The organism is Dyella silvae, from assembly GCF_026421305.1.
GTDB lineage: Bacteria > Pseudomonadota > Gammaproteobacteria > Xanthomonadales > Rhodanobacteraceae > Dyella > Dyella silvae.
This window is the reverse complement of record NZ_JAPJBQ010000005.1, coordinates 57,672-288,357: the sequence shown is the minus strand read 5'-3', so window position 1 is coordinate 288,357 and position 230,686 is coordinate 57,672. Positions and strand designations below refer to the sequence as shown.

Genomic DNA, 230,686 nt, shown 5'->3' with positions numbered 1-230,686 from the left:
AGCGCGAGATAGGAGGAGCGCCGCGCCACGGCCTGCACCAGCCGGCACAGACGCAGCAGGCAGGCCCCTGGAGCCACGCTGTTGCGCGCCACCGCGAGCAGTTGTGGCATCAGGCGGTCGAGCTGCTCGCGCGAACGCTGCGACATGGCTCGCACGGACGCCGCCTGCGTCAGTTTCTGCAACGCCTCGGCGGCTTCGGCACCCGGCGTGAAACCGGAGCTCTCCATGACGGATGCATCCAGCGTTTCCCGGCAAGCCTGCTGCCACAGCGTGACGTCTTCGACGGGCGCACTGGCCGAGCGCCCGCCCTGGGGCATCAATACATCGGCAAATTCCTCGCTGACGTGCGCACGATGCCGCGCCAGTTCGGTTTCCAGCTCTTCCCACGACGCATGCCCCAGCCCGAACGCGATACGTTCGCGACTGAGCGCGTCTTCGGGAATATCGTGGGTCTGCGCATCGCGCAGCATCTGCACGCGGTTCTCCACGCGGCGCAGGAATATATAGGCCTCGCGCAACGCACGAGCGCGCACCGCACTGATATGGCCACGTGCCTCGCACGCCGTCAGCGCCGGTAGCAATCCGCGCACGCGCAGACTGGGTTCGCGGCCGCCACGAATCAGCTGCACCAGCTGCACGATGAATTCGATCTCGCGAATGCCGCCCGGACCGAGCTTGAGATTATCGGCCAGATCTTTACGTGCCACTTCGGCATCGATCAGCGATTTCATTTCGCGCAGGCCGGCGAACGCGGTGTAGTCGAGATACTTGCGATACACGAAGGGGCGCAGCATTTCCTGCAGCTGCTTGCCCTCGTTGCGGTCACCGGCGACGGGACGCGCCTTGATCCATGCGTAGCGCTCCCAGTCGCGGCCTTCACTCTGGTAGTACTGCTCCATCGCGGCGAACGGCAAGGCGAGCCGTCCGGCGTTGCCAAAGGGCCGCAGGCGCAGATCCACGCGCGCACAAATACCGTCCACCGTCGGTTCGTTGAGCAGGCGCACCAGCTGCCGCGCCAACCGCACGAAGTACTCACTATTGTCCAGTGAGCGCGCGCCGTCGCTTTGACCGCTGTGCGGGTACGCCAACACCAGATCGATATCGGAAGAAAAATTCAGCTCGCTGCCACCCAGCTTGCCAAAGCCCACCACCACCATGCGCTGCAACGCGCCATCATGGCTGCGGCTATGGCCATAACGCACGGCCAGCGCGCGCTCGGACCAACCCAGTGCGGCAGCAAGCAATACCTCATAAAGCACGCTGGTGGCCGACAAGGTTTCCGGCAACTCGTCCAGCCCGTTGACGTCGCGGAATACCAGTCGCAACGCTTCCGCATGACGGAAACGGCGCAGCTCGGTAAAGCAGACTGTCTCGTCATCCGAGAGCTTCAGCGCCTCGATGCGGGCGCTGGCATCACTGCCGGAACGCAGCCGCTCCAGCCCTTGCGGTGCCAACAGTTGTGGCTGCCGAAACCAGGTGTCGAAAGCGAAGTCACTGGCCAACAGCGTGCGGCGGATGCGCTCGGCCACACCGGCGTCGTCGTGCAGCGGCACGCCCATCTGCCGGCAACGTGCGGCTAACTCGCTGTACCGATCGTCGATCAGCGCACGAAGCGCCGGGGATTCCTGGGGCCTGGTAAGAACAGTCATTTGGGCATTGTGCCGCAGTAGCTCTATTCCTGCCGACCGGCGTTGCTTATGCGCCCCCGGGCATCGCCCACGATTGGTTCAGATCCGGCCCGTTACAGTCCCGAGTCCAAGACATGACAGCCTGCGGCCGGATGCCATGACCGTGTCAACAACGCCGTCCGCGCTCCGCGCGCGTTCCTTGCCCTTTCGCCTGGCGCTGCTCGCGCTATCGGCGATCGTGTTCACGCTGCTGACCGGCCTGGTCGACGGCGGCGTTGGGGTGGGTCCGTCGCAAGCACTGAGCCAGCCGATATTCCTGTTTGCCAATGCCCTGCCTGGCCTGTTGCTTGCTGCGTTGCTGTTGGTGTTGAGCAGGCGCCTGTTGCTGTCGTTCGGATTGGCTTTCCTGTCGCAGACCCTCGTCTACGCCATCAACACGTTGAAGGTTCGCAACCTCAACACGCCACTGATGCCCGCCGATTTCCGCATGCTCGGGCAGTTGCGCCGGGGTGGACTCACGTTGCTGGGCAGTTATTTGCCGGCGAGCCCGTGGCCTTATCTGGCACTGATGGTGGCGGTGGCTGTCATCGTGGTCGCCTGGCGCATAGAGCCTCCGATGTTGGCGCGGCGCACACGCGGCAAGCGGCTGGTGTCCGGCCTGGCGTTGTTCGCTTTGCTGGGCACGCTGTTCACTGGCATGCCGGGCTGGATGACGATCTACGGCGGCAGGTATCTCTGGCACGAACCCTGGTCCGCCTCGGCCACGGCGGAGCACTCCGGCCTGGTCAGTTCGCTGATGATGTTCCACCTGCATCAGGGAAACGCGCGCAAGAAGCCTGACCCCGCCTCGGCGCAGCAACTGATCGGGCGCGCCGACATCGCGTTGCGCGAGCGCATGCAACTGCCGCTTGCCGGCCAGGACGGCATGCCGGACATCGTGGTGGTGCAAAGCGAGTCGTTCTTCGACCCCTCCATCATGAAGGGCTATGAACAGATTGACCTCGCCCCGCACCTGCATCGCCTCGCGGCTCTGGGCCAAAGCGGCCCGTTGCATGTACCCACGTATGGCGGCGGCACCATCCGCACCGAGTTCGAGGTACTGACCGGGCTTTCGTTGCGCTACTTCGATGACCTGCAGTTTCCCTATCTGCAGATGAATCACCGTGTCGTACCCAGCATGGTGCGTTCGCTGCGCGCCCATGGCTACGAAACGATCGCGCTGCACGGCAATGACCCGGGCTTCTGGAATCGCACCACGGCGTTTCGCGCGATGGGCTTTGATCGCTTTGTGTCGCGCGACGCTTTCCCGGCCAACGCCACGATGGATGGCCAGTACATGGCCGACAGCGCCATGACCGACGAAATCATGGCGCAACTGAAAGACACCGGCCCGGCGCAGTTCCTGTTTGCCATCAGCATCGAGGCCCATGGCCCCTACGACGTGCCGCCTGGCGACGTGGCGGCGCGCAACGCCATCCCGGTACCCGACGGCGTCACTGGCGCCAACAAACTGGAACTGCAGAACTACCTGTATCACATGCAGCATGCCGACCAGGAACTGGGCCGGCTGGCGGCGTTACTGGCCCGCCGCGAGCGCCCCACCCTGCTGCTGTTCTACGGCGATCATCTGCCTGCGCTCACCGAAACGTTCAACCTCACCGGTTTCGCCGATGGCAAGGACATGTTGAGCCAACCCGGCACGTGGCTGCTGGTGGATCCGCGCCATCCCGCGCCGGCCCGGCGCGAAGCACTGGCGTCGTGGATGTTGCCGGGGCGCCTGCTGGAACAGGCCGGCGTTCGCGACGATGTGTATTTCGCGCTCACCCAGGTCATCGCGCCGCAACTGGCGACGCTTACCCGCGCACCGGGCGCCCCGCCGCAAGCGGAAGACCATGGCGGCGAAACGGACGACCAGGACATGGCCCACGTCGCGCTGTTGCGCTTGAAGGGCCGGCTCGATGCCTTGCTGCCGAAGCCCGCGATACAGATCGCGGACCTTGGCGACGAACACAGCGCCATGGAAGTCATCGACACGGGCCCCTCCGGCGCCCACCAGTAACGCCAGCATATGGACGTCCAAACAAATTGAGGCTGGCTGCCGTTTTTCACGGAATACAAGCGGGGTTCGGCACGTTTTTTCGCGCCCTGGCAGCGCCGATTCAGCGATCTGTCTGCTTGCTTAAGGGAGCCGGTTTCGTTCAGGTTCGGTAAGGTGATCTGCGTCTAGCGTTAATCCCAGCCGCGAAGCAACGCCTTCGTCGGCATCCACACATCGAGAGGTTGTCCTCATATGCGTAAGACCATGCTTGCCGCTCTCATCGTCACCGCCGCTTCCGTGCTGACGGCACCGGCGTTCGCTCAGAACACCACTGCCGCCGCCGCGAAGACCGAGGCTGCTGCGATGAAGACCGAAACCAGCGCCACCGCTGGCGCGGCAGCGCAGGACACGGCCAAGACCGCCGCCAAGTCGGTCGACCAGGCTGCCACCAAGACCGCCGCTACCCAAGAGAAGACGGCTGACAAGGCTGCCGACAAGGCCTCCAGCACCGCTGAGCACGCAACCCACAAGGCCAAGCACGCAACGCACAAGGCCAAGGCCGCTACCGACGCGACCAAGACCGAAGTGACCAAGCCGGCCGCTGGCGAGTAAGCGCTACACGCAGCACGCCGAATGAAGAGCCCCGGGAGTTCGCTCCCGGGGCTTTTTTGTTGGGACATGCAAAGAGCGCTGTGCGGCTTCGTCGCTACCTCGCCGCGAGCACCCGCCCCTCACCCCGGCCCTCTCCCCGGAGGGGAGAGGGAGAAGTGGGGTGCCTCGCGAAATACCTAGAGCACCAGCCCGCGCTGCTTTCCGGCCTGCGCCGTGATGACAGCGAGGCAACAGTCGAAACCCCATTGAGCCTTTGAGCAAACGCTCAGAGATCGTAGGTACCCGACAGCAGCACACTGCTACGAGTACGCACCGGCACGAACGATTCGCTGAAATCGGCGGGGTACAGTCGCCGCCCGAAAAGGTTTTTGACGCCAAGCGTCACGCGCCAGCGATCCGTGCGATAGGACACATTGGCGCCCACCTCCGCCTGTCCGGGGATGTGGTAGTAAGTGGAGTAATCCAGGCTCTGGCCCAGCGACTTGCTGCGCGCCAATACTCCCGCCGCCACGCCCCAGCCACGCAGGGCATCGCCCTGAAACCAATAGCTGGCCCACAGATTGAAACGCTGACGCGGCGCGCCACTCGCGGCCGTACCGTCGTGGTTGCTGATCAACGCGTTGGTATAGCTGGTGCTGATGTCCAGGCCTGGCGCCACACGGCCGACAAATTCCAGCTCGAAGCCGCGATTGGTCTGGCCCGGACCGAGCGTGGCGAAGTTGGGCGGCTGTGGCGACAGCAGTACATAACTGTGGTCGAGCATGATGCGATAGAACGACACCGTCAGCCGCGCCTGTTGGTTGAACAGGTTGAACTTGGCGCCTGCCTCCAGCTGACGCGACAGCGCGGGCTCCAGAGGCTGCCCGTTCTCCCCCAGATACGACACCGGCTGAAATCCGCTGGCCGTACCGCCGTAGAGCGCGATATCAGGCGTGAGCTTGTACACCAGACCGGCATTGGGCACCCACTTCGTGCGGTGTAGCTCCAGTGGGTTGCCCTCAAAATCGTTGGTCGCCACCTGATAAGCGGAGCGGCGCAACGCCAGCGTCATGTCCCAGCGGTCGCCCAGCGCAAGCTGGTCCTGCAGAAACAAACCGTAGTCGACTGACCATGGCGTACCTGACAACGGCTGATTGTCCCCAGCCTGCACTACCGCCGACACCGGCGGCAGTGGCGGACTGGAGAGGATGTTGTAGGTGCCCTGGTCGTACGGATGCAGCAGATCGTCGGTGTGTCCGATTCGCGAGCGCGAGTAATCCAGGCCCAGCGTCAGCGTATGCGTCACCGGGCCGGTGCCAAACACACGGATGAAATCGTTCTGCAGCGAGTAGTAGGCATCGTTGTAGCGATAGGCCTCCGCCCAGGCGGACACATCGCCATTGATGGCCGGGTCATACAGCCCCCAGCTTTGCTGGTCGTTGCGCTGCTGCACGTACTGTCCGCGGCTGCGCCACGTCCAGGCGTGACCGAGCTGCTGGTCGAGCAGGTAATAGAGGCGGTTGGTCTGGTAGCTGGCGTAATCGCTCGGGTTACCCGGCAACACGCTGAAAGGCGTCGCCGTGGAGAGACTGTCTCCCAACAGCACCTGATGATCGGGAACGGGCAGTCGATTGAGAATGCGCTGCACACCAACGATCAACTGCGTGCTGCTTCCGCGCCAGCCGATCGACGGCGCGAAGTACGCGCTGCGCCGGTGCCGGTAGCCTTGCGGCGAGCGATCGGCATACTCGCCCGACACCACCATTCGATAGGTCAGGCCGGGCGTTTTACCCAACGGCCCTGCCAGATCCACACCAAGCTGCGTCTCGCCCAGTTCGCCGAATGTGTAATTCAGCTGGCGCACCGGCTCGCTTTGCGGCTGCTTGAGGGTCACGTTCACCAGGCCACCGAAGTTGTTGCCGCTGGTGTCGCCAAGAATCGACTGGGGCCCTTTGAAGACCTCGACCTGCTGCAAGCCAACCAGCGGCGGAAAATCGCCGGACCCGGCAATGCCGCTCGGCATGCCATCGATAAGGCCGCTGCCCGTGTAAAAGCCGCGGACCTGGAACGCCGGCAGGCCTTCCGAGCCATCGACGTATTGCACGCCCGCCACATTGCGCACCGCATCGGCCACAGTGAGCACCTGCTGCGAATCCATCAGATCGCGGGTGACCACGCTCACCGATTGCGGCACGTCGATCAAGTCCACGTCGTTGCGCAAAGCCGTGCTGGACAGCGTCGCCATGAAGCCGGCGTTGCGCTCGACGATCGCATTGGCCACCACCGGCGTCAGCAGCTTGGCGTCCGCGCGGCTGTTCGCCGCGTTGCTCTTGTCCTGCGCCGTCCTGGCACGCGGCATCACCACCACGGTGCCGGGGTCGGAAAACTCGTAGTCGAGCTCCGTACCTTGCAGCAGCGCGGTCAACGCTTCCGCGGTCGACAGGTGGCCGGTGGCGCCGGGCGAGCGATAGCGCGCAATGGTGCTGCCTGAGGTGAGCACCTGCACGTTGGCCTGTTTGCCGAAGGCGATTAACGCCGTCGCCAGCGGTTGTGCGGGGATGGCGAAATCGAAGTACGCCGCTTCCGCTGTCGCGCGCGCGCCAGCGATGCCGGTGCCTGGCACTGCCAGGCTCGCCGTCATCGCCAGACTGCTCACAAGCAGCAGTTTTGCGCGCACCGTCATGGTCTTCGCTTCTCGTCAAGCGAAAACCGCCAGTGTGACACGCGTGATGGGCGTTGTGTCGTCCTTTTGAGGGCGTTCTGCCGGCGAAGCCTTACGGTACGCTGTCGCCGCACTAAGCTCAGTGATTGACCGGCGCGTGGTGAGCGCTGGAGAGCACGGTCTGCCCACCCACCTCGCTCACCTGCAACGGCAACACCTGCGGTAGCGCCTGCAGCCAGTCGTCGATGGCGTCGGTCTTGACCGTGCCGGTAAAGGTCAACGATTGCAGGTCAGTATCGGCAATGCGCAGCGAATGGCTGCGATAGCGGTTGATGTTGGCCACCACCACCGACAGCGGCTCGTTGTCGAACTCCAGCCGCGCGTCGCGCCACGCGGCGGCACGGGCCGGGTCGGTGGACGATACGCTCATGGCGGCATGGGCCGGGTCATAGCTCACGGCCTGACCTGCAACGGCCTCAAGGCTGTCGTGAACGCCCGCACCATCGGCGATGCGCACGCGGCCCTCGGCCACGGCAATGGTGACGCGATCGCCCGTGCGGCGCACATCGAAGGCCGTGCCGATATCCTCAATGGTCAGCTTGCCCGCATGCACCACGAACGGACGCCCGGCGTTGTGCTTCACCTCGAAATAGGCCTCGCCTTCCGCCAGCTCCACCTGACGCTGGTTCCGGCTGTAGCGCGTGGTGAGGCGGGTCGCGCCGCCGAGCGACACGCGCGAACCGTCGTCCAGCGTGATGTCGCGCTGGGCCGCCACCGAACTGGTGTAGAGCTGCGTCGTCGCGCGGTTTCCGCTCAGGGTCCAGCTCAGGTAGCCAGCGGCCACCAGCAGTACGGCTGCCGCGGCAGCGCTCATAGGTATCCAGCGGCGCGACGGTACGTGCGCGGGAGCGAATTCGGCCATCAGGCGAGCGCGCGTCACCTCGCCCAGCGCGCCAAGGCGCGCGGCCAATTCGGTGACGCGTTCGAAGGCCACCAGGTGACTGGCATCCTCGTCGGTCCAGTCCAGCCACTGCTCCGTCGTCCGTTCGGTCGCAGCGGGATCGCGCAGACGCACCCACCAATCGGCGGCGGCGCGCAAAGTTTGTTCGTTCAGGGTATTCGCCATCATGGCATCTCCGGTTCGTCCACCCGCGCCCGACAGTGCGTCAGGGCGTTGGCAACGTGATAGCGCACCATGCGCTCGCTGATCTTCATGTTCTTTGCGATGGCGCCGATGTCGGTGCCGTCGATAACGTGCATGACAAAAGCGCGGCCGGTCTTCGCAGGCAGTTCGCGCAGGGCCTGGTGCAGCGCGTTCAACTGGTTAGTGGCGGCGACGTGTCGTTCGGGAATGGGCGCCAGATGGAAGTCGTCATCCGGCGGATCGATCGGGTGATCCTCGCGCACCTGACGCATGCGCAGACGATCCACCGCAAGGTTCGAGGCGACGCGATACAGATAGGCGCGCAGTGACGCTACTTGCTCGGGCCGCTCCATCATCACCAAGCGCACGTAGGCCTCCTGCGCCACTTCCTGCGCATCGGACAAGGAGTTAAGCCGGCACTGCAGGAACGCGACCAGCGCACGATTGTGCTCGCGGAACAGGTCCGCGATGCGCAGCGCGTGGGCTGGATCGAGGTTCATGCCCGGGTTACCGGGAGCATCGAGTGGCACGTTCACTATGCTTCTCTGGTAACGACTTCCTGGAGCGGAGAGCACGATTCTAACGCCGCTTCGGCCTCGGCCATGTCTCGCCACCAGGCCACCGGACGCAGTGCCCTGCCAAGCAGCCGCACCGCTTCCCAGCGCAGATCAGCGCGACGGCGGAACGCGGCGCGATGCTTGCTCTCGACCTCTGCTTCGGTGCGGTGATGCAAGGTCGCCGGCAACTGGAACCAGCCGCCATCGATGGCAACACCGCCCTGCTCCTGCCAGTACGCATCGTAATCGGCATGAAAACGATCGCGCCCGCGCAGTGGATGCGCGTCTTTACCCACGGCAAGGATGCGTCCGATGCCGCACTGCCCGGCAAACGCATAGGCCAGCACCATCAGCAGCTGCTTGGGCCGCATGCCGTGCAGGTTGCGGGTCAGCGCGCGCACCTGCTCGCGGGCATCGGCGCCGTCCGGACCCTGGATGCAGCCGATAACGAGCGTGTGATCGTCGATGATGGTCATCACCAGGCGATACAACGGCCGATGATCCGCATCACTCAACTCGATGCTCAGCTCGCCTTCGCACCCCATATGGATGGGCGGACGCAAATGCACGTGCAAGGCGCTGCCATCCTTCAGGGCCAGCTCACCCAGCGTGGCGCGTCCACGCACGTAGACGTACTCAAACAATTCGGCCGGCCATCGCTCCAGCAGCAGGCGATAGTGCTCATGCACGCAGCGCAGCCGCGTTTCACGATGCCAGAAGCGATTGATGAAGCGGTGGAGATGCCGCTCGTGCAGCCGTGGATCGCACTGCACGCAAGCCCGCATCAACGGGTGGTCGTTGAGAAACGACAGGAAACGCTGGTGCTGCAGCGGCACGCAGGCCGCCCGCACCAGATACTTCGCCGCCATCAGCGCACGTTGGCCGGGGTGGCCTACCCAATCATGACGATCGCGCAGCGACCGCCACCACAGCCAGGTATGTGGGGTGCCATCCGTGGCAGCTCTCTCCGATTGTCCAGTCATCCGCGGGCGCTCCGGCCTCGCCAGTCGTAGTTCGCGCTCCAGGGAGCGTTGTGCCGCGTAGGCACAGCCGCTAGCAGCGAACACCAGGTCGGCGTCCAGAGGTTCCTCCCCTAGCTGAAGATTCCTTTCGTTCAAGGCTCGCGCGACCCGCGTAATGGCTGTGACATGAGCTAAGACGTTTGGGAGCGCAAAAGTGGAAATGGCGGAAGGAAAAGAATTTTCAGCGGGGTGACGGGCACCCCAGTCAAAGAGAGAACCCGGCAAACGGGGCGGGCTTTCTCGTATTGCGATACCTGGACGGCAGCCGGGCCGTGTGAAAGACCAACGCTCCCCTTTGTAACGTACCTTCACAACAGCTGCCGGCATGATCCAGAAAGAAAAAGGGGAATGAGTGTGCATTTCGGGCCTACGCGCCAGCACCCTGCCCTCTTTTCCTCTTCACCGTCGTTGGACTCGCGAGCGGCAATACGGCACCTTCTGGCAGGCACCGAACTCCCGCAGTACTCACGAGGCAAGGTTGGTTACGGATGAACAACATCGAGGGCTATTGCATCGGTGACTGGCGGGTGACGCCTGCCAAGGGCCAGATGTCGCGAGACGATGAAGTCGTGCGGGTGGACGCGCGCATGATGCGGCTGCTGATCTGTCTCGCCGAGCGTGCGGGGCAGGTGGTGAGTATCGATGAGCTGTTATCCGAGGCGTGGGCGGGGATCATCGTGACTCCCGACTCGGTGTATCAGGCAGTTGCCACATTGCGCCGGCTGCTGGGCGACGATCCGAAGCGGCCCATGTACATCGCCACGGTTCCGCGCCTCGGCTATCGGCTGATCGCGCCTGTCGAAGCGCTGGGCGACAGCCATCCGATGACGGCGCCAGCGGAGCCTGTTGTGTACGGGCCTGCACTTGAGAGCACCCGCCCGTCAAAGCGTCGCCTGCTCATCGTGGCGGCAGTCGTACTTGCCATCACCGGCCTGGCCGGTTGGGTGCTGACGCGCCAGACGCCACCGGCCCGGACGACCGCGGCCGCCAGCACGAAGCCCCACGTCCGGTCCGTTGCGGTGCTGCCTTTTCTTGATCTCACCGACGACATGAAGGAAGAGCCGTTCGCAGACGGTATGACCGAGGAGCTCATCGACAAGCTCAGCCAGGTGCCGGGCTTGCGCGTACCGGCACCGACCGCTTCGTTCTATTACAAAGACAAGCAATTCACCGTTGCCGATGTGGCGCACGCACTGGGTGTGGCTTATGTGCTCGATGGCAGCGTGCGCAAGTCAGGCACCACCTTGCGTGTTGCGGCGCGACTGGTGCGTGCTGACGATGGCTTTGTCGTCTGGTCGGAAACATACGACCGCAGCTGGGACGACAAGCTGATGATTCAGGACGACATCGCCAACGAGGTTACCAAGGCCATGAAGTCTTCTATCGATTGAGAGGCTGCGACGCTTTCGGATCGCGCAATGGTTTGATCATCCCTAAGGAAAGTCTGAGCAACCACCGTCATCCCCGCGAAGGCGGGAATGACGAGCAAAATCAGAACATCTCTAAGTTTTCACTACGCGCTGGCTACGGCTGCTTGCCGGAAAACCAACATTGCGGACATCCAAAAGAAAACCCCGCACAAGGCGGGGTTTTCTCGTAGTGCGATGCCTGAAAGGCGTGGACTTAGAAGTCCATGCCACCCATGCCGCCCATGCCGCCCGGCGCACCGTGCGAGTGGCCTTCGTCCTTCTTCGGCACTTCGGTCACGGCCGCTTCGGTCGTGATGATCGAGCCAGCGACGGAGGCCGCAAACTGCAGGGCCGAACGGGTCACCTTGGTCGGATCCAGGATGCCGAAGGCAATCATGTCGCCGAACTCGCCGGTAGCAGCGTTGTAGCCGAAGTTGCCCTTGCCTTCCTTCACGGCGTTCAGGACGACGGACGGCTCGTCACCAGCGTTGGCAACGATGGCGCGCAGCGGGGCTTCCAGAGCGCGACGGGTGATGGCGATGCCCAGGTCCTGGTCAGCGTTGGCACCCTTCAGGCCGTCGACGGCCTTGAGCGAACGGATCAGGGCGACGCCGCCGCCCGGCACCACGCCTTCTTCCACTGCAGCGCGGGTGGCGTGCAGGGCGTCTTCGACGCGGGCCTTCTTTTCCTTCATCTCAACTTCGGTCGCAGCGCCAACCTTGATGACGGCCACGCCGCCAGCCAGCTTGGCCACGCGCTCCTGCAGCTTCTCGCGGTCGTAGTCCGAAGAGGTCTCTTCGATCTGCGCCTTGATCTGGCCGATGCGCGACTGGATGCGGTCGGCTTCGCCGGCGCCGTCGATGATGGTGGTGTTTTCCTTGGTGATCACCACGCGCTTGGCGCGGCCCAGGTCGGTGATGGTGGCCTTGTCGAGGGCCAGGCCCACTTCCTCGGAGATCACCACGCCGTTGGTCAGGATGGCGATGTCTTCCAGGATGGCCTTGCGACGGTCACCGAAGCCCGGCGCCTTCACGGCGGCGACCTTGACGATGCCGCGGATGGTGTTGACCACGAGGGTGGCCAGCGCTTCGCCTTCCACTTCCTCGGCGACGATCAGCAGCGGCTTGCCAGCCTTGGCGACGGCCTCGAGGACCGGCAGCAGCTCGCGCACGTTGGAGATCTTCTTGTCGTGGATGAGGATGAACGGGTCGTCCAGTTCAACCTGCTGCGACTGCTGGTTGTTGATGAAGTACGGCGACAGGTAGCCGCGATCGAACTGCATGCCTTCGACGACGTCGAGTTCGTTCTCGAGGCCCGAGCCTTCTTCGACCGTGATCACGCCTTCCTTGCCGACCTTCTTCATCGCGGTGGCGATGATTTCGCCAATGGCGGAGTCGGAGTTGGCGGAGATGGTGCCGACCTGGGCAATGGCCTTGTCGTCAGCGGTCGGGTTGGAGAGCTTCTTCAGCTCGGCCACGGCGGCGTGGACGGCCTGGTCGATACCACGCTTGAGGTCCATCGGGTTCATGCCGGCGGCAACGGCCTTGAGGCCTTCCTGGATGAACGCCTGGGCCAGCACGGTGGCGGTGGTGGTGCCGTCGCCGGCCACGTCGGAGGTCTTGGAAGCGGCTTCCTTGACGATCTGCGCGCCGATGTTCTCGTACTTGTCGGCCAGTTCGATTTCCTTGGCGACGGAGACGCCGTCCTTGGTGACGGTCGGGGCGCCGAAGCTCTTCTCGAGCACGACGTTGCGGCCCTTCGGACCCAGGGTGACCTTCACGGCATTGGCCAGGGTGTTCACACCCTTGAGCATGCGGGCGCGAACGTCTTCGCCGAAGCGGACTTCTTTAGCTGCCATCTTTGAATTCCTTAAATTTGAGTCGGTTGAATGGGAAGAGATGCGGGAGAGGCGCTTAGCCTTCGATCACCGCAACGATGTCGTCTTCCTTCAGGAAGACCAGCTCTTCGCCGTCGATCTTGATTTCCTGGCCGGCGTACTTGCCGAACAGCACGGTGTCGCCTTCCTTCACGGACATCGGGCGGACCTTGCCGTCTTCCAGAATGCGGCCGGTACCGGCAGCGATGACCTTGCCGCGGGTCGGCTTTTCGGTGGCGCTGTCGGGGATGACGATGCCGCCAGCGGAGACGCGCTCTTCTTCGAGGCGCTTGACGATGACGCGATCGTGCAGCGGACGCAGTTTGCTCATGGGTGGGCTCCAGCTTCAGTTGGATGGTTGAACAAGAAAATGGGACCTCGGAGCGGCGCCTGGGTTGGCGCTTTGTTAGCACTCCCCGAAGGTGAGTGCTAATTCTAACGACGCAAAGCCCCCCTGCAACAGGTGCCCGTCCGATGGCTGTCGTCTGGAATGGGGGGATGGCGCCGGGCTTTCAAGAGCCCGCCGGGTAGAAAATTGGGTGGTTATCACTCAGAAAGGCCCCAAAAGGCACCGTCATCCCACCGAAAACTGGGGTGACGAGCTGGTCGAAGACCCTATCGACAGGCGCAACGGGAGCGACGACGATGCCGGCCTGAACCATCATCCAGGCCATGCACGCCCGTGAGCGACGAGCTGACGCTACGCAAAGACCTAGTGGCCCAGGGCGTCCGATTGGCCGCCTCCGGGCTGAACCAGGGCACCTCGGGCAACCTAAGTGCCCGTTGCGGCAATGGTTTTCTGATCACGCCCAGCGGCACCCCCTACGAAGAGATCACCCCGGAAGCCATCGTCCTGGTGGATGCCGAGGGCCAATGGGCGCCAGGACGGCGCCCGTCCAGTGAGTGGCGGTTCCATCGCGATATCTACGTGGCCCGGTCCGACGTACAGGCCATCGTCCACGTCCACCCGCCCCATGCCACCGCGCTGGCGATGTGCCGCATGGCGATTCCCGCCGCGCACTACATGATCGCCGTGGGCGGCGGAGACTCGATCCGCTGCGCGGCGTACCACACCTATGGCACCCAGGCCCTGTCCGACGCGGTCGTACAGGCGCTGGAGGGCCGGCTGGCCTGCCTGATGGCCAACCACGGCATGATCGCCACCGGCACCACCCTGGCGCAGGCCATGTGGCGCGCCATCGAGGTGGAAACCCTGGCCAGGCAGTACGCCCTGGCCTTGCAGGTCGGCAAGCCGGTGCTGCTCACCGACGGCGAGGTCACACAGGTGCTGGAAAAATTCGCCCACTACGGCCTGATGTCGACCAAGCCCTGATGTCCGATCCCGTCCTGCTCTGCTATTGCACCTGCCCCGACGTCGCCAGCGCGCAGAAGCTGGCCGAGGCGTTGGTTGGCGAGCACCTGGCCGCCTGCGTGAACCGCATTCCCGCGGTGGCGTCCACCTATCGCTGGAAAGGCGAGGTGGTGACCGACAGCGAGGAGCTGTTGCTGATCAAGACGACGGCCGCGCGCTTCCCTGCGCTGAAGGAGCGGCTGGTCGCCCTGCATCCCTACGAGCTGCCGGAGCTGATCGCCGTATCGGTGACGGACGGTCATCACCCGTATCTGGACTGGGTGCGCGACCCGGGTTGATCCCTGCTCGGCACGATTGACTAGACAATCCACCCCGACTGTCGGTGCCCGCGTCACGGGCGCGCCATCGCCGTTCGTCAGCATGCCTCTCCATCACGGGAGGCGATATGACGTTCGAACTGGCGGTTTTCGATATGGCGGGCACCACGGTGCACGATCCGGACCTGGTCGCGCTGGCGCTGCGCGAGGCGCTGGCGCAGGCCGGCTGCCACGCAGACGTGCCCGAACTGCGCGCCCTGATGGGCTACACCAAGCCCGCCGCCATCCGCACCGTGCTGGCCGCGCACGACCTGCCGGCGGACGATGCGCTGGTGGCGCGCGTGCACGAGGACTTCGTGCAACGCATGCTCGACTGCTACCGCACCCACGAAGCGGTGCGCCCGATGGCGGGCGCCGAGGACACCTTCGTCTGGCTGCGCCAGCGCGGCATCAAGGTGGCGCTCAACACGGCGTTCTCGCAGGACATCGCCGAATGTCTGATCGAACGCTTCGGCTGGCGCGAACGCGGCCTGATCGATGCGGCGACCTCGGCGGACCAAGTCGCTCACGGACGCCCCGCGCCCGACATGATCCGCGCACTGATGGCCGAGTGCGGCGTCACCGATGCCGCGCGGGTCTTCAAGGTTGGCGATACCGAGGTGGACATTCGCGAAGGCCGCGCCGCAGCTTGCGAGCTGGTGGTGGCCGTCACCACGGGCGCCTACAGTCGCGCCGAGCTGCTCACGCATAAGCCCGACGCGGTGCTGGACGGTCTGCACGAACTGCCGGCGCTGCTAGTCCGCTACGACCAGTCCCTCGTGGCGTAACGCTAGCCATGAGACTTTCTTTGTTTTCCCCCGGGCAGCCTTCCCGCTGGTCCTCCAACATGTTGCCGCTGGTCGCAGGCGTCGCCGCGTTCTGCGTGTATTCGTGCATGTATGCCTTCCGCAAGCCGTTCAGCGCGGCAAGTTTCGACGGCATGAGCTGGCTGGGCGTCGATTACAAGATCTGGCTGGTGATCGCCCAGGTGCTGGGCTATGCGGTAAGCAAGCTTTGGGCGATCCGGCTGGTGCCGGAACTTCACCCGTCGAACCGGGGCAAAGCCATCCTCGTGCTGATCGCCGTGTCATGGCTGGCCTTGCTGGGCTTCGCGCTGGCGCCGCCGGTGCCGGGCATTGTGTTTCTGTTCTTCAATGGCCTGCCGTTGGGCATGGTGTGGGGTCTGGTGTTCGGCTTCATCGAAGGCCGGCAGGCCACCGAGCTGATGGGCGCCATCCTGGGCTCCAGCTTTATCTTCGCCTCGGGCCTGGTCAAAGGTGTCGGCAAGGCGATGCTCTTGGCCGGCGTCAGCGATCACTGGATGCCGTTTCTCACCGGCCTGGTGTTCGTACCGCCCCTGCTGCTGTCGCTACGCACGCTTGAGCGCCTGCCGCCGCCCACCGCCGAGGACATCGCCGCCCGCGCGCCACGTGGCCGCATGGACCGGGATGCACGCCGCTCGTTCCTGCGCCGGTTCCTGCCCGGCCTGTTGCTGATCGTGCCGCTGTACGTGCTGCTCACCGTGCTGCGCGATTTTCGCGAGAACTTCGACACCGAGATCTTCCGCGACCTCGGCTTCGGCCGAAGCGCATTGGTGTTCGGCGAGGTGGACACGCCCATCGGCATCGGCGTTCTGATGCTCACGGCATCGCTGTCGCTGGTGCGCGACAACATGCGCGCCTTCATGCTCAACCACGTGCTGGTCGCCGGTGGCCTGTGCTGCGCCGGACTGAGCACACTGCTGTTCGCGCATCACCAGTTGCCACCGTTGACGTGGATGACCCTGGTCGGATTCGGGCTCTATCTCGGCTACATCCCGCTCAACGGCATGTTCTTCGAGCGTCTGATGGCGACGTTCCGCGTTGCCGGCACCGTGTCGTTCGTGATGTATCTGGCTGACGCCTCCGGCTACCTGGGCAGCGTGGCGGTTCTGCTGGTCAGGCAGTTCCTCGCTCTGCAGCTTAACTGGACGCAGTTCTTCGAACGTGCCGTGGTCACAAGCAGTCTGCTTGGCCTCGTGCTGGTCGCCCTGTCGGCACGCTGGTTCTGGTGGCACGGCCGCCAGAGCGGCCTCACAGCAACCGCCTCCCCCTTGTCACCCCTGAAGATGGAAAGCAGCCGTTTATGAGCAAGTCGCAAACACGCACCGCGATCGTGGTCGGTGCAGGCATCGTCGGGCTGGCCATGGCCCGCGCGCTGGCGGAGGCCGGTTACAAAGTCACGGTGTTCGATCGCCATGAGCGCGCCGTGGGCGCGTCGGTGCGCAACTTCGGCACGATCTGGCCGATTGGCGTGCCCAACGGTCCGCTGTATGCGCGCGCGCTGCGTTCGCGCGAAGTGTGGCGCGAGTTCTGCGACGCCACCGGCACCTGGTCCGCACCGAGCGGCAGCCTGATCGCCGCGTATCACGACGACGAATGGGCGGTGATGAACGAATACGCGGCAATGAACGAGGGCATCCGCCCCTGCCGCACGCTCGATCCTGCGCAGGTGCGCCAGCATGCGCCCGGCGTCGTATCCAACGGTTTGCGCGGCGCCTTGCTGAGCACCGATGAACTCGTGGTGGATCCACGCGAGGCCATCCGCAATCTGCCTGCGTGGCTGACCGAACGCTATGGCGTGGAATTCCACTGGCGTCAGGCCGTGACACGCATCGAACATCCGTGGGTGTGGAGCGGCCGCCGCCGCTATGGCGCCGATCTTATTTACGTAGCCAGCGGTACCGACTTCGAAACGCTTTATCCCGAACTGTTCGAACGCCTGGCGATCACCAAGTGCAAGCTGCAGATGCTACGGCTGGAAGCGCAGCCCACGCCGTTCCAACTGGGTCCCGTGGTGTGCGGTGGCCTGACCATGGCCCACTACAGCGGTTTCCATGCCACGCCGAGCATCGGACGTCTGCGTGAGCGCCTCTCCGAACAGTACGCGGACCTGATCGCACTGGGCATCCACGTGATGGCAGCGCAGAACGGGCTGGGCGAAATTACCATCGGCGACTCGCACGAATACGGTCACACGCACGAGCCCTTCAACGAGAGTTCGATCAACCGAAAGATCGTCGACTACCTGCGCAGCGTGCTCGATCTGCCGAGCTGGAACGTCAAGCAGAGTTGGCACGGCATCTACGCCAAGCTCACTGACGGGCAGCGCAGCGAGTTGGTGATCGAGGCCGAACCGGGCGTCACCATCGTCAACGGTATCGGTGGCGGCGGGCTGGGCATGACGCTGTCGTTTGGTCTGGCGGAGGAAGTGGTGAGTGGTCAGCTGCAGGCTGAGACCGTGGAGCCCGTGGTCGCCAGAGCGCACTGAGCGTTTTCAAATTCTCCCCATAGCCTCGTCATTGCGTCTACGTCATCCCAGCGAAAGCTGGGATCCAGTGTCTTTCGATCTTGCCGCACGTATCAAAGGCACTGGATCCCAGCTTTCGCTGGGATGACGGTTGGTTAGCGTGTGGGTACTCGAACGGCAAATTCCCCGAACTTCAACGTTCAGCAGTGGACAACACCAACTGCACGCGCTCCGCCGCAAAACAAGTCAGCCCGTACTGCACGGGCTGATTCTGTCCGTCCACGTTAAGCGATTCGACCTCAAGCACCGGCAGGTCTGGCGACTGCTCCAGCACGCTCCCGGTGGCGGTGCCTGCGAGGCGCGCCGTCACGCGGGTATAGCTGCGGAAGTAATCGGCAACACCGAACTCCGCCAGCGTGCGACTCACCGATCCCGTGCGCTGAAACACCTCGCCGAGCCGGGGAAAACGCGCCATGGGAAACCATGCCTGGCTGTGGTCAAGCACGCGTCCCTCGGCAAAGGCCGATGATTCGATCCACCACGCCCGTTCGCCGCGCGCCAGCGCGAGCGATTCGGCAACGCGTTGTGGCGGCATCACCAGCGCCGTGCCCAATACCTTGTTGCCGGAACTGACGTTGAGGTTATTCATGTTGCGGCTGAAGCTGGTGCGCCGGCCGATGGCGTAGTCGTAGCACTCCTCTCGCACACGCAGGCCGCGGCCCGGGTCAGCGTGGATAGCCCCGCGCTCCTCCAGCGCGTCGAGTGCGCGGCGCACGGTATGCCGATTCACGCGCAGCTGCCGCGCCAGTTCCAGCGCGGAAGGCAGCCTGGCGCCGCCACGGAGCTGACCGCTGCGGATCTGCTGCAGCACTTGCTGCTCGATCTGCCGCCATACCGGCACATCGCACGAACGATCCGGCGGCTGAAAGTCGATTGCCATCATTCCTGCATGTTCCTGGCCCAGAGTGGCAGGCTGTGGTTGGAATCGGTAGCGAGTATGGGCAGGCCAGTTTTCGCGGGGATGACATCGGCGCAAGGCGATTCATGGCGCGTTGCTAATGCGCGACTGGTACTGCATGACCAGGTGATCGCGGGCGGCGCTGAGATCTGCGCGGGCCGCATCGAGCGCATCTGGACGGGCGACGCGCTGCCAGCGGACGCCATCGACTTCAACGGCGATTTTCTGCTGCCCGGCCTGATCGAGCTGCATACCGACAACCTCGAGAAACATCTGTTGCCGCGCGCCGGTGCGCCATGGCCCGCGCTGCCGGCCATGCTTGCGCATGATGCCCAGCTGCTGGCTGCAGGCATCACGACCGTGTTGGACGCGATGGCGCTGGGCGATCTGGAGGAAGACGGCGGGCGCACCGACACCTTGCGCAATGCGCTGGCTGCGCTGGACGAAGCGCGCGATCACGGCCTGCTGCGCTGCGAGCATTACCTGCACCTGCGCTGCGAACTGAGTTGGCCAGGGCTGCTGGCGCTGGCCGAACCGTTGATGATTCGCAAGGACCTGCGCTTGCTGTCACTGATGGATCACACGCCAGGCCAACGCCAGTATCACGACGTTCGCCAGTACCGCACGTACTACGGCCGCAGCGGCATCCTGTGGAGTGACGAGGAGTTCTCCGCGCTATTGGAGGAGCGGCGCGCACAGCAGAGCCAGCATCGCGACGGACAGTTGGCCGGCGTCATGCGCCTGGCGCACCGTCATGGTCTGCTGGTCGCCAGTCACGACGACAGCAATGCCGCTCACGTGAATGAAGCCGTCGCTGTCGGCGCACGCATCAGCGAGTTCCCCACCACATTGGCCGCCGCGCGGGCCGCCAGAGACCATGGCCTGCACATCGTGGCCGGCGCCAGCAACCTGGTGCGCGGCGGCTCGCACGCCGGCAACGTTGCGGCCATCGCGCTGGCGCGCGCTGGCTGCCTGGACATTCTTTCCTCCGATTACATGCCGACCAGTCTGCTGCAGGGCGCGTTCATCCTGCATGAGCAGGCGGGATGGTCGTTGCCAGATGCGATGGCCACGGTCTCCGCCACACCCGCTGCGGTGCTCGGTTTCGACGACCGGGGCCGCCTTGGCGATGGGCTGCGTGCTGATCTGCTGCGCGTACGCATGCATCGTTCCCAGCCGGTGGTTTGTTCCGCGTGGGTTGCGGGCATGCAGCGACTCTAAAAGCCCTTGCAACATCTCGATACGGCCTTGTCATGACATCACCGTCATCCCCGCGAAAGCGGGAAGCGCTTCACAACAGCCGAAGGCTGGTCACCCAGTGCCTTTTAAGTGCTACGGAAGGCCGAAAGTCGCTGGATCCCCGCTTTCGCGGGGATGACGGTGAGGGGAATTAAGCGCTCAAGAGGGATTGAGCGGGCTTCAAGCCGGCATCGACATAGCGCAAGTTCCAGCACGCATAGACAGGTATAGACAACACGCAAAAGTTGCCTAGTCCGAGTCATTCGCATTTCACCCACCCTCCCTAGCCTTCGCTCCAACGCAGCACCAGGCACGCCGACGCGGTTCGGCCACTACACCTTTCGGGGAGACAGTCTTGAAGATCCATCCAATCACTTGCGCGGTACTCGCCGCGCTCGCGGTCGCTCGCGTGTCTTATGCCGACGACGCCACTTCTCCAGCAGCGCCACCGCCGGCACCGGCGGCTGATGCGGCCGTGTCTACGCTGGGTTCGATCACGGTAACCGCCCAGCATGCCAACGAGGCCATGCAGGACGTGCCGATTACCATGCAGGCGTTCACCGGCACGACGCTGCAGCAACTGCACATCAATACCTTTGACGACATCATCCGATACCTGCCCAACGTAACGTTCGCTGCGAATGGCCCCGGCCAGGGCAACATCTATATGCGCGGCCTCAGCACCGGCTTCCTGGGTAATCAATCCAGCGCGTCGATTGCGCCATTCCCCAATGTTGCCGTGTACCTCGACGACCAGTCGATGCAGTTCCCGGCGCGCAATCTCGACGTCTACATGGCGGACATGGAGCGCGTGGAAGTGCTCGAAGGTCCGCAGGGCACGCTGTTCGGCGGCGGCGCCGAGGCCGGCGCCGTGCGCTACATCACCAACAAGCCAAACCTGGACAAGGTCGGCGGCAATGTCGAGGCGAGCACCGGCATCACGAGCGGCGGCCGTCCGAACAACGCGGCCAGCGCCGTGCTCAACTTGCCCATCATCCCCGGCACGTTTGCGCTGCGCGGCGTGATCTACAACGACCATCGCGGCGGCTACATCGACAACGTGCCCAGCACGTTCACCCGCAACAACAACGATGGCGGCAACTTCTACGCCAATATCAAGCCCACCGGCGGCCTGTGCCCGAACGGCCTGCCGACGGGCACTGGCTACTGCGCCGTGCCGGGCAGCCCGGTCGCCAACAACAACGCCGTGGCGCAGAAGAACTGGAATCCGGTCGATTACCAGGGCGCGCGCCTCTCCGGGCTCTACAAGATCAACGACGACTGGAACGTGCTGATCGCCCAGAGTTACCAGGAAATGGATGCGCAGGGCCAGTCGTCGACCTACCCCATCGGTTCGGATGGCCAATCCTTGCAGCCGCTGCAGATCACCGCGTTCGCGCCAGCCTGGGACAAGGACCGCAATACCAACACCGCGTGGACGGTCAACGGCAAGATCGGCGACGTCTCGCTGGTGTACACCGGCGGCTACACCAACCGCCACATCAGCGAACAGCAGGACTACACCAACTATTCGCGCAGTGCCGGCGGCTGGTACTACAACTGCAGCGGCGGCTCAGGTCTGGGCGCAGGCACCACGCCCACCTGCTATTCGCCCATCGGCTACTGGAACGACCAGGTCAAGAGCACGCACCTCAGCCACGAGCTGCGTTTCAGCACGCCGGAAGAGAACCGCCTGCGCGCCATCGGTGGCCTGTATTACGAGGACTTCCAGATCCTCGACGACATGAACTTCAACTACAAGACGATCCCCTCGTGTACGCCGCCCAACCTCACCTCGGCCCTTGCAGGTGGCGCACCGTGCGTCGCCAATGTCGTACCGTACCCCGGCACGGCACAGGTGGATCCTGGCCAGCGCAGCGACAACACCGCGTTCGGTGAAGACGAACAGCGCGGGTACCGCCAGTTCGCCGCCTTCGGCTCGGTGTCCTACGACATCATTCCCGAAGTGCTCACTGCGACCGCAGGCACGCGTTACTACCATTACTCCGAGTACCAGCGCGGCTCGCAGTACTCCACCGGCAGCAACTGCGTGAACGTGCCCAACGGCCAGTGCGCAGGCGGTGACGCGACCAGCATGACGGCAGAGCATCTCGACGCCGCGTACCACGGCTTCAAGAGCCGCGCGAACCTGGTGTGGCATATCACGCCTGACGCGATGGTCTACTACACCTTCTCGCAGGGCTTCCGCCCGGGTGCGTTCAACCGCACCACCAAGAACGTGGCAAAGGGCCCGGACGGCCCGCAATACCGCAAGCCGCTAAGCTACGCGCCGGACTCACTGACCAACAACGAAATTGGCTTCAAAACCACGTTCTTCAACGACCGCCTGTTGCTCAACGGCTCGCTGTACCACATGAAGTGGGACAACGTGCAGATGCAGTTCTTCAACCCGCAGGTGCTCGGCAACACCACGTTCGGCGTCAATGGTCCGAACTACAAGGTGGACGGCATCGAGCTGCAGTTCGAGGGACGCGTCACCGACGGGCTGACCCTGATGGGATCGGGCTCGTACAACAAATCCAAACAGACCAACTCGCCTTGCCTCGTCGGCAACATCCCGAACACGCCGTCCTTCGGCGCGTGCATCACCCAGGTGGTCATCGCCGGCCAGGGCCTGCAGCCGTTCGAGAATCCGTTCGGCGCGGCCGGCAGCGTGCCGGCGTTCTCGCCGCGCTCGCAGTTCAACCTTCGCGCCCGCTACGACTGGACGGTTACCGGTGGCTACAAGGCTTTCGCCATGGTGGGCGCCAGCCATACGGGCTCGATGTACAACCAGCCGGCCACCTATCCCAGCGGCGAAGGCGTGCAGTATCCGACCACCGTGGACCTGCGCTATCTGCAGGAGGGCTACACCACCTACGACGCCTCCGTAGGCATTGCCAAGGACGCCTGGGATCTTTCCCTGTACGGCACCAACCTGAGCAATAGCCACGCCAGCGTGTTCACCTCGTCGGCGCAGTTCATCAAGTCGGAAGTGCCGTTGCGTCCGCGGGTGATCGGGGTGAAGTTCGGGTTCAAGTTCTGACATCTCGCCGTCGCAAAACGGGTCGAGCATGGCGGGGGTGGGCGCAAGCCCACCTCCTTCCGTACACAGATCACGCATGAACCCTGCAGCGCAATCGCCCCCCATGTCCGTCGAACAACACGTCCACGATCTTCGCCAGCTGCAAGCCGCAGGCAACCACGCGCAGGTACTGGCGCTAGCCCAGCCGCTGCTGGCCGACCTGCCGGAGAACCGCGACCTGCTGCATGTCGTCGCCAGAAGCCAGCGCCATCTGGGCCAGGTCGACGACGCCTTGCGCACGCTGGTCGATCTCGAACGCTGGCACCCGGCCTTCAGCCGCCTGCATGAGGAACGCGGCCATTGCCACGTGGTACGCCGCGACGCGCCACAGGCGATCGATGCGCTGTTGCGCGCGGTGAACATCAACCCCGCGCTTCCCTCAAGCTGGAACCTGCTGGAAGGCCTCTACCGGATGACCGGCGAGCCGGCCAACGCGGCGATGGCCGCCTCGCATGTCGCCACGCTCAAGCGCCTAGCGCCCGAGGTGGTGCTGGCGACGAGCCTCTTTTCGGATGGCGAAGTCACTCAGGCTGAGCATGTCATCCGCCCTTATCTGCAACGCGTCGGCAACGACGTCGAAGGCATGCGCCTGCTCGCCCGCATCGCGGTGGCGCGCGACGTTCTGGACGATGCCGATACCCTGCTCAGCGCCGCTCTCGCCATCGCGCCGGATTACCACGCCGCTCGATTCGACTACGCCAAAGTGTTGTTCGAACGACACCTGTATCAGCGCGCCTGCGAAGAGATGGAAACGTTGCTGGCGTTGGACCCGCAACATCTCGATTACCGTGCGCTGCACGCCAGCGCCCACGTCGGTCTTGGCGAGCACGAGCGAGCCATCGGCTTGTACCGCGCACTCCTGCGCGACGTACCGGGCGCAGCGGACCTGCACCTCTCACTCGCCCATGCGCTGAAAACGCAAGGCCATCGCGGCGAAGCCATAGACGCCTATCACGCGGCGATCACCGCACGCCCCGGTTTCGGCGATGCGTACTGGAGCCTGGCGAATCTCAAGACGTATCGCTTCACCGACCAAGAGATCGACCGCATGACGGACGCAGAGGGTTCGCCTGAGACGTCCGTGGTGGATCGCTATCACCTGTGTTTCGCGCTCGGCAAGGCGTATGAAGATCGTGGCGAGCATGATGCTTCGTGGCAGCACTACGGGCGCGGCAACGCCCTCAAGCGCGCAGAAAGCCGCTACCGGCCCGAGCTCATCGAAACCAATACGCGCCGGCAGATCGACACGTGCACACGCGAGTTCTTGGCCAGCCGCGCGGGTGCAGGCGACCCCAGCCCCGACCCGATCTTCATCGTCGGCCTGCCGCGTGCCGGTTCCACCCTGCTCGAACAGATTCTCGCCTCGCATTCGCAGGTTGACGGCACGCAGGAGCTCGCGGACATCCCGCGCATCGTGCTCGACCTGCAAGGGCGCGAGCCGGATCTGGACGACCCGCGCTATCCCGGTGTGCTCGCCGACCTGTCGCCAGAGGACTTCCGCCGGCTGGGAGAAAAGTATCTGCGCGATACGCGTTCCTACCGCGGCGAGGCGCCCCGCTTCATCGACAAGATGCCGAATAACTTCCGGCACCTTGGCCTTATCCACCTGATGTTCCCCAACGCGAAGATCATCGACGCGCGGCGCGAACCCATGGCGTGCTGCTTCAGCAACCTCAAGCAGCTTTTTGCGAGCGGCCAGGAATTCACCTACAGCATGGAAGACATCGCGCGGTACTACCGCACCTACCTCGACCTGATGGAGCACTGGGACCGTATGCTGCCCGGCCGCGTGCTGCGCGTGCATCACGAGGACGTCGTGGACGATCTGGAAGGCAGCGTGCGCCGCATTCTCGATTTCTGCGGCCTGTCGTTCGAGACGTCATGCCTTGAATTCCACAAGACCGAGCGCAGCGTGCGCACCGCCAGCTCGGAGCAGGTGCGCCGCCCGATCTTCCGCGACGGCATGGACCAGTGGGCGAAGTACGCGGCGTACCTTGATCCGCTCAGGGAGAAGCTCGGCGACGCGCTGGAGCGCTACCGCCCGGGCTGAAGCTTCGGCGCACCCACGAACACCACCAGGAACGTAGCGCGCTCGCTTGTGCTGGCATTGCCGCTGACCAGGTGGCGCGCACCCGCCGGCTCGAACCAGCTTTCGCCCGGGGCGTAGACGCGCAATGGCTGCCTTTCAACCTGGCTGCGCACGTGGCCTTGCAGCACATATACTTAGGCATCGCGGTCATGCGAATGCGGTTTGGATGATTCGCCCGGCGCGTAAGTAACGCGCAGGGCTTCGAGTGACTGACCGGGTGCGCGCGTCAATGCCGCGGTCAGCAGCGATTCGTCTTGCGTCGCCATGACCGGCGCCGCCACGGCGAGCGCCATCATCCAGAGCAAACCCCGGGCGGCGCGCATCATCAGCGCACCGAGACGGCAGGCTGCTGCGCCGGCATCGCGGCATCGACATCTTCGCTACGGCGCAGCACTTTACCCTGTGCATCCAACACGATCACCGTCGGCACGTGCATGACGCGGAAGCGACGGAACAGCGCCCCCGAATCGTCCAACGCCAGCGGCATGGCGACATGGTGCTCGCGCTGATAGTCAGCCAGCTCGTCACGGCTCGCCCACAGACCCGAGGCGATGCCGAGCCAGCGTGCGTGGCTGTCGCGCGCCAGCACGTCGGCACGCTCGCGAGCCGTGCGGCAACTTTGCGCCAACGCGGGACGGCTCTTGGCGAGATAGGACTCGCACCACGGCGAAAGGAACAACAGCACCGTGGGTTGCCCCGGCGTGGCGCCGAAAGCGGGCAGCGACTTGCCATCCAGCGTATGCACGTTGAACGCGGGCACGCTGTCGCCGATGTCGTAGTGCGGCTCGTCTTTCGGTGCGGTGGCCGCTGCGACCTGCGTGGATGAACTGCGGCGCGCCTGCGCCAACGCAGCATCCAGCTTGTCGTTTGCCTCATGACCCACATAGAGGATGCGGCCGTCGCGGCCGATCACCACGTGCTGCGGCGTCACGCGCAAATGAAACGCCTCGTCCAGCGTGCCGTCGTCAAACACGATGGGCATGCTCAGGCCCACGGCCTGACGGTATTTGCGCACTTCGTCCACGCTGTCGTCGAAACCCACGTCGATGGCGATGACCGCCATATCCGGGCCGGCATCTTCGTAAGTGCGCTCGAAGTGCGGCATCTGTTCGCGGCAGGGCACGCACCAGGTTGCCCAGAACTTCAGGTAGACGGCCTTTTTGCCGTACAGCGCGCCCAGATCGATGGTCTGGCCGTCGATGGTTTTCACCACCATGCGTGGCGCGGGCTGCCCGATCAGGCTATGTCCGGCCGATTCGGCGCGCGACTGACCAGACTCAGACGCCTGCGCCAGCGCGCAGGACAACATCAGGCATAGCAGGAGGAGGTAACGCACGGCAGACTTCCTTGATGGGGAGGCCTCGCATGCTGCTCCGCGACACCGCGACCGGACAGATCCAGTTGGCGCGGAAACGAAGGGACCAGCGTCAGCGCGGACGGTATGCCTCCAGCAACCGGGCCAGTTGGCGCGCCGCCTCGTCCATGCGCGTGGCTGGCACGCCGCCGAGCCCGAACACGAGGCCGTTGGGCTTGTGCTCGCCCACGGCGTAGTCACCCAGCGCCTCGATGCGCATGTCTTTGGCCGCCGCATCCTTCACCAACTGGCTGGCAGCCACCGGCCACAGCAGTTCCGCGGCGATGTGCAGGCCGGCATCCGAGGCCAGCGGCCGCAAGGCTTCGCCCGCATGCCGCGACAGACCATCGAGCAAGGCGTCGCGGCGCTCGGCATAAATGCGCCGCATCTTGCGTACGTGCCGCGCGAGATGGCCTTCGGCGATGAACAGTGCCAGCGTGTCCTGCGCCAGCAGGTCGCCGTGCCGGTCCACGAGCTGCCGCAGGCTGCCCAGCGCCGCCATCGCCCATGCGGGCGCCACCACGTAACCCAGGCGCAACGTGGGAAACAGGCTCTTGGAAAACGTGCCGACGTAGAACACGGTGCCGTCGCGATCCAGGGTCTGCAGCGCATCCAGCGGACGCCCGCCGTAGCGGAACTCGCCGTCGTAGTCGTCCTCGATGATCACGGCGCCCTGCCGCCGGGCGAAGTCGAGCAAGGCGGCGCGACGCGCAGGCGACATCGCCATGCCGGAGGGAAACTGGTGCGACGGCGTGACGTAGATGACGCGTGCGTCGGTGGGAATCTGCTCGACGATCAGACCTTCGTCGTCGATCGGCACGGGCACCACGTTCGCGCCGGCGACTTCGAAGCTGGCACGCAATGGCGGATAACCGGGATCCTCCACCGCCACCACCGTGCGCCCCGGCGTCACCAGAATGCGCGCCAGCAGGTCGAAGGCCTGCTGCGCACCACCCGTCACCATGATGTCTGCCGCGCTGCAAATCACCGCGCGCGTGAACGACACGTGCCCCGCAATCGCTTCACGCAGGGCCCCGCGCCCTTCGACGGCATCATAGGCAGACATCGCGCGGGTGAGCCCGCGCAACGCACGAGCAGACAGCTTGCGCCACGCCTCGAACGGAAAACGCGAGATATCAGGCAGCCCCACGCGCAGGTCGTAGCGCGACGGTGGCAAGGCATTCATGGGCAGCGGAGCGACCGCGTCGCGCCATTGCGGCTGTAGACGCTGCTCGGCCCCGGCATCCGGCCGGGAAGCGCTCGCCTCGGTGGGACCGGTATGCGCCACCAGGTAACTGGCGCCCTGCCGCGAGACCACATAGCCCTCGCTGAGCAGCAGGTCGTACGCCGCCACCACGGTGTTGCGCGACACCCCCAGCGAGGTGGCCAGCGCGCGGGTCGAAGGCAGGACCTGGCCGGTACGCAGCCGCCCATCCAGAATCGCCGCCCGCAGTTGTCCATGCAGCGCCTGGAGCCGACCGCGCACGGGAATATCCAGTGGAAAGGCCAGGGGTTGGTCCATGCCGGTGTCCGGGTGGTTTGACTGGTCCTCAAGAATTCCCGTGATCTGGATCTTTTTCAAGACCAGTGAAACCCCGACACTGACCCCATCACTTCAATGGAGCCCCGCCATGATCGAGCTGTATTTCGCCGCCACCCCCAACGGCCTGAAGCTCAAGCTGTTCCTTGAGGAGGCGGGACTGCCCTACTTCATCACGCCGGTGAGCCTGAGCAAGGGCGAGCAGTTCAAGCCGGAATTTCTGGCCATTTCGCCGAACAACAAGATTCCCGCCATCGTCGACCATGCGCCGGCCGGCGGCGGTGCGCCGCTGGCGGTGTTCGAATCGGGCGCGATCATGCTGTATCTGGCCGAGAAGATCGGCCGGTTCATGCCCAAGGACGCGGCTGGCCGGGTAGAAGTACTGGAGTGGTTGTTCTGGCAGGTCTCCGGGCTGGGACCCATGGCTGGCCAGATCGGGCACTTCAATGTGTATGCGCCGGAAAAGGTGCCCTACGCCATCGACCGCTACACCCGCGAAGTGGCGCGCCTGTACGGCGTGCTCGATCGCCGGCTGGCCGGGCGCGAGTTCATCTGCGGCGAGTTCTCCATCGCCGACATCGCCTGCTATCCGTGGATCGTGCCGCACGAGGCACACGGCCAGAACCTGGCGGATTTCCCGAACCTGGAGCGCTGGTTCATCGCCATGTCTCAGCGCCCGGCCACGCTGCGCACGTACGAGGGCGTGGAGAACGCCTACCAGCCCAAGCAGGCGCTGACGGAAGAAGAACGCCGCGTGCTGTTTGGACAGGGCGCGACACCGAAAGCCTGAAGGCTGCTGACAGGTTCTGACACTATGGGCGGCTAGCCTTCCGTAGGAAGAGCCGCCTCTCAGCTCCGTCATTCCGGCGCAGGCCGGAATCCAGTAGCGGTAGCGACCGGTTGTTGCGAAAGAGCGCACCAGACCAAGTCGCGAAAACCCATCCATAACGTCACTGGATTCCGGCCTGCGCCGGAATGACGGGCAAAGAGCAAGCCCCGAGTCATTGCTCGACGAGTCAACAACAAAGACAGGCACAACCATGAAAACCTCCGACATCGTCGCCTTGCTGTTGCTGGGAGCCATCTGGGGCGCATCGTTCCTGTTCATGCGCATGGGCGCCGACGAGTTCGGCGGCATGGCGCTGGCCGGCATGCGGGCCATTGGCGCGGCGATCTGCTCGATCCCGCTGCTGACCCGCACGCGATGCGCGGAAATGCGCACGCACTGGCGTGATATCGCCATCGTCGGCATCGCCAATTCGGCGCTGCCGTTCGTGCTGTTCTCCTATGCGGCGAAGAGTCTGCCGGCCGGCGTCTCCGCCATTTCCGACGCCATCGCGCCACTGCTGGTGGCGCTGTCGGGCTGGATGTTGCTGGGCGAGAAGCTGAGCGCCACGCAGGCCACTGGCCTGTTGATCGGTTTCACCGGCGTGGTGTGGCTGGTGGTCGGCACCCTCGGCTTGAGCGGCGGCGCGCATGCAACCGGCTGGGCGATGGCCGCCTGCCTGGGTGCCAATATCTGTTACTCCTTTGGCGCCCACTACAGTCATCGGCGCCTGCGCAGTGGCGTCACGCCGCTCAGCGTCGCCACCGGCAGCCAGCTGGCCGCCGCACTGATACTGCTGCCCTTCACCGTCTGGACGTGGCCCACTCACACGCCGGGTTGGACATCGTGGCTGGCAGTGTTCGGCCTGGCCGCCATCTGCACGTCACTCGCCTATGTGCTGTTCTACAGCTTGATGGCCCGCGTCGGCGCATCACGCAGCATGGTGGTGATGTTTCTTATCCCGGTGTTCGGTGTGGTGTGGGGGCTGCTGTTCCTGCATGAACCCGTCACGCTGGCGATGGCCGGTGGTTGCGTGGTCATCCTGCTGGGTGTCGCACTGACCACCGGACTGCTACGCCCGCGCTCATCCGCCGGGACCTTGTCCGACCCTGCGACAGAACGCGCCTGATACACACGCTTACGTTCGGGACATCATCCCGAGACGCTGCAAGCGCCATAATCCCCACTCGCCTGCGCTACGGCGCGGGCCCTGCATACGCTGGAGCCGCAATGCGCCTGATTCGCCCCGGCCGGCTTGCCGCCTGCCTTACTGTTCTGTGGTGCCTGTTGCTGGGCGCACTGCCCGCCTTTGCTCAGGATGATCTCGATGGCCTGCTGCCGGTCACCGAGGCGTACAAGCTGAGCACCGACACGTCGACGCCCGGCGTCATCAAGCTGCACTGGACCATCGCGCCCGACTATTACCTCTATCGCGGCCGCATGAAGTTCAAGGCCGGCGATGGCGCCACGCTGGGCGAAGCGAAGCTGCCCGACGGCGAAAAGCATCACGACGAATACCTGGGCGACGTGGAGACCTATCACCATGGCGTCGACGCCACCGTGCCTTACACGCTGGCCGCGGGCACCACCCAGCTGGCGATGGCGGTGACGTACCAGGGCTGCCACGAAGTCGAGCCCAAGATCTGCTATCCGCCGCATACCGAGCACCTGACGCTCGATCTGCCTGCGGCTTCCGGCGGTGCCGGCGCCGGCACCTCGCTCGGCGCGGCGCTGAGCAAGCTCGGCTCCAACAAATCGACCGATGGCACGGCCCTGCCCGCCGAACAAGCGTTCAAGCTGGAAGCGCTCGCACAGGACCGCCAGCATCTGCTGCTGCGCTGGACCATGCCCAAGGGCTACTACCTCTATCGCGATCAGACCGCGCTGCGCCTGAAGGATGCCGACGGTCTCTCGCTGGCCAAGCCCGAGTGGCCCGCCGGGGTGCAGAAGGACGATCCGCACTTCGGAACGACGACGGTGTATGTCGATCAGGTCGAAGTGCCGGTGACCCTTGTTGGCGACACCGCTGGCCACGCATCAGTCGCGCTGGAAGCCAGCTTCCAGGGCTGTCAGGACGGCGGCCTGTGCTATCCGCTGATGACGCGTGCGCTGAGCATCGACCTCGGTAGCGCCACGCCGACCTCAGGTACCAACGCCGAGCCGGCGCCGGAAATGCCGCCGGCAAAAGCCACCGAGGCGCTCGATGTCAGCTTTGCCTATGCCCTGCTGCTCGCGCTGGGCGGCGGACTGATCCTCAACCTGATGCCGTGCGTGCTGCCGGTGCTGTCGATCAAGGCCGTGTCGCTGATCGAGAGTGGCGAAAACACCGCGCGCCGTCGCAGCCACGCATTGATGTACACCGCCGGCGTGCTGGTCAGCTTTATCGTGCTGGGCCTGGCCATCCTCGCCCTGAAGGCAGCGTGGGGCGTGCAGTTGCAGAACCCGCTGGTGGTGGCCGCACTGTCGCTGATCATGCTGGCGGTGGGCCTGTCGATGTCGGGCGTGGTGCAGTTTGGTGCATCGCTTGGCAACGTCGGCAGTTCGCTGGCCAACCAGCAGGGCCTGCGCGGTGACTTCTTTACCGGCGTGCTCGCCGTGGTCGTGGCCAGCCCGTGCACCGGCCCGTATATGGGAACGGCGTTGGCTTATGCGCTGGCAGCACCGGCATGGCACGCGATGCTGATCTTCCTGGCGCTCGGTCTCGGCCTGGCCTTGCCGTTCCTGGCGGTGGGCTTCGTACCGGCGCTTGCCCGCCTGTTGCCGAGGCCCGGTGCGTGGATGGAAACGCTCAAGCAGGTGCTGGCCTTCCCGATGTATCTGGCCGCCGTGTGGCTGGCCTGGGTGCTCGCCCACCAGCGCGGTGCAGATGCCGTGGGCCTGCTGCTGGTGGCTGCCGTGCTGCTGGCGATGACGCTGTGGTGGTTCGAGCGCACCCGCTGGAGCAGTGGCCGCAGCCGCGCCTTCGTGGTGGTGCTGGCTGTGCTCACCGCCATTCCCCTGTATGCCCTGGTGCGTCTGCCCGTCACAACGAATGCCGCGACAGTAACGACGGACGGCGTGGTGGCGTTCACCCCGGAGAAGCTTGCGGAACTGCGCAAGGCGGGCACGCCGGTCTTTGTCGACATGACCGCCGACTGGTGCATCACCTGCAAGGCCAATGAGCACGCCGTGCTGAACACCGACGCATTCCGCGATCTGCTGAAGAAGACCGGCGCGGTCTACATGAAAGGCGACTGGACCAACGAAGACCCGTCCATTACCGCCTTTCTGCAGCACTACCACTCGCCGGGCGTGCCGCTTTATGTGGTGTTCCCCAAGGATGGCGGCGACGGCCAGAAGCTGCCTACCGTGCTCACCTCTTCGCTGGTCGAAGAAGCGCTGACCAAGGCCGCAGGCACACCGGTAGCCCGTAATCCATGATGAGTCGCGCCAACTGGAGCATTCTCGGCCTGGCCGTGCTGGTGGCTGCAGCCGGTGGCTGGCTGCAGCACGCCAGCCACCGCGCCCGGGTGCCGGAAGGCGTCCACGTGGCGGCACAGGGCGAGATCGTTCCTGATCTCGCCCTGGCCGGGCTCGACGGAAAGACGCATCGGCTGTCCGAGTTCCGTGGCCGCCGCGTGCTGGTCAACTTCTGGGCGACCTGGTGCGGCCCTTGCCTGCAGGAGATGCCCGAGCTGGTGAAGGCGCAGACAAACGTCGGCGAAAAGGGGCCGATCGTCCTTGGCATCGCCATGGACGATCCCGGCCACGTCCGAAGCTTTCTCGCCACGCATCCCGTGAACTATCCGATCCTGATCGGCAGCCTGGATAGCCCCAGCACCTCGCTTCGTCTGGGAAACGTCGGCGAAGTACTGCCATACAGCGTGCTTCTGGATGAAAACGGCCGCGTGCTGGCGAGCCGGCGCGGTGCGCTCGATGCTGACGACCTCCGGCAATGGCTGGCACCAACCGCGCCCTGACGCGGTTTGCGGCGCCATACGTCGCCGCACGGTTAACGCGTAACTTCTCCTTCAAACATCGCCGAACTGCGCCGAACTGGACAACATCAGCCCGGACGCGCACACTCCGCGCCGGACGCCGGTGTTGCCGGCTCGACCCAGGGCGTTGGCGTGGCAAAGATCCTGGTCCTCCACGGACCCAATCTCAATCTGCTTGGCGTGCGCGAGCCGGAGGTTTACGGGCGCGACACGCTGGCCGATATCGACGCCTCGCTCACCGCGCGCGCCAAGGCTGCCGGGCATGCGCTTGAGGCGCTTCAGTCCAACGCCGAGCACGCGCTGATCGACCGTATTCACCAGGCCCGCCAGGACGGCACCGCCTTCATCCTGATCAACCCGGGCGCGTTCACCCACACCAGCATCGCCCTGCGCGACGCGCTGGCGGGCGTGGCGATCCCGTTCATCGAGCTGCACCTGTCGAACGTGCACGCCCGCGAGGCGTTCCGTCAGCACTCGTACCTCTCGGACATTGCCGTCGGCGTGATCTGCGGCTTCGGCGCAGACAGCTACCGGCTGGCACTGGATGCCGCCATGAACCGGCTGGCTGCGGCCGCCTGATCCGCCACACCCAATTCCTATCCGGCTGCCCCGGCGGCCCCAACGAAAACAAGAAGGTTTGAACGATGGACCTGCGCAAGATCAAGAAGCTCATTGACCTGCTCGAGGAATCCAACCTCGCCGAACTGGAGATCAAGGAAGGCGAAGAAGTCGTTCGCCTGTCGCGCGTGCCCAAGGGCACCGTCACCGTGGCTGCCGCGCCGGTCATGCAGGCTGCGCCCGCCGCTGCCCCGGTGGCTGCTGCCCCGGCTGCCGAAGCCGCCCCGGCCGCGCCGGCCCTGCCGGCTGGCCACGTGGTGAAGGCGCCGATGGTCGGCACCTTCTACGCCTCTTCCAGCCCGGGTGCTGCAGCGTTCGTGAAGGTCGGCCAGCAGGTCAAGGCCGGCGAGACGCTGGGCATCATCGAAGCGATGAAGATGTTCAACCAGATCGAGGCCGATGTGGCCGGCACCGTGCAGGCCATCCTGGTCGAGAACGGCCAGCCGGTGGAATTCGACCAGCCGATGTTTGTGATCGCCTGAGCGGCCTGACCTGTCATGCCCATGCTCGAAAAAGTAGTTATCGCCAATCGCGGCGAAATCGCCCTGCGCGTGCTGCGCGCCTGCCACAGTCTTGGCATCAAGACCGTGGCGGTGCACTCCACCGCAGACCGCAACCTCAAACATGTCGGCCTGGCTGACGAGTCGATCTGCATCGGCCCGGCACCGTCGGCAGACAGCTACCTCAACATCCCGCGCATCATTGCCGCTGCGGAAATCACCGACGCCCAGGCGATCCACCCGGGTTACGGCTTTCTCTCCGAGCGCGCCGACTTCGCCGAACAGGTGGAGCAGTCGGGTTTCATCTTCATCGGCCCGACCGCCGAGGTGATTCGCCTGATGGGCGACAAGGTGGAAGCGATCCGCGCCATGAAGGCCGCCGGCGTGCCGTGCGTACCTGGCTCGGGCGGCCCGCTCGGCGACAACGTCGAAGAAAACGTGCGCATTGCGCGTGACATCGGCTACCCGGTGATCATCAAGGCCGCCGGCGGCGGTGGTGGCCGCGGCATGCGCGTCGTGCGCACCGAAGCGCATCTGGGCAATGCCATCACCATGACCAAGCAGGAAGCCAAGGCGGCCTTCGGCAACGATCAGGTGTACATGGAGAAGTTCCTGGAAAATCCGCGCCACGTGGAAATCCAGGTGCTGGCCGACGGCCAGGGCAATGCCATTCATCTCGGCGAGCGCGACTGCTCCATGCAGCGCCGTCACCAGAAGGTGGTGGAAGAAGCTCCCGCGCCGGGCATCACGCCGGAACTGCGCGAGCAGATCGGCAAGGTGTGCGTGGATGCGTGCCTGCGCATCGGTTACCGCGGCGCGGGTACGTTCGAGTTCCTCTATGAGGACGGCCGCTTCTACTTCATCGAGATGAACACCCGTATCCAGGTGGAGCATCCGGTGACGGAACTCATCACCGGTATCGATCTGGTGCGCGAGCAGCTGCTGATTGCCGGCGGCGAAAAGCTGTCGATCAAGCAGCAAGACATCCAGATCCACGGTCACGCGATCGAGTGCCGCATCAACGCGGAAGATCCGGATTCGTTCCTGCCCTCGCCGGGTACGGTGAAGCGCTTTGAGGCCCCAGGTGGCCCGGGCGTGCGCGTGGACACCCACCTGTACGACGGCTACCGCATTCCGCCGAACTACGATTCGATGATCGGCAAGCTGATCGTGCACGGCCCGGATCGCGAAACCGCCATTGCGCGCATGCGCCTGGCGCTCGCCGAGACGGTGATCGAAGGCGTGAAGTGCAATATCCCGCTGCAGCAGCGGATCATGGCCGACGTGGGTTTCCAACAGGGTGGACAGAACATCCACTACCTGGAAAAGCGCATGGCCGAACAGAAAGAAAAGGCCGGTCACGGCTGATTCCGGCCGGCGGGCCGCTGCCACGGCCCGCCGGTACGTTTGTCTGATGTCAGAACTACTCACTCTCAGCGAAGCGATCACAGCGATCACCGACGCCTTCGACGAAGGCGACGGCTGGGATCGCTACGCGTGGGTGTACATCCAGGGCGAAATTACCGAGCCCACGTGCCGCGTGTATCTCTCGCACGTTGCGGACGAAGACGACTCGCTGATCGATGACCACGGCGAAGCCCTGCCGCCGTTCGCAGCCCAACATCATCTGGTTCATTTCCTCGAAGCGGCGGACTTCGCCGAGGTGCTGTTTGTGCAGCGCCGGCGCGATCCAGCATCCACCCTTGGCGACTTCGCCCTCGCGCTCGATCATTACCGTCGGCACGACAGTTTTCTCGGCGTCCCACCCGAGTCCCTGTAACCGCTCCTGTGGGAGCGCACCCGGTGCGACCCACATCGGCGACAATAACCGCCTTCTTTGCAGGAACGCCCCATGCCCTGGCTCGAACTCTCGCTTACCGTCCGCGCCGAACAGCAGCCTCGCGTCGAGGAGGCACTCGACGATCTCGGCGCGCTCTCGATCACGCTGCAGGACGCCGACGCCGAAACGCCGGACGAGCAAGCCATCTTCGAGCCCGGCGTGGGCGAGCTGCCGCTGTGGCCGACCATCACGCTCAATGCGCTGTTCGATGCCGATACCGACCGGCGCGGCCTGGGCGAAGCGCTGGGCGAACTGCTGCCGTGGCTGGAACCGGATCACATGCAGTTCCGCGACATCGCCGACGAGGATTGGGAGCGCGCGTGGATGGATCAGTTCAAGCCGATGCCATTCGGACGCCGGCTGTGGATCTATCCGTGGAACATCGAGCCGCCCGCCGATGACGATACGGTCGTAGTGCGACTCGATCCCGGCCTGGCCTTCGGCAGCGGCACCCATCCGACCACGGCGCTGTGCCTGGCCTGGCTGGATAGCCTGGACCTCACGGGCAAGAGCCTCGTCGACTACGGCTGCGGCTCGGGCATTCTTGCCATTGCCGCACTCAAACTGGGCGCCGCCAGCGCTGTCGGCGTAGACAACGATCCGCAGGCGCTTACCGCATCGGCCGACAACGCCGAGCGCAACGAGGTAGATGATCGCCTCGCGCTGTTCCTGCCTGAAGACATCGACGCCGAACCCGCCGACGTGTTCATCGCCAATATTCTTGCCGGACCGCTGGGCGAGCTCGCGCCCACGTTTGCCGCCGCCGCAAAACCCGGCGCACCGTTTGCCATCTCGGGCATCCTGAAGGGCCAGGAAGAAGAATTGCTGACGCGCTACGCCGAATGGTTCGACGAGTTGCGCGTGGACACGCTCGAAGACTGGGTACGCATCAGCGGCAGACGCCGTAGCTGAGCGCCTGTTCACGAACTGCGCATAGGCGCGGGTGATTTGTCGTCGCCCGTGCACTAGTCTTGCCGACAGTTCGACACCAGCGGCCTGCATGTACGCCCAATGTCCCGACTGCCTCACCGTGTTCTCGCTGAATACGGAAACGCTTGCGCAAGCGCGCGGCGAAGTCGTGTGCGGCCATTGCCGGGCGACATTCGATGCGCTGAAGAGCCTCAGCGATCATCTGCCGCCAGAGCCGTTCCAACACCTCCCATCGCGCCAGCCCGATCTGCCGCCAAAGCTTGACCTGGCCGTTTACCGGCCGCCCGCAGAGATGCCGGCCGTCGAAGAAGTGGTACCGGCCCATCGCGATGCCATCGAAGAGTTCGACAATCTGGTGGTGGCGCCGCGCTTCGCTCGCGGCAAAGAGCGCAAAGGCCGCCGCTGGCCGTGGATAACGGCCACGATGCTGCTGTTGCTGGCGCTGGCCGCACAGCTGGCCTGGGCCAAGCGCGATGTACTGATCAGCGACGATACGATCGGTCCCATCTTGCGCCAGATCTGCACCAGCCTCGGTTGCCAGCTACCCCTGGTCCAGGACACCTCGCGACTGAGCATGGTGGCCCGTGACGTACAGGCGCACCCTTCCGTGCCTGGTGCCCTGCTGATCACGGCCAACCTGCGCAACGATGCGCCGTTTGCCCAGCCTTACCCGGTGGTATCGATCACCCTCTCCGATGCCGATGGCAAACGGCTGGCCATGCGCAGGCTGCGTCCCAGCGAGTACCTGGGTGACAACGCCGCACTGCAACGCGGGCTGTCACCCGGCGGCAGCGCGGCGTTGATGCTTGAAGTGGAAGATCCGGCCGGCAAGGCCGTCGCGTTTGAATTCAGTTTCGAATAGCCGTCCATTTCAAACAGACGCACCTGGCTGGCGGCCACGCAAGCCACCGGCAAGCTGGCAGGCATAGGCCATGCCATTGGCGGCCGCTTTTGTCCATAGGACATTTCCCGGACACCCCCTCATGACAACGGCCTATGGCGCGGGGACTTAAAATTATCGGCACGCGAGGGTAAACTCGCTCCTTCGTCTTGTGCTGCACCCGGCGTTCCATGCGAGCCGCCGCCCGCGGTATTGCCATAAACATTGCAGTGGCCTAAGTAGCTGCTGTGTTAGAACGTGAGGGGAAATGCCCGTGAATGCCGTGAGACTGCCTGCCAACGAGTCTTCGAAAGAGACTTCGTCGCAGAGCGCATTGAGCGAATGCGTCAGTCGTACCGTACGCCGTTACCTCGCCGACATCGGCGACACGGAGTGCGACGAGGGCCTGCATGCGCTTGTGATTCGCGAAGTCGAAGGCCCCCTCCTGCGCGAAGTGCTGGCATGGCATGACGGCAACCAGAGCCGCGCCGCCGCCGTACTCGGTATCAACCGCGCCACCCTGCGCAAAAAGCTGGCCGCACACGGCCTGCTGTAATAAAACCTGCCGCACGCGCCTGGCTGCCCATGCAGCCAGGCGCCACACACTCCGGCATTTAGCCATCCAGGCGGCTCATCACCGCGGTTCCCGACGAATCGGCGCCAGCCCGCTATAATGTGCGGCTTCCCCGCTCTGGAAGCTGCCATGTCTGCCTCTGCCGTAACCCCCATTCGCCGCGCACTGCTCAGCGTGTCGGACAAGACTGGACTGATTGCACTGGGTCAGCGCCTGCACAAGGCCGGCGCAGAACTGCTCTCTACCGGCGGCAGCGCCAAGGCACTGCGCGATGCGGGCATCCCGGTAAAGGACGTGAGCGAACTCACCGGCTTCCCCGAAATCATGGATGGCCGCGTCAAGACGTTGCATCCGAAGGTGCATGGTGGTCTGCTCGGTCGCCGCGGCACCGACGATGCGGTGATGACGCAGCTGGACATCGCACCCATCGATCTGCTGGTACTCAACCTGTATCCGTTCGAGCAGACCGTGGCCAAGCCCGGCTGCACGCTGGAAGACGCCATCGAGAACATCGATATCGGCGGCCCGGCGATGCTGCGCTCCGCCGCAAAAAACTGGAATGACGTCGGCGTGCTCACCTCGCCCGACCAGTACGAAGAAGCGCTCGCAGAAATTGAAAGCAAGGGCGGACTTACCCGCGCCACGCGTTTCAAGCTGGCCGTCGCCGCGTTCAACCGCGTGTCGAACTACGACGGTGCCATCAGCGATTACCTCTCCGCGCTGCAGCTCAACGACAACTTCGACGCCATTGCCGGCCATGACCTTTTCCCGGCACAGGCCAATGGCCGTTTTGTGAAGATGATGGATCTGCGTTACGGCGAGAATCCGCATCAGCAGGCGGCGTTCTATCGTGATCTGTATCCCGCGCCGGGCACGCTGGCGACGTTCCGCCAGCTGCAGGGCAAGGAACTGTCGTTCAACAACATCGCCGACTCCGACGCCGCATGGGAATGCGTACGGAGTTTTACCAAGCCGGCCTGCGTGATCGTGAAGCACGCCAACCCCTGCGGCGTGGCGGTGAGCCTGGACGGCATCGGCCGCGCTTACGACCTCGCCTACCAGACCGACCCCACCTCCGCCTTCGGCGGCATCATTGCCTTTAACCGCGTGGTCGATGCGGCCACGGCGAAGTCCATCGTGGACCGCCAGTTTGTGGAAGTGGTGCTGGCACCAGGCTACGAAGACGACGCACTGAAGACCTTCGCCAAGAAGGCCAACGTGCGCGTGCTGGAAATCCCGCCGCCGGCCGACGGCGACCTGGCCAAGGCGCATCCGGGCAACGACTCGCGCCGCGTCGGCTCCGGCCTGCTGATCCAGACGGCCGACCGCGCCATGGTCAAGGCTGAAGACCTCAAGATCGTCACCATGCGCGCACCGACTCCGGCGGAGATCGACGACCTGATCTTCGCGTGGAAGGTGGCCAAGTACGTCAAGAGCAACGCCATCGTGTACGCGAAGAACCGCCAGACCATCGGCGTGGGCGCTGGCCAGATGAGCCGCGTGTACAGCGCGAAGATCGCCGGCATCAAGGCCGCCGACGAGAAGCTGGAGGTGCGTGGCTCCGTGATGGCTTCCGACGCATTCTTCCCATTCCGCGACGGCATCGATGCTGCCGCCGCTGCGGGCATCAGCGCGGTGATTCAGCCGGGTGGCTCGATGCGTGATGCGGAAGTCATCGCTGCGGCTGACGAGCATGGCATGGCGATGGTGTTCACTGGCATTCGCCACTTCCGCCACTGATCGCGTTTGCCCTCTCCCCTTTTGGGGAGGGGGTCGGGGTGAGGGGTGGGTGCTCGAGGTTGCGTTTAATCCCCTCACCGTCATCCCAGCGAAGGCTGGAGGTGCTTTTCAACAGCCGAATGGCTGGTCATCCAGTGACTTTGCTCTTGGCCTTGAGCGAGGCGCTACCGCCAGCGTGCCGCCTACGCGGCGGGCGTTTCGACCTCCTGCCGGAGGCCGAGTCACTTTTCTTTTGCTGGCCCAAAAGAAAAGTAACCCAAAGAAAATGGCCTTAAGAGCTGGCAGCATTGCGCGGGGATAAGCCCGAACGCTCGAGGTGCCTTGTTGCTTGGCAACCTCCGCCGCTACACAGCGGGTACTTCCAAGCGCTTCGCAACGCGCCGTCGCGGAGAGGGCTTAAAGCAGGTGGTCGCTACGCTTCCCGACCGCAGGGGCTGGGTAAAGAGGGCGCTACGCGTCCCGGCCATCGTGGAGAACTCGCTGCTAAGCGGCGTGCCCACCTGCAGTGAGCCAGGAGCAACGCGCTCTACCAGCGCGATGTGCAGCGCAGCTGCACGAGCCGTCGGCTTTAGGCTTTGGACGTTCGGGTCCCCGTATGAGGCGGCGGGCGGGTGGAGGAATAGCCCGCAGGGTGGCCGGCATGGATGCCGGCCAGTTTGGCGTCAGGGCAGGATGCCCTGTCGACAAACCCCGCAACCCGACCGCGCACCTGGAGGGCGAAGCCCGGAAGGCGCCTCATCCGGGGTGCCGTTTCTTTTGGTTACTTTTCTTTGGGCAAGCAAAGAAAAGTGACCCGGCCTCCGGCAGGAGGTCGGAAGCCCGCCGCAGGCGAGCCAGGTCGCCGTATCGCGACAACCGTGTAAGAGCCAAAGTCACTGGATCCCAGCTTTCGCTGGGATGACGGTGAGGGGTTTCAACCGCGTCGCGAGCACCCGCCCCTCACCCCAACCCTCTCCCCGCAGGGGAGAGGGAGTAGATCGCAACGCCATGCGGCTCGGGACAACACCGCCCCACAAAAATGGCGAAAACCCACCTCAGCGCACCACCTGCGCCCCCTCCTCCACCACATCACATTTCAACTCCACCGGCCTCGCCGCATAACGGCGCGCCAACACCGCACACGTCATCAGCTGCATCTGATGAAACAGCATGATCGGCAACACAAGGGTGCCCAGCGGATGCCCCGCAAACAGCACCTTGGCAATCGGCACACCACTGGCGAGACTCTTCTTCGAGCCACAGAACACGATGGTGATTTCGTCTTCGCGATCAAAGCCCAGCGCTCGCGCACCATAACGCGTGATCAGCAACGCCACCGCCAGCAGCACCGCGTTGACCACCAGCAAACCACCCAGTACCGATAGCGGCAACTGCTTCCAGAGCCCCTGCAACACCGCTGCACTGAACGCGGTATAGACCACCAGCAAAATCGATCCCTGATCGACATAAGACAGCACGATGCGCTTGCGCTGTACCCACCCACCGATCCAGCGCTGCGCGACCTGGCCAGCCACGAAAGGCACCAGTAGTTGCAGCACGATGGTGCCCACGGAAGACCACGACATAGCACCCTGTCCGTGCGATTCAAGCATCACCCCCACCAGCATGGGCGTCACGAAGATACCGAGCATGCTTGACGCAGAAGCCGCGCAAATAGCCGCCGGCACATTGCCGCGCGCCATCGAAGTGAACGCAATCGACGATTGCACCGTGGAAGGCAACGTGCACAGAAACAGCACACCTGCGTACAGCGCCGGCGTGACCAGCGGCGAGAGCACCGGGCGCAACAGCAGACCAAGCACGGGAAACAACACGAACGTGCTGGCCAACACGGTGAGGTGCAATCGCCAGTGCGTAGCCCCGGCGACCACTGCCTCGCGCGAGAGCTTGGCGCCGTGCAGGAAAAACAGCAGCGCAATGGCGGCGTCGGTAAATACCTCGAACACGCCTGCCGCCACGCCGCGGCAGGGCAGCACGCTGGCCAACGCCACCGTAACGATCAGGGCACAGGTGAAGCGGTCAGGAAGAAAGCGGCGCAGGAACATGACGGGAAGGGGCAACGTTCGGGAGCCGCTATTGGAACGCCGGGCCACTCATAAATCCATTCGCATTATCGGATTCATTGATACACTTTTCGTATGAATATCAGCCTGCGCCAGCTCCGCGTGTTTCTCGCCGTGGCCCAGCAGCAGCACTTCCGGCGCGCGGCCGAGAGCCTGCACCTGAGCCAGCCGGCCGTGAGCCGCCATATTGCCGAGCTGGAGGCGGAGCTTGGGCTGAAGCTGTTCGATCGCAACACGCGCGAGGTGGTGCTCACCGACGCGGGCCGCACGCTGGAAAGCGCCATCGGCCGCGTGCTGGATGAGCTGGAAGGCGTGCTTGCACACGTCCATTCCGAAAGCGAACGGCGGCGTGGCAAGGTGCATGTCGCCTCGGTACCCACCTTGTCGGCCGGACTGATGCCGCAGTGCATTGCCGATTGCGCGGCGCGATATCCCGAACTCACCATCCAGCTGCACGATCAGGCGCAAACGATGGTGCTCGACAGCGTTCGTGGCGGCGAGGTCGATTTCGGGTTGGCTATCGCACCACCGGCCACGGGCGAATTCGACAGCGAGCTGATTTTGCGCGACCCCTTCGTGCTCGTGTGCCGGCCCGATCATCCCCTCGCAAAGCTCGAGCGCGTGCCGTGGCGCAAGTTGAGAGGCCAGCCACTGGTGTTGCTGGACTATTCCTCCGGCAGCCGCCGCCTTATCGATCAGGCACTGTCCAGCCGGGGCATTGAAGCCAATATCGTTCAACAGACGGGCCATACGCTCACGGCGTTCCGCATGGTCGAGGCTGGGCTGGGCATCAGCGTGAGCCCCGCGCTGTCACCGCCGCCATCGACGCTGGTAACGCGCCCGCTGACGCCACAGGAAAGACGCGACGTCGTACTGATCAAGCGGCGCCAGCGCGCACTGTCGCCGTTGGCGGCGCTGGTGTGGGAGCGTCTGCGCGCGCTGACGAGCAGCTAGCTAGTCCCTTGTAGGAGCGGCAACTCACGCTTTCTTGAATGCGCGTCGCCTAGCCTCGTCCATTTTCCAGGAGGGCTTCCGTCATGCGCTACGAGCTTTACTACTGGACGGGTATCCAGGGCCGCGGCGAATTCGTGCGGCTTGCGCTAGAGGATGCAGGCGCGGCATATACCGATGTGGCCCGTGAGAAGGGCGACCCGGTCATCATGCCTTTTCTGCGCGGGATGCATCCCGGCGCCCTGCCATTTGCGCCGCCCATCTTGCGCGCAGGCCGACAGGTGATCGCACAGACGGCGAACATCCTCGCTTTTCTTGCGCCTCGGCATGGTCTGGTGCCCGCTTCCGCCACGAGCCAGATCTACGCCGCGCAGTTGCAGCAGACCGTCACCGACATCGTGGCGGAAGCGCACGACACGCATCACCCGATCTCGGTCGAGCAGTATTACGAAGAACAACGCGCCGAGGCACGCAAACGCGCTGCTGCATTTTGTACGCAACGTATACCGAAGTACCTCGGCTATTTCGAGCAGGTGTTGACGCGTGGCGACGGGCGCCACGCCATCGGGCGTCGCAACTCTTATGTGGATCTGTCGCTGTTCCAGCTCATGGCCGGCCTGACCTACGCCTTCCCCCACACCATGAAGGGGCTGCGCCGCCGCACAACACGCCTACGCACACTGTGTGATCGCGTCAGCGACCGACCCAACATCGCCGCCTACCTTGCGTCCCCACGGCGCATACCATTCAACGAGGACGGCATCTTCCGCCACTACGCGGAACTGGATGAAACCTAAAACACTGCAATAACGATAGCTCCGGCCACGATGAGCCCGCCGCCGATCACGAGCGACCAGCTCAACTGCTCACCGAGCAACAACACGCCCAACACGATAGCGATGGCAACGCTGAGCTTGTCGATGGGCGCCACCTTGCTCACCGGACCCAGCTGCAGCGCACGGTAGTAACACAGCCACGACAGACCGGTGGCGATACCCGAGAGCACAAGAAACACCCAACTGCTTGTCGGCAACCCGGAGGGCCGCGCCCATTCATTGCGCAAACTGAGGATGCCGGCAGTCACCAGCAGGATCACGATGGTGCGGATGAAGGTGGCGAGATTGGAGTTGATACCCGCCACGCCCATCTTGCCGAACAGCGCCGTAAGCGCCGCAAAGAATGCCGAACCCAGCGCAAAAAGCAGCCAGCTTTCGCGCGGGTTCATGCCAACGCCTCCGGCATCGGCGTCATGCCGGACGGATGATCAGCCGCCATTGTCCTGGTCCTGGGCGGGCTTGCTCTTGCCCCACTCCATGACCTTGTACATCACCGGCTTCACTGGCTCGCCGTTCTGGTTGGTCCAGGCACCCTTCTGGTCGACCATATAGGTCTGCGGGATACCGCTCTTGGGCGTCACCACCACCATGTAGAGCTGACCGCTGCGGCGGTACTCCTGGACGGTCTGGTCGCCTTCGGTGCGCACCGTGACCTGCGGTGGCGCATCGCCACGAGCGTCACGCGGCGGCTGCGAAGACGACGCCGACGACTGGCTCAGCGGCGCAGCCGTATCGGCGGACGGCGCCTGAGACGATTTGGATGACGACTTGGCTGCCGGTGCAGGCGCCGGCGGCTGGGGCACAACCTTCACGCCCGGATCATTCATGCCCGGCGGCGGCGGCGCCGGCGGAAACTGGCTGGCCGACTGGGCAAACGCACTCGACGCGACCGCCACACCCAAAACAGTAAACAAAGCAACGGATTTCATGTAGACGGCCTCCTGGTAAGTCTTGAGCATAGCAGCGCCAATCCGCACCGCTTGTGAAGCGATGATATGACTCACCTGATGTGGGTAACGCGGCAGGTGACTCACGCGTGCACCACAAGCCTGAACGGCCCTCACCCGCGCCACTACCGGGCGCATGCGAGAATGTCCTATGGCCAAACTCATCCTTATCGACGGTTCCTCATACCTGTATCGCGCCTTCCACGCGCTGCCGCCGCTCAGCAATTCGCAGGGCGAGCCGACCGGCGCGTTGTTCGGTGTGGTCAACATGTTGCGCGCCACGCTGAAAGCGCGGCCCGAGTACGTCGCGTTTGTCAGCGACGCGCCGGGGCCCACCTTCCGCAACGCGCTGTACGACCAGTACAAGGCCAACCGCCCACCGATGCCCGACGACCTGCGCGCGCAGGTCGATCCGATGCTCGCCATCGTCAGCGCGCTGGGCTTTCCCATTCTGCGCATCAGTGGCGTGGAAGCGGATGATGTGATCGGTACGCTGGCCGAGCAGGCCCATGCGCAAGGTATCGAGGTGGAGATCTCCACCGGCGACAAGGATCTGGCCCAGTTGGTGCGCCCGGGTATCTCGCTGGTCAACACCATGACCAACACCACCACCGACAGCGCCGGTGTCATGGAGAAATTTGGTGTGGAGCCGACGCAGATCGTCGACTTCCTCGCCCTCACCGGCGACACCGTCGACAACGTCCCCGGCGTCCCCAAGTGCGGACCCAAGACCGCCGCCAAGTGGCTGGCCGAGTACGGCACGCTGGACAACCTGATGGCTAACGCCGACAAGGTGGGCGGCAAGATCGGCGAGAGCCTGCGCGCAGCGCTGCCGCAGCTGCCGCTGTCGCGCGAATTGGTGACGATCAAGACCGATGTGCCCGTGGAACAGCCGGTCACCTCCCTGCTGCTGCACGAACGGCATGTCGACCAACTGCGTGAGTTGTTCACGTGCTACGAATTCAAGGCGGCGCTGAAGGACCTGAATGCCGACGGCACTTCTGCAGGCGCTACCCCTGTGAGCGACCCGGGCACACCGGGCGCGTCGGCGGAAGCCAGTCGCGCACAGAGTGCGCTCCCACCGAAAGATCAGAATGCACCTGACCTGTCGATGGCCGGCCAGTACGAACTCGTCACCACGCAGGCACAGCTGGATGACTGGCTCACCAAGATCGCCTCTGCCCCGCTGGTGGCTTTCGATACCGAAACCACGTCCATCGACTCCATGCTGGCCGACATCGTCGGCCTCAGCCTGTCGATTGAACCGGGCAAGGCTTGCTACGTTCCACTGAGCCACGATTACCCGGGCGCGCCTGCACAGCTGCCGCGCGATCACGTGCTGGCATCGCTCAAGCCGTTCTTCGAAGACGCCAACCGTCCAAAAATTGGCCAGCACGCCAAGTACGACATCAACATTCTGTCGCACTACGGCATCGTGCTGCAGGGTCTCAAGCACGATTCGATGCTCGAGTCGTACATATGGAATGCCACGGCCACGCGCCACGACATGGATTCGCTGGCGAAGAAATACCTCGACTACAACACCATCAAGTACGAAGAAGTCGCCGGCAAAGGCGCCAGGCAGATTCCGTTCTCACAAGTGGATCTCGATACGGCGTGCCGGTACGCCGCCGAAGATGCGGATATCACCCTGCGCCTGCATCACGCGCTGTGGCCCAAGCTGGAAAGCATCCCCGCGCTGCGTTCGGTTTACGAAACCATCGAGATTCCGCTGGTCCCCGTGCTTGCCTCGATGGAGCAGCGCGGCGTGCTGATCGACGTGAACGAGTTGCGCAAACAGAGCCAGCAGTTGGGCAAGCGCATGCTTGAGCTGCAGCAGGAAGCGTGGAAAGGCGCCGGCCGCGAGTTCAACCTCGATTCGCCGAAACAGCTGCAAGCCATCCTGTTCGACGAGCTTGGCCTGCCCATCAAAGTCAAGACACCGACCGGTCAGCCCTCCACCAACGAAGAAGCATTGGAAGCGATCGCCGACGACCACCCGCTGCCGCGCCTGATCCTGGATTACCGCGGCCTCGCCAAGCTGCGCTCCACCTACACGGACAAACTGGCCGAGATGGTCAACCCCCGCACCGGCCGCGTGCACACCAGCTACCACCAGGGAGCGGTGGCTACCGGGCGCGTGTCCTCGTCCGATCCGAACCTGCAGAACATCCCGGTTCGCACCGAAGAGGGCCGGCGTATTCGTCAGGCATTTGTTGCGCCGGAAGGCTGGGTGGTGTTGGCCGCCGACTATTCGCAGATCGAGCTGCGCATCATGGCCCATCTCTCCGGTGATGAAGGCCTGCTCAAAGCCTTTCATGAAGGTGGCGACGTCCATCGTGCGACGGCCGCCGAGGTGTTCGGCCTCAAGCCTGAAGACGTCAGCACCAACCAGCGTCGTGCCGCCAAGGCCATCAACTTCGGCCTGATGTATGGCATGAGTGCCTTCGGCCTCGCCCGCCAGCTCGGCGTGGACCGCGGCGAAGCCAGCGATTACATGGCCCGCTACTTCGCGCGCTATCCCGGCGTGCACGCCTTTATGGAAGCCACCCGCGAACAGGCCCACCGCGACGGTTACGTGCAGACCCTGTTTGGCCGCCGCCTGTACCTGGAAAACCTCACTGCACGCAATCAGGCCCTGCGCGCAGGCGCCGAACGCGCCGCTGTGAACGCTCCCATGCAAGGCACTGCGGCCGACATCATCAAGCGCGCGATGATTACCGTGCACGCCTGGCTGAAGCAGCGCAGCGACGATGCGCACATGCTGATGCAGGTGCACGATGAACTGGTGTTCGAGGTGCGCAAGGATGTGGTGGAGGAAGTGCGTGCAGGGGTAATTGAGCGGATGTCGGGGGCGGCGAAGCTTTCGGTGCCGTTGTTGGTGGAGGCGGGGGTGGGGGCGAATTGGGATGAGGCTCATTAAAGGGTTGGGTGGCTTGCGCCCATGAGGCGCGCACGCTCTTAGCTCCCTCTCCCCTCCGGGGAGAGGGTTGGGGTGAGGGGTGGGTGCTCGCGGTACCGTTAGTTCCCCTCACCGTCATCCCCGCGAAAGCGGGAAGCGCTTCACAACAGCCGAAGGCTGGTCATCCAGTGACTTTCGCTCTTGTGTCCGTTCCGGCACCCTGGCTCGCCTGCGGCGGGCTTCCGACGATCTGCCGATCGCCGGGTCACTTTTCTTTGCTTGCTCAAAGAAAAGTAACCAAAAGAAAGAGCACCCCGCTTGGCGCTTGCCGGGCTGATAGCCCGGCAAGTCCGTGAGGGTCGGCCGGGCTTTTCGACAGGGCATCCTGCCCTGACGAAAAGGGATCGGCATCCATGCCGATCCCCCTGCGGGCCTGATCGTCCAACCCTCACCGCCGCACAGGGGCCCCTCAGATCAAAAGCTTCAGGCTCGTGCCGCTCACGCGACACATCGCACTTGGCGAAGCCGTATGCATGTTCAACGTGCGCGTTTGCATGGAGGCTCTTCGCTTTGGCTTTGGCTTTGGCTTTGGCTTTGGCTTTGGCTCTGCACTTGGCTTCTGGCGCGCGTCGCGCGCCGCTCTGGCTTTCGCTCTTGACCTCCGGGCCCCTATAGCGCGGCGGGCGGGTGGAGGAATAGCCCGAAGGGTGGCCGGCACGAATGCCGGCCAGTTTTTCGACAGGACAGGGATGTCCTGTCGAAAAACCCCGTAACCCGCCCGCGTACCTTCCGGGCTGCAAGCCCGGAAGGCGCGCCATCGGGGTGGCCTTTCTCTTGGTTACTTCTCTTTGGCCACGCAAAGAGAAGTGACCCGCTGTCCGGCAGGACAGCGGAAGCCCGCCGCAGGCGAGCCAGGTCGCCGCACCGTCCATAAGGGCGAAAGAACAAAGGTGAGGGATAGAAACGCCACCGCGAGCACCCGCCCCTCACCCCAACCCTCTCCCCGGAGGGGAGAGGGAGCTAAGAGCTCGACTACCGAGCACTCGGCAGCAAAACCTCAAACCCAAAACCTCAAAACTGCTCAAACCTCTCCGGCATCAACTCCAACACCGTCTGCGCCAACAGATCCGGCTGAAACTTCGCCACAAAGCGGTCCGCATTCACCTCGCGCACCATCGCCTCATTGAAAATGCCGCTGATCGAACTATGCAGCACCACTTTCAACGAACGCAGCTTCGGCGTTTCGCGAATTGCCCGCGTCAACGCATAGCCATCCATCCGCGGCATCTCGATATCCGACACCACCAGGGTCACGCCATCGTCGTCCGGCACCTGCGCCAGCTCTTCCAGGCGCTGCAGCGCCTCCTTGCCGTCCTGCGCCACGATGCATTCCACATCCATCTGGCGGAACAGATTCACCAGCTGATTGCGCGCCACCAACGAATCGTCCACCACCATCACGCGGCGCGGCTGCAGATCGTGCACGCGCGCGATGCGCTGCATCGGCGCGGACAATTCGGTGGGCGTCGCATTGAGACTGGCCAGAACCTGCTCCACGTCGACGACCGCCACCAGTGCGCCGCCCACCCGCGTCACCGCATTGACGCGAGTGCCAAACCCCAGCGCAGGCGCCGGCGCCGCCATGGCTTCGCCTTCGCAATGCACCAGCCGCTGGGGCTCGGCCACCAGAAAACCCTGCACCGTGCGGCTGAACTCGGTGACCATCAGGTGCGCGGAAGGCTCCTCACGCAACGACGGATAACCCAGCGCCACCGCCAGATCGATCACAGGAATGGTCATGCCCCGGTAATCGCAGCTGCCGGCCACCAATGGCAGCGCACCGGGCATGCGTTCCAGTGGCGGCCGGCGCATCACTTCGCGCACCTTGAATACGTTGATACCGAACAGCTGTTCGTCACCCATGCGGAACAACAGCATCGCAATGCGGTTGTGTCCGGCCAGCCGGGTCTGCTGTTCCACCTTATCCATCCACGCGCCGCTCATGCGGACTCCTCGCTTGGCGGCTTTGCCGCAGGTTACGCCCACGTATCGGCCAGCCCGGCGTCAGCTTGAACGAGCGCATCGTTGCCCCCTGTGACACGTGGCACGTCGCTTGCTTCTCAAGTTCCGGCAGTCCCCGCCGATGCCCGGGGCGACCCTTTTTGGAAGGAAAGATCCACCCATGAGTCTGATCTGGAGCCAGCACCTAGCCGAGCTTGCGCACGCCGCCGCGGCGGGCGACCAGGCGCGGGTGGCGCAGTTGTCCGCCCGCAACCCACGTGCCGCGAAAGCGCTGGCACCGCTGCTGGCGGCGGCGTTGACCACCAAGCCACCGGCCGCGGTGGCGTTGCAGACGCTGGAGCAGCAGGGGCTGGTGCTCAGCTCGGCTCAACAGCTGGCTCGTGAGCAGGCGGCCATGCATCAGTCGGCGCAGGAAAGCCGCGACGACGTCGGCCGCTTGACGGATGGCAGCGCCGGAATCTCGACATCACTGCAGCAGGTCGCCACCGGCCTGGACTACGCGCGTCAAACCGGCGAAGCCAGCGAGCGCAGCGTCAGCGAACTGGATGGTCAGCTGCGCCTGCTGCGCACGGCCCTCTCCGCGATGAATCGCAATCAGAGCAAGCTCGCCGAAGAAGTGGCGCAGATCCGCAAGCTCACCGGCGTGGTGCAGGAAATTGCGCACCAGACGAATCTGGTGGCGCTCAACGCCGCCATCGAAGCCGCGCGCGCTGGCGAAGCGGGCCGCGGCTTTGCGGTGGTGGCCGATGAAGTGAAGCAGCTGGCCGAGAAGACCAGTCAGGCGACTGGTGAAATCGAGCTGGTCACCGGCTCCATCGGCGAGTTCTCGCAGCAACTCGACGGCGATGTGCAGCAGGGTCTGCAGCGCCTCGAACGCGCGCAGAGCGGCCTGGCGCAAACCGAAACCTCGCTGCAGGACAGCGGCGAAGCGCTGCGTCAGATCGGCGAGCGCGTCAGCACTATGCACAAGAATCAGGATGCCCAGCACGCCCGAGCGGTAGCAGCGCAGGCCGCGCTCGGCGCCTGGCATCGCCGTTCCGCGGAGGCCAGCCGCCAGACCGAGGGGCTGAGCCGAGCCGCACTGCTCGCGCATCGCCTTGCGCTCGACTGGCTGGAAACCGAAAGCGGTTCCGATCCGGCCAGCCTCAGCCTCACCGTGCGCGAAGCCGCGCAGGGTCTGCGCCAGGCGATGGAACTGGCGCTGCAGGAGCCGGCCGCGCTCGATCGCCGCTGGTTCGACACGCAGGCACTCAACCGTACTTTGCAGCGCCTTACCGAAGGCCGCGCCGGTCACCCGGCGGCCAGCGCGCTGACCGCCGCCGGCACACGCCTGCGCGAACACGGCAGCACCTTTGCCACCCTGCTGTGCGACGGCCAGCTCGATCAGGCCAGTCAGCTGGTGCAGCAACTGGAAAGCGAGCGCGAAACGCTGCTGGCTCAACTCAACGTGCTGCTTTCCGATCTATGACCTTACGTCCGCTGGTCGCACTGTTGCTGTGCGCCCTCGTGCTGCCCGCCTACGCCGCGGAGCCGGCCGAGGCGGCGCGCACGCTGGCCGAGCAATGGCTGCGCAGCCAATACGGCACGCCGGGTAGCCGCGTGGTGGCGCAGGCTGCTGCGGTTGATCCGCGCATGCAGCTCGCGCCCTGCCCCGCGCCCCTCAGCGCGGGCCTGCAGGAAGGCACGCGTCTGATGCCCCGCATGAATGTCACCGTGCGCTGCCCCGGCGCGGACGGCTGGACCATTCGCATCCCCGTGCAGCTGCAGGTGTTCCGGCAGGTGCTGGTGGTGGTTCGCCCCCTACAGCGTGGCGACGGCGTGCGTACGGATGATGTGCGCAGCGAAGAACGCGACATCACCCGCCTGGGCTACGGCTATGTGAGCGACATGCATGACCTGGAAGGGCGCACGCTGTCGCGCGCCCTCGGCGCAGGCAGCGTGCTCACCCCGGGCGCCCTTGGCGGCCGCAGCGCGGTGAAAGCCGGCGACCAGGTGCAGTTGATCTCCCGCCTTGATGGCATCGAAGTGCGTGCCAGTGGCATTGCGCTGGGCGGCGGCGACAGCGGTTCGCGCCTGCGGGTGCGCAACGGCAGCTCAGGCAAGGTGGTCGACGCCATGGTCACCGCCCCGGGCGAGGTCATTGCCCTCCCATAGCCCCGAACCGTACGGACCACTAAAGTTTGCATCCTGACGGCCGATGCTATTGGCAACAGGGCCAAAACCGCTTCAGAGAACGGACCCCCATGAACACCACCATATCCAACAACGGCTTGCCCAAGCTTCCCCAGGCCCCCAGCGGCCAGGGCAGCACGACGCAGAACGCCACCGGCGCCGCCGGCAGCGAAGCTACGGGCAGCACCACAGGTTCGGATGACCGCGTGCAAATCACTGACTCCGCTCGCGCACTGCAGGAAGCGTCGCGCGCCGGCAACGGCGCTGAGGTCGACACCAGGAAGGTGGCGCAGATCCGTCAGGCGCTCGCCAACGGCACCTACCGTGTCGACGCCGGTCGCATCGCCGACCGCATGCTCTCGCTCGAAAGCCAGCTCACCAAAAAGCCATGAACGCCACCCTGCAAGCCGAACTGGACCATGCCCTGAAGGCCGCGGTCGAGGAGATGCGGCTCGCAGTGGAGCAATTGATCGACGCACTCCGGACCGAGCGCGCCGCCCTGGAATCTGCCGACGTTCAAGCGCTCAACAGCACGGGCGCTGCCAAGCACGCGCTCATGCTGCGGTTGGAACAGCTCGACGGCGAGCGCGTGCAGCTGAGCCAGGGCGCAGCGGATGCCAGCCGTACGCTGGCTCCGAAGTGGCAAGAAATTCTGCAATCGCTGCGCGCCTGTGAGCAGCTCAACCAGCGCAACGGTTACCTGGTCGGTATCCGTCTGCAGCAGGTACGCAAGGCGCTGGCAGTACTCACCGGCAATGACACCGAAGCAAGCGTGTACGGCCGCGCAGGCGAGCTGCACACCAGCCTGCGTTCGCAACCGCTGGCCGAGGCATGAAAACCATGACGCGCGGCCTCATCGGTATCGCGCGCTCACCTGTCGGCGGCTACCGCTGACTCCACCCACTGACGATCATACTGACCGACCATGAGCGAAGCCGCGGCTATCCCCTCTGCCCATGACGCATCCGCTGCAGCCAGCGAGCAACCGCTGCCGGTCATTCGTCTTCCGATGCTGGACACCAAGCGCGAACTGTTCGCGTACGAAATCGTGTTCCAGAACGACAGCGAGGACGAGGCAGCACTGATGCGCCGCGCCCTCGCCACCATCACCGACGGCGCCCTCGCCCGCCTGGTGCGCGGCAACCGCACCTTCCTCCGGCTCTCGCGCGAGCTGCTGATGGAAGACACCGACGTACTGCAGCACCAGCCGCGTTTCGGCGTGCTGCTGAAACCGGAGTCTGCCGCCGACCCCGCACTGGTGGAGCGCCTCGCGCGCATGGCGCAGCGCGGCTGCCCGCTGATGCTCGACGCAGGCGACACGCCCCTGGAATACAACGCCGCGGTAGAGCCGCTGCTCAAGTTCGTGCAGTTCGTGCGGCTGGACGCCAGCAAGCTCGACGCCGCCACCCTGCGTTCGCGCAGCGTGTATCTGCATGGCCGCGGCACGCACGTCATTGCCGGCCAGGTGGACGACCACGCGACCTATCACCGCTGCGAAGAGCTGCCGGTGCATGCCATCCAGGGCCGCTTCCTGCTCAAGCCGGAGCCGGTGGAAGTGCCCGTGCTCACCGCCAACCGCCTGAGCCTGCTGCGCCTGATGAAGGCCCTGCAGGAAGGCAACCCTGGCCCGGTCGAGCTGGGACAGATCGTGCGCGATGACGCCATCCTCAGCTACAAGCTGCTGGGCTGCGTGAACTCCGCCTATTTCGCGCTGCCGCGTCAGCTCAAGTCCGTGCAGCAGGCGGCGATTTTCTTTGGCGCCGCGCGCATCCGTAACTGGATCTACACGATGGCGCTCAGCGGCGTGGGCGACCGCCCGCCCGAACTGTTGCGCGCCGCGCTTATTCGCGCGCACATGTGCGAAAAGCTCGCCCAGCACATGCCCGCCGAGCAGCGCGAGATGGCTTTCACCGCTGGTCTGTTCTCGCTGCTCGACACGTTGATGGAAGCGCCGATGGATTTCGTGCTGTGGCACCTGCCGCTGGCGCGCGAGATCAGTAGTGCCTTGCTGGAAAATAGTGGCCCGTTTGCACCGTTGCTCGAGCAGATTCGCGCTTGGGAAGCGGGTGATTTGCGTGGTGGTGAGGTGCAGCCGCAGGTGATTCGTCGCATGGCGGCGATCTATCTCGAGGCGACGCAGTGGGCGGATCACGTTTACGCCTTTGCGGATCAGCGGCCGAACTGATCACTTAGCTCTTTGCCTTTAACTCCCTCTCCCCTCCGGGGAGAGGGTTGGGGTGAGGGGCGGGTGCTCGCGGTAACGTTTCTATCTCTCGCTTTTTGCTCTTTGGCGCTGATGTAGCGCTACCGCGACCGGGCTCGCCTGCCGCGGGCTTCCGACGATCTGCCGATCGCCGGGTCACTTTTCTTTGCTTGCTCAAAGAAAAGTAACCAAAAGAAAGAGCACCCCGCTTGGCGCTTGCCGGGCTGTTAGCCCGGCAAGTCCGTGAGGGTCGGCCGGGCTTTTCGACAGGGCTTCCTGCCCTGACGAAAAGGGATCGGCATCCATGCCGATCCCCCTGCGGGCCTGATCGTCCAACCCTCACCGCCGCACAGGGGCCCCGCAGATCAAAAGCATACGGCTCGTGCAGCTTCGCTGCACATCGCATCGCCTTGCATCACTCGGCTTTATCTGTCGGAACGCACCCTGCGCGCGGCGAGCCTACGAAGCGGCAACGACGTGAGGCCGCGGTCGTGCACAAGTGCGCTCCAACATGAAAACCATCGGTACAGAGAGGCCACAGGATTGGCTTCTGGCGCGCGTCGCGCGCCGCTCTGGCTCTGGCTTTCGCTCTTGACCTCCGGGCCCCTATGGCGCGGCGGGCGGGTGGAGGATCAGCCCGCAGGGTGGCCGGCATGGATGCCGGCCAGTTTTTCGTCAGGGCAGGAAGCCCTGTCGAAAAACCCCGTAACCCGCCCGCGCACCTTCCGGGCTGCAAGCCCGGAAGGCGCGCCATCGGGGTGGCCTTTCTCTTGGTTACTTCTCTTTGGCCACGCAAAGAGAAGTGACCCGCTGTCCGGCAGGACAGCGGAAGCCCGCCGCAGGCGAGCCAGGGTGCGGAAACCTCACACCAGAGCAAAGTCACTGGATCCCTGCTTTCGCAGGGATGACGGTGAGGGATAGAAACGCTACCGCGAGCACCCGCCCCTCACCCCAACCCTCTCCCCGGAGGGGAGAGGGAGCTAAGAGCTCGGCTACCGAGCGCCTAGACGCGACTCGGTCATCCATGCCCCTCGCGCGCTCCAGCGGGAAAAGGGCAAAGACATCAGATCACTCCGCCGTAGCGCGGATACGCCACACCGCCGTCGCCATACCGAGCAGCGCAATGCCAAACCAGATTCCGCCCGCGGCTATATCCGTCCCCAGCCACAGTACACACGCCACGGCACCCACCAGCAGCGCTCCAGCACCCACCGAAAGCATCAGGTCATGATGGGTCCTCGGACGCTCTGGCAGCAGCAATAGCGCGCCGCACGCAGCGAGAAAAAGTGCAGCGAGGCGGCGCAGCCAGACAAAGGATGGCGATGCCGGTACATCAGGCACCACATCCACCAGCGAGCGATCGCCCGACTGCACGTCAAAACCCTTGCCATCGGCAGCGTGCACAGCAGGCACCAACTGATCACCGTCGATCTGCGCGAATACGGTGACCAACTGCGCAGGCACGGCCTCCCAGCTCACGCGCAAATCGCCCAGGCGAGGCTGTTCCGGATGAGTGCTGGTGGTCAGGTAGTGGTCGTACAGCGCGAAACTGGCCGCAAGATTGGCTGGCACCGCCTTCATGTCCGGCGCCAGCACGTCGCTGCCGGGAAGCGCATGCAATACCGGCGGCGACAACGCATAGGCGCCCACGCGCGCCTGCCCCGCATCGAACTGCTTGCCCTCGACAGGGAAGCGCTCGGGGTTGGTGTGGCCCGAGGGCTTCGCGAACCGGCGCGAGTCGACCGGGCGATCCACCCAATCCTGTTCGTAGTGCACGTCGCCACCCACGCGTATCTCACGCCACTGAAACATCTCCACGCGGCGAGTCAGCACTGGCACCTTCGCCCGCTGGCCAAACTCCGGGTCGTAGGGCTCTTCAACCACGTTCACCGGGCCGGCGACACGCACGAGGTAACCGTGCTGTTCCGTGCGCGGCGAATCGCCCGTGCCCACGTCCAGAATCTGGCCGCCATGCCGATCGGAGGCATGACGGTTATCGAGCAAGCCCTGCTCGGTCATCGCCACCAGACCCGCGCCACTCAATAGCAACAGGGCCCCCAGCACACGTCGTAACCATTGCTGCATATCGATCCCCCCGCTCTCAGTCCGTGAGGTTACTAGCCTCGCAGCTCACGCTGCTCGTCTGCCGTGCTGTAGCGGCCGCGTTCGTCACGTGCCACGCGAGCTACTGCGCAATCGTGGTCGTGGGTGAAGAACAGCCGCACGTCCCGCGCCAGCTTGTCGTCGAGAAAGGCGCGCTTCTCTTCAATCAGTTTTTCGGGATAGCGGTCGTAACCCATGGTAATGGGCAGATGCACCCAGAAGCGTCCCGGAATGAGGTCGGCGCAGAACACCACACCACCCACTTCCGCCAGCATCAGGCCGGGCGTATGGCCGTCTGAATAGCTGAAGCGCACGGCATCGCCCAGCGCCTTGGAATGATCCCCTTCCACCAGCTCCAGCCGCCCACTCGCTTCCAGCAGCGCTTGCAGCTCAGGCACGAACGACGCGCGGTCGCGCGGATGCGGCTTCAGCGCGCGGTGCCAGTGATCGGCACCCACGATATACGTGGCGTTGGGGAACAGCAGGCGCGCCGGCTGCCCTTCTTCCCATGCGGCAAGCAAACCGCCGGCATGGTCGAAATGCAGGTGCGACAACACCACTGCGTCGATGTCTTCGTGCGTCAGTCCGGCCTGCGCCAGCGAATCGAGCAGCACGTGACGGTCTTCCACCACGCCATAACGCTCGCGCAGCGCGGGCTCGAAGAACGCGCCGATGCCGGTTTCGAACAGCACGTTGCGGCCATCCAGGTCCTTCACCAGCAGGCAGCGGCAGGCCAGCGGAATGCGGTTATCTGCATCGGGCGCGATCCAGCGGGACCACAGTGCCTTCGGCGCATTGCCAAACATGGCGCCGCCATCGAGCTGCTGCGAATTGCCAATGAGAGACCAGAGTTCCATCGTTACTGCACCTTGCCCAGACCCGACTCACGACGCGGGTCACTGGCCGCATCGAGCTTGTTCGCCTTCAGATCCCACGTGACCACGTTCATGTAGCCCCACGGATTGCGCTCTTTCAGCGTGTAGCCCATGCGCGTCAGCGCATCGGCCGTACCAGCATCGAACGCACCCGGTTCCATGTCGACGCGATCGGGCATGTACTGATGGTGGAAACGCTTCTGCGCCACGATGCCCGCCGCGTCCTTGCCATCCATAAACGCAAGAATGCCTTCAAGCACCTGCGTGATGATGGTGGAGCCGCCGGGCGAACCGATCACGCCCACGCGATCCGCACCGAACACGATGCTTGGCGTCATCGACGACAGCATGCGCTTGCCCGGTGCCGGCGCGTTCGCCGCGCTGCCCAGGAGGCCGTATACGTTTGGCTTGTTCGGCACCAGCGCGAAGTCGTCCATCTCGTCGTTGAGCAGCACGCCGGTGCCAGCCGCCACAAAAGTGGAACCCATGGTGTAGTTCACCGTGAGCGTGATCGAGGCGATATTGCCGTCCTTGTCGATCACCGAGAAATGCGTGGTGTGCATGCCGGGATCCACGCCAATGCTGGCCGGCAGCATCGACGACGGCGTGGCCTTGTCCGGCAGGATGGTCATGCGCAGACCCGCCGCGTAGTAAGGCGACAGCAGCATGTCCAGCGGCATCTTCACGAAGTCGGGGTCGCCGAGGTAGTCGTTATGGTCTCGGAACGCGCGACGCATGGCTTCGATGACCAGATGCGTGCGATGCGCATCATCCAGCCTGGTGAGGTCGTAGCCGGCCAGGATGTTGAGGATCTCCGCCACGGCCACACCGCCCGACGAGGCCGGCGGCGCCGTGACCACGCGATAACCGCGGTAATCCACGGTGATCGGCGTGCGCTCCTTCACCTGGTAGCTCTCCAGATCCTTTGCGGTCCAGTTGCCGCCGGCGGCACGCACGGCATCCACCAGCTTCTTGCCGGTCTCGCCGCGATAGAAACCATCGAAGCCGTGCTCACCCAGCAACTCCAGCGTGTGGGCCTGATCCGGGTCGCGCCACACCTCACCCGCCACCGGCGGCTTGTCGCCCGGCAGGTACTTGGCCACGGAGGCCGGCCAGCGGCGAATCTCGTTCTCGCGTTCGGTAATCGCGTTGATAAGACGGCCATCCGGCTTGAAGCCATCGCGTGCAATACGAATGGCCGGCGCCAGCGAGTCCTTCAGCGGCAGCTTGCCGTAATGCGCGGCGAGCCACGCCAGACCCGCCGGCTCACCCGGAATACCCGCCGACAGCGGACCATTGAGCGCGTTGTCGCGATTGGGCGTGCCGTCCTTGTTGAGGTAATCACTGAGGTTCACCGAGGCTGGCGCGGTTTCGCGCGCATCGATGAACACCTCATGCCCATCCGCCCGATGGATCACCGCCATGAAGCCGCCACCGATACCCGAGCTTTCCGGCTCCACGATGGAGAGCGTGGAAGCCACGGCAATCGCCGCATCAAACGCGTTACCACCCTTGGCCATCACTTCGAGGCCGGCTTCCGTGGCATGGAAATTCGCGCTGGCGACACCGGCATGGCCGGGACGCTGCGCAATGGCATGCGTGGGAGAGGTGGCGGCAGGAGGAGCGGAGGGACGGCTGTCGGCGTAAGCGACGCTGGAGGAAACGAGCAGAGCCAGCAGCGTCACTCGCCAATTCAACAAGTGCTTCATCCGTTATTCCTTTGCGGCCATCAGGTGGCGGTACTTCAGTTCGAGCGCGTCATGCGATTCGGTGTGCTCGGGGTCGATGATGATGCATTCGACCGGGCAGACTTCTATGCACTGCGGCACGTCGTAGTGACCGATGCACTCGGTGCACAGCGACGGATCGATCACGTAGTACTCCTCGCCCAGCGAGATGGCCTTGTTGGGGCAAACCGGTTCACAGACGTCGCAGTTGACGCAGGTATCGAGGATTTTCAGAGACATTGCACGAGTTTACATGCAGGGGAACCCTGACGCGCTCTGACCCGCCGCAGAAAACCGCTTTACCGCTTCCAGAAATAACGAAAAAGCCCGCGGCACTCTCGCGCCGCGGGCTCGGTATCGCTCCGGAAAACCGGAACTTACATGTTCACGTAACGCACCGTGGCGCCGGTCGGCTGCAGCACGGTGTTGACGCGGTCCTTGTCGGCGGCGTCGCCGATCACCAGGATGATCACGTCCTTGAACTGGCCCGGCTTGGCATCCTTGAAGGCGTCAGACACGAACTCGGCGGTCTTGCCCGAATCCGGACCGGCGAACACCAGCATGTTGCCCGGCAGCACGCCGCGGGCCACGGTGTCCTGAACCTGCTCGAGCTGGCGCTGGCGCACCGCATTGGCGTCGTCGCTGTCGCCGGCCGGCACCAGGTACGGGTACGGCTGGGCGGCCGTCATGCCCTGCATGTTCTTCTGGACGATCTGGCCGAGATAGGTGTTCCAGGCCTTGGAGTCGTTCGGGTCGGTCGGCTTGGTCGCAGCCGGCTGCGCGGCCTGCTGGTCGCTGGGCTGCTGTGCCGATTCGTCCTGCTGGTTGCAAGCGGTGAGGCCGGTGATCGCGAGGGCGGCAAGAAGAGCGTACTTGTACATGGTGGTCACCTTGGATGGTGGAATCTGGTCAATGGATCCGTTGGATGACTGGACCTTCCGGCCGTCACGCGACAGGGCCGGTGGATCGGGATTCCGATGGCGACCATGGCAGCGATGGCAGCCATGCCAGCCTTGCGTACCCCTGATCCGCGGCGAGCGACTGTCCTGTCCGCAGGATGCGGGCGAGCATACACGACCGTGGGCCAGCCCGACACCGCTAGACGTGTTGCGCTGCGGGGCGGGACCGGTATCAACCTCACGCCATTATCCGCCCCAACCGCGCTCCAACCCTCAGCGCTATTTTTCCCTCACCGTCATCCCCGCGAAGGCGGGGATGACGGTGAGGTAGTAACGACGGTGAGGTAGCAACGGAGCTACGCAACCCATTTAAGGTCGAGTCTCAATCAGCCCCGCTGGAGCGCTCGCGCTGCCAGCGCTGCCGCATCGCCTGCTGCACGGCCGGATGCACAAAACCCGAAATATCGCCGTTAAGACGGCCGATCTCACGTACCAGCGTGGACGAAATAAAACTGTACTGCTCCGCCGGCGTGAGAAACAGCGTCTCCGCCTGCGGAATCAGGTGGCGATTCATGCTGGCCAGCTGGAATTCGTATTCGAAGTCGGACACCGCGCGCAAACCACGAATGATCACGCCCGCGCCCACCTCGTCCACAAAATGCGCAAGCAGACCATCGAAGCCGCGCACTTCCACATTCCTCAGGTCCGCCAGGGCCAGCCGCGCCAGTGCGATGCGTTCGTTGAGACTGAAGCCGGGGCCCTTACCCGCGCTTTCGGCGACCGCCACGATGATGCGGTCGAACAGCGGGGCAGCGCGGGTCACCAGATCCGCATGGCCGTTGGTGATGGGGTCGAAGGTGCCCGGATAGACGGCGAGACGCTTATTGACCGGCGACTTGTTCACGTGACGGAGATCACTGGGGGACAGGGGCGGCTAGCTTAGGCCCGTTCGGGGCCTCCGACTAGTCTGTTTTCGCGCTGAAAAGCCATACGCCGCCGTCAGGCGACGGGCGCTATCCGGCGATAGAGCGCGTAGCGCACCTCGCCCGCCGTGCCCTCGCGATGCGCCGTCCAGTTGCTGGGCACTACGGGTGCGTTGCCCTTGGGCGACTCCACGTAGATCCATGCCCCGGGGGCCAGCCAGCCGCCCTGCTCCAGCCGTTGCGCCAGCGGAACCCAAAGATCCTGTGCAAACGGAGGGTCCAGAAACACCAGTCCATAAGGCTGCGGTGCCCCCTGCAGAAACGACAGCGCATCGTGCGCGGCCACCTGCCCCCCCTGAGCCTTTAGCCGCGCCAGGTTATCGCGCAGGGCCAGCACCGCCTTGGCGTCACGCTCCACAAACTGCACGCTGGCCGCGCCACGCGACAGGGCTTCGATACCCAGTGCCCCGGTGCCGGCGCACAGATCCAGGCAGCGAGCCCCCGTAATCACCGGCGCCAGCCAGTTGAACAGCGTTTCGCGCACCCGTTCGGCCGTTGGCCTCAGGCCCGGCAGATCGGGGACATCCAGACGTGAATTGCGCAGCTGCCCGCCGATGATGCGGATGCGCCCTGACGCGCCCCTCATGAACGGAGCAACTCAGCGGTGAGTACAGGTGGGGGTGGTAGCATGCCGTCCATTGTCTTTGAATCGCTGCCTCAATGCTCAAGTTCTGGAAGAAGAAACCCGCCGAAACCGCACCGGGCCAGCCGGCCGCACCTGCGGCTGAGGCCACGCCAGCGGACGGGTTGGCGCACGACACAGACGCCGTTTCGCTGAACCACGCCAGCCCCGCGCTGGACGAAGCCCTGGCAGAAACCCCGCCCCCACCCGAAGCCCCTGCCGAAGACGAAGCCGTTGAACTGGCCGCTATCGCCGAGGCCGCGGCGCCCGCCAAGCGCAGCTGGCGCGAGCGTCTTTCCGGCAGCGCGTTTGCGCGCGGCCTCAACTCACTGTTCACCCGCCACCCCAAGCTCGACGACGACCTGCTGGACGAGCTGGAAACCACCCTCATCACCGCCGACGTCGGCGTCGAAGCGAGCACCGCGCTGGTGGAAGACCTGCGCAAGCGCATGCACAAGCGCGAGTTCGCCGATGCCGGCGCCCTGCTCGCCGCGCTGCGCCAGTCGCTGGTGACGCTGCTCAGGCCCGTCGAAAAGCCGCTGAGCGTGACGGGCCTCAAGCCCTACGTGATCCTCACCGTGGGCATCAACGGCGTCGGCAAGACCACCACCATCGGCAAGCTCGCACGCCGTTATCGCGACGATGGCCAGCAGGTCATGCTCGCGGCAGGCGATACCTTCCGCGCCGCCGCGGTGGAACAGCTCAAGACCTGGGGCGCGCGCAACAACGTGCCTGTGATTTCCCAGGGTCAGGATGCGGACTCTGCCAGCGTGATCTTCGATGCCCTGCAGGCCGCCCGCTCGCGCAACGCCGATGTACTGATTGCCGACACTGCCGGCCGCCTGCACACGCAAGGTGGACTGATGGACGAGCTGGGCAAGATTGCCCGCGTGCTCAAGAAGCTCGACGCCGAAGCCCCGCACGAAGTGCTGATGGTGATCGACGGCACCACCGGCCAGAACGCGGTGAACCAGGTGCGCCAGTTCCGCCAGATCGTCGGCGTTACCGGCCTGGTCGTGACCAAGCTCGATGGCACCGCGAAGGGCGGCGTCGTGTTTGCGCTGGCTCGCGAATTCGGCTTGCCGATTCGCTATGTGGGCCTTGGCGAAACCGCCACCGATCTGCGCGTGTTCGACGCGGACGCCTACGTCGACGGCCTGCTCCCCGCCTCCCTGGGCCAGGGCTGAGGAGACGCGACCGGTGCCACGCTGGCTCCGCCTCACGTTGCTCATCGTCAGCAGCACCACGCTGCTGCTGGTAGCGGTCGCCCTTATCGCCGTACACGTGATGCTGCAGCCCGAGCGCATCACCGCCATGCTGCAAAACCAGGCGCGCAACGCGGGCCTGGAACTCAGCCTCGCCAGCCCCGCCACGCCTGCTTTGTTCCCGCGCCCCGCGCTGGAACTGGAAGGCATCACGCTCAGCGCGCAAAACGCGAACCTGCCCATCCTGCTCGCCTCGCGCGGCACGCTCGCCTTGCCGTGGCGCACGCTGTTTCGCGGCGAAACGGTGATCTCGAAAATGCAGATCGACTCGCCGCGCGTCGACCTCGATGCGCTGCAATCCTGGCTTGACGATCTGCCCTCCGGCCCAGCCACGCCACCCTCGGAAATTCCGCGCATCGACGCGGGCGTCCACATCACGCGCGGCAGCCTCGTACGCGGCAACCAGCTGCTCCTGGGCGACGTGGAACTGGATGCCGGCCGGCTCGCCGCCGACCATCGCTTTGTGCTCACCGTTTCCGCAAAGGATGCGCACGACGTGCCCACCCAGGTGCGCCTGTCGCTCACTCCGCGCATCAAAAACAGCGCACTGGAACTGGACGGCATCGCCCTGCACTTCGCCCACAGCACCACGCTCACCTTGCAGCTCAACGGCGACGCGCGCTGGCGCGGCGCTGCCGATGCCACGGCCAACCTTTCCGGCAAGCTCGACCACGCCGACACCGGCCAATACGACACCTCACTCTCGCTGGTGCCTGCCGACCAGAGCACGCCACTGATGCTGGCACTGAAACTCGACGGCCCGGACAACCACGCCGACCTGCACATTCCGCCGCTGGCACTCACCGCATGGTGGTCGCAGCTCGATCACGACGACGGCCCGAAACTCTCGGTGCCGCCCGGCAACGGACACGCTGAAATCGCCAGGATCGACACCGGCGACATCTCCATTGAAGGCCTCACCATCAAAGCCGGCACCGATGTACCCGCGCCCGCTGCCAGTGCGCCGGCGCCCGCACAACCGGCAGCGGCCAAGCCCGCGGCGATACGCAAGCAGCCATGACGTCGTTCGCTGATGCACTGCTGGCCTGGTTCGACGACCACGGCCGCAAAGACCTGCCCTGGCAGCACCCGCGCGATGCTTATCGCGTGTGGCTGTCTGAAGTGATGCTGCAGCAGACGCAGGTGGTTACGGTGATTCCGTACTTCCAGCGTTTTGTCTCTGCGCTGCCCACGCTGCGCGATCTCGCTGCCGCCGACGAAGACACCGTGCTCGCCTTGTGGGCTGGCCTGGGCTACTACCGTCGCGCGCGCTTCCTGCAGCGTGCCGCGCAGATCTGCGTGGAAAAACATGGCGGCGAACTGCCGCGCGATTTCGACGCGCTCGCCGACCTGCCTGGTATCGGCCGCTCCACGGCGGGCGCCATCCTTGCGCAAGCGCACGGGCTGCGCTTCCCGATTCTGGATGGCAACGTCAAACGTGTGCTCACACGTTATCTCGGCATCCACGGCTTCCCGGGGCAAAGCGCCGTAGAAAAAGTACTGTGGCAGCACGCCGATGCGCTGATGCCTGCCGGGCGCACGGCCGATTACACACAGGCCATCATGGATCTTGGCGCCACCTTGTGTGTGCGCACGCGCCCGCAGTGCGACGCCTGCCCGCTCGCCGGCAGCTGCGTTGCAAAGCGCGACGACCTCACCGCGCAGTTACCCACCGCCAAGCCGGCCAAACGCATTCCCACGCGCGACACCGTGATGCTGATCCTGCGCGACACCAAGGGCCGCGTGCTGCTGGAACGGCGCGGACCGCAAGGCGTGTGGTCCGGCTTGTGGAGCCTGCCCGAAGCCAGCGACCACGATGCCGCCTGGCGCGCCGCGCAATCGCTGGCAACCATCGACGACGCGCAGCCATTGCCGGCATTCACGCACGTCTTCAGCCACTATCGCCTGCAGGTGGAACCGCTGCTATTCGACGCGGCGACAGCCCACCTGCGAATCGCCGATAATCCCGCCCTGCGCTGGTGCGATGCCAGCGACCGCGCCGCCCTCGGCCTGCCCGCCCCCGTGCGCAGCCTGCTGCAGGACATTTGAATCACCTACCGATGAGCCGAATCGCATGAGTCGCATCATTCACTGCGCCAAGCTTGGCCACGACGCCGAAGGCCTGGACTTCGCTCCCTGGCCTGGCCCGCTCGGCCAACGCATCTACGCCGAAATCTCCAAGCAGGCCTGGCAGCAATGGCTGGCCCACCAGACCATGCTGCTCAACGAATACCGCCTCAACCCGCTCGACCCCAAGTCGCGCCAGTTCTTGAGCGCGGAAATGGAGAAATTCCTGTTCGGCGGCGACGTAAAACAGCCCGAAGGCTACGTCGCCCCCGACACAAAGTCTTGACGCCGCGCCCCGCATCCGTTTAAATGCACGGCTCCACGCGACGTCATTGACGTTTGCGGCACAAAATTTGGCCGGGTAGCTCAGTTGGTAGAGCAGGGGATTGAAAATCCCCGTGTCGGCGGTTCGATTCCGTCCCCGGCCACCATGATTCAACGAAAAAGCCCATCCCGACCGGATGGGCTTTTTCGTTATGTAAGTCGTATGCAAGACCGGCGCACACCAGGAATGCTCCATACGAGCGCGTGATATTGATACGCCCCGGCATCGTGCCAATGAGGTCGAACCGCATACGGATTTGGCCTGGTCCTAACTGAAGACCGCCCTCACCCTCACCGCGTTCAAGCGCGACGTCTTCGCGATTCGTTCCAGCGCCTCCTTCGCCCTCTCGGGAACGGATGGCGCCTCTGCTAAATGGCTAAGCTGAAGCGCGCGTGCCATCAGCAAAGCAAGCTCCGTCTTTTCTGACGTGACTAGGATGAAGAAATCGTCGACAGATGCGGCGTCGAGGGCTTGAACGTGCTCACCTGGTGCACCGTACCTCGCCAGAAGTAGCGGGCCCAGCAGCCAGGAATCGCCGGCAGCTCGAGCTCGCGCAGCAGGTCATACACCCACAAGCGTCGTTGCGGTGGCCGCGACGTGATCGAGCGGCCCCACCTATGCAAACAGCTCAACCAAGTCCTTTGCGTTGGTGATATCGGTCACCAGGGTCGAGAGCATGGCGCTTGGCGCTCCCCTTTTAGGAATGATCTGACATACAGACTCACGCGCTCTTTTCAAAATATGGACATTCAATAGAACAGGATAATTGCGCGTGGCGAACGAGACCCTTTTCATGGCTACCGAAGAAACAGCGTTCATGTTTGGCTGGCGCGATGATGCTGCATCAAAACGCGTCCTTAAACTTGAGGCAAACCCCACCGATGGAACAATCGGGGTCTTTGGTTCGGGGGTGAAAGCCGCACCTGAGCCTATCTGGCTTTACATTGGCCCTGCACAAGTTCTTCTCACTGAGGAGAAAGCGCTGGAGCTTGCGAACGCCCTCACCTCAGCCGTAGAGCGGCGTCGAAATCTCTTTAGCGACGGACCGCAACTCATGTCGCAAGCGAAATGATGGAATCGCGCGTAGACGTCGAGCTTGTTTCACCAGTCACGAGAATATCGGGATAATGCACGCGAGCTATCGCGTAGACGGTGCGCGCCTATCGGCGTCGGATACTAGCCAGACCTATCAGCGCCAGTAGCGCACCGCCATTCAGCCATGCGAACCAGTCGCCCCATCGGGCGTAGAGCGTATGGGTTTCGCGCAACGGCAGGTCTCCGACCAATTCAGCGCCGTTACCTTCGCTGGTGGCTTCGGCAATCACGCGGCCCCGGTCATCGCTGAGCGTAAGACGGCCACGGCGCGCGACACGGGCAATGGCGAATCCTTGTTCAACGCCGCGCATCACTGCCATGCGGCTGTGCAGCCATCCGTCGATATCGAAGTCCCAGGCGGGCGCCAGCAAAAGCTGGGCACGGCGATGGCCATAAGCAAAACCCGTGTCGGTAAAGTCCATGTCCTTGCAAATGCCCAGGCCGATGCGAGGTAGCCCTTCGAGCATCTGGTACTCGCGGCCAGGCGTGTACTTGGCCTCGAATCCGGGAATCAGATGATGCTTGCTGTAGGTCAAGGGAAGGGGCGCACCTGGCTGGAACGCCATCGACATATTGCGCTCAACGCCCTGCTCACCCCGGTAGTCGACGCCGAAATCCACAACGACATGATGTTGCGTAGCAAGCTGTGCAAATTCGGGAATCGTGTCTTGGCTCGTTACGAGCGAAGCCTCCGGCATAACGACCACTTGCGCGCCTTGTTGCGCCAGGCGCTGCACGGCGTCGGCGTAGTGTGCGACGAGGGCCTGCCCATCTGCGCTATCCAGCGCGGGCTGGCCACGCTGCTCCAGCGACACCAGGCCGATGCGTAACGAGGAAGTGGACGGCTCCCGCAGACGATAGCTGCCATAAAGGAGTGCGGCACCGAGACAAACCAGAGCAATGGCCGCGGCGGCAGCCCGTTTGCCTCGGGTGATTCGCGGCGTGGCCACGATGGCAAGCGCAGTGGGCATGAGCAGCAGCAGAAAGCTGATGCCCCAGATACCAGTGATCGCGGCGATCTGGATTACTGGCACCACATCCATCTGCGAATAGCTGAGATTGAAGAAGGTGCCATGGGGCGAAACACGGCTGCCCACATACTCAAGCACCACCCATAGCACCGGCACCGCCCCCATCGCGGCCAGCGCGTTTCCCCGAAGCAACAAGCGGCGATAGAGAAGCACGCACAACGCCAGCGCGATTCCCGGCGTAACAACGGCGTAGGCAATAAACGTCAACGGAATGCCAATGGCATCGTGCAGATAGCCCCACACATGGAGCATGCCGAGGGCGTAGGCGACCAGTGCCGCCCATGCTGCACCACTCGCAGGGACCCGTGGAGCAAGCCACAGGATGGGAAGCGGCGCCAGCCATGCGGCCCACCATAGTGGCTGGACACCGTTACCGAACCACCACGCGATGGCAGATAGCGCTGTCGCCAGCAGCCCCTTCAGTAATGCATTGTGTTCAAGCTTTGATGCCATGGAACACCTTCTCCAAAGAGCTCAGATAGAAGACGCGGAATTGCTTCTCGTCGTAACTGAAGCGACCGGCGCGAAACAGTGTGATCAGTCCATGGGCGTGCGCCCAGAGCATCATCGCGACATCCCAGGGATCGTCCTGACGGAGCTCGCCTTGACGCATACCTTCGGCAAGCACATCCGCAATGATGTTGAGAGTGGGCGATTGGCGATCGCGAAAATCTTCGGGAAAACGGCGCGCGTCGTCGCGGCGCACAGAGAAGGCGTAGTCAAACAGGTGCGGGTGGGTCAGCGCGTAATCGAGGTAATGCTCCAGGGGCCTGCTGAGTCGCTGCAGCGTTTTGGAGCGGCTCGATAGCGGCGCCCACGCCTTGGCAACCGTCTGGAAGCTGTTGTCGGCGATCTGCTTTAGCAGCGCCTCACGGTTGGGAAAGTGCCGATAGATTGCCATCGGGGTGATGCCAACAGCACTGGCCACGCGGCGCATGCTCACGGCGTCCGGCCCCTCCTTCTCGAAGAGAGCAAGGGCGGCCTTGAGAATCTTTTCAGGTGTCGTGAGGCGAGGCATGTATACACCGTATACATGCCCGTCTGACGCGTCAACCATGACCTGTGGCAGTGCTGCCGTCCGCCGGGCGTTCACTTGACGCCTTGCGTCAGCATGACGAAAGGATTCGGGATGCTTTTTCTTTTTCGAAATGCCCCCATTCTCACGCCGTTAGGTGGAACTACAGGGGGATTCGTGCTGACAAGGCAAACCCAGGCGCCCCGGGAAGCACCCTGCTCTGCGCGCTGTTCACCGATGCACCACTTGCCGTGATTCCTCAGGGATGACCTCGCCATGCAGCTTCGACATCTGCGCACCTTCGCCGCCGTCGCTTCCACGCTCAGCTTTACGCGCGCGGCGGAGAAAGTGCATCTGGCCCAATCAAGCGTTACGGAGCAGATCCAATCGCTCGAAACGGATTTGGGCACGACGCTGTTCGACCGGTCGGGCCGCAAGCTGAAACTGACTGAAGCAGGCCACCGACTGCTCGACTATGCCGATCGCCTGCTGGAACTGGACCGCGAGGCGCGTCACGCCGTCGCCGGTATATCCACGACGGGCGGCGAATTTTCGCTGGGTGCGCTTGAGACCTTGAGCGCCCAATGGCTATCGGCGCCGCTCGAACGCTTGCGGCAAGTCAGGCCGGGCGTCACATTGAAAGTCGAGGTGGCGGGAACCGGCGACCTGCTCGCCCGCGTGCGGCGCGGCGACCTGGATGCGTGCGTGGTTTTCGACGCTGAGCCGGATCCCAGCCTTGCCAGCACCGTTGTGGATACCTCAGAGCTGGTGGTGATTGCACCCGCACAGCATCCATGGAAGCGTCAAAGGACGATTACCGCCGCCGATCTGAAGGGCGAACGATTCCTCGTGACGGCCAAGGGATGCATCTATCGGCGCCTCTTCGACCAGGCCGTGCTGAATCAGAGCGAGGTGGCTCCCGATATTGTCGGCGAGTTCGAAAGTCTGGCGGCGATCTGCGCCATGGTGGCTCAGGGCGCCGGCTGCGCCCTGATGCCTCGTATCGCCGTTCCTCTCCGCGACAAGCGCCTTACCGTGCGCCCGTGGCATGGCGACAAGCAGTCCGCGGCCATCCATGTGATGTGGCGCCGGCACACGGTGATGCCGCCGGCGCTGCGAACGTTTCTGGATGTATTGAACGCCCCATCACACGAGGCGATGGCCGCCGTCGACATGTAACACGGTACCGGTGGCGAACCCGTTGCTCATCAGGAATTGAATGGCCTGCGCAATATCGGCGGGCTGCCCCACCCGCCCCACCGGCAATCGATCCGCCATGGCCTCAAGCATCTCGGCCTTCTTATCGCCTGCCACGGCTGCCCAGATGGGCGAATCGACCCAGCCGGGCGAAACGACGTTGACGCGTATCGGTGCAAGCTCGATGGCCAGGGCATAGGCGAGCGAAGCGAGTGCGCCATTGACTGCGGCTACCACGGATCCACGTGCTGCGGGCCGATACGCGGCGATGCCCGAGGTGAACGTGATCGAGCCATGACTCGATAGCGAGGGTGCGCCGTATTTCGCCAAGAGCAGCGGGCCCAGCAGCTTCGAATCGATAGCGCGTCGAATGGCCGACAGCTCAAGCTCGGGCAACAAGCGATAGACACCGTCGAGCGTCGCCGCTGTCGTGACGATGTGATCCATCGACCCCACCTGCCCGAATAGCTTGATCACCTCATCTTCCTTGGTGATATCAGTCGCCACGGTCGAGAGCAGCGCACCCTGCGGCAGGCAGCGGCGTGCCTCATCAAGACGCTCCTGCGTGCGCCCTGCAATGGTGACCTTGTGCCCATCGGCGAGCAGCGACGCTGCCAGCGACAAGCCCATACCCGAGCTACCACCCACAATCAGCGTGTGCTCCTGTACCTTCTCGATGCTTTGCATTCCGGATCTCCTCTACGGGGAGCGACGTTGTAAGCCATCGGTACCCCTGCAAAGAAACGGGAATTTCCGATGCGCATCATCGGCAATGCCGATGGATGGCTTGCCATCATCCGGAAGGCTTGGTTGACTTGGTGGAACGCCCGCCTTGGCGCTGCTGCGGTCAATCACTCCGCGCCTGGGCAGCGTAACGCCGTACCGCCTCGGAGTAGGCACCGCATCGACCCACGTTGGACCCATCGAATCTACGGAGAGAACACATGATGGACGAGCAGCAAGCAATCAACGACGCTTTTCAGGACAACATCCGGGACCTCTACAACACCCTCACCATGGGCATCGAGATGGCCAAGGGTGACGCACAGCTCGAGGCGGACGCCAAGGCAAAGTTCGTTTCCGGCATGGTGTTCGCGAGGCGCGTTTATGCCATGGCGTCGGAGGTGATTGGCAAGCCTGCTGCTACGACGGGTGCGCAATCGACCTGATGGCTTGAACGCCATCATGGGGCTGGATTCACTTGCCACACCAACGGTAGTGAACCGGCCACGCCTATCGATGCGCGACGCTCAGTCCCGCGACAGCAAGAATCGGCTGATTCTCCGCCGAAGCTCCCGGTCGTCCGTTTCCCTCGCTTCGTCGTCGGCTTCGATGGCGTACTGACGCGCCAGCGCCGTCTCGCCTTTGTGCTTGTAACGGTGGGCCAGTGCGAACCGGATGGACACCCGATACTCACGCCCCTCATCGCCCGCGGCCAGACTCAGTGCCCGGAGATAAAGCGCAATGGCAGCGTCATCGTCCAGGGTGAAATCCGCAAGGCTTTCCCACAAGAAAGGGTGGTCATCACCAGCAGCGCTCTGCGCCTCGCAGTAATCCTTGAGAGCGTTGTAGTTGAGCCGATACCTTTCTGGCTGATCTTCACTGGCGAGCGAAAGCGCGAACGCCCTCACCCGTTCCCATATCTCTGTCTTAAGTTCCATTCGCTTCACTCCACGACCCAGCTCGGCAGTCTCACGCAACTCCCGCTCCACATCGAATCTGGACATGCATCACATGTTGTCAGCGCCGGTGCGCTTGAATTCGGCCGCAGCATAACCATGTCGCGCGAGATCTGACGGCCTGTGATCCATCCTGCCTTGCATCACATGATCAGGCGCAGGTCTTTCCCAGGGCAACGATCGACCCAGACAGCAAGAATCTGCGATCACGTCAGGTATCTGCAAGTCAGTCACCTATTTCAGGAAGGAACTAGACGATGAAGACAAGGCAAGCATTCGCGCGGGCCGCCATAACGACCGCACTTATCTTTGGCGGCGCGATGACGGTGGCAGCACCGGACATCGCTCACGCAGCAGCCCCCATGGTGAAAACGGCAGCGCCGGGCTACTACCGCATGATGCTGGGCGATTTCGAGGTGACTGCGATCTCAGACGGCACGCTCGCGCTGCCGGTGGACAAGCTGCTCACCAATACGACCGCCGACAAGACCCGCCAGGCGCTCGATGCGGCGTTCCAGCCACTGCCCTACGAGATGAACTTCAACGCCTTTCTCGTCAACACCGGCAGCAAGCTTGTGCTGATCGACACGGGCGCGGGCCATCTTCTTGGCGCGGACCTGGGCAAGCTGGCCGACCGGCTGAAGGCCGCCGGCTATCAGCCCGAACAGATTGACGAGATCTACATCACCCACATGCACCCGGACCATATCGGCGGACTGTCTGCCGCTGGCAAGCGCGTGTTCCCCAATGCCGTGGTCCGTGCCGATCAACGCGAAGCTGATTTCTGGTTGAGCAAAGCCAATAGCGAGAAGGCCACGCCGGAACAGAAAGAGCACTTCGCGGGTGCAATGGCTGCGATGACGCCCTACCTCCAGGCCCATCGCTTCCAACCGTTCACCGGTGACACCGAGCTGGTTCCAGGGATCAGGGCCAGCTCCCTCATTGGCCACACGCCCGGTCACACGGGATACGTCATTGAGAGCAAGGGCCAGAAAATGGTGGTGTGGGGAGATGTCGTGCATGTGGCACAGGTGCAGCTCCCTGATCCGGAAGTCACCATCGGCTTCGATACCGACAGCCACGTCGCTGAAAAGGTACGCGAGCAACTTCTGGCCGATGCCGCCGCGCACAGCTACATCATCGCTGGTGAACACATGTCGTTCCCAGGCCTGGGCCATATCCGCAAGGTGGGTTCCGGCTATCAATGGGTTCCGTTGAGCTACAGCGAAATTCACTGATGGTGTCTGGCTGTCATCCCGTAGCGGCCATGATCTGGCCGGATGACAGCCCTTGCTGAAAAGGTGGACTCTCGCGACTCGAGAGTCCACTTTCGGCGGCAAGGATGAAAGACGCCTGGAGCCTGCGCGTGCTTCTGGAGTTCGCTATCCGGTTCCGTCGGCGCGCAAGAAAGCTTCAGCCCCAATAGCTTTCGCGCGTTTTGCCGCATGCGCCGTCTTGCCGCACAAGGCTGACCCACGCAGCTGTCAGACTTTGATCCCCATCGTTATGTCAGCGCCCGCGACACCCCGGGCGGCACACGCACATGAAGAACCTGAAGCTCAAGAAACCCACCGGCACGACCGTCGCGCTGATCTTTCTCTCCCTGCTCGGCATCACGATCTACGGCGCTATTGCCTTTGGATTGGCGTCCCAGTTTGGCAAGGCCCCGGGTGTCGTGCATGGCATAACGGCGGACGACTGATCGCCCATTAGTCAGGCAGGCGACGATTCGTCGTCAGCCGCTCAACAACGCTACACGTTCAGGAGTGCGCAACGATCTGCGCCTCATTCACGCAGGTGTCTGCTCGCGCTTTTCAGGCAGCGTCTCCTTCCAGCAGGAAGTCCAGCACCGTGCGTGCATACACATCCGGATGCTCGACGTTCGGCAGATGAACGGCCGGCAGCGTCACCAGGCGAGCGCCCGGTACGGTCGATGCGATGTACTCGCCATGGCTTGCCAGTGTGACGGTATCGTCCCTGCCAGCAATCACCAGCGTGGGGCGATTGATCAGCGCGATCGTGCGTCGCATATCGTTGTCGCGCACCGCCGCATAGGAGCCCGCTAACCCTTGGGGTGCCGTTGAAAGCAGCATTTCGCGGAACGGTTCGATGTCGGGATGCTTTGCTTCGAGCATGGTGGCCGGAAACCAATTGGCCAGGAATGCCTCCGCCACAGCCTCCATGTCGGGCGACGTCTGCAAGGCTGCGATGCGTGCATCGAACTCGCTGACGGGCCCCAGGTGGGCTGACGTATTGCTCAAGATCAGTTGATCGATGCGATCCGGTGCATGGATGCCCAGCCATTGCCCCACCAGACCACCGAGCGACAGGCCGAGGAAATGCGCGCGCTCCACGCCGAGCGCATCGAGCAACTCGATGACGTCACTACCCAGACGATCCATGGAATAGGCACCCGCAGGCGCATCCGAGTTGCCATGGCCGCGGGCGTCGTAGCGCAGTACGCGAAAGTGCTGGGTCAAGACGGGAATCTGGCCGTCCCACATGTGCAACGTCGTAGCGATCGAGTTCGACAGGACAAGCACGGGTTTGTCGTCGGCGCCGTCAAGGCGGTAGGCCAGGCGATATCCGTCGCCGGTGGTGATGAAAGTGGTGTCGTTCATGGCACATCGCTCCTTAGCATTGGGGCCGAGCCGGTGCTCGGTTCGGGAGGAGATGCTAGTCGCGGCCACTTCTGGTAGAAATTACAAAGTTTTGAATAACTATGTAGGTTTTTCAAACATGAGCGCCTTCACCCTGCACGACCTCCAATGTTTCGATGCCGTGGTCAAGGCCGGCGGCTTTCAGGCCGCCGCTCAGGTCATGAACCGTTCGCACCCGGCCGTCTTCGCCGCCGTCGCCAAGCTCGAGCGGCAGCTTGGCTTCGTGCTGCTGGAACGCGGTGGCTACCGCGTTGAACTCACCGCAGCGGGCCGGTCTTTTCATCGCCGCGCGCAGTCGCTTCTGCAGGAATTGGAGAGGCTGCACGCCCACACGGCGCAACTGGCCATGGGTGCGGAAAGCGAGTTGCGCGTGGTCATTGGCGACATGTGTCCATTGCCACAGACCTTGCGCTTGCTAAGCCGCTTTTTTGCGCAGCACTCCAGCACCCGGCTGCACCTTCATTTCGAAGCAGTGACCGGGCCCTGGGAACGACTCTTCAACGACGAGGCCGACCTGATCTTTCATCGCGTGGACAAGCACGATGCGCGAATCGAATGGATCGACCTGTGCCCGGTGTCGTTCATTCCGGTAGCGGCGCCCGGCTTCCTGCCGTTTCGCCCCAGCCGCACGATAAAGCGCGATCAATTGCGCGAGCTCACGCAATGCATCATGCGCGATACAGCGCAAAGCCCGGAGTCGCGCGACCACTTTGTGGTGGAAGGCGCGCCGCAATGCACCGTCGCCGACCAACTCATGAAGAAAGAAGTCATCCTTCAGGGCATGGCCTGGGGGCACCTTCCCCGCTTTTTGATCGAGCAGGAACTGCGCGACGGCACGCTGATCTCCCTCGCAGGCCGATATCTGCCCGGCGGCGTAGAAGATCTGGTAGCCGCCCGTCGCCAGGACCGTCCACACGGGCCCGTGGCGAATCAGCTCTGGCAGCTTATCCAAGAGCACGCAGCGCAATGGCGCGAATCACCGGTGCGCTAAGAAGCGGGGAGGATGTCAAATCCGAATCGCGTTCCGGCGCCCCCCTGAGGGAACGCGCCGGACGGCCGTGTTCTCAATAGTGTCATCCACCTGACACACAATCAGGAGCCGCCCGCCCATGTTGGGCAATGAAGGGCTTCTCAGTCGTGCGAGCGCAGCCGGTACGCGCTAGCTCCGGCGAAGCCCACCTGATTCGTGCGCCCCAAGGGAGACATCTTGAGAATTCTGGTGATTGAAGACGACCCGAGTACGAGTGCGCATATTGCCTCCGTACTGTCGATGGAGGGATGGCAGGTTGAAAGCGCACCGGATGGACATCGGGGCCTTTCGATGGCCACGACCCGGGACTACGACGTGATTGTGGTCGATCGCATGCTTCCACGCCTCGATGGCATGTCGGTGGTGCGTGCGATACGCCACCACGGCCGTCAGTCCCCCTTGCTCATGCTGTCTGCGCTCAGCGACGTTGACCACAGGGTCGAGGGGCTGGACGCAGGGGCGGACGATTACCTGGCCAAGCCCTTTGCGCGCTCCGAGCTTCAGGCGCGCATCAACGCGCTGACCCGGCGACTGCCCACGTTCAACGGACGAACGAAGCTTGTGGTCGATGATCTCGAACTCGATACGTTCAGTCGCGAGGTTCATCGGGCAGGCCAGCGCATCGAATTGCAACCGCGTGAATACCGGCTGCTGGAGTACCTCATGAGCAATGCCGGCAAAGTAGTGACGCGATCCATGCTGCTCGAGCAAGTATGGGGTTTCTACTTCAGCCCCGGCACCAGCCTTGTGGAAACACACGTCAGCCGGCTTCGCTCCAAGATCGATCGCGGCTTCCGGTCATCGCTTCTGCACACCATTCGCAGCGTGGGATATTGCCTCCGTGCCCCCGACTAGTTTTCTTCGTACGGTTACCTTTCGCATCGCCCTTCTCCAAGGCGTGCTTTTCGCGGCGGTAGTGGCTGGGTTGTTCAGTTACGTCTGGGGCGAGGTACGCGATTACGTCGAGGAAGAAGCGCATCGCTCGGTGGAGGTGGAGACAGCAAGCTTGCTGCAGGCCGTGCACGACGGCACGCTGGCAGCGCAGATCCACCAGCGCATGACGGCCGTACCTGTCGGCCAGGACTACTACCTGCTTTCCAGCCACGATGGCACCAAGATCGCCGGCAACCTGATTTTCTCGCCGAAAAAAGCCGGCTGGCAGACGTTGCCGCTGACCGGCGCAGAGGGTAAGCATAAGTGGCATGCCAACCACGTTGAACTTCTGGTGACACCCCTGCAAGGCGGCAATTGGCTCACCGTCGGCCGGGATAATCGCAACGCCGGCGAGTTGGATGAAGACCTGTCGCGCTATTTCCGTTTCAGTGTGATCTTCATGGTGCTGTTCGCCACGCTGACGGGCGCACTCGCGGGCTACGTCTTCGTCAAACGCGTGGATCGATTGGGAGGCGAGGCGGAACGGATTCTCACCGGCGACGCTTCGGGGAGCATCCAGCGTGTGCCGGGTGGCGCCGAGTTCGCCCGATTGGCCGGCAGGCTCAATCGCATGCTCGCGCGCATTCACCTGCTGATGGATAACATGCGCCAGGTATCCAACGACATTGCGCATGATCTGCGCACGCCGCTGACCCGCTTGCGCCAACGCCTGGAGTCAGCCCGCCTTGGAAAACAGGATGCGGCCACGCTGGCGCAAGCGATCGATGATTCCATCGTCGATGTCGATGATGTGCTGACTACCTTCGGGGCGTTGCTCCGGATATCGCGCATTGAGGCCATGGAGCGACAGGCCGGGTTTGCGCCGCTGGATCTATCGGACCTGTTCGCCTCGATTGTTGACGCCTACGCGCCGGTGGCCGAGGACCATGGCAAACAGGTCATCGCCGATATCGCACCGAGCGTGCAATCACGCGGTGATCGCGCGCTACTGACGCAAATGCTGTCGAATTTGATGGAGAACGCGATTCAACACACCCCGCCGGGCACGATGATCGCCGTATCGCTTCGGCAGGAATCCGGCGAACTGCTCGGACGTGTCGAAGACAATGGACCCGGCATTCCGGGCGAGCATCACGAACGCGTATTTCGCCGCTTCTTCCGCCTCGACAGCAGCCGTTCTTCCGCTGGATCGGGGCTTGGGTTGGCACTTGTCGCCGCCGTGGCCGACTTGCATCGCATCCTGCTCGAACTATGCGACCGCCGTCCGGGACTGGCGGTCACGATGCGCTTTCCTTTGACCTGACGGTTCACCGGACTGCTCGATGCGCTTAATCCGCCGCAGAAGGTGCCGGTGCGTATCCATGAACTGGAAAACCAGCGGGCTCACGCCTTCGTGCTTTTGGATGCTTTCGCTGGACGGGCTGCCGGCGTCTTTTTGCTGGACTTCTTCTGATTGAATTCAATCGCAGCCCGAACCAGCTTTTGCAAAGCGCGATCGTTAACCTTGTCGCCTTCGAGGTAATCGATGGCTCGCCATTTGCCGCCGTCGAGACCCGCATTGAAGAGCTTGTCAGGGTCAGCAAGCTGCGCACCGTTATAAAAGGTGACTTTCACCTTGCCCTTGTGGGCATTGGCGACCGCGATAATGCCGTCGCGATACCACACCGGGCTGCCCTTCCACTTCCACTCTTCGACAATCTCCTGATCGGTAGCAAGAATGTTTTTGCGGATGCTGGCAAACGTTTTTCCACGCCAGTCGGTAAGTTCCGAGATCAGTTGATCAATGCGCTCTGATGGATTCATGAAGTCGCTTCGCATTCGGGTCAGGTGGGTGTGATCACGCGCAACCGGCAGCGACTCGATGGCCCTTGAAACATGAGCCTCAGCAAACCACTGGCGGCATGACGGGTACTCTCGCCAGTATTCTACGAATCGAGCACGGTCGGCCAGTCCCGGGTATGACCGTTCATGGAAGCGCGCCGCTTCTATACCAAGGGCTATGCCGGTCAAGCTGCCCCGTAGTGAATAGCGCCGAAGTAAACCTGCGCCTCGCGGGCTGAAAGCGCGGGTGCGAGAAAGTGCCCTTGCAGCACATCACAGCCCATCTTGGCGAGCAGCGTTGCCTGCGCCTGCGTCTCGACACCTTCCGCTGCGACTTCCATACCGAGCTGGTGACCGAGCGCAATGATGGTGGTTGAAATGGCCACGTCTTTGAGATCGAGCGGCAAGCCATTGATGAAGCTCTTGTCGATCTTCAGTTTGTCGATGGGAAACTGACGGAGGTAAGAGAGGCTGGAATAGCCCGTACCGAAATCATCCAGTGACAGACGCGTACCCAGCCGCTTGAGGCCACCCAGCGTATCGCGTGTGCGGGTGACGTCCTCCATCAGTGCGCTTTCGGTCATCTCGATTTCCAGCATGCTGGGGGGAATGCCATGCCGCTGAAGCATGTCGGCAACGCTCTCGGCCAGCCCGGAGCGCATCAATTGCTGCGCCGACACGTTGACGGCAATGATGAAATCGCGATGGCCCAGTTCGAGCCACGCACGCGCCTGGCGACAAGCCGTGTCCAGCACCCACACACCTATTTCCGGCATCAGGCCAAGCGCTTCGGCAATGGGAATGAACCTCGCCGGCGGCAGTGGGCCAAACTGCGTGCAGTTCCAGCGCAACAAGGCTTCGAACCCGATCAGGCGCAGTCCGTTGGCCGTGTGTTGCGGCTGGTAGTAGAGCTCCAACTCCCGGCGCTTGATGGCGTCCTGCAGGCGTGAACCGAGCAACACCCGGTCTTCCAGCTCCACCATCTGCGCCACCGATAGCTCAGCGAGCTGATCGCGGCCATCTCGCTTGGCCTGAATCATCGCGGCCTCGGCGCGGCGAAGCAGATCCTCCGAGGTTCGCCCGTGATGGGGATAGTGGCTGACGCCGACGCTGGCGGTCAGCATCAAACGGTAATCGGCACTCTCCATCGGGCCAGCCACCACCGCACGCATGCGTTCGGCCAGCTCGCGAGCCAGCGCAGGCTCGACTTCGGGCAGCGCAATCACGAACTGGTCACCTGCGATGCGCGACATAAACGCCTGCTCGGGCAGCGCCGTCTGAAGACGGACTGCGAGCCGCTTTAGCACCTCGTCTGCCGCAATATGGCCAATCGATTCGTTGACCACCTGAAAGCGATCCAGGCCAATGACCATCACGGAGAGCAGTGAAGGCTCATCGCGCAAGATATCGGCCAGGTGATGCTCAAACAGCAAATGGTGTTTGAGGCCGGTGATCGCGTCGTGGGAAGACGCATAGGCAAGCTTGTCTTCCACCGCGCGCCGCTGGGTAATGTCGCGGGCCACGGCGTAAAGCAAGCCATCGGGCGCGGCGAACGACACCCACTCCAGTATGCGTTCGCTGCCGTCCTTGCAGAAGCAACGAGAGACGAACTCGCGAATGCTGCGCGTTGCGCCATGCAAGGCCGGACCACCCCATCGTGCGTGCTCGCCTTTCTCTTCCAGGAACAACTCTCGATAGCTTCGGTTGGTGAGCTCATCGGCGTCGTAACCGGTGAGCCTCTGCAGCGAGGGGTTGAACTGGATCAGCCGATCCGCCACCGGATCGACGATGCAGAACAGTTCAAGTGACATGTCGAAGAAGCGATCGCGGACGCGCAACCGCTCGATGAGCTTGGCGCTCTCGATGGCGACGCCCGCAATGGGCACCATGCGGTCGATGCTTTCCAGTTCATCCAGACGAGGCTCACGCGGCTCGTTGAAGTACACAGCAAACGTGCCAAGCACCCGCCCGTCGCTGCCCAGCACCGGCGTCGACCAGCACGCGCGAAGGCCATGGGCCAGCGCGAGCGCTTTGTAGTCGGCCCAATAGGGGTGCGTTTCAATGTCGCCCACCACCACGCGTTCGCGGCGCCACGCGGCGGTGCCGCATGAACCGCGCTGGTCGCCAATTTCCAGGCCGTTCAACAACGCGCTGTAGGCCTGGGGCAGGCTGGGGGCGGCGCCATGAAGCACGTGTCTCCCCTCGTCATCCAGCAGAAGGATGGAGCACAACGCACCCGGGTTCAGCGACTCGTGCAGCCGCGCGATGCGATCCAGGCTTTCTGATAACGGGTGTTGGGCCGCAATGCCGACCAGAATGTCGTGTTGCCCCATGGCCAACTGCTGCGATCGCTTCTGCTCGGTGATGTCCTGGCAGGCGACCAGCACGCGCTTGGGATGGCCATGCTTGTCCAGCTGCACCAGGCCACGATGCCCGAGGATGCGCATGGTGCCATCCGGTAGCGTCACCCGCGCCTCAAACTCAAACGGTTTTTGATCGCTGCGCGCCTGCTCGAACAACTGTGCGGCATACACCCTGTCATCCGCCTGCAAGCGTGACAGGTAGTCGTCGATAGTGGACTCGTACGGGGCGACCGGCAGGTCGTGGATGCGGCAAAGCTCAGGCGACCAGAGGACCCGGCGGGTGGCGACATCCCACGCCAGGGTGCCGACGTGTGCCATTTCCTGAGCGCGAGCCGCTATGGGCGCATCGCTGCCCGGCTGATCGGCACTGTACGTCTCACCCGTATCGCGGCTACCCATAACGTGCTTGACCCTCGAAGCAAGACGCCCGGCTAACGGCCGCAGGTTACGCCGTAGTCAACGCGCCACGCAATGCAACGCAGCGGTAACAGGTAAGGAAAACGTGACGATGGCCTTCACCTTTGCCATCGGCCATCGTCACATGACAAATAGACGCCCATATCAGGCGGCGTTTCCGGATCATCACCACGTCGCATCGCCTGAGCCCCTGACAAGCCGATGCACGACTGAGACTTCGTTCTCTTGCAGGTGCTTGCAGGGACTGGCTAGATTGGCGGTATCACGGGGGGAGTCGCATGGCGTTGCGCAGCATTGCATCTCGGCTGGCCCTGGGCGTGCTGACAGGAACAGCACTGGTGGTCGTCGCCGGCGGCTACCTGCTTTTTCGCGCCATGGGTCATCAAATTCTCGAGCAGACCCACCGGGAATCCGCCGATCTGGCTCACGACGCCGGCAACCGTATTGAGCAACGCCTCGACAAAATCACCGACACCGCCCAGATGCTTGCCGCCCTCGTCGGCCCGCGGCCCGATGATGCGCCATCGCTGGTGCACGACGCCGTGCAACACAATCCGGATCTGGCAGGCCTGTCGGCGGCGTATATCCCGCATTCGGCGGCCGCTCTGGCCGCCGGCCAGTCACCCTTTGTAAGTCGTGGCGACGATGGCTCGCTGACCACACGCGACCTGCTGCATGACCCGGCCCCGTATTGGGATCGCCCGTGGTTCCGCCACGGGCTGACCTGCACTACAGGCTGTTGGGAGCAACCGTTCTTCTCGCTGTCGCGGCATCGCAAGCTGGTCAACTACTCGGCCACCATCATGGCCGGCGGTCAGGCCGTCGGCGTGCTCAATGCCGACGTGACACTGGAATGGCTGCAGAGCGTGCTCGAGTCGCTCAAGAAATCCCCGGGAACGCGGGCTTTCGTCATCGACCAGCAGGGCAACTACCTTGCCAGTGATGATCCCAGCCTGGTGGGCCATCCCGTACAAGCCGACGTTCTCAGCGTGCTGCGGCGGTCGCCTGCCGATCCCCTTCGATTAGTGACCTCGCAACACGCGCAAATCACGGAACCCGTGTGGATCTATCAGTCACCCATCAAGGGCACGCACTGGTTGATTGCGCTGACGGTGCCCGAGTCCAGTATTTACGCCGACGTGCGCCAGGCGTTTCTGCTCGCACTGATGGTCGGCGGCCTGGCACTACTGGTGCTCACCGTCATGACCTTTGCCATCACCCGCCGCATCATGCATCCACTGGGCGTGCTGACGGATCGTGCCGAGCATGTGGCGCGCGGCGCGCTCGATTTTGCACTGCCGAAAGTGCGCCGGCGCGATGAGGTAGGCCGGCTGACCGATGCGTTCGATCGCATGCGCACCGAGCTGGCCCAACACATGGCCGAGCTGACGCGCGTGGCGCGCGAACAGCAACGCCTCGCCAGCGAACTGGAGATTGCTCAGCAGATCCAGACCGCCTTGCTGCCCGGCGCGCATTACCTCGACGCCCGCTGCAAAAATTTTGAACTGCATGCGGTGCTGAAACCAGCGCGAACGGTAGGCGGCGATCTGTACAGCTACTTCATGCTGCACGACCGGCGCTTCTACATCATGGTGGGTGATGTGTCGGACAAGGGTATTCCCGCCGCCCTGTTCATGGCGCGCGCCATCACGCTCGCCAAAGCCCTGGCCCCGCGCGCCCGCTCGCCGCAGCAGCTGTTGCATCTGCTGAATCAGGAGCTTTGCCGCAACAATGACGGCTGCATGTTTGTCAGCCTGCTGTGCGGCTTGCTGGATACCGTCACCGGCAATCTTGCACTGGCCAGCGCTGGCCACGAGCCACCGGTGTGGTGGGGCCAGCATGCGCCACGTTTGCTGGAACTGGACACCGGCCCTGCACTCGGGCTCGATGAGGAAGCCACCTACCCAACGCACCGGATTCGTTTGCGGCCCGGCGAAACCCTGCTCATGTACACCGATGGCATCACCGAGGCCACCGACCACGCGATGACCATGTATGGCCAGGAGCGCATGCTGGCCTGCCTCACGCGCCAGGTTGCCGAAGGTGGTCAGGATCCCGTCGACACCCTTGTGGCCGACGTTGAACATTTTGCGGCCGGCCAATACCAGGCCGACGACATCACTGTGCTTGCACTACGCTGGCATCACGATGGGACTGAACGAGAGGGGTCCATGCTCGATATCACCATTGGCGCTTCCCTGACCGACGTGTTCGACACGCTCGAACGCTGCGACGAGGAGATGCTTGCGGCAGGCGTGGAACCGGATGTGCAATCGGATGTACGGCTGGTCCTCGAGGAGCTGATGGTCAACATGGTGGAGCATGGCAGCGGCACAACGGATGACCGCACCATCGAGTTGCGCCTGACCGCCGCCGATGATGCCATCACCGTCGAGTTGCACCACGACGGGCAACCGTTCGATCCGTTGCAATCACCCGCACCGTTGCTCACCGGCGATATCGCCGATACCGAAAGCGAAGGCGGCCTGGGTATTCATCTGGTACGTGCCATGGCCAGCGACTTTCATTACGCGCACGACGAGCTGGGCAATCATCTCCAACTACGTTTCATCTACCCCAATCGACCGGAGCAGGATCATGACCTTCAGTCTGCGAGCTGACCATGTATCGCCACAGCGCTCCACCCTGCACTTGCATGGGCGGCTCGACGCCATGACATTCGGCCAGTTCGATGCCGCTGCGGCGGATGTGCTTCATCAGATGGCTACGGGAAGTACCGTGGTGCTCGACCTTTCCTTACTCGAGTACATAAGTAGCGCGGGTCTGCGCAGCATCGCCAGGATCCGCAAGGCGATGCGGGCGCGCGAGGGCCACACGTTGCTGTGCAACCCGCAGCCACAGGTGCGCAAGGTGTTCGAAATCGTCAAGGCCGTACCCGTGAACGATGTTTTCGCCAGTGTGCAGGAGCTGGATGACTATCTCGATCATATGCAGCGAAAGATCGTGGACGGTCTGGGCGAAGCTGACTGACCGGCGCACATCTTGAATCGATGCCATGGGCGACTCAGGTCACGCACCGCGCAGGCCATTCGCTATGGGGCGGCAGCGTACCGGGCTGTCATAGATGCCGCTGAAGCGCTGATATCGAACGAGCATGGAAAGCTAGCCCGGGAGATCACCTGTACATCGGCATTTCCTGGACGCAACGCAGCATACGGCACGTTAAAGCGCCAAATAGACGTCCGATGGGTTGACCACCCCTTTCACCCTCCGCGTTGCCAGGCATCGGCCAACTGTCACAGGGCACGAGACTTAGTTGATGCTACATTCGGCGCCGATGCTCAACACCTGAGCACGTTACCAAGAAAGGGGTCCCATATGATGAAAGCCCTGTCGTCTCGCGCATGCCTAGCCGGCCTGCTGACTCTCGCGCTGTCGGGTGCTGCTTTTGCCGCCCAACCACCCGCCTCCGGTCTTGGCCAATCCTGGCCCAACGCATCGGACGTAAGCAGCAGTCCTAACTTTCACGCCTATGTGTTTGTGCTTGGCGGCATTCAGTACGTGCAAATCAATGACGTCAACGGCAACGTGCTGGGCGCCGTGGGCACGTCCAATGGCCAGTTCATCACGCTGCCCATCGGACGCTTCTCGCAGCAGGTAGCCACGCCGCAGCAGGCACCTGCCGCATCGACGTCGGCAGCACCGGTCGCTGCGCCTACGACGGTCTATCAGGACACGGCGACGCAGGTGACGGCGACGCCGTTGAGCGACGGCACCATGCAGTTGAAGGCGATGGCTGCAGGCTGCGACCCGATTGAGTGCAACACGCGCTATCAGTAAAACGCCGGCCGTCCATGTGACGGTGGTTGAACTATAGCGGCGGTCATGCCGTCGCTATAGTTCGGGATCGTGAAGGATCAGGCTGATCCGCTCACCGGCTGCTGTCGCCCTGCGGCGCGCCGTTCCTTCGAAAGCCTGCGCACGATGCTGGATGGCATCGAAGCCCATACCGCTGCAAGCCAATCGCACCATCAGGTCGTCCGGGCGAGCATGCGCACCACGCGCGTCATTCGCCTGACTGTCCACGCAAAGCACCGCCCAGCGGCGCCCCTGGAACATGCCGCCACGAATGCGCAGATGAATATTGCTGGCGTTGTGCTTCGTGCAAACCAGCACTATGCATTCGCAGGCAAGGCGATAAAGCGCGATGTGGATATTGGACGAAAGACGGCTCAGTCCGCGCCCTTCGATTTCGCACCAGTACGACACGCCGACTTCTTCGAGCCCACGGGCGATGGAACCCTCGCGCAGCGCCGCCGGAAGGCCGCGCTCACGCCAGATGGTGGGATAAAGGCTGTCGGAAAGGCGGAACAGCTGCTCCTGCGCAACCGCCGCCTGCCGCATATAGCTGCGCTCATCCACCACTGGCACCGTATGGCGCAAGCGCGTGATCAGATGGCTGTAACCCACCTTGACGGACTCACGAATCTGTTCGACCGCCTGCGACACCTGCCGCAGCTGCATCTCGCTGATGTAGATGTTGCGTTGCGCGACGGCAAGCGCGAACCGCAGTTCAGCGCGTTCCTCGCGGTCGCGATGATTGAGGACGGAAATGCGCGCACCCAGCAGCAGCATTGAGGTGATCGCAAAGGCAATGAACACCTGCGCCTGCAACGTACCCGGGTCGTACTTGGCGGGCATGGTCAACACCACCGCGATGCTGGCCGCGGTGCCACCGATAGCCGCGCCCTGCCAGCCGTGACGCACCGCCACCCAGATCACCGGCAGGAACATGGCCATGCGCGCCGCCTCGCGCGCCGTTTCGCTGCCGGCATGGAAGCTCAGCCAGACCAGCAAGGCCAGGGTGGGCAACAACGTGGACATGCCTTCGAGCAGCAGCCGGCTTTCGAGGAACTGGCCCCACCGGGCGCCCTTCGGTGTCACTGCCAGGCACTCGCGAACCCACACGACGACAGGTGCCAGTGTGAGTACGCCAAGGAAATTGCCAATGAACCAGCGCGACGACACCACATCCCAATGCAGCGGCGGATAGCCGGCAGGCAACTTGGTCACCGCGAGCGAGGAGAGATTGCAGACCGTCCAGACCACCGACACCAGGAACATGCACAGCAGCAGCACGCCCATTTTCACGGTCGACGGGCCGGGGAAAATACGAAGACGCTCGCGGCACCAATAGACCACTGGCATGGCCACCACGATGGGGGGAATGGCTGCCACCAGCGACCAGAGCCAGCCAAACTGATCTATGCAGGTGATGCCTAAGTACGCGAGTGGTGCGAGCTCACCCACGGCCAACGCCGGCCAGTAGCGGATAGGAACAAACAGCAGGGCGCACAGCCGGAATCCGGCGAAGATCACCCAGTGCGAAAACGAAATTTGATGCAGGAGCGTAAAACCGGCGGCATACCCCAGCGCCGTTGCGACGTGCGCTATCCAGGCACGCCCCCCTGTTCCATTTCGCATCTCAGGCTACCCCTTAGCTCAAGAAGACACTCGGTCGGCGGTTCCCACAAGCGAAGCGCCGTACAAAGGAATGGATCCAATAAGCTTCACGGTGAAGAAATGGTGAACCCAACCCTACTCCATGGTGGGAAAGCGCGACATTGTCGCCCACGATTTCCCTGAGTTTCGCAGCCTGCCGCCTGCTCCGCAAATGCCTGATTGCCCCCTGTTCTGACAGAAGGACGACGTCTTCACGACGGCATGCTTGAAATGTGCTCCACATCACATAAATGGCCATCCCTGCCAGCCCGCCCGACCCTTGCATCGCTACGGCGTCACCGACGAGTACAGGCGCTCAGGTAAATAGCCGCGCAGGGCCGCCGCATCGAGATGGACGAGGTTCTTGTCCACCTCCAGCATCACACGTTCACGTGTCGGGCCATCCAGACGTTCCCGCAGCGCACCAAGAAAGGCGGGCGCGGCGATCAACACCAGCGCGTCGAAATGGCCGTCGTTACGCCCTTTCAACAGGAACCTGGCGAGCTCCAGGGCGAAGGTGGCGGTTTCCTGGGCGGTTGCTGTGGTATCCGGAGTCTCCGCATGCCGGCCCGGCCCCATCCGGTCGAATCCCCGCCCCGGTCGATCTGACACCAGTTCCTGATCCAGCAGGCGACCCTCGGGATGGATGAACGACTCCCGTTCCTGCAGCGGCCCCATCGGCTGGCTCGCCTGAAACACGCGCGCCACGGCACGGTTGGCGACCACAATCCACACTGTCTTTTTCATCGCGCGCTCCCAGATGGTGCACCAGGAAGGCAGGCGGCGTGACACACCAGACATGGGTGCGCCGCCGGCACATTCGTGCCGTCCCCAGATTCTGCGCGTAGGCGTCAACCGCGCGTGAGGTCCTGCGAATGGGCGGGTAATTGCATGCGTCGGGGGATCTCGGAATACGCGTCCAACGCGCCCTTGGCCGTTGGGCGCCGTGTGTGCGGTACGTAACCCATGCCACATGGGTTACCAGATGCGTGGATTCGACGCCCCAACCTTATGCACGACGGCAAATGGCACTCAACAGTGCCTCGCCCGCTTCCGGCAGACTCGACTCGTTGACGATGGTGAGCGCCTGGGCCGGTGCGAAGTCATCATCATTGAACGCAAAACCCTGATCGATCTGTTCCGGGGTCTCATGTCCACACGCCCGCAAGCGACGAGCCATGGATTCGCGACTGGCGGTAATCAGGACCGGCACCATGTCGTGGAAGCGTGCCTGCGCAAGCGGAAAGGCATCTCGCGCGCCATTGACCAGCACGTCCACGCCCTGTCGCAACCAGTGTTCGATCTCTTTGCCGAGGCCGTAGCGCAAACCCTGCGCCCGCCAGGTCAATGCGAACAGTCCGCGGCGCTCGCGCAACTCGAACTCAGCCGGGCTGAGTGCCACATCGTCTTCATCGCCCGCTTGCGCCGGCCGTGTGATGTAACGATGCGCGCAGACCACACCGCAGGAGGCACCGTTCTCGCGCACCCAGCTGAGCACGCTGTCTTTGCCGGCTCCCGCGGAACCCATGACGTAGTAAAGCCGCCCAGGCGTCATGCCGCCGACGCCTTGTTCAGCGTCACGCGCTCGAGTGGTTCGAATGCCGCACCTGGCGAGGTCTCGACGCACAACGTGAGCGCATCGATGCGTGCCGCAGGCAGCATGGCTGCGCGAATGGAAAGCCAACGCTGCAATGCGCGCTCTTCATCCACGGAAGCCGGCGAAGACAACGTCATATGGAACCGATAGCGTTCAAACACGTAGGGATACCCGTAACGTCCAAGAAAATGTGTCTCGATGGCGTCGAGCTCTGAAGCGCGACGCTGAAAATCGTGTTCTGCCAGTGGCAGGCGCAAGGGTTCGACCGCCTCGACGCAGGCATTGGCCAACGCATTGATCGCTCTGCAATCGCCCACGGGGCGCAAGGCAAGAAAACCCGCAAGGCGCGTGCAACGCAGCGTGAGATGGATGGGCGCATGCGCCCTGGCAACATCCCGCATCACGCGGCGCAAATCGTGGAGGTCGGCATCAGGAGACAGCGTGAACGGCGAACGCAGCGTGGCGTGCCAGCCGTAGCGGCGTACGTCGCTTAGCAATGCATTCCAGCGATTCAGAGGAATGCCGGGAATACCGTTGGGCGTCATCCCGGGACTCAGCCAGTCTCGCCCCAGGGAGGCCAGCGCACTGGCGGGTGCCGGGCAGAAGTAGATCGCGTAGCGCATCAGTCGTTCGCCATCAGCACCCAAGGCTTCCGTTCGCCGTCGACGCGCACGATGCTGTACGACGCTGGCATCGAATGAACATCGGCATGAAAGACATGCGCTGCAGCGACTGACGCAGCGGCCATTGCGCTGCGCGCGCAAGTACCTTCGCACAGCGCTTGGGCTGTCGATCAGCGCCCCGGCCCCCAGCCCGATCGAGGGCGAACGGCCGTAGCGGCCCATGGCACCCGCGCCCTCGTCCGAAGTCTGCGTCGAAAATATTGCCCATCTGCCTCAGTAGCCGCACGCCACGCCCCCGTTCCACCCCGCTCACACTCCTGCCTGACTCGCCCAGCACCACCTTGGCAACGGCACACCTCGTCTGCGTACACCGCGCCGGAGCGAATGGCGCCCCAACCTCTCTAGATAACTAGACCTTTGTGACAAGACTAGGAACCCCATGCTTCGGCTTGATGCGCACGCAGGGGATACCCCTGGCGATGCCATCTCGGACGCATGGGACGAGTCACGCCCCACTCCTCACGGCACTGCGTTGCCGCACCCGGCCTGGAGAAGCGCTACGGGTTGCATGGGGGCAACGGCCATGGCGCTGCAGTTCACCATGAGCGGAATCACGGTAACGCGATGCAGTGTGCAGATCGGCGCGACCCGGTCACACCACGCTGCAGGGCCATACATCGCAGTACGGCGGCTGCCATGCAGCGGCTGCCAGGGGAGCCTCGAACTGAAATCCATCCGTTGCTTCTGATGCCCAGGTACACGATCGCCCGGCATGCAGGCCGGGCGATGGTCAAGATGGTTATGCGGTCGGGGTGACGTGTAGCAGCCGGGAAAACCTATTTGTCGCGGGTGACGCCTTTCCCCTCAGCCCAGGGCCACAGGCGGCCCCACTGCTCCATGATGTCGTTCCACGGCTGACTGACGGCGCCCATGTCGCCGACGCCGCCAAGGACACGGGCAGTGTCTTGCTGCCAGACCTGGATGGCCTCCTGCAGCCCTTTCGCAAAATGCGCCTGCACGTTGGCGGCAATGTGGTTGGTCAGGTTGCTGTCACCCATGCGTTGCTGCAACAGGCGCCAGAAGGTTTCAGAAGGCAGGGTCGACAGGGCGGCCCAGTCTTGTGCCCTCAACAATTGCTCCACTCTTGCCTGCGACTCGGCAATGCCGTCGTCGACCACGCGCGTGGAAAGCTCCAGCCACTTCTTCCAGTTCTCCATCACCAGTTTGCTGATGCGAAGCTGCAGCTCGCTGTTGACCTTGTAGAGATTCAGCGCCAGATCGCTTTGGGTAGTCATGGCCTTAACCCTGAAAAACGAGAGGAATCCCGCCGTCGCGCCATCGCCACAGGCAGGGTAAAAGGCGATGCGGGTTAATCGGGACACTATCGTTCCGGTCGTGATGTCCGTGTCACGGGCTTCTCAAGCGACTTTCGGACACGCCGCGGCCGGACGAAACGAGGCCAAAAAAAAGACGCCGGTTGGCGTCTCTTTCCCGGTCTGCCCACCTTTGCGGAGGACGAACCACTTTGCAGATTTCGTCAGGTGCGGCGCAAACGCCGCACCTGACTTCCGAAGCTATCGGAAAACGACGCTTAGAGAGCGGCGTCCTTGAGCTTCTTGAGCGCGCGGATCTTCAGCTTCACCGTGGCGGGCTTGGCAGCGAACCACTGCTCTTCCTTGGTGAAGGGGTTGATGCCCTTGCGCTTCGGCTTGGCCGGAACGTTGACGGCGGTGATCTTCAGCAGGCCCGGCATGGTGAAGTGGCCAGCGCCCTTCTTGTGCATGGAACCGGTCACGGCTGCTTCGAGCGATGCCAGCACGGCACGCACGTCCTTGGCGATCACGCCACTGGTCTCGGCAATGTGGGCCACCAGGCCCGACTTGCCCAGCGCTTCCTTGATCGGCTTGTGCACGACTGCCTTAGCGGCGGTCTTTGCGGCCTTGGGAGCGGCCTTCTTCTTTGCTGCTGCTTTCTGCGCCTTCGCCATACATTTCCCCGTGGTCATCAAAGTGTTGGTGTTTGAATGCCTCTCGGCATGCGGAATGTATGGCAAAGAAACCCATGTCGCCAAGCGGCAAAGCGCAAAAAATATGGTTTTTTTGCTTTCCAGGCCTGACAGGGGTGAAGAAAGTCACGCTCAGCCCCCTCGAAGGCCTGTTTTTCAGGGTTTTTTTTCACCCTGGCCGACCGTCTCGACCTTTGTAGGGCAATCCTGACTATGGACCCGCGGCCGCGGCGCTATCTACTATCGAGGCTCGTTTCCACGCTAGGTGCTGTCCATGAAGCGATTGGCCTTATCCCTGCTCGCCCTGTCGGTGTCGTCGGCGTTGTTTGCCGCCGTCCCGGCTGCTCCCTCTATTGATCCGCATCGCCTCTCGGAGGACGTCAAAACGCTGTCGTCCGACGCTTTTGAAGGCCGCGGTCCTGCCACGGAAGGCGAAACCAAGACCATCGATTTCGTGGTTGCCCAGTTCAAAGCAGCCGGTCTGCAGCCGGGCGGCGACCTGAAGAACGGCAAGCGCGAATGGACTCAGGCAGTGCCGCTGCTGCAGTCCGATATCGCCGGCTCTCCGTCGCTGTCCTTCACCGTCAACGGCAAGGCCGAGCCGCTTACCCAGGGCAAGGAAATCGCCGTACGTTCCGCACTCGATGGCTCCAAGGCGGTGACGATCAAGAATGCGCCGCTGGTATTTATCGGCTATGGCGTGAAAGCGCCGGAGCGCAACTGGGACGACTTCAAGGGTGTCGATCTGCACGGCAAGATTGCCGTGGTGCTGATCAATGACCCGGACTTCGAAACCGGCGTCGGCGATTTCGGCGGCAAGGCCATGACCTATTACGGCCGCTGGACCTACAAGTACGAGGAAGCCGCCCGCCAGGGCGCGGCCGGCATGTTGATCATCCACGAGACCGCACCGGCTTCCTATGGTTGGGCGACGGTTGCCAACTCCAACACCAACACCCAGTTCGACGTGGTGCGCGACCATCCCTCCACCGTGCATACGCCGCTGGAAGCGTGGATTCAGCGCGACGTGGCGGTCGATCTGTTCAAGTCCGCCGGGCTGGATTTCGAGGCGCTGAAGAAGCAGGCGCAGACACGTGAGTTCAAGCCGGTCGTGCTGAAGGGCGAAACCTTCTCCGCCGACTACAAGATCAACTCCAAGGTGATCACCTCGCACAACATCGTCGCGCGCATCGACGGCACCAAGCGCCCGAACGAAACGGTGATCTACAGCGCGCACTGGGACCATCTGGGCATCGGCGCACCGGACGCCAAGGGCGACAAGATCTATAACGGCGCCGTGGATAACGCCACCGGCACCGCCGCACTGATCGAACTGGCCCGCGCGTTTGCCAGCCAGCCGAAGCCGGAACGTTCCGTCGTGTTCCTCAACGTCACCGCCGAGGAGAAGGGCCTGCTGGGCTCGGAGTACTACGCCGCCAAGCCGCTCTACCCGCTCGCCACCACGGTGGGTGTGATCAACATGGACGGCTTCAGCCCGATGGGACCAGCGCGCAACTTCAGCATCTCCGGCAACGCCAAGCTCGATCTGCTCGATGAGCTGACCGACACCGCCAAGAAATGGAGCCTGGTGTACTCAGGAGACCCGAAGCCGGAAGCTGGCCATTTCTTCCGCTCCGATCACTTCTCGTTCGCCAAGCGCGGCGTGCCGGCTATCTCGTACGAGTCGGGCAACGACTGGGTTGACGGCGGCGTGGCGGCAGGCAAGGCGGCCGAGGAAGAGTACGTGTCCAAGCACTACCATCAGCCGTCGGATGAGTGGCAGGCCAGCTGGCCGTTCACCGGCATGGCGCGTGATCTGCAGATCCTCTACACGCTGGGTAGCGACCTGGCCAATTCCGACACCTGGCCGAACTGGAGCACGGACTCGGAATTCCGCGCCGCCCGCGACGCCACGGCATCGCAGCGCAAGTAAACGCGGTTTGGAATAAAGACCCATCAACGGCCCGCAGCGATGCGGGCCGTTTTTTTTTGCGTCCCCGGAACACCGTTTTCACACGCTGCTGATTCACATGACGCCCGCAACAGAAACGCAGCATAGGCGTCACGGACGCGCCAGATAGGAATCACAGGGGAGTCATGGGCAACCGGCAGGCTATGCGCCATCAGTCAAACGAAGATCGACCGATCCCATGCTGGCGCAATACGTCCACCCGTCAAAAACCGGCCTGTTCCGCATCATCCGCCACGGCCGCCAGTGGCGCGTCCTGTGCGAGGAACAAGAGATAGGCCGCCACGAGACGGCGGAGGCGGCCCTGATCGCGGCGCGTATGACCTGCCCCCTGGCGCGGCTGCCCGGAGAACTGGCGCAGTGGCGTTATATCCCCGAGTTGGCGTTGGCGCATTCGAGGGTGTCGAGGGAAGGGACGCGCTGGAAGCTGGCGGGTTGAGCCAGCTCTACTCCCTCTCCCCTCCGGGGAGAGGGTTGGGGTGAGGGGTCAATCTAGCCCCACCGTTTCATAAGCACCGTCATCCCTGCGAAGGCAGGAAGCGCTTTACAACAGCCGAAGGCTGGTCATCCAGTGACTTTCGCTTTTGGTTTCGCGATCCCGCCAGGTTGACGGCTATTCAGAGCCAAGAGCAAGGCACTGGATCCCTGCCTTCGCAGGGATGACGGTGAGGGAAAGCCAGCTCCATCGCGAGCACCCATCTCAATCCACTCCCCGCCCCTGAATGCGCGCTCACTCATGCGCGTTGATTACCGCCAGAAAATCCTTCCCATAACGCTTCAGTTTCGCCTCACCCACACCACTGATCGCCGCCAGCTCCTCCTCATTCGAAGGCAGCGCTCGCAACATCGCAAGCAAGGTGGCATCGTGGAAAATCACATAGGGCGGCACACCATGCTGCCTCGCTAGCTGGATGCGCAGCTTGCGCAGCTCTTCCCATAGCGGTTGCTCGTAGGCTTCCACGCCCAGGCTGCCGCCGGTCACCAGCTGACTATCCCGGCGCTTGCGCGCAGCACGCACGGGACGCGCATCCTCGCGCAGCCGCACCGATTGGTTACCTACCAGCACGTCGCGGCTCGCCTTGGTCAGGCGCAGTGTGCCAAAGCCCTCCGCATCCGCTTCCAGCAACCCCAGTGCGAGTAATTGGCGGAACACCGAGCGCCACTGCTTCTCATCCATATCGGCGCCAATGCCGTAGGTGGAGAGACGGTCGTGGCCGAGGTCGGTCATGCGCGAGCTACCTTCGCCACGCAAGATGTCGATGACGTATCCCGAACCAAATCGCTGCCCGCTGCGATACACCGCCGATAGGGCCTTCTGCGCGGGAACAGTGGCGTCCCAGGTTTTCGGGGGGTCTATGCAGTTGTCGCAGCGGCCGCAGGGGCCCTGGAAGGTTTCGCCAAACGCCGCCAACAACAGTTCGCGCCGGCATTGCGTGGCTTCCGCGTAGGCCAGCAGCGATTCCAGTTTCAGCCGCTCAACGCGCTTGCGCTCATCCGCCGACTCGGACTGGGCGATCATCTGGCTCATCGTCACCACATCGGAAAGGCCGTAGATCATCCACGCATCCGCAGGCAGACCGTCGCGGCCGGCGCGGCCGGTTTCCTGGTAGTAGCCCTCCATGCTGCGCGGCAGATCCAGATGCGCAACAAAACGCACGTCAGGCTTGTCGATGCCCATACCAAAGGCGACCGTGGCCACCATCACCAGGCCGTCTTCGCGCAGAAAGCGCCGCTGATGGGCGTTACGCGTCGCTGCATCCAACCCGGCGTGGTAGGGCAAGGCGTCGATGCCCGCTTCGGCCAGCCACGCGGCGGTCTCGTCCACCTTACGGCGGCTGAGCGCGTACACGATGCCGGTGTCACCACGACGACGCTCAAGGAATTCCATCAGTTGCCGCCGCGCGTTGTGGCGCAGACCGACCTGATAACGGATGTTGGGCCGATCGAAGCTCGAGACGAACTGGCGTGCTTGCTGCAAGGCCAACCGCTCGACGATTTCCTCGCGCGTGCGATCGTCCGCCGTGGCAGTGAGCGCGATGCGCGGCACATGCGGAAAGCGCTGATGGAGCACCGCCAGCTCGCGGTACTCCGGGCGAAAGTCGTGCCCCCACTGCGATACGCAGTGCGCTTCATCGATGGCAAACAACGCCACCTCGGTGCGCTCCAGCATGCTGAGGAAACGCGGCGTCAGCAGCCGCTCCGGTGCGACGTAGAGCAGGTTCAGCTCACCCGCCTGCAGCTGCCGTTCTACTTCGCGCTGGTCCTCGGCACCCAGACTTGAATTGAGATACGCCGCCGACACGCCCGCTTCGCGCAACGCATCGACCTGATCCTGCATCAACGCGATCAGCGGCGACACGACGATGCCGGTGCCCTGTCGTACCAACGCGGGAATCTGGTAACACAGCGATTTGCCGCCACCGGTTGGCATCAACACCAACGCGTCGCCGCCTTCGATCAGCCGCTCGACAATCGCCTGCTGTTGACCGCGAAACTGCGTGTAGCCGAAAACACTATGGAGAATATCGAGGGGCGAGGAAGGCATCGGGAAATGCTAACAAATCCCCTCGCTGCGCTGTGGCGGCATAGGTGACCTGACATCGTGTAAGCGGATGCCGATGTGCAGTGCCGCCCAAGCAGAGATCATCCGTTAGCCCGGCATGCCCCATAGCGCGCGATCCAGATCCGCATCCAGCCCGAACGTGGACAACGGTACGCGCCCGTTGCGCACCTCCACGCCCTCGGCCTTCAGGCGTTTGCTCTGCTCGCGAAAGCCCCTGCTGCCCACCGGGAAGGCGATCTGACCGCTGGACCGCAACACGCGATGCCAGGGCAGCTCCATGCCATCCGGCGTCTCGCCCAGCGCCCGCCCCACCAGACGCGCGCGCCCCGGGAGACCGGCACGTGCTGCAATGGCGCCATAGCTGGCAACACGCCCACGAGGAATCGCCGCGATGGCGGCATAAATGCGGGCATGCGATTCGTTCATGGCATGGTCCATGATCTTGAACAGGCTCTTTACACCGGGTCGTGTCACAGTAGCGGGGCTAAAATCGTCTGCCAAGGAGATCGCACCCATGCGCCATTTTGAAGCCGTGCGCTCTCACATCGGCAGCATGCACGAGCTGCGCCACAACGACCCTTATCTGATCAGTTTCGATCTGACACTGCCGCAGAACCGGCATCAGGGCATCTATCTCACCGAACTGGAAGACGAAACCGGCCGGCGCTATCTGCGCATCTCCACGCCGGTCGGCCCACTGGCCGGCGCCGATCCACGCCGCTGCCTGCGCTTCAACTGGGAGCAACGCATAGGGTTCCTGGCCGTCGCCGATCTGGACGGCTCGCCCTATCTGCACCTGTGTGAGAACCGCCCGTACGAATTGCTGGATGCTGCCGAGCTGAAGCGGCTGATCGAGGAGTTGGGCGAGCTGGGAGATCAGCTGGAAAGGATCGTCGCGGCGGGCGGCGACGACCTGTAGGGATTTCTATAGGAGCGCACATGTGCGCTCCTACATAAGCAGCCTCAGAACAGCGAGGACAAGCGCACCATGCCGTAAGCCAGCAGCGCCGTCACGGGCAGTGTGAGAATCCACGCCCACACCATGCGCTCCACCACCGACCAGCGAATCGCGTTCCAGCGTTTGGCGGCACCGACGCCCATGATCGACGCCGACACGTTGTGCGTCGTCGAAACGGGAATGCCGAAAGCCGACGCAGTGAGGATGACTGCCGCAGAGGCGCCTTCCGCAGCGAAGCCATTGATGGGGTGCAGCTTCACCATCTTGTGGCCCAGCGTCTTGATGATGCGCCAGCCACCGCCGGCGGTACCCGCCGCCATGGTCAGCGCACATACCACGGCCACCCACGATGGCACGTTGAATCCGCCATCCGCTGAGCCCTGAATGCTCAGGAAGCCCAGCCAGTGCGGCAGCCCTTCGAACTGGCCTGCTGCCGTGGCGCCGGCCAGTGCCAGCGCGATGATGCCCATGCTCTTCTGCGCATCGTTCATGCCGTGCGCGAGACCCATGGCGCTGGCGGAGACGATCTGCGCCTTGCCAAAGAAGCTGTTGACGAACGGCGTGCGGCCGAAGCGATGCAGAAAGCCCTTGCGGTTGGAAAACCAGCTCAGCAAGCCGTACAGCGCCCCCATCAGCAGGAAGCCGATGACAAAACCCATCAGCGGCGACACCACCATGGGCACCACCACCTTGGGCAGCACGCCCTTGCCTTCCCACCAGTGCGCGCCACCTTGCGTCCAGATCACCGCCGCGAAGTTATTGCCTGACGCGGCAACGGCCGCGCCCACCAACGCGCCCACCAGGGCATGGCTCGAGCTGGAGGGCAAACCCAGCCACCAGGTAATCAGGTTCCACACCGTCGCTGCCAGCAACGCGCACAGCAGCAGCTGTGGACCTGCGGCAATCACGTTCGTATCGATCAGGCCAGCTGCAATCGTCTTGGCCACCGCGGTGCCCCACAGGGCACCGATCAGGTTGGTGATGGCCGCCAGCATCACGGCCTGACCGGGTGTGAGCACCTTGGTCGCCACCACCGTGGCGATGGAGTTGGCGGTGTCGTGAAAGCCGTTGATGTAAGTGAAGGCCAGTGCGACCAACACGACCGCAATAGCGAGACCGATGGTCATGCGCGTACCTCGCGCACGATGACGGAAGCCCGGAATGCGACCGGGCAGCGCATGGAAGAGCGCGTCATCCGATGGGCCTCAGGAATTCTTCAGCACGATCGAGTAGACGATGTTGCCGACGTCGCGGCACTTGTCGATCGCCTTCTCGAGCAGCTCGAACAGATCCTTGGCCAACATGGCGCGCATGGCGTCGTTGCCTTCCACGTAGAGCGTGCGGTACGGCGAGAGCAGCATGCGGTCGCCTTCCGATTCCAGCGTCTGCAGGCGATCCTGCAGCTTCTTCACCGGGTCGATGCGCAGACCACGGCGCAGTTCGCCGATCATCTCCGACACCACCGCGGTAGCGCGCTCGAGCACCAGGGCACGCGCACCGAAATCCACATCGGTCAGGCGGCCGGCAACGATCTCGTAGCGCTCGGCGAATTTCTCGATGGTCTTGGGGATCTTGTAGAGCGCCGAGTTCAACGCTTCGATGTCTTCGCGATCGAGCGCCGTCACAAAGGTGTTCACCAGCTCTTCGCTGATCTGCCCGGCCAAAGCCTTCTCACGCTGGCGCGTGGCCGCAAAGGCGGCCATCACCGGCGCATGATCTTTGCGCGTGACAAGTTCATGAAGCGCATTGGCGCTTTCGCGCGCGGCTTCGGCGCTCTGCTCGAGCAGGCCATAGAACTTGTCGCCTTTGCCGAAAATGGTTTGCAATGAAAACATGCGGTTATTGCCTGGGTCCGGGGACGGCTCAAATGACGGGTATGTTACAGGACGCCCGTACCGCACCGCACCACATTCCCGATCCGGGGTGTCGCAGCCCCTTTCTATGCATCGGCGCCCTTAGGATCGGGCTCACAGGCCTTACACTGCGTCTCATGTCTTCTCGCGACCTTTCCCACGGCCCGCAGTCCCGATGCTGACCGAAATAGCCACCGTCATCCTGCTTTCACTGTGCAACGGCTTCTTTGCGCTCTCCGAGATGGCCCTGGTGGCCTCACGCAAGACCCGCCTGAAGCAGTTGGCCCGCACCAGCCGGCGCGCCCGCACTGCACTGCGCGCCGCCGAGGCGCCCGAGCGTTTTCTGTCCACCGTTCAGGTGGGCATGACCCTGGTGATCCTGATCACCGGCGCCCTGGCCGGCGACGCGCTGGGCGACCACATCGCCGCCGCCATCCATGGCGGCCGGGCCGCGTGGATGGAGCCTTATGCGAGAGTCATTGGGCTGGTACTCGGTTTCGGGCTGATCTCGTTCGTGCAGATCGTCATCGGCGAACTGGTGCCCAAGCGCCTGGCGCTTTCGGCCCCGGAGACGATCGCAGGCTACATCGCCATGCCGATGATGGTGCTTTCGCGCGTTACGGCCCCGTTCGTATGGCTTCTCAATGTCTCCAGCAGCACCCTGCTGCGCCTGCTCAAGGTGAAAGGCCGGGGTAGTGATTTCGCCACGGAAGAGGAAATCCGGCTGCTGGTGGCTGAAAGCGCTGAACACGGCGTGCTGGACCGCGATGAACACAACATGGTCAATCGCGTGCTCCGCCTGGGCGACCGCTCGGTGGACAGTGTGATGACCCCGCGCACGCGCATCGTGTGGCTGGACCAGTCGGCGAGTCTCAAAGAAAACACAGAAATTCTGCGCAGTACGCCGTATTCGCGCTATCCCGTGTATCGCGGCGGTGAGAGCGACATTGTCGGCGTGGTGGAAGTCAAACGCCTGTTACGCGGCTTTGCCGAGGGCAAGCCCAACCTCTTCGGACAGTTGTCCAAACCGCTTTACGTCCCCGCCACCGGGCGTGCGCTGGATCTGCTGGAGGAGTTCCGCGACGCGGAAGCGCAGATCGCTCTGGTAGTAGACGAGTACGGCGAGATCGTCGGCTTGGTGACGCTCAATGATCTGCTTGCCGCCATCGTCGGCGCACCACAGCTTGGCGCCAGCGGTTCCGAGGAAAGCCCGCTGATCACCCAGCGCGACGACGGCAGCTGGCTGATCGACGGGTCGCTCTCCACCGACGACCTGCGCGAACTGCTGCGGGTGGATGCCCTGCCCGGTGAACAGGAGCACGAATACCGCACGGCAGCCGGCATGGTGATGGCCGCGCTCGGGCATATCCCGCAGACCGCCGAATCATTCGAATGGCGAGGGTTCCGGGTGGAAGTGGTGGATATGGACGGCGCCCGCATCGACAAGCTGTTGGTGTCGCGCCTGCCGCAGATGGATGATGAGGAAGACGGGTTCTAGGCCCGATACGAGCGCCTTTTACCGTGGGCGCACACAGGGTGCACTCCCACCGGCGAGGAACAAGCGTTTACTCGCCCTTCTTGCCCTGAACCTTCCCGCTCGCGATCTGCGCCATGCGCTGTGCATCCGCAAAAATGCCGTGCATGACGCGCAATTCCCGCTCATCCGGCTGGGCGCGCTGAAACAGCTTGCGTAGCCGCAGCATGATGGTGGTCGGCGCACGACCTTTATGAAAGTCGATGTCGTCCAGCATCTGCGAAAGATGCTCGAAAAAGCGCTCCATTTGCGCTGCATCGGCCGGCGGCTCGGCATCGGCACGCACCGGCGCGGCCACCTCGCCCAGCGACGCGACGCGCAGTTCGTAGGCCATCACCTGCACCGCCTGCGACAGGTTAAGCGAGCTGAAATCGTCCACGCTGGGAATGCGCACCATGGCATGGCAGCGCGCGAGTTCCTCGTTCTCCAGACCCGTGCGTTCGTTGCCAAATACCAGCGCCACCTGCTCGCCGCGGGCGGCCGCCGCCAGAGCGCGGCTGGCGGCTTCGCGCGGCGTGATCTCCTCCAGGTCCACCCCGCGGCGACGGGCCGACAAGCCCAGCGCCAGGCTGGTACCGGCCAGGGCGTCGACCAGCCCTTCACTGACGATAGCGTTCTCCAGCACATCGTCGGCGCCAGCGGCCAGCGCGGATGCCTCGTGATCGGGGAATCGGTGGGGCGCCACCAGCGCCATCCGATGGAAGCCCATGGTGCGGATGGCACGGGCGGCGCTGCCGATATTGCCCGGGTGCGAGGTACGCACGAGCACGTAGCGGATGCGGGCGGCGAGGTCGGATTCAGCGGTCATTGAGGTACCAAAACTCGTACAAATAGGCGCGAAGCTTGGAAATTGTGGGCCGCCCTGTCAAACCGGGCGCCCCTGCCAGCCTCAGGCTGACCTGAACAACGGCGGCGTCTCTGCTAGACTTCGCGGCCGTAACCCGCTCTTTTGAAAGCCGAAGCCATGCCAAGACCCGCCGTCAACGTCGCGGTGCGCGCCGCGCGCTCCGCAGGAAACATCATCCTGCGCTACATGAATCGCATCGACGGACTCAATGTCGTCGAAAAGCAACGCATGGACTTCGCCTCGGAAGTGGACCGTCTGGCCGAAGCCGAGATCATCAAGGAGCTCAAGCGTGCCTACCCCACGCACGCCTTCCTCGCTGAGGAAAGCGGCGCCATTGGCAAGGGCCCGCTGGTATGGGTGATCGATCCGCTCGACGGCACGCACAACTACCTGCGCGGCATCCCGCATTTCTCCGTCTCCATTGCCCTGCTCGACAAGGGCGAGCCCGTTTACGCCGTGGTGTTCGACCCGCTGCGCGACGAGCTGTTCACCGCCAGCAAGGGCGACGGCGCCTATCTCAACGACCGCCGCATCCGCGTCAGCAAGCGCGAGAACCTGGGCGGCGCGATGATCGCCACCGGCTTCCCCTACCGCCAGCGCTCCCATCTCGACGCGCAGATGGACATGACGCGCGCCATGCTCGGCCAGGCCGAAGACATTCGCCGCTCGGGTTCCGCCGCGCTGGATCTGGCTTATACCGCCGCCGGCCGCTACGACGGTTTCTTCGAGATCGGCCTCAAGCCGTGGGACATGGCCGCCGGCGCGCTGCTGGTGCGGGAGGCAGGTGGCCGCTATTGCGACTTCGCCGGCCGCGAGGGCATTCCCGAGAGCGGCAATATTGTTGCCGGCAACCTCAACGTGACGCAGGCGATGGTCGATGCCATCAGCGCCAACGCCACTCCGCGGTTGTTGATGGCGTAAGGGCCATCGTCCTTCGAATGAAAAAAGCGCCCTCTCGGGCGCTTTTTTTTGTGGCCAAGGCCCCACATGCCATCTGCAGGAACGCAGCGGAGGGTCAGGCGCCCGACCCGGCGTCGCGCAGGAAGTCCCGCAGGAACGGCACCGTAATGCGCCGGCGCGCCGCCAGCGACGCCTTGTCCAGCTGATCGAGCAGATCCAGCAGAGCGCCAAGATCTCGCGCATAGCGGGCGAACAGCCAGTCGAGCACGGTGTCGTCCAGCTCGATGCCGCGAGAGGAGGCCTGCCGGCGCAGCACATCCCGACGCTCGACGTCGTCCAACGGTTTCAGCAGCGCCTGCTGGCAAGCGCCGAGCCGGGAGCGCAGATCCGGCAGCATCAGACCCAACTGCGAGGGCAGCGACTCGGCGGCAAACAACAGTGCAGCGCCCTCGGCCTTCGCCTGGTTGTAGACGTCGAACAGCGCGTGCTCTGCCTCGGGATCGCCGGCAATGGCTCCCAGGTCGTCCAGTGCCAGAAACTCGCTGCCCGCCACGCCACGAATGGCGGCAGCCTTGTCGGCCAAAGTGGCGAGCGGCAGGTATTGCACGGTGCGGCCACCTTCAATCGCCGCCTGACACGCAGCCATCAGCAGGTGGCTTTTGCCACTGCGGGTTGGGCCGGCCAGGTAAAGCCATGGCGTGCGAGGCTCACGCGCCAGCAGCTCCACGGCAGCGAGCGTCGCGGCGTTAGCGCCAGGGTGGAAATGTTCAAAGCGCTGGCGGCGAGGCCAGCGCAAAGCGAGCGGCAACTGCGGAATCATGTAGGGGGTACTGCGTCCTTCTTTTCGTCGCGTTGGCCGATCACTGTATTGGTTTCCACCGTGCCTTGCGCCGTGGTCACCACCACCTCGACTTCGGCAAGCACGGGATCGCCGCCGCCATGGTCCTTGTAGAGATCGCTTTGCTTGTAGCGCTCAGACAGGTAGCGCAGCAGCACAAGGATCACCGACGCGGCCGGCAATGCCAGCAGCACGCCAAGGAAGCCGAACAGATAGCCGCCTGCCAGCACGGCAAAGATCACCGCCACCGGATGCAAGCCAATCTTTTCGCCCACCAGCCGCGGCACCAGCACATAGCCTTCCAGCAACTGGCCGGCGGTGAAGATGCCCACGACGATAAGTACGTGGTTCCAGTCTCCGTACTGCACCAGTGCTGCGATGAGCGACGACCCGAAGCCCACGATGAAGCCGAGATACGGCACGAAACTCAGCAAACCGGCGATCATACCGATCAACGGCCCCACCGACAGCCCCATGATGGTGAGCGCGGCGCCATAGAAAATGCCCAGCGCCAGCATCACCAGCAACTGACCACGCACGAAGGCGCCGAGCACGCTGTCCGATTCGCGCGCCAGATGGGCGATGGTGGGCTCGATGGAGCGCGGCAGCATGCCGTCGATCCACGCCACCATGCGGTCCCAGTCGCGCAGCAGATAGAACGCCACCACCGGAATCAGCACCAGGTTCGTCAGCCAGGCAACCACGCCGATGCTTGAGCGTGAAATCTTGCCGAGCACGGTCGAGGCGGCATCGCCAATGGAACCGATGTGCTCTTTGACCTGCCCGATCAGACGGTCCGTGTCGAACGCGCTGGGGTCGAGGTGCAGCGTGGACTGCAGCCAGGGCAGCGCGACATTACGCACCCAATCCACGTAATACGGCAGGTTCTGAACGAGGTTGCCGACCTGGCGCGAGATCAGAGGGATCAGCAACAACAGCGCCCCGACCGTGAGCAACAGCAGCACCACGAACACGATGCTCACCGCCACCGTGCGGCCCATACCCAGACGCTGCAGGCGGTCCGCCAGCGGATCGCCCAAATAGGCCAGCATGCCGGCAACGGCGAATGGCGCCAGCACCGGCGCCATCAGCCAGAGTACGTAAAAGATCGCCGCGGTGATGGCGAGCATCTGCCAGCGGCGGGAGGTGTCTTGGGTCATGGTCATGGCTCGCCCTATCGGCAAGAGAGGGTCAGTGGACCCAGCGCAGGCTGGCATCGGCATCGCTGTGCGCATCGCCGCGCAACAGGCGTCCGCTTGCAGCCAGGCTGTTGGCCAGCGCGTCCATGGGCAGGCTCGCCTTGACCGCGAACAACATGCCGTCACCATGTGCACTGAGGGTGGTGACCTGGCGCACGGAAGGATCGGCGCGCAACACCGCCACCAGATTGGCGTAATCCATGGCCGAGTTGACCTGGGAAACCCACAGCTTGCCGTCGACCGTGGCCGAGCCGATCACGTTCAGCTGCTTCCCGAGGCGATCCACCAGACCATTGCCGGCGTCAGTAAGCACGGCCGCCGCGCTGGTGCCCTGATTGCTCCAGCGCTGCTGCGGGCCGCCGGACACCAGCATCCAGTCCGCGTTGCTGCCATGCATCTGGCCCAGCACAATCAGGCCGGTCTTGTACTGGCGAGCCAATGCAGCCAGCTGCTCGGGATCGGCAGTGGTCAGGTTCGGGGTGTCGCCGGTCTTCACCGGGTCGGCCAACACGGTGCTGTACCCCTTGCCGGCCAGGAGCTGCGTCAGCGTGGTCAGTGCTTCTCGTGTCAGTACGCTGCCGTCCTCGTCACGCACCACCAGCAATACCGGCGGACGGGAGCCCGCACTGCCGGAAACACCCATCTGGGCCACGGCGCGCTGCACCGCTGCCTGATCAAAGGTCACCTGCAGGGCCATGCCGGCCGCTGCCCGCTGGTACTGGTACTGCTGCACGATGCCGCTGGCGCCCTTGAGGACGTCGGCGTAGCCCGGCTTGGTGCTCAAATCCTGCCCACCCGACGTTCGGGCCAGCACCTGAGCCAGCGCGTCGCTGAAGGCGCTATTGCGCGCGGCATCACTGGTGTCAGCCACCGACACCACTACGGTATAGGGCGATACCTGCCCCTGCGCATGCGCAGACAGCAGCGGGGCTAAGCCCAGCACGAAACAGATGAGCAGCAAGCGGGACAGACGCATGGGGAGTGAATCCGGTGGGAAGCACGGAAAGTCTGCCCAATCCGCCCGGCAGCGTCCATCGAAGGCATCCCGATTCCACGTCACCCGGGTTCATGCCTCTGCCATCCACCCAGGAAAGTGCGCCCCTACGCTGCTACAATTCAACGTTTCTCCACGCCGGGTTGCCCCCCATGTCCGACGCCCTCACCTACCGCGCCGCTGGCGTCGATATCGACGCAGGCAATGCCGTGGTCGAACGCATCAAGCCGCTGGTCAAGCGCACATCCCGCCCCGAAGTGATGGGCGGCCTGGGCGGCTTTGGCGGCCTGTTTGACCTGTCCGGCAAGTACAAGGAGCCGGTGCTGGTTTCAGGCACCGACGGCGTGGGCACCAAGCTCAAGCTCGCCCAGCAGCTGGGCCGCCATGACACGATCGGCATCGATCTGGTCGGCATGTGCGTCAATGACGTGCTGGTGCAGGGTGCCGAGCCGCTGTTCTTTCTCGACTACTTCGCCACCGGCAAGCTGGACGTCGACACCACGGTCGCCGTTGTCGGCGGCATCGCCAAGGGTTGCGAGCTGGCCGGTTGCGCACTGATCGGCGGCGAAACCGCTGAAATGCCGGACATGTACCCGCCGGGCGAATACGACCTGGGCGGATTCACCGTGGGCGCGGTCGAGAAATCGCAGCTGCTCAGTGGTGAAAAGATCGTCGCTGGCGACGTCATCCTGGGCGTGGCCTCGTCAGGCCCGCATTCCAATGGCTATTCGCTGATCCGCAAGATCCTCGAGCGCGCCGGCAACCCGCTGGACCTCGACGTGGGCGGCGTGAAGCTGGCCGATGCGCTGATGGCGCCGACCACGATCTACGTGAAGCCGATGCTGGAACTGATGAAGAACCAGCCGGTACACGGCATGGCGCACATCACGGGTGGTGGCCTCAAGGAGAACATCATCCGCGTGGTGCCGGAAAACCTGGGCATCGCGATCGACGCCTCCACCATCGTGCTGCCGCCAGTGTTTGAATGGCTGATGCGCGAAGGCAATGTGGCGCGCGAGGAAATGTGGCGCACCTTCAACTGCGGCGTGGGCTTCACCATCATCCTGCCGCGCGATGCCGTCAGCGGCGCCTCGGCCCTGCTGGCCAAGCATGGCCTGGCCAGCTCGGTGATCGGCGAAATCGTGCCCGCCAAGGGCGACGAGCGCGTGCACATCGGCTAAGCCTGTGTCGGCACCGCTCCTTCGCGTCGCCGTGCTCGCCTCCGGGCGCGGCAGCAATCTGCAGGCACTGATCGCTGCGCGCGACGCCGGTGCGTTGCCGGTCGAGTTCGTCGCGGTCGGTAGCGACAAGGCCAACGCCGGTGCCTTGCAGCTGGCGAAGGACGCTGGCATTCCCACCTTCACGCTCGATCCGAAGGCCTTCGCCAGCCGCCGCGACTTCGACTTCGAGCTGTTCCGCCAGCTGGATGCCACCGGCGCCCAGGTGCTGGTGCTGGCGGGGTTCATGCGCATCATCGACGGCGAAGCACTTAAGCCGTGGGTGGGCCGCATGATCAATATCCACCCTTCCCTGCTACCAAAGTACCGTGGCCTGCACACCCATCGCCGCGCACTGGAAGCGGGCGACAAGGAACACGGCGCCAGCGTGCACTACGTAACAGCGGAACTGGACGGCGGCCCGGTGATTGCGCAAGCGCGCATCGACATCCTTCCAGGTGATAGCGAGGAACGGCTGGCCCAGCGCCTGCTCGCTTTCGAACACCAGCTGTTTCCTGCCGTACTCAGGCTCATGGCCGCGCAACGCCTCGATCTGATCGCGCCCGATCGCGTGGCGCTGGATGGAAAGCTGATGGATGCGCCGCTGCAACTGCGCAACGGCACATTGGTTGACTGAGCCCGGGCGGCGTCTCTACAAGTCGTTCAGGATCAGCGCGTAGACTGCGATCCCCATGACCGCATCCAACACGCTCCGCACATTCACCGCCGGCCTTGTGCTGGCCCTTTCAGCGACGATGGCATCTGCCGCCACGCCAGCGCCGGCGCCGTTCACCGCGACCTATCAGGTATCGCAAGGCGGCCAGGTGATCGGCCAGGCTGTGGTGACGCTCAAACCCGCCGCCAACGGCCAGTGGGAATACAGCAACCAGACCACCGGTACCGGCGGTATCGCCGCCGCGCTCGGCGCCAACTCCAGCGAAGTCACCCGCTTCCGCTGGAACAACGGCGCGCCGGAAACCGTGAGTTACGACTACCGCATGAACGCGGCCATCAAGAGCAAGCAGCGCCATACTGACGTGAACTGGAGCACCAATCAGGTCACCGTGGACGAAGGCAAAGGCCCGATGACTTACGTCACCGCGCCGGGCATGGTGGATCGCAACACCGCCCCCTATGCCATCGGGCTGGCCTTGCGTGCTGGCAAGCAGGCCATTGCCCTACCGGTTGCCGTGAAGCGCAATGTGGAAACGCAGCAGTTCAAGGTCGCCGCGAAGGAAGCGGTGAAGGTGCCCGCCGGCAGCTTCCAGGCCGAACGCGTGGTTCGCACCGACAATGATGCGGCCTTCAATGCGTGGTACGCCCCGCAGAAATATCCCGTGCCGGTGAAGCTGGCGCAGAGCGATGGCGGCAATCTGGAATTGCAGTTGGTGAGTTACAAAGGCGGCAATTGAGGCGCACCTTAATTGCTCGCCATCCCAGCTTGACCAGCCTGCGGCTGTTGAAAAACGCCTCGCTGGGATGGCGACACATAGAGCGCAAGGCATAACATGCCCCCAAAAAAAAGGCCGCTTTCGCGGCCTTTTTCATGCGCATGCATCACGCGATATCAGGACGGCAAACGGCGAATCTTCGCGCCCAGCACGCCCAGCTTTTCTTCGATGTTCTCGTAGCCGCGATCGATGTGATACACGCGATCGACAATGGTGTCGCCTTCGGCCACCAGGCCGGCCAGCACGAGACAGGCGGATGCGCGAAGGTCGGTGGCCATGATCGGCGCGCCGCTCATCTTTTCCACGCCCTTGATGATCGCGGTATTGCCTTCCAGGCGGATATCCGCGCCCAGCCGCTGCAGTTCCAGCGCGTGCATGAAGCGGTTCTCGAACACCGTCTCGGTGATCACGCCAACGCCTTCGGCCACGCAGTTGAGCGCGGTGAACTGCGCCTGCATGTCGGTCGGGAATGCCGGGTACGGCGCGGTGGTGATGTTCACCGCCTTGGGGCGGCGGCCACGCATGTCCAGCTCGATCCAGTCGGCACCGGTGGAGATGTGCGCACCGGCGTCTTCCAGCTTGGCCAGCACGGCGTCCAGCGTATCGGCACGCGCGTTGCGGGCACGCACCTTGCCGCCGGTCATGGCAGCGCCGACCAGGAAGGTGCCGGTTTCAATGCGGTCCGGCAGCACTTCGTACTCGGCGCCATGCAAGCGCTCCACGCCGTGAATGATGAGCGTGGATGTGCCTGCGCCTTCGATCTGCGCGCCCATGGCGATCAGGCAATGTGCCAGATCGACCACTTCCGGCTCCTGCGCGGCGTTCTCGATGATGGTGGTGCCCTGCGCGAGCGCGGCGGCCATCATGATGTTCTCGGTACCGGTCACGGTGACCATGTCCATCGAGATGCGCGCGCCCTTCAGGCGCTTGGCCTTGGCCTTGATGTAGCCGTTCTCCACGACCACGTCGGCACCCAGCGCCTGCAGGCCGCGGATGTGCTGATCGACCGGACGCGAACCGATGGCGCAGCCGCCCGGCAAGGACACTTCGGCTTCGCCGAAGCGGGCCACCAGCGGACCCAGCACCAGGATCGACGCGCGCATCGTGCGCACCAGATCGTAAGGGGCGAAGTAGCGGTCGGTGGAACGCGGATCGACATGCATTTTCATGCGGTCATCGAGCACCAGCTGCGTGCCCATCTGGCCGAGCAGCTCGATGAAGGTCGTGACGTCGTGCAGATGCGGCACGTTGCTGATCGCCACCGGCTCGTCGGCCAGCAGGCAGGAAGCGAGGATCGGCAGTACGGCGTTCTTAGCGCCGGAAATACCTACCTCACCGTGTAGCGGCTCGCCGCCACTGATCAGGATCTTGGCCATCAAAAGTCCTTGAAAATGTTGCTTGGAAGGCTCGGCGCGGCCTTATCGGCGCGCTGCGGCTTCTGCGGGAGTCAGTGTTTTCAGGGCAAGCGCGTGGATTGCGCCACCCATGAGATCCCCCAGCGTGGCATAGACCAGGCGATGCCGCGCCAGCGGCAGCTTGCCTGCGAACTGATCAGCCACCACTTCAGCCTCGAAGTGCACGCCGTCGTCGCCGCTCACGGCCGCCTGCGCACCCGGCAGGCCTTGTTCGATCATTGCCTGGATGGCGGCAGCGTCCATGGGTTGTTCCACTTGCTTGGGGTCTCGTCAACGCCGCAGATCCCAAACACAGGTGGAACCCATCGCCGTCGACTATGACGTTAAAATGCGAATATGCCATGTTAATGGAAAACCTCTGTCGCAGAAACGACACGTGATGGCGCCGCCGCTCCCCCATCGGAGGCTGCGAGCCTCCAAGCCCATGATTTAACGGAAAATCCCGCCCAACCACCGTCATTCAGGATGGTGGCGAGATTCCGGCACCAGCTCCCGAGGACACATGAACGCCCACGCCGCCACCAGCCAGAACGCGATCAACGCTGATGCCATCATGCGCAGCGCCCGCACGGTGATTGCCACCGAAGCGGCCGCCATCCGGGCGCTGGAATCCCGCATCGGGCCTGAATTCGTCGAGGCATGCCGGCTCATCCTGGGCTGTGCCGGACGCGTGGTTGTGACTGGCATGGGCAAGTCCGGGCATGTGGCGCGGAAAATTGCCGCCACCCTCGCCTCCACGGGCACCCCGGCCTTTTTTGTCCATCCCGGCGAGGCCAGCCATGGCGACCTGGGCATGATCCTGCCGCAGGACGTGGTGCTGGCCCTTTCCAATTCGGGCGAGACCGACGAAGTGCTGTTTATCCTGCCGGTGATCAAGCGGCAGGGGATTCCGCTGATTGCCATCACCGGCAACGCCCAGTCCTCGCTGGCCGATCAGGCCGACGTGCACCTGGATGCCAGCATCGCCGCCGAAGCCTGCCCATTGGGCCTGGCTCCTACCGCCAGCACCACGGCCGCGCTGGTGATGGGTGATTCGCTGGCCATTGCCCTGCTGGAAGCCCGTGGCTTCACCTCGGAAGATTTCGCCCGCTCGCACCCGGCCGGCAGCCTTGGCCGCCGCCTGCTGCTGCATATCAGCGACGTGATGCACACCGGTGACGGCATTCCCACGGTGCCGCCGAACGCCACGCTTACCCAGGCCTTGATGGAAATGACCCGCAAGCACCTGGGCATGACCGCGGTGATCGACGGCAACAGGCACCTGCTCGGCGTGTTCACCGACGGCGACCTGCGCCGCGCACTGGATGACGACGATGTGGACCTGCGCGGCGCCACCGTGGCCGAGCTGATGACGCGCGGCCCCAAGACCATCGGTGCGGACAAGCTGGCCATTGAAGCCGCCCAGCTGATGGAGAAGCATCAGATTCACGCCCTGCTGGTGGTCAATGACGAGCAGCAGGTGGTGGGCGCCCTGAACATTCACGATCTGCTCCGCGCCCGTGTGGTCTGATCGAAAGGCTCGGCTGCTACTAGTGATACTGACCGCGTCCACCGTCCGCGCCACGCCGCGTTTGACGGTATCGCTACCCCGCCCTCCTGCCGAACTTACCCATGTATCTGGCTGATATCCCTGCTGACGTCCTTGCCCGCGCCGCCAAGATCCGCCTCGTCGTGTTCGACGTGGACGGCACCCTGACCGATGGCCGGCTGTGGTACGCCGAGGACGGCCACGAAACCAAAGTGTTCCACGTGCACGACGGCCTGGGCCTCAAGCTGCTGATGGCCAACGGGGTGCAGGTGGCCATCATGTCGGCGCGCATCAGTCACCCGGTGGCGCTGCGCGCGGAAGAGCTGGACATCGCCCACGTCTACCAGGGTCAGGGCGACAAGCGCGCCTGCCTGCAGCAGCTGCTGGAAGCACTGGCGCTGACACCCGAGCAAGCTGCCTTTGTGGGTGACGACCTGCCCGACCTGCCGCCCATGCGCTTAGCCGGGTTGGCTGTCGCCGTGGCCAATGCCCACCCCTGGGTCGTCGAAGCGGCGCATTGGCGCACCCGCCAGAGCGGCGGCATGGGCGCGGCGCGTGAAGTGGCCGACATGATCCTGCACGCTCAGAACAAGACGGCCGCCGAGCGGGGTCGCTGGCAGTGAGTTTGCGCACCTACTTGCGCGACCGGGGCTTGCCGGTGGCGATCGTCCTGGTCGGCCTCGCGACAGCCGGCGCCCAGGCGGTTTATTGGTGGCTGGCCCCCACGCCGAAGGTCAACGAGTTCGTGGGCCCGCCGCGTTCGGGCTACACCCTGACCAACTTCAGGCTGTGGTCCTTCGATACGGACGGCCAGCCAAGCTTCCGCATGGTCGCCCCGCATCTGGAGCGCCGCGAGAACGACGAATCCCTGTACATCAACACGCCCAAGTTCGAGCTGCCCTCCAATCGGGAAGGCGCGCCGCCCTGGCTGGGCGAATCGCTGTATGCCTGGGTCGACAAGAGCGGTAGCCTGCTGAAGCTGCAGGGGTCGGTATACATGCACCGCGCCGCCTTCAACCAGACGGCCGCCGCCGAGATCCACACCTCCGATGTGACCAGCTGGCCCAAGGAGAACCGCATGGAGACAGCGGCCCCGGCGCAGATGGTGCAAGGCGACAGTAAACTTAGCGGGGTAGGCATGAGAGCCAACCTCAACACCAATCACCTGGAGCTGCTCGATGAAAGCCACGGCACCTACCCGCCGCGCAAACACAAGTCCTAAGCTTTCCGTCGGCCTCCTCGCACTGGGCCTGCTCGCCCTGCTGCCCGCCTTGGCGTTCGCCAAGAAGTCGGACCGCGAGCAGCCCATGAATTACGACGCCAAGTACACCGAGGCGTTCAACGCACCCAACACCATCAGCACGCTCAAGGGCAACGTGAAGGTGACCCAGGGCACCATGGTGCTCACCGGTGACGTGGCCAAGATTTACCTCGACGCCGATCAGCAGATCGCCCGCGTGGTGGTGACCGGTAACCCGGCGCACATCCAGCAGCTGGACGAGGCCAACAACCTCGTGCAGGGCGACGCGCAGACGCTGGACTACGACAACCTCAACGGCATTGCCGTGCTCACCACCAATGCCGTGGTGCGCCAGCAGGGCCGCGGCGAATTCCACGGCGACAAGCTCACCTACAACACCGACACCAGCCTGATCACCGGCGAATCGGGCGGCGAAGGCATGGTGCACGGCGTGATTCTGCCCAAGCCCAAGCCGGGCGCTGCACCGGTCAAGCCGGCGACGCCACCCGCTACGACGCCGGCCGGCAAGCCCGAGGGCAACTGATCGATGCTTTCTGCTGAAGGTTTGCAAAAGAGTTTCAAGGCGCGTCAGGTCGTGCGCGACTTCGCGTTCTCCATTCGCGAAGGCGAAGTGGTTGGCCTGCTCGGCCCGAACGGCGCCGGTAAAACCACCTGTTTTTACATGGTGGTGGGCCTGATCGAGGCCGATGCCGGCACCATCAAGCTGGACAAGCAGGACATCACCGGCCTGCCCATGCACCAGCGCGCCAAGCTGGGCATTGGCTACCTGCCGCAGGAAGCCTCGGTATTCCGTCGCCTCAGCGTCGCCGACAACATCATGGCGGTGCTGGAATTGCGTGAAGGCTGGGACGAGAAGCGCCGCGCCAACGAGCTGGAAAGCCTGCTCGACGAACTGAAGATCTCGCACATCGCCGATCAGAAAGGCATCAGTCTTTCCGGTGGTGAACGCCGCCGTGTGGAAATTGCGCGCGCGCTGGCCGCTCACCCCCGCTACATGCTGCTGGACGAACCGTTCGCGGGCGTGGATCCGATCTCGGTGGGTGAAATCCAGCGCATCGTGCGTCATCTCAAGGAACGCGGCATCGGCGTGCTCATCACCGACCACAACGTGCGTGAGACGTTGGGCATCTGCGACCGCGCCTATATCCTCAACGATGGCGAAGTGCTTTCCCGCGGCACACCCGCGCACATCCTTGCTGACGAAAAGGTCCGCGAGGTTTATCTGGGCCGCGAATTCCGCCTCTGACGAGGCGCGCAAGCTGCCATCGGTTCGCCATTCCGGCAAAAAGCTCTTCTGTCGGGATGGCGGTGTTTTCGCGTGCCTGGCATAGGCGTCTATAGCGCCTCCGTTACAGGCGATAAACCTGAGGTAGTACGCGATTCGGCGTTTGACCTATGGCCTCGCGTTCAGGTCAGGAGGTAGGATGACCCTCACGTTCATCCCGACCGGCTGGCATGAAACCCGGACTGCAGTTTCGTCTCAATCAGCAGCTTACGCTGACCCCTCAGCTGCAACAGGCCATCCGCCTTCTGCAGCTGTCGCAGCTGGAGCTCGAGGCTGAACTGCGTCAGATCGCAGAAAGCAATCCGTTGCTCGAGTTCTCCGACGACAACCCCGAAGACGTTGACGGCGAAGAGCGCGAAGCCATCGAGCCGCTGCCGATCCCGAGCAACAGCGCCAGCAGCACCGACACCAGCGACGACGCCGACCCATCCGAGTGGAGCGACGGCGGTGGCACGGCCGAAGATCCGATCGATTTCTCCAGCAGCAGCGCTTCGTCGCGCAACAATTCCAACGCCGACGATGACAGTTTCGAGCCACAGAGCGCCGCGCAGGAAACACTGCAAGAGCATCTGCTGTGGCAGCTCAATCTCACGCACATGAGCGTTCGCGATCGCACCATCGCCGCTGTGCTGATTGATGCGCTCAACCCAGACGGTTATCTCGTCGAAAGCATGGAGTCGCTCATCGGCGCGCTTCCGGCTGATCTCAAGGCGAGTGCGGCCGAGGTGGAACACGTGCGGCGCATGCTGCAGCGTTTCGACCCCACCGGTGTGGCCAGCCTCGATCTGCGCGACTGCCTGCGTGTGCAGCTCGAGCAGTTTGATCTGGATACGCCGCATCGCGAACTTGCCTTGCGCGTTGTCGACAGCGAACTTGAGCTGCTCGCACGCAACGACATCGCCCGCCTGGCTCGCAAGCTGAAAGCCAGCGAAGACGATGCCGCCGCCGCAGCCGTGCTGATCCGCAGCCTCGATCCACGTCCCGGTGCGGCCCTGGATGTCACGCCCGTGGAATACGTGGCGCCTGATGTCTACGCGCGCAAAGAAACCGGGCGCTGGCGCGTCAGTCTCAATCCCGACTGCCAGCCGCGATTGGGGCTTAACCAGCACTATTGCGGCCTGATTGCGCAGGCCCGCGGTACCGACGCCAGTTGGATGCGTGGCCAGCTACAGGAGGCGCGTTGGCTGATCAAGAGCCTGGAGTCGCGCGCGGAAACCCTGCTCAAGGTGGCTGAAGCCATCGTGCGCCGGCAAAGCGCCTTCCTCGACTACGGCCCCGAAGCGATGCACCCGCTGGTGCTGCGCGAAGTGGCGGAGGAAGTGGGCATGCACGAATCCACCATCTCCCGTGTCACCACGCGCAAATACATCCACACGCCGCGCGGCACGTTCGAGCTCAAGCATTTCTTCTCCAGCGGCGTGTCCACCGAAGACGGTGGCAGCGCGTCGGCCACCGCCATCCAGGCCATGCTGCGCAAGCTGGTCGATGCCGAGGACCCGCGCAAACCGCTGTCCGATCAGGCCATCGCGGAGGAACTGCACCGCAAGGGCATTCAGGTTGCCCGCCGCACCGTCGCCAAGTATCGCGAAGCCATGCGTATTCCCAGCTCCAGTGAGCGTCAACGCGCAGGCTGAACGACATTGCCCATCGCCTGTGGCAAAGCGTCTCGGGAACTTGGCAGCGAAAAAGGCGTCCCCATAATCGTAGTAAGTCGATCCGATGGGTTACCTGCCATGTCGAAGGCGTGAAGGTCTTCATAACGCGAAGCAAACGTCAGAAGCGCATAGTGACTATCCCGACTTGGTGAGGAGGCCGGCAAAGCGGATCGAGACAAACCCCCGGGTTTTTGAAGGTGTGTCGGCCACGACATAAGCGACCGGCGCATCGACCCCAGCCGCGTCCGCGGCGAGTACCAGAGGAGGCGCAACATGCAAGTTCAGATCAGCGGTCAGCAGATTGAAGTCACCCAGGCTCTTCGAGATCACGTGAATAGCCGGCTCGACCGCCTCACCCGCCTCGATGATCGAATCATCACTCTTAGCATCGTGCTTTCGGTAAATAAGCTGCAGCAACGTGCCGAAGGCACGCTCACCGTATCGGGTGCCACCCTGCATGGCGAAGCCCTCGAAAACGATATGTACGTTTCCATTGACGTCCTGTTTGACAAACTGGTGACTCAGCTGCGCAAGCACCGAGAGAAGGTCTGCGACAAGCACCAGCGCGCCGCGCGCGAAGAACGCCTCTACGGCTGACCCACCCCGGCCCGCCCGCTCCGGGCGGGCCTTTCCGCTCCCCCCGCCCCCTTTCCAAGGCATCCGCCGGTGTGAACTGGCACAATGTCCATGCGACCGCCCTTTTTTCGGTAGCGCAAAGGAACAGGCTTGGATCGGCTCACCGCCCGACAACTCTATGACAGTGTCCACGAGCGCATGGCGCTGCGCTGGGTATCCGGCATGCGCGGAGAGTCCCGCGTGCTGGAGCAGGCTGCCACCACCACGCGGCGTCCATCGCTGATCGGCTACCTCAACGTCATCTACCCCAACAAGATCCAGATCATCGGCACCGAGGAGCTGAACTTTCTCGACAGCCTCGAGTCCCGCCAGCGCTGGGAAGCGATCAATAAGATCGCCGCCTACCAGCCGGTAGCGATGATCGTGACCAAGGATCAGGCCATCCCCACCGACCTGCGTGAGGTGGCCGAGGAAACCAACACGCCACTGTGGATCAGCTCCAAGCGCGGCCACGAGCTGCTCACCTGGATGCAATACCACCTGGCACGCATGCTGGCCCCCAAGATCACGCTGCATGGCGTGTTTCTGGAGGTGTTTTCCATCGGCGTGCTGATCACCGGCGAATCGGGTTCGGGCAAGAGCGAACTGGCGCTGGAACTGATCAGCCGTGGCCATCGACTGGTGGCCGATGACGCCACCGAATTCACCTTGATCGCACCGGACGTGATCGACGGCAATTGCCCTGAGCTGTTGCAGGATCTGCTGGAAGTGCGCGGTCTGGGCGTGCTCAATGTGCGCGAAATGTTCGGCCACACTGCAGTCAAGCCGTCCAAGTACCTTCGCCTCGTCGTGCATCTGAAACCGTTGCGCGAAGGGGAAGACACCGACGGGCTTACCCGGCTCACCGGCGACATCGGACACCGCGAGATTTTCGAGGTGCCCATTCCGATGATTACCATTCCCGTCGCGCCCGGCCGCAACCTCGCGGTGCTAGTGGAGGCTGCGGTGCGTAATCATGTGCTCAAGAGCAAGGGCATCGACCCGGCTCAGACCTTCATCGATCGCCAGGCGCACCAGATGCGCCGGCTTCCCCCGTGGTGAACCATGAGCGAAACGACATCCACGCTTCAGCTTCGTGATCCCGACGCGGTCCATCTGATCGTCCTCACCGGCATGTCTGGCGGCGGCAAGACGGTCGCCCTGCGTGCGTTGGAGGACCTGGATTTCTACTGCGTCGACAACCTTCCCACCGCCCTGCTCCCACAACTGGTGGCGGCGGCTGGCTGCGATGTGGAAGGCAAGCGCCGCAACGTGGCGGTGGGCGTCGACGTGCGCAATCCCGGCGAAGATCTGCAGCGCATGCCGGCGATCCTTTCCGAGCTGGCGAGCGCTGGCGTGCATGCGCACATGATCTTCCTCGACTGCCGCGATGACGTATTGATCAAGCGTTACTCGGAAACGCGACGCCGTCATCCACTGTCGCTGAAAGGCCTGTCACTGGCCGATGCGATTGCCGAAGAGCGCCGCGTGCTGCGCCCGCTCTCCTCGATCGCGGACAAGGTGATCGATTCCAGCGACATGAACGTGCATCAACTGCGTCGCCTGATTGCCACTGGCTACGCCGAAGCGACCGAGGGGCTGACGCTGATGTTCCAGTCGTTCGCGTTTCGCCGCGGATTGCCGCTCGATGCGGATTTCGTATTCGATGCACGCTGCCTGCCCAATCCGCACTGGGATCCCACGCTGCGCCCGCTTTCCGGCAAGGATGCTGCCGTACGCAATTACCTCGATGCGCAGCCGATGGTGACCGAATACTTTGCCGACACGGCGCGGTGGCTCGATACCTGGCTGCCACGTTTCGAAGTCGACGATCGCAGCTACGTCACCATCTCCGTCGGCTGTACCGGCGGTCGCCACCGCTCCGTCTATCTGGTGGAGAAGCTGGCGGCTCACTATCGCGCGCTGCGTAATGGCGTGCTTACCTTCCACCGAGAACTCGAGTGATGGCCATGCAGTTCAAGGCAACACTACGGACCGGTACGCCGTCATGAGCGTCGGCGTGATGTTGATGACGCACGAGGCGGTGGGTCAGGCGCTGATTTCAGCCGCCCACCACGTGCTGCCCAAGCTGCCGCTGCGCGTGGAGGCCGTCGAGGTGCCCCCGCAGGCGGACCCGGATGTGATGCGCACGCTCACGGCCAAGCACGCACGGGAACTCGATCAGGGCGACGGCGTACTCGTCCTCGCCGATCTTTATGGCGCCACGCCTTGCAACATCGGGCTGTCGCTGGCCGCGCTCGGCGTACGGTTGCGCTGCGTTTCCGGGCTCAACCTGCCCATGCTGTTGCGTGTACTCAATTACGCGGAAAAGCCGTTAGACGAATTGGCGGAAATTGCCGCCAGCGGTGGCCGCGGAGGAATTTTCATCGATCATGCGTGAACAAGAGATTGTCGTTTCCAACAAGCTGGGCCTGCATGCCCGCGCATCGGCCAAGCTGGTGCAACTGGTGCAGGGTTTCAAATCCACCGTGTGGCTGGTAAGCAAAGGTCGTGAAGTCAACGCGCAGAGCATCATGGGCGTGATGATGTTGGCCGCAGGCATTGGTACGCCGCTGACCGTGCGTGCCGAAGGTCCGGACGAAGAGTCCGCCCTCACCGCCGTGGTCGCACTGTTCGATCGCAAGTTCGACGAAGGAGCCTGAGTGCTACGAACCATCGCCCGCATGTCTCGCCTTGAGGCCGTATTCACGGCCCGGTGGGCTGCGCCATGCGATGGTTCGGTTTCGGGATTCGACGCGCTGGACGGATGCCGGCGCCAACACCGACCCGACCGGTCGCTCCACCACGGAAGGCATGCATGAGACACATTTTGACAGGCACGACGGCGGCAAAGGGCATGGCCCTCGGTCGCGCGCGTCTGGTGCAGCCCAGTCGTTACCTGGTCGACACGCGTCCGCTCAATGAAGACGAAGTGGATGTGGAATTGGCGCGTCTGCATCGCGCGCTCGAAACCGCGCGCCAGGAACTGCGCGAACTGCGCGGCAAGTTGCACGGTGCCCTGGCCCGCGAGGTCAACGAGTTCATCGACGCGCACAGCCTGCTGCTGGACGATCCCGAATTGCTGCGCGGCCTCGACGACCTGGTGCGTATCGGCCATTACCGTCCGGGCGCCGCACTGAAGAAGCAGCGCGATCGCATTGCTGCCGTGTTCGAGGCCATGGACGATCCGTACCTGCGTTCGCGCAAGGAAGACGTCGACCAGGTCATCAGCCGCGTCATCTCCGCCCTGCAACGCCAGACCAGCCGCGAGGAGCGCAAGCTCGCCGCGCGCGTGGGCGAAATTCTGGTCGCCGACACCATTGCGCCGGCCGATATGGCGCACCTGGCTGGCAGCGGCCTGCTCGGCGTCGTGGCCAGCTCAGGCAGCGCGTACTCGCACAGTGCGATTCTCGCGCGCAGTCTGGACCTGCCCATGCTGGTGGGTGTGCGCGATGCGCTGTCGACCATTCATGACGACGACCTGATTCTGCTCGATGCCGAGCGCGGCGAAGCCGTGGTGCATCCCACTGCGCAGGATCTGGCCCGTTATCGCGCCTGGCAGCGCGAGGCGGCACAGGAAGGTCGGCGCCTGGCCACCCTGGCCAACGCTCCCACACGCACCACCGATGGCGTGGATATCCGCCTGCTCGCCAATGCCGAGATGCCCGCCGACATCGCCATGGCGCGAGCGCGTGGCGCGGATGGCGTCGGTCTGTATCGCACCGAATTCCTGTTCCTGCGTCAGAAAGGCCTGCCCACCGAAGACGAGCAGTTCATCGCTTATCGCGACCTGGTGCTCGGCATGGGCGGTCTGCCGGTCACGATTCGCACGCTGGATCTGGGCGCCGACAAGGCCGATGCCGCGGGCCTGGTGCTGCGCGGCGAGGACAACCCGGCCTTGGGCGTGCGCGGCGTGCGTCTGTCGTTGCGCTACCCGGCGGTGTTCACCACGCAGATCCGCGCCATTTTGCGCGCCGCCTGCTACGGCCCGGTGCGCGTGCTGGTACCCATGGTGACGCAGCCGGACGAACTGATCGCTGTGCGCACACTGTTCAAGCTGGCACGTCAGGAACTCAAGCGCGAGAACGTCGATCTGCCGGAGAAGCTTGCGCTTGGCGCCATGATCGAAGTACCCGCCGCTGCCATCAACGTGCGGGCCCTGCTGGAACATGCCGACTTCCTCGCCATCGGCACCAACGATCTTGCGCAGTACGTGCTCGCGGCCGATCGCGGCAACGATGCGCTGGACAACATCTACAACCCGCTACAGCCTGCACTGCTGCGTCTGCTCTCCTACGTCATTGCAGAAGGACGCCGTGCCAAAAAGCCGGTGAGCCTGTGCGGCGAAATCGGCGGTGATGTCAGCTTCACTGCGCTGCTGCTCGCGCTTGGACTCAACGAGTTCAGCATGCACCCGAGCCAGCTCCTGCACGTGCGCGACCGCGTAGCGACGCTCGATCACGCGCTTCTACGTGCGCATGCATCGCGCATTCTGCGTGCACGTACGCATGAGGAAGCTGAGGCACTGCTGACCCAGATCGTGGGTTGAAGGCTTTCTGCAGGAGCGGCTGGGGCTATCCGGCCCTGGCCAGAAAGGCCTCGATCAACGCACCACGATAGCGCTGCCGATGCAGCAGCAATGACAACTTGCGTCGAAGGTCGAGGAAGGGCGTCCTGAGCACTTTCAGGCGACCGGCGGCCACGGCGTCGATCACTGCGACCTGTGGCAAACAGGCAATGCCGAGGCCCGCGATAACGGCCTGCTTGATCGCTTCGGCCTGATCCAGTTCCAGCACGGTTTCGCCAGCGGGCAACACGGACAAGGCCCGCTCGCTCAGGCTACGTGTCGCCGAGCCCGGTTCACGCAATACCCAGCGCGCTCCGGCGAAATCTTCCGCCTGCAGCCGGCGTTTGCGTGCCAGCGGGTGATCGGGTGGCGCGCATACCACCAGAGCGTCGTCGCGCCATGGACGCACTTCCAGTGACGGATGCGCCACCGGGCCTTCCACACACCCCAGCTCCAGCGCGTGATCGAGCATGGAGGCAACGATCTCCGCCGTGTTGGATACGCGCAGGCGTACCGATACGTAAGGGTGAGCACGAACGAAGTCGCCCAGTAGTTCGCCCACGCGGTAGTTGCCCACGGTGTTACTGGCGCCCACGCGCAGCTCGCCACTCAGTTCGTCGGCACTGCCGCTGCCGATCCGGCCGAATTCGGCGTAGCGCTCCAACAATTCCTGCGCCAGCGGCAACAGCTCGCGGCCTCGCGTATTCAGTCTCAGCCGGCCACGTTCGCGCGCGAACACCGGCGCGTCGAGCTGCCGCTCCATTTCCGCCAACGCCATGCTGGCAGCCGGCTGGGTGAGATGCAGCTCTTCCGCTGCGGCCCGCACGCTGCCCAGCCGTGCGATCTGTACGAACACCTGAAGCTGGCGTGGGCTAATGTTGATCATCAGCTACGCTTATATCACAGATCAATTATTCAAAATTTTTTTGATAGTCAAGGAGGCGGACAATCACGCCATTGAAGGAGAACGTCATGAACGCCACCGCCGTATCCGCCGTTACCACCCCCACCCTCGCCCAACGCTTGCCGGGCTTGTTGCTATCCGTGGCTATCGCCCTGGCCGCGCTGGCGCTAGGCAAGGTAGCTCCGCTGATCGGCGGGCCAGTGTTCGGCATCGTGCTGGGCATTCTGGTGCGCAACCTGGTGGCTCCCGGCGGCACCTATACGGCCGGCATCCAGTTCGCCGGCAAGCAGGTGCTGCAGTGGTCGATCATCGCGCTGGGCTTTGGCCTGAGCCTGGATCAGGTGGCGAAAACCGGCCTGGAATCGCTGTCGGTCACCCTGGTCACCATCACCGTCGCCTTTCTGACCGCATGGCTGCTGGGTCGCATGCTGAAAGTGCACGACAAGCTGAAGATCCTGATTGGCGTCGGCACGGCCATCTGCGGCGGTTCGGCGATTGCCGCGATCACGCCGATCATCAAGCCGGACGAGCACGACACCGCCTTCGCGATTTCCACCATCTTCCTGTTCAACCTGGTGGCGGTACTGCTGTTCCCGCTGCTCGGCCATCTGCTGCACCTGTCCGACCTGGGCTTTGGCCTGTGGGCTGGCACGGCCATCAATGACACCTCATCGGTGGTGGCGGCTGGCTACAGCTTCAGCAAGGAAGCCGGTGACTACGCCACCATCGTCAAGCTCACCCGCGCCACGCTCATCATCCCCATCTCACTCGCGCTTGCGTTCGCCGTGGCGTGGAAGCAGAAGAAGCAAGGTGCGAGTGATTTCAGCCTGCGCCGCATCTTCCCCTGGTTCATCCTGTGGTTTCTGGTGGCATCGGGTGTTCGCACCATGGGCCTGGTACCAGCGGCTATCCAGCCTGCGCTGCACGTGGCAGCTGAGTTCCTGATCATCGTGGCGCTGACTGCCATCGGCCTCTCTGCCAACCTGCGCAAGATGGCATCGACCGGTGTACGTCCGATCCTGCTCGGCCTGGGTGTATGGGCGGCGGTGTCCGTGAGCAGCCTGCTGGTGCAACTGGTGATCGGGCAGCTCTGACAGCTACGCTTGGCGCAACCACCCTGCCAGACACCGCCATGCTTATTCACGGCCAATGCCATTGCGGCAACATCGCGTTCGCACTGAACTGGGAACCTGACCCTGTCGAGATTCCGGCCCGCGCCTGCGATTGCTCGTTCTGCCAGAAGCACGGCGGTGTATGGACGGCTTATCCCGATGGCCAACTGAAAGTGACGTTGCGAAACCCGGCACAGGTTTCGCGCTACAGCTTCGGTACGCGCACGGCTGATTTCCTGACCTGCACACAGTGCGGTGTGGTCCCGGTGGCAACAAGTTTGATCGACGGCCACCTCTTCGCAGTGGTGAGCGTCAACGCGATGGAAGGCGTCGACCCCACGCTTTTCAGACGCGCCACGGCAAGCTTTGATGGCGAGGATCAGGCATCGCGCCTCGCGCGGCGCAAACGTCACTGGATTGGTCAGGTCGAAATCGTTGAAGGCACCGGCTAACCGCGCGGACAGCGCAAACGTGTTTCGACGGTCAGCGTTCGAACTGCTCCAGCAACTTCAGGGCGCCAGCCAGCTGCGCCCCCATTGCGACCGGCAAGCCATGGCGATTCATGATGTAGTCCGGCGTGTTATAGGCCAACCACGTTGAGCCCTGATCGTCCTCCCACACCAGTACCTTGAGTGGGAGATCCAGCCCGATCCGCGGCTCCACCTGCATCAGCGGCGTGCCGGATCTGGGATTACCGAAGATCAGCATCTGCTCCGGCAACATGGTCAAACCGGCACGTGCGGCGTCGCCACTGAAATCGATGCGCGCAAAGATCACAGCGCCGTGCGATTCCAACACTTCAGTGAGCTTGTTGACGGTGTCGGGAACATCGTAGGCGGAGCGGATAGTCACCACTCCTCTGTCCAACGGTGTGCTGGGCATGACGGTAGCTCCATGATGTCCGGCCACGACCGGATCCGGGAGAAAATGATCCACTCCCTGCCGTCAAGCCCGCGCATGCAACGCGCCCCGTTCAAACGGGGCGCGTGCTCAAGCTTCCGATCTGATCAGCGCAAGCCGCCAGCGGCAAACAACTTCTCGCCGGTCAGCCAATACGAATCGTCCGATGCCAGGAAGGTGACAATCGAAGCGATATCGTTCGGCTGACCGATGCGGCCCAGCGGCGTCTGCGAAACCGCATGCTGTTCGAACTCCGAGCCAATAAAGCCAGCCGCATGCGTGCCTTCGGTTTCGACGATGCCGGGGTTCACCGCATTGACGCGAATCTTGCGGGCACCGAGCTCGCGCGAGAGCACGCCGGTAATCGCATCCACGGCGCCCTTGGTGCCGGTGTAGACCGCGCTTTCCGGCGGCACGATACGTGTCACCAGCGAGCTGACATTGATCACGCTGCCACCCTCGCCCATGTGGCGCGCGGCGGCCTGCGTGGTCAGCAGCAAGCCCAGCACGTTCACGTTGAACTGCTTGTGGAAGTGCTCTTCGGTGATGTTGTCGAGGGCGCCAAACTCGTACACGCCCGAATTGTTCACCAGGATGTCCAGGCGACCGAAATGCTTCACGGCGGCATCGGCGATGCCCTGGGCGTCGGCCACCTTGGAGACGTCGCCACCCACTGCCACGGCCTTGCCGCCGGCTTTGCTGATCTCCGCTACCACGGCATCGGCGCCGGCCTTGCTGGAGGCGTAATTGACCACGACCGACGCGCCTTCGGCGGCCAGCGACTTGGCGATGGCGGCGCCAATGCCCTTGGAGGCGCCCGTAACAACAGCCACTTTACCTTTGAGCTTGCTCATGACAGTTCCTGCTTGAGGTTGAGGGGAATACCCGGAAAGTTTTAAATTCAATAGTTCGCAACATACGAACTTAAGAACTAGTTTTCAAGGGCTGCTAAAATGGCGCCATGAGGCCGTTGACCCACCCGTCCATCGACGACATCACTGTAGAGGGCATCCTGCATGCGCTCTCCGACCCTGTGCGTGCGGCGATCTATGCCCAGCTGGCTTGCGCGGAAAGCGCCAACACCTGTTCCGCCTTTCTGCAGATAGATGACCGCAGCATCCCCAAATCCACGCTGTCCCAGCACTTCCGTGCCTTGCGCGAGGCAGGGCTGATCCGCAGCGAGCGGCGCGGTGTGGAGATGTTCAACAGCACACGCTGCGCTGAGATCCAGGAGCGCTTTCCGGGGTTGCTGCCCGCCATCCTGCAAGCGCACACGCTTCAACAGGCAGCACGCAAGCCTGCCGCGAAACGCAAACCTGCTGCGGCCCAGGCGAAGGTTGGCTGAAACGCCGTCCAGACCACGTGAGGCCGGACGGCGTTTAACGGGTCAAGCCTTGCCCTGCTCCACCAGCGTCAATGCCACCTTGTCGCGCAGATAGATCGGCAGGGCGAGCTCCGGCGCTGTGGCGCGGCCGGCCGCAAACTCCTGTGCGGCAAGCTCAGCCACGTGGCGTGCCTGCGGATAGCAGGCGCCTTCCGCCGAAAGCAGCTCACCGGTGAGGTGGCTACGCACGACATCCCTATACGTCGTCCAGCCAGTGCCGACGACGTGCCAGCGGTTCGCTGCTGGCAACGCCAGCGCGTCAGCCGTGCAGACGCGCTCCTCATCGAGTGCCACCAGGCCACCGTTGTCGTCGCGGCGATAGCTCGCTGCGTAGACCTCGCCCATGCGGGCGTCGATGACAGCAAGAATGGCGGCATCGTCTTCCGGCGCTTCCAGGGCCAGTGCCGCCAGCGAGGAGACCGTCACCACCGGGACATCCAGCGCCAGCGCCATACCCTGCGCCAGCGAGATGCCCAGACGCACACCGGTGAAGGCGCCGGGGCCACGGCCCACGGCGATCACATCGAGCGCATGGCGCCCCAACCCGGCTTCAGCCAGCAGGGCATCGGCCATCGGCAGCACCAGTTCGGCGTGGCGGCGGGGCGCGATTTCGCTGCGCGCGATCACTTCGTCACCGTGAATAAGGGCGACGGAGCAGGCTTCGGTGGAGGTTTCGAGGGCAAGCAGATTCATGGCTGCTCCATGATAGCCGGTGCCGGCTCGGCTGCGCTCGGCATGCCGGCATACCAGTCGATACGGCGAGTCAGATACATCAGCAGGCCCACGGTGATCACCAGCACGATGGCGCCAATCAACAACGCGTACTGTTCCGCCGCCAGCACGACATACAGCATGGCGTAGACAAGGCCCAGCGCGCCGCCCAGCAACAGGCCGGCCCGGCGCTCACCCAGCACCACGCTCGCGTAGCCAGCAATGATCAGCACAACCGACGACGCCGCGATGGCATACGCGCCGCCAAACCCGATCTGCTCGGACAAGGCCAGCAACAACACATAGAACGACGTCAGCGCCGCGCCGACCAACAGGTATTGCACGGGATGCACGCGCAAGCGCTTGAGCACTTCGAACAGGAAGAACGCTACAAACGTCATCGTGATGAACAGCAAACCATATTTGCCTGCGCGCACATTGCGCTGATAGACGTCGACGGGCTGAAACAGTGCGACGCCAAAGGCCGCATCATGCACCGCGGCATCGACGCGCGGTTCATTCGCATGCCACGACTGACCGAACTTCCGGTTCAGATCCAGGATGTGCCAGCGCGCGGAAAAGCCCTCCGCACTTACGGTTCTTTCCACGGGCAAAGCTGCTCCGATGAAACTTGGATCCGCCCATGGTGCGCTTATCTTCACATCGGTGGTGCGAGCCAGCGGCAACAACTGCAGCGACTGCGTACCCGCAAGGCGCAACTTCACCGAGAACTCGATCGGCTGACCGCTCATCGCACTGAGATCCAGGGGCACGGTAACGATCGATGAACCTCCACCGAGCGTTGCCGCCGACGATTCAAAACGCTGGGGCTTGCCATTGATCAGCAGTTCGCTGACTTCCTGCAGACCGCGCAGATCGCCTAACACAAGGCGCAATTCCGCTTTGCCGTCCACCCAATTGGCGTCGTCCTTCTGCCGTAACTGATCGATATCAACCGACGCGAAGCGACCTTGCATCAGCACGGTCGAGGCAAATACAGGTGCCTCGTAAATGCCATAGCGTCGCTTGTCGACTGACATCGTCACATCGGTCGCGACGGAATCCGGTAGTACGTAGGTTGTATCGGAAATCTCGCGTACTTCGTTGTTGGAAAGCGTCATCGGTTCGCGTGTGGGCACCGCGAGCACCAGGCCACCGAGCACCTGTTGTCCACCCCAACCCTGCGCAATCTGATCCACCGCGGCCTGACGCATGCCCTGCCGCTCGTCGACCAACGACTGCACTTTCCACAGCGGTAACAACATCAGCAACGCCAGAGCACCGACACCCAGCACTTTCGCGGTCCAGCCTCGCAGCCAGCTTCCCATGATCCGGAACTCCTCGTAGTGGAGTTCACATGAGAACGGCGATGCGGGCAAACCGCAGGGCATACATCGGTCATCCCACGACTTACTTGTGGCGAAAGGCGGGCCTCGATCCATTACCTCGCAGGTAATCGCTTGTGTGCGGCTCGGGCCGCAAGCTGCACGCACACCAACGAACCGAAGGACATACGCCATGACGCACGCTGCCCACACCCTCGCCGAACGCTATATCGCCAGCTGGAACGAAACCGACGCACTGCGCCGCCGCAGCATGATCGAAGATGTCTATACCGAACATGCCCGCTACACCGACCCGATGGTGGACGCGAAAGGCTGGCAGGCCATCGACGCCACCATCGTCGCCGTGCAGGAGATGTTTCCTGGCCATCGCTTCCAGCTCGCCGGCGTGGTCGATGCGCACCACGACACGCTGCGCTTTCAGTGGCATCTGGCAACGCCCGGTGCTGCCGAACCCCTGGTGATCGGCTTCGACGTCGCCGCCATGGAAGAGGGCCGCATCCGCCAGGTGTTCGGCTTTCTCGACAAGGTCCCCCAGGTCATCTGACTCACCCGCGCGGGCGGCCTGCCGCCCGCGCTCACCGGAGCTATCACCATGCCAAATTTCACCACCCGCGACGGCGTCACCCTGGCTTATGAAGACTGGGGCAACGGCAAACCTGTGTTGTTCGTCCACTCATGGGCGCTGGATTCACAAATGTGGGCGCCACACATGCTTCACTTCAATGCGCTGGGCATGCGCACCATTGCGATGGACCGTCGCGGCCACGGCCGCTCTGAACGGCCCGGCAGCGGCTACGACTATGACCGCCTCGCCGACGATCTGGCGGCTTTGATCGAACATCTCGACCTGCGCGAACTGACCCTGATCGGCCATTCCATGGGCACTGGCGAATGTGTGCGCCTGCTTTCGCGCCACGGCAGCGATCGCATAGCACGCGTGGTCCTGCTTTCACCGGTAGCGCCGTGTTATCTCGACGCCGAGGGCAAGCCACTTCCTGTATCGACGTTCGATCCGGCACTGGCCGCGATCCATGCCGATTTTCCCCAGTGGCTTGCCGATGGCGCGGATGGGTTCTACCTGCCTGCCGAGACCAACACGTCCGAAGGCGTTATCCGCCGCACCATCGATATCATGCTGAACACGTCACTGCATGCGGCGACCGAATGCTTCCGCACCCGCGTGACCGCCGATCTCCGCGACGAGCTGCGCCGCATCGACGTTCCCATGCTGGTTATTCATGGACAGCGTGACGTCAGCGAACTCGTCGCCTTTGGGCGCGACATCGCCAGCATGGTGCCGGCATGCCAGTACCTGGAGTACGACGATGCGCCGCATGGCATGTTTCACACCCATCAGCGCTCTTTGCTACGCGACATGCAGGCATTTATCAGCCCGCACGCGGATGCATGACTCCCGGCGCACGGCAAGGCCGCCGCACCATGGGATCATCGGTGCGGCGGGCCGACCGGGGCCCCATCGTTTCAGGCCAGGAGCCAGTGCATGAATGCTGTGGCTGTGCAGCAACGTCCCGTGGGTGATCTGTTGCGCGAATGGCGGCGCCATCGCCGGCTGAGTCAGCTCGACCTCGCCAGCGGCGCCGAGATCTCCACGCGGCACCTCAGCTTCATGGAGTCGGGCCGTTCGCAACCCAGCCGCGACATGATCCTGCGGCTTGCCGAATACCTGGATATTCCCTTGCGCGAACGAAATCAGTTACTGGTGTCGGCAGGATTTGCGCCGGCCTACCGCGAACGCACTTTCGAGGATCCAGCATTGTCCACCGTGCGCGGCACCATCCGGCTGCTGCTGAAGGGCCTTGAACCTTACCCGGCGCTGGCCGTGGATCGCCATTGGAATCTGGTGGAAAGCAACCAGGCCACCCAGCGTCTGTTGGCAGGGTTGGTGCCGCAATGGCTGGAACCGCCGATCAATGTGCTTCGGCTCAGCTTGCACCCATCGGGCCTCGCGCCTTACATCCACAACCTTCCGGTATGGCGCGCGCATCTGCTCGATCGCCTGCGCCGGCAGGCAGACACCACGCAAGATCCCGAATTGCTGTCGCTGCTGCAGGAGTTACGCAACTATCCCGGTGGCGACGACGCGCCAGCGCACGACGCAGGCGGCACACACGGCGCCATCGCCGTGCCGATGGAATTGGCGCTCGGCGACACCGTGCTATCGATGCTCAGCACAACCACAGTGTTCGGCACCCCCATGGACATCACGCTCGCCGAGCTGGCGCTGGAAGCGTTTGTGCCCGCCGATGAAGCCACCGCGCGACGCCTGCGTGAACTGGCAGGCGATGCCGGTTAGCCGCCTTACTTCGAGGGTGGCTGCCACAGTTCGACGCGCGTACCTTCCGGGTCGGTGATCCAGCCGAAACGGCCGTATTCGCTTTCCTCGACACGCTCATCCACCGTGATGCCGGCAGCGCGCAGCTGCGCCAGCAACGCGTGAAGATCGTCCACGCGGAAATTGACCATGTACGGATGTGGGCCCGGGCCGAAGTACTCCGTATCCGCCCCGAAGGGCGACCACAAGGTGTAACCCGGGCGCGACGCATCCTCGTCGAAACGCACGCCACCCCAATCGTCGACGGGTAGCCCCAGATGGCGGGCGTACCAGTCCGCCAGCGCCTTTGGGTCACGTGACTTGAAGAAGATGCCGCCCAGACCGGTGACCTTAGCCATGCTGCCGTCTCCTCGATGGATGGGACACTCGCGTTATGGTCGATCCCGCGTAAACAGAACGCCAGTGCCCATGGACGCCGTCAGGCGAGTGATGTCACTTCATCGTCAAAGAACGCCTGCACCTGCGCCAGTTCTCGCGTCCGCGGCATCTCGGGAAGACTCTTGAGGAACAGCTTTCCGTACCCCTTGGTGGTGAGGCGCGGGTCGCACAGCACCAGCACGCCGCGATCGCGCACGTCGCGAATCAGGCGGCCGGCGCCCTGCTTCAACGCAATCACGGCACTGGGCACCTGCCAACCCATGAACGGGTTGATGCCGGCGTGCTCCAGCGCTTCCAGCCGCGCCTGCAGTACCGGGTCGTCGGGTGCGGCGAAGGGCAGCTTGTCGATCACCACCACGCTGAGCGCTTCGCCAGCCACATCCACGCCTTCCCAGAAACTGGCAGCGCCAAGCAGCACGCCATGGCCGCTGGCACGGAATTCCTCAAGCAGGCGATGGCGCGGCGCGGTGCCTTGCACAAACAGTGGCCACGGCACTTTCTCCTGCAGCAGCTCGGCCGCGCGGCGCAGCGCGCGATGCGAGGTGAACAGCAGAAAGGCGCGGCCATGCGAGGCATGCAACACCGGCAACACGGCATCGAGCACGCGATCGGTGTAATCACGCGCCGAAGGATCGGGAAGCCCCGCCGGCAGATAGCAGAGTGCTTGTGTGGCGTAGTCGAACGGACTCTCCACCTGCAACGTCTGCGGATCTTCCAGACCCAGTTGGCGTGAAAAGTGATCGAAGCTGCCCGCCACCGACAAGGTGGCGGAGGTATGTATCCACGCCGCCTGCGTCTGCTCGCGCGTGGCGCGCAACGGCGCGGCGAGATCGAGTGGTGTCGCGTGAAGGGCAAAACCACGCGGGAACAGCTCATACCAGCGCACATCCCGTTCGCTCTCGCGCTCGGCAATGCGGTCAAGGCGTTCGCTCAGCACGGCGGCACGTTCGTGCGCATTGGCGAAACCGCGCGAACGTTCCGCTTGCGAGGCCAGCACGTCGGTGAACGCCGCCAGCACTTCGCGTAGTTCATGCAATGCGCTCTGGATAGTGCCGCTGCCTTCCAGTTGGTTGAAGGGCCCGCGTTCCGGCAGCCCATCCATCGCCAGACGCAGTTTGCGCAGTGCGTCCTGCATGGCCTCGACCGGCTCCAGCACCAACCCGATGGCACCAGTGACACCGTTGCACTCGCTCAGGCTGTCTTGCGCCAGATCGCTGAGCTGCCGCGCACTGATGCTTTGCGAAAAGAACTGGCCCGCGAGTTCGGGAATCTGATGGGCCTCGTCAAGAATGAAAGCGTGTGCACCCGGCAGAATTTCGCCGAAGCCTTCCTGCTTCAGCGCCAGATCGGCAAACAGCAGATGGTGATTGACTACCACCAGATCCGCTTCCTGCGCTTCACGCCGCGCCTTGATCACGTGGCAGTCGTCGTAGAACGGACACTCCACGCCCAGACAGTTCTCTGGCGTGGACGTGACGCGCGGCCACATGGGCGATTCTTCCGGCACCTCGGCCAGCTCCATGCGGTCGCCACGGCGCGTGCGTGCCGACCAGGTGCGGATGGCCGCCAGTTGCGCCGCCTGTGTGCGATCAAAGGTGGCGCCTTCGCGCACGGTCTGATCCAGCCGGTACAGGCACAGGTAGTTGGCGCGCCCTTTCAGCAACGCGGTTTTCAGGCGCGCATTCAGCACCGAGCGCACGCGCGGCAAGTCGCGAAAGTACAGCTGATCCTGCAGCGCCTTGGTGCCGGTGGAAATAATCACGCGCTCGCCAGAGAGCAATGCGGGCACCAGGTACGCAAAAGTCTTGCCGGTGCCGGTGCCCGCCTCGGCCACCAGCGTCTCGCGCTCGGCAATGGCGTGCTGCACGGCGCGCGCCATTTCCTGTTGCGCGGCGCGGGGTGCGAAATTGGGTAGCTCGCGAGCGAAGGGGCCTTCCGTGCCCAGCAGCGCTGCAACGTCCTCGTGATCGATCATCCGCCAAGTATGGCGGAGCCGGACCATCGTCGTGAATCTATACTCGCCAAGTCTCCGTGCGGAGTGCTGCCATGGCTTCATCTATCGCAGGCATCGGCCAGATCGCCATCACCGTCAGCGATGTCGATACGGCGCTCGCGTTCTATCGCGATATTCTGGAATTGCCGCTCCTGTTCCGCCCTGCCCCGCAGCTGGCCTTTCTGAACACTGGCGGCATCCGCCTCATGCTAACCACCCCGCAAGGTGCAGGCAGTGTGGGCGGCAACTCGGTGTTGTACTTCAAGGTCAGCCCTATCGATGCGGCGTACCAGACGATGCTCGAGCGCGGCGCCAAGGGCGAACACGAGCCGCGTGCCACCGCCGAGCTTTCCGATCACACCTTGTGGCTGGCGTTTCTGCGTGACCCGGATGGCAACCTTGTCGGCTTGATGGAAGAACGCCGGCACACACCGCCATCCCCAGCCTGAGGCTGTAGATACCGGATGCGCGCCAGCCTAGCCTGGCGCGCACCGCCCTTGCGGATCCGGTAGGTACCCGCGCATTCCATGGCCGGACTCACGGGTGAGTGGAGTGCCGGCGCAGGAACCTCCCCCGATGGGCACGGGGGCAGCCGTTGGCGATCAGGACGTCCCGACTCGACCGAGGACGCCTCGCGCCTGGAGAGAAACAATCACGGCCTGCAAAACAAGTCAAACTTGGAACATCCCCGGGCCAAAACCCAAGAATGGCTTGGACATTGGGTTCATCAAATCCAGGTTTAACTTGCCTACCAAGAAAACAGTCAACCCCTACGCCGGCTTTGCAGATCGCCTGCAGCAAGCCTGTGATGCCGCCGACATTCCGGGCGGCCGCGCGCGCGTCTCGACCGTGGCAGCGCACTTTGGGGTGTCGACAGAGTCGGCGCGGCAATGGCTGAAAGGGCAATCCATGCCCGAGACCTCGCGGCTGACCGACATCGCCGAGGAACTGGAGTGCAGCCTGGATTGGTTGGTGCTGGGCCGCCTGCCCGCCAGCGGCCAGTTGCGCGAACCCGGCGCGGCCTACAAGTCGCTGACCAGCGAGGAGCGCGCCGTCATCGCCGCCATGCGGCGGCTCAACGCGCGCCGGCGCGCGGCGTTGGTTCAATTACTCGCTGAAAACTGAGGCGACCAAACAGGCCGCCCCGCGCTGCATCAGTAACGCTGCAGGCCTTCCTTGTGGCACTGCGACACCCACTTGGCGGCGCTGGCCGCACCGGCGTCGTCGCCCGCGTGCTGTCGCATTTCAACGATGGTCTGCCAGTTGCGGGCGCACAACGGGCCCAGGCGCGGGCCGAGTTCCCACGAACGATGCGCCAGCTTTTCGGCACTGGCGTAATCCTTGAGGCGAATGGCCAGCTCGGCGCGGTCCTGCAACAGGTCCGGCGAGTCGGGGCTGATCTTCAGCGCCTGATCGAGCTTGGTCGCGGCGTCGTTGTACTTGCCCACGCGCACGTCGCCGTCGGCGGCGTCTTGCAGCGCGGCCACGCCGGGATCGCGCAAGGGATTCACGTCAATCGAAGACTTTTCCTGCTCACCGGCGGTGTGAATGGCCGTCAGCATCTGCTCATCGGACACGGTAGGGCGGGTCGCCTGCGCGGGTGCATTGGGCTGGCCGCATGCGGCGAGCAGAACGGCCAGCACGGCAGGCGCAACAACAGGAAGGGAGCGACGGAACATGGTCATTCTCGCGTTGGGGCACTGGGGACCGGCGCGGGAGGGGCATCACCGCCGCCGAAAAGGTTGCCGACGTGCTGCCAGAAGCAGCCTTCGGCGTCCTGCGACAGTGTACCGGCGACTACCGGCAATTGACGCGCTCCTTCGCACCCCTGTTCCGAACGACGGCCACTGGAGGTGTTGATCCAGGCCATTTCCAGGCCCTGCCCCGGCGCTGCCGACAGCGGACGCGTCGGCAGTTTGCGGAACAACTCCTGCCATGCACGCAGACTGCCGGTGGCGCCGTACAAGCCACTGGGCTTGTTGTCGTCACGGCCCATCCAGAACAGCGCCAGGTGATCGCCGGTGAAACCTGCGAACCAGCTGTCACGCATGTCGTTACTGGTGCCGGTTTTGCCGGCCGCGTTGAGATACGACAGACCAGAAGTGCCGATCGACGCCGCCGTGCCCGAGCGCGCCACCTGCTGCATCGCCCAGGTCACCAGACGCACCGCAGACTGATACTCGCCCGATCCGGTCTTCACTTCATAACGCTTGATGGTCTGACCCTTGCTATCGACCACGCCGCGCACGGCCAGCAGCGGCAAGGCGTGTCCATCCGCAGCGATGTACTGATAAAGCTGCGCCGCCTGCAGCGGCGACATATCCACTGCGCCGATCAGCAGCGATGGGCTGGGATTCACATCAGTAAGGCCGAACGACTCAAGGAACGCCTTGATGCGCGGCACGCCCACCGTCATGCCGAGATTGATGGTGGCCAGGTTCCACGAGTGCACCAGCGCATCGACCATCGGCACGGCGCCGTGCGAGTCGCCCTCATCGTTCTTCGGCGTCCAGAAGCTGCCATCGGGCTGGCGCATGCTGATCGGCGAGTCTTCCACCGGGCTGCCAAGGTTCCAGCGCTCGGGGTTGGCCAGCGCCACCAGGTACACCAGCGGCTTCACCAGCGAACCGATCGGACGGCGTGCGTCGAGCGCGCGATTGAAGCCCTGATCGCCCGGCACCTTGCTGCCGACGATGGCAAGCACGGCGCCCGTCTGCGCTTCAGTCACTACCGCAGCGGCCTGCGCGGCCTCGCCTCGCTTGCCGAGACTGTTCGTCGTGGTGGTGATGGCCTGCTCGGCGTACACCTGGGCGGCGGGATCGAGCGTGGTGAAGATGCTCAGGTTGCCGTTGGAAAGCGTTTCGTCATCGAAGTCGCTGGTGATCTGATCGCGCACCAGCTGCATGAAGGCGGGGAAGCGGTTATGCGGCAACTGCCCGTTGGTGACGATGCCGAGCGGCGTCGCCTTGAAGCTTTCGCCATCTTCCTTCGAGATCAGGCCTGTCTCGACAAACTGATCCAGCACCAGGTTTCGGCGCGACATCGCGCGATCAGGGTAGCGACGCGGCTCGTAGTAGCTCGGCCCCTTCACCATGCCGATCAGCAGCGCCATCTCCTGCGGCTTGAGGTCCTCCATGCGGCGGCCGAAGTAGAACTCCGACGCGGCGGCAAAACCGTGCACCGCCTGGCTGCCCTGCTGCCCCAGGAACACTTCGTTGACGTACGCCTCGAGGATGCGGCTCTTGTCGTAGTGCGCTTCGATCAGGATCGACATCAGCGCTTCGTTGAACTTGCGCGTGAGGTTCTGCTCGCGATCGAGGAACAGGTTGCGCACCAGCTGCTGGGTCAGCGTCGAACCGCCCTGCACCGTGTGGCCGGCACGCAGGTTGGCGAAGGAGGCGCGAATGATGGCGAAGACATCGATGCCAAAGTGATGCTTGAAGTCGCGGTCTTCGACGGCCTGCAAACCGCTCAGCAACAACGGCGGCACATCATTCAGGCGCACGATGCGGCGCTCTTCCTGCTGCGAGCCATACACCGTGGCGATGCGTGCGGGATCGAGATGGGTCAGTTCCAGTGGCTTGCCGGTGCTGACGTCCTTCACGCCGGCGACCTGCCCCTTGCCCAGCGCGACGCGAATGCGTTTGGGCACCTCGCCACCGTCGGGGCCGGCATAGCCACGCGAGGCGATGGTGTAATTGCTGCCGTCCTTCGCCCAGGTACCGGCCACCTGGCCGTGCCCGTCGTTGCTGTAGCCGGCAAAGGTCAGCTCCAGCTCCAGCGCCCCGGACGTCATCGGCGTACCGGATGCCAGCGGCAGCGGCCGCGCGTAAATACGGGTGGGCACCGCGAAGACCAGGTCGTTGAAGCGATCCTGCACGCGCTTGTTCAACACCAGCGTGTAAGGCAGCACGAAGCCGAACAGCAAACCCACACAGACCCAGAACGGGATGCGGACCCAGGGCCAGATGGCGCTGAGGAACGAACGGAGGCGGGCGAAGAAGGACAAGTAGGGGTGACCCCGAAACAGGAAGGCTCCGGGATCATAGGGCCTGCTTACCGGCGGGCATCTGAACGCCTGCGACGATTTGTGGCCTGGAGCGGGCTCGGGTGGGGCGTGTTCGGGACCACCACGCCTTGCTAATGCCCCTCAAGACCTGCGCGCGGCGTAGTCTCCCCCACCGTCATCCCCGCGAAGGCGGGAAGAGCTTCACAACAGCCGAAGGTTGGTCATCCAGTGCCTTTAAGGCGTTGAGGGAAACCGAAAGTCGCTGGATCCCCGCCTTCGCGGGGATGACGGTGAGGTAATAGCAGGAGTCTCGAGGATCTCGATCGGCCCCTTTCTAGGCAGAAGGTGGCACCCAGCAGCTGGCATCCGGCCGGAACGGCCGTTGCTCCAACCCCAGCAGCCGCTGAAGCTCGCTGTTATCCGCAATCAGATTGGCCTCGAGCCGCGTCAGCGGGCCGCGCACCCGCGGCACCAAGCGGCGGCTCAGGCGCAGCAATGGCGCCGGTATCGGCACCGGCACCGTCGGTACCGGCAGGCTGTTGCGCACCCGGGCGAACATCTCACCCGCAGTGAGCCGCTCGCCACCACCCAGCGGCAACACATGGCCCGCCGATGCCGGGCGATCCATGGCCGCCACCACCGCCGCCGCAATGTCGTCGGCGTGAACGGGCTGACGCATGCCCCGGCCTGCAGGCAGCGGAAATACCCGTGTGCGCATGGCCCGCTGAGCGATGGGCGTCAGGCTTTTATCCAGCCCGGCGCCATAGATAAGCGTGGGACGAAACACGGTCCAGAGGTAACCCAGCTTGCCGCACACCTCAGCCAGCGCCGCCTCACCGTCGCGTAGTGCCTGCGAAACGGCACGCTCGGCAGGCACATCCGAGGCCTGCTTGGACTCGGCGCTCATCGAGCTGGTGGCGATCACCCGGGTCCCCGGCGGCAAGCCCGTGGCCGCCAGCCATTGAGCAAGCAGCAACAAGGGGCCAAAGCTGACGACGGCCGATGGCTGCCCCAATGAAGGCAGTCGGGCCGGCAACTCGCCTTTTACCCAGTCCACGCCGGGGCTGCTCGCATGCTGCTTGCGGCTCAACGCCAACACGGGCTCGCCACGTGCCCTCAGGCGCGGCAGCAGGAAGTGGCCAATCTGACTGCTGGCTCCGAAAACCACCACACTCATTTGTGTTTCCTCAGGAGCCCGACTGCAGCCGCGCCATCAATGTCGTCAGGCGCGGGTTGCCCGGCGCCAGTTTGCGTGCGCTGTCCAGCGACTGCGCTGCGCCCGCGCGATCGCCGCTCTGCAGCTGTTGCTCGGCCTGATCCATCCAGGCGCTGGCAAGCCGCTGACGCAGCGCGCCCTGCGCCGTGCCGCCCGGCGAAAGGTCACTCAGATCGGCGAGGCGGTTGCCGGCCGCAGCAAGGTTGCCGCTGGCAATGGCCTGGTTGAACTGGCTGACGGCGAGGTTGGACAGCCCTTCCAGACCATGGCGCGCGGCTTCGTTGTTGCCGTCCACCGCCAACGCCTGACGATAGAGGTCGTAAGCGCTGTCGCCGGGCGGAAGCATCAGCTTGCCCTCGCGGGCCGCGGCGTCGGCACGCTGGATGGTGCGTGTGAGTTCGGCGCTCTGCTGCGGCGTGAGTGCGGGATGCTGCATGGATTCGGCGTTGTCCTGCGCAACATCGCTCGCGACCGACGCAGAAGCGGACTTGCGTGTCTCGCCCATGCGGGCGCGAGCGGCGGCCAGTTCGGCCGAACGCGGCGCCAGTTCCGCCGCCTGATCCAGCAGCTGGCGTGCGTGGGCTGCATCGCCGCCATCGAGCGCGGCATTGGCCTGCACGATCAACGCCTGCGCCACCTGACCCAGTCCCGCTTTGGCATCGGCATTGTCGGGCGCGATCGCGAGTACTGCCTTGTAATGCACCAGCGCGGTGTCATCGCCGGGTCCGGTGATGCGGCCAGCACGCAACGCGTCTTGTCCCTGCTGCAACGCGTCGGCCAGTGCGCCGTTGTTCTGCTGGTCCGCCTGCACCAGTGCCGCGCGCAACGCGGGTAGTTCGCCGTAGTTCGGCAGCAACGCGGCCAGCTTGTCGACCAACGCGGAGGCGGTGCTGCGATCACCGGCGTCCAACGCTTTGTGTACCTGACTGGCCAACGCATCGCCGACCTTGTCCAGGCCATGCGAGGCCACCGCGTTATTCGGGTCGGCGCTCAACACTTTGCGATACAGCGCGCCCGCGCCATCGTCGCCATCCAGCTTGCCGGCATCGAATGCCTGTTGCGCCTGCTCGATCAGACGATCGGTCGGTACCGAGCCGTTACGTGCGCTGGCCAGCGCCTGAGTCAGGCGATCGACATCGCTGCCGCCGCCCAGCAGCTCGCGGGCGGTGGCCAGCGCCTGATCCGCTTCGTCCAGCTTGTGGGCCTGCAGCGCTGCATCGGCGCGGGCAATTTCGGCCTGCCCCACTTTGCGCAGGCCATCGCGGGCCCGGTCGTTATCCGGCTGCAACGCACGCGCGGCTTCGAACAGTTCGCGAGCGCTGGTGCCGTCATTGCCGTCCAGATGGTCCTGCTCCAACGCCGTTTCCGCGCGCCCGAGCACGCCGTCAAGTTCGGTGCTGGGCACCAGGCCGCGCAGTTTGTCCTGCTGCATCCACAGCGTCGTGCCCACGCCAATGACGACCAGCAAAGCCAGCGGTACCAGCCAGCCGCGCTTGCGCGGACGCGACGCCGCCGGCCGGGCCGATGCGGCGCGACGCATATCCGGATCGAGTGTGAGCGGCGGCAACCCGTCGTCGTTCCTGGGGGCCTGCGCCGGCGTGTCCAGGTTGTCGAGGTTGCCCATAGTGGGCTCGGTGCGGCCCTGCGACCCGTGCTCGTGCTGGTCTTTGCGTCCGTTCATGGGTTCTCGAGGGAAGGATTTATCGGCGCCAGCTTAGCATTGCGCCACGCCAGCTCCCGGAACGACATGCGCGTTGTTCAGCCGCCGCTGACGCGCCGCGCGTCGACCACGTTGGGCAGGGCCACCAACCGGGCCAGCAGACTGGAAAGCTGTTCGAAGTCGCGCACGCGCAAGGTGAAACGCATTTCCACCTCGCCGGACTGGGTGAACACGCGGCTGGACGAGGCGATGATGTGGGCGCTGGCGTTACTGATCAGGCTGGTCACGTCCTTCTGCAAGCCCTTGCGGTCGTAGCCGTGGAGTTCGATATCCACCTCGTACGCCCTGGCAGCGGCCTTGCCCCACTCCACTTCGATGACGCGATCCGGATCGCGCTTGGCCAACCGCATCAGGCTGGGGCAATCGGCGCGATGGACCGACACGCCCCGCCCACGGGTGACGAATCCGCGCACCGGATCGCCCGGCAGCGGCTGGCAGCAACGCGCCAGTGTGGTCAGCAGGTTGCCGACGCCTTCGATGCTCAGCGCGCTATGGTCGCGCAGCGTCTGACGGGACGTGGTGGGTGCCGCCGACTGCGTAATGGCGGGCGCTGGCGCGGCCGCTTCTTGCAGCACGCGAGCGATCTGCCCCGGCGCGACTTCGCCCAGTGCCAGTGCAACCAGCAGTTCGTCGTGGGTCTTCAGATGGAAGTGCGCAGGCAGCTTGCCGATGTCGGCTGCCGGCAAAGCCAGACGCTTGATCTCCTTTTCGAAGATGGCACGGCCTGCCGCCAGGTTGGCGTCGTGTGCAATGCGCCGGAACCAGGTGCGTACCTTTTCCTTGGCACGTGAGGTATGCAGATAACCGTGGTGCGTCGACAGCCAGTCGCGGCTGGGCTCCGCCACTTTTCCGGTAAGCACTTCGACGCGATCGCCGCTGGATGGCTGGAAGGTGAGCGGCACGATGCGTCCGTTGACCTTGGCGCCGCGGCAGCGATGACCGACTTCGGTGTGCACGTGATAGGCAAAGTCCAGCACGGTGGCACCGTGCGGCAAGTCCACCACCTCACCCTTGGGCGTGAGCACGTAGACGCGATCTTCCAGCAGCTCCGTCTGCAGCTCAGCGGCCAGATCGCCTTCGCTGTCGGGACGCGGCTCGAGCAGGCGACGCATCCAGGCAATCTTCGCCTCGAATTCGCTGTCGGCGCTGCCGCCTTCCTTGTAGCGCCAGTGCGCGGCCACGCCCAATTCGTTGATGCGATGCATCTCGTGCGTGCGTATCTGCACCTCGAGCGTCTTGCCGCGCGGACCCACCACCGCGGTGTGCAGCGAGCGGTAATCGTTGCCCTTGGGACGGGCGATGTAGTCATCGAACTCGCCCGGCAGATGCGGCCACAACGTATGCACTACGCCGAGCGCGCCATAGCAATCGGCAACGCTGTCCACCAGCACGCGCACCGCGCGTATGTCGTACAGATCGGAGAACTCCAGCGACTTGCGCTGCATCTTCTTCCAGATCGAATAGATGTGCTTCGGCCGGCCGGCGAGATCCGCCTTGATGCCGGCAGCCTCAAGCGCGTTGTGCAGCACCGTGAGCGATTCGCGGATGAACTCTTCGCGATCGACACGCCGCTCGTCGAGCAGACGCGCAATGCGCTTATAGGTATCGGGCTGCAGATAGCGGAAGCTGAGATCCTCCAGCTCCCACTTCAGTTGCCAGATACCCAGCCGGTTCGCGAGCGGTGCGTGGATGTCTTGCGTGAGGCGTGCCAGCTCCTGGCGCTCGGTCTCGGGCAGGCTCCCCGCGGCACGCATGCGCGCCAGCTGCCTCGCCAGCAGAATGAACACCACACGCAAGTCGCGAATGATGGCCAGCAGCAAGCGTCGCAGACCTTCCGCGCCATGATCGCCGCCATGCTGCGCGTGCAAGGCCCACACCCGCTCAGCCGCCAGCTGCCCGGCGACCAGCCGCTGCAGCTCCGCCGGCAGGGCCGCCTCGCGCTGCGCCCACAGCGCCGGGTCTGCACGCGCCACCTCGAACCAAAGCGCTGCCGCCTGAGTTTGCGCGTCACAACCGAGCATGCCGAGCAGGTCGAGCACATCGGCGCACTCAGCCTGGTTGAGCGGCAGCTGCCCACAGACATCAAGCACGTCGCCAAGCACGGGCAGCGTGCTGCCGGCGCGTTCGCGCCACTGGGCGAGACCCGGGCTTGGATGGAGGGTGGCTTGGACCATAGGGGACCATTCTAGTGCAGCAGGGTCGGAGCACCGTATGAACCAGCGATTCATGCCGTGTATGCTGCGACAGGGCAACACTGATCAAGTATCGCCGTCGTCATGATGCCTGGAAGGCCCACAGACAGAGGCGCGCGGCGCAGGGAAGACTGGCCGTCTTGCCAAGCCGCGCGCCTCTGTCTGTGGGCCTTCCAGGCATCACCCCTTTCATTGAAATTTATAGGTGGGGCCGTCCCTGTCTGCCCGCATCTCTTCGGGGCGTCGACTCGACAGACGGCCAGTCTGCCTTCGCCGACGCCCCTATGATCTGCAGGCAGACAGGGACGGTGACGACGGCGATACTTGATCAGTGTTGCCCTTAGACATTTCTTCCCCGTTTGAGAGGATTGCCCCATGCGTCTGACCCGCCTGCTGCCGTTGCTTGTGAGCGCCGCTTTCGTGATGCCTTCGCTGTCTTTCGCCTCAGACCAGTACGTGCCCGTGCAGCAGCGCATGACGCCGGAAGAGTTCAAGGCCGCCGGCCTGGACAAGCTCTCTCCCGACGAGCTGAAGAATCTGGACACCTGGCTGAGTGGACACGGCAAGGTGGTCACCAAGATGGTCGACGCGGGCGGCAAGCCGGTGTTCTATACGACCGGCGAGAAGCCCGGCCCGGTGCAGGCGCACATCCAGGGCCAGTTCGCAGGCTTCAATGGCCATAGCGAACTCACCCTGGACAACGGACAGGTGTGGAAACAGGCCGACACCACCAAGATTCCTTGCATGACCATCACCAACGCAAAGGTCACCATCCGCCGCTCTCTGGCCGGCAACTGGATGGCTTCAGTGGATGGCTGCAACGACAACACCAGCATGGTGCGGACGAAGTAATGCTTGCTCTATAGAGGAGCGCACGCAGTGCGCTCCTGCTGAAAATGCTCTCACTCAGAGACTTTTCAAAAACCCCGCATAACGTCGTTATTCCCTCACCGTCATCCCCGCGAAAGCGGGGATCCAGCGCCTTTCATCGCGGAGGGCAACCGACAGTCACTGGATCCCCGCTTTCGCGGGGATGACGCGCTTGTATGCGTTGGAGCAACGCGAGGGGTTGGACAGCCGCTCAGGTAAGATTTTCAAGTGCGCGCGTGAGACGCTTCGCCGACACCGGCTCGGCCGTCTTCAACTCCTGCGCGAACAGCGACACGCGCCATTCCTCGATCAGCCAGCGCAGTTCGTCCAGCCCTTCAGTACCTGCGGCGCGATGCTTGAGGTATTCGCGCCAGAACGGCAGCACCTGCAGCAGACGCTGCTGATCCTTGGCCGGGTCCTGTCGCAACCGCTCCGCGCGTAGCCGCATGGCTTTCAGATAGCGCGGATAGTGCTGCAGGCGTGAGGTAGGCAGTTCGCGCAGGAAAGCCGGCGTGAACATCGCGTCGAGTTGTTCGCGCAAATCGTCGTAGCTGGCACGCGCAAAACCCATCAGCGGCGGATCCAGCCAGGGCTTGAGATCGGCCTGCGCTTCGATGATCGGCTCGGCCAGTTTCAGGCGTTCCACTGCCGCGCCGAACAATTCGCGCGATGCCTGCGTGTGCAAGGCTTCGAAAGCGCCGGCGGTGCGTACGTCCAGCGCGTGACGCTCCAGCAGATCGCTGAAACCGCCCTCCACCAGATCCTCGCGCAGGCCATCGACACCGCCGAGCGGCGCGTACTTCAGCGCCAACGGATTACTGACAGGCAGGCGGCGGCGCGCCTGCTTCATATCGGTGGCTATCGCTTTGCGCAACAGGCGCACCACGCCCTGCACATGGGCTTCGCGCGCTTCGTCGCTGCGCTCAAACACCCGCAAGGCAACGGCATCGCCCAGGTCCACCAGCGCGGGATAAGCCATCAACCCGCCCGCGGATCGCACCTGTGCGGGAATCTCTTCGAAATCCCAGCTGGCGATGTCTTCACGCGTCAGCTCGATATCGGTTTTGCGGGAGAACGCCTCACGCGCCTGCCCTTCCCATTGCGCGCGTATGGCGGCAAGGTCGCGGCCGGTGGCCAGCGTCTTGCCGTTCTCGTCGTGCAGGCGGTAACGCATACGGAAATGCGCAGGCAACGCCACCGCATCGAACTCCGCCGCGGCGATGTCGACGCCGGTCGCTCGCTTGAGAAAGGCGGCAAGCGCCTTGGTCAGCGATTCGTCACGCGGTGCTTCGGCTTCCACAAAGGCGCGCGCAAAATCCGGTGCAGGCACGAAGTTGCGCCGCAGTGCCTTGGGCAGACCGCGAATCAATTCCGCTACTTTTTCCGGCAGCAAGCCCGGCACCAGCCACTCGCAACGCGCCGCGGGCAAGGCATTCAACATGGCCAGTGGCAGATGCAACGTGACGCCATCGGCATCATCGCCAGGCACGAAACGGTACTCGAGGCGGTATTTCTGCGGTGGCACTTCCAGTGAGGCCGGAAATGCCTTGGGATCGAGCCCGGCGCCGCCGCTCATCACATCCGCCAGCGACCAGCGCAGCGCCGCCTGCTCGGCGGGACGCGCCTTGCGATACCACGCATCCAGTGCGCGGCTGTCGGCGATGTCTTGCGGCAGCTTGCCTTCGAAGAATCCGACCAGCTCCTCTTCGTGACGCAGCAGACCTTCGCGGCGTTGCTTGGCCTCGATGCCCCGGGCGTCTTCCAGCACGCGCTGGTTGGCGCGCACAAAGTCGGCGCGCGCATCGATATCGCAGCGTGCCAGCGCTTCGCGCAGGAAGATCTCGTGCGCCAGCGCCGGGTCCTGTTGCTGGAAGGTCACCGGGCGGCGCTCGACCAGCGTCAGGCCGAACAGACTGACCTGTTCGTAGGCCACCACATGACCACGCTTGCGCGACCAATGCGCATCGCGGCACGACGAGCGCAACAAATGGGCCGCCTGCTGTTCGATCCACAGCGGCTCGATGCGGGCGCACATCATGCCCCACACGCGTCCGCCGACGTCGAGAATCTGCGCGGCGAAGATCCAGTTGGGCGGCACCTTCGACAAGGCCGAGCCCGGAAACACCTGGAAGCGACGCTCGCGCGTGCTGCGGTAGATGCCCTTCTCGTCTTTGTGGCCTACCTGCGTGGGCAGGCCTGCGAGGAGGCTGCGGTGGATGGCTTCGTATTGCTTGGCGGCCTCATCGTCTTTACTCCCTCTCCCCTCCGGGGCACGCGGAGAGGGGCCATGGATGGCCCCGTCTTTGGGGAGCGAGGAGAGGGTTGGGGTGAGGGGTGGGTGCTCGCGGAAAGGCTTCTTGTCGCTCTTCTTTTGAACGGCAACAGCGCCTGCCTTTGTAGCTTGCCGCGAGGTTGACCCCTCACCCCGGCCCTCTCCCCGGAGGGGAGAGGGAGTAGTCACGGCAGCGTCCAGTTTCCACCCGAGCTCCTGCACCACCAGCAACAACTGCCGATGCAATTCGCGCCACTCACGCATACGCATAAAGCTAAGGAAATGACGCGAGCACCAATCGCGCAACTTGGATTGCGTCAGATCTTCATGCGCCTTGCCGTAATCACGCCAAAGATTGAGCACGCCCACGAAATCTGATTTCGGATCGGCAAACGCCGCATGCGCGGTATCGGCCTGCTGGCGTGCGTCGGCGGGACGTTCGCGCGGGTCCTGGATACTGAGGAACGACACAATGGCCAGCAGCTCACGCAAGCTGTGCTGCTTCTCAGCCTCCACCAGCATGCGCGCCAGCTGCACATCGATTGGCAACTTGGCCACGGTGCGGCCGATGGGCGTGAGTCGCCGTGCATCGTCAATGGCGGAAATTTCTGCCAGACGGCGATAGCCATCCGCCACCACGCGCGGATCCGGCGCTTCAAGGAACGGGAACTGATCCACCTCGCCCAGCTGCAGCGACAGCATGCGCAGGATCACATTGGCCAGCGACGAGCGCAGCAACTCGGGGTCGGTATAAGCGGCGCGGCTTTCGTAATCCGCTTCGTCGTACAGGCGATAGCAGGTGCCGGGTCCGACACGGCCGCAACGGCCTTTGCGCTGATCGGCCGCGGCACGCGAGATGGGCTCCACATGCAGGCGTTCCAGCTGACTACGCTGGCTGTAGCGTTTGACGCGGGCCTGTCCCGTGTCGATCACGTAGCGGATGCGCGGCACGGTGAGCGAGGTTTCGGCCACGTTGGTAGCCAGCACCACGCGGCGCTTCGGCCCCGGTTTGAATACGCGATCCTGATCGCCGGCGGAGAGGCGTGCGTACAGCGGCAGCACTTCCGTTTCGCGATACTGACGACGCGACAGCAGCAAGTGCGCGTCGCGGATCTCGCGTTCACCCGGCAGGAAGATCAGCACATCGCCGCGCGGATCGTCATGGGTAATCTCGTCCAGCACCGCCGCTACATGATCGGCACCGCCCTGCTGCAGATCGCCGGCACGTTGACCGCGACGCGCGGCCACCTCATCGACGGAGCGCCAGCGCACTTCCACGGGATAGGTACGGCCTTCCACGGACACGACCGGCGCACCATCGAAGTGTTCGGCAAAACGCGCCGTATCGATGGTGGCGGAGGTGACGATGATCTTGAGCGACGGGCGCTTCACCGCCAGCTGCTTGAGGTAGCCCAGCAGGAAATCGATGTTGAGGCTGCGCTCGTGGGCCTCGTCGATGATCAGCGTGTCGTACGCACTCAGCCACGGATCGCCCTGCGTTTCGGCAAGCAGGATGCCGTCGGTCATGAACTTGATCAGGCTGCGCTCGGACACCTGGTCGTTGAAGCGCACCTGGAAACCCACCTGGTCGCCGAGCTGCGTACCCAGTTCCTCCGCCACACGCCGCGCCACCGAGCGAGCGGCCAGCCGGCGTGGTTGCGTACAACCGATCATGCCCGCCTCGCCACGGCCAGCCGCCAGACACAGCTTGGGCAGCTGCGTGGTCTTGCCGGAACCGGTTTCGCCGGCGATCACCACGACCTGATGCTTACGGATCAGCTCGACGATTTCATCGGCGCGTGCGGTGATGGGCAGCGACTCATCCAACGTGATCGCGGGCTTGGCTTGCGCGCGAGCCCGTCGTTTCGCGCTGGACGCATCGATATCGGCAGTGAGCGCCGCCAGCTTCTTGTCGTCGAAGCGGCGCGTGAGCTCGCGCCAACGCCCCAGCAAGCGACCGTAATCGCGGCTGGTGACATGATCGAGCGCCTCGCGCAGCGGACGTAGCCGCGAGTCCTGCGCGGGGGCGGCCTTAGAGCCTGTCCTCATAGTCCAACAATGCCGCGTTGCCCTGCGGCGGCTGTCAGGTGGTGGACCGTGGTGCAGCCCATGCTGGCGGCATGGGCAAGCCGCGGGCTGCCGCATGGCGGCCGCCGCAGGGCAACCCGAAGGGCCGGGTCTGTTTGCCCACGGGGCGGCGTCATCGCTCGGTCATGTATCGACATACATTCCCTCCCTCTTCCTTGCCCCGCAGGCAAACAGCTCCCGGCGCGGCGTTGTTGGACTATGAGGACAGGCTCCTAGTAGTGGGCTGGGTCATGGGACCGCACATGATAGCGGCTGCGCTGCCCGACAGCCCATGCGGGCGGCTTACGGCGATAGCTTCCACCTATCGCCGGCATCGGAAGCATTCATTTCACTACGGCGTACCGCCTCCCTAAGCTGGGTCCATGGTTCACCGCCCACATTCACAGGAGCACGTTATGGCCATTTCCATCGGCATCACCCAGAAGGACCGGGAACAGATCGGGCAGGATCTTTCCAAGCTGCTGGCGGACACGTATTCGCTGTATCTGAAGACGCACAGCTTCCACTGGAATATCACCGGCCCGCACTTCAACAGCCTGCACGCGATGTTCGAGACGCAATACAACGCGCTGTGGCTGGCAGCCGACGAAGTGGCCGAACGTATCCGTACGCTGGATGTATTTGCGCCGGGCTCGTATAGCCAGTTCGGCAAGCTCACCACGATCAAGGAAGAAGCTGGCGTGCCGGACTGGAAGGACATGGTGGGCCAGCTGGTCGAAGGCCATGAGATCGCGGCACACACCGCGCGGCAGGTCATCAAGGTGGCGGACGCCGCTGGTGATGAAGGTACGGCCGATATGGTGACTGGCCGCCTGAAGGAGCATGAGAAGACGGCCTGGATGTTGCGTTCGCTGCTTAAGTGAGTGGCGCAGTGGGTGGCGTTTCAAATAGGAATTGGGCGCACGGTGTGCAGGGGCGTTCGCAAAAATCCGCCCAAATACTAGCCGCATCGCTAGATTGGCCCCTCACCCCAACCCTCTCCCCGGAGGGGAGAGGGAGCAGGAGCACGCGGCCCCTGAACGCTACGGCCTCGCCTCCAACACAATATTGAACGGCGTCTCCGCCGCCCGCCGGAATCGGCGGAAGCCGCCACCCTTCACCACAACCTCGCGCAATCTCGCCTCCCCTGCCTGCGCCCCCAACGCTGGCCCATGACGCGCCAGCGACACCGGTACGCAGATCTGCGATGACGCGCCGTAGTACACCCGGCCAACCGGATTGAGATTGTCTTTCACGCTGTCGCCGGCAAACGGCTCCACAATCATGCAACTGCCATCCTCCTTCAATGCCGCACACGCATGCCGTGCGGCGCCCTCCGGGTCGCCCATGTCGTGCAGGCAGTCGAAGAAGGCGATCAGGTCGAAATCCTTGCCCTGGTAGCCAGCCGCATCGGCCACCTCGAATGACACGTTGTTGACGCCCGCCGCACGGGCGCGCTCGCGCGCCACGTCGATCGAGGGCGCGTGATAGTCGTAGCCCACAAACTCCGACTCAGGGAACGACTGCGCCATGAGAATCGCGCTGGCACCATGGCCGCACCCGACGTCGGCCGCGCGGCCGCCGTGCCGCAACTTATCCACCACCCCATCCAACGCGGGCAACCATGCGCCAATCAGGTTGGCGTTGTAGCCGGCACGGAAGAATCGTTCGGTACCGCGGAACAGACAGGGATGGTGTTCGCCCCACTCCATCCCCTCGCCATTGCGGAAATGTTCCAGGGTGCGGTCTTTGGCGTGGAAGATCGCCTCGACGATGCCGTAGGCGCCCGGAAGATCCACCGGGCCATTCGGATCGGCCAGGCACAACGCCTGCTCCTCGCTCAATCCGTAGGTGCCACTGGCCTCGTCGTATTCGACATAACCGCCAGCCGCCTGATTGCCGAGCCACTCACGCACGTAGCGCTCGTTGGTGCCGGTGCGCTTGGCAAGGCCGGCGGGGTCCAGACGTTCCGCCGCCAACGCCCGATAAAAGCCCAGCTCGTCGCCGATTTCGATCAGCGTCGCGCTGATGGCTGCCCCAAGGTCGCCCACGGCCTTGCCCAGAAACGCCTGCAGTCGCTGTTCGTCGATTGCCATGGCACATGCTCCGCAGTGACGGTGGAGTAGGATAAATAACCCTGCATACGCCACCGCGCGCCTTCACGCCTCTCCCAAACCGGACAGCGCGAAAGCACTAGAGCGATGGCTGGAGCCCGCCATGCGAGAGCCACCCCGGCATCCGGCCGCGCGGGAACCTCACGCAACTGCCTTGCCGGCCGCTTGCGACGCCACGTTGTTGTCCGAACTGCTGGATCAGCTGCTGATCGGCGTGATGCTGGCCGACGCCTCGGCGCAGCTGTGCTATGCGAATCGTCGGGCGCAAGAATTGCTGGCAGAGCACGACAGCCTGGTGCTGGGTCCCGCCGGGCTTGGCGCGGCCAGCGCCCGTGATACTCGCCGGCTGCGCCACGCGCTGGCCCTGATGGCCGCCCCCCATGCCGGTATCCCCGCACTGCCCACCCGCTACCTGGCTTTGCCCAGGCGCTCGCCACAGGGCCGGCCGCTGCTGCTGCGACTGTCGCCCTTGCCGAGCGCACCACCGCGGGCGGCCATCTTCATCACACCGCCTGAACATTCGCCGCCGGTGCCGCGCGAAGCCATCACCGAGGCCTTCGGACTGACGCCACGGGAAGCTGCGCTGGCAGGTCTGCTGGCCGAGGGGCACGAGCTGCGCGATTGCGCGCGCCTGTTGCTGATGGGGGAAGGCACGGCCCGCAACCACCTCAAGCACGTGTTCGAGAAAACGGTGAAACACAGTCAGTCCGCTCTGGTAGCGGAGCTGTGCCGGATCGCAGGGCCCTGCCGCTGAGCGGTGACAGGGGCACCCGAGACGGGTAAGGCCTGACCTAGTGCTGACCATGCTCCCGGCCTTGCATTGAGCCAAATGCGCTCCCTCGTTAAGCTCTTAACGCTTTTCGGCCTCGTGTGAGGCAGCCACGGGGATCGTTTTGAGCATCGCATCAACCCACCACGACAGCCGGCATCCGCTGCTCACCGCTACTCTGCTTGCCTTGATCGTGGCTGCCATGAACATCGGCCTCTGGTGGTGGAGCAATCTGCCGCATGGTCCCGAGGACTGGAAAGGTCCCATCGGCGGCTTTGCGTTGTCGGCGTTCCAGCGTTACCAGAGCCCGCTGAAACAGAATTTCCCCTCTGAGGACGAAATCGCCGACGACCTCAAGCTGATTCACCAGTACAGCCCGCGCATCCGCACCTATTCGATGCTGGAAAATCCGCAGGTATCCCGCCTGGCCGAGAAGGAAGGCCTGCAGGTGATGGCTGGCGCATGGATCGATCGCCGTCTCGACAGAAACGAGCAGGAACTCGACACGCTCATCGCCCAGGCGCGCCGCTACAGCGGCACGATCAATCGCGTACTGGTGGGCAACGAGGTGCTGTTTCGCAACGACGTGCCGCCCGAACAGCTGATGGCCTATGCCGACCGCGTGCGCGCGGCGATCCACCAGCCGGTGTCGATTGCCGAGCCCATTGGCATGTGGCTGAAGTATCCCGAACTGGCCGAGCACGTCGACTTCATCACCGTGCATCTGTTCCCGTACTGGAACGGCATTCCGGTGACCGGCCCTGGCAGAGGGCTGGATGCGTTCCCGGCCGTGGCGGATGTGCTGGGCAGTTACGAATCGCTGCAGAAGATGTTCCCCGGCAAGCCCATCGTGATCGGCGAAATCGGCTGGCCCTCGAACGGTGACCGCTTCAAGTACGCCGACCCATCGGTGTCCAACGAAGCGATCTTCCTGCGCACCTGGTTCAACGAAGCCAAGAAGCGCAACATCGATTACTACGTCATGGAAGCCTTCGACCAGCCCTGGAAAGAGGCGCTGTCGGGCCGCACCGAAGCGTACTGGGGCATGTTCAATGCCGACCGTCAGCCGAAGTTCCCGTTCACCGGCCCGGTAACGGAAGACACCGGCTGGCCGTGGAAGGCGCTGGCTGCCAGCTTGCTGGCGCTGATCCCGATGATCTGGTTCGCCAGCCGCTATAGCCGCTTCAAGCTGATGGGCCGCTTCTTCTTCTGCGCGCTGATCCAGCTCGCCTGCGGCCTGATCGTGTGGTCGGCCACACTGCCGTTCAACTTTTACCTGAGCTGGGTCGACTGGACCATGCTGGTGCTGCTGTTCCCGGCCCAGATCGCCATTCTCGCCATCCTTCTCATCAACGGCTTCGAGTTCACCGAAGTGCTGTGGCGCCGCAACTGGGTACGCCATGCCGGCATGCTGCAGCCCGACCCGGTGGAGAAACAGCCGTTCGTATCCATCCACCTGGCCTGCTACAACGAGCCGCCGGAGATGGTGATCGTCACGCTCGATTCGCTGGCCGCGCTCAAGTATGAAAACTACGAAGTCCTGGTGATCGACAACAACACCAAGGACCCGGCGATCTGGAAGCCGGTGCAGGAATACTGCGAAAAGCTCGGCAGCAAGTTCCGCTTCTTCCATCTGGAGCCGTGGCCGGGCTACAAGGCCGGTGCGCTCAACTTCGGCCTGAAGGAAACCGACCCGAGCGCCGACGTGGTGGCGGTGATCGATGCCGACTACGTGGTGCGCGAAGACTGGCTCGCCTCGCTTACCGGCTACTTCCACGACCCGAAGGTGGCCGTGGTGCAGTGCCCGCAGGCGCATCGCGACTTCGAACACAACCGCTTCCGCCGCATGACCGCGTGGGAGTACGACGGCTTCTTCCGCATCGGCATGCACCATCGCAACGAGCGCAATGCCATCATCCAGCACGGCACCATGACCATGGTGCGCCGCTCGGCGCTGGAAGGCACCGGCGGCTGGTCCGAGTGGACCATCTGCGAAGACGCCGAGCTCGGCCTGCGCCTGATGCACGCCGGCTACGAGCTGGTGTACGTCGATGAGCTGATGGGCGTGGGCCTCACCCCGGCCGACTTCAAGGCGTACAAGAGCCAGCGCTACCGCTGGGCCTTCGGCGCCATGCAGATCCTCAAGGGCCGTTGGGACTGGATGACCAAGAGGGGTCCGCTCTCCGGCGGTCAGCGCTTCCACTTCCTCACCGGCTGGTTCAGCTGGTTTGCCGATGCGCTGCACCTGATCTTCACCATGATGGCGCTCTTCTGGACCGCGGGCATGGTGGCGTTCCCGACCTTGTTCAGCTTGCCGATGCAGCTGTTCCTGATTCCGGTGATCGGCTTCTTCTTTGCCAAAGCCATTTTCGGCATCGTGCTGTACCGCGCCCGCGTCCCATGCGGCTGGTACGACACGTTGATGGCGTCACTGGCCAGCATGGGCCTGTCGCACGCCATCGCGCGCGGCATCCTGCATGGCCTGACGCGTGAGAAGACGTCGTTCGTGGTGACGGCCAAGAGCCGCCGCCTTGGCGGCAGCAATTTTGCGGCCTTCGCTCCGGTGCGCGAAGAGTTCCTCATGGCCATCGCCCTGCTCGGCTGCATCATCGGCATGGGGATGCGCTTCGGCACGCAGTACATCGAAGGCACGCTGTGGATGTTCATCCTGGCAGCGCAGTCCATTCCGTACGTGTCGGCCGTTATCGGCGCGTGGATTGCGCACAAGGCCGGCGACAAGGCGGGCTGATATCCGACCTTCAGCGGGACGCCCTTCACCAGCGCCCGCCACATGATCGGCTAAGCTTGGGGCGCACGTGTTTCATCACACGTGCGCCCCTTTTTCCAGGACGGAACCAGGATCGGATGCGCCGACTTCGACGCCTGACACTACTGCTGCTGTGGCTGCTCCCCATGCTTGCGCATGCGGGCGTACAGCTGGTGGTGGATGGCGTTGACGATCCGCTCAAGACTGCGGTGGCTTCAGGCGTCGATGTTGCTGCCTACGCCAATCGCGAAGTGACCGAAGCGCAGATGCGCCGCCTCTATAGCCAGGCACTCGACCAGGCCAGGAGCTCACTGCAGCCTTATGGCTACTACGAAGCCAACGTGCAGGGGCAGCTCGAACCGGTGGGTAACAACTGGCGGGTGACGCTACACGTGACGCCCGGCCAGCCGGTCACAGTGACGGCCGTGGATATCAAGCTCGACGCGCAAGCGGCCGCGATTCCGGCCATCCGCCGGGCCAGGCGCGCCATCGAGAACTTCAAGGGGCAGACGCTCAATGACGGTGACTACGACTCGGCACGCGACGCCCTGAGCGGCGCGCTCACCGCAAACGGCTTTCTCGACGCGCGGCTGGTCACCCGCCGTGTGGAAGTGAATCGCGGGGAACGCAGCGCGGTGATTCATCTCGCCTGGGAAGTGGGCTCGCGCTACCGCTTCGGCCAGGTGCACTTTGACGGCTCGCAGTTCCGCGAAGGTTTCCTGCAACGCTACGTGCCCTTCAAGCCGGGCGACTATTTTTCGCAGGAAAAGCTGCTGCAACTGCAACAGGCTTTGAACGGCGCCGACTACTTCTCGGTGGTGAACGTACTGCCCGATATCGACGACAAGAAGAACGGCGTCGTCGATGTGAAGGTGGAGCTTGCGCCCGCCAAACGCAGCGTCTACACCGGCGGCCCCTTCTACGGCACCGACACCGGCATTGGCGTACGCATTGGCAACGAACAGCGCTGGGTGAATCGCCGCGGTCACAAGTGGAAGAACGAGCTGGTGATCTCGCAGAACCTGAAGACGATCGCCACGCTCTACTCCGTCCCCCTGCCCGGTTCCAACCAGCGCAGCTTCAACTATGGCGCGACGTATCGCGACTCCAATACCGATACCTCGAAATCAAAGACACTGGAATTGGTCGCCAATGAAACCCGCCAGTGGCACGGCTGGGTACGCACCATGGGTGTCCATGCGCTCGATGGCACCTTCACGGTGGGACAGAAGAACGGTGAGTCCGCCGATGCACCGGGCATTGAACACGGCAGCAGCAATCTGTTCTATCCAGAGGCATCGTTGTCGCGCAAATCCGGCGACAACCCCGTGTTCGTTCGCAATGGCTGGTCGCTCACGTTCAGCGCACGCAGTACCGTCGGTGGGTTACTGTCCAACGCTGCCTTCAGCCAGGTCACCGCCGACGGCAAGTGGATCGACAGCTTCTGGGGCAACAATCGCCTGATTCTGCGCAGCTCGGCGGGCGTCACGTGGACCAACGACTTCAGCTCCCTGCCACCGCAATTGCGATTCTTCGCCGGCGGCGATCGTTCCGTGCGCGGCTACGGTTACCAGAGCATCGGCCCCAAGAACGCCTACGGCCGCGTGATCGGCGGCAAGAATCTGCTTGTCGGCAGCTCCGAGGTGGAGCATTACTTCACGAAGCAATGGGGCATGGCCGCGTTTGTCGACGCCGGCAACGCCTTTGACGGCACCGATTACCGGCCCAAGGTCGGCGCCGGCCTGGGCGTACGCTGGTTGTCGCCGGTGGGTATGATCCGGGTAGATGTCGCCACGCCGGTACACAACCCGGATGACCACGGCGTGGAACTCCACGTAGTGATCGGACCGGATTTGTGAGAACGCTACGATGACTGCCGCCACACCCTCCCCCTCCGCGCCCCGACCGCGCTTCCGCTGGCTACGCTGGACGCTACTGACACTGGCCACACTGGTGCTGTTGCTGGCGGCCTTCGTCGTCTGGCTACTGGGCACGGCGCCCGGTTTGCGCTTCGCGCTGGCTCGTGCCGAGGCACTCACCAACGGTGCACTCACGGTGCAATCGGCGCAGGGCCGTCTGGTGGGTCCACTCGATCTCACCGGCCTGCGTTACGCCGACGGCAGCGGTCTCGATGTCAAAGTGGCGAAGGCTCATCTGGATTTGCGTGCGCGATCGCTGCTGCGCAAACGGCTGCACGTGCTCGGCCTCAATGCGGATGGCGTAGAAGTAGAGCTACCTAAGAGCGAACCTGACCAATCAAAAAGCAGTTTTTCATGGCAGCCGCCGATCAACATGGTGCTCGATCGCGCCCATGTGGGCACGGTGAAGATCGCGCAGGAAGGCCAGCCCCTGTTCGCTTCCGATTCGCTCGATGTGGTCGGCCGATGGACCGGCCGCGGCATCGAACTGCGTCAGCTGGCGTTGCGCGCGCCGGACGGCCATGCGGATCTCACCGGTAGCATCATCGTCGGTGGCAACTACCGCGGCGATGGCAAGGTCGACTTTTCATGGACCGTTAGCGGCACCGAATACGCGGGCGAACTGCAGGCGCGCGGCGACGGCAAGCAGGCCCATCTCGATCTGCAGCTCGCGCAGCCCATGGCCGCACATCTGCAACTGCAACTTGCACAGAGCGGCAACTACGCGTGGACCGCTCGCCTCGATGCACCGCGCTTCAACCCGAAACCGCTGCTGGGCGACAGCTCGCTGACTGGCCTCGCTATCGCCGTGAGTGGCCAGGGCGATCGGCGCAGCGGCACGCTCACCGGCCAGCTCGGCCTCAACGACTATCAGCTGCAACTGCAGCCCTTGAGCGCGCGCTTCAGTGACGATTTCAACACGCTGACGTTAGAGCAGCTTGGCCTGAGCTCCGCGCAGTTCAAAGGCAACGTTGCCGCGCGCGGCGCGGTGCAACTCGGCAAGCAGCCTTTGACTGCCGACCTTGCCGTCGACTGGAAAGCGATCGAACTGCCCGAGCAGATGGTTGGGCAGCTGCTGCTTAGTCACGGCCATCTTCACGCAAGCGGCAGCCCCGATCAGTTCCACGCCGAAAGCGCACTGGCCATTGGCCCACCGGATCAGCTGGCCGACATCAAGCTCAATCTCGACGGCACGCAGAAGCTGCTCCATCTGAACGAACTCACCGTCAAGCAACCGCAGGGCGAACTGCAGACTAACGGCACCATCACCTTGCAGCCTGCCCTGGCCTGGCAACTCGAAGCGACTGCCAAGAAGTTTGACCCCGGCCATCTGCTGGCCAGGTGGAACGGTTCGCTGGATTTCGATATCGCCACGCAGGGCTCGCTGCCACAAGACCATCCCGACGTCACGCTGGAGATCCGCAAACTGGACGGCCGCCTGCGCGACCGTACCGTGCGCGGCGACGGCAAGCTGCACCTGCCGCCGGAAGGTGTCGTCGAGGGCAAGCTGCATCTGATGTCCGGTAGCAGTGATGCGGTGATCGAAGCTCGCCCCGGCAACAGCAACGACGTCACCATCAAACTCGCCATCGCCACGCTTGGCGACTGGTTGCCTGACGCCGCCGGCCGACTGCAAGGCAACATCCAGGTTCGCGGCAAGCACCCGAAGCTCGCCGTCGATGCGAACCTGCAAGGACAAGCGCTGAGCTATGCGGGACAACATATCGACAGCCTGCGTCTGCTCGCGGACGTGCCCGACATCAGTCATCCCGGCGGCAAACTCGACCTGCGCGCCGGTGGCGTCAACGCAGGCGGACTCAACTTCAGCCAGGTCGATGTGCGTGGTGATGGCACGGCTGAACGCCACCATCTCACGCTGAGCGCCCACGGCTCGCCACTCACCACCGACCTTGCCATCAGCGGCAGCCTGAAGGGTTCCGCATGGAATGGCTCGCTGTCCGCGCTCAATGTCGATCTTGCCGGACTGCCGCGTTGGCGGCTTCAGCAGCCCACATCGCTGTCGTACAACGATGGCGCCATGAACCTGTCGGAACTGTGCCTCACCGCCGGCGATCCGCTGCTGTGCGCTGCAGCCAAACAGGATAAGGCCGGTAATCTCGATGCCAGCTATCGCCTGCGCAACATGCCCATCGCGCTGCTGCTGAGCGCGGTCAGCAGCAGCAAGGTACCGATGCGCGTGGCAGGCACGCTCGAAGGTGATGGTCAGGTTCGTCGCAACACGGCCGGTGCATTGAACGGCACCGCGTCGATCACCTCGGCAAAAGGCGCCATCGCTTATGCCGACCGTCCCGACGAGCCGCTGATCACGTACAACAATCTCACGCTCAACGCACAGCTAAGCCCCGCCAATCAGCGCATCGAGCTGCACGCTGGACTAACCAACCAGGGGCGGCTGGATGGCCAGGCCACCATCAGCGGTGCACAGCAAGCGCTCAACGGACGCGTCGCTGTGCACACGAGCAACCTCGCGCTGCTTGAAATATTCACTACCTCGGTGGTGAGCCCCAAAGGCGCCATCAACGGCGATTTCGAGCTCGGCGGCACAGTCTCGCAGCCCGCCATCAACGGCCAGGCCGGCATTAGCGATTTCGCTGCGGAAATCCCCGCCATGGGCCTCAAGCTCAATCAGGGCCATGTCACCGTGCGCACGACCGATGCACAGCATTTCCAGATTGACGGCGCCGTGCGCTCGGGTGAAGGCAGCCTTGCACTGCAAGGCAGTGCATCGCTGGGCACCGATGCACAGAACGTGCTGACGGTGAAGGGCAGCAAGGTCACTGCAGTCGACATTCCATCAGCCAAGGTGGCTGTTTCGCCCGACCTGGCATTGCGCCACAGTGTCGATGGGCTGGACCTCACCGGCAGCATCACCGTCGACAGTGCCGATGTGAACCTGGACAAATTGCCAGGCGCCGGCGCCACCAAGGCATCGCCTGACATCGTGGTGGTGGACGACAAGCAAGCGCAGGAACAAGCCAGCCGCACGCCGATCACCGCCACGGTCACGGTCAATCTCGGCGACAAGACCCATCTGGCAGGCATGGGCCTGGATGGCCATCTGCGCGGCCAGCTGGTGGTCAGCGAACGCCCGGGGCACGTCACGACCGGACAGGGCCAGATTCTGGTTGACGGCACTTACAAAGCCTACGGCCAGAACCTGCAGATCGATCGCGGTCAGCTGTTGTTTGCGACCACCCCCATCGACAATCCCGGCCTCAATATTCGCGCTGTCCGCAAGATCAACCCCAACGCCACCGTCGACGATGGCCAGCAAGTAGGTCTCAATGTCACCGGCACGGCCAAGCGGCCGGTGCTCACGGTGTTCTCGCAGCCAGTGATGGACCAGTCCGATGCGCTCTCTTATCTGGTCACAGGCAAGCCTCTGAACCAGGTGAAGAGCGGCGATACCAGCAAGGTGAATGCGGCCGCGCAGGCACTGGGTTCCGCCGCCGGCAACTTGCTGGCGAAGAACATCGGCTCGCGCCTGGGCATCGATGATATCGGCGTGAGCAACAGCGACGCGCTCAATGGCGGCTCGGCGTTTACCGTGGGCAAATATCTCTCGCCACGCCTGTACATCAGTTACGGCGTGGGCCTGTTCGATCCGGGCCAGGTCATCACCTTGCGCTATCACTTCAATGCGCGCTGGAATTTCGAAGCGCAAAACGCTACGGACTTCAGCCGCGCCGCGCTGAACTACCGCATCGAGAAATAGCGCCGACGGAACGCCCGCACCAGAACCGGCCCCATCCGGCCATGCGCCTTCCGACGCAATCAGACGTTTCTCATGGTTTGGCGCCAAGCTCGCTCTTAGCATGCCCGTTCGAGTGTGACCGCAGGGCGATCACGCCTGATGCGCCGGCCGCTCGATATCCCTTGCGCCAGCCGGTACCGGCGACGAATCGCGCCGTCTCCCAATGGCAAAGAAAAGGCGTCAAAGGAAACTTTCATGAACGAAAAAGGACAAAGCCGCAAATTCGCAGCTTTTATCTGCGCTTGCCTTCTTCTTGGCACTGCGGCAATCGTCTGGTGGGCTAAGCATCATGCTGAGCACACTGCAGATCAAGACGAACCGCAGGGAGTGCCGTTCACATACGAATACGTACCCCCTCACGACCCCAAGCTCGTGCCCGCGTATGACATGTTGCGCAACCTGGATCTGTTTCATCAGCTGACGGAAATCCAGGCCATCGACGGTACGTTTCTACTACCTCAGCCGATCCATTTTGTCGCAGCGGAATGCGGCGATACCAATGCGTACTACTTCGCGCCCAAGGCAGAGCTTGTGCTCTGCTACGAGCTAGCCAACGATATTCTCTCCACGGGTAAGAAGATGGCGCGGGAAGAACAGCTGAGCAAGGATTTTCCCCAGGAATACCTGATCGGCGCCCTCCGCTTCATTCTTCTGCATGAACTCGGACACGCGTTAATCGATCAATTGAAGCTGCCAATCACCGGTCGCGAGGAAACCGCCGCCGACGAGTTCGCCGCGGTGATGCTGCTGCAATACATCGACCATAACGAAGTCCGCGGCACGGTGGAGAACAGCCTGAATTACGCGGGCACCTTTTTGGCAGAAGATGACGGCAAATACGATCTGGCTGTGTTTGCCGATGAACACGAAATAGGCAAACAACGCCATTTCAACCTGCTCTGCATCCTGTATGGCAGTGCCCCAGCCGACTTCCTCAGCGTCGTGACAAAAATGGGCCTTCCCGAGGAACGGGCGGACACATGCCCGACGTACGCCACCAGGGTCAGGTCGACGTGGGGCGATCTGCTTTATCCGCATTCGGTTCCTGAGTTTCAGTTAAGTCACGAAGAATGGATGCAGCAGAACCTCAACGGGCGCGCGGCGCAGGACAAGAACGCCGATCTATACGTGCGCTGACGTGGACCTCCGACGGTAGTTCGACAGGCTTCAGCGAGGCGGCGGCTCGGATCGGCTTCGCGACGGCGCACTGAATCAGGCTCATACACAGAATACTTCTATGCCTCAGTTCCAATGGGTTTTGGCCGTCATCGGCATGATGATTGGCCTTGGCATCGCGAGAATTCTCACCTGCTTAGCGGCTGTTGTGCGCTCCCGGAACGTGTCACGCCCGGACTGGATCTCGTTGGTATGGGCCGCCAGCATCTTCATCATGGAACTGGATTTATGGTGGTCGCTTCACGATGCCGTGGCAGCGGTCAAGGAGTGGACGTTCGCCGTCTTTCTGATGCTCCTCATCCAGCCCCTTCTGATCTTTTTTGCAGCGGTCTTGGTGCTGCCTTCCACGGAGCTGAAGATCGGCGAGAATTATCGCGAACTCTATGACCGCCATGGACATTGGGCGCTGCTAGCCATCAGCGGCTACTTTCTGGAAATGCTCGTGGAGAACGCCCTCTACTGGGAAATCACCCCCGATGGTTGGACGGCCATAGTCCCGGTAACGCTGGCCGTTCTTCCCATGGCGGCCTTCTTCAGTCCACGGCGAATCCATGGCGTCATCGCCCTGGTCTATTTCATCATTTGCGTGACTTTCATCTTCGTCGATCCCAACGCATGGATCGAGGTGCACGACATGCACTGATATTCAGGGGCAGGAAGCATCGCTGCATCAGCGTGATATGGGGTGCCTTCTCGGCGATGGCTTTGAAGCATAGCCCTGCCTCTGAAGTAGCATTGGTCTTCGGCATCTGCGCCCAGGGCGCATAAGCGCCGGTTCAATGACCTTGCCGAATCCGCTGCAGCTCGTCTTTCAACCAGTCAGCCGACAACTGTTCTTTGCCGTCGCAAATCACCTTGTATGGCTTGCCGCTGAAGCTGCTCTCGCTGGCCGCGCGTTCGATGAACTGCTCGGCGGAGTTCACCCTGTCCTTGCGCAAGAGATAGTCCAGCTTGTCTTGCAGATGCGCTTGCGCCTGCGTGGAGCTATACGGGCTGCCGTTGCGGATAAACGTGCAATGGCTGTTGCCTACGAAGGCAAGTAGCGCACTCACCTCTCGCTGCGCGTTCGCATCCAGTGCGCCCTGCGCGCTCATGGACCACATGCTGGCACCGGCCCACAACGCCACCCATACGCCTGATCGCCGCCTGTTCCGTATCACTCCGCACTCCCTTGGCCCACGCCTCTGTCGCAAATAGTCGCGAGACAGCATCGTAGCCCATTGGTCATGCCCCACATGCCCGCGCCACGGGCTATTGTGGTGCCTTTTTTATCCTCAGGAGTACGCGTCCATGCGGCAATTTCGTTGGATTCTCACGGCAGCAGCGCTGACCAGCACCTGTGCATTGGCGACCACCGCCCCGACCGAACCCGCAGCGGCCCATGCCCTCGCCCGCAGTGCCAGCGGCATCGATCTGGCGGGCATCGACCACAGCGTGCTCCCGGGCAACGATTTCGATAACTACGCCAACGGTACCTGGAAGAAGACGGCCGAGATTCCGGCAGACCGCTCCAGCACCGGCGTGTTCCTGGAAGTGTTTCAGAAGGCGGAGAAGCGCAACGCGGAGCTGATTCAGGCCGCCGGCAACAGCAAGCCAGCCGCGGGCAGCAACGAGCGCAAGATTGCCGACTACTACGCCGCGTTCATGGACGAGGCCACCATCGAGAAGCGCGGGCTCGAACCGCTTGCGCCCGAACTGAAGAGCATCGACGCCATCAAGAGCCAGGCTGACCTCGCCCGCGTGCTCGGCGAAGGCCTGCGTGCCGACGTGGACCCGGTGAACGCCACCAACTTCCACACGGAACATCTGTTCGGCTTGTTTGTCTCGCATGGCCTGGAAGACGCTTCGCGCAATATCCCTTACTTGCTGCAGGGCGGCCTTGGCATGCCCACTCGCGACTACTACCTGTCCGACGACAAGGCGATGGTGGAAACGCGTGGCAAGTACCAGACCTACATGGCAGCACTTCTGAAGCAGGCCGGCGTGGCCGATGCCGATGCTAAAGCCAAGGCCATCCTCGCGCTGGAAACCAAGATCGCCAAGGCACAGGTCGACATCATCGACAGCCAGGACGTCCACAAGGCCAACAATCCGTGGCCGCTGGCGTCGTTCGCCAAGAATGCGCCTGGTCTCGACTGGAATGACTATTTCAAGGCCGCCGGCCTCGACCAGCAGAAGGTCGTCGACGTTTGGCAGGTGCCGGCGATCAAGGCGCTTTCCGCGCTGACCGCCAGCGAACCGTTGCAGACCTGGAAGGACTACCTCACCTTCCACGCACTCAACGAGAGTGCCGCGCTGCTCCCCAAGGCGTATGCCGATCTCAGCTTCGGCTTCTACGGCCAGGCGCTGTCGGGTACGCCCAAACAGCGTGATCGCTGGAAGCGCGCAGTAGCCAGCACCAACGTCGCGCTGGGCGACGCGGTCGGCCAGATCTACGTGAAGAAGTACTTCCCTGCATCGTCCAAAGCGCAGGTCGAGCAGATGGTGAAGAACATCCTCGCCGCATTCGATGAGCGCGTGAACGACATCGACTGGATGACGCCGTCCACGCGCCAGAAGGCCAAGGCCAAGATCGCCAGCATCCGCGTGAGCGTGGGTTATCCGGAAACCTGGCGCGACTACGGCAAGCTGGAGATCCGCGCCGACGACGCGCTGGGTAATCAGCAGCGCGCCGAGAAGTACGAGTACGAGCACCAGCTGTCCAAGCTCGGCCAGCCGGTGGACCGCGGCGAGTGGTGGATGACGCCGCAGACGGTGAATGCCGTGAACCTGCCGCTGCAGAACGCACTGAACTTCCCCGCAGCGATTCTCGAGGCGCCGTTCTTCGATCCGAAGGCCGACCCGGCCACGAACTACGGTTCCATCGGCGCGATCATCGGTCATGAGATCAGCCACAGCTTCGACAATCTTGGCGCGGAGTTCGACGCCCAGGGCAACCTCGCCAACTGGTGGACGCCGGAAGATCAGGCGCACTTCAAGGCCGCCGGCCAGAAGCTGGTCGCGCAGTACAACGCGTATGAAGCACTGCCAGGCCTGCACGTGAACGGCCAGCAGACGCTGGGCGAAAACATTGCCGACGTGTCGGGCCTGACCATCGCCTACATCGCGTATCACAAGTCGCTCGACGGCAAGCCGGCACCGGTGATTGACGGCCTCACCGGCGATCAGCGTTTCTTCCTCGCCTTCGGCCAGAGCTGGCGCGAGAAGGTCCGCGACGCGGCGATGCGCCAGCGCGTGATCGGCAACGAGCATTCGCCGGGCCGCTTCCGCGCCCAGACTGTGCGCAACCTCGACGGCTGGTACGACGCCTCCCAGTCCAAGGCGGGCGAAACGCTGTATCTCGCTCCGGCAGATCGCGTGAAGATCTGGTAACGCACCACTGACGCGACGAAATAAAAAGCCACGCCTCTCACGAGGCGTGGCTTTTTTATTTGGGTGACTCGTCAAGCCACGCAGGGTGCGCTCCCACAGCCGGACGTCCGTCAGGCGATACCCAGGCCCTCGATGCCGACAATCTCGTGCACATCAAAGCCGGCCATCTCAGCGAAATGACGGCCGCGATCGGCGTAATCGTGGAACTGATCGAAACTGGGAGCGCCCGGCGACAGCAGGATGGTGCCGCTGGCAGGCGTGATGGCACGGGCACGTTCGACCGCCGCTGCAAGATCACCCGTTTCCTCCACCACCACACCCGCTTCGCGCAGCACGCGCGCAATACGCGGACCGTTGGCACCTTGCGCGACGATGGCGTGTGGCGCGTGCGCCTTCATCGCAAAGACAAACTCGCTCCAATCCAGACCGCGGTCATGCCCGCCCACGATCACGGTCACGGCCTTGCCCTGCAGGCTACCCAGCGCCGCCAATGTCGCCAGTGGCGTGGTGCTGATGGAGTCGTTGACCCAGTGAAAGCCATCGTGCTCGCCCAGCGGCTGCAAACGATGCGGCAGAGGGCGGAAGGTGGCGAGCGCTGCAGCCGCTTTCAGCGCGTCGAAGCCCATCGCCTCGAGCGCCGCCAACGCCGCACAGGCATTGAGCGCATTGTGCGCACCCGGCGCACGCAGATTCGTAATCTCGAACACGGGCTGCGAGCCCCGGCGAATAGAACCGCCCGCCACGTGCCAGCCGTCGACATGGCCGAACACGATGCGATGCGGATGCCGCGCAGTGCGTTTGAGGAGAAACCCTTGCGTGGCATTCACCAACAGCTGCTTTGAGACATCGGCCAGCTTGAGCTTGTCGTCGATATAACGCTCGCGCGAACCATGCCAGTCGAGGTGTTCCTCATAGAGACTGGTGATGACACCCAGCTCCACCGAACCCGCCTCGCTCGTCTGAAAACTGGAAAGTTCGATGGCCCACAGATCGGCGGATACGTCCAGTAGTTCCAGCAAGGGCATGCCGATATTGCCAGCCAGCGCGGTACGCACGCCAAGACTGCGCGCAAGATGCGCCAGCATCGCCGTGGTGGTGCTCTTGCCCTTGGTGCCGGTGACGGCGATCACACGGGCATCGGGGTTTTCGGCGAACCACAATGCGGTGCCTGACGTGATGCAGGCACCCGCTTCGCGTGCTGCCTGCAGTGCCGGTTTGTAAGCGGAAATGCCCGGCGACTTCACCACCACATCGAATACGGCCAGCGCCGTCGCATCGGGCTCGTGTCCACGCACATCCAGCGTGGCATCGAAGGCGCACGCCGATGCCACTTCGGCATCGCTGCAGAACAACGTGAGCGACAGCTGCGGCAGGCGTGAGCGGATGGCCTTGATGGCAGCGCGCCCTTCCCGCCCGAAACCCCACACGGCAACACGCTTGCCGTCGAGATCGGCGATGCGCAGCGGCGGCGCCTGCGTCACGCGAAGAACGCCAGCGCCGGTTGCAGACGGGCAGGAATACGCTGCTCACCCGAAGGTTGCAGCCACGGCTCCAGGGCCAGCTCCTTCACGTCGAGCTGCGGCTGTATCTCGCTGATGAAACGTGCCACCAGGGCGTCTTCCTGCCACTCCGAACGCTGGCTCAGCGCATACATCGCGGCCCGTGCCTCGGCACCCTCGCCCACGCATTCGAACGGCTTGTGATTCTGGTATTCCAACAGCGCATCGAAACCGGGCGCGAGGTTCTCGTCGTCCAACAGGTTACGGCCAAAGATCGACAGCAGACGCGGCTTAGCCAGGAATGGCGCCAGCGCGAGGAAGACGAAGTGGCACTTCGGACACTGTCCGCACCAGCGATCGGCCGGCTTGGGGCCGAGCAGTTTGAAGTTGCGGTTGCAGCTGGAGAAGGCATCGAAGTACGGCGTGAGTTTGGAGAACGCACGCGTTACGGCCAGCTCCGAATAGGGGCGCAGCAACGAGCAATAGGTGAGATCGGCAGCCACATGCTGATGCAGCCAGTCACCCAGCAACTGTTCGAACGTGTAGCCCTTGCTCCACTGATGGTTCACCTGCTGGCCTTCGTACTCCAGCGTGGCAGCCGAGGCGGAGCGTTCGTTGGCAAAGGCGATGCTGTCGAAGCCGTAAAGGATGGCGGCCACGGCGAGAATGGCGGAGTTCACGGCCGTCACCGGGATATGGCCATTCCACGCACCCAGGCGGTTGAGCTCAAACAGGCCCGGCGCGAGTTCGCGCTGGATGTTGAGCATCGGCAGACCGGTGCGCTCGGCGCAGGCGGCGATGAGCGGCGAATTGCCGACCCACACGGCCGTGGCGTCACCATGGATGGACTTGATGGCTTCCACCGCCACCAGCGAGTCCTTGCCGCCGCCGATGGGTACCAGCGTGCGGTGCGGCAGATTCAGTGCCTTCGCCTCGGGCGCTTTGGCGCTGCCACGCGGGAAGTTGATGCGGCCGCGCAGATCGAGGCCATTGCGATAGGCAAACTCCGCGAGGCCGTGCAGATAGAGCGCGTCCAACAGATCCGCCGTGGCGTCATCGAGCGGGCCACTGGCCACGTCGATGCGCGGCGGCACGCCGGCCTTGTAGTAGCTGACGCCGGCGATCAGGTGCAGCAGTTTCAGCGCCTGATCGAACGCTGCCTGATGACTGGACGGGATAGCCGGCGCATTCGGAAAACGCACGCGCTCGATCAGCTCTTCACCGTGATCGAAGCCGTACACCAGCTCGGCCACGCCATCGGCGTAGCTGCAGCGCACGAAGCGGAATACCTGGGTCAGGCGGGGGTTGATGTTGGTCGTCACTCTCAAGTCTCCGTCGACGCTACTCCCTCTCCCCTTCGGGGAGAGGGTTGGGGTGAGGGGCCGGGCTGGCCAAAGCCTGCAGGATCACCTCAAGCACGCCTTCCACGTTCTTCAATGCGTCATTGTTCCAGAAACGCAGGACCCTGTAGCCCATTGCTTCCAGCTCCACGGTACGGCGCTCGTCATAAATCAACTGATCGCCATGTTGGCCGCCGTCCAGCTCCACGATCAGGCCAGCGTCCGGACAGACAAAATCAACGATGTAACGACCGATTTCGTGCTGGCGCCGGAATTTCCAGCCTTGCAGGCGGCGATTGCGCAGGTGATGCCAGAGCAATTGTTCCGCGTCCGTTTGGGCACCTCGCATGCCGCGAGCCCTATCGACATTCAAACGCTTCATCCGTGAGCGTCCTTGGTTGGTACGTTATCGCGAGCACCCGCCCCTCACCCCAGCCCTCTCCCCCGAAGGGGAGAGGGAGAAGTGGGGGACTGAGGTTTACTCGAGAATGATCTCCTCAGCCTCATCGCGCATGTTGTACGGCGAGGACATCACCTTGCCGTACGCGCCGGCCTGCGCCACCAGCATCACGTCGCCTTCCAGCGGCTCCGGCAGGCGGCGGTCGGTACCCAGCACGTCGCCGCTTTCGCAGATCGGGCCGACCACCTGGAACAGCCCGGTGGCCGGCTCGTCAAGGCGCGTGAGGTTCACGATCTCGTGCCAGGCCTCGTACAGCGCGGGGCGGATCAGGCTGTTCATGCCGGTATCCACACCGAGGTAACGGATCTGGTTGTTCCCCTTGCCCTTGGTCTGGGTGACCTTGGTGAGCAGCACACCGGCATCCGCGACGAGGTACCGGCCCGGCTCCATCCACAGCTTGTAGTGTGGATAGGCCGCCTTCACCTCACGCAGCACCCGGTCGAGCGCCGCGATATCCAGACGCGCCTCGCCCGGATGCGAGGGCACGCCGAGGCCGCCGCCGATGTCCAGGAAGGTCACGCTGCCGATGCGTTCGGCAAGACTGGCAAGCTGCCCGTACACCTCGCCCCAGTGGCCATCGTCGAGGATGCCCGAGCCCAGGTGCGCGTGCAGGCCACGCACGGTCACCCCATGCGTATCGGCAAGCCGCAGGAAGGTGTCCAACTGCTCCACCGGCAGACCGAACTTGCTGCCGCTGCCGCCGGTGCGCACCTTCTCGTGGTGACCGAGGCCACGACCGAGATCAAGACGCAACACGACTTCACGGCCGCGGAACAGCTCGCCCCACTGGTCCAGCTGGTATAGCGAATCCAGCGAGAGCGTGGCGCGCGTGGTCAGGGCCCACTCGTAGTCTTCGCGTGGTGCGAAGTTGGGGGTGAAGAGCAGAGGCGCGGACTCCGGCACCACGGCCATCACCGCCTTCAGTTCACCCGGCGACACGCACTCGAAACCGAAGCCTTCTTCGGCCAGCGCCTTGAGGATGGCGGGGTGCGTGTTGGCTTTCACCGCGTAATGCAGGCGATCCACTGCCGCCAGCGTTTTCAGATCACGCGCCTGCTGACGCACGGTCGGCAGATGGTAGACGTAGCGCGGCGTGGCGTCCGCACCCAACTTGAGCAGGTCGGCACGACGCTCTTCGCGCCACCACGAAGCCGCCGGTGGCAGCACTTCGCCGCTGCCATAGAGCGCCTGCCAGCTTGGGCCGAACAACGCGCTGTCGTCGGTACGCAACGCACCAGCGGTGATCAGCAGTTCGTGCAAATGCGGCAGCAGCTCATCCACCACGTTTTCATCCACCACGAAGGTGAGATTGAGGTTGTTGGACGACTGCGAAATCATGTGCACGCGCAGCTGGCCGAACTCGGCAAGCACGGTGGACAGCGTGTGCAACATGGAACGCATACCGCGCCCCACCAGCGTGATCGCCGCACACGGCGCAATCACTTTCACACGGCACACCTTGGCCAGATCGCTGGCCAGCGCGGCGAGCGCGTCGGAATCGAGCAGGTTTTCCGTAGGATCCAGCGACACCGTCACGTTGGTCTCGGCCGAGCCGATCATGTCCACCGACAGGCCGTGCTGCTTGAAGTGCGCAAACACGTCGGCGAGAAAGCCGACCTGCTGCCACATGCCTACCGACTCCATCGACACCAGGGTGATGCCCTTGCGTGCACTGATGGCTTTGACGCTCGGCGCATGCTCGCGCACTTCCGGGCCGATCAGGGTGCCTTCCAGCTCGGGCCGGTTGGTGTCCTTGATCAGCAGCGGCACGCGCGGCTCGCGCAGCGGCGAAAGGCAACGCGGATGCAGCACCTTGGCTCCGGTGGAAGCGATTTCCTGGGCCTCCTCGTAATCGAGGCGCTGTAGCAGGCGTGCACTGGGCACCTGGCGCGGGTTGGCGGTGAACATGCCCGCCACGTCCGTCCAGATTTCCACGCGCTGCGCCTTCAGCAACGCGCCGAAGTACGAAGCGGACGTATCCGAACCACCACGACCGAGCAGCACGGTGCGACCCTGCGATTCACGCGCGATGAAGCCCTGCGTGATGAACACATCGCCCAGTTCGGCCAGGCGCGCGTTCAACGCAGGATCGGGCTTCGCCTCCACCATGGCCGAGAGCAACTTGGTGCGCTCATTCTGGTTAGGCAATGCGATCGCAGAGAGGCAGTCGCGCGCATCCACCCACTGCGTCGTCAAACCGCTGTGAGTGAGGAACGCCGCGCCCAGCGCGCTGGACATCAGCTCGCCATGCGCCTGCACCAGTGCCGCCCACGCGAGCTCGCCCAGTTGCGACGGGCCGTCTTCGGCCAGCCGCGCGAGTTCGGTGAGTCGGGCGTCGAGGGTGTCCGGAACCGCCAGCTGCATGTGATCGAGCAGGTCGTAGTGACGCTGTGCGATCGCCTTGGCAGCCTCGATGCGTTTGCCCTTGTCTTCCTGCGCGCACAGATGTTTGAGTGCGTCGGTGATGCCGGTGAGCGCGGACACGACCACCAGCACGCGGGCGCCTTCGGCGCGGCGGCTGGCAACGAGCTCACGGATGTTCTGCCAGCGCGGCAGGGTAGCGACACTGGTGCCGCCAAACTTCATCACGATCCAGGATGCGTCAGCAGGAAGCGACGCGGGGCTTTGCGGGTTCACGAGTACCTTCGTTGGTGGTTGGGGAAAACAATTTCGCCAGTGTTGCGCCGCAGCAGGTGGAATGCAACCGCTGAAGGACAGAGGCGTTTAGATGGCTAAATGCGGAAGAGTATGGAGTTGCCGTACCAGCTCCCTCTCCCCTGCGGGGAGAGGGTTGGGGTGAGGGGGCGGGCTTGCCTCAGTTGCGGGCGTTGCGAAAGCTTGCTCTAGAAGCGCTTTCGCAAGCACCCGCCCCTCATCCCGGCCTTCTCCCCGGAGGGGAGAAGGAGAAGTGCGGTATTACGCCACCACTACGGGGATTTTGCCGATGCGGGCCTGCCATTCTTTCGGACCCGTCTGGTGCACGGAAGTACCGGCCGAATCGACGGCCACCGTCACCGGCATGTCCTTCACTTCGAACTCGTAGATCGCTTCCATACCGAGATCGGCAAAGCCGACCACGCGCGACGCCTTGATGGCCTTGGACACGAGATACGCAGCGCCGCCCACGGCCATCAGGTACACCGACTGGTGCTTCTTGATCGCATCGATCGCCGCCGGGCCGCGCTCGGCCTTGCCGACCATGCCCAGCAGGCCGGTCTGTGCCAGCACCTGCTCGGTGAACTTGTCCATGCGGGTGGCCGTGGTCGGGCCGGCCGGGCCCACCACTTCGTCGCGCACCGGGTCGACCGGGCCCACGTAGTAGATGAAGCGGCCGTTGAAATCGACCGGCAGCGGCTCGCCCTTGTTGAGCATGTCGACCATGCGCTTGTGCGCGGCATCGCGGCCGGTGAGCAGCTTGCCGTTGAGCAGCAGCACTTCGCCCGGCTTCCAGCTGGCGACGTCGTCGCGCGTCACGGTGTCGAGGTTCACGCGACGGCCCTTGCTGGCGTCGTAGGTGAGCTTGGGCCAGTCTTCCAGCGACGGTGCATCAAGCGCGACCGGGCCCGAACCGTCCAGCGTGAAGTGCGCGTGGCGCGTGGCGGCGCAGTTCGGAATCAAGGCCACCGGCAGGTTGGCCGCGTGGGTCGGGTAATCCTTGATCTTGATGTCGAGCACGGTGGTCAGGCCACCCAGGCCCTGGGCACCGATGCCCAGCGCGTTGACCTTTTCGTACAGCTCGATGCGCAGCTCTTCGGCGCGATTGCTCGGGCCACGGGCGATCAGATCCTGGATGTCGATCGGCTCCATCAGCGCTTCCTTGGCCAGCAGCATCGCCTTCTCGGCCGTGCCGCCAATGCCGATGCCCAGCATGCCCGGCGGGCACCAGCCGGCGCCCATGGTCGGCACCGTCTTGAGCACCCAGTCCACGATGGAGTCGGACGGGTTGAGCATCGCGAACTTGGACTTCGCTTCCGAACCACCGCCCTTGGCGGCGACGATGACGTCCACGGTGTCGCCCGGCACGATCGAGACGTTGATCACCGCCGGCGTGTTGTCCTTGGTGTTGGTGCGCTTGCCGGCCGGATCGGCCAGCACGCTGGCACGCAGCTTGTTGTCGGGATCGTTGTAAGCGCGGCGCACACCTTCGTTGACCATGTCTTCCAGCGACAGGGTGGCGTCCCAACGCACATTCATTCCGACCTTGAGGAAGACGGTGACGATGCCGGTGTCCTGGCACAGCGGGCGATGGCCTTCGGCGGCCATGCGCGAGTTGATCAGGATCTGCGCCATCGCGTCCTTCGCGGCCGGCGACTCCTCGCGCTCATAGGCGGCGGCGAGATTGGTGATGTAGTCGACGGGGTGGTAGTAGCTGATGTACTGCAGGGCGTCGGCGACGGACTGGATCAGATCGTCTTGCTTGATGGTGGTCATGGCGTTTGCTTCGACTCCGGGGAAATTCGGCGTCGAAAACAGGCTGTCCACGACGCACAACCCTTCTATTGTGCCGCAAACGGCTCCCCGCCCCCAAAAGACCGCGCGCGCGGGTTTTCGCGACGGATCCCCGCCCCAGGAAAAAGCCTCCAACCAACCGCCGGCATGGCCAGCGCCGTAGGCCAGATGGTGAGCGCGAAACTTCTTTCGATGCGAAGTGAGGCGTGACGCGGATTTCGTTATTTCATGCGATGAATCAGGCACTTCCCGGCAACCCACCCGGGACGCTAGGTTCTCCCGGCCGGGCGGATGATGTCTTCAGGGGGCCGCGCGGTTGTTCGGGGAAGGTGACCAAATCCGTCTTACAGGCTCTCGCCGAAAGGCGTGGCGGCGTGCAATGCGTCGTCAACGCGCGGCCGGGGCTCCATTCACCCTGGAGAACAACACATGCTCTGGAACTTGCATCGCAAGACGCTCGCGGCCTCTCTCGCAGTACTGCTCACTTCCGTCTCTGCCGGCGCCAGCGCCGCAGACGTCAAGGCGGCCACCGATACGGGGCCAGCCAACAACTCGCAGATCATCAATGTCACGCTCGTCATGCGACTGCATAACCAGGAGCAGCTGGAGAACTACATCCAGCAGACGGTGACACCGGGCAACGCCAACTATCACCGTTTTCTTTCCACCAGCGAATTCGCCGGCAAGTACGGCGCAACGGATGCCGAAGTTGCGCAGGTGCAGAATTTCCTCAAGCAGAACGGCCTGAGCGGCACCGTGCTGGCAAACCGCATGGCGATCCGCACCAGCGGCACCATGGCGCAGTTCAGTGCGGCGTTCAAAACGCCCATTCACACCTTTACGTCGAAAGACACCGGCCGGTCGTTCCATCGCCCCACGCAGTCGTTGGTGTTGCCAAACGAGCTGACGAACTCGTTGCTGTTCGTTTCAGGCCTCAACAATGAACACAAGTACGCATCGCACGCCATCAAATCGGTAGAGAGCCGTCAGGCGGCCGCTGGCACAAAGGCGTTGGCGCGCAGCACGCTCACCGCCCCATCCAGCTCGAACGGCAACCCCACCGCAACCGGTACGCCGGGTGAGTTCACGGTCGGCGACGTCGCCAACATGTACAACATCAACCCGTTGTACGCGCAAGGCGTCAATGGCCAGGGTTCGACCATCGCCATTGTGACCCTGTCCAACTTTTATCCAAGCGATGCGGAGACCTACTGGAACGGCATCGGCCTGATCACTAAGCCCAACCGCATCACGCAGATCCATGTCGATGGTGGCGGCGCCTTTGATGGCGGCAGCGGCGAAACCTCACTGGATGTCGAACAGTCCGGTGGCCTCGCACCCTTCGCCGATGTGCTGGTGTACGACGCACCCAATGCCGGCAATGGCTTCACTGACGCGTTCATGCAGGCTGTGGTCGACAACAAGGCCGACACTATTTCCACCAGCTGGGGCCTGCCGGAGATCTTCAACTTCGCCGCGCTCAATGTGCCTGGTGCCAGCAATACCGATACGACTGATGTGGGCGATCTGCAGACCTTCCACCAGATTCTTCTGGAAGCAGCCGTGCAAGGTCAGTCCACGTTTGCCGCGAGTGGCGACTCGGGTGCCTATGACACCGTACGCGACCTCGGCGTGGGCACTGGCCCAGGCACGTATAACGCGCCACTGACCGTCGACTCGCCCGCATCGGACCCGTACATCACGGCAGCGGGCGGCACGACCGTACCCTTCACCTATCGCTTCCACCATAACGGCGTGGCGGGCCCGTATGCGTCGATCACCAAGGAGCAAATCTGGGGCTGGGATTACATCCAGAATTACTTCGACAAGAATTTCGGCAAGGGCTTGATCGATCTGTTCTCGGTCGGTGGCGGCGGTGGTGTCAGCGTGTATTGGCAGACGCCGGCGTACCAGTGGTTCACCAATGGCATCCGCCGCAGCGAGAAGAAGCAGACACTCACCTATATCGACCCCGTCGCCGGTGCGCAGACGCAGCTGGTATTGCCGGGCAACTTCCACGGGCGCAACGTGCCGGATCTTGCACTCAATGCGGACCCCGAGACGGGCTACATCGTGGTGTCGACGGTGGATGGCGGTGTGATCACCGGCTACGGCGGCACCAGTTTCGTGGCACCGCAGCTCAACGGCATCAGCGCCCTGCTGACCCAAAGCACCGGCCATCGTGTCGGCTTGTGGAATCCGCAGGTGTACTTCCTGCAGGACGCGTTCGGCTACGGCAAGTGGTCGGCCTTCAACGATATTCGCGAAGGCGACAACTGGTTCTACAAAGGCAAGAACGGGTACGAGCCGGGCGCGGGCATCGGCACGCTCAACGTAACCAACCTGGCGTTGCTGCTCAGCGTGTTCTGATAACGGCTTCAAAGACGGAACAAGGGCCGGCGTCGCCAGACGCCGGCCTTTTTTTCCGGGGCTTGCCGCCCGCCGCGCCACCCGCCATTCTCGGCGGAGTTTTCCGCAGCGGGAATTTCATGAGCGACTCCTCGACGTCCGGCGGTTACGTCCGCCGCCTCCGCCCGTGGGACGCGGCCATGATCGTGGTCGGCGGCATCATCGGCGGCGGTATCTTCCTCAACCCGTACGTCGTGGCGATGCGCACATCGTCGGGCTTGTCACTGCTGCTCATGTGGATCGGCGCTGGCCTGCTCACCTTGATCGGCGCGCTTTGCTATGCGGAGCTTGGCGCTCGGCGCCCCCACGCAGGCGGCAGCTACGTGTATCTGCGCGAAGCCTTTGGCCCGCTGGCCGGCTTTCTGTTTGGCTGGAGCATGTTGCTGGTGATCTACTCGGGATCGACGGCCGCGGTCGCCACGATCTTTGCGAGCTATGCGGCGTCCCTGTTCGGTCTGCCCCCCAGCGCCACCATGAGTCTGGCCATTGGCGCGTTGGTGTTCGTGGCGCTGATCAACCTGTTCGGACTGCGCCTGGGTGCCCAGGTGCAGAACATGTTCACCCTGCTCAAGCTGTTGGCCGTCGCGGTGCTGGTGGTCTGCGGCCTGTTGCTGGCCGGCGTGAGCGGCAACGGCGTCCTGGCCACCGACCCGCAGACCGTTGATGTGGGCTTCATGGGTGCGGCGCTGCCGGTGCTTTTTGCCTACTCCGGGTTTACCTACCTCAATAATCTCGCCGGCGAGGTCAGCGAGCCGCAGCGCACACTGCCTCGTGCCCTGCTGATCGGCATGCTGCTGGTCATCGCCGCCTATGCGCTGGTAAACCTTGCCTATCTCTCCGTACTGGGCCACGCGGGTCTCGCCGCCAGCCGTGCGCCGGCCGCCGATGTGATGCAGCGGGTCTTCGGCACCGCCGGGGCCAAGCTGATCGCCATCGGCGTGGCCATTTCCGCGCTCGGCTTCTGCAACATCACCCTCGTGGCAGGCGCGCGCGTGCTCCAGGTGATGGGTGAGGACGGCCTGTTTTTCCGCAGCGTGGCGCGCCTGCACCCCACCCACCGCACGCCCAACATCGCGCTGCTGCTGCTTTCGGGCTGGGCCATTGTGCTGGTGTGGTCGGGCAGCTACGGCCAATTGCTCGACTACGCCACCTTCGGCGACTGGCTGGCTTGTGCCTTCGGCGTGGGCACGCTGTTCTGGTACCGCAAGCGCGAGGGTTCGCAGGTCACGTTCCGCGTGCCGGGCTATCCGCTGCTGCCGGTGATCTTCATCGCCACCATCGGTCTGGTGATGGTGCAGAGCCTGCGTTCCAGCCCGATTAACACCGGCATCGGCCTGCTTATCATGGCGGCCGGCATCCCGGTCTACCTGGTCTGGCGACGCCTGTTCAGCCGGGTTACCTCCTAAGAATCGCGCTGCAATGCCACAATGCAGGGATAGCGAAGGAGAGTTCCACCGATGGCGAACGCGCAAGACCAGATCCTGACGCCCCAATCGAGCAACACCGTCGTGCCCGAGAAGGTACGCGAAGGGGTCGACCTGGAGATCAACGGCCGGAGTTACCGCCACACCGGCGATGACCAGATGCCGCTGCTGTGGTATCTGCGCGATGTGCTGCGGCTCACCGGCACCAAGTACAGCGGCGAGCACGGCGACGGCGGCTATGACCTGGTGCTGGTGGACGGCAAGCTCGCCTCCGCCATCAATCTGCCCCTGACCAAGCTCGCAGGCAAGTCGGTCACCACCGTAGAAGGTCTTGCCGCAGCCGACGGCAAGCTGCATCCGCTGCAGCAAGCGTTCGTGGACGAAGACGCCATTGGTTGCGGCTACTGCACGCCGGGATGGCTGATGGCTTCGCTCGATCTGCTCAATCGGCATCCGCAGCCGAGCGACAATGAGATCGACCAGTTGCCCAACCTTTGCCGCTGCGGGTGCCAGACCCGCGTGCGCAAGGCCATCAAGCGCGTTGCCAAGGGAGGCCACGCATGAGCGGGCACAGCGACAACACCGTGCAGCTCTCGCGCCGCCGTTTCCTGCAGGTGCTGGCCGGCGCGGCCGGCGCGCTGGTAGTGGGCATTCGCTTCGCCGAAGCCGCCGATCTGCCGGTGCCGCCCGCCTTACTGGGCGACACGCTGTATGGCCTCGGCGCTTATGTGCGCATCGATGCCGACGGCAATGTGGTCATTGGCGTACGCGACCCGGATACCGGCACCGGCACCTCCACGTCGCTGTCGCGCATCATCGCCGATGAACTCGATGCCGACTGGACGCGCGTGAGCGCCGTGCCGCTTGGCCTTGGGGTGGAAGACGACAACGGCAAACCGCACTGGACGTATGGGCATCAGGCCGGCGGCCTGGGCGGCGCCATTCCCGCCGCCTGGGCCGATCTGCGCGAGGCCGGCGCGCTGGCGCGATGGCTGCTGTTGCAGGCGGCCGCGCGTCGTCTGGGCGTGCCGGCCGATCGCCTGCGTTGTGAAGAGGGCTCGGTTATCTCGCCGGACGGCCGCCGCTTCGGCTACGGCACGCTGGCGGAGGCGGCAGCGAAGATCGCGCCGCCGAACGCGCCCGTACCACTCAAGACGCCCGACCACTACACCCTCATCGGTCAGCCGGCCGGCGACATCGATGCTCGCGCCATTGTCACCGGCCAGGCGGTCTACGCACTGGACAGTTACCTCGGCGACGCGCTGGTGGCCGTGCTCAGTCATTGCCCGTGGACAGACGGCTCAGTGGAAAGTCTGGACACCACCGAAACCATGGCCGTGAAGGGCGTGGTCAAGGTTGTGCCATTGAAACCCGAAGCAGGCGTGCCGCTAGGGCAAACGGTCCGCGCGCCCGCCGTAGCGGTGCTGGCTGAGAACACCTGGGCCGCGCTGCAAGGCCGGGCCAAACTCAAGCTGGCATGGAAGGCCGGCGCCCAGAGCGAAAGCAGCGCGTGGTTCGAGCAACAGGCCACCGACCTCATCAACGACAAGAACGCTGCGCCTACCACGCGCGTGCGTAACGATGGCGATGTCGACACCGCCGCCAAGAAAGCCGCACACCGCATCGAAGCCACCTATGCGCAGCCGTGGCTGGCGCATGCCACGCCCGAGCCGATGAACTGTCTGGCGCGCATCGACAAGGATGGCGCCATGCTGGTGGTGCCCACGCAGGCGCCGCAGCAGGCATGGAAAGTGGTGCAACGGTTGACCGGCTTGACGCCTGGCCAGATCGAGATTCGTGTACCGCGCGTGGGCGGCGGCTATGGGCGCCGGCTCGACCACGACTACGTCGCCGAAGCCGTGCTGCTGGCCAAAGCCGTGGAAAAGCCGGTGAAGCTGATGTGGACCCGCGATGAAGACCTCACGCAGGACTATTACCGCTCCGCCAGCGTGCACAAGTTCAGCGCCACGCTCGACGGCAAACGCCAGATCATCTCCTGGAACCAGCGCATGGCCAGCGCATCTGCGCTGACTCAGCGCGGCGTGCCTGACGATCGCCTTTGGACGTCCGAAGTGGACGCGCATCAATTGCCCGCCGGACTCGTGGCGAATCTGCGCAACGACTGGTATGCGCTCCCTTCGGTGATGCCACGCGGCCCCGCCCGCGGCATGCCGCACCTGAGCAACGCGTTCGCCGTCGAAAGCTTCGTCGACGAGATCGCCCACTCGCTGAAGGAAGATCCACTGGTCACGCGTCTGCGCCTGATTGGCGAGCCGCGCATGATCCCGCTGGGCGACGGCCGCACGCTCGACACCGGCCGCCTGATCAATGTGCTCAAGCTGGTGGCAGACCGCATCGAGTGGAAAAACTGGCTGCGCACAGTCAACGGCCTCGGTATCGCCTGCTGGCATATCAACGGGACCTACGTGGCCCACGCCATCGAAGCATCGCTGCAAGGCGACCGCCTCAACATCGAGCGCGCGGTCTGCGCGGTGGACGTCGGCCGCGTGATCAACCCGACGGGCCTTGAAGGCCAGATTGCGGGTGCCACGCTCGATGCCTTGTCCACGGCGCTCAATCTCTCCGTCAGCTACAAGGACAGTCAGGTCCAGCAGCACAACTGGAAGGACTACCCACTCGCCAGCATGGCGCAGTTGCCCGACACCACCGAGGTCATCATGGTGCCAGGGGATCGTGACCCTTCCGGCGCCAGCTTCCTCGCCATGCCCACTGCGGCGCCCGCGCTTGCCAACGCGGTATTCCGCGTCAGCGCGGTACGCGTGCGCCGGCTTCCGTTGCTGAAAGAAATGCTGCGCATGCTGTAAACGACACGGGCCCTTCGGGGCCCGTGCGTTGTTTATGACGGCCTGACCGTCCTTGCACCACGCACGGCAACGTCCTGGCCTGACGGACAAACACCCGGCCTATCTGCCACATTCGTCATGAAACCGTGTATCGGCTCGCCTAGGGCCCGTTCACATGGCCCGCGTGGCCCGCGCCGAAAGCTTTTTGCCTGCCAGATAAGGATGAGCGAGGAAGTGTATGTCGATACACACCCGAGCGAAGACGCAGGATGGTGGGCAAAAGGATCCGGCCCGGTCGGTTGCAGGTGCGTGCAACGCGGAACAGTGTGAAAAGACCCCGGCGATACACGGTTATGCTCGCATCCACGGAACGTGCATCTTTTCCGTCTTAGGATGCTGTTTCGGCGGCGGTGGCCGGTTTGGCCGCGCCCTTGTAACAAAGGACCATCAATGCGCCGTTGCCTTGCACTGACCGCGTTGCTGTTGCTGTGTACACATGCATTGGCAGGAGCGCCATCATCCCCTACTCCATCCGCTGCACCGTGCGTTGGCCTCGTGCTTGGCGGCGGCGGCGCGCGTGGCGCGGCACATATCGGTGTACTCGAAGTGCTCGAACGCGAGCACATTCCGGTTTGCCGCATTTCCGGCACCAGCATGGGCTCCATCGTCGGTGGCCTGTACGCCGCCGGCTACAAACCGCTGGAAATGCAGGACATCGTCACCACGCTGGACTGGAATGACTTGTTCTCCGACGATCCTGCGCGCGCCGAGATGCCAATGCGGCGCAAGGACAACGACTATCGCTATCTGCTGAATTTCGAGGTGGGCTACAAGAACGGCCGCATCGTGACGCCGGCCGGCGTGGTGCAGGGACAGAAGCTGTTGTTGCTGTTGCGCCGCCTGTTGCTGTCCACCTGGGACGTGCATGACTTCGACCAGCTGTCCATACCGTTCCGCGCCGTGGCCACCGATATCGTGGCGGGCAAACCGGTGGTGTTCGCCTCGGGCGATCTGGCTTTGTCGATTCGCTCCAGCATGTCGGTGCCTGGTGCATTCGCACCCACCAATGTGGACGACAAGCTGCTGGTCGACGGCGGCCTGATGGACAACGTGCCCATCGACGTGGTGCGCAGCATGGGGGCGCAACGGCTCATCGTCGTCAATGTGGGTTCTCCGCTCGCGACACGGGACGAGCTGACCAATCCGGTCGCCGTCCTCAACCAGATGGTGAGCGCGCTGATGGAGGAGAAAACCCAGCGCCAGCTCCAAACGCTCGGCCCGGACGACATCCTTATTACCCCTGCACTCGGCACCATGAGCGCCGCTGAATTCAATCGCGGTGCCGAAGCCATCGCGATCGGGCGTGCGGCGGCGGAAGCCGTCCTTCCCCGGCTGCGCGCGCTCTCCGTAGGGCCGGAACAATGGGCAAACTATGTGGCCCAGCACCGCAAGCGTGACTTCGATCCCGGGCTGGTGGCCTTTCTCAACGTCGACACCAGCCACACCGACAACGCGCATTACGTAGAACAGCGTCTGTCCAAGGATGTGGGCAAGCCTTTCGATCCGGCCAAACTGGAGAAGCAGATCGGCAGTGTCTATGGCGCTGGCGAATATCAATCGATCGACTATCGCCTGCAGCAGAAAGATGATGAGCGCGGCCTGCTGATCATTCCCCGGGACAAGCCCTGGGGCCCGACCTACGGCAAGGTCGGCTTCGAGCTGAATGATGATTTCAAGGGACGCAGCGAATATCTCATCTCGGCCCAGGTAACGGCGACCGAGATCAATCGCCTGGGCGCGGAATGGCGCAATACCGTATGGGCTGGCCGCTTCGGTGGCCTGGAAAGCGAGTTCTATCAGCCATGGGGGCATGGCTCATCGACGTACATCATGCCTTTTGGGCTGCTGCGCAATGAGGACTATCCCTACTTTGTCGACAACGGCAATCAGCAGCTGGCCGAGTACCGCATCAAGCGGCGATATCTGGGCGTGGAGACGGGCTGGACACCTTCCACCAACATGCGCCTGTACACCTCCTTTTCGCGGGGACGTGACAATGGCGATCTGCGCATCGGCAACCCCGCCGACTTCTTCAACGATACGGTGGACTACAGCGTCGCCAAGATCGGCATCGACTGGGACAATCTGGACAACGCGCAATTTCCCACCCGCGGTGCGCACATCAACTTCGACTACGATTTCTACCGGCCGTGGCTGGGCGGCACCAAAACAGGCGATGTGGCCCGCCTCGACGTTGACTGGGTACCCGACTTTGGCCTGGCCGACAGCCGCTACCACCTGCTGCTGGGCCTGCGTGCGGCGAGCGCCATCGACAACGCCAATTTCTTCGAAACACAAAGCTTCCTTGGCGGCTTCCTCAATCTGTCGGGCTACCCCGAGCGCTCGCTATACGGCAACCAGTCGGCGTACGCGCACGCCGTGCTGTACCGGCGAACCGGCAGGATGGATGGGATTTTCTCTACGCCCGTCTATGTCGGCGCCAGCCTGGAGGCGGGCAACACCTGGCATGACAAGAGCCAGGTCGAACTCAATTCATTGCTTTATGCCGGCAGCCTGTTCCTCGGCATCCAGACCCCGCTTGGGCCGTTGTTCCTGAGCTACGGCTACGGTGAGGGCGGGCACTCGTCGGTCTATCTGACCTTCGGCTCGCTGCTGCGGCCGCGCCCGTGAACCCAGGCACGCCCTGACGGTATCAACACAGGGCGGCAAAGGCCGGGCGCCTGCGCAACGTCAATCGCGCGGCGTCCACAATGGCGGTCACACAATGTGCCGCCGCCCTCGAAGGCGCGACCTATACCTGGAGCCAATGTCATGAAACCGATGCGTCTACTCATGCTGGTCACCGGGCTGGTGCTCAGCGCCTGCTCGAGCATAAGCGTCACGAACCAATGGCGCGACCCGTCTTGGTCAGGCCCACCGGCTTCCAGCGTGGTCGTGGTCGGCATATCCCGCAGCGACACGATGCGCCACATTTTCGAAGACACCTTCTCGCAGCAGCTGCAGGCGGCCGGCCTGCAGGCGTCGCCGAGTTACACGCAGATTCCCGCAGGCACCACGGGTGCCGTGCGATTGCGTGACCTGGTGAAAAGCAGCGGCGCACAGGCCGTACTGGTCACGCGCGTGCAGCGCGTGGAACAAAAGATAAGCGTGACACCGAGTGGCCCGATGTATGGCGGCTTCTACGGTTGGTACGGCGGCGCGTGGGCATCCGTCCCTGATGTGCACCAGTACGACGTGATCACGCTGGAAACCAGCGTGTGGGACGCCAAATCCGAAAAGCTGGTCTGGACGGTGACCACGCAGGGGATCGGCAGCAACGACGTCCCCAAGGCCACCACCGAGCTGGCGCAGACGCTGATTCCGAAGCTCAGGGCCGACGGCATCCTGCGCTAGGCACAGGAGACTCTGAACTGTTTCGTGTGCCCAGCCGACTGGATCGGCCCGTCATGTCTATTCAGAACGTCAGGCCGCACGGCATGCGCGCATGCCGTGCGGTGATCACCTAACGCCGGAACCCGCCCCGGAAACCGCCACCACCAAAGTGGCCGCCGCCAAACGAGGGACGGAAGCCTCCTGGCTGACCGTGGAAACGATCATTGAAGTTGCTGCGGTCAAACGACTGGCCTGAGGGCTGGTGCTCACCGAACGATGCGTTGCTGTTGGCCCGATCACGCGCCAGCCTGTCGTTGTTGGTACCTGCGCCATCCGGCCCATTGGCCGAGCTGAAATTCCCGCCCGGGTTCGCCTTTTGCCAGCCCTCGCCAGGGTTGTACCGGTACACGTTGCCATCGTGGCCCGCGTACACCTGATCGTTCACGTTGACCACACCACCGTGATTGACCTGCCCGGTAGCGCGGTCGTAGTTCACGTAACCGGCCCCGCGCGCATCGCCACCTGCGCCCTGCGTGTTGAACGCGCCCGCAGCGCTTGCACCTTCATTGGTCCGCCCTGCGATGCCGGCCTGCTGAGTGACACGCCCCGTCTCGGTATTCACCACCGTACGCTGACCGCCAGCAACGGCATTGCCCGTATACGGGTTCACCGCTGCGCCGCCCTGCCCCATGACTGCGCGGCCGGTCTGCGGGTTGTAGCGAATGCCGCCGGCCGCACCTGACGTGACGCCGGTGTAAGCGTTGGTGTTGCGCCACGCATAGCCCTGGCCATGCCCGCCAGTGATCGAGTTGACATACCCGCCGCGCACGCCGCCGCCGTAGTTGCCTGTCCATGGGTTATCCCAGGCTACGCCTCGACCGGCCACCGCGCTGTTGCCCCAGCGACCATAGATATTTGCTGCAGAGATCGCACCGCCCCAGTAACCGGGGTAGTAGCCACCCCAGTAACCCCACGGGCCCCACCATGGTCCGTACCAGGCGGATGCCCAGGCGGCGCCCCATGCGAAGCCGAAGGCCCAGCCTTCCCATGGCGTCCAGCCAAAGGACACATCAAATCCGTAGGTGGCCGGGCATCCGTACCACGCATTGCCCACCCACGAGTTGCAGGCGTAACCGGTGCCGTACACCACGACGCCATCACTCACCACGGTGCCGTAGTAACCCGGCGAGTAACCGACATAAACCTGATTGTCCGAATGGCCGTAGACATAAACATAGGTGACGTAATGCAACGGCGAACTGGCGGGAATCGAATAGATCACGGCGGGCACGTCCAGCGCCACCGACCAGGGACCGGTCGCGCTGCCGGCGGTAAACCACACACCGTTCTGCACCGCGTAGTAAGCGGTGGGACTCACCTGGATGACCGGCACCGGCGTGTTCCACGCATAGGTAAGCGTCGTGCCATCGATCGGTTTGAACTGCGGCGTGCCGTCATACGTCAGATGCAACTGTGTCGTGCTGGTGTTGACGGCTGCTGTCTGCGGGATGCTGTTGGCAATCAGCGATTCCTTCGCCTCCGGCGTGCCAGGAATGGATGCCAGCACGGCGCTCTTGGGGCTGTCGGAAGGAATATTGGCGAAGTCAGCGGGAAGATCCTTGCCCGACACGTAATGCCAGGGCCCTTTGGACGACTCCGCCGTGAACCAGCGGCCAGAGATCAGCACATACCATGCGGCACCGTGCGTTTGATCGACAAATACATCGGACGACGTATTGGCAACGTAGGCGAGCTGCGTGCCGGGAATCACGTCGAACTGTGGATCGCCATTCACCATGATCAGTTCGGACGGCTGCGTGCGCACCACGATGTCGGGCAGCTGGCCGGAAGCGAGCACCTGTTTCAGCGCATCCGACGGATTATCCAGCGCATCCGCCTGCTTGTCCTTCACGACGACTCCGCCTGCCTGCACGACAGCCGAAGGTGGTGTTCTCACGGCCATCCAGGGGCCATCCAGCGTGGACGACTTCACCCAGTGACCGGCGAACTTCAGGTAGTACTGTCCGCCCTGCTGCAGCAGCAACGAACGCGTATTGACGATACGGCTGACACCGCTCGAACTGGTGGGCCGCGACGCGGGCGTGCCATCGATCAACACGAGCAGGGCCGGCTTGAAAGAGAAAATTATCTCCGGCGGCTCATTGCGCACGGCGACGTTCTTCACTTCGCTCTGTTCCTGACTGATCGCCAGCGATGCTTCCAACGTATCGAGGTCAGCCACCTGGTTGCCGCGACCAGCAACGCTTTGAAGCACGTCTTTGAAATGATCTTGCCGTGCCGTATTGGTCGGGAACGACACCTTGTCGATCGTCACATTGATCAACGTGACCTGCCGCGCCATTTTGTCCGTGAGGGTGTGTGCCGAGAACCAGGCCACGCCGTAGGCCATGACGTCATGCGACTTGCCGTCACTGCCAAGCTGCGTACCCGTTTTCACTTCGACTGCAACGCGTCCCTTCAACTCATAGCCGGTCCAGCTATCGAGCTGCGGGTGATGAATGATCAGATGCTCGCCATCGACATCAAACGTGTGTGGCCAGGGCCGGGAATCCGCCGTGCTTTGCGCCGGCGCAGGCCCATGAGTGGGCGTTTGCTGAGCCAGACCCGGATCGTTCATAACCAGGCCCAGCGCCAATACCAGGGCAGACCAACGCGCTATGTACATGATGTACCTCAAGGCGAGAGACCCTCGTCATCTCTGCGGCTCGCGCGGAGGCAAGGGCGTGGCTGTGACGCCACCGAGCATGCGGTGCGATACGCATGATCGATAGCGAAATTGTTCGAAGCGTTACTAGGTAGATCTACCTAACACCGGCAGACGGCACGGGATGGCTGCATTGCCTCATCGCGTGCCGATGAGGTGGACCGAAGGCCGGCTACTTGTCTTCGCTGATGACCAGCTCACCAACGGTAATGCCCATCTCCAGCCCGTGCCCCACGCCGGCAAGGGCCAGCGATACGACACCTTTGGTAAGCACCTGGACATCGCCCTCTTTGATCGCAGTGCGCGCGTTGACATTGGCGTAAGCGCCCGGCACTTCCGCGATGGAGTGCAACGCAGTGAACACACCCGTACCGTCGTCAATGTTGGAACTGCCAACGGAAAGCCCGCCGCCGTGCGCCTCGAGTTTCACCTTCATCGACTGCCCGTTGCTGCAGGTCACCACGCCCTTACCAGTCACGTGCTCATAAATGAGGGACCAGCTGCTGAGGCTGAAATGCAGTTTGCAATCCAGCGCCTCACTGGCGCGCGCACGCGGCCCGGCAAGAAGGCTGGCAAATAGCAGAGGAACGAGCAGGTACGATTTCATGCTTCAGGCTCAGGCAACCAAAGCCGCAGCCTAGCCATCGGCCCGATCGGCGTGCCATCGCGCTTTTCCTACGCTACGACGCGCAGAAGTACCCACGTCTGCGCTTGCACACGCCATGCCGTGCTTACGTCAGTGGAACTGATCGCTCGCAGGAACCCACGTGCTGCCGCTACGTGCCGGGCCCGTCGGTATGACAGCCGGGTCCACCTGGCAGCCTGGCGGCAGGGGACCGCCTGCAACACGAGCAGCCGCACACTGAGCACTATTGTCCAGCTTGATGGTCGCCATATTGGGCGCTGCGCTGACAGGCGCCGGCGGCGGAACCAAGGGATTGGTCGGTGCGAGCTTCATCTTGTCGTAGACCACGTCGTCCAATGGCTTGGGCGGCGGATCACCGCTGCCGCAACCGAACAGCGCTACCGGGAACAGCGGCATCACCACGCACTCCACACGCACGCCGCGCGGCAAATGGAAGGTATGCCGCAGGGTGGTCTTTTCCACCGCATGCCGCAGTGCAGTGTCGATCGAGCTTTCGCCTTCGGGCGTCCAGTCCTTTTCGAAGCGCGTGGACTGATAACCGATATTCGGCGTGCCGTGCGACATGATCTCGGTGTTGCCGTGCGGCTTGAGCTGCACGTACGTGCCATTGACACCTTCGGACTCACCCTGCCCCTTGCTGCCTTGGCCGTTCCCCTGGCCCGGCGGCAAGTTGAGGTTGAGACCCTTACCGCCAGCCACGCTGGGCGACTGGTTCACGCCGTTGGGCTGGCCCGGATTGCCCGAAGCACTGCCTTGCGGCGTGGCATTGGGCGCGCTGCTCGCACCGCTTTCACCGGGCGCGCTGCTCGATTCGCTACTGGCCGTGTTTTCGCTGGCACTCGGCGAACTCGCCGCCTGCGATGCCGACGGTGCTGAAGGAGCGGCGGCACTGGCCTGCGTGGGCGCCGCCACCGATGGTGTTTCGGTGGATATCTGCGGGCGTTCGATGGAAGGCCTGGTGTCCAGCGCAATCGCCTTGGGTGCCACCGTTTCCAGGCGCGGTGCCTGCGGACGCTCCAGACTCGGTTGCGGATTGGGGGGCAGCGGTACGGCTTCCAGTTCCGGCTCTTCCGCCACGCGAATCGCGGGCGACTCCACCTTGGGTTGTTCGCGCGGCACGACCGGTGTGACCTTGTTGGGTTGCGGCTGCAGGTTGACCGTGGGCGCGGCCTGCGCGGGCAACGGCACAGCCTGCAGTTCCGGCTCCGGCGGCGACGCAGGCTCTTCGGGCCGTACGGCGGGCGCGATGCTGGGTTTGGTCGCGGCAGGTACCGCCTTTTCCATCGCGATGGCCGGTGGCGTCACCATCGGTGCCGATTGCGGCGGCACCTCGGGAATCGCCAGCGACGCCGGCGGCGGCATTGCCTGATTGCCTTCGGCCTGCGGCTTGCGCACGGGCTCGGGCTGGAACTTCGGCGGCACCGGTTTCTCTACCGCCGGCGCTTCCATCGCGACCTGCGGCGGCTCGGGCGCCACCGGCACCGGCTGCAACTGCTCGGCAGGTGCCGGCTTGGGCAGTGTTACCGGTGGCAGCGGTGCGGCGGTGATCTCTGGTTTCGGCGTGCTGGCCTTGGGCACTTCGGTGACCACCGGCGTCTGCAACGCAGGTACCGGCACCGGCGCCAGTTCGTTGTTGGTGCGCGTGGAGGATGTGCTCTGACGCGCCGTGTGCGGCGCGTTGCTGGCGTTGCCGTGATGTACCGGCCCCACCTGCTTCGGTGGCGTGCCGCGCACAGGCGGAGGTGGCGGCGGCTCTTCCTTGTTCTTCTCGATCAGGCGCACCACCAGCGGAGGGTTCGACTCATTGAGCTCCTCCGTTTCATAAGCGGGGCCGAGAATGGCGCCAAACAGAAACACGAGATGGATGATCAGCGCGCCGGCCAGCGCCAGGATGCGCAGCCAGCGCTCGCGCGGCTCTTCCGCACGGCGGCGTCGATAGACGGACGCACTCTCCGACGCCGACTTGGGCGATGGTAGCGTCACTGTCAGCCGGTCTGCGGATTCCCTGTCCATGCGTGCAGTTTAGCGGGCGCGGCGGGCGTTCTGAGAAGCCCTGTGCCGCTTACCCGCCTCCCTGATCATTCCGATGCGCGCGCTCCTGCATCTCGGCGTCCACCGAGCGCGTGGGCGTGTCAACCGGACAGCCATGCGGCAATGGCTTGTTCGCGCGATAGATCGCTATGCACTCTTCGACACTGGGCGTCGGGGGCGCGGGAGAACCCGGCGCCAGCTGACTGGCTGGTGCCATATTCATGCGCATGTCGCCATCGTTGGATGGCGGCGGTGGTGGCGGGTCGCCGCCGCAACCGCCCGCTAGCGCCGCAAAGGTAATCGCGCAGTGAAGGCGCACACCCGGAGCAATGTGGAAGGTGTGTTTCACCGTGGTCTTGTCGGCGGCTTTTTTCAGCACATCGTCCACTACGCTGCCGCCGCCCTGCGACCAGTCCTTCTCAAAGCGCGTGGCCTGGTAGGTGACCGGGCTGTTGTGCTGCATCACCTTGGTGTCGCCCTGAGGACCTCGTTGCACATAGCCAGGCGCTTCAGGCGCCGACGCCGTGCTGGAAGGCGAAGGCAGCATCACGCGCCCCGCTGCGTCATACAGCGATGGAGACGGCGGTACAGAGGCGGCAGGCGCAGGCGGCGATGGCGGCAGGCTTACCGTCATCGCGTTCCTGGCGGGCGGCTCGTGCACCACCGGCGGCTTGACTGCGGGTGGCACGGCAGGCGTTGGCTGAGGCGGTGGCACCGGAGCAGCTCCCGCTACTTGGGGCGGTGGCGATGGCGCCGGTCGCGGAATCAACCGCACCTGCAAGGCATCGCGATGCCTGCGCTCCGATGTTCCCCAGTCCGGCAACGATCGCATTTCGTGCCACGTCAGCCAGATAAACAGCGCGTGCAGCACCAGCACGATGCCCACCACCAGCCAGTGGCGCCCGCGTTGAGGCGGGGCCTTGCGCCAGCGAAGTTGATGCAGCAACGCGCGTGTGGGGCCATCGAGAGGCGCCAGCCCCCGGGTATCGGCCCCGGGCGGCGTCCAGCGATGGTGTTCGACCTGCTCAGTGTGTTCGATGGGGATTCCCTTCTGAGACGGGGGATCTGCCTCGCGCCGGCTTCCTGCGGATGGCGAGGGTGGATGGGAGACTTCTGCTGACAAGCCGGGCGCCCCAAGGGTTCCCCTTCCCCGCAGTGCAACTTGACCCCGCCGGGCAATGGTTCAAGGCTATGCAAACGGTCACCGCGACCGTACCCGCCATGACCGCCCCCGCGTCCCGCACGCCTGGACGACCATGACGGCCCGCCATCGTCAGCCGCTTGCGCGGCTTCGTGCGGCGCCGCAGGTCATCGTCGGCACGATTCCGCGCCTCGCCAGAGGAGGGTCGCATCGTGTCGTACAACACGGAAAACATCCGCAATATCGCACTCGCCGGACATGCCGGCGCCGGCAAAACCACGCTGTTTGAAGCCCTGCTGCATGCTGGCGGCGTCATCCAGACCCAGGGTTCGGTGGAGCGTGGCAGCACGCAGTCGGATACGGATGAACAAGAAAAGGCGCGCGGGCATTCCATTGACACCGCCATCGCCGGCGTGCCGTTTGGCCATAGTCACATCAACCTTGTCGACACTGCCGGTTATGCGGATTTCCGCGGACCGACGCTTTCGGCATTCGCCGCGGTGGAAACCGTGGCCATCGTCATCAACGCCACCAGCGGCATCGAATACGGCACACGGCGCATCATGGAACGCGCTGCCGAACGCGGCCTCGCCCGCGTGCTGGTGGTGAACAAGATCGACTGCGACGGCGCCAAGCTAAGTGCTCTGGTCGATGCCCTGCGCGACGAATTTGGCACGCAATGCCTGCCGGTGAACCTGCCGGCGCAAGGCGGCAAGCAAGTGCTCGACTGTTTCTTCCACAGCGACGGCTCCACGGATTTCTCCTCGTTGGCCGACGCGCACCAGCGCATCATCGATCAGGTGGTGGAGATCAATGAATCGGTGATGGGTCATTACCTCGACGCAGGTGAGGGCGATCTGAGTCCACAGGAATTGCACGACGCCTTTGAGCAATGCCTGCGCGAAGGGCACTTGATTCCCATCTGCTTCGTCAGCGCTCGCACCGGCGTCGGCGTGAAAGAATTTCTCGACCTGGCCGATCGCCTGTTGCCCAACCCCGCGGAAGGCAATGCCCCACCCTTCCTCAATGGCGACGATGAAGCGATTACGGTCAATGCCGATGGCCGGCAGCACGTGATTGCTGACGTTTTCAAAATCGTCAACGATCCCTTCGTAGGCAAGCTCGGTGTGTTTCGCGTATGGCAAGGCACGATACGGCGCGACACGCAGCTGTTTATCGATGACAGCAAAAAGGCGTTCAAGGTGGGACATCTGTTCCGCCTGCGCGGCAAAGCGCACGAAGAGGTGGATCAGGCCATTCCCGGCGACATCGCGGCGATCGCCAAGATTGAAGAGATTCATTTCGACGCAGTGCTGCACGACTCACACGACGAAGATCGCATCCATCTGCAGCCGGTGCGATTCCCGCAGCCGATGTTCGGCCTCGCCCTCGAGCCCAAGCACAAAGGCCAGGAGCAGAAGGTCTCGCAGGCGCTCGTGCGACTGGCTGAAGAAGATCCGTGCTTTCGCGTAGAGCATCACAAAGAGCTCAATGAAACCGTCGTGCGCGGGCTTTCCGACCTGCATCTGAAGGTGATGCTTGAACGCATGAAGGAGCGCTATGGCGTTGAAGTGACCACGCATCCGCCGCGCATCGCTTACCGCGAAACCATTGCTGGCCGCGCTGAGGGACATCACCGGCACAAGAAGCAAACGGGTGGCGCAGGTCAGTTTGGCGAAGTGTTTCTGCGCGTGGAGCCGCTCGATCGCGGTGCCGGTTTCGAGTTTGTCGACGCCATCAAGGGCGGCGTGATTCCCGGGCAGTTTCTACCCGCCATCGAAAAAGGCATTCGCCAGGCGCTGGAAGCCGGTGCGATTGCCGGCTACCCGATCCAGGATGTGCGCGTCACTGTGTACGACGGCAAATACCACCCGGTGGATTCCAAGGAAGTGGCCTTTATCAGCGCGGGCAAAAAGGCATTCCTCGATGCGATAGGCAAGGCGCGGCCGATCGTGCTGGAGCCCATCGTCGACGTTGAGGTGGCCATTCCCGAAGCCAGTGTGGGCGACGTCACCGGCGGCCTGGCCGGCAAGCGCGCGCGCATCCTCGGCACCGACTCGCTGCGTGGCGGCGAGCTGGTGATCAAGGCCCAGGCGCCGCTGGCCGAACTCACCGATTACCCCACCGAGCTAAAGGCGATGACCGGCGGCCGTGGACGTTACAGCCTGGATTTGAGCCATTACGAACCGGTGCCGCCACCGGTCCAGAAGCAGCTCACCGAGGCATGGAAGCCGCACGTGGAAGAAGACTGACGGGTCGCATCCGGCCGGCAGGCGCGGTCCCCACCGTGCTGGCCGGCTCTGCGAGCGACGCTTGAGGCGCGGCGAAAACGCCGCCATGTAACCCCATAGAACATGCGCCACAAATCGGGCGCTGGAGGCATGCAATGAGCCGCTCCTTCGTGAAGGATGCGGACGAGTCCGCGGCCGAACGCCTGCCGGATATCCCGCTAAGCGAACATCCCAACTACGTCACGCCACAAGGGCTGGCGCAGCTGCGCGCGCGGTTGGTCGCGGCGCGGGAACAACGCGATGCCTTGCACGCCTCCGGCGGCGAGACCCTGCCGCAGCAGCGCGAGTTGGCTGCCGTCGAACGCGACCTGCGCTGGCTCAACGCGCGCGTCAGCAGCGCCATTGAAGTGATGCTGTCGCAACAGCCACGCGACCGCGTAGCCTTCGGTGCCCTCGTCACCGTTGACAGCAACGAAGGCCAGGCACGCTATCGCATCGTCGGCGAGGACGAGGCCGACGTGGAACATGGATTGGTGAGTTACGTATCGCCGCTGGCCGCCGCCCTGCTGGGCGCGCGCATGGGCGATGAAGTGATGTGGCAGCGACCGGCGGGGGACCTAAGTATCGAGGTGATCGGGATCGACTATCCCGATGACACGTGACGCTGTCGTCGTTTGTGGGAGCGCCCCCTGTGCGCGACGTGGAGGGCGCGGCTAAGCACAGCCCTCACACATCGCCGAAATGCGTTACTTACAAGCGAGCATCATCCGGAGTACGCCTTAGCCACGCGGTCGCGCACAGGGTGCGCTCCCACCGGTTCAGCGCCTGGACTTGAGCAACGTACCCGTGCACTTCTTGGAGCCACAGCGGCATTCCCACAGCTTCTTGAGGCGCGCCGTATGCGGCATATCCAGCGTGATGCCGTAGTCGTAGGTCAGCTCTTCGCCCGGCTTGATGTTGCGGATGGCTTCGATCAGCACGCGGTCCTTGCGCGGATCGCCACTGGCGCTTTCCTCGATCAGGGCCTGGCAGTTCGGATCGCAGCTGTGATTGATCCAGCGCGCGGTGTTGCCCTTGCGGTTGGCGTCGATCAGGTAGTCGTCGTTGAGCGTGAACAGGAAGGTGTGCCCCGTTTCGCCGCCATCGCCGTACATGACATCGGCTTCCGCATGCGTCATCAGGGTGCCCTTGTACTCGACGATTTCCTCGCCCTTCTTGATGGGAGCGACGGCGAAAACACCATTGCCATGGATGGGCGAGCGACGGGCGGCGATGCGACGGGTCATGGGCAAACAAGAGTCATGAGGGGAGCCCGCGATGATGCCTGTTGCGCTGCGCAATGGGAACCTCCCGGCGCCAGCACACTCCACTACGCAGGCGTGATCGCATCCACAGTGAGATCACAGGTCAGGGGTGCCCCCGGTGGACAGACGCCAAGGTCATCCTGCTAAGATTCAAACAATCGTTTGAGGTGAATCCATGGGACGAGTGCTTCGCTATGTAGCGCTGGGTGTTCTGGTGGCTGGCCTGGTGGCTTGCGGGCCGCCGCGGAAGAGCGTTTTTCCGCCCACGGTCAGCATCCAGGAAATGACCACACAGGCCGATGGCCAGTGGCGGGTCACCGTCCGCATCCAGAACAACAGCTACGGCGAGATGGACTTCACGTCGATCGACGGCGAACTGAAGGTGGCCGACTTTGTGCCGGTGCGCCTGCACGGCCGCTTCGATCGGGATATTCCGGCCTTCGCGGCCGACGTCATCCAGATCAACCTGCTCCCCACGCCTGAGATGACCGCCGCGCTCAAGGCCGCTGCCATCAAGGGCAGCGCCGGCAGCGTCCCTTACAGCGTGAGCGGCACAGCCAACGCCACGCCTGAGCAGGAAAAAAAGGCTCGCGATTTCAATTTCCACGGCAACGACTGGCTCTCGCCGGTACCCGGTATCCCCAACACCTGGCGCTGATAAGCAGCACCCGTATGACCAACACAGGAATTTCGCCATGACCATCTACAAGGCTCCGCTCGACGACCAGCGTTTTGCTCTCTTTGACGTGCTCGGCGCCGATGCCGTTCTTACCAAGCTGACAGGCGGCGATGGCCATACGCGCGACCTGCTGGACGCCGTACTCGAAGAAGCCGGTCGCCTGAGCGAAGCCGTGCTGGCCCCTTTCAACGCCAGCGGTGACGAGGAAGGTTGCCACTTCGACAAGGCCACCCACACGGTGACCACGCCCAAGGGTTTCAAGGAAGCCTTCAAGGCCTTTGCCGAAGGCGGCTGGACCGGCCTCACCCAGGCCGAACATTTCGGTGGCCAGGCACTGCCGAACGTGGTCGGCACCGCGACCACCGAGATCTTCCAGTCCGGCAACCTGTCGTGGAGCCTGTATCCGCTGCTGTCGGAAGGCGCCTGCCATGCGATGGAAATCCATGGCACCGAGGAGCAACAGCACACCTACCTCAAGCCCATCGTGGAAGGTCGCTGGACCGGCACCATGTGCCTGACCGAGCCGCAGGCCGGCTCCGACCTTGGCCTGCTGAAGACCCGCGCCGAGGCCGGCGAGAACGGCAGCTGGAAGATCACCGGCACCAAGATCTTCATCAGCGCCGGTGAGCATGATCTGGCCGAGAACATCATCCACCTCGTGCTGGCCCGCCTGCCCGACGCACCGGCCGGCAGCCGTGGCATTTCCATGTTCATCGTGCCGAAGTTCAAGGTGAATGCCGATGGCTCGCTGGGCGCGCGCAACAGCGTTGCCGCCGGCGCTATCGAGCACAAGATGGGCCTGCGCGGCTCGGCCACCTGCGTGATGAACTTCGACGCTGCCGAGGGCTACCTGATCGGCCAGCCGCACAAAGGCCTGGCCGCCATGTTCACCATGATGAATGCCGCCCGCCTTGGCGTGGGCGTGCAGGGCCTGGCGCTTTCCGAGCGTGCACTGCAGAACAGCACCAACTACGCGCGTGAGCGTCTGCAGGGCCGTGCGCTGTCGGGCCCGAAGTTCCCCGAGAAGCCGGCCGACAACTTGATGGTGCAGCCGGACGTGCGCCGCATGCTGCTGACCCAGCGGTCCATCGTCGAAGCCTGCCGCACGCTGCTGCTCTACACCTCGCTGCAGACCGACGTGGAAGCCCGCGCCGCCGACGAAGCCGTCCGCAAGGAGGCCGGTGAGCTGGTGGCCTTCCTCATTCCCATCGCCAAGGGCGTGGTGACCGAGCTGGCCCAGGAATGCACCAAGGAAGCGCTGCAGGTGTACGGCGGCCATGGCTACATCGCCGAGAACGGCGTCGAGCAGTTCGTGCGCGACGCCCGCATCATCACCCTGTACGAAGGCACCACCGGCATCCAGGCCGCTGACCTGCTGGGCCGCAAGATCCTCCAGCTGCAGGGCGCCGGCTTCAAGCTGTTCCTGCAGGAGATCCAGGCGTTCTGCCAGCAGCACGCCCAGGATGTCGCACTGGCCAGCCTGATCGGTCCGTTGGCCAAGCACGCCAAGGAATGGGCAGACCTCACCCTGGCGCTTGCCAAGCGCGTGATGGCCAACCCGGAAGAACTGGGCGCCGCCGCCATGGACTACCTGTACTACTCGGGCTACATCACCCTGGCGTACATGTGGGCACGCAGCGTGGCCGCACTGGCCAACAGCAGCCAGCAGGAAGCCTTCAAGCAGGCCAAGCGCGATTCGGCAACGTTCTACTTCGCCCGTATCCTGCCGCGCAGCCTGACCCACAAGGCAGCCATTGAGGCCGGCGCGGACACCATCCCCGCTATCGCCTGACGTAACTCCCAAGAGGGCCCCTCCGACAACGGAGGGGCCCTTCTTTTTTTGTGAGAGCACACCCTGAGCGCGACTGACGACACGGCTTGTTCGCCGCCAGTCGCGCGCAGGGTGCGCCTCCACCGCGTGGATTCTCTTCTTGCTTTCGGGACTACCGCCGCCGCGCGGCTGGGTGTAGAAACGACGCACCCTTCTCGCTAATCCGGCTTTCCCGCATGAGCGATACCACGTACCTGATTCGCCTGGCCGAGGACGACGACGACTTCATCCTTGGTCTCGTGCCCCGCTTCGTCGACTTCAACCTGCCGCCCTGGCGCAGGCGTCACGAATGCATCGAAGGCATCCGCAACGACCTGCTGCGTCATCTGGATGAGCAGCCAGCCAATAGCTTCTTGTTCGTGGCCGAAGACGACGACGGCGAGCCGGTGGGTTTTATCCACCTGCAGAAGACTCAGGACTATTTCAACGGTCGCGCCAACTGCCATATCTCGGACATCGCCGTGGCTGAGCAACACGAAGGCCGTGGCGTGGGTCGTGCGTTGCTCGATCACGCGGAATCGTGGGCCCGCGAGCATCGCTGTCAGCTGATCACGTTGGCCGTTTTTCCCGGCAACGAGCGAGCACGCGCGATCTACGAGAGTGCGGGATACGCAGCCGACCTGTTGAGGCTCGCCAAACCCGTACGCTGAATCGGTAGCGGCCAAGGGCGCATGGCCGCCGCGTGTGCGGCCGTAGTAGGAGACCGCCATGAACCAGCCACTGCATACCGTACGATTTCCCGGTGAAAGCCACGCCTATCGCGTTGCTCGCGATCGTCTGCTGCGTGCCGAAATGGAGCTGCGGCAGCAAGTCGAAGCCATCGCCGCCCTGCGCCGCGCCCTGCCGCTGGGCGGCCCGGTTCCCGTGGACTACTCCTTCGACGATGAAGGCAATACGCCGCTCGATACCGATATCGAACGCCAGACGCGCCTTTCCGAATTGTTCGAGGAAGGCAAAGACAGTCTGGTCGTCTACAACTTCATGTTCGGTCCGGCCATGGCGCAACCGTGCCCATCGTGCTCGTCCATTCTCGACGCACTCGACGCCGAGATACCGCATCTGCGACAGCGCACCAATGTGGCGGTCGTCGCCAAGTCGCCGATCCAGCGCATCCGCCATTTCGCTCGCGAACGCGGCTGGCGGCATCTGCATCTGCTGTCATCGGCGCACAACACGTACAACACGGACTATCACGGTGAAACCGCTGACGGGCGCCAGATGCCGGCGCTTAATGTGTTCACTCGCCACGACGGGCAGATCCACCATACGTGGGGCAGCGAGCTGATGTTCGTACCCGCCGAACCCGGACAGGATCCGCGCCATGTCGATCCCATCTGGCCGTTATGGAACGTGCTCGACTACACGCCCGAAGGCCGCAGCGCCGACTGGCGTCCTAGCCTCACCTATGGCGATGAGGCGAAGCGGTGATCTCACTGCGAGCGGCACGGCCGGCCGGTCAAAGCGCCTTTCCGTAGCTCAGGGAAGCGGCAAGCCCATCTGGCGGAATAGGGACGCCGTATCGCGGGCACCCCAGCGTCGCTCGATATGCCCGCCTTTCACCACGAACCACTCCATGGCAATCACTTCATAGTCGCGTCCGGTCACGTCGCCGCCACGGAACGACGCCACCGAACGGCCGCGCTCGGTATAGCGCACGGCCACGGTGTCGCCCTCGGCCACCACCGCGTCCACTTCCAGGCTGACCTGGAAACAACGCATGAGCTCTTCCCACATAGGTCGGGCCATCGCCAGTCCACCCCAGCCCTGCGCGCCGTGAATCAGGGCGCCGGGCGCAAAGACCGCGCACACCGCGTCGAGATCGCCGCGGTTGAAGGCGTCCACGTAGGTCATCACTACGCGCTTGTTTTGCTCGGACATGCCGGCCCCCCGGGGATGCCCAAGCATATCGCCTGATCATGCGTGGACTTTGTGAGGAGATCGTCTGACGCGGCTCAGCGCGTCCTTACGCAACGCCTTGCGCGTTGCGTCGCCGGTGTCGCGGCATCGTCCGATGCCGCGACACCACGAACATCAGTTCTTCAGAGCAGCGGCGGAGGCCTCTGCATCTTCACGCTGGCCCAGGCGCTGGCCGACGCGGTCGATGTTGGACAGCGACAGCAGGTGCGCATAGATCCAGCCAAACACGCCTTCGCGCAGGAATTCGTGCGCGGTCTTTTCGTCCAGCTGGCGCAGCTTTTCCTCGTTGACCACAAACAGGCCGTTGAGGTTGATGACCTTGCCGTCCCTCTGGAGACTGATGTTGCGCGGCTCGAGCAGGTCATGCTTGCGCAGCTGGTCCATGAACCACTGCGTGCGCGCCACATGCTGCTGGAACTCGCCGAGGAACTTCACGGCATTGGAGAGCAGCTCGGATTCGCCGCCGTCTTCCTTGAACAGACGATCACCTTCGCTGGTACCGAAGCCTTCGTAGGCCTCGTCGAGGAACACGGTGAAATCGTCGCCCTCGGCACCCGCCGGCTTCTCAGCCAGCACGAACGGATAGCGGCGGATGAAGGCTGGGATGTAGGTGTTCGCTTCCCAGCGGCCGTCAGCATCGATGAACAGGTTTTCGTTCTGACGCATACCCAGCAGCGCCATCGGGCCAGCGTCTTCGACGGTCAAGCCACCGAACAGAACCGGCAGATCACGCGCTGCGGCGGGAAACTCCACGCCGGTCAGCGGCACCGAATGCACCGTGCTCGCGAACTTCAGGTTCGGAATGGGCTTGATGCGCAGGTCCTTGTGCTCGTTACGGTTGAGCGGGACGGGACGCTCGTAGAAAAGAACTTCAGCCACGTTAACTACCTCTCCCCAGCCGCGCCGGGGTCGCCACCCAGGCTCCCCCTCCCAAACCCGGCATCGGGTCTACAGATGAACAAACACTATATCAGCGCCCGGCGCGGCGGGAGAACACCCTGTTCCACCACCGTTCTGCCAACGGGGACAAGCATTTGCGTGTGTTCTGTAATGGAATTGGTCTATCCTGACCCCGTTACGAGCATCTTTGCTGCGCCCGAACGTTCATTCCCCTGGGTTGAAGGACGGTTTTGCATGCTGATGGAAGTACCCGGCCGCGTGGTCGACCTTCATTCGACCCGCGTGCTTTCGCTGGACGCCGCCGGCCGCATTCTCGACTGGATCAGCTGGCAGGAGGCCGTTTGCCTCTACGTACGCGACGCCGTCGCCTGGACGCTCGGCGACCCTTGTCTCACCGTCCATGGCGGCCATAACCGCGTCAGCGGCGAACAGAGCAAGCTCTCCCTGCACCCCATCGTTGCCAGCACGGGCCACTGCCGCGACCACGCCATTGACCCCGCCCCGGCCCTGACCAACACCGCCTTATTCGCCCGCGACCGCTTTCTGTGCATGTACTGCGGCGAGCGTTTCAGCCGCGGCGAGCTCACCCGCGATCACGTCATCCCCATCTCCAAGCGCGGCAAGGACATCTGGGAGAACGTGGTCTGCGCCTGCCTGGCCTGCAACCTCCGAAAGAGCAACCGCACGCCGCAGCAGGCCAATATGCCACTGCTGGCCGTACCCTACCGCCCGAGTTGGGTGGAGCACCTGATTCTTTCCAACCGCAACATCCTCGCCGACCAGATGGAATTCCTGGTCAGCCACCTGCCCCGCGACCGCCGGGAACACATGGCCTGAGCCGTGTGGCGGGCCCCGCCACGCGCAGGAAAACCAGTCGCCCGCAGGTTTTCACCCCGTTGCCCTTGCCCCGCCTCCCGGCTGGTTCAACAATACGCAGATGAACGACCTGTCCCGCTACCCCTATCTGGCGACCATCGAGACGCCCGCCGACTTGCGCCGCGTCTCCGATGAGGATCTGCCCGCCGTGGCCGATGAGCTGCGCCAATACCTGATCGAATCGGTTGCCAGCTCCGGCGGCCACTTCGGCGCGGGCCTGGGCGTGGTGGAACTGACCGTGGCACTGCACCACGTGTTCGATACGCCTGACGATCGCCTGGTATGGGATGTGGGACATCAGTGCTACCCGCACAAGATTCTCACCGGCCGCCGCGACCGTATCACCACGATCAAGAAGAAGGACGGCCTGGCGCCGTTCCCGCGCCGCGAAGAAAGCCAATACGACACCTTCGGCGTGGGTCACTCCTCCACGTCGATCTCGGCCGCGCTGGGCATGGCGATCGCCGCGCAGCGCAAGGGCGATAACCGCAAGGTCGTCGCCGTGATCGGCGACGGCGCGATGACCGCCGGCATGGCGTTCGAAGCGCTGAACCACGGCGGTGACGTGGAGCCCAACATGCTGGTCGTGTTCAACGACAACGGCATGTCCATCAGCGAGAACGTTGGCGCACTGACCAAGATGGCCGGCCGCGCGATGTCCAGCCGTACGCTCAACGCCTGGCGCGAGCGCGCCAAGCGCGCTATTCCCAAGCAGTCGCTGTTCGGCCGCTTCTTCAAGCGCTGGGAAGAGCACGCCAAGGGCATGTTCGTGCCCAGCACGCTGTTCGAGGAGCTGGGCTTCCACTACACCGGCCCGATCGACGGTCACAACCTGCCGCAGCTGCTGCACGCGCTGCGCACGGTGAAGAGCCTGCCGGGTCCGCAGTTGCTGCACGTCATTACCACCAAGGGCAAGGGTTACGCGCCGGCTGAGCAGGCGCAGATCGAATACCACGCCGTGGGCCCGTTCGATCCGCAGGCCGGTCTGATCAAAAAGTCCGGTCCTTCCAAGCCCACCTACACCGACATCTTCAGCGATTGGCTGTGTGACATGGCCGCCGCTGATGAGCGCCTGCTGGGCATTACGCCCGCCATGCGCGAAGGCTCGGGGCTGGTGCGTTTTTCCAGAGAGTATCCGCAGCGTTATTTCGACGTGGCCATCGCTGAGCAACACGCGGTGACGTTGGCCGCTGGCATGGCCTGCGAAGGTGCCAAGCCGGTCGTGGCGATCTACTCCACCTTCCTGCAGCGCGCTTACGATCAGGCCGTCCACGACGTGTCGATCCAGAACCTGGACGTCACCTTCGCCATCGACCGCGCTGGCGTGGTGGGGCCCGACGGCGCGACCCATTCGGGCAGCTTCGACCTTACGTACCTGCGTTGCCTGCCCAACATGGTGATCATGGCGCCGGCCGATGAAAACGAGTGCCGCATGATGCTGACCACCGGGTTCCATCATCACGGCCCCGCGGCGATCCGCTATCCGCGCGGTACCGGTCTCGGCGTGCCGCTGCAGAAGGAACTGGAGACGCTGCCCATCGGCAAGGCCGAGCTGCGTCGCCGCGGCCACGGCCTGGCCCTGCTCAGTTTTGGCGCCATGCTGTCGCCGGCTACCGAAATCGCCGCCGAACTGGATGCCACACTGGTGAACATGCGCTTCGTGAAGCCGTTGGATGAGGCGATGATCCTCGAGCTGGCCCGCACTCACGACGCCTTTGTCACGCTGGAAGACAACGCTATCGCTGGCGGCGCCGGCAGTGGTGTGGCCGAATGCCTGGCTGCGCATGGCGTGGTCAAGCCGATCCTGCACCTGGGTCTGCCTGATGCGTATCTGGAACATGGCAGCCGCGAAGAAGTGCTGACCATGGCTGGCCTCGATCTGCCCAGCATTCGCAACGCGATTCGCGCTCGTTTTCCGCACATCGGCACGCTGAATCAGGTCACAGCCTGATTTTTCTCAGATAGCCTGCGGCCGTTTCCACACGACTCGGTTTTCACCTCAACGTCATCCCTGCTTTTGCGGGGATGACGTTGGACGGCGATGTCACGCCAGCGCCGCGACAGCGGCCATCACCCCACCCTTCCTTCAATGAAACGGCACGTTGAACGACACGCCCATGGTGCGTGGCGTGGACTGCTGCACCAGCATCGGCCCGCCCAAAGCCGCGAGGAAATCGATCGCCTGCGCATTGAGCGTGCCGATGGCGACACGCCGGTTCAGCGCATTGCGCAGGTAAACATCCACCGTCATGCCATGGGCAAGCGCAACGCCTGCATTGAAATCCAAAAGGCCGAAGCCCGGCAGATTGAAATCCGGATCGCTCACGTCGCCCTCGAAACCGGCGTGGCGATGGCTCGACGCCCGCTCGACGGCACCCACATAAGCGTCATAGCCTGCCAGCTGAAATTGGTAACGCACGCTGAGCGTACCGGTACTGCGTGCCGAGTACGGCAGTGGCGCGCCTTTGCTGATACCAATATCCGGATGGGCATCGAGCGTGCGCGCGTAGGTGTACGCGCCTGCGACATTGAAGTTCCAGGGCCCGGTGGTGTAGCTGACCTGCGCCTCGAGGCCATTGACGCGCGCATCGCCGGCGTTCTGGATGATGGCGTTGCCCAGTGTGTAGGTGAACAGCTGCATGTTGTGCCATTCGATATCGTAGACGTCCGCCCAAATATTCAATTGGCCGTCCAGATGGCTGCCCTTGTAACCCAGCTCATAGCTCTGCAGCTTGTCCGAGCCAAACGTATCCGTCGCCGCTGGCACCGCTCCGACAATGCTGGAAAGCAACGGCGCCTGCAGCCCTCCTGGGCGATAGCCCGTGGACGCGCGCAGGTAGTAGCTGTGGCTGGTATCCGGGCGGTATGAGGCGGAAATCATGCCGGTGGTATCGGAACTATGCTTGCTCAGGCGAAAACCGCCGGGGCTGCCTGCCACCGGCCCCTGCTCCTGGTTCGACAACCATTGATCGTCACCGCTGACCCTCACGCCGCCCGTCAGATCCCACATGGGCGTGATGTGCCAGGTGAGGTCACCGTACCCGGCATACTCTTCGAAGCGTGAACTGGTGTACTGCGTGATCAGAAAGCTCTGGCCCGGCGCGCCGATGTTGTCACCCTGCAAGTTGTAGAGCTGCCACACGTCTTCGCGATTGAGCCACAAACCGGCGAGCCAATCGAAGCGATCACCCTTGGGCGAGGTCAGCCGGATCTCCTGCGTGGACTTGTGCACGTCATAGGTCGAGTCGACATAGAGATTGCTGAGCGGAAAGGGCAACCCCAGTTCCGGACCCAGCTCATTAAGCAGCCCAAGGAAACCGTCGGGATAGTCCTGCACGCTGTGATTGGTGAAGTCCTGATAGGCACTGATCCAGTTCAGCGTAGACCAGCCGAAGTCGTAACCGACGCGTAGCGAATAAAGCTGCAGCGTTTGCGTAAACGGCTCGAGATGATTGAGGCTGCGGTTATACGGGCCGCCTGAGATGGGCTGTCCATCAAGGTTGTAATCGGCCATCGACAAACCACCCGCCGCGATGCGCTGCGCTGTACCGTTGAGGTTAATGGTCAGCTTATCGATGGGATCGACCTCGAACTGCAAACGAATACCCTGCGTATGCGTGCGGTCCACGCCACCCTTCGCTTCCTGGCCAACGGCGTCATAAACGCCTGCCGCGTGCTCGTCCACCGCACTGATGCGCATCGCGGCCATATCGGTTTTAAGCGGCACGTTGAGCGTGGCCCGCTCGGAGTAGTTCATGCCGCCGTGCTGGGTGCCCGATATATCAAAGCCCACCGAAGCGGACGGCGTACTTGTATCAGGCTGACGCGTCACATACTTGATCAGGCCGCCCATGGATCCGGCGCCATACAGCGTGCCCTGCGGACCATAGAGAAACTCGATGCGATCCAGATCCAGCAGCACGGGGTCGAGCAGGAAGGTGGCCGACGCCGCGTAGACCGTACTGCCGCCCACCGGCACATCGTCGATATAAAGCGAAACCGTAGGGCTGGTCTGATTGCCGGTGGAAACACCGCGCATCACCAGCTCGCCCTGCCCGGTGCCGCCCTGGCTCGCAAAGAACACACCGGGCTGATACGACACGTAGTCGTTCAAGGTGTGCGCGCCGATCTGCTGCAGCGTTTCGGCGGGCACCACGTCCACATGCATGGGCACGTCGCGCGAAAGTTCGCTGCGCCGGTTGGCCGTGACGACCACTTCGCCCAATGTCACAACGCGCTTGGGCGCCTTGGCGGCCTCGCTCTGCTGCTGCGATGGTGGCGGTGGCTGTGCCTGCGTTTCAGCTGTCTGCGCATGCAGTGCGCAAGGAAGCAACGAGAGCAACGCGCCTGCCAGGCAGGTCCTGCCCGCATGGACACGGGCACACCTCGGTCGAAACAGTCGATTCGGCATGGAGCCTCTCCTTTTCAGGAACGGCACCTAAGCCCGCACGAACGCCCCTGATCGGGCATCGATGTCTCACGGTTAAGAATCAGTCTACGCCGGTTCAACACAGGCAGCGCACCCACCATTCAGCACGCGATGCGCAGATATCAAGGCTGTCGCCAGACCCCACCGCTGACGCGATCCCGCTGCTCCAGGTCCTGCGCCGTGAATACTTCGTGATAACCCGCTGCCGCCAGCATCGCGCGTACCGCCTCACCTTGATTCCAGCCGTGCTCCATCAATAACCAGCCGCCGGGTTCCAGATGAGCGCGCGCATCGTCCACGATGCGTCGGATGTCATCGAGACCGTCCGCGCCGGAAGCCAGTGCTGTGGGAGGCTCGAAGCGCAGATCGCCCTGTTGCAGATGCGGGTCAGCGGCTTCGATGTAAGGCGGATTGGAAACCACCATGTGAAAACGCTGACCTGCCAGCGGCGTCAACCAATCGCCGTGAACGAAACGGACGTTGGTAATGCCGTGTTTCACCGCGTTGCTTTGGGCCACCGCAAGCGCATCCGCGCTGGCATCCGTGGCGGTGACCTGCGTCTGTGGACGCTCGTGTGCAATGGCGAGCGCAATCGCGCCGCTGCCCGTCCCGAGATCGGCCACCTGCGCACCGGCTTGCAGACGCTCCAGCGCAAGCTCCACAAGCAACTCGGTTTCCGGACGCGGGATCAACGTGGCCGGCGTCACCGCCAGCTCCAGCGACCAGAAGCCGCGATGCCCGGTGATATAAGCCACCGGCTCACCATGAAGCCGCCGCCGCACCAAGGCGTCGAACGCATCGACGCACGTTGCCTCCAGCGCATCCGTCGCATGCGCAATCAGCCAGCTGCGTGGCTTGCCCAGCACGTGCACGAGCAGCAGCTCTGCCTCCAGCCTGTCTCCCAGCAGACGTGCAGCGTCGGCCAGTGTGCCGCGCACCTCAGCCACGCCATGCTCCGCGCGAAACACGGGTTACAAGGCAAAATGTCGAACGCGACATGAGGACATCCTGAATCGAGAGGCTGGCAGTTTAAGACAACACCCGCAGCTTCAGTCGGTCTCAGGATGCAGATAGTGGTGCACCGCCTGAATCACCACAGAGCCCTCGCCCACGCTCGACGCCACGCGCTTGACCGACCCGGCACGCACATCGCCCACGGCAAAGATGCCGGGTTTGGTAGTCGCATAGGGTGATTCCAACAGGTGACCTTGCGCGCAACGCCCGGTCAGCACGAAACCGTGAGGGTCCAGTGCAAGGCAATCCGTGAGCCAGTCGGTGTTGGGTTCTGCGCCAATCATCACGAACATGTTGCTCGCAGGGCAACGGGTCAACTCGCCACTGTCGCGATCACGCCAGACGACGCCGTGCAACCTTTCCTCGCCCTCCATCTCCACCACCTCGCAGCGCGTATGAAGGGTGATGTCGGAGGATTGCGCAATGCGCTGCACCAGGTAATCGGACATGGTCGCCGCCAGCCCGCCGGAGCGCACCAGGATGTGCACATGCTTCGCAATGCGCGACAGAAACACCGCGGCCTGTCCTGCCGAATTGCCGCCACCGACCACCACCACCTCTTCATCGGTGCAGAGCTGCCCTTCCATGGCCGTGGCCGCGTAGTGGATGCCCGCCCCTTCGAAGCGCGCATACCCGGGCACATCGAGTTTGCGATAGCGCGCGCCGGTGGCGACGATAATGACGCGCGCGGTGATGCGTTGCCCATCATCCAGATGCAAGCGATAGGGCCGCTCGCTGCAATCGATGGCGGAGGCGTGCCGCGAAATCGCCATGCGCGCACCGAACTTCTGCGCCTGCGCCTGCGCGCGCCCTGCCAGGGCTTGTCCCGAAATGCCGGTGGGAAAGCCAAGGTAGTTTTCGATCTTCGACGACGTACCTGCCTGGCCACCCGGCGCCATCCCCTCGACCACGATGGTGGACAGCCCCTCCGATGCCGCGTAGACGGCTGCCGCCAACCCGGCAGGGCCTGCACCCACCACGGCCACGTCATAGACATGTTGCGGGTCGATAATTTCGGTCAGCCCGAGTTCGTCGGCCAATTCGGCGGTGGTCGGATTCTGCAGAAAGCAGTGTTCCGGGCAGACCACGACGGGCAGCTGCTCCGGGCGCAGCTGAAACAAATCAATGAACCCACCTGCCGTCGGATCGGCCTCGGTATCGATGAGCCTGTGCGGGTAGCCATTGCGAACGAGAAAACGCTCAAGCCGCAAGGTATCGGCGCTGTGCCCCGGCCCTACCAACACGACACCGCCTACCCCCAGGCGGATCAAACCCACGCGGCGCAGAATGAACGCACGCATGATGATTTCGCTGATATCCGCCTCTGAGGCCACCATGCGGCGGAAAGCGTCGCTGCCCATGCGGATGACCCGGCTATCCACCGCCGCCCGCGCAGACACCATGATGGCGCGCTGGTTCAGCAGATTCATTTCGCCTGTGAACTGGCGCGGCCCGTGGGTGGTGAACACGTTCGGCTGCCCAAATTTATCGAGATCGAATATCTCGATGAATCCCTCCAGCACGAGATAGAAATCCACGCCGCGCTGCCCACGCTGAAACAGCAGCGTGCCGGCCGCAATCTGTTCCTCATGTCCGTAGGCCGCCATACGCCGCACCATGTCCGGGCTCAGCTGCGGAAACATCTGCTCCCGGCGATGCATCGGATCGGTGGGGTCGTAGACGACTTCGGGCGATGACGGAACCGACATGTAAAACACCTCTATCCTTGGCTGTTCCACCATCGTGCGCCCACGTCGATGTCGCTAGCAAGTCACTTTTGGGTAGGTAAGATGGCCCGCGTAATCGCCGTTACGACGTGCTCACGAAACCACTGATGGGCAAGGTCGTCGTCCTTCGATTGGTGCCAGTAGGCCATGATCGGAAATGCCTTTACCCGAACGGGTAACGGCCGCACAACGATGGGCAGCAGTTCGGCGAGGCGGCGGGCATACGCCTGCGGCACCGTCAGTAGCAGGTCGCTGGCCGCCACGATCTGGCATGCCGAAAAGTAGTGCTGGCAGACCAGGCGTACCTCGCGGAACATCCCGTCCTGTCCGAGCAGGCGATCGAGCGCGTTCGGCTCACCCAGCGGTGATACGGCCACGTGTGCTGCCGCGAAATAGTCGGCGCGGCGCATCTGCGCCGCCAGCGGATGGTCGCGCCGCATGACCACCACCAGCGTCTCGTCCAGCAAGTGGCGATGCGCAATGCGCGGACCTGCTCGCAGCGGGCGATCCACCACCAGATCCAGCGTGCCTGTGGCGAGCTCGCGCTCCACCTCATCGGCGGCTACACGACGGCTCACCACACGCACACCCGGCGCCTCACGGCCAATGCTCGTCATCAGGCCGGGCAAGGCGAAGGATTCGAGAATGTCGCGAAACCCGATGACGAACGCCATGTCCAGACGCGTGGCATCGAACTGCGGCTGAGCATGCGTGCTGGCCATCAAACCCTTCAGGTGGGCCTGCACCGCCGGCATCATCGCTCGCACTTTCTCTGTCGGCAGCAAACGGTTGCCCTGACGCACGAACAGCGGATCTCCCAAATGATCGCGTAGCCGGCGCAAGGCATGTGTCACCGCGGGCTGGGTGAGGTGCAGCACCCGCGCCGCTGCGCTCACGCCGCCCTGGGTGTAGATCGCATCAAGGACGCGGAACAGGTTGAGGTCGATTCGGCTGTCGCGGTCCACGCTGGCTCCTCCTCTGGACGGGCGCGCAGCGGCTGCGGAGTCGTCCGGAGTCGCCAGCCCATTCACACCACTAATGCACTGCCATAAAGCATATTCATTTCAATAATCGGATGACACAGGCGTAGGCTGCCGGAAGTCAGGAGAACCCCATGGACTTCAGCCCCTCCGAGCGCACGCAGGCGCTTATCGAACGCCTCAGCCGGTTCATGCGCGAGGAGATCCTCCCCGCCGAGCCGGTCTATGCATCGCAACTGATCGGCGGACCCGATCATCGGCAGTGGCGCCAGCCGCCGGTGATGGAAACGCTAAAGGCACGTTCCCGTGCCGCCGGGCTGTGGAATCTCTTTCTGCCGGACGCCCCCCACGGAGCCGGCCTGAGCAACCTGGAGTACGCACCACTGGCCGAAATCATGGGCCACTCGTTCATCGCGCCGGAAGTGTTCAACTGCAGCGCGCCGGATACCGGCAACATGGAAGTGCTCCATCGCTACGGATCACCCGCGCAACACGCGCAATGGCTGGCGCCGCTGTTGAGCGCCGAGATTCGCTCGGGCTTCGCCATGACCGAACCGGAGGTGGCCTCCTCCGACGCGACCAACATGCAAGCCACCGCCCATGTCGAAGGCGATGAGGTGGTGCTCAACGGCCGCAAGTGGTGGACCACTGGCCTGGGACATCCGCACTGCCGCTTCGTCATCTTCATGGGCCTCAGCGATCCGCACGCTCAGCCGCATCATCGGCACAGCATGGTGATCTGCCCGCTCGACGCGCCGGGTGTGCGCATCGAGCGCATGCTTCCGGTGTTTCACGACTACGACGAGCCGTCGGGTCACGGTGAAATAAGTTTCCATAATGTTCGCCTGCCACTGGAAAACGTCATACACGGCGTCGGCCGCGGCTTCGAGATCGCACAGGGCCGGCTTGGCCCGGGCCGCGTGCATCACTGCATGCGCGCGCTGGGAGCAGCCGAGCGCGCCTTGTCGCTGCTGTGCCAGCGCGCGCAGTCACGTGTGGCCTTCGGCAAGCCGCTGCTTGCGCTGGGTGGCAACGCCGATATCGTGGCGCACTTGCGCATGGCCATCGAACAAGCACGCCTGCTCACCCTCAAGACCGCCTGGATGCTGGATACGCAGGGACCCAAAGCCGCACTGAGCCTTATCTCGCAAATCAAGGTGGTCGTGCCCTCGGTGGCGCAGCAGGCCGCCGACGCAGCTATCCAGATCCACGGTGGCGCCGGCTTCACCGACGATCTTCCACTCGCGCAGCTCTACGCTTACGCACGCGTGTTGCGCATGGCTGACGGCCCGGACGAAGTCCACCGCGCCGTCATCGCCAAGCTCGAAGCCAAGGCTCAGAAGGCACGGGAGGCGCGCGTATGACGGCCATCCAGGATCAGGCACGCGCCGTGCGCGAGGAAGATGCTTTTGATGTGGCGCGCGCCGATAGCTTCCTCAAGCACCATATCGGCGGTCTTGAAGGCGTGCCGACGGTAAAGCAGTTTCCCGGCGGCGCCTCCAACCTCACCTATCTGCTCAGCTACGCGAATCGTGAGCTGGTGCTGCGGCGTCCACCGCGAGGCGCCAAGGCGAAATCCGCGCACGACATGTTGCGCGAAGCGCGTGTCATGGGTGCGCTGAAGCCGAGCTATCCCTACGTGCCGGCCATCCTTGCGTGCTGCGACGACCCGAGCGTCATCGGCCAGGACTTCTACGTGATGGAGCGACTTAACGGCACCATCCTGCGTCGCGACCTGCCGCCTGCACTAGGGCTCGACCCCGATGGCGTACGCAAACTATGTCTGGGTTTCATCGACCGGCTGATCGAACTGCATCAGGTCGACACTGCACCCTCGGATCTGAAGGACCTTGGCAAGGGTGAGGGTTATATCGCCCGTCAGGTGGCGGGCTGGAGCGAGCGCTGGCGACAGGCCGCAACGGAAGGTTCCGACCCGTGCGAAGACGTGCTCGCCTGGCTCGACACCCATCAGCCCTCGCGAGACAACGCCAACTGCGTTATCCACAACGACTACCGTTTCGACAACGTCGTCTTGGCACCTGACGATCCGCTCACCATCATCGGCGTGCTCGACTGGGAAATGGCCACCATCGGCGATCCACTGATGGATCTCGGTGGTTCGCTCGCCTATTGGGTACAGGCTGACGATGATCCGGTGTTCCAGTCGTTCCGCCGCCAACCCACGCACGAGCCCGGCATGCTGACCCGTCGTGAGGTCGTTATCTACTACGGCGAACGCAGGGGGCTTGATGTATCGCGCTTCGGCTTCTACGAAGTGTTCGGACTGTTTCGCCTGATGGTGATCATCCAGCAGATCTATCGCCGTTACGCGCTGGGCCAGACCACCAACCCGCAATTTGCCGGCTTTGGCGATGCTGCCCGCTATATGGGCATGCGCTGTCGCCGCCTGATGGCGACGGAAGGCTGAGCGATGCGCGAGCTTTGGTTGATACGCCACGGACAGGCGAGCTTCGGCGCCGAGGACTACGATCAGCTCTCGCCCATGGGCGAGGAGCAATCCCGCCTGTTGGGAAGATGGCTGGCCGATTGCGCCATCAAACCCGACCTGGTGGCCATCGGCCCGCGCGTGCGGCATCGGGATACGGCCACCCACTGCCTGCACGCCGCGGGAATCGACGCTCAGCCGCTGATGCTGCCTGGACTCGATGAAGTCGATCACCACGAACTGCTCGCGCGCCTTCGTCCTGATCTCACCGGCGCGGGTGCGCTACGTGCCGAGTTGAAGCAGTCACCCGATCCGCATCGTGCATTCCAGCGACTTTTCTCCGACGCCATCGCCCGATGGGTGAGTGGCGAACACGATGCCGATTACGCGACCAGCTGGAGCACCTTCCGCACCAACGTGCTGGAAGCGCAGCGGCAACTGGCTGACCAACCTGCCCGCACCCTATGGGCCTTCACCTCGGGCGGACCGATTTCGGTAATGACCGGTGCATTGCTTGGCACGCCGCCGCCTCAAACCTTCGAACTCAGCTGGCCACTGGTGAACACCGGCATCACGCGCCTGCGACTGGGTTCACGCGGCGCCACGTTGTTGACTTACAACATGTGGCCTCATCTGGAACGCGCCGGCAACAACGCACTGGTGACGATGCGATGAGCAAACGTCACCCGGTCCACACGCAAAACATTCGTACCGTTTTTTCGGCACCGCACGAACGACGCCAAACGCCCTGCCCATCTCAGGAACCGCATTCATGACCACACCCGCCACCTTCGATCTCACCGGAAAGATCGCCATCGTCACCGGCGCCAGTCGCGGCATCGGCGCTGAGATTGCGAAGTTGCTCGCTGCGCACGGCGCCCACGTGATCGTGTCCAGCCGCCGCCAGGCCGATTGTCAGACGGTCGTCGATGCCATCGCGGCCGAGGGTGGCTCCGCCGAAGCCGTCGCCTGCCATATCGGCGAGATGGAACAGATCGCCTCGCTCTACGACCACGTGGAGAAGACGCATGGGCGACTGAACATCCTGATCAACAATGCGGCGACCAACCCGTTCTTCGGCCACATTCTGGATACGGAGCCGTCTGTGTTCCAGAAGACCGTAGACGTGAACATCCGCGGCTACTTCTACATGTCCACCCATGGCGCCCGCCTGATGGCAAAGAACGGAGGCGGCGCCATCGTCAACGTGGCATCAGTCAATGGCGTGGTGCCGGGCGTACAGCAAGGCATCTACTCCATCACCAAGGCAGCGGTCATTTCGATGACCAAGGCCTTTGCAGTCGAGTGCGCCGAACAGAACGTGCGCTGCAATGCGTTGCTGCCGGGCCTGACGGATACCAAGTTCGCCTCCGTGCTGGTGAACACCCCGGCCATACTCAAGCAGGCGCTGGCACACGTGCCGATGCGCCGCGTGGCACAGCCTTCTGAAATGGCTGGTGCCGCCCTTTACCTCGCCTCCGACGCCGCGTCGTACACGACAGGCGCGGTACTGAATGTCGATGGTGGTTATCTCAGCGTTTGATGCCAAGGAGCGTCTCATGACATCTGCTCTCCCCCCGCGGGCCGCTGGAAAACGCGCACTTATCACAGGCGCGGCCGGCGGGCTCGGCGCGGCTTCGGCGCGCATGCTTGCACGCCATGGCGCCAGGGTCTTCCTTACCGATATCGAACGTGATGCCGTGGCTGCGGTAGCCGCGGAGATCAATCAGGAGCATGGCGCCCAGGTCGCGTGGTCAGCGGCGCAGGACGTGAGTGACGAAGTGATGTGGCAACGCACGCTGGCGGAAGCCACGAAGGCAATGGACGGCCTTTCGGTGCTGGTCAACAACGCCGGCATCGGCTCTCTCGGCGGCATCGAACGCATAGAACTGAAGGAATGGCACCGCGTGATGAGCGTCAACGTGGACAGCATCATGCTGGGCTGCAAGTACGCCATGCCCTATTTGCGCGACGCACAGCCTGCGTCCATCGTGAATATTTCTTCGCTCGCGGCGTTCAAGATCGACCCGGATTACACCGCTTACAACACCTCGAAGGCCGCCGTTGCCGCACTGACCAAATCGGTGGCGATGGATTGCACACGGCAAAAGATCGATGTGCGCTGCAACTCAATCCATCCCGCCTTTATCCGCACCGGCATCGTCAAACCCTTCTTTGACAAACTGGGCGAAGAAGAGGCCACGCGCAAGCTGACGCGCGGCATTCCCATGCATCGCCTTGGTGAGCCGGACGACGTCGCCTATGCGGTGCTCTATCTCGCTTGCGACGAGAGCCGCTATGTCACTGCCGCTGAACTTGTCATCGATGGCGGCGCACGCGCCGTCTGACCCGGAGATACGCCATGAGCTTCACGAATCGCCAACTGCTGCTGAAGACCCGCCCCGAAGGGCTGGTAAGCCTCGATAACTTCGATCTGCGCGAAACACCCACGGCCGAGCTGACCGAAGGCCAGGCGCTGGTGCGCGTGCTCTATATCTCCATGGACCCCACCAATCGCGTGTGGATGAGCGACATTCCGCAATACATGCCGCCGGTGGCCATCGGGGAGGTGATGCGTGGCGTTGGCATCGGCCGCGTAGTGGCGTCGAAGTCGAAGCAGTATGCCGAGGGCGATCTGGTGCAAGGCCTGGTGGGCTGGCAAGACTACGCGCTGATCGACGAAAACAAGATGGGTTACTGGGTGAAGCTGCCGCCGAAGCCCCCGGTGTCGTTGCCTACCCTGCTCGGCGCCTGCGGCTTCAGTGGCATCACCGCCTACTACGGCCTCACCGACATCGCTCCGGTACAGCCGGGTGAGACGCTGGTGGTATCGGCGGCGGCAGGCTCGGTCGGTTCCATCGCCGGGCAAATCGGCAAGCTGCGTGGCGCGCGCGTGGTGGGTATCGCCGGTGGCGCAGAAAAGTGCCGTCACCTGATCGAGGATCTCGGCTTCGATGCGGCCGTCGACTACAAAGCGGACAACTTCAAACAAGCGCTCGCCGCGGCGACGCCTGATGGCGTGCACGTCAATTTTGAAAACGTGGGCGGCCCGGTGATGCGCGCAGTGCTGTCACGCATGGTCAACGGCGGCCGCGTGGCGCTGTGCGGACTCATCGCCAACTACGCCAGCGGTGGCAAACCCTCGGACGACTACGGCGTCATCATCGTCAAACGCCTCACCGTGCGCGGCTTTCTCGCCTTCGACTACAAAGAGCAGCAGCGCGCCGTGCAAGATCTGGTGGGCTGGGTGATCAGCGGCAAGATCAAGGCCGGTGAAACCATCGCGGATGGCCTGGAGAACGCACCGCTGGTGCTCAACCGCCTGTTCGACGGCAGTCACACCGGCAAGCTGGTGTTGAAGGTGGCTGACGACGCGTGAATCGAAACATGCATGCGAAGAAAAAGGGCGCCATCAAGGCGCCCTTCTTTTTTACTTCGATGCTTCCGGCACCGGCGGTGGCTCCGCCATGCCTGGCTTGCGCTTGCGCCAGTAACCACCCTGACTCCATGCCTCGAAGCCCCAGCGCAACCAGCCGAGCAGCGCGTTGGCCAGCCACAGCGCCCACAGCAGCATGGCGATCTTGTAGACCCACAGCGACACGCTGAATACACCTGCCTGCGGCAGGGCGCTGCCGGTTTGATCGGCAAACCAACGCAACTCCCACGCCGTCGAGTTATTTCCGGCGATGTGCATGTCGGGCAAGCCCAGCAGCCCCTTCGGCACGGCCGATACCAGCACGGCAATCGCCAGCAGGGTCACCAGTGCGAGGCCAGCCTGCGTCAGGTTGAAGCTCGTGCCGAATCGCTCTGGCATCACGTAACGCGCACGCAAACCCAACAGGATCAGCCAGACCACCACAAAGGCGTAGGCACCCCATGCAAATGCCGAGAAACCCAAGCCGAGCAGCAGCCAGTGATGGAACCGCAGCGGCGTGGGTGCATAGCGGGCCAGCAACCACGCTGCCAACAGAAGCACGACCAGCTGCGACCAGTAAGTGACGGCGGGGCCTGCCGTCGGACCCCACGTCCAGAGCACCCAACGGCTCTCTGGCAGGGCTTGCGTGAGTGAAATATTCGCAGCCGGTGCGCCCAGCGAATGCGACGGCGTATGCCCCAACAACGACACACCGTGCGGCTCGCGCAGACGAATGGTGTAGCGATGCATACCCGGCAGCAACGGCAGGCTGATCTTGCCATCGCGAATGGCCAGGCTGATCGGCGCGTCATCGCGCCGGGCTTCCAGCAATTCGGCACCTGCGGGCAGGCCTATGGCATGTTCGCCGCCCCGTGTGCTGCGCGCGACAAGCGACAGCTCGGTTTCGCTGGAACGGTCTCCCGCACGGCTTTCCACATTCACCTGATCGAAGGCCAGGCTATCGCCCGCCGCCGCCTTCGGTTGCGTGATGTGCACCTGCAGGCTCTCGCCCGGCAGCGGCTGGAAAAGCAAGCCATCGTCGCTGAGACTCGAAGGCACGCCTTGTGTATCCAGATGCCAGATCGGCGCCGGCTGCAGCACCCACTGCTCGGCGCGATCGCTGAGCGCCGGTGCTTTCAGCGTCAACGTGTCGGCGTGATCAAGCCGACTGCTCCAGCTCACTTGGCTCTGTCCGCCATTGAAGGTGACCCACATGCGGCCATCGCGCACGCGCACGTTGTCGCCCAGCGGGTGCTCGCCCGGCAGCAAGGGCAGTTCAAGGCTGAAACCGCCGTCGAGCGGTGCCAATCGTTCGACCGTGTTGTTCACCGTCCATTCGTTGCCCAGCTCCAGTGTCCGGGTCAGCTTCACATAGGGCGGAAACACCTGTGCGATCGCCTCCACACTTTGGCCATCGCCAGAGGTCCGCACGCGATTGAGCGTGAGGCTGTCGCCGAGCAAGCGTGTGTCGTCGAGTCCATTGGGTGCCCAGCCATCGCCCTGAAACACCACCCGCTGCGGACGCAACGCGAAATGCAGGCTGGCCGTATCCACGGGTGCCGCGCGATAACGCAGCGAGAGGCGATGTACACCGCGATCGAGTTCCACCAGCAAGGCATCGGCCCGACGCGACAGGGTGGCATCGCGGCCATCCGTGGCTATGGACAGCAGTTGCAGGGCATCGTCGCCTTGCGGCAAAGGAACAGCGATCGCCGCACCGGCGTGAACCTCCAGCTCCAGCGCCACGCCGTCACCGTTTGCCTGCACCATGGCTTGCGCGATGGCCACGCAATCGGGCGCGCATTTGGGCACTTCAGTGAGGCGGTTGCGTAGTTGCCCGAGCATGGGCTCGTCCGGCAGATTCTGGGCATGCGCGCCGTGCGGCAACAACGCCAACGCGAGCAACGCCGCAGCCGCCCCTCGCGAACGCCAGCCTTGCCAGCGCACCATACCCGGACGCAACAGGCCCATCGCCAACTTGCCCAGCAAGCCGATCAGCAGCACAAGCATCGCGACGCGCAGAACACGTACCAGCCACGCAGGCGCGATAACCAGTCGCGTCGTCTGGTCCGCCGTCACCGGCCCCGACCAACCCAGACGATAGTTGTTGCCGACATCCCACTGCGGCACACCTCGACCCGCCTGGATCACGCTGCGCGAGTCACGCTCCTGTCCCACCGTCTGCGCCGCCGTGATGCGGGTACCCGTGACAGTCACCGACTCCAGACTTTTTGCAGCGGGTGCGCGTTGCGCGGCGTAGCCAGCCATAGGCGCAGACGCGAGAGCGGGCGGTGGCGCTGGCGCGGGTTCAGCATTCGTCGATGCCTCCTCCACCGCCGGCGACGCCGCTATGTTCTGTGGCATCGACTTGAGCGCCTGCCGGTGCTTCATCGCCGGTTCCTCAGGCGCAAACGACGCCATGCCAGAACTCTCAAGCTGCGGATGCAATGCATAACTCATTTGCGTGGCCGCAAAGGGCAGCGCCCACAGCACGGCCAGCGCGAACAAGGCACCTGCTCCCAGACGCGAAACGGTGCGCAAACGACCCTCCGGCAGCACGCGCATGAGCAGGGCCAGCGCAAGCGCTATCGCCAGCGTCCAGCGCGGCGCTCCGCCCTCATGCTGCGAAAGCGCAAGGAAACCGACGGCCACCAACGCCCATGGCCAGCCGAGGAAACGCCCGGCCAGTAACGCAATGAGCGCCACCACGAACAGATCCAGCAGGCTCCACTGCGCTATCCACGAATCCGGCGAGCGATCCGCGCCCGCCGCACCAAGCAGGCGGTAACCATAGGGGAGATGCAACGTGGCATCGATGTTCTCCATCGGCAACTGCCACCCGGAACTTGGCATGACGCCACGCTCGGGCATGCGCAGCCCGGCGAATAGATCCAGCTGCGTTTCACGCAACTCGACGCCGCCATGACTACCGCTCGTGGTAACGAGTAGTGGCGTTTCATGCTGCGATGCTTGTGATAGCTGCCAGGGCGCGGATACATCCAGCCGCTGGCTATGACGCAACACGCCGGTGAGCTTATCCGCCGCGGTCAAGCCGCGGCCGTCGAAATCCAGCCACAACTGCCGGTGCAGGGAAACCTGATCGCCCTGCCCGCCTTCGCCACCACGCGTGCCCTGTTCGACGTTGAGGCCTTTGGCATCGTCAAGCACATAGGCGGGCAATGCATCCCACTCACCCGGAACGTCTGCCTGCCCTGCGTCGGTGGCTTGCCCTTCCACGCGCGTGCTGCGCAACGAAGGGTTGTCCGCATAGCTCCATATCTCCTGCTTTGGCCACGGTTCGCCCGGCAGGGCAAGGCGGATGTGTTCAAGCACATCGGTGCCGCGCGCACCCAGCGAAAGTGTCCATTGCCCCGGGCGCAACTGCACACGCAGGCGGCCATCGCTTTCCAGTCGCGCCGGCAGGTCGCCTTGCAGGGACGTCGCAGTGAATCCCTTGGGTAACACCGGACCGAGCAGTTGCTCGCGCGCGCTGCCGGTGACATTGAACTGGAGTTGCGTTTCCAGCGTCGTCGGCAATCCGTCCGAAAGCTTGCGATAGACGCGCAAAGACAAGGCATCTGCCGCGCGTTGCGCAGCCGCAGCTTCGCCCAGCGTGAGTTGATCGCCGTTGCGCTCCACGCGATTGACTGCATGGCTGTCCAGCGTGAGGGTCACCAATCCGATCGATTCGGGTACGCGAAGACGCGCGGGCCGGCTGTCCCACGGCAACACACCGCGAATGGCGTAGTCGCCGGGCACCAGTTGCAGCGACGGTACGCCACCGTGATCGAGCACGACGATCGGCTTGCCATCGGCACTGACCTGCAGCGGCCAGTTGCGCGCATCACCCGGAAGGCCCACCCAGCTTCGCGCATCCACATGCACGTCAAGGCTGAATCGCGCGCCGTCCTTGCCCACGTCGAGCATCAGCCGGCCGGGCCACGCGCATTCCCTGACACCCACCGTGCCACCGCTGGTGGCCATCATGGGGCACGCGTGCTGTGGCACGTCATGCAATACCCAATCCTGCCAATCCTTCAGAGCGGCAGGCACCTCCTGCGCCATCAACGGCGCGACCAGCAACCCGAGCGGCACCAACCATCCCCACGGACGACGCATGTCTTTCTCCTTGCCGGTGTTGAGTAGACCGGCCCAGTGTAAGGACCGGTCGAAGGTCACGGGAAGCGCCCCCGTGCCATGAAACGACGCTTGGCCCAATTTGGGGTTATGGCACCTCAAAGAGTCCGGCGCGAAGCGACCGGCCTACACCGGACCTAGACCTACTTCCCCCGTCTGGAATACATGCGGTAACGGCCACCCCTGGCCGCGGCGCTCTTGAAGTGAGCCAACGGCATTCAGCCCCGAGGCGACAACAGCGGCAAACACCATGGATGCAATGAGCGAGCCGCTGCTAAGACTGCGATCGGATTCCACGATTTCCCCACAAGATGACCGCGGTCCGCCGCCACGAAACGCCTCGTTCAAAACTTCCGCGACAGTAGCCATACCCATGCGTCGACATGAGCCACGGATTACCCACGTACACAGCCGGTAAGCACTTACAAGCCGCGGGGCATTTGGTGCATCAGCAAATCGCGCTGCTCACGCGACAATTCGGCAGCGTATCCACGCTTGAGTTAGCGAGAACGCCATCGCCGCTTCGGTACCCGCCAGGAAGTTTTTCACTGGCGCCCCACTGCTAGTGGCCAAGGGACTTGATCAATCAAAAGAAGCCTCACGCGGGGAGACGTATCCATGGAGCACTCAATCAGCTCGACCATAGGAAAAACCAAGATGGATTTCCTAAAGCTCGCCGTGGTGGCTTTGCTGTTACCCATCACTTCCGGCTGCGGATCTACCGCGAAAGACTACAGCGGCCGCTGGAAACCCATCAATCGCTACCAAAGTGCCGCGGCCGCGATACCGTTGAATCCGCAGTACTTGTATTACGCCACGCCTATGGATGGGACGCTCAGAACCATGTTGCGGCGATGGGCTAAAGACTCCGGCAAACAGTTCGCGTACCACCTGCAGACAGACTACACGCTCAGCCAACCGGTTGCCGCCATCCGTACCACGGACATCCAGCAAGCGCTGGACCAACTAAACGCCATCTATGGCAGTTACGGCATTCGACTGTCCGCCGAAGGCGGACAACTCATTGCCACCACGGCGTCAGATATCAACACCCCATCTTCGAAGCCACCTGCCGCCGGATAACCAGCGGCATTCACTGCTTCCGTCGTGAGTCGTCCGCTCTCCAGCAACGCCCCCATGGTGCTCAAAACCACCGATGACGACTACCTCATGACGTGGCGGCCGGAAGGCCTGCCCTTCGTCGGGCGCGAGAACCGGGAGCTGGGGCATCGCCACCAGAGCTTCAACCGCATGCTGCAAACACTGCGTGCGCCCGATTTCGTCAATGTAGCCTTCTGGGTGCACGACATCCGCCGTCGTCGCCACTTGAAGGACCACAGCACATTCCGCCAATCCGTCAACCAGCAGATGTCCGATGCGTACTTCGGCGCGCTGGCGGCACAGAAGCTGATGCAGAACGAGCTGTACATCACCCTACGCTGCCGATGTTGTTGCCGGTGACGGAGGCGACCGCGTCATCAATTACCGCCCACCCAGCATGGGCCCGTGCTGCGCCTGAGCGTGGCGCTGCGCGTTCATGGCCTGAATGTGCTCTTGAACCTGCGCTTGATATTGGTCGTACTGCTGGATCTGTTGCACGGCTTGTTCGGGTGTTGGCATGGGCGCTTTCAAGTCCACACTGGCGACATGGGTAATGAGCCCACCCGAGCCAAACGCGATGGCACCCTTCGTCTCGTTGAGATGAATGTCTTTGAGGTTGTTGTTAGTAATACCGCTGGCATGACAGGCCGCCGTGAATTGCAACAATCGCCTCTCAGAAGCTTCCGGGATGCGTTCGTGCAGTTGGTTGTAGAGCGCGTGGTTCGGGTTGTCCCGATGGCGTGGGTCGTTGGGTGCATAACCCAAACCGAGGGACGTGGTGGTCTGGTCGTGGGAAGGCGTCGGCATCTGCTTCGCCGGCACATGTGAGGGCGTGGGTGCGAGGGCGGCAGCTTCACGCGAGGGCATCGCACGCTCGGCGCTGGTGGGCTGCAGCTCGGTCAGCCTGGCATAAGTCTGCACCAATGAGAGGGTGGCTTTGTCGGGTAGGCCCGTCGTCGGCAGGCCATGCTCATGCTGAAACCCTATGACTGCCATGCGCGTGGTCGGGTCGTACACGCCACTCTCGACCACGCGCTGCCCTCGATGATCGGTGAGGCCGAGGGTGTTGAGGTGGGTTTGCAAGCTGCGCACCGTTGCCACATCCAGCGCGGGGGCCGGCATGGCGGCGTGCGGGCCATCCTGATGCGGCGCTGGCGGGTGAATTGGTTGGCTCACCGCATCTAGGCCGCGTGCCACGCTGTCAAGGCTTTGCGTGACCGTCTGCCGGGTCGCATCGTAGGCGCGGTTAACACCATCGCCAAGGGTCTGCGCATGGGTTTTGAGAGCTTGATAGGTATCCATGGTGCCATCGGCCACACGGACGATCGTCGATTCCGCACCGTGAACCACGCCCGTGGTCAAGGTACCAGCCGATAACGCAGCCGCCGCTGCCCAATGACTCAACTTCATTGCATCCTGCTCCTGCGGTTCGTTCGCCATCACTACGCCTGGTCGTGTCGAGATCGGCTTGCGCTTCACCTGCACCGGCAACCCACCCTTCGGCAGCGGCCCCAACTCTTTGGCCGTCCGCGCGTTAATGATCTCCAGATCACGCAGCAGTTGCAGATCGTGCAGTGCATCGCGCACAGCAGACTTATGCACAGCGATCAGTGAGGATGGTCGTGCGCCTTCCTCCTCGATCACGCGACGGATGGCTGGGTCGGGTTCCGAGTCAATACCATCGGGATCGCGGCCCCAGATCAACTCATCCTCCGTCGGCAGTCGCAAAATCCGCCATTCACCGGCGCTGGTTCGAAGGCGCACGCAGCCCGGTGGCACCGGCGTGGTGGGTTCCGGCATCTCGGCAAAGTCAGCCGACGGCAGTTTGCCGATCCGAATATCGTCATGAACACCCATCTTCTCTCCTTGATGCGAAACATCGACGACGGTGTGCTCTTTAATGGCGAGCCAACCATTCGGCACCTTCTACCGTTTCTGAACGGGTCGACGGCGTGGCCGGCATCTGCTTATTCGTTGCCGCCACACGCTTGGCAAGCGGCTCCACCACCACGGGCGGCAGCTGCGTATGCGCCACAAAAGTCTTGTCCTTGAAGAACCAATTCTTTTGCGCCCGAATAGGCTTGCAGCCCTCGAAGAAGATCAATTCGTCGTCCTGTGGCAGCTCCTTAATCTCCTGAGGCAAGAACAAGGCGCGGCGCTCCTCGCTGTAGCTCACCGACACCTGGCTGGAGCCTGAGCCGCTACTTCGGCTGCGGTTTTCCTTGCGGATAGTCTTGTAGCCAAGCATCTCGCTGTACTCGTTCGCATCGCCCTGCTCTCGCGGAGTGAACACGATCTGCGCGCCGTGGTTGGTGATGAAGTTCTGCGCGTCGTTGTCGCCATAGGTGCTGCGAAGCTGTGCACGGCTTTGCACGATGCACAGATCGCGCACGCCATAACTGGCGGAGATAGAGATGCGCTTGGCCCATACGTCCACCCGGCCCATGGCGGTGAATTCATCCATCAGCATCAGCATCTGGTACTTCAGGTCCGGCTCTTCGCCCAGCTGCTTGCCGAGGTTGTTGCCGATGACGGAGCTGAAGAAGATGTTTAGCAGCTTGCCGCTTTCGTCGAGCTTGTTGGTGGGAATATCGACGTAGAGAGTGGTGGGTTGCTTGCGCAGAGCTGTGATATCAAAGTCCGTCGCGTTGGTGGCAGCCGCCAGCATGGGGCTGAGAAATTGCTGCAAGGGCGCCTGCATGGTGGCAATCACGGAGCTGAAGGTTTGCTCGGCGAGGCCCGCGAGGTTGCTGAAGACAGTGCGGGTTTGCGGGCTGACGAAGGCGAAGGTCGTCGTGTCGTTGACGATGGTCTGCAGCATCTGCAGGGTGGTCTGGCCCTGGGTGCCTGACGAGAGCCGTAGAATGCGCTCAAAGCTGGGGAAGGATTCCACAACGTTGAGATCGGAGGTGGGACCACCGCGCTCCCATTGATCCCAAGCCTCGAACATAAAGGATGCGAACGCAGTAAAGGCCGCGCGGCTTTGCGAGGTCCAGAACGGGTCTTTGCCCGCCTCGTCCGGATAAAGAATGGCGGCGATGGTTTGCACTTCGCCCAAGCGCTTGCCCGCGTCCATGTCGGCCAGCAGGGTGAACGGGTTGAAGCGATGGGTGCGGCCCTGATCGTCATAGGGTGCCCAGACGACGATGCGCTGGCCCATGGCGTGACGTTGGCCGCTGGTGGCCTTGCGCAGCTCGCCCTTGAGATCCAGCGCCACCATCGAGTGCTGGTAGGTCAACAGCACGGGGATAGCCAGGCTGGTGGTTTTGCCGCTACGGGTGGGGGCGATAGTGATGACGTGTTGCGCACCGCCGAGCCATAGGTGGCGCCCTTTGTACTTGCCGATAAGGATACTTTGCGGTGTTCGGGTGAGCAGCCCTGCTTTTTTGAGGTCCGACAGTTCGGCGAAGCTGGCGTCGCCGTGGAGCGACAGCGCCTGAGTGCGAAACATCGGAATGAGTAACACCAGCCACAACGTGAGTGGCACACCCATACCCAACGCGGCACTCAGTTTGATCTTCTGTGCGTAGGGCGCCACTTGCGGCAGATCGAGCGCACGAAGGTATTGCCACCCAGTGTCCCAGGCCAATGGCACGTCGCGAATGCCTAACCATTGAAGCAGGACGAAGCCCGTGAGGTACGCACCACCCACTGCTGCCGCTGCAAGCAACAGTGCTGCCACTGTTGCCTTCGCTTGATTGCCCACTGGATACCTCCATGCCTAAAAGTATGGAAGTCTATTGATGCTGCGAGGCGGGTTCTCTCATCAAGGAGGTCGCCGAACGTCAGTTCTTGGCTTGTTGAATTGCGAGCAAAGGCTTACACCTTTCCGCCTCGCCAGATGCGCCCCAGCTCAAGTCTGCCGAGGAACGCTGGGCAAAGAAAAGCCGGGCGGTTTACACCGCCCGGCTTTATCCATACAGCTCGGTTTGATCAGCGAAGAATCGCGGCCGGATCCTGCTTCTCGGCCAATGCCGAACACAGCAGCGTGGCTTCGCTGGTCTGCGCGAGACCACGCTCTGCACCGGTCACGTTCTTGGCGCGGGTCTTGAAGAAGTCCTGCAGACGATCGGCTTCGGCCTTCGAGCAACCACCACCGCCCATGAGGCCGGGCAGCTGGCCACCCGCAAAGCTGCCGGTGCGTTCGACGATCTTGTCGTAGTTGGCGGTGGCCCACTGCCAGGACACGTCACGTTGCGCGCGCGTGCTGCGGCCGCCACGCAGCAACATGGCCATTTCGCCCACTTTCACCTTCTTGTCGAGGCCGAAGTTGCGCACTTCCACGGCAAGCGCGGGATCCGTGACTTCGCTCAGGCCGCCGAGGATGGCGTTGCGATAAGCCGCATCGCTGGTCTGCGGGAGTTCGGCGATCAGTGCGTCGACGGCGCTCTTGCCACGTTCCTGCACGGTGACGCCGAGGATGGTATCCAACAGGTCGTGATCGGCGGCAGCGAGGTCGAGGCGGCCGTCGGCTTTGCGCTTGAGTGCGGCATCGCCCTGCTTGAGCAGCTCAGCGCGTACTTCCGGCACCTTCACCACCAACGCCAGTTCGTCGGCCAGCACAGTGCGCAGCAGCGAGTCGCTGTCTGCCTCGTTGGCCTTGCGCTGGTAACCGAGCTGCTTCATGCGCGGCAGGTAGGCATCCGTAGCCCACTTGGCGAGCTTGGCGCGCTGTGCATCGTTCTGCGCGAGGTTGTTGTAAATCCAGTTGAAGCTGGAGAGCGGCGCGGTAGCGACTTCGCGCGTCTTCGAGGCCGTCAACGGCTTGAGTGCAGCCAGTACGCTGCCTGCGTCGATATCGCCGTGCTTGAAGCCGGCATACACCGCATCGGCGTACGCAAGCTGCTCGGCATCGTCCAGCTTGCCAATCTGCTTGCCCAGGCTGGCCAGGTCGCTCTTGGCCATGGCGAAGCGGTAATAGCCGGTGCCGTTGGCGTTCGGCAGCACCCAGGTCGGGTTACTGGCGCCGCTGAGCACCATCGTGCCCTGCGCCTTGTCCAGCAGTTCACAGCTCACCTTGCTGCCTTCGGCGGTGCCATAGCGCACGCACATCGGCACGCCCCATACCTGCTGGTCGTTGCCTTTGCTGCCTACCGGCAGGTAGCGGCTCTGACTCAGATGCAGCACCGTCTTGCCGCCCTCCTGGCTCAGCTGCGTCTGCACATACGGCACGCCCGGCTGGTTGAGGAAGCTCTTGAACGCCTGCTTGAAGTCGTCGCCCTTGTCGGCGGCCTTGGCGATGGCATTGATCAGGTCATCGGCGGTGGCATTGCTGAACTTGTGATCCTGGATATAGGCACGCATGCCCTTCTGGAAGGTCGACTCGCCGACGTAGCCCTCGAACATGCCGAGCACGGCCGCACCTTTCTGATAGGTGATGCCGTCGAATGCGGTTTCGATGTCGCCGTTGCCGGTGATCGGCTGACGGATCTTGCGCGTGGTGACCAGGCTGTCGCCGTTCATCGCGCCCTGCGCACCGCGCACGCGATCGAGGTCGGCGCGGTATTCCGGATGCACCTTTTGCGTGACCTTCTGCTGCATCCAGGTGGCGAATGCTTCGTTGAGCCACAGGTCATCCCACCATTCCATCGTCACCGTATCGCCGGTCCACTGGTGCGCCAGCTCATGCGCGGTGACGTTGAACGAACCGCGCACGTAATTGGCCGGCGAATCGGGATCGAGCAGCAGCAACCAGTCGCGGAACGTGACCAGGCCCGGGTTTTCCATCGCACCGGCAGAGAAGTCCGGCGCGGCGAGCAGGTCAAGCTTGTCCCACGGATAGCCGAAGCCGTAGTAGTCCTCGAGCGTATGGATGATGCTCGGCGTTTCGCTCAGCACGTGCTGCATGCGGTGGCCTTCGCCCTTGGCAGCAATGCCACGCAGTTCGGTCGCCTGCGCACGGTACTGGGTCGGCGACAAATCCGGACCCTTCACCACATCCCACGGACCGACGCCGAAAGCGACCAGGTAGGTCGGCAGCGGCTTGGTGGTGGAGAAAGTCAGCGTCTTCCAGCCGGCGCCGGCCGGTACTTCCTTCACCTGCTTGGTGTTGGCAACGCCCACTTCGTCGTTGGGAATGGTCAGGCGGATATCGAACGGCGTCTTGAAGGCAGGCTCGTCGAAGCCCGGGAATGCGTAGCGCGCGCTGATGGGTTCCATCTGCGTCATCGCGTACGGCTGGCCCTCATGACTTACCTTGTACAGACCCTGCAGCTGCTGATTGAGCGGCGCGGTGTATTCGATGGCCAGGGTGAGCTGCTGCGGCTTCAGCGTGCCGCCGAAGTCGATGCGCACCACGCCTTCTTGCGGCGCTACGTCCACGTATTTGCCGGCACGCGCTTTGCCCGCGGCGTCGGTCACGGTGACCTTGCCCACTTTCAGCTCGCGGCCATGCAACCACAGGTGATCCGATGCCTGCGTCAGCGTCACCTTGATGGTGGTGGTGCCGGAGAAGTCCTGCTGGCGCGGATCGACCTTGAAGTCGAGCTGGTACGACTGGGGCTGTGCCCAGCCCGGCAACCGGCCATGCGGCTGATCATCGGCAGCCGGCGCGGCGAGAGCCACGCCACAGCAGGCGGCAAGTGCGGTGAGAACGAGCGGGCGAACAAGACGATGCATGCGAGGAGACTCCCCTAGGGACAGACAAACTCCGAACGCTAGGTGCAGCCGTGACAAATGCCCCAGTGCCAGAAGGCATAGCCCGGACACGTCTGCCGAACCGGGCCACCGCAAGCCCCGTGTCAGTCCCGCTTAACGCGGAAGTCGCTGCTCTGCATTTCTGCCCCTGCTCTCTGACATTTTCCGATACCCACCCGCCATGTCGCGGCGTAGGGTGAAACGCGTCTTCACAGAGCTGCCCAAGGCGTGAGATGAGACCTTTCTTGCCGGCTTCACTGGAATGGCGACGCGCCGTCGCCCAGACCGTTCGTAGCGTCACCGCCCATCGCCGGCGTCCTTGAAAGACCTCGCTGTCTAGCATTTTTCTGGTTTCTCCCCCGGTAGCGTCATCGAGGCGTACCGCCCCAGCCTCGACGTGTGCCTTTGTTTTGCTCAGGAGTCGTTGTCGCCCTATGTCCCACGCCGTGCCTGCGCTCACTCGCCCAAACCCATGCCTGCATAAACACGGTGCACCCCAAATGGTGCATGACGCATGAGGGCTCACGACGAAGCGACCGGCACCTTGCAACAAGCCCTGCAGCACACCGCACACCTGCTGGAAAACCAGCCCACGCTGGCCGCAGAACAAGCGACGGAGATCCTGAAGGTGGTTCCGGATCACCCGGCCGCATTGCAATTGCTTGCGGCCGCGCGATCTGCGCAGGGCGATGCGCGGGGAGCCATCGAGATTCTTCTGCCGTTGACCCGCAAGCAGCCAGCGTGGTCGCTTGCTCATTACGAGCTGGGTCTGGCGCTCGGGCAGGCAGGACGCCATCACGAAGCCATCGATGCGCTGCGCAAAGCCGCTGCGTTGAAGGCCGATTTGCCGCAGGTATGGCGCGCCTTGGCCGATGGCCTGGCCACGATGGGCGATCACATTGCCGCCAATGAGGCTTACACACAGCATGTCCGCCATGCCACGCGCGATCCGCGCCTGCTTGCTGCGGCCTCGGCGCTGGCGGAGAACCGCCTGCCCGAGGCAGAAGCGCTGTTGCGCGAGCAACTGAGTCAGGCGCCAACCGACGTCGCCGCGCTGCGCATGTCCGCTGAAGCAGCCGCGCGCCTTGGCCGCCATGACGATGCACGTGATCTGTTGGAACGCTGCCTGGCTTTGGCACCAGGTTTTGCCGCGGCGCGATTCAACTATGCGCTGATCCTCCATCGCAGCAATCAACCGGAACATGCGCTGGCGGAAGTCAATGAGTTGCTTTCTGCGGAGCCGGATCACGCCGGCTATCTCAACCTGAAAGCGGCCGTGTTGTGCCGTATCGGCGACTACGAACCGGCCATTCACATCTATGGCGATCTGCTTGCCCGCGACGCACGTTACCCGCGCGTGTGGATGAGCTACGGCCACGCGCTCAAGACGGCGGGTTACGGCGGCCGCGCCATCGACGCGTACCGTCGCGGACTGTCGCTGGAGCCGTCGTGCGGCGAGATCTGGTGGAGTCTGGCCAATCTCAAGACCCTCCGCTTCAGCGCCGATGATCTCGCCACCATGCGTGCGCAGTTCGCGCGCGCCGATCTGGCCGACGACGACAGGCTCCATCTCGCCTTTGCCATCGGCAAGGCCCTGGAGGATGCCGGCGAGCATGCGCCATCCTTCCAGCATTACGCGCAGGGCAACGCGATTCGCCACGGGCAGCTTCGTTATAACGCCGATGACACCAGCGCCCGTGTTCGTCACATCCGCCAGCGCTATACGCGTGAGTTCTTTCACGCGCGCGCGGGCATGGGAAGCGATGCCCGCGACCCCATTTTCATCGTCGGCCTGCCGCGCTCCGGCTCGACGCTGATCGAGCAGATCCTCTCGAGCCACAGCCAGGTGGAAGGCACGATGGAGCTGCCCGAGATCACCTCGATCACCCGCCTGCTACGCGAGCAGAGCGAGGCTGACAGCGCCACGCCTTATCACGACGTACTCGCCACACTGGATGCAAAAGCGCTGCGCGCGCTTGGCGAGCGCTATCTCGACCACACCCGCATTCAGCGCAAGACGTCGGCACCGCTGTTCATCGACAAGATGCCGAACAATTTCATGCACATCGGCCTGATCCATCTGATGCTGCCCAACGCCAGGATCATCGACGCACGCCGGCACCCGCTGGCCTGCTGCTTCTCGGGGTTCAAGCAACACTTCGCTCGTGGCCAGAGCTTCAGCTACAGCCTTGAAGACATTGGCCGCTATTACCGCGATTACGTGTCGCTGATGGCTCATTTCGACGCGGTGCTGCCGGGCCGCATGCATCGCGTCATCTACGAACGCATGGTCGAAGACACCGAAGGGGAGATCCGGCGTCTGCTCGATTACTGCGGCCTTCCGTTTGAAGCGTCCTGTCTGCAGTTCTTCGAGAACGCGCGGCCAGTGCGCACAGCAAGTTCGGAACAGGTTCGTCAGCCGATCTATCGCGAAGGCGTGGATCACTGGCGGCACTACTCGCCATGGCTGGCACCGCTGGAGGAAGTATTGGGGCCGGTGCTGGGGAGTTACCCCGAGTCACCGGCATGCGAGGCGACATAACAGACTTACAAACGTCGCCTATATCTCGTGGGGAGGGAAGTCGATGCACAAAGTCAGGCCGAGGGGGCCGACTCGTACGCGGCACATCACGTTGTCCCGGCTGCCGCTGGCAGCAGCTATTTGTCTTGCCATGGCATCACCTGCTGTAGCGGAGGATGCCGCACAGAATCCGGCGCAGAATCAATCCGCCAATCCGCCGACCGCCGCGCAAGTAAAGACCAAGACGCTGGATGCCGTAACGGTAACGGCGCAGAAGCGCGAGGAAAATCTGCAGAAGGTGCCGATCAGCCTGCAGGTGCTGGACACGGAAAAGCTGCAGGAACTTCACGTCCAGAATTTCAACGACTATGTGAAGTATCTGCCCAGTGTCTCGTATCAAACCTATGGCCCGGGTTTTGCGCTGATCTACATGCGCGGCGTGGCCAGTGGCGGCGATGGCAACCATTCCGCTTCGCAACCGAGCGTTGGCGTGTATCTGGATGAGCAGCCGGTCACCACGATCCAGGGGCCGCTCGACATCCACATGTACGACATCGCGCGCGTCGAGTCGCTGTCGGGTCCGCAAGGCACGCTGTATGGCGCCAGCGCGGAAGCCGGTGCGATTCGCATCATTACAAACAAGCCTGACCCCAGCGGTTTTGCCGCCAGCTACAGCGCTGGCGTGAATTCCGTTTCCCACGGCGGGGTGGGTTATACCGCCGAGGGCATGGTCAACATTCCCATGTCGCCGGGCTCGGCGATTCGCCTGGTGGGCTGGTCCGAACACGACGCGGGTTACATCGACAATGAAGTGGGCTCGCGCACGTTCCCTACCTCGGGCATCACCGTGAGCAATGCAGCGGGCTGCTCGAATCCGCCCAACCTGGTGTGCACCGGGCAAGCCAAGAAGAACTACAACGATGTCGACATTCAGGGTGGCCGCGCCGCGCTGCGGTTTGACCTCAACGACGACTGGTCCATCAGCCCCACCATCATGGGGCAACACACCATCACCAACGGCGCATTCGCTTCGGATCCGCAGGTCGGTTCGCTGGCGCTTACTCACTACTATCCCGATTATGCCAACGATCGCTGGGTACAGGCCGCGCTGACCGTCGAAGGCAAGATCGGCAACTTCGACCTGACTTATGCCTACTCGCATCTCACGCGTAATCAGGAAGAAGACAGCGACTACAGCGACTACTCGTTCTGGTACGACACCATTGCGCATTACGGTGCCTATATCCAGGACAACGCGGGCAACCTGATCAACCCGTCGCAGTACATCCAGGCGCACAACCACTACACCAAGCAAAGCCACGAACTGCGCATTGCGTCGCCGGCGGACGATCGCCTGCGCGTGGTAGGCGGCGTCTTTTTCCAGCGGCAGGTGCATGAAATTCAACAGGACTACCTGATCAACGGTTTTGCCACGTCGCTGTCGGTGACCGGATGGCCGAATACGCTGTGGCTTACTCAGCAGGAACGCGTCGACCGCGATGAAGCGTTGTTTGGCGAGATGTCGTACGACTTCATTCCGGAAACGCTCATCGGCACCATCGGCGGACGCTGGTTCCACACCGACAACAGCCTGAAGGGCTTCTACGGCTTCAGTGCAGGGTTCGCGCCCACGTCGACTTACGGCGAGGCTGGATGCATCTCGACGTATCGCTTCCATGGCGCGCCATGCCTGGATTTCGACAAGGCCACCAAGGAAACCGATTCGCTGGGCAAAGCCAATCTGACCTGGCAGATCACGCCGGACAAGATGATTTACGGCACGTGGTCGGAAGGCTTCCGCCCTGGCGGCATCAATCGCCGTGGCTCCCTGCCGCCGTACAAGTCGGACTTCCTCACCAACTACGAGCTTGGCTGGAAAACCACCTGGCTTGATCACCGGCTGTCGTACAACGGCGCGATCTTCCGGGAGAACTGGAAAGACTTCCAGTTCAGCATTCTCGGTGCCAACGGTCTCACCGAAATCCGCAACGCGGGTCAGGCACGCATCAACGGCATCGAGCAGGACGTGAACTGGGCGGCCACGTATAACCTGCAGCTCGGCGCAGGCATGGCCTATTACGACGCCAAGCTGACCCAGGATTACTGCGGCTTTACCGACACCAGCGGCAACCCGATCAGCAACTGCCCGGCCGGCTCGATCAACCCGATCACCGGCGCCACGGTGACCGGCCCGCTGGCACCCAAGGGCACGCGCCTGCCGGTGACGCCGAAGCTCAAGTACAACGTCAACGCGCGCTACACCACCAACATCGGCGACTACGAGGTGTTTGGTCAGGTAGCGGTGGTCCACGTGGGCGAGCGCACCTCCGACCTACGCGTGGGCGCCAACGCCTTGATCGGCAACATGCCGGCCTACACCACGGCCGATTTCACTGCCGGCGTGAAGTACCACGGCATGACGCTGGATCTTTATATCAACAACGCCTTTGACGAGCGGGGTCAGCTGTTCCGCTACGCCGAGTGCGCAGCGGCGACGTGCGCTGCTCACAACGTGGTGCCGCAGTATCCCAATGGTCAGGTCTACACCGTCATGAACCAGCCGCGCACGGTGGGCATTCGTTTCAGTCAGGAGTTCTGAGCGGAGCAACCGTTGTTCTATCTGAGCCCCGGTGCGAGCCGGGGCTTTTTTTTTGCACTTAGGGAAACTGGACGCGCTCACTCACGCGCCATTGCCCAAAACGATGACAACCGCCAATATCATAGATGTTAGCTATCAGAGAGCGGGAGTACGTTCCCCATGAACCTGCGTGACCTGCACTACCTCGTCGCCCTCGCCGAACACCGCCATTTCGGCCGTGCCGCCGAGGCGAGCTTTGTCAGTCAGCCAACCTTGTCCACCCAGATCAAGAAGCTGGAAGACGAACTGGGCGTTGCGCTGGTGGAGCGCACGCCGCGCAAAGTGCTGCTGACTGAAACCGGCCGCGAGATCGCCCGCCGCGCACGTGGCGTGCTGTCGGAAATCGACGAGATCAAGGCGATTGCGCAACGAACGCGCGACCCCGAATCGGGCACGCTGCGCCTGGGCATCTTCCCTACGCTGGGCCCTTACCTGTTGCCTCATCTGGTGCCGCTGGTGCGCAAGCATTTTCCGCGGCTGGAGCTGCTGTTGGTCGAAGAGAAGACCGAGCACGTGATCCGCATGCTGCGCGAAGGCTCGCTGGACGTAGGCATTCTCGCCCTGCCCCTGCACGAAGACAGCCTGCACACGGAGTTTCTGTTCGAGGAGCCCTTTGTGCTCGCGGTGCCGGAAAGCCATCCGCTGGCGCACAAGCAAAAGCGGCTCAAGCTTGCTGATCTCGAAGACGAAAGTCTGCTGCTGCTGGAAGATGGTCACTGCATGCGCGATCAGGCTCTGGAAGTGTGTCAGCTTGCAGGCGCTGGCGAGCGCTCTGGCTTCCGCGCCACCAGCCTGGAAACGCTGCGCCAGATGGTGGCGGCCAACGTCGGCATCACCCTGTTGCCGACGCTGGCTATCAAGCCGCCGGTGGCGCGTACCGACAACGTGCACCTGCTGGAATTTGCCGGGCACCCGCCAAGCCGGCGCATTGCGCTGGCGTGGCGCAAGAGTTCGTCGATGACATCCTTCCTCAAGCGTTTTGCCGAAGTGATCCGCGACCTTCCGGCCGGCTTGCTGCAGCCAGATATTTCCGAAACCAAGGCCACCAGGCAGACGGGGCGCTAAATCACCATGCCACGTTGGGTACTGATCTGTCTGTTACTGGTATGCGGGCTGGGCGCAACGCACTGGTGGCACCATCGTCCGTTGACACCGTCACCCGGTGTGCTGGCGCCGGATGCGCCCACGCAGATCGACCTTACCGACGGCGCCACGATGCAACGTGGCGACACCACGCTGGTCACGCGTGCCCGTTTCGAGCTGACCGCGCGCGTGCTTTCGCGCGAGGACTACCGCTTTGATGCCGGCGCCGCGCTCGCGCCCGTAGATCTCGCGCTCGGCTGGGGCCGCATGTCGGACAGCCAGATCCTGAAGCAAGTCGATATCAGCCAGGAGAACCGCTTCTATCACTGGCATGTGGATCACTTTCCGATTCCGCGCCGCGAGATCGAAACATCCAGCGCCAACATGCACATGATTCCTGCCGACCCGCTCGTACGGCGCGAGCTGGACAAGGTGCGACCGGGCGAGGTTATCCACCTCGAAGGTTTTCTGGTCGATGCCAGCCGCCCGGGTGGCTGGCGCTGGCATACCTCGATGACTCGCGAAGACACCGGCAACGGCGCCTGTGAACTCGTCTACGTCGAAAGCATCGGACCCGCGTCGCCGTGAGCCACCTGCAACATCAGTAACGCAGAAGTGCGTGCAGAGGCGCGCCTTCCTGCCAGCGCGAGCGGCCCTGCAGAGCTGCCAGCTCCATCACCACACTGGCGCCGACGAGCTCTCCTCCCAGCTTCGCCACCAGCGCACGCGCTGCGGCCAGCGTGCCGCCGGTCGCCAACACATCGTCCACGATCAACACTCTTTCACTGGGGCGCAGTGCATCGGTGCGCGCTTCCAGACGGTCGGTACCGTATTCGAGTTCGTAATCCACTGACACCACCGGCGGCGGCAGCTTTTTGGGTTTGCGCAACGGCACAAAGCCCGCGTGCAGCTTCTGCGCAAGCGCCGCCCCAAAAATGAAGCCACGCGATTCGATACCGCATACCGCCTGCACGCCGCTGCCCTGCCAGGGCTCGGCCAGCGCGTCGATGCAACGGGCAAAGCCGCCTGCGTCGGCCAGCAAAGGCGTGATGTCGCGAAACACCACACCCGGCTTCGGAAAGTCAGGCACGGCGCGAATGAGCGATTGAATCTGTTGCAGGGTCGTTTCCAAAGGTGAGCTCCGTTGTCTGCGCGCAGGGCAGGATACCGCCCAGGCGTCGAATCATCGGTAAGGGAACACCTACCGATTGAGCGCTCAGCAAAAAGCAGGCAGCGGTGCGTCGGGATCTTCGTCGGGGTCGCTCAGCGCGAGGCGGGCGTCTTGCAGCCCTTGCTCGACCTCACGCACCACCTGCTCGGCTGCCGGGAGGCTGGCCTCCGGCACGAGCACAGCCACGTAATCGAGCGCAGGCAGCTGCCCTACGGCACCGGTGAGGTATTCGCCAGAGATGAACGCCGGAATCTCGGCGCGCTCAAGGGCGTCTTTCACCAGATGGGCGTCGATCAGGCTTTCGGCTCGGTAGGCGATGCGCATGGAGGACACGCTAGCGCTGTGGGGGTGGTGGGGCAAGTTTTTTGCTTGGTCTGGGGTGATGGGATGGTGGGTTTTCACCGTTCATCCTCGTGAATCGCCGCGCCCGCTTTTAGCTCCCTCTCCCCTCCGGGGAGAGGGCTGGGGTGAGGGGCGGGTGCTCGCGGTAACGTTTCTATCTTCTTTGGCGCTGACGTAGCGCTGCCGCGACCTGGCTCGCCTGCGGCGGGCTTCCGACGATCTGCCGATCGCCGGGTCACTTTTCTTTGCGTGCTCAAAGAAAAGTAACCAAAAGAAAGAGCACCCCGCTTGGCGCTTGCCGGGCTGATAGCCCGGCAAGTCCGTGAGGGTTGGCCGGGCTTTTCGACAGGGCTTCCTGCCCTGACGAAAAGGGATCGGCATCCATGCCGATCCCCCTGCGGGCCTGTTCGTCCAACCCTCACCGCCGCACAGGGGCCCCTCAGATCAAAAGCTTCAGGCTCGTGCAGCTTCGCTGCACATCGCACCGGGCGAAGCCGTGTCCATGTTCCACGCGCAGGTATGCCTCGATGCCCTTTGGCTTTGGCTTTGGCCTCCGCTCTGCACTTGGCTTCTGGCGCGCGTCGCGCGCCGCTCTTCGCTCTTGACCTCCGGGCCCCTATGGCGCGGCGGGCGGGTGGAGGAATAGCCCGCAGGGTGGCCGGCATGGATGCCGGCCAGTTTTTCGTCAGGGCAGGAAGCCCTGTCGAAAAACCCCGTAACCCGCCCGCGTACCTTCCGGGCTGCAAGCCCGGAAGGCGCGCCATCGGGGTGGCCTTTCTCTTGGTTACTTCTCTTTGGCCACGCAAAGAGAAGTGACCCGGCCTCCGGCAGGAGGGCGGAAGCCCGCCGCAGGCGAGCCAGGTCGCCGCACCGTCAAAAAGGGCGAAAGAACGAGGGTGAGGGATAGAAACGCCACCGCGAGCACCCGCCCCTCACCCCAACCCTCTCCCCGCAGGGGAGAGGGAGCTAAGAGCGTGCACCCCCAGGTTTCCAGCCCTCATCGGCGCCAGCACCCAAAACACCGCCCCCTGAGCCACTCCACCACAGGCTGAAAACCCGACAAAACACCCCCACCTAGGGACAAGGTAAACTTGGTGGTTTCCGCCACCGCGTACGAGCTTCGATCCCCGATGTCCACCGAAAACGCCGCCGTTGAACCCATCGCCTCGCCCGCCACCCCGCAGGCTGAGGGCCAACGCGACTTCATCCGCCAGATCATCCGCGAGGACCTGGCCACCGGTAAGCATCACGCCATCCGCACGCGCTTTCCCCCCGAGCCCAACGGGTACCTGCATATCGGCCACGCCAAGGCGATCTGCCTGAACTTCGGCATTGCCCGCGAGTTCACCGGCTGGTGCAACCTGCGCCTGGACGACACCAACCCCGGCAAGGAAGACCCGGAGTTTGTCGAAGGCATCAAGGACGACGTGCGCTGGCTGGGTTATGAGTGGCATGACCTGCGCCACGCCTCGGATTATTTCGAGGTGTTCTATGACGCCGCGGTCAAGCTGATCAAGGACGGCCTGGCCTACGTGGACGACCTCAGCGCCGACGAGATGCGGGCCTATCGCGGCACACTGACCGAACCGGGCCGCAACTCGCCGTTCCGCGATCGCAGCGTGGAAGATAATCTCGATCTGTTCCGCCGCATGCGTGCGGGTGAATTCGAGGACGGCGCCAAGACGCTGCGCGCCAAGATCGACATGACGTCGGGCAACATGAACATGCGCGACCCGGCGATCTACCGTATCCGCAAGATCGCGCACCAGAACACCGGTGACGCGTGGCCGATCTACCCGATGTATGACTTTGCGCACGCGCTGTCGGATGCGCTGGAAGGCATCACGCACTCGCTGTGCACCCTGGAATTCGAAGATCACCGCCCGTTGTACGACTGGGTCGTCGACAAGGTCGACCTGGTGAACCATCCGGAGCTGTGGCAGCACCTGCGCGAAGGCGGTTTCCGCACCGAGCCGGCCAAGCCGCGACAGATCGAATTTTCGCGCCTCAACCTGTCCTACTCCATCACCAGCAAGCGCAAGCTCGCGCAGCTGGTGAATGAGAACCTGGTGGATGGCTGGGACGATCCGCGCATGAACACGCTGCGCGGCCTGCGCCGCCGCGGCTTCACGCCGGGTGGCCTGCGCCTGTTGATCGAGCGCCTGGGCGTGAGCAAGCAGAACAGCATCATCGATTACTCGATTCTCGAAAACTGCATCCGCGAAGACCTCGACGCCACCGCGCCGCGCCGCATGGCCGTGCTCGATCCGCTGAAGCTCGTCATCACCAACCTGCCGGAAGGCCACGAAGAACAGCTGACGTTCTCCAACCACCCCAAGGACGAGAGTTTTGGTACGCGCAGCGTGCCGTTCTCGCGTGAGTTGTGGATCGAGCGTGAGGATTTCGCCGAGGTGCCGCCGAAGGGCTTCCATCGTCTCAAGCCCGAAGGCGAAGTGCGCCTGCGCGGCGTGGGTATCGTGAAGTGCGATGAGATGGTGAAGGATGCCGACGGCAACGTCACCGAGCTGCGCTGCACGCTGGATCTGGAATCGCGCCAGGGCATGCCGGGCGCCGATCGCAAGGTGAAGGGCACGATCCACTGGGTGAGCGCCAAACACGGCGTCGCGACCGAAGTGCGCGTGTACGACCGCCTGTTCAACGTGGCAGCGCCGGACGACGAGAGCGACGGCAAGAGCTGGATCGAGCACATCAACCCGGACGCCAAGCGCGTGGTGCGTGCGTGGCTCGAACCGGCAGCGGCCCATGTGGAACCCGAGCAGCGTTTCCAGTTCGAGCGCCTTGGCTATTTCGTCGCCGATCGCGTGGATCACAAGGCCGACGCGCCAGTGTTTAACCGAACGGTCACGTTGCGTGACGCCTGGGCGAAGCAGGCTGGCTGACGCTGGCATCACAGGGAGAGTTACATGCTGCGTCTCCAGATTCACCTGACCCTGCCGCCGTGGATCGGCGACGTGGTCGACACCGAGAAGCGCTACGTCACCGACGAGGAGCGCGTGGGTTTGGCCATTGAGCTGTCACGCCGCAATATCGAACATAACCACGGCGGCCCGTTTGGCGCGGCTGTGTTCGATGCGCATGGCCGGGTGATCTCGGTCGGCGTAAACCGCGTGGTG

At 63.6% G+C, this 230,686-nt stretch carries 193 protein-coding genes, 1 tRNA gene and 1 pseudogene (2 of these 195 only partly in view); 112 read left to right on the top strand and 83 right to left on the bottom strand.

Translation table 11 applies throughout. The annotated features are described in order from the left end of the window. Positions 1-1,649, bottom strand: the 5' portion of a protein-coding gene (glnE, locus tag OQE56_RS13955; RefSeq protein ID WP_267225212.1) for a bifunctional [glutamate--ammonia ligase]-adenylyl-L-tyrosine phosphorylase/[glutamate--ammonia-ligase] adenylyltransferase. 1,204 nt of this gene lie to the left of the window's left edge; 1,649 of the gene's 2,853 nt are visible here — the first part of the coding sequence; it begins with the start codon at positions 1,647-1,649; its stop codon lies beyond the left edge, outside the window. A 136-nt stretch (positions 1,650-1,785) separates the two neighbouring features. On the opposite strand from glnE, the gene OQE56_RS13950 reads away from it, so the two are divergent. Continuing rightward, positions 1,786-3,687 carry an LTA synthase family protein gene (locus OQE56_RS13950; protein WP_267225211.1) on the top strand — a complete coding sequence of 634 codons (1,902 nt, stop codon included), beginning with the start codon at positions 1,786-1,788 and terminating at the stop codon, positions 3,685-3,687. A 231-nt stretch (positions 3,688-3,918) separates the two neighbouring features. Continuing rightward, positions 3,919-4,278, top strand: coding sequence for a hypothetical protein (locus tag OQE56_RS13945; RefSeq protein ID WP_267225210.1), 360 nt, complete (start codon positions 3,919-3,921; stop codon positions 4,276-4,278). 265 nt (positions 4,279-4,543) lie between these two features. Here the strand turns inward: OQE56_RS13945 and OQE56_RS13940 are convergent, their stop codons facing one another. The 4 genes from OQE56_RS13940 to OQE56_RS13925 form a co-directional block, all read right to left on the bottom strand. Continuing rightward, positions 4,544-6,940 carry a TonB-dependent siderophore receptor gene (locus OQE56_RS13940; protein WP_267225209.1) on the bottom strand — a complete coding sequence of 799 codons (2,397 nt, stop codon included), beginning with the start codon at positions 6,938-6,940 and terminating at the stop codon, positions 4,544-4,546. A gap of 118 nt (positions 6,941-7,058) precedes the next feature. Further along, positions 7,059-8,048 carry a FecR family protein gene (locus tag OQE56_RS13935; RefSeq protein ID WP_267225208.1) on the bottom strand — a complete coding sequence of 330 codons (990 nt, stop codon included), beginning with the start codon at positions 8,046-8,048 and terminating at the stop codon, positions 7,059-7,061. Continuing rightward, positions 8,045-8,563 (bottom strand): RNA polymerase sigma factor, encoded by a 519-nt coding sequence (locus OQE56_RS13930; RefSeq protein WP_425601631.1) that lies wholly within the window; start codon positions 8,561-8,563, stop codon positions 8,045-8,047. Before OQE56_RS13930 ends, OQE56_RS13935 begins: the two co-directional genes overlap by 4 nt. Positions 8,564-8,598: 35 nt before the next feature. Next, positions 8,599-9,603 carry a VirK/YbjX family protein gene (locus OQE56_RS13925; RefSeq protein WP_267225206.1) on the bottom strand — a complete coding sequence of 335 codons (1,005 nt, stop codon included), beginning with the start codon at positions 9,601-9,603 and terminating at the stop codon, positions 8,599-8,601. 527 nt (positions 9,604-10,130) lie between these two features. Here OQE56_RS13925 and OQE56_RS13920 point away from each other — a divergent pair. Continuing rightward, positions 10,131-11,033 carry a winged helix-turn-helix domain-containing protein gene (locus tag OQE56_RS13920; protein WP_267225205.1) on the top strand — a complete coding sequence of 301 codons (903 nt, stop codon included), beginning with the start codon at positions 10,131-10,133 and terminating at the stop codon, positions 11,031-11,033. 232 nt (positions 11,034-11,265) lie between these two features. On the opposite strand, the gene groL is transcribed toward OQE56_RS13920, so the two are convergent. Both groL and groES read right to left on the bottom strand, forming a co-directional pair. Continuing rightward, positions 11,266-12,909 carry a chaperonin GroEL gene (gene groL, locus OQE56_RS13915; protein ID WP_267225204.1) on the bottom strand — a complete coding sequence of 548 codons (1,644 nt, stop codon included), beginning with the start codon at positions 12,907-12,909 and terminating at the stop codon, positions 11,266-11,268. 55 nt (positions 12,910-12,964) lie between these two features. Then, positions 12,965-13,258, bottom strand: coding sequence for a co-chaperone GroES (groES, locus tag OQE56_RS13910; protein ID WP_019464457.1), 294 nt, complete (start codon positions 13,256-13,258; stop codon positions 12,965-12,967). 351 nt (positions 13,259-13,609) lie between these two features. Between groES and OQE56_RS13905 the strand changes: the two genes are divergently transcribed. The 5 genes from OQE56_RS13905 (at position 13,610) to OQE56_RS13885 (ending at position 17,904) form a co-directional block, all read left to right on the top strand. Next, positions 13,610-14,260, top strand: coding sequence for a class II aldolase/adducin family protein (locus OQE56_RS13905; RefSeq protein ID WP_267225200.1), 651 nt, complete (start codon positions 13,610-13,612; stop codon positions 14,258-14,260). Beyond that, a complete protein-coding gene (gene cutA / locus OQE56_RS13900; RefSeq protein ID WP_267225198.1) occupies positions 14,260-14,577 on the top strand; it encodes a divalent-cation tolerance protein CutA in 318 nt (105 codons plus the stop codon). The genes OQE56_RS13905 and cutA overlap by 1 nt, the downstream gene beginning before the upstream one ends. A 107-nt stretch (positions 14,578-14,684) precedes the next feature. After that, positions 14,685-15,383 carry an HAD family hydrolase gene (locus tag OQE56_RS13895; protein ID WP_267225196.1) on the top strand — a complete coding sequence of 233 codons (699 nt, stop codon included), beginning with the start codon at positions 14,685-14,687 and terminating at the stop codon, positions 15,381-15,383. A gap of 59 nt (positions 15,384-15,442) precedes the next feature. Beyond that, a complete protein-coding gene (locus OQE56_RS13890; protein WP_267225194.1) occupies positions 15,443-16,723 on the top strand; it encodes a DUF5690 family protein in 1,281 nt (426 codons plus the stop codon). Continuing rightward, positions 16,720-17,904 carry a TIGR03364 family FAD-dependent oxidoreductase gene (locus tag OQE56_RS13885; RefSeq protein ID WP_267225193.1) on the top strand — a complete coding sequence of 395 codons (1,185 nt, stop codon included), beginning with the start codon at positions 16,720-16,722 and terminating at the stop codon, positions 17,902-17,904. The genes OQE56_RS13890 and OQE56_RS13885 overlap by 4 nt, the downstream gene beginning before the upstream one ends. 172 nt (positions 17,905-18,076) lie before the next feature. Here the strand turns inward: OQE56_RS13885 and phnF are convergent, their stop codons facing one another. Continuing rightward, complete coding sequence (gene phnF, locus OQE56_RS13880; protein WP_267225192.1) at positions 18,077-18,826, bottom strand: phosphonate metabolism transcriptional regulator PhnF; 750 nt, start codon at positions 18,824-18,826, stop codon at positions 18,077-18,079. Between the two features lie 54 nt (positions 18,827-18,880). On the opposite strand from phnF, the gene OQE56_RS13875 reads away from it, so the two are divergent. From OQE56_RS13875 to OQE56_RS13865, 3 genes are all read left to right on the top strand, one after another. Further along, positions 18,881-20,062, top strand: a complete 1,182-nt coding sequence (locus tag OQE56_RS13875; RefSeq protein ID WP_267225190.1) for an alpha-D-ribose 1-methylphosphonate 5-triphosphate diphosphatase — start codon at positions 18,881-18,883, stop codon at positions 20,060-20,062. A gap of 373 nt (positions 20,063-20,435) precedes the next feature. Continuing rightward, positions 20,436-23,126 (top strand): TonB-dependent receptor, encoded by a 2,691-nt coding sequence (locus tag OQE56_RS13870; RefSeq protein ID WP_267225189.1) that lies wholly within the window; start codon positions 20,436-20,438, stop codon positions 23,124-23,126. A 103-nt stretch (positions 23,127-23,229) separates the two neighbouring features. Next, positions 23,230-25,215: a tetratricopeptide repeat-containing sulfotransferase family protein gene (locus tag OQE56_RS13865; RefSeq protein ID WP_267225188.1), complete on the top strand. Its 1,986-nt coding sequence runs from the start codon at positions 23,230-23,232 to the stop codon at positions 25,213-25,215. Here the strand turns inward: OQE56_RS13865 and OQE56_RS13860 are convergent. The 4 genes from OQE56_RS13860 to pdxR form a co-directional block, all read right to left on the bottom strand. Continuing rightward, the gene (locus OQE56_RS13860; protein WP_323748584.1) at positions 25,200-25,382 is read right to left on the bottom strand and encodes a cupin domain-containing protein; all 183 of its coding nucleotides are present in this window, start codon (positions 25,380-25,382) and stop codon (positions 25,200-25,202) included. The two genes, OQE56_RS13865 and OQE56_RS13860, sit on opposite strands and share 16 nt — an antisense overlap. Positions 25,383-25,388: 6 nt before the next feature. Next, positions 25,389-25,580: a cupin domain-containing protein gene (locus tag OQE56_RS13855; protein ID WP_267225184.1), complete on the bottom strand. Its 192-nt coding sequence runs from the start codon at positions 25,578-25,580 to the stop codon at positions 25,389-25,391. Then, positions 25,580-26,590: a TlpA family protein disulfide reductase gene (locus tag OQE56_RS13850; RefSeq protein ID WP_267225182.1), complete on the bottom strand. Its 1,011-nt coding sequence runs from the start codon at positions 26,588-26,590 to the stop codon at positions 25,580-25,582. The genes OQE56_RS13855 and OQE56_RS13850 overlap by 1 nt, the downstream gene beginning before the upstream one ends. A gap of 91 nt (positions 26,591-26,681) precedes the next feature. Further along, the gene (gene pdxR, locus OQE56_RS13845; protein WP_267225181.1) at positions 26,682-28,130 is read right to left on the bottom strand and encodes a MocR-like pyridoxine biosynthesis transcription factor PdxR; all 1,449 of its coding nucleotides are present in this window, start codon (positions 28,128-28,130) and stop codon (positions 26,682-26,684) included. A 109-nt stretch (positions 28,131-28,239) separates the two neighbouring features. Between pdxR and OQE56_RS13840 the strand changes: the two genes are divergently transcribed. The 12 genes from OQE56_RS13840 to purH all read left to right on the top strand — a co-directional run bounded on the left by OQE56_RS13840 (position 28,240) and on the right by purH (position 40,033). Continuing rightward, on the top strand, positions 28,240-28,938 hold the full coding sequence (locus OQE56_RS13840; RefSeq protein WP_267225180.1) for a glutathione binding-like protein: 699 nt from the start codon (positions 28,240-28,242) through the stop codon (positions 28,936-28,938). Positions 28,939-29,188: 250 nt separating this feature from the next. Next, a complete protein-coding gene (locus tag OQE56_RS13835) occupies positions 29,189-30,103 on the top strand; it encodes a DMT family transporter (protein ID WP_267225178.1) in 915 nt (304 codons plus the stop codon). 101 nt (positions 30,104-30,204) lie between these two features. Next, positions 30,205-32,394: a protein-disulfide reductase DsbD family protein gene (locus tag OQE56_RS13830; protein ID WP_267225176.1), complete on the top strand. Its 2,190-nt coding sequence runs from the start codon at positions 30,205-30,207 to the stop codon at positions 32,392-32,394. Next, a complete protein-coding gene (locus OQE56_RS13825; protein WP_267225174.1) occupies positions 32,391-32,933 on the top strand; it encodes a TlpA family protein disulfide reductase in 543 nt (180 codons plus the stop codon). The genes OQE56_RS13830 and OQE56_RS13825 overlap by 4 nt, the downstream gene beginning before the upstream one ends. A gap of 150 nt (positions 32,934-33,083) precedes the next feature. Then, a complete protein-coding gene (gene aroQ, locus OQE56_RS13820; protein WP_267225172.1) occupies positions 33,084-33,530 on the top strand; it encodes a type II 3-dehydroquinate dehydratase in 447 nt (148 codons plus the stop codon). 65 nt (positions 33,531-33,595) lie between these two features. Further along, positions 33,596-34,051 carry an acetyl-CoA carboxylase biotin carboxyl carrier protein gene (gene accB / locus OQE56_RS13815; RefSeq protein WP_267225170.1) on the top strand — a complete coding sequence of 152 codons (456 nt, stop codon included), beginning with the start codon at positions 33,596-33,598 and terminating at the stop codon, positions 34,049-34,051. A gap of 21 nt (positions 34,052-34,072) precedes the next feature. Continuing rightward, entirely contained in the window at positions 34,073-35,437 is a 1,365-nt protein-coding gene (gene accC, locus OQE56_RS13810; RefSeq protein WP_267225284.1) for an acetyl-CoA carboxylase biotin carboxylase subunit, read from the top strand. A gap of 46 nt (positions 35,438-35,483) precedes the next feature. Then, positions 35,484-35,849, top strand: coding sequence for a hypothetical protein (locus OQE56_RS13805; protein WP_267225168.1), 366 nt, complete (start codon positions 35,484-35,486; stop codon positions 35,847-35,849). A gap of 72 nt (positions 35,850-35,921) precedes the next feature. Then, a complete protein-coding gene (gene prmA / locus OQE56_RS13800) occupies positions 35,922-36,821 on the top strand; it encodes a 50S ribosomal protein L11 methyltransferase (protein ID WP_267225166.1) in 900 nt (299 codons plus the stop codon). Positions 36,822-36,909: 88 nt separating this feature from the next. Further along, positions 36,910-37,701 carry a zinc-ribbon and DUF3426 domain-containing protein gene (locus OQE56_RS13795; protein WP_267225164.1) on the top strand — a complete coding sequence of 264 codons (792 nt, stop codon included), beginning with the start codon at positions 36,910-36,912 and terminating at the stop codon, positions 37,699-37,701. A gap of 286 nt (positions 37,702-37,987) precedes the next feature. Beyond that, complete coding sequence (locus tag OQE56_RS13790; RefSeq protein WP_267225162.1) at positions 37,988-38,275, top strand: helix-turn-helix domain-containing protein; 288 nt, start codon at positions 37,988-37,990, stop codon at positions 38,273-38,275. 147 nt (positions 38,276-38,422) lie between these two features. Beyond that, positions 38,423-40,033, top strand: a complete 1,611-nt coding sequence (gene purH, locus OQE56_RS13785) for a bifunctional phosphoribosylaminoimidazolecarboxamide formyltransferase/IMP cyclohydrolase (RefSeq protein ID WP_267225161.1) — start codon at positions 38,423-38,425, stop codon at positions 40,031-40,033. A 1,034-nt stretch (positions 40,034-41,067) separates the two neighbouring features. Here purH and OQE56_RS13780 read toward each other — a convergent pair. Continuing rightward, the gene (locus OQE56_RS13780; protein ID WP_267225283.1) at positions 41,068-42,078 is read right to left on the bottom strand and encodes a bile acid:sodium symporter family protein; all 1,011 of its coding nucleotides are present in this window, start codon (positions 42,076-42,078) and stop codon (positions 41,068-41,070) included. Between the two features lie 93 nt (positions 42,079-42,171). Between OQE56_RS13780 and OQE56_RS13775 the strand changes: the two genes are divergently transcribed. Together OQE56_RS13775 and OQE56_RS13770 are read left to right on the top strand one after the other, a co-directional pair. Next, entirely contained in the window at positions 42,172-43,050 is an 879-nt protein-coding gene (locus OQE56_RS13775) for a LysR family transcriptional regulator (RefSeq protein WP_267225159.1), read from the top strand. Positions 43,051-43,133: 83 nt separating this feature from the next. After that, positions 43,134-43,844: a glutathione S-transferase gene (locus OQE56_RS13770; RefSeq protein WP_267225158.1), complete on the top strand. Its 711-nt coding sequence runs from the start codon at positions 43,134-43,136 to the stop codon at positions 43,842-43,844. Here OQE56_RS13770 and OQE56_RS13765 read toward each other — a convergent pair. Together OQE56_RS13765 and OQE56_RS13760 are read right to left on the bottom strand one after the other, a co-directional pair. Continuing rightward, positions 43,841-44,272, bottom strand: a complete 432-nt coding sequence (locus OQE56_RS13765; protein WP_267225156.1) for an EamA family transporter — start codon at positions 44,270-44,272, stop codon at positions 43,841-43,843. The genes OQE56_RS13770 and OQE56_RS13765 overlap by 4 nt on opposite strands. A gap of 39 nt (positions 44,273-44,311) precedes the next feature. Continuing rightward, a complete protein-coding gene (locus tag OQE56_RS13760) occupies positions 44,312-44,812 on the bottom strand; it encodes a DUF2782 domain-containing protein (protein ID WP_267225154.1) in 501 nt (166 codons plus the stop codon). A gap of 169 nt (positions 44,813-44,981) precedes the next feature. On the opposite strand from OQE56_RS13760, the gene polA reads away from it, so the two are divergent. Next, a complete protein-coding gene (polA, locus tag OQE56_RS13755; protein WP_267225152.1) occupies positions 44,982-47,753 on the top strand; it encodes a DNA polymerase I in 2,772 nt (923 codons plus the stop codon). 1,050 nt (positions 47,754-48,803) lie between these two features. Here polA and OQE56_RS13750 read toward each other — a convergent pair. After that, positions 48,804-49,736 carry a chemotaxis protein gene (locus OQE56_RS13750; protein WP_267225150.1) on the bottom strand — a complete coding sequence of 311 codons (933 nt, stop codon included), beginning with the start codon at positions 49,734-49,736 and terminating at the stop codon, positions 48,804-48,806. Between the two features lie 178 nt (positions 49,737-49,914). Between OQE56_RS13750 and OQE56_RS13745 the strand changes: the two genes are divergently transcribed. From OQE56_RS13745 to OQE56_RS13725, 5 genes are all read left to right on the top strand, one after another. Then, the gene (locus OQE56_RS13745; protein WP_323748583.1) at positions 49,915-51,222 is read left to right on the top strand and encodes a methyl-accepting chemotaxis protein; all 1,308 of its coding nucleotides are present in this window, start codon (positions 49,915-49,917) and stop codon (positions 51,220-51,222) included. Further along, the gene (flgA, locus tag OQE56_RS13740; RefSeq protein ID WP_267225148.1) at positions 51,219-51,908 is read left to right on the top strand and encodes a flagellar basal body P-ring formation chaperone FlgA; all 690 of its coding nucleotides are present in this window, start codon (positions 51,219-51,221) and stop codon (positions 51,906-51,908) included. The genes OQE56_RS13745 and flgA overlap by 4 nt, the downstream gene beginning before the upstream one ends. Before the next feature lie 89 nt (positions 51,909-51,997). After that, positions 51,998-52,318, top strand: coding sequence for a flagellar biosynthesis anti-sigma factor FlgM (gene flgM / locus OQE56_RS13735; protein ID WP_267225146.1), 321 nt, complete (start codon positions 51,998-52,000; stop codon positions 52,316-52,318). Then, the gene (locus OQE56_RS13730) at positions 52,315-52,761 is read left to right on the top strand and encodes a flagella synthesis protein FlgN (protein WP_267225145.1); all 447 of its coding nucleotides are present in this window, start codon (positions 52,315-52,317) and stop codon (positions 52,759-52,761) included. Before flgM ends, OQE56_RS13730 begins: the two co-directional genes overlap by 4 nt. Positions 52,762-52,851: 90 nt before the next feature. Then, the gene (locus OQE56_RS13725) at positions 52,852-54,111 is read left to right on the top strand and encodes an EAL and HDOD domain-containing protein (RefSeq protein ID WP_267225144.1); all 1,260 of its coding nucleotides are present in this window, start codon (positions 52,852-52,854) and stop codon (positions 54,109-54,111) included. Positions 54,112-55,197: 1,086 nt separating this feature from the next. Here OQE56_RS13725 and OQE56_RS13720 read toward each other — a convergent pair. The 7 genes from OQE56_RS13720 to rsmD form a co-directional block, all read right to left on the bottom strand. Continuing rightward, complete coding sequence (locus OQE56_RS13720; protein WP_267225142.1) at positions 55,198-56,214, bottom strand: TMEM43 family protein; 1,017 nt, start codon at positions 56,212-56,214, stop codon at positions 55,198-55,200. Positions 56,215-56,246: 32 nt separating this feature from the next. After that, positions 56,247-57,089 carry an MBL fold metallo-hydrolase gene (locus tag OQE56_RS13715; protein WP_267225140.1) on the bottom strand — a complete coding sequence of 281 codons (843 nt, stop codon included), beginning with the start codon at positions 57,087-57,089 and terminating at the stop codon, positions 56,247-56,249. Between the two features lie 2 nt (positions 57,090-57,091). Beyond that, entirely contained in the window at positions 57,092-58,816 is a 1,725-nt protein-coding gene (gene ggt, locus OQE56_RS13710) for a gamma-glutamyltransferase (RefSeq protein WP_267225138.1), read from the bottom strand. 3 nt (positions 58,817-58,819) lie between these two features. Next, on the bottom strand, positions 58,820-59,074 hold the full coding sequence (locus OQE56_RS13705) for a YfhL family 4Fe-4S dicluster ferredoxin (RefSeq protein ID WP_267225137.1): 255 nt from the start codon (positions 59,072-59,074) through the stop codon (positions 58,820-58,822). 137 nt (positions 59,075-59,211) lie between these two features. Next, on the bottom strand, positions 59,212-59,715 hold the full coding sequence (locus tag OQE56_RS13700; protein ID WP_267225136.1) for a hypothetical protein: 504 nt from the start codon (positions 59,713-59,715) through the stop codon (positions 59,212-59,214). 400 nt (positions 59,716-60,115) lie between these two features. Continuing rightward, positions 60,116-60,637 carry a pantetheine-phosphate adenylyltransferase gene (gene coaD / locus OQE56_RS13695; RefSeq protein WP_267225135.1) on the bottom strand — a complete coding sequence of 174 codons (522 nt, stop codon included), beginning with the start codon at positions 60,635-60,637 and terminating at the stop codon, positions 60,116-60,118. Positions 60,638-60,732: 95 nt separating this feature from the next. Further along, the gene (rsmD, locus tag OQE56_RS13690; RefSeq protein ID WP_267225134.1) at positions 60,733-61,302 is read right to left on the bottom strand and encodes a 16S rRNA (guanine(966)-N(2))-methyltransferase RsmD; all 570 of its coding nucleotides are present in this window, start codon (positions 61,300-61,302) and stop codon (positions 60,733-60,735) included. 74 nt (positions 61,303-61,376) lie between these two features. Between rsmD and ftsY the strand changes: the two genes are divergently transcribed. The 6 genes from ftsY to OQE56_RS13660 all read left to right on the top strand — a co-directional run bounded on the left by ftsY (position 61,377) and on the right by OQE56_RS13660 (position 66,067). Beyond that, positions 61,377-62,525 (top strand): signal recognition particle-docking protein FtsY, encoded by a 1,149-nt coding sequence (ftsY, locus tag OQE56_RS13685; RefSeq protein ID WP_267225131.1) that lies wholly within the window; start codon positions 61,377-61,379, stop codon positions 62,523-62,525. A 13-nt stretch (positions 62,526-62,538) separates the two neighbouring features. After that, positions 62,539-63,624 (top strand): AsmA family protein, encoded by a 1,086-nt coding sequence (locus OQE56_RS13680; protein WP_267225129.1) that lies wholly within the window; start codon positions 62,539-62,541, stop codon positions 63,622-63,624. Continuing rightward, entirely contained in the window at positions 63,621-64,652 is a 1,032-nt protein-coding gene (mutY, locus tag OQE56_RS13675; RefSeq protein WP_267225127.1) for an A/G-specific adenine glycosylase, read from the top strand. The genes OQE56_RS13680 and mutY overlap by 4 nt, the downstream gene beginning before the upstream one ends. A 25-nt stretch (positions 64,653-64,677) precedes the next feature. Beyond that, complete coding sequence (locus OQE56_RS13670) at positions 64,678-64,956, top strand: oxidative damage protection protein (RefSeq protein ID WP_267225124.1); 279 nt, start codon at positions 64,678-64,680, stop codon at positions 64,954-64,956. A 69-nt stretch (positions 64,957-65,025) separates the two neighbouring features. After that, positions 65,026-65,101 (top strand) — tRNA-Phe (locus OQE56_RS13665). A gap of 687 nt (positions 65,102-65,788) precedes the next feature. Beyond that, complete coding sequence (locus OQE56_RS13660) at positions 65,789-66,067, top strand: hypothetical protein (protein ID WP_267225122.1); 279 nt, start codon at positions 65,789-65,791, stop codon at positions 66,065-66,067. 88 nt (positions 66,068-66,155) lie between these two features. Here OQE56_RS13660 and OQE56_RS13655 read toward each other — a convergent pair whose 3' ends face one another. Beyond that, positions 66,156-67,574 carry a nitrilase-related carbon-nitrogen hydrolase gene (locus OQE56_RS13655; RefSeq protein ID WP_267225120.1) on the bottom strand — a complete coding sequence of 473 codons (1,419 nt, stop codon included), beginning with the start codon at positions 67,572-67,574 and terminating at the stop codon, positions 66,156-66,158. Next, complete coding sequence (locus tag OQE56_RS13650) at positions 67,558-68,178, bottom strand: TetR/AcrR family transcriptional regulator (protein ID WP_267225118.1); 621 nt, start codon at positions 68,176-68,178, stop codon at positions 67,558-67,560. The genes OQE56_RS13655 and OQE56_RS13650 overlap by 17 nt, the downstream gene beginning before the upstream one ends. A 234-nt stretch (positions 68,179-68,412) precedes the next feature. On the opposite strand from OQE56_RS13650, the gene OQE56_RS13645 reads away from it, so the two are divergent. Beyond that, positions 68,413-69,315, top strand: coding sequence for a LysR family transcriptional regulator (locus OQE56_RS13645; protein ID WP_267225116.1), 903 nt, complete (start codon positions 68,413-68,415; stop codon positions 69,313-69,315). Here OQE56_RS13645 and OQE56_RS13640 read toward each other — a convergent pair. Beyond that, entirely contained in the window at positions 69,283-70,020 is a 738-nt protein-coding gene (locus OQE56_RS13640; RefSeq protein WP_267225114.1) for an SDR family oxidoreductase, read from the bottom strand. The genes OQE56_RS13645 and OQE56_RS13640 overlap by 33 nt on opposite strands. Before the next feature lie 257 nt (positions 70,021-70,277). Between OQE56_RS13640 and OQE56_RS13635 the strand changes: the two genes are divergently transcribed. Next, a complete protein-coding gene (locus OQE56_RS13635; protein ID WP_267225113.1) occupies positions 70,278-70,502 on the top strand; it encodes a hypothetical protein in 225 nt (74 codons plus the stop codon). Positions 70,503-70,583: 81 nt separating this feature from the next. Here OQE56_RS13635 and OQE56_RS13630 read toward each other — a convergent pair whose 3' ends face one another. Continuing rightward, the gene (locus OQE56_RS13630; protein WP_267225112.1) at positions 70,584-70,994 is read right to left on the bottom strand and encodes a hypothetical protein; all 411 of its coding nucleotides are present in this window, start codon (positions 70,992-70,994) and stop codon (positions 70,584-70,586) included. A 275-nt stretch (positions 70,995-71,269) separates the two neighbouring features. On the opposite strand from OQE56_RS13630, the gene OQE56_RS13625 reads away from it, so the two are divergent. Both OQE56_RS13625 and OQE56_RS13620 read left to right on the top strand, forming a co-directional pair. After that, positions 71,270-72,250, top strand: a complete 981-nt coding sequence (locus OQE56_RS13625) for an MBL fold metallo-hydrolase (protein ID WP_267225110.1) — start codon at positions 71,270-71,272, stop codon at positions 72,248-72,250. 305 nt (positions 72,251-72,555) lie between these two features. Beyond that, positions 72,556-72,714, top strand: a complete 159-nt coding sequence (locus tag OQE56_RS13620; protein ID WP_267225108.1) for a hypothetical protein — start codon at positions 72,556-72,558, stop codon at positions 72,712-72,714. Positions 72,715-72,826: 112 nt separating this feature from the next. Here the strand turns inward: OQE56_RS13620 and pcaD are convergent, their stop codons facing one another. After that, positions 72,827-73,633 carry a 3-oxoadipate enol-lactonase gene (gene pcaD, locus OQE56_RS13615; RefSeq protein ID WP_267225106.1) on the bottom strand — a complete coding sequence of 269 codons (807 nt, stop codon included), beginning with the start codon at positions 73,631-73,633 and terminating at the stop codon, positions 72,827-72,829. On the opposite strand from pcaD, the gene OQE56_RS13610 reads away from it, so the two are divergent. The 3 genes from OQE56_RS13610 (at position 73,632) to OQE56_RS13600 (ending at position 76,899) form a co-directional block, all read left to right on the top strand. Further along, positions 73,632-74,663 (top strand): LysR family transcriptional regulator, encoded by a 1,032-nt coding sequence (locus OQE56_RS13610; RefSeq protein WP_267225104.1) that lies wholly within the window; start codon positions 73,632-73,634, stop codon positions 74,661-74,663. The two genes, pcaD and OQE56_RS13610, sit on opposite strands and share 2 nt — an antisense overlap. A 216-nt stretch (positions 74,664-74,879) precedes the next feature. After that, the gene (locus OQE56_RS13605; protein WP_267225103.1) at positions 74,880-75,557 is read left to right on the top strand and encodes a response regulator transcription factor; all 678 of its coding nucleotides are present in this window, start codon (positions 74,880-74,882) and stop codon (positions 75,555-75,557) included. Beyond that, positions 75,544-76,899, top strand: a complete 1,356-nt coding sequence (locus tag OQE56_RS13600) for a sensor histidine kinase (protein WP_267225101.1) — start codon at positions 75,544-75,546, stop codon at positions 76,897-76,899. The genes OQE56_RS13605 and OQE56_RS13600 overlap by 14 nt, the downstream gene beginning before the upstream one ends. Before the next feature lie 80 nt (positions 76,900-76,979). Here OQE56_RS13600 and OQE56_RS13595 read toward each other — a convergent pair whose 3' ends face one another. Both OQE56_RS13595 and OQE56_RS13590 read right to left on the bottom strand, forming a co-directional pair. Continuing rightward, entirely contained in the window at positions 76,980-77,399 is a 420-nt protein-coding gene (locus OQE56_RS13595; protein WP_267225099.1) for a DUF1801 domain-containing protein, read from the bottom strand. A 203-nt stretch (positions 77,400-77,602) separates the two neighbouring features. Next, the gene (locus OQE56_RS13590; RefSeq protein ID WP_267225098.1) at positions 77,603-80,179 is read right to left on the bottom strand and encodes a bifunctional diguanylate cyclase/phosphodiesterase; all 2,577 of its coding nucleotides are present in this window, start codon (positions 80,177-80,179) and stop codon (positions 77,603-77,605) included. Between the two features lie 296 nt (positions 80,180-80,475). On the opposite strand from OQE56_RS13590, the gene OQE56_RS13585 reads away from it, so the two are divergent. From OQE56_RS13585 to OQE56_RS13575, 3 genes are all read left to right on the top strand, one after another. Beyond that, positions 80,476-82,818, top strand: a complete 2,343-nt coding sequence (locus OQE56_RS13585) for a SpoIIE family protein phosphatase (protein WP_267225096.1) — start codon at positions 80,476-80,478, stop codon at positions 82,816-82,818. Next, positions 82,793-83,188: an STAS domain-containing protein gene (locus OQE56_RS13580; protein ID WP_425601630.1), complete on the top strand. Its 396-nt coding sequence runs from the start codon at positions 82,793-82,795 to the stop codon at positions 83,186-83,188. The genes OQE56_RS13585 and OQE56_RS13580 overlap by 26 nt, the downstream gene beginning before the upstream one ends. A gap of 348 nt (positions 83,189-83,536) precedes the next feature. Next, positions 83,537-83,998, top strand: a complete 462-nt coding sequence (locus tag OQE56_RS13575) for a hypothetical protein (protein WP_267225092.1) — start codon at positions 83,537-83,539, stop codon at positions 83,996-83,998. A gap of 54 nt (positions 83,999-84,052) precedes the next feature. Here OQE56_RS13575 and OQE56_RS13570 read toward each other — a convergent pair whose 3' ends face one another. The 6 genes from OQE56_RS13570 to OQE56_RS13545 form a co-directional block, all read right to left on the bottom strand. Beyond that, positions 84,053-85,642: an MASE1 domain-containing protein gene (locus tag OQE56_RS13570; RefSeq protein ID WP_267225090.1), complete on the bottom strand. Its 1,590-nt coding sequence runs from the start codon at positions 85,640-85,642 to the stop codon at positions 84,053-84,055. 306 nt (positions 85,643-85,948) lie between these two features. Further along, a complete protein-coding gene (locus OQE56_RS13565; RefSeq protein WP_267225088.1) occupies positions 85,949-86,407 on the bottom strand; it encodes a host attachment protein in 459 nt (152 codons plus the stop codon). 262 nt (positions 86,408-86,669) lie between these two features. Further along, positions 86,670-87,215 carry a phosphonate metabolism protein/1,5-bisphosphokinase (PRPP-forming) PhnN gene (gene phnN / locus OQE56_RS13560; RefSeq protein WP_267225086.1) on the bottom strand — a complete coding sequence of 182 codons (546 nt, stop codon included), beginning with the start codon at positions 87,213-87,215 and terminating at the stop codon, positions 86,670-86,672. After that, a complete protein-coding gene (locus OQE56_RS13555) occupies positions 87,212-87,880 on the bottom strand; it encodes a DUF1045 domain-containing protein (protein WP_267225084.1) in 669 nt (222 codons plus the stop codon). Before OQE56_RS13555 ends, phnN begins: the two co-directional genes overlap by 4 nt. 836 nt (positions 87,881-88,716) lie before the next feature. After that, positions 88,717-89,175 (bottom strand): phasin family protein, encoded by a 459-nt coding sequence (locus OQE56_RS13550; RefSeq protein WP_267225082.1) that lies wholly within the window; start codon positions 89,173-89,175, stop codon positions 88,717-88,719. Positions 89,176-89,471: 296 nt separating this feature from the next. Beyond that, a complete protein-coding gene (locus OQE56_RS13545) occupies positions 89,472-89,867 on the bottom strand; it encodes an HU family DNA-binding protein (protein ID WP_267225080.1) in 396 nt (131 codons plus the stop codon). A 292-nt stretch (positions 89,868-90,159) separates the two neighbouring features. Between OQE56_RS13545 and OQE56_RS13540 the strand changes: the two genes are divergently transcribed. Then, a complete protein-coding gene (locus OQE56_RS13540) occupies positions 90,160-91,818 on the top strand; it encodes a M28 family metallopeptidase (RefSeq protein ID WP_267225078.1) in 1,659 nt (552 codons plus the stop codon). 217 nt (positions 91,819-92,035) lie between these two features. Further along, entirely contained in the window at positions 92,036-92,293 is a 258-nt protein-coding gene (locus OQE56_RS13535) for a hypothetical protein (RefSeq protein WP_267225076.1), read from the top strand. A gap of 291 nt (positions 92,294-92,584) precedes the next feature. On the opposite strand, the gene recQ is transcribed toward OQE56_RS13535, so the two are convergent. Together recQ and OQE56_RS13525 are read right to left on the bottom strand one after the other, a co-directional pair. Further along, positions 92,585-94,399, bottom strand: coding sequence for a DNA helicase RecQ (gene recQ / locus OQE56_RS13530; protein ID WP_267225074.1), 1,815 nt, complete (start codon positions 94,397-94,399; stop codon positions 92,585-92,587). A 105-nt stretch (positions 94,400-94,504) separates the two neighbouring features. Next, complete coding sequence (locus OQE56_RS13525; protein ID WP_267225073.1) at positions 94,505-94,843, bottom strand: MGMT family protein; 339 nt, start codon at positions 94,841-94,843, stop codon at positions 94,505-94,507. A gap of 88 nt (positions 94,844-94,931) precedes the next feature. Between OQE56_RS13525 and OQE56_RS13520 the strand changes: the two genes are divergently transcribed. Then, positions 94,932-95,336: a hypothetical protein gene (locus OQE56_RS13520; protein WP_267225072.1), complete on the top strand. Its 405-nt coding sequence runs from the start codon at positions 94,932-94,934 to the stop codon at positions 95,334-95,336. A gap of 44 nt (positions 95,337-95,380) precedes the next feature. Here OQE56_RS13520 and OQE56_RS13515 read toward each other — a convergent pair whose 3' ends face one another. Then, positions 95,381-96,502 (bottom strand): inorganic phosphate transporter, encoded by a 1,122-nt coding sequence (locus tag OQE56_RS13515; RefSeq protein ID WP_267225071.1) that lies wholly within the window; start codon positions 96,500-96,502, stop codon positions 95,381-95,383. 78 nt (positions 96,503-96,580) lie between these two features. Next, on the bottom strand, positions 96,581-97,210 hold the full coding sequence (locus tag OQE56_RS13510; RefSeq protein ID WP_267225070.1) for a DUF47 domain-containing protein: 630 nt from the start codon (positions 97,208-97,210) through the stop codon (positions 96,581-96,583). Between the two features lie 193 nt (positions 97,211-97,403). Here OQE56_RS13510 and OQE56_RS13505 point away from each other — a divergent pair, with 193 nt between their 5' ends. Then, positions 97,404-98,726 carry a hemolysin family protein gene (locus tag OQE56_RS13505; RefSeq protein WP_267225068.1) on the top strand — a complete coding sequence of 441 codons (1,323 nt, stop codon included), beginning with the start codon at positions 97,404-97,406 and terminating at the stop codon, positions 98,724-98,726. A 67-nt stretch (positions 98,727-98,793) separates the two neighbouring features. Here the strand turns inward: OQE56_RS13505 and OQE56_RS13500 are convergent, their stop codons facing one another. Further along, positions 98,794-99,570, bottom strand: a complete 777-nt coding sequence (locus OQE56_RS13500) for an RNA methyltransferase (RefSeq protein WP_267225066.1) — start codon at positions 99,568-99,570, stop codon at positions 98,794-98,796. Between the two features lie 156 nt (positions 99,571-99,726). Here OQE56_RS13500 and OQE56_RS13495 point away from each other — a divergent pair, with 156 nt between their 5' ends. After that, positions 99,727-100,530: an inositol monophosphatase family protein gene (locus OQE56_RS13495; RefSeq protein ID WP_267225064.1), complete on the top strand. Its 804-nt coding sequence runs from the start codon at positions 99,727-99,729 to the stop codon at positions 100,528-100,530. A gap of 94 nt (positions 100,531-100,624) precedes the next feature. Here the strand turns inward: OQE56_RS13495 and hda are convergent, their stop codons facing one another. The 3 genes from hda to OQE56_RS13480 are packed head-to-tail and all read right to left on the bottom strand — an operon-like array spanning position 100,625 to position 103,522. Continuing rightward, positions 100,625-101,329: a DnaA regulatory inactivator Hda gene (gene hda, locus OQE56_RS13490; RefSeq protein WP_267225062.1), complete on the bottom strand. Its 705-nt coding sequence runs from the start codon at positions 101,327-101,329 to the stop codon at positions 100,625-100,627. Next, on the bottom strand, positions 101,326-102,507 hold the full coding sequence (locus OQE56_RS13485; RefSeq protein WP_425601629.1) for an AI-2E family transporter: 1,182 nt from the start codon (positions 102,505-102,507) through the stop codon (positions 101,326-101,328). The genes hda and OQE56_RS13485 overlap by 4 nt, the downstream gene beginning before the upstream one ends. Before the next feature lie 31 nt (positions 102,508-102,538). Continuing rightward, entirely contained in the window at positions 102,539-103,522 is a 984-nt protein-coding gene (locus tag OQE56_RS13480) for a DUF2066 domain-containing protein (RefSeq protein ID WP_267225058.1), read from the bottom strand. Positions 103,523-103,692: 170 nt separating this feature from the next. Between OQE56_RS13480 and purM the strand changes: the two genes are divergently transcribed. The 3 genes from purM to OQE56_RS13465 are packed head-to-tail and all read left to right on the top strand — an operon-like array spanning position 103,693 to position 106,169. Beyond that, positions 103,693-104,721, top strand: a complete 1,029-nt coding sequence (gene purM / locus OQE56_RS13475; protein ID WP_267225056.1) for a phosphoribosylformylglycinamidine cyclo-ligase — start codon at positions 103,693-103,695, stop codon at positions 104,719-104,721. 4 nt (positions 104,722-104,725) lie between these two features. Further along, the gene (gene purN / locus OQE56_RS13470; protein ID WP_267225054.1) at positions 104,726-105,394 is read left to right on the top strand and encodes a phosphoribosylglycinamide formyltransferase; all 669 of its coding nucleotides are present in this window, start codon (positions 104,726-104,728) and stop codon (positions 105,392-105,394) included. A gap of 55 nt (positions 105,395-105,449) precedes the next feature. After that, a complete protein-coding gene (locus OQE56_RS13465) occupies positions 105,450-106,169 on the top strand; it encodes a DUF3108 domain-containing protein (protein WP_267225052.1) in 720 nt (239 codons plus the stop codon). A gap of 155 nt (positions 106,170-106,324) precedes the next feature. Here OQE56_RS13465 and murA read toward each other — a convergent pair whose 3' ends face one another. Both murA and OQE56_RS13455 read right to left on the bottom strand, forming a co-directional pair. After that, positions 106,325-107,584 carry a UDP-N-acetylglucosamine 1-carboxyvinyltransferase gene (gene murA, locus OQE56_RS13460; protein ID WP_267225050.1) on the bottom strand — a complete coding sequence of 420 codons (1,260 nt, stop codon included), beginning with the start codon at positions 107,582-107,584 and terminating at the stop codon, positions 106,325-106,327. Positions 107,585-107,626: 42 nt separating this feature from the next. Further along, the gene (locus OQE56_RS13455; protein WP_267225048.1) at positions 107,627-107,866 is read right to left on the bottom strand and encodes a BolA family protein; all 240 of its coding nucleotides are present in this window, start codon (positions 107,864-107,866) and stop codon (positions 107,627-107,629) included. Between the two features lie 310 nt (positions 107,867-108,176). Here OQE56_RS13455 and OQE56_RS13450 point away from each other — a divergent pair, with 310 nt between their 5' ends. From OQE56_RS13450 to ptsP, 12 genes are all read left to right on the top strand, one after another. Beyond that, a complete protein-coding gene (locus tag OQE56_RS13450) occupies positions 108,177-109,133 on the top strand; it encodes a KpsF/GutQ family sugar-phosphate isomerase (protein ID WP_267225282.1) in 957 nt (318 codons plus the stop codon). Positions 109,134-109,234: 101 nt separating this feature from the next. Then, positions 109,235-109,774: a KdsC family phosphatase gene (locus tag OQE56_RS13445; RefSeq protein ID WP_267225046.1), complete on the top strand. Its 540-nt coding sequence runs from the start codon at positions 109,235-109,237 to the stop codon at positions 109,772-109,774. Then, a complete protein-coding gene (gene lptC, locus OQE56_RS13440; RefSeq protein WP_267225044.1) occupies positions 109,771-110,373 on the top strand; it encodes an LPS export ABC transporter periplasmic protein LptC in 603 nt (200 codons plus the stop codon). Before OQE56_RS13445 ends, lptC begins: the two co-directional genes overlap by 4 nt. After that, entirely contained in the window at positions 110,330-110,935 is a 606-nt protein-coding gene (gene lptA, locus OQE56_RS13435; protein WP_267225042.1) for a lipopolysaccharide transport periplasmic protein LptA, read from the top strand. The genes lptC and lptA overlap by 44 nt, the downstream gene beginning before the upstream one ends. A gap of 3 nt (positions 110,936-110,938) precedes the next feature. After that, positions 110,939-111,658, top strand: a complete 720-nt coding sequence (gene lptB, locus OQE56_RS13430) for an LPS export ABC transporter ATP-binding protein (protein WP_267225040.1) — start codon at positions 110,939-110,941, stop codon at positions 111,656-111,658. A gap of 209 nt (positions 111,659-111,867) precedes the next feature. Continuing rightward, positions 111,868-113,331 carry an RNA polymerase factor sigma-54 gene (locus tag OQE56_RS13425; protein ID WP_267225037.1) on the top strand — a complete coding sequence of 488 codons (1,464 nt, stop codon included), beginning with the start codon at positions 111,868-111,870 and terminating at the stop codon, positions 113,329-113,331. Positions 113,332-113,625: 294 nt separating this feature from the next. Next, entirely contained in the window at positions 113,626-113,949 is a 324-nt protein-coding gene (gene hpf / locus OQE56_RS13420) for a ribosome hibernation-promoting factor, HPF/YfiA family (protein ID WP_267225034.1), read from the top strand. A gap of 129 nt (positions 113,950-114,078) precedes the next feature. Continuing rightward, the gene (gene hprK / locus OQE56_RS13415) at positions 114,079-115,029 is read left to right on the top strand and encodes an HPr(Ser) kinase/phosphatase (protein WP_267225032.1); all 951 of its coding nucleotides are present in this window, start codon (positions 114,079-114,081) and stop codon (positions 115,027-115,029) included. Between the two features lie 3 nt (positions 115,030-115,032). After that, entirely contained in the window at positions 115,033-115,932 is a 900-nt protein-coding gene (gene rapZ / locus OQE56_RS13410; protein ID WP_267225030.1) for an RNase adapter RapZ, read from the top strand. Between the two features lie 43 nt (positions 115,933-115,975). Next, positions 115,976-116,368 carry a PTS sugar transporter subunit IIA gene (locus OQE56_RS13405; protein ID WP_267225029.1) on the top strand — a complete coding sequence of 131 codons (393 nt, stop codon included), beginning with the start codon at positions 115,976-115,978 and terminating at the stop codon, positions 116,366-116,368. Then, a complete protein-coding gene (locus OQE56_RS13400) occupies positions 116,361-116,630 on the top strand; it encodes an HPr family phosphocarrier protein (protein WP_267225027.1) in 270 nt (89 codons plus the stop codon). Before OQE56_RS13405 ends, OQE56_RS13400 begins: the two co-directional genes overlap by 8 nt. A gap of 155 nt (positions 116,631-116,785) precedes the next feature. Further along, entirely contained in the window at positions 116,786-118,516 is a 1,731-nt protein-coding gene (gene ptsP / locus OQE56_RS13395) for a phosphoenolpyruvate--protein phosphotransferase (protein ID WP_267225025.1), read from the top strand. A 25-nt stretch (positions 118,517-118,541) separates the two neighbouring features. On the opposite strand, the gene OQE56_RS13390 is transcribed toward ptsP, so the two are convergent. After that, positions 118,542-119,420, bottom strand: coding sequence for a LysR family transcriptional regulator (locus tag OQE56_RS13390; RefSeq protein ID WP_267225023.1), 879 nt, complete (start codon positions 119,418-119,420; stop codon positions 118,542-118,544). Positions 119,421-119,506: 86 nt separating this feature from the next. Between OQE56_RS13390 and OQE56_RS13385 the strand changes: the two genes are divergently transcribed. Further along, positions 119,507-120,532, top strand: coding sequence for a YeiH family protein (locus OQE56_RS13385; protein WP_267225021.1), 1,026 nt, complete (start codon positions 119,507-119,509; stop codon positions 120,530-120,532). Then, complete coding sequence (locus OQE56_RS13380; protein ID WP_267225019.1) at positions 120,475-121,002, top strand: GFA family protein; 528 nt, start codon at positions 120,475-120,477, stop codon at positions 121,000-121,002. The genes OQE56_RS13385 and OQE56_RS13380 overlap by 58 nt, the downstream gene beginning before the upstream one ends. Positions 121,003-121,033: 31 nt before the next feature. On the opposite strand, the gene OQE56_RS13375 is transcribed toward OQE56_RS13380, so the two are convergent. Both OQE56_RS13375 and OQE56_RS13370 read right to left on the bottom strand, forming a co-directional pair. Next, positions 121,034-121,432, bottom strand: a complete 399-nt coding sequence (locus tag OQE56_RS13375) for a DUF302 domain-containing protein (protein WP_267225018.1) — start codon at positions 121,430-121,432, stop codon at positions 121,034-121,036. A 125-nt stretch (positions 121,433-121,557) separates the two neighbouring features. After that, the gene (locus OQE56_RS13370) at positions 121,558-122,304 is read right to left on the bottom strand and encodes a glucose 1-dehydrogenase (protein ID WP_267225016.1); all 747 of its coding nucleotides are present in this window, start codon (positions 122,302-122,304) and stop codon (positions 121,558-121,560) included. A 107-nt stretch (positions 122,305-122,411) separates the two neighbouring features. On the opposite strand from OQE56_RS13370, the gene OQE56_RS13365 reads away from it, so the two are divergent. Beyond that, entirely contained in the window at positions 122,412-122,795 is a 384-nt protein-coding gene (locus tag OQE56_RS13365) for an ArsR/SmtB family transcription factor (protein WP_267225014.1), read from the top strand. 42 nt (positions 122,796-122,837) lie between these two features. Here OQE56_RS13365 and tsaB read toward each other — a convergent pair whose 3' ends face one another. Together tsaB and creD are read right to left on the bottom strand one after the other, a co-directional pair. After that, complete coding sequence (gene tsaB, locus OQE56_RS13360; protein ID WP_267225012.1) at positions 122,838-123,527, bottom strand: tRNA (adenosine(37)-N6)-threonylcarbamoyltransferase complex dimerization subunit type 1 TsaB; 690 nt, start codon at positions 123,525-123,527, stop codon at positions 122,838-122,840. Then, entirely contained in the window at positions 123,524-124,873 is a 1,350-nt protein-coding gene (gene creD / locus OQE56_RS13355) for a cell envelope integrity protein CreD (protein WP_267225010.1), read from the bottom strand. The genes tsaB and creD overlap by 4 nt, the downstream gene beginning before the upstream one ends. A gap of 190 nt (positions 124,874-125,063) precedes the next feature. Here creD and OQE56_RS13350 point away from each other — a divergent pair, with 190 nt between their 5' ends. The 3 genes from OQE56_RS13350 (at position 125,064) to OQE56_RS13340 (ending at position 127,205) form a co-directional block, all read left to right on the top strand. Continuing rightward, complete coding sequence (locus OQE56_RS13350; protein WP_267225008.1) at positions 125,064-125,435, top strand: nuclear transport factor 2 family protein; 372 nt, start codon at positions 125,064-125,066, stop codon at positions 125,433-125,435. Positions 125,436-125,483: 48 nt separating this feature from the next. After that, positions 125,484-126,302: an alpha/beta fold hydrolase gene (locus tag OQE56_RS13345; protein WP_267225006.1), complete on the top strand. Its 819-nt coding sequence runs from the start codon at positions 125,484-125,486 to the stop codon at positions 126,300-126,302. A 90-nt stretch (positions 126,303-126,392) separates the two neighbouring features. Beyond that, positions 126,393-127,205, top strand: coding sequence for a helix-turn-helix domain-containing protein (locus tag OQE56_RS13340; protein ID WP_267225004.1), 813 nt, complete (start codon positions 126,393-126,395; stop codon positions 127,203-127,205). A gap of 5 nt (positions 127,206-127,210) precedes the next feature. Here OQE56_RS13340 and OQE56_RS13335 read toward each other — a convergent pair whose 3' ends face one another. Together OQE56_RS13335 and yoaA are read right to left on the bottom strand one after the other, a co-directional pair. Beyond that, entirely contained in the window at positions 127,211-127,582 is a 372-nt protein-coding gene (locus OQE56_RS13335) for a VOC family protein (protein WP_267225002.1), read from the bottom strand. An 80-nt stretch (positions 127,583-127,662) separates the two neighbouring features. Next, positions 127,663-129,597 (bottom strand): DNA repair helicase YoaA, encoded by a 1,935-nt coding sequence (gene yoaA, locus OQE56_RS13330; RefSeq protein WP_267225000.1) that lies wholly within the window; start codon positions 129,595-129,597, stop codon positions 127,663-127,665. Between the two features lie 71 nt (positions 129,598-129,668). Between yoaA and OQE56_RS13325 the strand changes: the two genes are divergently transcribed. Continuing rightward, entirely contained in the window at positions 129,669-130,064 is a 396-nt protein-coding gene (locus OQE56_RS13325) for a VOC family protein (protein WP_267224998.1), read from the top strand. A 295-nt stretch (positions 130,065-130,359) separates the two neighbouring features. After that, positions 130,360-130,740 (top strand): helix-turn-helix domain-containing protein, encoded by a 381-nt coding sequence (locus tag OQE56_RS13320; RefSeq protein WP_267224995.1) that lies wholly within the window; start codon positions 130,360-130,362, stop codon positions 130,738-130,740. Between the two features lie 29 nt (positions 130,741-130,769). Here OQE56_RS13320 and OQE56_RS13315 read toward each other — a convergent pair whose 3' ends face one another. From OQE56_RS13315 to OQE56_RS13295, 5 genes are all read right to left on the bottom strand, one after another. Then, a complete protein-coding gene (locus OQE56_RS13315) occupies positions 130,770-131,300 on the bottom strand; it encodes a tetratricopeptide repeat protein (RefSeq protein ID WP_267224993.1) in 531 nt (176 codons plus the stop codon). Continuing rightward, positions 131,297-133,624 (bottom strand): penicillin-binding protein 1B, encoded by a 2,328-nt coding sequence (gene mrcB / locus OQE56_RS13310; RefSeq protein WP_267224991.1) that lies wholly within the window; start codon positions 133,622-133,624, stop codon positions 131,297-131,299. The genes OQE56_RS13315 and mrcB overlap by 4 nt, the downstream gene beginning before the upstream one ends. Positions 133,625-133,958: 334 nt before the next feature. Further along, complete coding sequence (locus OQE56_RS13305; protein ID WP_267224990.1) at positions 133,959-134,801, bottom strand: SDR family oxidoreductase; 843 nt, start codon at positions 134,799-134,801, stop codon at positions 133,959-133,961. A 10-nt stretch (positions 134,802-134,811) separates the two neighbouring features. Next, complete coding sequence (locus OQE56_RS13300) at positions 134,812-136,521, bottom strand: tetratricopeptide repeat protein (RefSeq protein WP_267224989.1); 1,710 nt, start codon at positions 136,519-136,521, stop codon at positions 134,812-134,814. Positions 136,522-136,598: 77 nt separating this feature from the next. Beyond that, positions 136,599-138,734 carry a bifunctional (p)ppGpp synthetase/guanosine-3',5'-bis(diphosphate) 3'-pyrophosphohydrolase gene (locus tag OQE56_RS13295; protein WP_267224988.1) on the bottom strand — a complete coding sequence of 712 codons (2,136 nt, stop codon included), beginning with the start codon at positions 138,732-138,734 and terminating at the stop codon, positions 136,599-136,601. A 393-nt stretch (positions 138,735-139,127) separates the two neighbouring features. On the opposite strand from OQE56_RS13295, the gene OQE56_RS13290 reads away from it, so the two are divergent. Continuing rightward, positions 139,128-139,604, top strand: coding sequence for a hypothetical protein (locus OQE56_RS13290; protein ID WP_267224987.1), 477 nt, complete (start codon positions 139,128-139,130; stop codon positions 139,602-139,604). Between the two features lie 229 nt (positions 139,605-139,833). Here OQE56_RS13290 and hrpA read toward each other — a convergent pair whose 3' ends face one another. Continuing rightward, positions 139,834-143,943 carry an ATP-dependent RNA helicase HrpA gene (gene hrpA / locus OQE56_RS13285; protein WP_267224985.1) on the bottom strand — a complete coding sequence of 1,370 codons (4,110 nt, stop codon included), beginning with the start codon at positions 143,941-143,943 and terminating at the stop codon, positions 139,834-139,836. 434 nt (positions 143,944-144,377) lie between these two features. Here hrpA and OQE56_RS13280 point away from each other — a divergent pair, with 434 nt between their 5' ends. Next, positions 144,378-144,845, top strand: a complete 468-nt coding sequence (locus OQE56_RS13280; protein ID WP_267224984.1) for a Dps family protein — start codon at positions 144,378-144,380, stop codon at positions 144,843-144,845. A 159-nt stretch (positions 144,846-145,004) separates the two neighbouring features. On the opposite strand, the gene OQE56_RS13275 is transcribed toward OQE56_RS13280, so the two are convergent. Next, the gene (locus tag OQE56_RS13275) at positions 145,005-146,057 is read right to left on the bottom strand and encodes a class I SAM-dependent methyltransferase (protein ID WP_267224983.1); all 1,053 of its coding nucleotides are present in this window, start codon (positions 146,055-146,057) and stop codon (positions 145,005-145,007) included. Between the two features lie 121 nt (positions 146,058-146,178). Between OQE56_RS13275 and OQE56_RS13270 the strand changes: the two genes are divergently transcribed. The 6 genes from OQE56_RS13270 (at position 146,179) to OQE56_RS13245 (ending at position 157,124) form a co-directional block, all read left to right on the top strand. Beyond that, positions 146,179-146,829, top strand: coding sequence for a helix-turn-helix transcriptional regulator (locus OQE56_RS13270; protein ID WP_267224982.1), 651 nt, complete (start codon positions 146,179-146,181; stop codon positions 146,827-146,829). A 217-nt stretch (positions 146,830-147,046) separates the two neighbouring features. After that, a complete protein-coding gene (locus OQE56_RS13265; RefSeq protein ID WP_425601628.1) occupies positions 147,047-149,593 on the top strand; it encodes a glycosyltransferase family 2 protein in 2,547 nt (848 codons plus the stop codon). Between the two features lie 116 nt (positions 149,594-149,709). Then, positions 149,710-151,470, top strand: a complete 1,761-nt coding sequence (locus OQE56_RS13260; RefSeq protein ID WP_267224980.1) for an autotransporter assembly complex protein TamA — start codon at positions 149,710-149,712, stop codon at positions 151,468-151,470. A 10-nt stretch (positions 151,471-151,480) separates the two neighbouring features. Continuing rightward, positions 151,481-155,266 carry a translocation/assembly module TamB domain-containing protein gene (locus tag OQE56_RS13255; RefSeq protein WP_267224979.1) on the top strand — a complete coding sequence of 1,262 codons (3,786 nt, stop codon included), beginning with the start codon at positions 151,481-151,483 and terminating at the stop codon, positions 155,264-155,266. 234 nt (positions 155,267-155,500) lie between these two features. Continuing rightward, positions 155,501-156,442, top strand: a complete 942-nt coding sequence (locus OQE56_RS13250; protein WP_267224978.1) for a DUF4344 domain-containing metallopeptidase — start codon at positions 155,501-155,503, stop codon at positions 156,440-156,442. 100 nt (positions 156,443-156,542) lie between these two features. Continuing rightward, positions 156,543-157,124 (top strand): PLP-dependent aminotransferase family protein, encoded by a 582-nt coding sequence (locus tag OQE56_RS13245; RefSeq protein ID WP_267224977.1) that lies wholly within the window; start codon positions 156,543-156,545, stop codon positions 157,122-157,124. Between the two features lie 133 nt (positions 157,125-157,257). On the opposite strand, the gene OQE56_RS13240 is transcribed toward OQE56_RS13245, so the two are convergent. Then, a complete protein-coding gene (locus OQE56_RS13240) occupies positions 157,258-157,584 on the bottom strand; it encodes a YfeK family protein (protein WP_267224976.1) in 327 nt (108 codons plus the stop codon). Between the two features lie 187 nt (positions 157,585-157,771). On the opposite strand from OQE56_RS13240, the gene OQE56_RS13235 reads away from it, so the two are divergent. Then, on the top strand, positions 157,772-159,853 hold the full coding sequence (locus OQE56_RS13235) for a M13 family metallopeptidase (RefSeq protein WP_267224974.1): 2,082 nt from the start codon (positions 157,772-157,774) through the stop codon (positions 159,851-159,853). Positions 159,854-159,963: 110 nt separating this feature from the next. On the opposite strand, the gene murD is transcribed toward OQE56_RS13235, so the two are convergent. The 5 genes from murD to OQE56_RS13210 all read right to left on the bottom strand — a co-directional run bounded on the left by murD (position 159,964) and on the right by OQE56_RS13210 (position 167,583). Then, positions 159,964-161,316 carry a UDP-N-acetylmuramoyl-L-alanine--D-glutamate ligase gene (gene murD / locus OQE56_RS13230; RefSeq protein WP_267225281.1) on the bottom strand — a complete coding sequence of 451 codons (1,353 nt, stop codon included), beginning with the start codon at positions 161,314-161,316 and terminating at the stop codon, positions 159,964-159,966. 14 nt (positions 161,317-161,330) lie between these two features. Further along, positions 161,331-162,674 (bottom strand): UDP-N-acetyl-alpha-D-muramoyl-L-alanyl-L-glutamate epimerase, encoded by a 1,344-nt coding sequence (murL, locus tag OQE56_RS13225; RefSeq protein WP_267224973.1) that lies wholly within the window; start codon positions 162,672-162,674, stop codon positions 161,331-161,333. Positions 162,675-162,693: 19 nt separating this feature from the next. Next, positions 162,694-163,074, bottom strand: coding sequence for an endonuclease domain-containing protein (locus tag OQE56_RS13220; protein WP_267224971.1), 381 nt, complete (start codon positions 163,072-163,074; stop codon positions 162,694-162,696). A 96-nt stretch (positions 163,075-163,170) separates the two neighbouring features. Then, positions 163,171-165,789, bottom strand: a complete 2,619-nt coding sequence (locus OQE56_RS13215; protein ID WP_267224968.1) for a bifunctional aspartate kinase/diaminopimelate decarboxylase — start codon at positions 165,787-165,789, stop codon at positions 163,171-163,173. Positions 165,790-166,068: 279 nt separating this feature from the next. Continuing rightward, complete coding sequence (locus tag OQE56_RS13210) at positions 166,069-167,583, bottom strand: fumarate hydratase (RefSeq protein WP_267224966.1); 1,515 nt, start codon at positions 167,581-167,583, stop codon at positions 166,069-166,071. A 447-nt stretch (positions 167,584-168,030) separates the two neighbouring features. On the opposite strand from OQE56_RS13210, the gene OQE56_RS13205 reads away from it, so the two are divergent. The 6 genes from OQE56_RS13205 to OQE56_RS13180 all read left to right on the top strand — a co-directional run bounded on the left by OQE56_RS13205 (position 168,031) and on the right by OQE56_RS13180 (position 177,652). Next, positions 168,031-169,971: a S53 family peptidase gene (locus OQE56_RS13205; protein WP_267224965.1), complete on the top strand. Its 1,941-nt coding sequence runs from the start codon at positions 168,031-168,033 to the stop codon at positions 169,969-169,971. Positions 169,972-170,090: 119 nt separating this feature from the next. Then, positions 170,091-171,416: an APC family permease gene (locus OQE56_RS13200; protein ID WP_267224963.1), complete on the top strand. Its 1,326-nt coding sequence runs from the start codon at positions 170,091-170,093 to the stop codon at positions 171,414-171,416. 51 nt (positions 171,417-171,467) lie between these two features. Further along, on the top strand, positions 171,468-171,998 hold the full coding sequence (locus tag OQE56_RS13195) for a (2Fe-2S)-binding protein (protein WP_267224961.1): 531 nt from the start codon (positions 171,468-171,470) through the stop codon (positions 171,996-171,998). After that, positions 171,995-174,259, top strand: coding sequence for a xanthine dehydrogenase family protein molybdopterin-binding subunit (locus OQE56_RS13190; protein ID WP_267224959.1), 2,265 nt, complete (start codon positions 171,995-171,997; stop codon positions 174,257-174,259). Before OQE56_RS13195 ends, OQE56_RS13190 begins: the two co-directional genes overlap by 4 nt. Before the next feature lie 429 nt (positions 174,260-174,688). Next, positions 174,689-176,929, top strand: coding sequence for a patatin-like phospholipase family protein (locus OQE56_RS13185; protein WP_267224957.1), 2,241 nt, complete (start codon positions 174,689-174,691; stop codon positions 176,927-176,929). A gap of 141 nt (positions 176,930-177,070) precedes the next feature. Further along, a complete protein-coding gene (locus OQE56_RS13180; RefSeq protein ID WP_267224955.1) occupies positions 177,071-177,652 on the top strand; it encodes a DUF4136 domain-containing protein in 582 nt (193 codons plus the stop codon). 109 nt (positions 177,653-177,761) lie between these two features. Here the strand turns inward: OQE56_RS13180 and OQE56_RS13175 are convergent, their stop codons facing one another. The 4 genes from OQE56_RS13175 to OQE56_RS13160 all read right to left on the bottom strand — a co-directional run bounded on the left by OQE56_RS13175 (position 177,762) and on the right by OQE56_RS13160 (position 184,156). Continuing rightward, entirely contained in the window at positions 177,762-180,317 is a 2,556-nt protein-coding gene (locus OQE56_RS13175) for a hypothetical protein (RefSeq protein ID WP_267224954.1), read from the bottom strand. A 211-nt stretch (positions 180,318-180,528) separates the two neighbouring features. Then, complete coding sequence (locus OQE56_RS13170; protein WP_267224952.1) at positions 180,529-180,963, bottom strand: hypothetical protein; 435 nt, start codon at positions 180,961-180,963, stop codon at positions 180,529-180,531. Positions 180,964-181,092: 129 nt separating this feature from the next. Then, on the bottom strand, positions 181,093-182,985 hold the full coding sequence (locus tag OQE56_RS13165) for a hypothetical protein (RefSeq protein WP_267224950.1): 1,893 nt from the start codon (positions 182,983-182,985) through the stop codon (positions 181,093-181,095). A gap of 79 nt (positions 182,986-183,064) precedes the next feature. Then, a complete protein-coding gene (locus tag OQE56_RS13160) occupies positions 183,065-184,156 on the bottom strand; it encodes a hypothetical protein (protein WP_267224949.1) in 1,092 nt (363 codons plus the stop codon). 230 nt (positions 184,157-184,386) lie between these two features. Here OQE56_RS13160 and fusA point away from each other — a divergent pair, with 230 nt between their 5' ends. Next, on the top strand, positions 184,387-186,426 hold the full coding sequence (fusA, locus tag OQE56_RS13155; protein ID WP_267224948.1) for an elongation factor G: 2,040 nt from the start codon (positions 184,387-184,389) through the stop codon (positions 186,424-186,426). Positions 186,427-186,560: 134 nt separating this feature from the next. Beyond that, positions 186,561-187,067, top strand: a complete 507-nt coding sequence (locus OQE56_RS13150) for a GreA/GreB family elongation factor (protein ID WP_267224947.1) — start codon at positions 186,561-186,563, stop codon at positions 187,065-187,067. Between the two features lie 156 nt (positions 187,068-187,223). Here the strand turns inward: OQE56_RS13150 and OQE56_RS13145 are convergent, their stop codons facing one another. Continuing rightward, entirely contained in the window at positions 187,224-187,691 is a 468-nt protein-coding gene (locus OQE56_RS13145; protein ID WP_267224946.1) for an SET domain-containing protein, read from the bottom strand. Positions 187,692-187,884: 193 nt separating this feature from the next. Between OQE56_RS13145 and OQE56_RS13140 the strand changes: the two genes are divergently transcribed. From OQE56_RS13140 to OQE56_RS13125, 4 genes are all read left to right on the top strand, one after another. Further along, positions 187,885-188,367, top strand: a complete 483-nt coding sequence (locus tag OQE56_RS13140; RefSeq protein ID WP_267224945.1) for a hypothetical protein — start codon at positions 187,885-187,887, stop codon at positions 188,365-188,367. A 37-nt stretch (positions 188,368-188,404) separates the two neighbouring features. Further along, complete coding sequence (locus tag OQE56_RS13135) at positions 188,405-190,180, top strand: acyl-CoA dehydrogenase C-terminal domain-containing protein (RefSeq protein WP_267224944.1); 1,776 nt, start codon at positions 188,405-188,407, stop codon at positions 190,178-190,180. A gap of 215 nt (positions 190,181-190,395) precedes the next feature. Then, the gene (locus OQE56_RS13130) at positions 190,396-190,869 is read left to right on the top strand and encodes a GNAT family N-acetyltransferase (protein WP_267224943.1); all 474 of its coding nucleotides are present in this window, start codon (positions 190,396-190,398) and stop codon (positions 190,867-190,869) included. A gap of 58 nt (positions 190,870-190,927) precedes the next feature. Further along, a complete protein-coding gene (locus OQE56_RS13125; protein ID WP_267224941.1) occupies positions 190,928-191,647 on the top strand; it encodes a DUF899 family protein in 720 nt (239 codons plus the stop codon). Between the two features lie 48 nt (positions 191,648-191,695). On the opposite strand, the gene OQE56_RS13120 is transcribed toward OQE56_RS13125, so the two are convergent. Further along, positions 191,696-192,097, bottom strand: a complete 402-nt coding sequence (locus OQE56_RS13120) for an ester cyclase (protein WP_267224940.1) — start codon at positions 192,095-192,097, stop codon at positions 191,696-191,698. Between the two features lie 153 nt (positions 192,098-192,250). Continuing rightward, on the bottom strand, positions 192,251-193,015 hold the full coding sequence (locus OQE56_RS13115) for a SapC family protein (RefSeq protein ID WP_267224938.1): 765 nt from the start codon (positions 193,013-193,015) through the stop codon (positions 192,251-192,253). A 255-nt stretch (positions 193,016-193,270) separates the two neighbouring features. Here OQE56_RS13115 and OQE56_RS13110 point away from each other — a divergent pair, with 255 nt between their 5' ends. Further along, positions 193,271-193,873 carry an HNH endonuclease gene (locus tag OQE56_RS13110; RefSeq protein ID WP_267224937.1) on the top strand — a complete coding sequence of 201 codons (603 nt, stop codon included), beginning with the start codon at positions 193,271-193,273 and terminating at the stop codon, positions 193,871-193,873. A 100-nt stretch (positions 193,874-193,973) separates the two neighbouring features. Beyond that, positions 193,974-195,863, top strand: coding sequence for a 1-deoxy-D-xylulose-5-phosphate synthase (dxs, locus tag OQE56_RS13105; RefSeq protein ID WP_267224936.1), 1,890 nt, complete (start codon positions 193,974-193,976; stop codon positions 195,861-195,863). Between the two features lie 135 nt (positions 195,864-195,998). Here the strand turns inward: dxs and OQE56_RS13100 are convergent, their stop codons facing one another. The 4 genes from OQE56_RS13100 to OQE56_RS13085 form a co-directional block, all read right to left on the bottom strand. Then, positions 195,999-198,323 carry a TonB-dependent receptor gene (locus tag OQE56_RS13100; protein ID WP_267224935.1) on the bottom strand — a complete coding sequence of 775 codons (2,325 nt, stop codon included), beginning with the start codon at positions 198,321-198,323 and terminating at the stop codon, positions 195,999-196,001. Between the two features lie 140 nt (positions 198,324-198,463). Next, positions 198,464-199,288, bottom strand: a complete 825-nt coding sequence (gene prmC, locus OQE56_RS13095) for a peptide chain release factor N(5)-glutamine methyltransferase (protein WP_267224934.1) — start codon at positions 199,286-199,288, stop codon at positions 198,464-198,466. 102 nt (positions 199,289-199,390) lie between these two features. After that, positions 199,391-201,064, bottom strand: coding sequence for an FAD-dependent oxidoreductase (locus OQE56_RS13090; protein ID WP_267224933.1), 1,674 nt, complete (start codon positions 201,062-201,064; stop codon positions 199,391-199,393). Between the two features lie 62 nt (positions 201,065-201,126). Beyond that, a complete protein-coding gene (locus OQE56_RS13085; RefSeq protein ID WP_267224932.1) occupies positions 201,127-202,047 on the bottom strand; it encodes a LysR family transcriptional regulator in 921 nt (306 codons plus the stop codon). A gap of 149 nt (positions 202,048-202,196) precedes the next feature. Between OQE56_RS13085 and OQE56_RS13080 the strand changes: the two genes are divergently transcribed. The 6 genes from OQE56_RS13080 (at position 202,197) to OQE56_RS13055 (ending at position 207,887) form a co-directional block, all read left to right on the top strand. Further along, positions 202,197-203,426 (top strand): acyl-CoA dehydrogenase family protein, encoded by a 1,230-nt coding sequence (locus OQE56_RS13080; protein ID WP_267224931.1) that lies wholly within the window; start codon positions 202,197-202,199, stop codon positions 203,424-203,426. Beyond that, positions 203,423-204,490: a phosphotransferase family protein gene (locus OQE56_RS13075; RefSeq protein ID WP_267224930.1), complete on the top strand. Its 1,068-nt coding sequence runs from the start codon at positions 203,423-203,425 to the stop codon at positions 204,488-204,490. The genes OQE56_RS13080 and OQE56_RS13075 overlap by 4 nt, the downstream gene beginning before the upstream one ends. A gap of 3 nt (positions 204,491-204,493) precedes the next feature. Next, positions 204,494-205,183, top strand: a complete 690-nt coding sequence (locus OQE56_RS13070) for a histidine phosphatase family protein (protein ID WP_267224929.1) — start codon at positions 204,494-204,496, stop codon at positions 205,181-205,183. 97 nt (positions 205,184-205,280) lie between these two features. Continuing rightward, positions 205,281-206,051: an SDR family oxidoreductase gene (locus OQE56_RS13065; RefSeq protein WP_267224928.1), complete on the top strand. Its 771-nt coding sequence runs from the start codon at positions 205,281-205,283 to the stop codon at positions 206,049-206,051. Then, a complete protein-coding gene (locus tag OQE56_RS13060) occupies positions 206,023-206,856 on the top strand; it encodes an SDR family oxidoreductase (RefSeq protein ID WP_323748581.1) in 834 nt (277 codons plus the stop codon). Before OQE56_RS13065 ends, OQE56_RS13060 begins: the two co-directional genes overlap by 29 nt. 14 nt (positions 206,857-206,870) lie before the next feature. Next, on the top strand, positions 206,871-207,887 hold the full coding sequence (locus OQE56_RS13055; protein ID WP_267224926.1) for an NADP-dependent oxidoreductase: 1,017 nt from the start codon (positions 206,871-206,873) through the stop codon (positions 207,885-207,887). A 51-nt stretch (positions 207,888-207,938) separates the two neighbouring features. Here the strand turns inward: OQE56_RS13055 and OQE56_RS13050 are convergent, their stop codons facing one another. Next, positions 207,939-212,042: a hypothetical protein gene (locus tag OQE56_RS13050; RefSeq protein ID WP_267224924.1), complete on the bottom strand. Its 4,104-nt coding sequence runs from the start codon at positions 212,040-212,042 to the stop codon at positions 207,939-207,941. Between the two features lie 636 nt (positions 212,043-212,678). Between OQE56_RS13050 and OQE56_RS13045 the strand changes: the two genes are divergently transcribed. Then, entirely contained in the window at positions 212,679-213,143 is a 465-nt protein-coding gene (locus OQE56_RS13045) for a hypothetical protein (protein ID WP_267224922.1), read from the top strand. A 54-nt stretch (positions 213,144-213,197) separates the two neighbouring features. Continuing rightward, positions 213,198-213,497 (top strand): annotated as a pseudogene (locus OQE56_RS13040) (VirB4 family type IV secretion/conjugal transfer ATPase); the annotation flags it as partial. A 45-nt stretch (positions 213,498-213,542) separates the two neighbouring features. Here OQE56_RS13040 and OQE56_RS13035 read toward each other — a convergent pair. The 3 genes from OQE56_RS13035 to OQE56_RS13025 all read right to left on the bottom strand — a co-directional run bounded on the left by OQE56_RS13035 (position 213,543) and on the right by OQE56_RS13025 (position 219,779). Next, entirely contained in the window at positions 213,543-215,018 is a 1,476-nt protein-coding gene (locus OQE56_RS13035) for a peptidoglycan-binding domain-containing protein (RefSeq protein ID WP_267224920.1), read from the bottom strand. A gap of 40 nt (positions 215,019-215,058) precedes the next feature. Then, positions 215,059-216,843, bottom strand: coding sequence for a type IV secretory system conjugative DNA transfer family protein (locus OQE56_RS13030; RefSeq protein ID WP_267224919.1), 1,785 nt, complete (start codon positions 216,841-216,843; stop codon positions 215,059-215,061). 251 nt (positions 216,844-217,094) lie between these two features. Further along, entirely contained in the window at positions 217,095-219,779 is a 2,685-nt protein-coding gene (locus OQE56_RS13025) for a M1 family metallopeptidase (protein ID WP_267224917.1), read from the bottom strand. Positions 219,780-220,311: 532 nt separating this feature from the next. On the opposite strand from OQE56_RS13025, the gene OQE56_RS13020 reads away from it, so the two are divergent. The 4 genes from OQE56_RS13020 (at position 220,312) to OQE56_RS13005 (ending at position 226,627) form a co-directional block, all read left to right on the top strand. Continuing rightward, on the top strand, positions 220,312-222,339 hold the full coding sequence (locus OQE56_RS13020) for a tetratricopeptide repeat-containing sulfotransferase family protein (RefSeq protein WP_267224915.1): 2,028 nt from the start codon (positions 220,312-220,314) through the stop codon (positions 222,337-222,339). Positions 222,340-222,469: 130 nt separating this feature from the next. Beyond that, complete coding sequence (locus tag OQE56_RS13015) at positions 222,470-224,917, top strand: TonB-dependent receptor (protein ID WP_267224913.1); 2,448 nt, start codon at positions 222,470-222,472, stop codon at positions 224,915-224,917. 159 nt (positions 224,918-225,076) lie between these two features. Further along, positions 225,077-226,021 carry a DNA-binding transcriptional regulator OxyR gene (oxyR, locus tag OQE56_RS13010; protein ID WP_267224911.1) on the top strand — a complete coding sequence of 315 codons (945 nt, stop codon included), beginning with the start codon at positions 225,077-225,079 and terminating at the stop codon, positions 226,019-226,021. 6 nt (positions 226,022-226,027) lie between these two features. Continuing rightward, positions 226,028-226,627 (top strand): hypothetical protein, encoded by a 600-nt coding sequence (locus tag OQE56_RS13005; protein WP_267224909.1) that lies wholly within the window; start codon positions 226,028-226,030, stop codon positions 226,625-226,627. Positions 226,628-226,640: 13 nt separating this feature from the next. On the opposite strand, the gene OQE56_RS13000 is transcribed toward OQE56_RS13005, so the two are convergent. Next, positions 226,641-227,171: an adenine phosphoribosyltransferase gene (locus OQE56_RS13000; RefSeq protein WP_425601627.1), complete on the bottom strand. Its 531-nt coding sequence runs from the start codon at positions 227,169-227,171 to the stop codon at positions 226,641-226,643. Between the two features lie 84 nt (positions 227,172-227,255). Continuing rightward, positions 227,256-227,534, bottom strand: a complete 279-nt coding sequence (locus tag OQE56_RS12995) for a putative signal transducing protein (RefSeq protein ID WP_267224907.1) — start codon at positions 227,532-227,534, stop codon at positions 227,256-227,258. 1,148 nt (positions 227,535-228,682) lie between these two features. Between OQE56_RS12995 and OQE56_RS12990 the strand changes: the two genes are divergently transcribed. Next, entirely contained in the window at positions 228,683-230,452 is a 1,770-nt protein-coding gene (locus tag OQE56_RS12990; RefSeq protein ID WP_267224905.1) for a glutamine--tRNA ligase/YqeY domain fusion protein, read from the top strand. 24 nt (positions 230,453-230,476) lie between these two features. Beyond that, on the top strand, positions 230,477-230,686 hold the start of the coding sequence (locus OQE56_RS12985; RefSeq protein WP_267224903.1) for a nucleoside deaminase. 348 nt of this gene lie beyond the right edge of the window; the window shows 210 of its 558 coding nt (coding positions 1-210); it begins with the start codon at positions 230,477-230,479; its stop codon lies off the right edge, out of view.

What these genes read in the sequence shown, in the direction of transcription:
- pdxR (WP_267225181.1), bottom strand. Translation starts at nt 28,130, where the DNA reads ATGGACCAACCCCTGGCCTTTCCACTGGATATTCCCGTGCGCGGTCGG.
- OQE56_RS13465 (WP_267225052.1), top strand. Translation starts at nt 105,450, where the DNA reads ATGACCGCATCCAACACGCTCCGCACATTCACCGCCGGCCTTGTGCTG.
- OQE56_RS13570 (WP_267225090.1), bottom strand. Translation starts at nt 85,642, where the DNA reads ATGCGAAATGGAACAGGGGGGCGTGCCTGGATAGCGCACGTCGCAACG.
- OQE56_RS13535 (WP_267225076.1), top strand. Translation starts at nt 92,036, where the DNA reads ATGCTGGCGCAATACGTCCACCCGTCAAAAACCGGCCTGTTCCGCATC.
- ptsP (WP_267225025.1), top strand. Translation starts at nt 116,786, where the DNA reads ATGAGACACATTTTGACAGGCACGACGGCGGCAAAGGGCATGGCCCTC.
- OQE56_RS13585 (WP_267225096.1), top strand. Translation starts at nt 80,476, where the DNA reads ATGGCGTTGCGCAGCATTGCATCTCGGCTGGCCCTGGGCGTGCTGACA.
- dxs (WP_267224936.1), top strand. Translation starts at nt 193,974, where the DNA reads ATGAACGACCTGTCCCGCTACCCCTATCTGGCGACCATCGAGACGCCC.
- OQE56_RS13255 (WP_267224979.1), top strand. Translation starts at nt 151,481, where the DNA reads ATGACTGCCGCCACACCCTCCCCCTCCGCGCCCCGACCGCGCTTCCGC.
- OQE56_RS13540 (WP_267225078.1), top strand. Translation starts at nt 90,160, where the DNA reads ATGAAGCGATTGGCCTTATCCCTGCTCGCCCTGTCGGTGTCGTCGGCG.
- OQE56_RS13620 (WP_267225108.1), top strand. Translation starts at nt 72,556, where the DNA reads ATGAAGAACCTGAAGCTCAAGAAACCCACCGGCACGACCGTCGCGCTG.
- OQE56_RS13950 (WP_267225211.1), top strand. Translation starts at nt 1,786, where the DNA reads ATGACCGTGTCAACAACGCCGTCCGCGCTCCGCGCGCGTTCCTTGCCC.
- OQE56_RS13130 (WP_267224943.1), top strand. Translation starts at nt 190,396, where the DNA reads ATGAGCGATACCACGTACCTGATTCGCCTGGCCGAGGACGACGACGAC.
- OQE56_RS13195 (WP_267224961.1), top strand. Translation starts at nt 171,468, where the DNA reads ATGGCGAACGCGCAAGACCAGATCCTGACGCCCCAATCGAGCAACACC.
- phnF (WP_267225192.1), bottom strand. Translation starts at nt 18,826, where the DNA reads ATGATGGCAATCGACTTTCAGCCGCCGGATCGTTCGTGCGATGTGCCG.
- OQE56_RS13500 (WP_267225066.1), bottom strand. Translation starts at nt 99,570, where the DNA reads ATGACCGCTGAATCCGACCTCGCCGCCCGCATCCGCTACGTGCTCGTG.
- OQE56_RS13265 (WP_425601628.1), top strand. Translation starts at nt 147,047, where the DNA reads ATGAACATCGGCCTCTGGTGGTGGAGCAATCTGCCGCATGGTCCCGAG.
- hda (WP_267225062.1), bottom strand. Translation starts at nt 101,329, where the DNA reads ATGATTCCGCAGTTGCCGCTCGCTTTGCGCTGGCCTCGCCGCCAGCGC.
- OQE56_RS12990 (WP_267224905.1), top strand. Translation starts at nt 228,683, where the DNA reads ATGTCCACCGAAAACGCCGCCGTTGAACCCATCGCCTCGCCCGCCACC.
- murA (WP_267225050.1), bottom strand. Translation starts at nt 107,584, where the DNA reads ATGGCCAAGATCCTGATCAGTGGCGGCGAGCCGCTACACGGTGAGGTA.
- OQE56_RS13495 (WP_267225064.1), top strand. Translation starts at nt 99,727, where the DNA reads ATGCCAAGACCCGCCGTCAACGTCGCGGTGCGCGCCGCGCGCTCCGCA.
- OQE56_RS13305 (WP_267224990.1), bottom strand. Translation starts at nt 134,801, where the DNA reads ATGAGTGTGGTGGTTTTCGGAGCCAGCAGTCAGATTGGCCACTTCCTG.
- OQE56_RS13175 (WP_267224954.1), bottom strand. Translation starts at nt 180,317, where the DNA reads ATGTACATAGCGCGTTGGTCTGCCCTGGTATTGGCGCTGGGCCTGGTT.
- OQE56_RS13630 (WP_267225112.1), bottom strand. Translation starts at nt 70,994, where the DNA reads ATGGAACTTAAGACAGAGATATGGGAACGGGTGAGGGCGTTCGCGCTT.
- OQE56_RS13220 (WP_267224971.1), bottom strand. Translation starts at nt 163,074, where the DNA reads ATGAAGCGTTTGAATGTCGATAGGGCTCGCGGCATGCGAGGTGCCCAA.
- OQE56_RS13375 (WP_267225018.1), bottom strand. Translation starts at nt 121,432, where the DNA reads ATGCCCAGCACACCGTTGGACAGAGGAGTGGTGACTATCCGCTCCGCC.
- cutA (WP_267225198.1), top strand. Translation starts at nt 14,260, where the DNA reads ATGTCCGATCCCGTCCTGCTCTGCTATTGCACCTGCCCCGACGTCGCC.
- OQE56_RS13325 (WP_267224998.1), top strand. Translation starts at nt 129,669, where the DNA reads ATGGCTTCATCTATCGCAGGCATCGGCCAGATCGCCATCACCGTCAGC.
- OQE56_RS13405 (WP_267225029.1), top strand. Translation starts at nt 115,976, where the DNA reads ATGAGCGTCGGCGTGATGTTGATGACGCACGAGGCGGTGGGTCAGGCG.
- recQ (WP_267225074.1), bottom strand. Translation starts at nt 94,399, where the DNA reads ATGCCTTCCTCGCCCCTCGATATTCTCCATAGTGTTTTCGGCTACACG.
- OQE56_RS13700 (WP_267225136.1), bottom strand. Translation starts at nt 59,715, where the DNA reads ATGTACAAGTACGCTCTTCTTGCCGCCCTCGCGATCACCGGCCTCACC.
- OQE56_RS13875 (WP_267225190.1), top strand. Translation starts at nt 18,881, where the DNA reads ATGGGCAGGCCAGTTTTCGCGGGGATGACATCGGCGCAAGGCGATTCA.
- OQE56_RS13235 (WP_267224974.1), top strand. Translation starts at nt 157,772, where the DNA reads ATGCGGCAATTTCGTTGGATTCTCACGGCAGCAGCGCTGACCAGCACC.
- OQE56_RS13080 (WP_267224931.1), top strand. Translation starts at nt 202,197, where the DNA reads ATGGACTTCAGCCCCTCCGAGCGCACGCAGGCGCTTATCGAACGCCTC.
- OQE56_RS13705 (WP_267225137.1), bottom strand. Translation starts at nt 59,074, where the DNA reads ATGTCTCTGAAAATCCTCGATACCTGCGTCAACTGCGACGTCTGTGAA.
- OQE56_RS13250 (WP_267224978.1), top strand. Translation starts at nt 155,501, where the DNA reads ATGAACGAAAAAGGACAAAGCCGCAAATTCGCAGCTTTTATCTGCGCT.
- polA (WP_267225152.1), top strand. Translation starts at nt 44,982, where the DNA reads ATGGCCAAACTCATCCTTATCGACGGTTCCTCATACCTGTATCGCGCC.
- OQE56_RS13290 (WP_267224987.1), top strand. Translation starts at nt 139,128, where the DNA reads ATGCGTCTGACCCGCCTGCTGCCGTTGCTTGTGAGCGCCGCTTTCGTG.
- accC (WP_267225284.1), top strand. Translation starts at nt 34,073, where the DNA reads ATGCTCGAAAAAGTAGTTATCGCCAATCGCGGCGAAATCGCCCTGCGC.
- OQE56_RS13135 (WP_267224944.1), top strand. Translation starts at nt 188,405, where the DNA reads ATGACCATCTACAAGGCTCCGCTCGACGACCAGCGTTTTGCTCTCTTT.
- hrpA (WP_267224985.1), bottom strand. Translation starts at nt 143,943, where the DNA reads ATGAGGACAGGCTCTAAGGCCGCCCCCGCGCAGGACTCGCGGCTACGT.
- OQE56_RS13780 (WP_267225283.1), bottom strand. Translation starts at nt 42,078, where the DNA reads ATGTTCCTGCGCCGCTTTCTTCCTGACCGCTTCACCTGTGCCCTGATC.
- OQE56_RS13450 (WP_267225282.1), top strand. Translation starts at nt 108,177, where the DNA reads ATGCGCAGCGCCCGCACGGTGATTGCCACCGAAGCGGCCGCCATCCGG.
- pcaD (WP_267225106.1), bottom strand. Translation starts at nt 73,633, where the DNA reads ATGAACGACACCACTTTCATCACCACCGGCGACGGATATCGCCTGGCC.
- OQE56_RS13655 (WP_267225120.1), bottom strand. Translation starts at nt 67,574, where the DNA reads ATGGCATCAAAGCTTGAACACAATGCATTACTGAAGGGGCTGCTGGCG.
- mutY (WP_267225127.1), top strand. Translation starts at nt 63,621, where the DNA reads ATGACGTCGTTCGCTGATGCACTGCTGGCCTGGTTCGACGACCACGGC.
- lptB (WP_267225040.1), top strand. Translation starts at nt 110,939, where the DNA reads ATGCTTTCTGCTGAAGGTTTGCAAAAGAGTTTCAAGGCGCGTCAGGTC.
- OQE56_RS13855 (WP_267225184.1), bottom strand. Translation starts at nt 25,580, where the DNA reads ATGATGCGCGCCGCCCGGGGTTTGCTCTGGATGATGGCGCTCGCCGTG.
- OQE56_RS13635 (WP_267225113.1), top strand. Translation starts at nt 70,278, where the DNA reads ATGATGGACGAGCAGCAAGCAATCAACGACGCTTTTCAGGACAACATC.
- OQE56_RS13625 (WP_267225110.1), top strand. Translation starts at nt 71,270, where the DNA reads ATGAAGACAAGGCAAGCATTCGCGCGGGCCGCCATAACGACCGCACTT.
- OQE56_RS13140 (WP_267224945.1), top strand. Translation starts at nt 187,885, where the DNA reads ATGGGACGAGTGCTTCGCTATGTAGCGCTGGGTGTTCTGGTGGCTGGC.
- OQE56_RS13830 (WP_267225176.1), top strand. Translation starts at nt 30,205, where the DNA reads ATGCGCCTGATTCGCCCCGGCCGGCTTGCCGCCTGCCTTACTGTTCTG.
- OQE56_RS13180 (WP_267224955.1), top strand. Translation starts at nt 177,071, where the DNA reads ATGAAACCGATGCGTCTACTCATGCTGGTCACCGGGCTGGTGCTCAGC.
- phnN (WP_267225086.1), bottom strand. Translation starts at nt 87,215, where the DNA reads ATGACGCCTGGGCGGCTTTACTACGTCATGGGTTCCGCGGGAGCCGGC.
- OQE56_RS13445 (WP_267225046.1), top strand. Translation starts at nt 109,235, where the DNA reads ATGTATCTGGCTGATATCCCTGCTGACGTCCTTGCCCGCGCCGCCAAG.
- OQE56_RS13940 (WP_267225209.1), bottom strand. Translation starts at nt 6,940, where the DNA reads ATGACGGTGCGCGCAAAACTGCTGCTTGTGAGCAGTCTGGCGATGACG.
- OQE56_RS13790 (WP_267225162.1), top strand. Translation starts at nt 37,988, where the DNA reads ATGCCCGTGAATGCCGTGAGACTGCCTGCCAACGAGTCTTCGAAAGAG.
- accB (WP_267225170.1), top strand. Translation starts at nt 33,596, where the DNA reads ATGGACCTGCGCAAGATCAAGAAGCTCATTGACCTGCTCGAGGAATCC.
- OQE56_RS13825 (WP_267225174.1), top strand. Translation starts at nt 32,391, where the DNA reads ATGATGAGTCGCGCCAACTGGAGCATTCTCGGCCTGGCCGTGCTGGTG.
- OQE56_RS13455 (WP_267225048.1), bottom strand. Translation starts at nt 107,866, where the DNA reads ATGGACGCTGCCGCCATCCAGGCAATGATCGAACAAGGCCTGCCGGGT.
- OQE56_RS13075 (WP_267224930.1), top strand. Translation starts at nt 203,423, where the DNA reads ATGACGGCCATCCAGGATCAGGCACGCGCCGTGCGCGAGGAAGATGCT.
- OQE56_RS13260 (WP_267224980.1), top strand. Translation starts at nt 149,710, where the DNA reads ATGCGCCGACTTCGACGCCTGACACTACTGCTGCTGTGGCTGCTCCCC.
- OQE56_RS13350 (WP_267225008.1), top strand. Translation starts at nt 125,064, where the DNA reads ATGACGCACGCTGCCCACACCCTCGCCGAACGCTATATCGCCAGCTGG.
- OQE56_RS13595 (WP_267225099.1), bottom strand. Translation starts at nt 77,399, where the DNA reads ATGAATCCATCAGAGCGCATTGATCAACTGATCTCGGAACTTACCGAC.
- rapZ (WP_267225030.1), top strand. Translation starts at nt 115,033, where the DNA reads ATGAGCGAAACGACATCCACGCTTCAGCTTCGTGATCCCGACGCGGTC.
- OQE56_RS13770 (WP_267225158.1), top strand. Translation starts at nt 43,134, where the DNA reads ATGCGCTACGAGCTTTACTACTGGACGGGTATCCAGGGCCGCGGCGAA.
- OQE56_RS13120 (WP_267224940.1), bottom strand. Translation starts at nt 192,097, where the DNA reads ATGTCCGAGCAAAACAAGCGCGTAGTGATGACCTACGTGGACGCCTTC.
- OQE56_RS13380 (WP_267225019.1), top strand. Translation starts at nt 120,475, where the DNA reads ATGGGCGGCGGTGTCCGTGAGCAGCCTGCTGGTGCAACTGGTGATCGG.
- OQE56_RS13650 (WP_267225118.1), bottom strand. Translation starts at nt 68,178, where the DNA reads ATGGTTGACGCGTCAGACGGGCATGTATACGGTGTATACATGCCTCGC.
- OQE56_RS13365 (WP_267225014.1), top strand. Translation starts at nt 122,412, where the DNA reads ATGAGGCCGTTGACCCACCCGTCCATCGACGACATCACTGTAGAGGGC.
- OQE56_RS13945 (WP_267225210.1), top strand. Translation starts at nt 3,919, where the DNA reads ATGCGTAAGACCATGCTTGCCGCTCTCATCGTCACCGCCGCTTCCGTG.
- OQE56_RS13335 (WP_267225002.1), bottom strand. Translation starts at nt 127,582, where the DNA reads ATGGCTAAGGTCACCGGTCTGGGCGGCATCTTCTTCAAGTCACGTGAC.
- OQE56_RS13725 (WP_267225144.1), top strand. Translation starts at nt 52,852, where the DNA reads ATGAGCGAAGCCGCGGCTATCCCCTCTGCCCATGACGCATCCGCTGCA.
- OQE56_RS13150 (WP_267224947.1), top strand. Translation starts at nt 186,561, where the DNA reads ATGAGCCGCTCCTTCGTGAAGGATGCGGACGAGTCCGCGGCCGAACGC.
- OQE56_RS13525 (WP_267225073.1), bottom strand. Translation starts at nt 94,843, where the DNA reads ATGAACGAATCGCATGCCCGCATTTATGCCGCCATCGCGGCGATTCCT.
- OQE56_RS13065 (WP_267224928.1), top strand. Translation starts at nt 205,281, where the DNA reads ATGACCACACCCGCCACCTTCGATCTCACCGGAAAGATCGCCATCGTC.
- OQE56_RS13750 (WP_267225150.1), bottom strand. Translation starts at nt 49,736, where the DNA reads ATGAGCGGCGCGTGGATGGATAAGGTGGAACAGCAGACCCGGCTGGCC.
- yoaA (WP_267225000.1), bottom strand. Translation starts at nt 129,597, where the DNA reads ATGATCGATCACGAGGACGTTGCAGCGCTGCTGGGCACGGAAGGCCCC.
- OQE56_RS13730 (WP_267225145.1), top strand. Translation starts at nt 52,315, where the DNA reads ATGAACGCCACCCTGCAAGCCGAACTGGACCATGCCCTGAAGGCCGCG.
- flgA (WP_267225148.1), top strand. Translation starts at nt 51,219, where the DNA reads ATGACCTTACGTCCGCTGGTCGCACTGTTGCTGTGCGCCCTCGTGCTG.
- OQE56_RS13015 (WP_267224913.1), top strand. Translation starts at nt 222,470, where the DNA reads ATGGCATCACCTGCTGTAGCGGAGGATGCCGCACAGAATCCGGCGCAG.
- OQE56_RS13590 (WP_267225098.1), bottom strand. Translation starts at nt 80,179, where the DNA reads ATGGGTAGCCGCGATACGGGTGAGACGTACAGTGCCGATCAGCCGGGC.
- OQE56_RS13205 (WP_267224965.1), top strand. Translation starts at nt 168,031, where the DNA reads ATGCTCTGGAACTTGCATCGCAAGACGCTCGCGGCCTCTCTCGCAGTA.
- OQE56_RS13145 (WP_267224946.1), bottom strand. Translation starts at nt 187,691, where the DNA reads ATGACCCGTCGCATCGCCGCCCGTCGCTCGCCCATCCATGGCAATGGT.
- OQE56_RS12995 (WP_267224907.1), bottom strand. Translation starts at nt 227,534, where the DNA reads ATGCGCATCGCCTACCGAGCCGAAAGCCTGATCGACGCCCATCTGGTG.
- OQE56_RS13835 (WP_267225178.1), top strand. Translation starts at nt 29,189, where the DNA reads ATGAAAACCTCCGACATCGTCGCCTTGCTGTTGCTGGGAGCCATCTGG.
- OQE56_RS13060 (WP_323748581.1), top strand. Translation starts at nt 206,023, where the DNA reads ATGTCGATGGTGGTTATCTCAGCGTTTGATGCCAAGGAGCGTCTCATG.
- OQE56_RS13555 (WP_267225084.1), bottom strand. Translation starts at nt 87,880, where the DNA reads ATGCGCTACGCGATCTACTTCTGCCCGGCACCCGCCAGTGCGCTGGCC.
- OQE56_RS13550 (WP_267225082.1), bottom strand. Translation starts at nt 89,175, where the DNA reads ATGACTACCCAAAGCGATCTGGCGCTGAATCTCTACAAGGTCAACAGC.
- OQE56_RS13935 (WP_267225208.1), bottom strand. Translation starts at nt 8,048, where the DNA reads ATGATGGCGAATACCCTGAACGAACAAACTTTGCGCGCCGCCGCCGAT.
- OQE56_RS13090 (WP_267224933.1), bottom strand. Translation starts at nt 201,064, where the DNA reads ATGTCGGTTCCGTCATCGCCCGAAGTCGTCTACGACCCCACCGATCCG.
- OQE56_RS13485 (WP_425601629.1), bottom strand. Translation starts at nt 102,507, where the DNA reads ATGACCCAAGACACCTCCCGCCGCTGGCAGATGCTCGCCATCACCGCG.
- OQE56_RS13720 (WP_267225142.1), bottom strand. Translation starts at nt 56,214, where the DNA reads ATGCAGCAATGGTTACGACGTGTGCTGGGGGCCCTGTTGCTATTGAGT.
- OQE56_RS13760 (WP_267225154.1), bottom strand. Translation starts at nt 44,812, where the DNA reads ATGAAATCCGTTGCTTTGTTTACTGTTTTGGGTGTGGCGGTCGCGTCG.
- OQE56_RS13300 (WP_267224989.1), bottom strand. Translation starts at nt 136,521, where the DNA reads ATGAACGGACGCAAAGACCAGCACGAGCACGGGTCGCAGGGCCGCACC.
- OQE56_RS13340 (WP_267225004.1), top strand. Translation starts at nt 126,393, where the DNA reads ATGAATGCTGTGGCTGTGCAGCAACGTCCCGTGGGTGATCTGTTGCGC.
- OQE56_RS13315 (WP_267224993.1), bottom strand. Translation starts at nt 131,300, where the DNA reads ATGACCATGTTCCGTCGCTCCCTTCCTGTTGTTGCGCCTGCCGTGCTG.
- OQE56_RS13020 (WP_267224915.1), top strand. Translation starts at nt 220,312, where the DNA reads ATGAGGGCTCACGACGAAGCGACCGGCACCTTGCAACAAGCCCTGCAG.
- OQE56_RS13055 (WP_267224926.1), top strand. Translation starts at nt 206,871, where the DNA reads ATGAGCTTCACGAATCGCCAACTGCTGCTGAAGACCCGCCCCGAAGGG.
- tsaB (WP_267225012.1), bottom strand. Translation starts at nt 123,527, where the DNA reads ATGAATCTGCTTGCCCTCGAAACCTCCACCGAAGCCTGCTCCGTCGCC.
- OQE56_RS13275 (WP_267224983.1), bottom strand. Translation starts at nt 146,057, where the DNA reads ATGGCAATCGACGAACAGCGACTGCAGGCGTTTCTGGGCAAGGCCGTG.
- OQE56_RS13200 (WP_267224963.1), top strand. Translation starts at nt 170,091, where the DNA reads ATGAGCGACTCCTCGACGTCCGGCGGTTACGTCCGCCGCCTCCGCCCG.
- OQE56_RS13190 (WP_267224959.1), top strand. Translation starts at nt 171,995, where the DNA reads ATGAGCGGGCACAGCGACAACACCGTGCAGCTCTCGCGCCGCCGTTTC.
- OQE56_RS13385 (WP_267225021.1), top strand. Translation starts at nt 119,507, where the DNA reads ATGAACGCCACCGCCGTATCCGCCGTTACCACCCCCACCCTCGCCCAA.
- OQE56_RS13890 (WP_267225194.1), top strand. Translation starts at nt 15,443, where the DNA reads ATGTTGCCGCTGGTCGCAGGCGTCGCCGCGTTCTGCGTGTATTCGTGC.
- OQE56_RS13070 (WP_267224929.1), top strand. Translation starts at nt 204,494, where the DNA reads ATGCGCGAGCTTTGGTTGATACGCCACGGACAGGCGAGCTTCGGCGCC.
- groL (WP_267225204.1), bottom strand. Translation starts at nt 12,909, where the DNA reads ATGGCAGCTAAAGAAGTCCGCTTCGGCGAAGACGTTCGCGCCCGCATG.
- OQE56_RS13565 (WP_267225088.1), bottom strand. Translation starts at nt 86,407, where the DNA reads ATGAAAAAGACAGTGTGGATTGTGGTCGCCAACCGTGCCGTGGCGCGC.
- OQE56_RS13610 (WP_267225104.1), top strand. Translation starts at nt 73,632, where the DNA reads ATGGCACATCGCTCCTTAGCATTGGGGCCGAGCCGGTGCTCGGTTCGG.
- prmA (WP_267225166.1), top strand. Translation starts at nt 35,922, where the DNA reads ATGCCCTGGCTCGAACTCTCGCTTACCGTCCGCGCCGAACAGCAGCCT.
- OQE56_RS13805 (WP_267225168.1), top strand. Translation starts at nt 35,484, where the DNA reads ATGTCAGAACTACTCACTCTCAGCGAAGCGATCACAGCGATCACCGAC.
- OQE56_RS13930 (WP_425601631.1), bottom strand. Translation starts at nt 8,563, where the DNA reads ATGAACCTCGATCCAGCCCACGCGCTGCGCATCGCGGACCTGTTCCGC.
- OQE56_RS13575 (WP_267225092.1), top strand. Translation starts at nt 83,537, where the DNA reads ATGATGAAAGCCCTGTCGTCTCGCGCATGCCTAGCCGGCCTGCTGACT.
- OQE56_RS13865 (WP_267225188.1), top strand. Translation starts at nt 23,230, where the DNA reads ATGTCCGTCGAACAACACGTCCACGATCTTCGCCAGCTGCAAGCCGCA.
- flgM (WP_267225146.1), top strand. Translation starts at nt 51,998, where the DNA reads ATGAACACCACCATATCCAACAACGGCTTGCCCAAGCTTCCCCAGGCC.
- OQE56_RS13545 (WP_267225080.1), bottom strand. Translation starts at nt 89,867, where the DNA reads ATGGCGAAGGCGCAGAAAGCAGCAGCAAAGAAGAAGGCCGCTCCCAAG.
- OQE56_RS13660 (WP_267225122.1), top strand. Translation starts at nt 65,789, where the DNA reads ATGGCTACCGAAGAAACAGCGTTCATGTTTGGCTGGCGCGATGATGCT.
- OQE56_RS13100 (WP_267224935.1), bottom strand. Translation starts at nt 198,323, where the DNA reads ATGCCGAATCGACTGTTTCGACCGAGGTGTGCCCGTGTCCATGCGGGC.
- OQE56_RS13670 (WP_267225124.1), top strand. Translation starts at nt 64,678, where the DNA reads ATGAGTCGCATCATTCACTGCGCCAAGCTTGGCCACGACGCCGAAGGC.
- OQE56_RS13005 (WP_267224909.1), top strand. Translation starts at nt 226,028, where the DNA reads ATGCCACGTTGGGTACTGATCTGTCTGTTACTGGTATGCGGGCTGGGC.
- OQE56_RS13035 (WP_267224920.1), bottom strand. Translation starts at nt 215,018, where the DNA reads ATGGGTGTTCATGACGATATTCGGATCGGCAAACTGCCGTCGGCTGAC.
- OQE56_RS13885 (WP_267225193.1), top strand. Translation starts at nt 16,720, where the DNA reads ATGAGCAAGTCGCAAACACGCACCGCGATCGTGGTCGGTGCAGGCATC.
- OQE56_RS13515 (WP_267225071.1), bottom strand. Translation starts at nt 96,502, where the DNA reads ATGACCATCGGTCTCGCTATTGCGGTCGTGTTGGTCGCACTGGCCTTC.
- OQE56_RS13280 (WP_267224984.1), top strand. Translation starts at nt 144,378, where the DNA reads ATGGCCATTTCCATCGGCATCACCCAGAAGGACCGGGAACAGATCGGG.
- OQE56_RS13765 (WP_267225156.1), bottom strand. Translation starts at nt 44,272, where the DNA reads ATGAACCCGCGCGAAAGCTGGCTGCTTTTTGCGCTGGGTTCGGCATTC.
- OQE56_RS13110 (WP_267224937.1), top strand. Translation starts at nt 193,271, where the DNA reads ATGCTGATGGAAGTACCCGGCCGCGTGGTCGACCTTCATTCGACCCGC.
- OQE56_RS13480 (WP_267225058.1), bottom strand. Translation starts at nt 103,522, where the DNA reads ATGCGTCTGTCCCGCTTGCTGCTCATCTGTTTCGTGCTGGGCTTAGCC.
- OQE56_RS13370 (WP_267225016.1), bottom strand. Translation starts at nt 122,304, where the DNA reads ATGAGCAAGCTCAAAGGTAAAGTGGCTGTTGTTACGGGCGCCTCCAAG.
- oxyR (WP_267224911.1), top strand. Translation starts at nt 225,077, where the DNA reads ATGAACCTGCGTGACCTGCACTACCTCGTCGCCCTCGCCGAACACCGC.
- OQE56_RS13775 (WP_267225159.1), top strand. Translation starts at nt 42,172, where the DNA reads ATGAATATCAGCCTGCGCCAGCTCCGCGTGTTTCTCGCCGTGGCCCAG.
- OQE56_RS13795 (WP_267225164.1), top strand. Translation starts at nt 36,910, where the DNA reads ATGTACGCCCAATGTCCCGACTGCCTCACCGTGTTCTCGCTGAATACG.
- OQE56_RS13645 (WP_267225116.1), top strand. Translation starts at nt 68,413, where the DNA reads ATGCAGCTTCGACATCTGCGCACCTTCGCCGCCGTCGCTTCCACGCTC.
- OQE56_RS13640 (WP_267225114.1), bottom strand. Translation starts at nt 70,020, where the DNA reads ATGCAAAGCATCGAGAAGGTACAGGAGCACACGCTGATTGTGGGTGGT.
- hpf (WP_267225034.1), top strand. Translation starts at nt 113,626, where the DNA reads ATGCAAGTTCAGATCAGCGGTCAGCAGATTGAAGTCACCCAGGCTCTT.
- OQE56_RS13520 (WP_267225072.1), top strand. Translation starts at nt 94,932, where the DNA reads ATGCGCCATTTTGAAGCCGTGCGCTCTCACATCGGCAGCATGCACGAG.
- OQE56_RS13390 (WP_267225023.1), bottom strand. Translation starts at nt 119,420, where the DNA reads ATGATCAACATTAGCCCACGCCAGCTTCAGGTGTTCGTACAGATCGCA.
- OQE56_RS13745 (WP_323748583.1), top strand. Translation starts at nt 49,915, where the DNA reads ATGAGTCTGATCTGGAGCCAGCACCTAGCCGAGCTTGCGCACGCCGCC.
- OQE56_RS13715 (WP_267225140.1), bottom strand. Translation starts at nt 57,089, where the DNA reads ATGGAACTCTGGTCTCTCATTGGCAATTCGCAGCAGCTCGATGGCGGC.
- OQE56_RS13895 (WP_267225196.1), top strand. Translation starts at nt 14,685, where the DNA reads ATGACGTTCGAACTGGCGGTTTTCGATATGGCGGGCACCACGGTGCAC.
- OQE56_RS13925 (WP_267225206.1), bottom strand. Translation starts at nt 9,603, where the DNA reads ATGACTGGACAATCGGAGAGAGCTGCCACGGATGGCACCCCACATACC.
- OQE56_RS13025 (WP_267224917.1), bottom strand. Translation starts at nt 219,779, where the DNA reads ATGCATCGTCTTGTTCGCCCGCTCGTTCTCACCGCACTTGCCGCCTGC.
- OQE56_RS13245 (WP_267224977.1), top strand. Translation starts at nt 156,543, where the DNA reads ATGCCTCAGTTCCAATGGGTTTTGGCCGTCATCGGCATGATGATTGGC.
- OQE56_RS13050 (WP_267224924.1), bottom strand. Translation starts at nt 212,042, where the DNA reads ATGCGTCGTCCGTGGGGATGGTTGGTGCCGCTCGGGTTGCTGGTCGCG.
- OQE56_RS13345 (WP_267225006.1), top strand. Translation starts at nt 125,484, where the DNA reads ATGCCAAATTTCACCACCCGCGACGGCGTCACCCTGGCTTATGAAGAC.
- OQE56_RS13170 (WP_267224952.1), bottom strand. Translation starts at nt 180,963, where the DNA reads ATGAAATCGTACCTGCTCGTTCCTCTGCTATTTGCCAGCCTTCTTGCC.
- OQE56_RS13295 (WP_267224988.1), bottom strand. Translation starts at nt 138,734, where the DNA reads ATGGTCCAAGCCACCCTCCATCCAAGCCCGGGTCTCGCCCAGTGGCGC.
- OQE56_RS13920 (WP_267225205.1), top strand. Translation starts at nt 10,131, where the DNA reads ATGAACAACATCGAGGGCTATTGCATCGGTGACTGGCGGGTGACGCCT.
- OQE56_RS13210 (WP_267224966.1), bottom strand. Translation starts at nt 167,583, where the DNA reads ATGACCACCATCAAGCAAGACGATCTGATCCAGTCCGTCGCCGACGCC.
- ftsY (WP_267225131.1), top strand. Translation starts at nt 61,377, where the DNA reads ATGCTCAAGTTCTGGAAGAAGAAACCCGCCGAAACCGCACCGGGCCAG.
- lptA (WP_267225042.1), top strand. Translation starts at nt 110,330, where the DNA reads ATGAAAGCCACGGCACCTACCCGCCGCGCAAACACAAGTCCTAAGCTT.
- OQE56_RS13840 (WP_267225180.1), top strand. Translation starts at nt 28,240, where the DNA reads ATGATCGAGCTGTATTTCGCCGCCACCCCCAACGGCCTGAAGCTCAAG.
- ggt (WP_267225138.1), bottom strand. Translation starts at nt 58,816, where the DNA reads ATGAAGCACTTGTTGAATTGGCGAGTGACGCTGCTGGCTCTGCTCGTT.
- OQE56_RS13510 (WP_267225070.1), bottom strand. Translation starts at nt 97,210, where the DNA reads ATGTTTTCATTGCAAACCATTTTCGGCAAAGGCGACAAGTTCTATGGC.
- OQE56_RS13045 (WP_267224922.1), top strand. Translation starts at nt 212,679, where the DNA reads ATGGAGCACTCAATCAGCTCGACCATAGGAAAAACCAAGATGGATTTC.
- rsmD (WP_267225134.1), bottom strand. Translation starts at nt 61,302, where the DNA reads ATGAGGGGCGCGTCAGGGCGCATCCGCATCATCGGCGGGCAGCTGCGC.
- groES (WP_019464457.1), bottom strand. Translation starts at nt 13,258, where the DNA reads ATGAGCAAACTGCGTCCGCTGCACGATCGCGTCATCGTCAAGCGCCTC.
- OQE56_RS13240 (WP_267224976.1), bottom strand. Translation starts at nt 157,584, where the DNA reads ATGTGGTCCATGAGCGCGCAGGGCGCACTGGATGCGAACGCGCAGCGA.
- OQE56_RS13270 (WP_267224982.1), top strand. Translation starts at nt 146,179, where the DNA reads ATGCGAGAGCCACCCCGGCATCCGGCCGCGCGGGAACCTCACGCAACT.
- creD (WP_267225010.1), bottom strand. Translation starts at nt 124,873, where the DNA reads ATGGGAAGCTGGCTGCGAGGCTGGACCGCGAAAGTGCTGGGTGTCGGT.
- purH (WP_267225161.1), top strand. Translation starts at nt 38,423, where the DNA reads ATGTCTGCCTCTGCCGTAACCCCCATTCGCCGCGCACTGCTCAGCGTG.
- purM (WP_267225056.1), top strand. Translation starts at nt 103,693, where the DNA reads ATGTCCGACGCCCTCACCTACCGCGCCGCTGGCGTCGATATCGACGCA.
- OQE56_RS13400 (WP_267225027.1), top strand. Translation starts at nt 116,361, where the DNA reads ATGCGTGAACAAGAGATTGTCGTTTCCAACAAGCTGGGCCTGCATGCC.
- OQE56_RS13125 (WP_267224941.1), top strand. Translation starts at nt 190,928, where the DNA reads ATGAACCAGCCACTGCATACCGTACGATTTCCCGGTGAAAGCCACGCC.
- OQE56_RS13185 (WP_267224957.1), top strand. Translation starts at nt 174,689, where the DNA reads ATGCGCCGTTGCCTTGCACTGACCGCGTTGCTGTTGCTGTGTACACAT.
- OQE56_RS13505 (WP_267225068.1), top strand. Translation starts at nt 97,404, where the DNA reads ATGCTGACCGAAATAGCCACCGTCATCCTGCTTTCACTGTGCAACGGC.
- OQE56_RS13425 (WP_267225037.1), top strand. Translation starts at nt 111,868, where the DNA reads ATGAAACCCGGACTGCAGTTTCGTCTCAATCAGCAGCTTACGCTGACC.